Annotated in this window: 214 protein-coding genes and 3 tRNA genes (2 of these 217 running past the window's edge); 135 read left to right on the top strand and 82 right to left on the bottom strand. The window is 73.5% G+C overall.

The genetic code is table 11. The features are described from left to right. From ASG49_RS17245 to ASG49_RS17235, 3 genes are all read left to right on the top strand, one after another. On the top strand, positions 1-1,199 hold the 3' portion of the coding sequence (locus ASG49_RS17245; protein ID WP_235562151.1) for a dynamin family protein. It extends 523 nt beyond the left edge of the window; 1,199 of the gene's 1,722 nt are visible here — the last part of the coding sequence; its start codon lies beyond the left edge, outside the window; its stop codon occupies positions 1,197-1,199. Next, positions 1,196-2,857, top strand: a complete 1,662-nt coding sequence (locus ASG49_RS17240; protein ID WP_056544407.1) for a GTPase — start codon at positions 1,196-1,198, stop codon at positions 2,855-2,857. Before ASG49_RS17245 ends, ASG49_RS17240 begins: the two co-directional genes overlap by 4 nt. A gap of 138 nt (positions 2,858-2,995) precedes the next feature. After that, positions 2,996-3,436, top strand: coding sequence for a single-stranded DNA-binding protein (locus ASG49_RS17235; RefSeq protein WP_056544406.1), 441 nt, complete (start codon positions 2,996-2,998; stop codon positions 3,434-3,436). 2 nt (positions 3,437-3,438) lie between these two features. Here the strand turns inward: ASG49_RS17235 and ASG49_RS17230 are convergent, their stop codons facing one another. After that, positions 3,439-4,131, bottom strand: a complete 693-nt coding sequence (locus ASG49_RS17230) for a pyridoxamine 5'-phosphate oxidase family protein (protein WP_056544403.1) — start codon at positions 4,129-4,131, stop codon at positions 3,439-3,441. Positions 4,132-4,209: 78 nt separating this feature from the next. Here ASG49_RS17230 and ASG49_RS17225 point away from each other — a divergent pair, with 78 nt between their 5' ends. Continuing rightward, complete coding sequence (locus tag ASG49_RS17225; protein WP_235562150.1) at positions 4,210-5,583, top strand: PLP-dependent aminotransferase family protein; 1,374 nt, start codon at positions 4,210-4,212, stop codon at positions 5,581-5,583. 12 nt (positions 5,584-5,595) lie between these two features. Then, complete coding sequence (ettA, locus tag ASG49_RS17220) at positions 5,596-7,278, top strand: energy-dependent translational throttle protein EttA (protein ID WP_056544399.1); 1,683 nt, start codon at positions 5,596-5,598, stop codon at positions 7,276-7,278. Positions 7,279-7,311: 33 nt separating this feature from the next. Here the strand turns inward: ettA and ASG49_RS17215 are convergent, their stop codons facing one another. The 3 genes from ASG49_RS17215 to ASG49_RS17205 form a co-directional block, all read right to left on the bottom strand. Then, positions 7,312-7,833: a MarR family winged helix-turn-helix transcriptional regulator gene (locus tag ASG49_RS17215; protein ID WP_056544396.1), complete on the bottom strand. Its 522-nt coding sequence runs from the start codon at positions 7,831-7,833 to the stop codon at positions 7,312-7,314. Between the two features lie 78 nt (positions 7,834-7,911). Then, positions 7,912-9,126 carry an acetyl-CoA C-acetyltransferase gene (locus ASG49_RS17210; protein WP_056544393.1) on the bottom strand — a complete coding sequence of 405 codons (1,215 nt, stop codon included), beginning with the start codon at positions 9,124-9,126 and terminating at the stop codon, positions 7,912-7,914. Between the two features lie 71 nt (positions 9,127-9,197). Further along, complete coding sequence (locus ASG49_RS17205) at positions 9,198-9,803, bottom strand: TetR/AcrR family transcriptional regulator (protein ID WP_056544389.1); 606 nt, start codon at positions 9,801-9,803, stop codon at positions 9,198-9,200. Between the two features lie 110 nt (positions 9,804-9,913). Here ASG49_RS17205 and ASG49_RS17200 point away from each other — a divergent pair, with 110 nt between their 5' ends. Next, the gene (locus ASG49_RS17200) at positions 9,914-10,105 is read left to right on the top strand and encodes a hypothetical protein (RefSeq protein ID WP_056544386.1); all 192 of its coding nucleotides are present in this window, start codon (positions 9,914-9,916) and stop codon (positions 10,103-10,105) included. A gap of 23 nt (positions 10,106-10,128) precedes the next feature. After that, positions 10,129-10,950 (top strand): thioesterase family protein, encoded by an 822-nt coding sequence (locus ASG49_RS17195; RefSeq protein WP_156384403.1) that lies wholly within the window; start codon positions 10,129-10,131, stop codon positions 10,948-10,950. Positions 10,951-10,970: 20 nt separating this feature from the next. Here ASG49_RS17195 and ASG49_RS17190 read toward each other — a convergent pair whose 3' ends face one another. From ASG49_RS17190 to ASG49_RS17180, 3 genes are all read right to left on the bottom strand, one after another. Beyond that, positions 10,971-11,375: a globin gene (locus tag ASG49_RS17190; protein ID WP_056544381.1), complete on the bottom strand. Its 405-nt coding sequence runs from the start codon at positions 11,373-11,375 to the stop codon at positions 10,971-10,973. A gap of 29 nt (positions 11,376-11,404) precedes the next feature. Further along, the gene (locus tag ASG49_RS17185) at positions 11,405-13,930 is read right to left on the bottom strand and encodes an SCO7613 C-terminal domain-containing membrane protein (RefSeq protein ID WP_056544377.1); all 2,526 of its coding nucleotides are present in this window, start codon (positions 13,928-13,930) and stop codon (positions 11,405-11,407) included. Between the two features lie 67 nt (positions 13,931-13,997). Then, positions 13,998-14,972, bottom strand: coding sequence for a mechanosensitive ion channel family protein (locus tag ASG49_RS17180; RefSeq protein WP_235562149.1), 975 nt, complete (start codon positions 14,970-14,972; stop codon positions 13,998-14,000). 61 nt (positions 14,973-15,033) lie between these two features. Here ASG49_RS17180 and ASG49_RS17175 point away from each other — a divergent pair, with 61 nt between their 5' ends. Continuing rightward, entirely contained in the window at positions 15,034-15,426 is a 393-nt protein-coding gene (locus ASG49_RS17175; RefSeq protein ID WP_056544375.1) for a hypothetical protein, read from the top strand. Continuing rightward, on the top strand, positions 15,413-15,793 hold the full coding sequence (locus ASG49_RS17170; RefSeq protein WP_056544372.1) for a DUF5130 family protein: 381 nt from the start codon (positions 15,413-15,415) through the stop codon (positions 15,791-15,793). Before ASG49_RS17175 ends, ASG49_RS17170 begins: the two co-directional genes overlap by 14 nt. 44 nt (positions 15,794-15,837) lie before the next feature. Here ASG49_RS17170 and pepN read toward each other — a convergent pair whose 3' ends face one another. Then, positions 15,838-18,381: an aminopeptidase N gene (gene pepN, locus ASG49_RS17165; protein WP_056545023.1), complete on the bottom strand. Its 2,544-nt coding sequence runs from the start codon at positions 18,379-18,381 to the stop codon at positions 15,838-15,840. 54 nt (positions 18,382-18,435) lie between these two features. Between pepN and ASG49_RS17160 the strand changes: the two genes are divergently transcribed. After that, a complete protein-coding gene (locus ASG49_RS17160; RefSeq protein ID WP_056544371.1) occupies positions 18,436-19,041 on the top strand; it encodes a hypothetical protein in 606 nt (201 codons plus the stop codon). Here ASG49_RS17160 and ASG49_RS17155 read toward each other — a convergent pair. Next, positions 19,038-19,736, bottom strand: a complete 699-nt coding sequence (locus ASG49_RS17155) for a GPP34 family phosphoprotein (RefSeq protein WP_056545020.1) — start codon at positions 19,734-19,736, stop codon at positions 19,038-19,040. The genes ASG49_RS17160 and ASG49_RS17155 overlap by 4 nt on opposite strands. Before the next feature lie 70 nt (positions 19,737-19,806). Between ASG49_RS17155 and metG the strand changes: the two genes are divergently transcribed. From metG to ASG49_RS17085, 14 genes are all read left to right on the top strand, one after another. Beyond that, positions 19,807-21,612 carry a methionine--tRNA ligase gene (gene metG, locus ASG49_RS17150; protein WP_056544368.1) on the top strand — a complete coding sequence of 602 codons (1,806 nt, stop codon included), beginning with the start codon at positions 19,807-19,809 and terminating at the stop codon, positions 21,610-21,612. Further along, positions 21,612-22,502 (top strand): alpha/beta hydrolase, encoded by an 891-nt coding sequence (locus tag ASG49_RS17145; RefSeq protein WP_056544365.1) that lies wholly within the window; start codon positions 21,612-21,614, stop codon positions 22,500-22,502. Before metG ends, ASG49_RS17145 begins: the two co-directional genes overlap by 1 nt. A gap of 30 nt (positions 22,503-22,532) precedes the next feature. Further along, on the top strand, positions 22,533-23,102 hold the full coding sequence (locus tag ASG49_RS17140) for a hypothetical protein (RefSeq protein WP_056544362.1): 570 nt from the start codon (positions 22,533-22,535) through the stop codon (positions 23,100-23,102). Positions 23,103-23,136: 34 nt separating this feature from the next. Further along, positions 23,137-23,634, top strand: a complete 498-nt coding sequence (locus tag ASG49_RS17135) for a ribose-5-phosphate isomerase (RefSeq protein WP_056544358.1) — start codon at positions 23,137-23,139, stop codon at positions 23,632-23,634. After that, entirely contained in the window at positions 23,627-24,466 is an 840-nt protein-coding gene (locus tag ASG49_RS17130) for an Fpg/Nei family DNA glycosylase (protein ID WP_056544355.1), read from the top strand. The genes ASG49_RS17135 and ASG49_RS17130 overlap by 8 nt, the downstream gene beginning before the upstream one ends. 7 nt (positions 24,467-24,473) lie before the next feature. Then, the gene (locus ASG49_RS17125) at positions 24,474-25,559 is read left to right on the top strand and encodes a PP2C family protein-serine/threonine phosphatase (RefSeq protein WP_056544352.1); all 1,086 of its coding nucleotides are present in this window, start codon (positions 24,474-24,476) and stop codon (positions 25,557-25,559) included. Positions 25,560-25,673: 114 nt separating this feature from the next. After that, positions 25,674-25,744 (top strand) — tRNA-Gly (locus ASG49_RS17120). A 38-nt stretch (positions 25,745-25,782) separates the two neighbouring features. Further along, positions 25,783-25,855, top strand: a tRNA-Pro gene (locus ASG49_RS17115). A 40-nt stretch (positions 25,856-25,895) separates the two neighbouring features. Further along, positions 25,896-27,362, top strand: coding sequence for a trigger factor (gene tig / locus ASG49_RS17110; protein ID WP_056544349.1), 1,467 nt, complete (start codon positions 25,896-25,898; stop codon positions 27,360-27,362). Positions 27,363-27,435: 73 nt separating this feature from the next. After that, positions 27,436-28,662, top strand: a complete 1,227-nt coding sequence (locus tag ASG49_RS17105) for a hypothetical protein (protein WP_056544347.1) — start codon at positions 27,436-27,438, stop codon at positions 28,660-28,662. 115 nt (positions 28,663-28,777) lie between these two features. Beyond that, positions 28,778-29,377 carry an ATP-dependent Clp protease proteolytic subunit gene (locus ASG49_RS17100; RefSeq protein ID WP_056545019.1) on the top strand — a complete coding sequence of 200 codons (600 nt, stop codon included), beginning with the start codon at positions 28,778-28,780 and terminating at the stop codon, positions 29,375-29,377. Between the two features lie 40 nt (positions 29,378-29,417). Then, a complete protein-coding gene (locus ASG49_RS17095; protein ID WP_056544344.1) occupies positions 29,418-30,032 on the top strand; it encodes an ATP-dependent Clp protease proteolytic subunit in 615 nt (204 codons plus the stop codon). Between the two features lie 135 nt (positions 30,033-30,167). Beyond that, on the top strand, positions 30,168-31,445 hold the full coding sequence (gene clpX, locus ASG49_RS17090; protein WP_056544341.1) for an ATP-dependent Clp protease ATP-binding subunit ClpX: 1,278 nt from the start codon (positions 30,168-30,170) through the stop codon (positions 31,443-31,445). A 125-nt stretch (positions 31,446-31,570) separates the two neighbouring features. Next, complete coding sequence (locus ASG49_RS17085; RefSeq protein ID WP_056544336.1) at positions 31,571-32,482, top strand: hypothetical protein; 912 nt, start codon at positions 31,571-31,573, stop codon at positions 32,480-32,482. A gap of 2 nt (positions 32,483-32,484) precedes the next feature. On the opposite strand, the gene valS is transcribed toward ASG49_RS17085, so the two are convergent. Next, the gene (gene valS, locus ASG49_RS17080) at positions 32,485-35,103 is read right to left on the bottom strand and encodes a valine--tRNA ligase (protein ID WP_056544332.1); all 2,619 of its coding nucleotides are present in this window, start codon (positions 35,101-35,103) and stop codon (positions 32,485-32,487) included. 83 nt (positions 35,104-35,186) lie between these two features. On the opposite strand from valS, the gene ASG49_RS17075 reads away from it, so the two are divergent. Together ASG49_RS17075 and ASG49_RS17070 are read left to right on the top strand one after the other, a co-directional pair. Further along, positions 35,187-36,575, top strand: coding sequence for a folylpolyglutamate synthase/dihydrofolate synthase family protein (locus ASG49_RS17075; protein ID WP_056544330.1), 1,389 nt, complete (start codon positions 35,187-35,189; stop codon positions 36,573-36,575). Continuing rightward, the gene (locus ASG49_RS17070) at positions 36,575-36,949 is read left to right on the top strand and encodes a DUF4233 domain-containing protein (RefSeq protein WP_056544325.1); all 375 of its coding nucleotides are present in this window, start codon (positions 36,575-36,577) and stop codon (positions 36,947-36,949) included. The genes ASG49_RS17075 and ASG49_RS17070 overlap by 1 nt, the downstream gene beginning before the upstream one ends. Here ASG49_RS17070 and ASG49_RS17065 read toward each other — a convergent pair. After that, positions 36,946-37,848: an NADP-dependent oxidoreductase gene (locus ASG49_RS17065; protein ID WP_200936367.1), complete on the bottom strand. Its 903-nt coding sequence runs from the start codon at positions 37,846-37,848 to the stop codon at positions 36,946-36,948. The genes ASG49_RS17070 and ASG49_RS17065 overlap by 4 nt on opposite strands. 82 nt (positions 37,849-37,930) lie before the next feature. Here ASG49_RS17065 and ndk point away from each other — a divergent pair, with 82 nt between their 5' ends. From ndk to rodA, 6 genes are all read left to right on the top strand, one after another. After that, complete coding sequence (gene ndk, locus ASG49_RS17060; RefSeq protein WP_056544319.1) at positions 37,931-38,338, top strand: nucleoside-diphosphate kinase; 408 nt, start codon at positions 37,931-37,933, stop codon at positions 38,336-38,338. A 110-nt stretch (positions 38,339-38,448) separates the two neighbouring features. Further along, positions 38,449-39,474 carry a rod shape-determining protein gene (locus ASG49_RS17055; protein WP_056544316.1) on the top strand — a complete coding sequence of 342 codons (1,026 nt, stop codon included), beginning with the start codon at positions 38,449-38,451 and terminating at the stop codon, positions 39,472-39,474. Between the two features lie 3 nt (positions 39,475-39,477). Further along, complete coding sequence (mreC, locus tag ASG49_RS17050; RefSeq protein WP_235562148.1) at positions 39,478-40,440, top strand: rod shape-determining protein MreC; 963 nt, start codon at positions 39,478-39,480, stop codon at positions 40,438-40,440. Further along, positions 40,440-40,955, top strand: coding sequence for a rod shape-determining protein MreD (mreD, locus tag ASG49_RS17045; protein ID WP_056544312.1), 516 nt, complete (start codon positions 40,440-40,442; stop codon positions 40,953-40,955). The genes mreC and mreD overlap by 1 nt, the downstream gene beginning before the upstream one ends. A gap of 9 nt (positions 40,956-40,964) precedes the next feature. Continuing rightward, positions 40,965-43,097 (top strand): penicillin-binding protein 2, encoded by a 2,133-nt coding sequence (gene mrdA / locus ASG49_RS17040; protein ID WP_056544309.1) that lies wholly within the window; start codon positions 40,965-40,967, stop codon positions 43,095-43,097. A 4-nt stretch (positions 43,098-43,101) separates the two neighbouring features. Then, positions 43,102-44,295, top strand: a complete 1,194-nt coding sequence (gene rodA, locus ASG49_RS17035) for a rod shape-determining protein RodA (protein ID WP_056544305.1) — start codon at positions 43,102-43,104, stop codon at positions 44,293-44,295. Here the strand turns inward: rodA and ASG49_RS17030 are convergent. Then, positions 44,276-46,192 (bottom strand): ATP-binding protein, encoded by a 1,917-nt coding sequence (locus tag ASG49_RS17030; protein WP_156384402.1) that lies wholly within the window; start codon positions 46,190-46,192, stop codon positions 44,276-44,278. The two genes, rodA and ASG49_RS17030, sit on opposite strands and share 20 nt — an antisense overlap. A 160-nt stretch (positions 46,193-46,352) precedes the next feature. Between ASG49_RS17030 and ASG49_RS17025 the strand changes: the two genes are divergently transcribed. The 7 genes from ASG49_RS17025 (at position 46,353) to ASG49_RS16995 (ending at position 54,624) form a co-directional block, all read left to right on the top strand. Next, the gene (locus ASG49_RS17025) at positions 46,353-49,259 is read left to right on the top strand and encodes a Na+/H+ antiporter subunit A (RefSeq protein WP_235562147.1); all 2,907 of its coding nucleotides are present in this window, start codon (positions 46,353-46,355) and stop codon (positions 49,257-49,259) included. After that, complete coding sequence (locus ASG49_RS17020) at positions 49,259-49,693, top strand: Na(+)/H(+) antiporter subunit C (protein ID WP_056544298.1); 435 nt, start codon at positions 49,259-49,261, stop codon at positions 49,691-49,693. The genes ASG49_RS17025 and ASG49_RS17020 overlap by 1 nt, the downstream gene beginning before the upstream one ends. Then, on the top strand, positions 49,690-51,390 hold the full coding sequence (locus ASG49_RS17015; protein WP_056544296.1) for a Na+/H+ antiporter subunit D: 1,701 nt from the start codon (positions 49,690-49,692) through the stop codon (positions 51,388-51,390). The genes ASG49_RS17020 and ASG49_RS17015 overlap by 4 nt, the downstream gene beginning before the upstream one ends. 7 nt (positions 51,391-51,397) lie before the next feature. Further along, positions 51,398-51,961 carry a Na+/H+ antiporter subunit E gene (locus tag ASG49_RS17010; RefSeq protein WP_056544294.1) on the top strand — a complete coding sequence of 188 codons (564 nt, stop codon included), beginning with the start codon at positions 51,398-51,400 and terminating at the stop codon, positions 51,959-51,961. Further along, complete coding sequence (locus ASG49_RS17005) at positions 51,958-52,257, top strand: monovalent cation/H+ antiporter complex subunit F (protein WP_056544291.1); 300 nt, start codon at positions 51,958-51,960, stop codon at positions 52,255-52,257. Before ASG49_RS17010 ends, ASG49_RS17005 begins: the two co-directional genes overlap by 4 nt. Beyond that, the gene (gene mnhG, locus ASG49_RS17000) at positions 52,254-52,613 is read left to right on the top strand and encodes a monovalent cation/H(+) antiporter subunit G (protein WP_056544288.1); all 360 of its coding nucleotides are present in this window, start codon (positions 52,254-52,256) and stop codon (positions 52,611-52,613) included. Before ASG49_RS17005 ends, mnhG begins: the two co-directional genes overlap by 4 nt. Before the next feature lie 76 nt (positions 52,614-52,689). Then, complete coding sequence (locus ASG49_RS16995; RefSeq protein ID WP_056544285.1) at positions 52,690-54,624, top strand: TIGR03960 family B12-binding radical SAM protein; 1,935 nt, start codon at positions 52,690-52,692, stop codon at positions 54,622-54,624. A 3-nt stretch (positions 54,625-54,627) separates the two neighbouring features. On the opposite strand, the gene ASG49_RS16990 is transcribed toward ASG49_RS16995, so the two are convergent. Both ASG49_RS16990 and ASG49_RS16985 read right to left on the bottom strand, forming a co-directional pair. Further along, positions 54,628-55,839 (bottom strand): alpha/beta fold hydrolase, encoded by a 1,212-nt coding sequence (locus ASG49_RS16990; RefSeq protein ID WP_056544282.1) that lies wholly within the window; start codon positions 55,837-55,839, stop codon positions 54,628-54,630. After that, on the bottom strand, positions 55,836-57,074 hold the full coding sequence (locus tag ASG49_RS16985) for an MFS transporter (protein WP_056544280.1): 1,239 nt from the start codon (positions 57,072-57,074) through the stop codon (positions 55,836-55,838). Before ASG49_RS16985 ends, ASG49_RS16990 begins: the two co-directional genes overlap by 4 nt. Positions 57,075-57,191: 117 nt before the next feature. Here ASG49_RS16985 and ASG49_RS16980 point away from each other — a divergent pair, with 117 nt between their 5' ends. From ASG49_RS16980 to ASG49_RS16910, 16 genes are all read left to right on the top strand, one after another. Beyond that, positions 57,192-57,491, top strand: a complete 300-nt coding sequence (locus ASG49_RS16980; RefSeq protein ID WP_056544276.1) for a hypothetical protein — start codon at positions 57,192-57,194, stop codon at positions 57,489-57,491. Positions 57,492-57,524: 33 nt separating this feature from the next. Then, positions 57,525-58,691: a winged helix DNA-binding domain-containing protein gene (locus tag ASG49_RS16975; RefSeq protein ID WP_056545011.1), complete on the top strand. Its 1,167-nt coding sequence runs from the start codon at positions 57,525-57,527 to the stop codon at positions 58,689-58,691. Positions 58,692-58,716: 25 nt separating this feature from the next. Further along, complete coding sequence (locus ASG49_RS16970; RefSeq protein WP_056544273.1) at positions 58,717-59,460, top strand: TIGR03936 family radical SAM-associated protein; 744 nt, start codon at positions 58,717-58,719, stop codon at positions 59,458-59,460. 194 nt (positions 59,461-59,654) lie between these two features. Beyond that, positions 59,655-63,350 carry an Rne/Rng family ribonuclease gene (locus tag ASG49_RS19165; protein WP_235562146.1) on the top strand — a complete coding sequence of 1,232 codons (3,696 nt, stop codon included), beginning with the start codon at positions 59,655-59,657 and terminating at the stop codon, positions 63,348-63,350. A gap of 187 nt (positions 63,351-63,537) precedes the next feature. Further along, the gene (gene rplU / locus ASG49_RS16960) at positions 63,538-63,840 is read left to right on the top strand and encodes a 50S ribosomal protein L21 (protein WP_056544270.1); all 303 of its coding nucleotides are present in this window, start codon (positions 63,538-63,540) and stop codon (positions 63,838-63,840) included. A gap of 52 nt (positions 63,841-63,892) precedes the next feature. After that, complete coding sequence (gene rpmA / locus ASG49_RS16955) at positions 63,893-64,150, top strand: 50S ribosomal protein L27 (RefSeq protein ID WP_056544267.1); 258 nt, start codon at positions 63,893-63,895, stop codon at positions 64,148-64,150. A 124-nt stretch (positions 64,151-64,274) separates the two neighbouring features. After that, the gene (obgE, locus tag ASG49_RS16950) at positions 64,275-65,810 is read left to right on the top strand and encodes a GTPase ObgE (RefSeq protein WP_082534230.1); all 1,536 of its coding nucleotides are present in this window, start codon (positions 64,275-64,277) and stop codon (positions 65,808-65,810) included. After that, positions 65,807-66,919: a glutamate 5-kinase gene (gene proB / locus ASG49_RS16945; RefSeq protein WP_056544264.1), complete on the top strand. Its 1,113-nt coding sequence runs from the start codon at positions 65,807-65,809 to the stop codon at positions 66,917-66,919. The genes obgE and proB overlap by 4 nt, the downstream gene beginning before the upstream one ends. Positions 66,920-67,053: 134 nt before the next feature. Continuing rightward, positions 67,054-67,371 (top strand): hypothetical protein, encoded by a 318-nt coding sequence (locus ASG49_RS16940; RefSeq protein ID WP_200936366.1) that lies wholly within the window; start codon positions 67,054-67,056, stop codon positions 67,369-67,371. Positions 67,372-67,391: 20 nt separating this feature from the next. Next, on the top strand, positions 67,392-68,639 hold the full coding sequence (locus tag ASG49_RS16935; protein WP_056544261.1) for a glutamate-5-semialdehyde dehydrogenase: 1,248 nt from the start codon (positions 67,392-67,394) through the stop codon (positions 68,637-68,639). Beyond that, the gene (locus ASG49_RS16930; protein ID WP_056544259.1) at positions 68,636-69,094 is read left to right on the top strand and encodes a hypothetical protein; all 459 of its coding nucleotides are present in this window, start codon (positions 68,636-68,638) and stop codon (positions 69,092-69,094) included. Before ASG49_RS16935 ends, ASG49_RS16930 begins: the two co-directional genes overlap by 4 nt. Positions 69,095-69,120: 26 nt before the next feature. Next, positions 69,121-69,273 carry a hypothetical protein gene (locus ASG49_RS18780; protein WP_156384401.1) on the top strand — a complete coding sequence of 51 codons (153 nt, stop codon included), beginning with the start codon at positions 69,121-69,123 and terminating at the stop codon, positions 69,271-69,273. Positions 69,274-69,293: 20 nt separating this feature from the next. After that, entirely contained in the window at positions 69,294-69,950 is a 657-nt protein-coding gene (gene nadD, locus ASG49_RS16925) for a nicotinate-nucleotide adenylyltransferase (protein WP_255355147.1), read from the top strand. Beyond that, positions 69,947-70,327, top strand: a complete 381-nt coding sequence (gene rsfS, locus ASG49_RS16920; protein WP_056544255.1) for a ribosome silencing factor — start codon at positions 69,947-69,949, stop codon at positions 70,325-70,327. Before nadD ends, rsfS begins: the two co-directional genes overlap by 4 nt. A 2-nt stretch (positions 70,328-70,329) precedes the next feature. Then, on the top strand, positions 70,330-70,995 hold the full coding sequence (locus ASG49_RS16915) for a histidine phosphatase family protein (RefSeq protein ID WP_056544252.1): 666 nt from the start codon (positions 70,330-70,332) through the stop codon (positions 70,993-70,995). A gap of 73 nt (positions 70,996-71,068) precedes the next feature. Then, a tRNA-Ala gene (locus ASG49_RS16910) sits at positions 71,069-71,141 on the top strand. Between the two features lie 47 nt (positions 71,142-71,188). Here ASG49_RS16910 and ASG49_RS16905 read toward each other — a convergent pair. From ASG49_RS16905 to ASG49_RS16895, 3 genes are all read right to left on the bottom strand, one after another. Beyond that, the gene (locus ASG49_RS16905; RefSeq protein ID WP_235562145.1) at positions 71,189-71,707 is read right to left on the bottom strand and encodes a DNA polymerase ligase N-terminal domain-containing protein; all 519 of its coding nucleotides are present in this window, start codon (positions 71,705-71,707) and stop codon (positions 71,189-71,191) included. A 68-nt stretch (positions 71,708-71,775) separates the two neighbouring features. Next, positions 71,776-72,471: a response regulator gene (locus tag ASG49_RS16900; protein WP_056544246.1), complete on the bottom strand. Its 696-nt coding sequence runs from the start codon at positions 72,469-72,471 to the stop codon at positions 71,776-71,778. After that, complete coding sequence (locus tag ASG49_RS16895) at positions 72,468-73,652, bottom strand: ATP-binding protein (RefSeq protein ID WP_200936365.1); 1,185 nt, start codon at positions 73,650-73,652, stop codon at positions 72,468-72,470. Before ASG49_RS16895 ends, ASG49_RS16900 begins: the two co-directional genes overlap by 4 nt. Positions 73,653-73,764: 112 nt before the next feature. Here ASG49_RS16895 and ASG49_RS16890 point away from each other — a divergent pair, with 112 nt between their 5' ends. Then, a complete protein-coding gene (locus ASG49_RS16890; RefSeq protein WP_082534227.1) occupies positions 73,765-75,699 on the top strand; it encodes an amino acid transporter in 1,935 nt (644 codons plus the stop codon). 12 nt (positions 75,700-75,711) lie between these two features. Here ASG49_RS16890 and ASG49_RS16885 read toward each other — a convergent pair whose 3' ends face one another. From ASG49_RS16885 to ASG49_RS16865, 5 genes are all read right to left on the bottom strand, one after another. Beyond that, positions 75,712-76,371 carry a class I SAM-dependent methyltransferase gene (locus tag ASG49_RS16885; protein ID WP_056544241.1) on the bottom strand — a complete coding sequence of 220 codons (660 nt, stop codon included), beginning with the start codon at positions 76,369-76,371 and terminating at the stop codon, positions 75,712-75,714. Then, positions 76,368-76,568, bottom strand: a complete 201-nt coding sequence (locus ASG49_RS16880) for a CDGSH iron-sulfur domain-containing protein (RefSeq protein ID WP_056544236.1) — start codon at positions 76,566-76,568, stop codon at positions 76,368-76,370. The genes ASG49_RS16885 and ASG49_RS16880 overlap by 4 nt, the downstream gene beginning before the upstream one ends. After that, on the bottom strand, positions 76,565-77,575 hold the full coding sequence (locus tag ASG49_RS16875) for an iron-containing redox enzyme family protein (RefSeq protein ID WP_056544234.1): 1,011 nt from the start codon (positions 77,573-77,575) through the stop codon (positions 76,565-76,567). The genes ASG49_RS16880 and ASG49_RS16875 overlap by 4 nt, the downstream gene beginning before the upstream one ends. Positions 77,576-77,691: 116 nt before the next feature. Beyond that, positions 77,692-79,152 carry an NAD(P)/FAD-dependent oxidoreductase gene (locus ASG49_RS16870; protein WP_056544231.1) on the bottom strand — a complete coding sequence of 487 codons (1,461 nt, stop codon included), beginning with the start codon at positions 79,150-79,152 and terminating at the stop codon, positions 77,692-77,694. Between the two features lie 17 nt (positions 79,153-79,169). Next, positions 79,170-79,685 carry a general stress protein gene (locus ASG49_RS16865; protein WP_056544228.1) on the bottom strand — a complete coding sequence of 172 codons (516 nt, stop codon included), beginning with the start codon at positions 79,683-79,685 and terminating at the stop codon, positions 79,170-79,172. A 68-nt stretch (positions 79,686-79,753) separates the two neighbouring features. On the opposite strand from ASG49_RS16865, the gene ASG49_RS16860 reads away from it, so the two are divergent. After that, complete coding sequence (locus ASG49_RS16860) at positions 79,754-80,146, top strand: DUF1304 domain-containing protein (protein WP_056544226.1); 393 nt, start codon at positions 79,754-79,756, stop codon at positions 80,144-80,146. Here ASG49_RS16860 and ASG49_RS16855 read toward each other — a convergent pair whose 3' ends face one another. Beyond that, positions 80,147-80,914: an SDR family NAD(P)-dependent oxidoreductase gene (locus ASG49_RS16855; protein WP_056544223.1), complete on the bottom strand. Its 768-nt coding sequence runs from the start codon at positions 80,912-80,914 to the stop codon at positions 80,147-80,149. A 40-nt stretch (positions 80,915-80,954) separates the two neighbouring features. Beyond that, complete coding sequence (gene galE / locus ASG49_RS16850; RefSeq protein WP_056544221.1) at positions 80,955-81,914, bottom strand: UDP-glucose 4-epimerase GalE; 960 nt, start codon at positions 81,912-81,914, stop codon at positions 80,955-80,957. Positions 81,915-82,043: 129 nt separating this feature from the next. Here galE and ASG49_RS16845 point away from each other — a divergent pair, with 129 nt between their 5' ends. From ASG49_RS16845 to ASG49_RS16835, 3 genes are read left to right on the top strand one after another with little or no spacing between them, the layout of a single operon-like run. Further along, complete coding sequence (locus ASG49_RS16845; protein ID WP_056544218.1) at positions 82,044-83,744, top strand: sodium:solute symporter family protein; 1,701 nt, start codon at positions 82,044-82,046, stop codon at positions 83,742-83,744. 10 nt (positions 83,745-83,754) lie between these two features. Continuing rightward, positions 83,755-84,024 (top strand): hypothetical protein, encoded by a 270-nt coding sequence (locus tag ASG49_RS16840; protein WP_235562144.1) that lies wholly within the window; start codon positions 83,755-83,757, stop codon positions 84,022-84,024. Between the two features lie 7 nt (positions 84,025-84,031). Continuing rightward, complete coding sequence (locus tag ASG49_RS16835; RefSeq protein WP_056544210.1) at positions 84,032-84,814, top strand: alpha/beta fold hydrolase; 783 nt, start codon at positions 84,032-84,034, stop codon at positions 84,812-84,814. Between the two features lie 7 nt (positions 84,815-84,821). Here ASG49_RS16835 and ASG49_RS18775 read toward each other — a convergent pair whose 3' ends face one another. Genes ASG49_RS18775 through ASG49_RS16815 form a run of 4 tightly spaced genes read right to left on the bottom strand, consistent with a single transcriptional unit; the run spans position 84,822 to position 88,202 of the window. Continuing rightward, entirely contained in the window at positions 84,822-85,388 is a 567-nt protein-coding gene (locus ASG49_RS18775) for a hypothetical protein (RefSeq protein ID WP_156384400.1), read from the bottom strand. Then, positions 85,385-86,197: an ABC transporter permease gene (locus tag ASG49_RS16825; protein ID WP_056544203.1), complete on the bottom strand. Its 813-nt coding sequence runs from the start codon at positions 86,195-86,197 to the stop codon at positions 85,385-85,387. The genes ASG49_RS18775 and ASG49_RS16825 overlap by 4 nt, the downstream gene beginning before the upstream one ends. Then, positions 86,194-87,096: an ABC transporter ATP-binding protein gene (locus ASG49_RS16820; protein ID WP_156384399.1), complete on the bottom strand. Its 903-nt coding sequence runs from the start codon at positions 87,094-87,096 to the stop codon at positions 86,194-86,196. Before ASG49_RS16820 ends, ASG49_RS16825 begins: the two co-directional genes overlap by 4 nt. Then, positions 87,093-88,202, bottom strand: coding sequence for a sigma-E factor regulatory protein RseB domain-containing protein (locus ASG49_RS16815; protein ID WP_056544200.1), 1,110 nt, complete (start codon positions 88,200-88,202; stop codon positions 87,093-87,095). Before ASG49_RS16815 ends, ASG49_RS16820 begins: the two co-directional genes overlap by 4 nt. Before the next feature lie 201 nt (positions 88,203-88,403). Between ASG49_RS16815 and leuS the strand changes: the two genes are divergently transcribed. Beyond that, positions 88,404-90,881 (top strand): leucine--tRNA ligase, encoded by a 2,478-nt coding sequence (gene leuS / locus ASG49_RS16810; protein WP_056544197.1) that lies wholly within the window; start codon positions 88,404-88,406, stop codon positions 90,879-90,881. 78 nt (positions 90,882-90,959) lie between these two features. On the opposite strand, the gene ASG49_RS16805 is transcribed toward leuS, so the two are convergent. After that, positions 90,960-91,607, bottom strand: coding sequence for an SDR family oxidoreductase (locus ASG49_RS16805; RefSeq protein WP_056544194.1), 648 nt, complete (start codon positions 91,605-91,607; stop codon positions 90,960-90,962). A 51-nt stretch (positions 91,608-91,658) separates the two neighbouring features. On the opposite strand from ASG49_RS16805, the gene ASG49_RS16800 reads away from it, so the two are divergent. The 6 genes from ASG49_RS16800 (at position 91,659) to holA (ending at position 99,328) form a co-directional block, all read left to right on the top strand. Then, positions 91,659-93,188, top strand: a complete 1,530-nt coding sequence (locus tag ASG49_RS16800) for an MFS transporter (RefSeq protein WP_200936364.1) — start codon at positions 91,659-91,661, stop codon at positions 93,186-93,188. A gap of 10 nt (positions 93,189-93,198) precedes the next feature. Beyond that, positions 93,199-94,068, top strand: a complete 870-nt coding sequence (locus tag ASG49_RS16795; RefSeq protein ID WP_056544190.1) for a DegV family protein — start codon at positions 93,199-93,201, stop codon at positions 94,066-94,068. A gap of 67 nt (positions 94,069-94,135) precedes the next feature. Further along, complete coding sequence (locus ASG49_RS16790) at positions 94,136-95,128, top strand: helix-hairpin-helix domain-containing protein (RefSeq protein WP_200936363.1); 993 nt, start codon at positions 94,136-94,138, stop codon at positions 95,126-95,128. Continuing rightward, positions 95,125-97,413, top strand: a complete 2,289-nt coding sequence (locus ASG49_RS16785; RefSeq protein WP_056544188.1) for a ComEC/Rec2 family competence protein — start codon at positions 95,125-95,127, stop codon at positions 97,411-97,413. The genes ASG49_RS16790 and ASG49_RS16785 overlap by 4 nt, the downstream gene beginning before the upstream one ends. Positions 97,414-97,442: 29 nt before the next feature. Then, a complete protein-coding gene (locus tag ASG49_RS16780) occupies positions 97,443-98,300 on the top strand; it encodes a PhzF family phenazine biosynthesis protein (RefSeq protein WP_056544185.1) in 858 nt (285 codons plus the stop codon). Between the two features lie 44 nt (positions 98,301-98,344). After that, positions 98,345-99,328: a DNA polymerase III subunit delta gene (gene holA, locus ASG49_RS16775; RefSeq protein WP_056544183.1), complete on the top strand. Its 984-nt coding sequence runs from the start codon at positions 98,345-98,347 to the stop codon at positions 99,326-99,328. Between the two features lie 75 nt (positions 99,329-99,403). On the opposite strand, the gene rpsT is transcribed toward holA, so the two are convergent. Then, a complete protein-coding gene (gene rpsT, locus ASG49_RS16770; RefSeq protein WP_056544179.1) occupies positions 99,404-99,664 on the bottom strand; it encodes a 30S ribosomal protein S20 in 261 nt (86 codons plus the stop codon). Between the two features lie 217 nt (positions 99,665-99,881). On the opposite strand from rpsT, the gene ASG49_RS16765 reads away from it, so the two are divergent. Next, entirely contained in the window at positions 99,882-101,606 is a 1,725-nt protein-coding gene (locus ASG49_RS16765; RefSeq protein ID WP_056544177.1) for a thiamine pyrophosphate-dependent enzyme, read from the top strand. A gap of 81 nt (positions 101,607-101,687) precedes the next feature. Next, positions 101,688-103,604: a translation elongation factor 4 gene (gene lepA, locus ASG49_RS16760; protein WP_056544175.1), complete on the top strand. Its 1,917-nt coding sequence runs from the start codon at positions 101,688-101,690 to the stop codon at positions 103,602-103,604. Positions 103,605-103,781: 177 nt separating this feature from the next. Here the strand turns inward: lepA and ASG49_RS16755 are convergent, their stop codons facing one another. The 7 genes from ASG49_RS16755 to ASG49_RS16725 all read right to left on the bottom strand — a co-directional run bounded on the left by ASG49_RS16755 (position 103,782) and on the right by ASG49_RS16725 (position 110,116). Beyond that, entirely contained in the window at positions 103,782-104,261 is a 480-nt protein-coding gene (locus tag ASG49_RS16755; RefSeq protein WP_056544171.1) for an SRPBCC family protein, read from the bottom strand. 209 nt (positions 104,262-104,470) lie between these two features. Continuing rightward, on the bottom strand, positions 104,471-105,826 hold the full coding sequence (locus ASG49_RS16750) for an amidase (protein WP_056544166.1): 1,356 nt from the start codon (positions 105,824-105,826) through the stop codon (positions 104,471-104,473). 6 nt (positions 105,827-105,832) lie between these two features. Next, positions 105,833-107,401, bottom strand: a complete 1,569-nt coding sequence (gene asnB / locus ASG49_RS16745) for an asparagine synthase (glutamine-hydrolyzing) (RefSeq protein ID WP_082534225.1) — start codon at positions 107,399-107,401, stop codon at positions 105,833-105,835. Between the two features lie 28 nt (positions 107,402-107,429). Beyond that, on the bottom strand, positions 107,430-107,756 hold the full coding sequence (locus ASG49_RS16740) for a hypothetical protein (protein ID WP_056544163.1): 327 nt from the start codon (positions 107,754-107,756) through the stop codon (positions 107,430-107,432). Beyond that, a complete protein-coding gene (locus ASG49_RS16735) occupies positions 107,756-109,165 on the bottom strand; it encodes an NAD(P)-binding protein (protein ID WP_056544160.1) in 1,410 nt (469 codons plus the stop codon). Before ASG49_RS16735 ends, ASG49_RS16740 begins: the two co-directional genes overlap by 1 nt. After that, entirely contained in the window at positions 109,162-109,467 is a 306-nt protein-coding gene (locus tag ASG49_RS16730; protein WP_200936362.1) for a hypothetical protein, read from the bottom strand. Before ASG49_RS16730 ends, ASG49_RS16735 begins: the two co-directional genes overlap by 4 nt. A gap of 22 nt (positions 109,468-109,489) precedes the next feature. Beyond that, positions 109,490-110,116 (bottom strand): hypothetical protein, encoded by a 627-nt coding sequence (locus ASG49_RS16725; protein WP_056544157.1) that lies wholly within the window; start codon positions 110,114-110,116, stop codon positions 109,490-109,492. A gap of 90 nt (positions 110,117-110,206) precedes the next feature. Here ASG49_RS16725 and ASG49_RS16720 point away from each other — a divergent pair, with 90 nt between their 5' ends. Continuing rightward, positions 110,207-111,019 carry an aminoglycoside phosphotransferase family protein gene (locus tag ASG49_RS16720; protein ID WP_082534224.1) on the top strand — a complete coding sequence of 271 codons (813 nt, stop codon included), beginning with the start codon at positions 110,207-110,209 and terminating at the stop codon, positions 111,017-111,019. Here ASG49_RS16720 and ASG49_RS16715 read toward each other — a convergent pair. Further along, entirely contained in the window at positions 111,016-112,257 is a 1,242-nt protein-coding gene (locus ASG49_RS16715) for an RNA polymerase sigma factor (RefSeq protein WP_056544154.1), read from the bottom strand. The genes ASG49_RS16720 and ASG49_RS16715 overlap by 4 nt on opposite strands. Further along, the gene (locus tag ASG49_RS16710) at positions 112,254-112,604 is read right to left on the bottom strand and encodes a YciI family protein (RefSeq protein ID WP_056544151.1); all 351 of its coding nucleotides are present in this window, start codon (positions 112,602-112,604) and stop codon (positions 112,254-112,256) included. The genes ASG49_RS16715 and ASG49_RS16710 overlap by 4 nt, the downstream gene beginning before the upstream one ends. Before the next feature lie 126 nt (positions 112,605-112,730). On the opposite strand from ASG49_RS16710, the gene ASG49_RS16705 reads away from it, so the two are divergent. After that, positions 112,731-113,369, top strand: a complete 639-nt coding sequence (locus tag ASG49_RS16705) for an MOSC domain-containing protein (protein ID WP_056544149.1) — start codon at positions 112,731-112,733, stop codon at positions 113,367-113,369. A gap of 56 nt (positions 113,370-113,425) precedes the next feature. Continuing rightward, positions 113,426-114,412, top strand: coding sequence for a sulfotransferase (locus tag ASG49_RS16700; protein WP_056544146.1), 987 nt, complete (start codon positions 113,426-113,428; stop codon positions 114,410-114,412). Here the strand turns inward: ASG49_RS16700 and ASG49_RS16695 are convergent. Next, the gene (locus ASG49_RS16695) at positions 114,398-115,291 is read right to left on the bottom strand and encodes a hypothetical protein (RefSeq protein ID WP_056544143.1); all 894 of its coding nucleotides are present in this window, start codon (positions 115,289-115,291) and stop codon (positions 114,398-114,400) included. The two genes, ASG49_RS16700 and ASG49_RS16695, sit on opposite strands and share 15 nt — an antisense overlap. A 183-nt stretch (positions 115,292-115,474) precedes the next feature. On the opposite strand from ASG49_RS16695, the gene ASG49_RS16690 reads away from it, so the two are divergent. Further along, positions 115,475-117,304, top strand: coding sequence for a long-chain fatty acid--CoA ligase (locus ASG49_RS16690; RefSeq protein WP_056544140.1), 1,830 nt, complete (start codon positions 115,475-115,477; stop codon positions 117,302-117,304). A 49-nt stretch (positions 117,305-117,353) separates the two neighbouring features. Then, positions 117,354-118,265, top strand: a complete 912-nt coding sequence (locus ASG49_RS16685; protein ID WP_082534223.1) for a hypothetical protein — start codon at positions 117,354-117,356, stop codon at positions 118,263-118,265. Between the two features lie 195 nt (positions 118,266-118,460). Here the strand turns inward: ASG49_RS16685 and ASG49_RS18770 are convergent, their stop codons facing one another. Then, positions 118,461-119,411, bottom strand: coding sequence for an SMP-30/gluconolactonase/LRE family protein (locus ASG49_RS18770; RefSeq protein ID WP_056544139.1), 951 nt, complete (start codon positions 119,409-119,411; stop codon positions 118,461-118,463). A gap of 66 nt (positions 119,412-119,477) precedes the next feature. On the opposite strand from ASG49_RS18770, the gene hemW reads away from it, so the two are divergent. Then, entirely contained in the window at positions 119,478-120,614 is a 1,137-nt protein-coding gene (gene hemW, locus ASG49_RS18765) for a radical SAM family heme chaperone HemW (protein WP_056544136.1), read from the top strand. A 21-nt stretch (positions 120,615-120,635) separates the two neighbouring features. On the opposite strand, the gene ASG49_RS16670 is transcribed toward hemW, so the two are convergent. After that, positions 120,636-121,499 carry a DUF3097 domain-containing protein gene (locus ASG49_RS16670; RefSeq protein WP_056544133.1) on the bottom strand — a complete coding sequence of 288 codons (864 nt, stop codon included), beginning with the start codon at positions 121,497-121,499 and terminating at the stop codon, positions 120,636-120,638. A 52-nt stretch (positions 121,500-121,551) separates the two neighbouring features. After that, positions 121,552-122,049, bottom strand: a complete 498-nt coding sequence (locus ASG49_RS16665; protein ID WP_235562143.1) for a pyridoxamine 5'-phosphate oxidase family protein — start codon at positions 122,047-122,049, stop codon at positions 121,552-121,554. A gap of 71 nt (positions 122,050-122,120) precedes the next feature. Between ASG49_RS16665 and ASG49_RS16660 the strand changes: the two genes are divergently transcribed. After that, entirely contained in the window at positions 122,121-122,894 is a 774-nt protein-coding gene (locus ASG49_RS16660) for an EcsC family protein (protein ID WP_056544131.1), read from the top strand. A gap of 6 nt (positions 122,895-122,900) precedes the next feature. On the opposite strand, the gene ASG49_RS16655 is transcribed toward ASG49_RS16660, so the two are convergent. From ASG49_RS16655 to ASG49_RS16645, 3 genes are all read right to left on the bottom strand, one after another. Continuing rightward, the gene (locus ASG49_RS16655; RefSeq protein WP_056544128.1) at positions 122,901-124,145 is read right to left on the bottom strand and encodes an FAD-dependent oxidoreductase; all 1,245 of its coding nucleotides are present in this window, start codon (positions 124,143-124,145) and stop codon (positions 122,901-122,903) included. Positions 124,146-124,263: 118 nt separating this feature from the next. Further along, entirely contained in the window at positions 124,264-125,106 is an 843-nt protein-coding gene (locus tag ASG49_RS16650; protein ID WP_056544125.1) for an FHA domain-containing protein, read from the bottom strand. Continuing rightward, positions 125,103-125,342, bottom strand: coding sequence for a hypothetical protein (locus ASG49_RS16645; RefSeq protein ID WP_056544122.1), 240 nt, complete (start codon positions 125,340-125,342; stop codon positions 125,103-125,105). The genes ASG49_RS16650 and ASG49_RS16645 overlap by 4 nt, the downstream gene beginning before the upstream one ends. 95 nt (positions 125,343-125,437) lie before the next feature. Here ASG49_RS16645 and ASG49_RS16640 point away from each other — a divergent pair, with 95 nt between their 5' ends. Both ASG49_RS16640 and ASG49_RS16635 read left to right on the top strand, forming a co-directional pair. Next, on the top strand, positions 125,438-126,277 hold the full coding sequence (locus tag ASG49_RS16640; protein WP_162244539.1) for a DICT sensory domain-containing protein: 840 nt from the start codon (positions 125,438-125,440) through the stop codon (positions 126,275-126,277). A gap of 41 nt (positions 126,278-126,318) precedes the next feature. After that, positions 126,319-127,110 carry a hypothetical protein gene (locus ASG49_RS16635; protein ID WP_056544115.1) on the top strand — a complete coding sequence of 264 codons (792 nt, stop codon included), beginning with the start codon at positions 126,319-126,321 and terminating at the stop codon, positions 127,108-127,110. Between the two features lie 31 nt (positions 127,111-127,141). Here ASG49_RS16635 and ASG49_RS16630 read toward each other — a convergent pair whose 3' ends face one another. After that, entirely contained in the window at positions 127,142-128,557 is a 1,416-nt protein-coding gene (locus ASG49_RS16630; RefSeq protein ID WP_056544985.1) for an aldehyde dehydrogenase family protein, read from the bottom strand. 140 nt (positions 128,558-128,697) lie between these two features. Here ASG49_RS16630 and ASG49_RS16625 point away from each other — a divergent pair, with 140 nt between their 5' ends. The 4 genes from ASG49_RS16625 to ASG49_RS16610 are packed head-to-tail and all read left to right on the top strand — an operon-like array spanning position 128,698 to position 132,157. Beyond that, positions 128,698-129,846: an LLM class flavin-dependent oxidoreductase gene (locus ASG49_RS16625; RefSeq protein WP_235562142.1), complete on the top strand. Its 1,149-nt coding sequence runs from the start codon at positions 128,698-128,700 to the stop codon at positions 129,844-129,846. After that, positions 129,843-130,370, top strand: coding sequence for an NADPH-dependent FMN reductase (locus tag ASG49_RS16620; protein WP_056544111.1), 528 nt, complete (start codon positions 129,843-129,845; stop codon positions 130,368-130,370). The genes ASG49_RS16625 and ASG49_RS16620 overlap by 4 nt, the downstream gene beginning before the upstream one ends. Next, positions 130,367-130,918, top strand: coding sequence for a flavin reductase family protein (locus ASG49_RS16615; RefSeq protein WP_056544108.1), 552 nt, complete (start codon positions 130,367-130,369; stop codon positions 130,916-130,918). Before ASG49_RS16620 ends, ASG49_RS16615 begins: the two co-directional genes overlap by 4 nt. A gap of 51 nt (positions 130,919-130,969) precedes the next feature. After that, positions 130,970-132,157 (top strand): MalY/PatB family protein, encoded by a 1,188-nt coding sequence (locus ASG49_RS16610; RefSeq protein WP_056544105.1) that lies wholly within the window; start codon positions 130,970-130,972, stop codon positions 132,155-132,157. Here the strand turns inward: ASG49_RS16610 and ASG49_RS16605 are convergent. The 3 genes from ASG49_RS16605 to ASG49_RS16595 form a co-directional block, all read right to left on the bottom strand. After that, the gene (locus ASG49_RS16605) at positions 132,147-133,046 is read right to left on the bottom strand and encodes an alpha/beta fold hydrolase (protein WP_056544103.1); all 900 of its coding nucleotides are present in this window, start codon (positions 133,044-133,046) and stop codon (positions 132,147-132,149) included. The two genes, ASG49_RS16610 and ASG49_RS16605, sit on opposite strands and share 11 nt — an antisense overlap. A gap of 120 nt (positions 133,047-133,166) precedes the next feature. Beyond that, positions 133,167-134,726, bottom strand: a complete 1,560-nt coding sequence (locus ASG49_RS16600; protein WP_056544100.1) for an acyl-CoA synthetase — start codon at positions 134,724-134,726, stop codon at positions 133,167-133,169. A 64-nt stretch (positions 134,727-134,790) separates the two neighbouring features. Further along, complete coding sequence (locus tag ASG49_RS16595) at positions 134,791-135,093, bottom strand: MerR family transcriptional regulator (protein ID WP_235562141.1); 303 nt, start codon at positions 135,091-135,093, stop codon at positions 134,791-134,793. 116 nt (positions 135,094-135,209) lie between these two features. On the opposite strand from ASG49_RS16595, the gene ASG49_RS16590 reads away from it, so the two are divergent. Both ASG49_RS16590 and ASG49_RS16585 read left to right on the top strand, forming a co-directional pair. After that, positions 135,210-135,638, top strand: a complete 429-nt coding sequence (locus tag ASG49_RS16590; protein ID WP_056544096.1) for an Hsp20/alpha crystallin family protein — start codon at positions 135,210-135,212, stop codon at positions 135,636-135,638. A gap of 79 nt (positions 135,639-135,717) precedes the next feature. After that, a complete protein-coding gene (locus ASG49_RS16585) occupies positions 135,718-137,277 on the top strand; it encodes a hypothetical protein (protein WP_156384398.1) in 1,560 nt (519 codons plus the stop codon). Between the two features lie 18 nt (positions 137,278-137,295). Here ASG49_RS16585 and ASG49_RS16580 read toward each other — a convergent pair whose 3' ends face one another. Continuing rightward, on the bottom strand, positions 137,296-138,165 hold the full coding sequence (locus ASG49_RS16580) for an SDR family oxidoreductase (protein ID WP_056544090.1): 870 nt from the start codon (positions 138,163-138,165) through the stop codon (positions 137,296-137,298). 44 nt (positions 138,166-138,209) lie between these two features. Between ASG49_RS16580 and ASG49_RS19160 the strand changes: the two genes are divergently transcribed. Together ASG49_RS19160 and ASG49_RS19155 are read left to right on the top strand one after the other, a co-directional pair. Further along, positions 138,210-139,487, top strand: a complete 1,278-nt coding sequence (locus ASG49_RS19160) for an acyl-CoA dehydrogenase family protein (RefSeq protein ID WP_056544088.1) — start codon at positions 138,210-138,212, stop codon at positions 139,485-139,487. After that, positions 139,484-140,266, top strand: coding sequence for a crotonase/enoyl-CoA hydratase family protein (locus ASG49_RS19155; RefSeq protein WP_200936361.1), 783 nt, complete (start codon positions 139,484-139,486; stop codon positions 140,264-140,266). Before ASG49_RS19160 ends, ASG49_RS19155 begins: the two co-directional genes overlap by 4 nt. Positions 140,267-140,279: 13 nt before the next feature. Here the strand turns inward: ASG49_RS19155 and ASG49_RS16565 are convergent, their stop codons facing one another. The 9 genes from ASG49_RS16565 to ASG49_RS16525 all read right to left on the bottom strand — a co-directional run bounded on the left by ASG49_RS16565 (position 140,280) and on the right by ASG49_RS16525 (position 148,946). Beyond that, complete coding sequence (locus ASG49_RS16565) at positions 140,280-141,818, bottom strand: serine/threonine-protein kinase (RefSeq protein ID WP_056544085.1); 1,539 nt, start codon at positions 141,816-141,818, stop codon at positions 140,280-140,282. A gap of 88 nt (positions 141,819-141,906) precedes the next feature. Further along, positions 141,907-142,194: a hypothetical protein gene (locus tag ASG49_RS16560; RefSeq protein ID WP_156384397.1), complete on the bottom strand. Its 288-nt coding sequence runs from the start codon at positions 142,192-142,194 to the stop codon at positions 141,907-141,909. A gap of 48 nt (positions 142,195-142,242) precedes the next feature. Further along, a complete protein-coding gene (locus ASG49_RS16555; RefSeq protein WP_056544076.1) occupies positions 142,243-142,494 on the bottom strand; it encodes a hypothetical protein in 252 nt (83 codons plus the stop codon). 27 nt (positions 142,495-142,521) lie between these two features. Continuing rightward, positions 142,522-143,391 (bottom strand): glycosyltransferase family 2 protein, encoded by an 870-nt coding sequence (locus tag ASG49_RS16550; RefSeq protein WP_056544073.1) that lies wholly within the window; start codon positions 143,389-143,391, stop codon positions 142,522-142,524. Continuing rightward, a complete protein-coding gene (locus tag ASG49_RS16545; protein WP_056544070.1) occupies positions 143,388-144,416 on the bottom strand; it encodes a glycosyltransferase in 1,029 nt (342 codons plus the stop codon). The genes ASG49_RS16550 and ASG49_RS16545 overlap by 4 nt, the downstream gene beginning before the upstream one ends. Then, positions 144,413-145,486: a glycosyltransferase family 4 protein gene (locus ASG49_RS16540; protein ID WP_056544068.1), complete on the bottom strand. Its 1,074-nt coding sequence runs from the start codon at positions 145,484-145,486 to the stop codon at positions 144,413-144,415. Before ASG49_RS16540 ends, ASG49_RS16545 begins: the two co-directional genes overlap by 4 nt. Then, the gene (locus ASG49_RS16535) at positions 145,483-146,634 is read right to left on the bottom strand and encodes a glycosyltransferase family 1 protein (protein ID WP_156384396.1); all 1,152 of its coding nucleotides are present in this window, start codon (positions 146,632-146,634) and stop codon (positions 145,483-145,485) included. Before ASG49_RS16535 ends, ASG49_RS16540 begins: the two co-directional genes overlap by 4 nt. Positions 146,635-146,783: 149 nt before the next feature. Further along, positions 146,784-147,653, bottom strand: coding sequence for a crotonase/enoyl-CoA hydratase family protein (locus ASG49_RS16530; RefSeq protein ID WP_056544065.1), 870 nt, complete (start codon positions 147,651-147,653; stop codon positions 146,784-146,786). A gap of 15 nt (positions 147,654-147,668) precedes the next feature. Continuing rightward, positions 147,669-148,946 carry an LCP family protein gene (locus ASG49_RS16525; RefSeq protein WP_056544061.1) on the bottom strand — a complete coding sequence of 426 codons (1,278 nt, stop codon included), beginning with the start codon at positions 148,944-148,946 and terminating at the stop codon, positions 147,669-147,671. A gap of 161 nt (positions 148,947-149,107) precedes the next feature. Here ASG49_RS16525 and ASG49_RS16520 point away from each other — a divergent pair, with 161 nt between their 5' ends. The 7 genes from ASG49_RS16520 (at position 149,108) to ASG49_RS16490 (ending at position 160,739) form a co-directional block, all read left to right on the top strand. Continuing rightward, positions 149,108-150,583: an LCP family protein gene (locus ASG49_RS16520; RefSeq protein WP_082534218.1), complete on the top strand. Its 1,476-nt coding sequence runs from the start codon at positions 149,108-149,110 to the stop codon at positions 150,581-150,583. Then, a complete protein-coding gene (locus ASG49_RS19430) occupies positions 150,577-152,412 on the top strand; it encodes a glycosyltransferase (RefSeq protein ID WP_235562140.1) in 1,836 nt (611 codons plus the stop codon). Before ASG49_RS16520 ends, ASG49_RS19430 begins: the two co-directional genes overlap by 7 nt. Positions 152,413-152,479: 67 nt before the next feature. Beyond that, positions 152,480-153,664 carry a UDP-galactopyranose mutase gene (gene glf / locus ASG49_RS16510; protein ID WP_056544057.1) on the top strand — a complete coding sequence of 395 codons (1,185 nt, stop codon included), beginning with the start codon at positions 152,480-152,482 and terminating at the stop codon, positions 153,662-153,664. After that, positions 153,657-155,681, top strand: a complete 2,025-nt coding sequence (locus tag ASG49_RS16505) for a glycosyltransferase (RefSeq protein WP_056544054.1) — start codon at positions 153,657-153,659, stop codon at positions 155,679-155,681. Before glf ends, ASG49_RS16505 begins: the two co-directional genes overlap by 8 nt. Further along, positions 155,678-156,691, top strand: a complete 1,014-nt coding sequence (locus ASG49_RS16500; RefSeq protein WP_056544051.1) for an ABC transporter permease — start codon at positions 155,678-155,680, stop codon at positions 156,689-156,691. The genes ASG49_RS16505 and ASG49_RS16500 overlap by 4 nt, the downstream gene beginning before the upstream one ends. Further along, positions 156,691-157,476, top strand: a complete 786-nt coding sequence (locus ASG49_RS16495; protein WP_056544047.1) for an ABC transporter ATP-binding protein — start codon at positions 156,691-156,693, stop codon at positions 157,474-157,476. The genes ASG49_RS16500 and ASG49_RS16495 overlap by 1 nt, the downstream gene beginning before the upstream one ends. Before the next feature lie 155 nt (positions 157,477-157,631). Then, a complete protein-coding gene (locus ASG49_RS16490; protein ID WP_056544045.1) occupies positions 157,632-160,739 on the top strand; it encodes an FG-GAP-like repeat-containing protein in 3,108 nt (1,035 codons plus the stop codon). Positions 160,740-160,765: 26 nt separating this feature from the next. Here the strand turns inward: ASG49_RS16490 and ASG49_RS16485 are convergent, their stop codons facing one another. Then, positions 160,766-161,521, bottom strand: a complete 756-nt coding sequence (locus tag ASG49_RS16485) for a TIGR03089 family protein (protein ID WP_056544967.1) — start codon at positions 161,519-161,521, stop codon at positions 160,766-160,768. Positions 161,522-161,560: 39 nt separating this feature from the next. Between ASG49_RS16485 and ASG49_RS16480 the strand changes: the two genes are divergently transcribed. Beyond that, complete coding sequence (locus ASG49_RS16480; RefSeq protein ID WP_056544042.1) at positions 161,561-162,658, top strand: mannose-1-phosphate guanylyltransferase; 1,098 nt, start codon at positions 161,561-161,563, stop codon at positions 162,656-162,658. A 15-nt stretch (positions 162,659-162,673) separates the two neighbouring features. Here ASG49_RS16480 and ASG49_RS16475 read toward each other — a convergent pair whose 3' ends face one another. The 3 genes from ASG49_RS16475 to cofD are packed head-to-tail and all read right to left on the bottom strand — an operon-like array spanning position 162,674 to position 165,542. Beyond that, complete coding sequence (locus tag ASG49_RS16475; RefSeq protein ID WP_056544040.1) at positions 162,674-163,399, bottom strand: DUF3105 domain-containing protein; 726 nt, start codon at positions 163,397-163,399, stop codon at positions 162,674-162,676. A 47-nt stretch (positions 163,400-163,446) separates the two neighbouring features. Next, complete coding sequence (gene cofE / locus ASG49_RS16470) at positions 163,447-164,460, bottom strand: coenzyme F420-0:L-glutamate ligase (protein WP_082534215.1); 1,014 nt, start codon at positions 164,458-164,460, stop codon at positions 163,447-163,449. Then, the gene (gene cofD / locus ASG49_RS16465; protein WP_082534214.1) at positions 164,457-165,542 is read right to left on the bottom strand and encodes a 2-phospho-L-lactate transferase; all 1,086 of its coding nucleotides are present in this window, start codon (positions 165,540-165,542) and stop codon (positions 164,457-164,459) included. Before cofD ends, cofE begins: the two co-directional genes overlap by 4 nt. Before the next feature lie 131 nt (positions 165,543-165,673). On the opposite strand from cofD, the gene ASG49_RS16460 reads away from it, so the two are divergent. Next, on the top strand, positions 165,674-165,937 hold the full coding sequence (locus ASG49_RS16460) for a WhiB family transcriptional regulator (RefSeq protein ID WP_056544037.1): 264 nt from the start codon (positions 165,674-165,676) through the stop codon (positions 165,935-165,937). A 31-nt stretch (positions 165,938-165,968) separates the two neighbouring features. On the opposite strand, the gene ASG49_RS16455 is transcribed toward ASG49_RS16460, so the two are convergent. After that, a complete protein-coding gene (locus ASG49_RS16455) occupies positions 165,969-166,385 on the bottom strand; it encodes a metallopeptidase family protein (protein ID WP_235562138.1) in 417 nt (138 codons plus the stop codon). 50 nt (positions 166,386-166,435) lie between these two features. Between ASG49_RS16455 and ASG49_RS16450 the strand changes: the two genes are divergently transcribed. The 14 genes from ASG49_RS16450 to ASG49_RS16390 all read left to right on the top strand — a co-directional run bounded on the left by ASG49_RS16450 (position 166,436) and on the right by ASG49_RS16390 (position 182,738). After that, positions 166,436-166,795, top strand: a complete 360-nt coding sequence (locus ASG49_RS16450; RefSeq protein WP_056544031.1) for a DUF3499 domain-containing protein — start codon at positions 166,436-166,438, stop codon at positions 166,793-166,795. A 17-nt stretch (positions 166,796-166,812) separates the two neighbouring features. After that, on the top strand, positions 166,813-168,186 hold the full coding sequence (locus ASG49_RS16445) for a phosphomannomutase/phosphoglucomutase (RefSeq protein ID WP_056544028.1): 1,374 nt from the start codon (positions 166,813-166,815) through the stop codon (positions 168,184-168,186). Then, positions 168,183-168,353, top strand: coding sequence for a Trm112 family protein (locus tag ASG49_RS18415; protein ID WP_200936360.1), 171 nt, complete (start codon positions 168,183-168,185; stop codon positions 168,351-168,353). Before ASG49_RS16445 ends, ASG49_RS18415 begins: the two co-directional genes overlap by 4 nt. Positions 168,354-168,361: 8 nt before the next feature. Beyond that, positions 168,362-169,384, top strand: a complete 1,023-nt coding sequence (locus ASG49_RS16440; protein WP_056544025.1) for an SIS domain-containing protein — start codon at positions 168,362-168,364, stop codon at positions 169,382-169,384. 206 nt (positions 169,385-169,590) lie between these two features. Further along, positions 169,591-171,021 (top strand): adenosylhomocysteinase, encoded by a 1,431-nt coding sequence (gene ahcY / locus ASG49_RS16435; protein ID WP_056544022.1) that lies wholly within the window; start codon positions 169,591-169,593, stop codon positions 171,019-171,021. A gap of 26 nt (positions 171,022-171,047) precedes the next feature. After that, positions 171,048-171,752, top strand: a complete 705-nt coding sequence (gene mtrA, locus ASG49_RS16430) for an MtrAB system response regulator MtrA (RefSeq protein ID WP_255355150.1) — start codon at positions 171,048-171,050, stop codon at positions 171,750-171,752. Next, entirely contained in the window at positions 171,730-173,412 is a 1,683-nt protein-coding gene (gene mtrB / locus ASG49_RS16425) for an MtrAB system histidine kinase MtrB (protein ID WP_056544019.1), read from the top strand. Before mtrA ends, mtrB begins: the two co-directional genes overlap by 23 nt. Further along, complete coding sequence (locus ASG49_RS16420) at positions 173,409-175,154, top strand: LpqB family beta-propeller domain-containing protein (protein ID WP_056544016.1); 1,746 nt, start codon at positions 173,409-173,411, stop codon at positions 175,152-175,154. Before mtrB ends, ASG49_RS16420 begins: the two co-directional genes overlap by 4 nt. 76 nt (positions 175,155-175,230) lie before the next feature. Next, entirely contained in the window at positions 175,231-175,941 is a 711-nt protein-coding gene (locus ASG49_RS16415) for a ComF family protein (protein ID WP_235562137.1), read from the top strand. Positions 175,942-176,140: 199 nt separating this feature from the next. After that, entirely contained in the window at positions 176,141-176,758 is a 618-nt protein-coding gene (hpf, locus tag ASG49_RS16410; RefSeq protein ID WP_056544011.1) for a ribosome hibernation-promoting factor, HPF/YfiA family, read from the top strand. Between the two features lie 72 nt (positions 176,759-176,830). After that, on the top strand, positions 176,831-177,532 hold the full coding sequence (locus ASG49_RS16405; protein ID WP_056544008.1) for a response regulator transcription factor: 702 nt from the start codon (positions 176,831-176,833) through the stop codon (positions 177,530-177,532). After that, on the top strand, positions 177,529-178,749 hold the full coding sequence (locus ASG49_RS16400) for a winged helix-turn-helix domain-containing protein (RefSeq protein WP_056544006.1): 1,221 nt from the start codon (positions 177,529-177,531) through the stop codon (positions 178,747-178,749). Before ASG49_RS16405 ends, ASG49_RS16400 begins: the two co-directional genes overlap by 4 nt. A gap of 126 nt (positions 178,750-178,875) precedes the next feature. Beyond that, positions 178,876-181,650, top strand: a complete 2,775-nt coding sequence (gene secA, locus ASG49_RS16395; RefSeq protein WP_200936359.1) for a preprotein translocase subunit SecA — start codon at positions 178,876-178,878, stop codon at positions 181,648-181,650. 23 nt (positions 181,651-181,673) lie between these two features. Further along, a complete protein-coding gene (locus ASG49_RS16390; RefSeq protein WP_056544000.1) occupies positions 181,674-182,738 on the top strand; it encodes a DUF418 domain-containing protein in 1,065 nt (354 codons plus the stop codon). Positions 182,739-182,750: 12 nt separating this feature from the next. On the opposite strand, the gene ASG49_RS16385 is transcribed toward ASG49_RS16390, so the two are convergent. Continuing rightward, complete coding sequence (locus ASG49_RS16385; protein ID WP_056543997.1) at positions 182,751-183,260, bottom strand: Rv3235 family protein; 510 nt, start codon at positions 183,258-183,260, stop codon at positions 182,751-182,753. Continuing rightward, a complete protein-coding gene (locus ASG49_RS16380; RefSeq protein WP_056543995.1) occupies positions 183,257-183,844 on the bottom strand; it encodes a hypothetical protein in 588 nt (195 codons plus the stop codon). The genes ASG49_RS16385 and ASG49_RS16380 overlap by 4 nt, the downstream gene beginning before the upstream one ends. Positions 183,845-184,015: 171 nt before the next feature. Here ASG49_RS16380 and ASG49_RS16375 point away from each other — a divergent pair, with 171 nt between their 5' ends. Then, a complete protein-coding gene (locus tag ASG49_RS16375; protein ID WP_056543993.1) occupies positions 184,016-184,573 on the top strand; it encodes a hypothetical protein in 558 nt (185 codons plus the stop codon). Between the two features lie 20 nt (positions 184,574-184,593). On the opposite strand, the gene ASG49_RS16370 is transcribed toward ASG49_RS16375, so the two are convergent. Then, positions 184,594-184,836, bottom strand: coding sequence for an AlpA family transcriptional regulator (locus ASG49_RS16370; RefSeq protein ID WP_056543989.1), 243 nt, complete (start codon positions 184,834-184,836; stop codon positions 184,594-184,596). Between the two features lie 128 nt (positions 184,837-184,964). Between ASG49_RS16370 and ASG49_RS16365 the strand changes: the two genes are divergently transcribed. Beyond that, a complete protein-coding gene (locus ASG49_RS16365) occupies positions 184,965-185,681 on the top strand; it encodes a hypothetical protein (protein WP_156384394.1) in 717 nt (238 codons plus the stop codon). Between the two features lie 3 nt (positions 185,682-185,684). After that, complete coding sequence (locus ASG49_RS16360; RefSeq protein ID WP_156384393.1) at positions 185,685-186,941, top strand: chromosome partitioning protein; 1,257 nt, start codon at positions 185,685-185,687, stop codon at positions 186,939-186,941. Here ASG49_RS16360 and ASG49_RS16355 read toward each other — a convergent pair. Next, positions 186,892-188,235, bottom strand: coding sequence for a hypothetical protein (locus ASG49_RS16355; RefSeq protein ID WP_235562136.1), 1,344 nt, complete (start codon positions 188,233-188,235; stop codon positions 186,892-186,894). The two genes, ASG49_RS16360 and ASG49_RS16355, sit on opposite strands and share 50 nt — an antisense overlap. A 3-nt stretch (positions 188,236-188,238) precedes the next feature. Then, positions 188,239-188,703: a hypothetical protein gene (locus tag ASG49_RS16350; protein WP_056543980.1), complete on the bottom strand. Its 465-nt coding sequence runs from the start codon at positions 188,701-188,703 to the stop codon at positions 188,239-188,241. Between the two features lie 141 nt (positions 188,704-188,844). Here ASG49_RS16350 and ASG49_RS16345 point away from each other — a divergent pair, with 141 nt between their 5' ends. The 4 genes from ASG49_RS16345 to ASG49_RS16330 are packed head-to-tail and all read left to right on the top strand — an operon-like array spanning position 188,845 to position 192,523. Continuing rightward, entirely contained in the window at positions 188,845-190,302 is a 1,458-nt protein-coding gene (locus ASG49_RS16345; RefSeq protein ID WP_056543978.1) for a wax ester/triacylglycerol synthase family O-acyltransferase, read from the top strand. Next, positions 190,299-190,622 carry a hypothetical protein gene (locus tag ASG49_RS16340; protein ID WP_056543975.1) on the top strand — a complete coding sequence of 108 codons (324 nt, stop codon included), beginning with the start codon at positions 190,299-190,301 and terminating at the stop codon, positions 190,620-190,622. The genes ASG49_RS16345 and ASG49_RS16340 overlap by 4 nt, the downstream gene beginning before the upstream one ends. Positions 190,623-190,673: 51 nt before the next feature. Beyond that, the gene (pruA, locus tag ASG49_RS16335) at positions 190,674-192,302 is read left to right on the top strand and encodes an L-glutamate gamma-semialdehyde dehydrogenase (protein WP_056543971.1); all 1,629 of its coding nucleotides are present in this window, start codon (positions 190,674-190,676) and stop codon (positions 192,300-192,302) included. A gap of 5 nt (positions 192,303-192,307) precedes the next feature. Continuing rightward, the gene (locus ASG49_RS16330; protein ID WP_056543967.1) at positions 192,308-192,523 is read left to right on the top strand and encodes a hypothetical protein; all 216 of its coding nucleotides are present in this window, start codon (positions 192,308-192,310) and stop codon (positions 192,521-192,523) included. Here ASG49_RS16330 and ASG49_RS16325 read toward each other — a convergent pair. Together ASG49_RS16325 and ASG49_RS16320 are read right to left on the bottom strand one after the other, a co-directional pair. Beyond that, positions 192,505-192,990 (bottom strand): DUF2505 domain-containing protein, encoded by a 486-nt coding sequence (locus tag ASG49_RS16325; protein ID WP_056543964.1) that lies wholly within the window; start codon positions 192,988-192,990, stop codon positions 192,505-192,507. The genes ASG49_RS16330 and ASG49_RS16325 overlap by 19 nt on opposite strands. Further along, on the bottom strand, positions 192,987-193,481 hold the full coding sequence (locus ASG49_RS16320; RefSeq protein WP_162244538.1) for a DUF2505 domain-containing protein: 495 nt from the start codon (positions 193,479-193,481) through the stop codon (positions 192,987-192,989). The genes ASG49_RS16325 and ASG49_RS16320 overlap by 4 nt, the downstream gene beginning before the upstream one ends. A 19-nt stretch (positions 193,482-193,500) precedes the next feature. On the opposite strand from ASG49_RS16320, the gene ASG49_RS16315 reads away from it, so the two are divergent. The 5 genes from ASG49_RS16315 to ASG49_RS16295 all read left to right on the top strand — a co-directional run bounded on the left by ASG49_RS16315 (position 193,501) and on the right by ASG49_RS16295 (position 202,436). After that, the gene (locus tag ASG49_RS16315) at positions 193,501-194,337 is read left to right on the top strand and encodes a tryptophan 2,3-dioxygenase (RefSeq protein WP_235562135.1); all 837 of its coding nucleotides are present in this window, start codon (positions 193,501-193,503) and stop codon (positions 194,335-194,337) included. A 77-nt stretch (positions 194,338-194,414) separates the two neighbouring features. Beyond that, positions 194,415-199,238, top strand: a complete 4,824-nt coding sequence (locus ASG49_RS16310; RefSeq protein ID WP_056543953.1) for an NAD-glutamate dehydrogenase — start codon at positions 194,415-194,417, stop codon at positions 199,236-199,238. Between the two features lie 32 nt (positions 199,239-199,270). Next, the gene (locus ASG49_RS18760) at positions 199,271-200,701 is read left to right on the top strand and encodes an amidase (RefSeq protein ID WP_235562134.1); all 1,431 of its coding nucleotides are present in this window, start codon (positions 199,271-199,273) and stop codon (positions 200,699-200,701) included. Beyond that, positions 200,698-201,597, top strand: coding sequence for an SDR family NAD(P)-dependent oxidoreductase (locus ASG49_RS16300; protein ID WP_235562133.1), 900 nt, complete (start codon positions 200,698-200,700; stop codon positions 201,595-201,597). The genes ASG49_RS18760 and ASG49_RS16300 overlap by 4 nt, the downstream gene beginning before the upstream one ends. A gap of 8 nt (positions 201,598-201,605) precedes the next feature. After that, a complete protein-coding gene (locus ASG49_RS16295; RefSeq protein ID WP_056543947.1) occupies positions 201,606-202,436 on the top strand; it encodes a DNA-formamidopyrimidine glycosylase family protein in 831 nt (276 codons plus the stop codon). A 77-nt stretch (positions 202,437-202,513) separates the two neighbouring features. On the opposite strand, the gene ASG49_RS16290 is transcribed toward ASG49_RS16295, so the two are convergent. From ASG49_RS16290 to ASG49_RS16275, 4 genes are all read right to left on the bottom strand, one after another. Beyond that, a complete protein-coding gene (locus ASG49_RS16290) occupies positions 202,514-204,049 on the bottom strand; it encodes a S8 family serine peptidase (RefSeq protein ID WP_235562132.1) in 1,536 nt (511 codons plus the stop codon). A 145-nt stretch (positions 204,050-204,194) separates the two neighbouring features. Then, positions 204,195-204,782, bottom strand: a complete 588-nt coding sequence (locus ASG49_RS16285) for a class F sortase (protein WP_056543941.1) — start codon at positions 204,780-204,782, stop codon at positions 204,195-204,197. Positions 204,783-204,792: 10 nt separating this feature from the next. Further along, complete coding sequence (locus tag ASG49_RS16280; RefSeq protein WP_056543938.1) at positions 204,793-206,040, bottom strand: hypothetical protein; 1,248 nt, start codon at positions 206,038-206,040, stop codon at positions 204,793-204,795. Positions 206,041-206,118: 78 nt separating this feature from the next. Next, on the bottom strand, positions 206,119-207,060 hold the full coding sequence (locus ASG49_RS16275; RefSeq protein ID WP_056543935.1) for a Ku protein: 942 nt from the start codon (positions 207,058-207,060) through the stop codon (positions 206,119-206,121). A gap of 28 nt (positions 207,061-207,088) precedes the next feature. Here ASG49_RS16275 and ligD (ASG49_RS16270) point away from each other — a divergent pair, with 28 nt between their 5' ends. The 3 genes from ligD (ASG49_RS16270) to ligD (ASG49_RS16260) are packed head-to-tail and all read left to right on the top strand — an operon-like array spanning position 207,089 to position 209,670. Continuing rightward, positions 207,089-208,039: a non-homologous end-joining DNA ligase gene (ligD, locus tag ASG49_RS16270; RefSeq protein ID WP_235562131.1), complete on the top strand. Its 951-nt coding sequence runs from the start codon at positions 207,089-207,091 to the stop codon at positions 208,037-208,039. 9 nt (positions 208,040-208,048) lie between these two features. After that, positions 208,049-208,756 carry a L,D-transpeptidase family protein gene (locus ASG49_RS16265; protein ID WP_056543932.1) on the top strand — a complete coding sequence of 236 codons (708 nt, stop codon included), beginning with the start codon at positions 208,049-208,051 and terminating at the stop codon, positions 208,754-208,756. Between the two features lie 2 nt (positions 208,757-208,758). Further along, positions 208,759-209,670, top strand: a complete 912-nt coding sequence (gene ligD, locus ASG49_RS16260; protein ID WP_056543929.1) for a non-homologous end-joining DNA ligase — start codon at positions 208,759-208,761, stop codon at positions 209,668-209,670. On the opposite strand, the gene ASG49_RS16255 is transcribed toward ligD (ASG49_RS16260), so the two are convergent. The 3 genes from ASG49_RS16255 to ASG49_RS16245 form a co-directional block, all read right to left on the bottom strand. Further along, complete coding sequence (locus tag ASG49_RS16255) at positions 209,660-210,427, bottom strand: hypothetical protein (protein ID WP_056543926.1); 768 nt, start codon at positions 210,425-210,427, stop codon at positions 209,660-209,662. The two genes, ligD (ASG49_RS16260) and ASG49_RS16255, sit on opposite strands and share 11 nt — an antisense overlap. Before the next feature lie 129 nt (positions 210,428-210,556). Then, on the bottom strand, positions 210,557-212,515 hold the full coding sequence (locus ASG49_RS16250; protein WP_056543924.1) for a patatin-like phospholipase family protein: 1,959 nt from the start codon (positions 212,513-212,515) through the stop codon (positions 210,557-210,559). 67 nt (positions 212,516-212,582) lie between these two features. Further along, positions 212,583-212,945 carry a VOC family protein gene (locus tag ASG49_RS16245; RefSeq protein ID WP_056543921.1) on the bottom strand — a complete coding sequence of 121 codons (363 nt, stop codon included), beginning with the start codon at positions 212,943-212,945 and terminating at the stop codon, positions 212,583-212,585. 273 nt (positions 212,946-213,218) lie between these two features. Here ASG49_RS16245 and ASG49_RS16240 point away from each other — a divergent pair, with 273 nt between their 5' ends. Beyond that, positions 213,219-213,812, top strand: a complete 594-nt coding sequence (locus tag ASG49_RS16240) for an ATPase, T2SS/T4P/T4SS family (protein ID WP_082534258.1) — start codon at positions 213,219-213,221, stop codon at positions 213,810-213,812. A gap of 15 nt (positions 213,813-213,827) precedes the next feature. Here ASG49_RS16240 and ASG49_RS16235 read toward each other — a convergent pair whose 3' ends face one another. The 3 genes from ASG49_RS16235 to ASG49_RS16225 are packed head-to-tail and all read right to left on the bottom strand — an operon-like array spanning position 213,828 to position 215,848. Beyond that, positions 213,828-214,340, bottom strand: a complete 513-nt coding sequence (locus ASG49_RS16235) for a hypothetical protein (protein ID WP_056543918.1) — start codon at positions 214,338-214,340, stop codon at positions 213,828-213,830. Beyond that, the gene (locus tag ASG49_RS16230) at positions 214,333-215,424 is read right to left on the bottom strand and encodes a site-specific integrase (RefSeq protein ID WP_056543915.1); all 1,092 of its coding nucleotides are present in this window, start codon (positions 215,422-215,424) and stop codon (positions 214,333-214,335) included. Before ASG49_RS16230 ends, ASG49_RS16235 begins: the two co-directional genes overlap by 8 nt. Beyond that, positions 215,402-215,848: a hypothetical protein gene (locus ASG49_RS16225; protein ID WP_056543911.1), complete on the bottom strand. Its 447-nt coding sequence runs from the start codon at positions 215,846-215,848 to the stop codon at positions 215,402-215,404. The genes ASG49_RS16230 and ASG49_RS16225 overlap by 23 nt, the downstream gene beginning before the upstream one ends. Before the next feature lie 194 nt (positions 215,849-216,042). Here ASG49_RS16225 and ASG49_RS16220 point away from each other — a divergent pair, with 194 nt between their 5' ends. The 10 genes from ASG49_RS16220 to ASG49_RS16180 all read left to right on the top strand — a co-directional run. Next, positions 216,043-216,231: an AlpA family transcriptional regulator gene (locus ASG49_RS16220; protein ID WP_056543908.1), complete on the top strand. Its 189-nt coding sequence runs from the start codon at positions 216,043-216,045 to the stop codon at positions 216,229-216,231. Positions 216,232-216,256: 25 nt separating this feature from the next. Beyond that, complete coding sequence (locus ASG49_RS16215; protein WP_056543904.1) at positions 216,257-217,183, top strand: bifunctional DNA primase/polymerase; 927 nt, start codon at positions 216,257-216,259, stop codon at positions 217,181-217,183. Continuing rightward, positions 217,180-218,568, top strand: coding sequence for a phage/plasmid primase, P4 family (locus tag ASG49_RS16210; RefSeq protein WP_056543900.1), 1,389 nt, complete (start codon positions 217,180-217,182; stop codon positions 218,566-218,568). Before ASG49_RS16215 ends, ASG49_RS16210 begins: the two co-directional genes overlap by 4 nt. 283 nt (positions 218,569-218,851) lie before the next feature. After that, positions 218,852-219,187 (top strand): hypothetical protein, encoded by a 336-nt coding sequence (locus ASG49_RS16205; protein ID WP_200936357.1) that lies wholly within the window; start codon positions 218,852-218,854, stop codon positions 219,185-219,187. A gap of 672 nt (positions 219,188-219,859) precedes the next feature. Beyond that, on the top strand, positions 219,860-220,066 hold the full coding sequence (locus ASG49_RS16195; protein WP_200936356.1) for an excalibur calcium-binding domain-containing protein: 207 nt from the start codon (positions 219,860-219,862) through the stop codon (positions 220,064-220,066). 1,072 nt (positions 220,067-221,138) lie between these two features. Continuing rightward, the gene (locus tag ASG49_RS18410) at positions 221,139-222,338 is read left to right on the top strand and encodes a 2'-deoxycytidine 5'-triphosphate deaminase (protein WP_082534209.1); all 1,200 of its coding nucleotides are present in this window, start codon (positions 221,139-221,141) and stop codon (positions 222,336-222,338) included. A gap of 556 nt (positions 222,339-222,894) precedes the next feature. Next, the gene (locus tag ASG49_RS16190) at positions 222,895-224,919 is read left to right on the top strand and encodes a GNAT family N-acetyltransferase (RefSeq protein ID WP_082534208.1); all 2,025 of its coding nucleotides are present in this window, start codon (positions 222,895-222,897) and stop codon (positions 224,917-224,919) included. Continuing rightward, positions 224,916-225,599 carry an ASCH domain-containing protein gene (locus ASG49_RS18755; RefSeq protein ID WP_156384392.1) on the top strand — a complete coding sequence of 228 codons (684 nt, stop codon included), beginning with the start codon at positions 224,916-224,918 and terminating at the stop codon, positions 225,597-225,599. Before ASG49_RS16190 ends, ASG49_RS18755 begins: the two co-directional genes overlap by 4 nt. 236 nt (positions 225,600-225,835) lie before the next feature. Continuing rightward, a complete protein-coding gene (locus ASG49_RS16185) occupies positions 225,836-228,034 on the top strand; it encodes an FAD-dependent oxidoreductase (protein WP_056543888.1) in 2,199 nt (732 codons plus the stop codon). Continuing rightward, on the top strand, positions 228,031-228,335 hold the 5' portion of the coding sequence (locus tag ASG49_RS16180) for a DUF3850 domain-containing protein (RefSeq protein ID WP_056543885.1). It continues 19 nt past the right edge of the window; the window shows 305 of its 324 coding nt (coding positions 1-305); the start codon lies at positions 228,031-228,033; its stop codon lies beyond the right edge, outside the window. The genes ASG49_RS16185 and ASG49_RS16180 overlap by 4 nt, the downstream gene beginning before the upstream one ends.

The following is a 228,335-nucleotide window of genomic DNA, read 5'->3' as shown; positions in this document are numbered from 1 at the left end:
CCTCCGCGGCGCGCTACGCCGACCAGGTGCCGTGGGACTTCCTGCGCACCGCCGCCGAGCGCAGCGCCGCCGTGGCCATCGTGCTCGACCGCACGCCGCCCGAGGCCGTCGTCGAGGTCTCCCACGACCTCGCCCGGATGCTGAGCTCCCGCGGTCTGCGCGACTCCCCGCTGTTCACCGTCGAGGAGGCGCCGCTGGACGCCTCCGGGCTGCTGCCCGGGTCGGCCGGGGTCGACGAGATCCGCGGCTGGCTCTCCGAGCTCGGCGCCGACGCCGAGGCCCGCAACCGGGTCGTCCGGCAGACGCTCGACGGCGCGATCCGCACCGTGGCCAAGGACAGCTTCGCCGTCGCCCAGGCGTGCGAGGCGCAGTCGGCGGCCCGGGCCTCGTTGACGACCGACGTCGACGCGGCGTACGACCACGCGGTGCGGGAGGTCGACGAGGCCACGGCCGACGGCACCCTGCTGCGCGGCGAGGTGCTCGCGCGCTGGCAGGACTTCGTCGGCACCGGCGAGATGATGCGGGCGCTGGAGTCGCGCATCAGCTGGCTCCGCGACCGCGTCACCAACGTGCTGCGCGGCAAGCCGCAGCAGGCCGAGCGGGTCACCGTCGCCCTCGAGACCGGGCTGCAGTCGCTGCTCCTCGAGCACGCCGAGGCCGCCGCCGAGCGGGCCGACGAGGCGTGGCGGGGGAGCCCGGCCGGGCGCCAGGTGCTCGAGGCCGGGGGCCGCGACCTCTCCCGCGCGTCGCGGGAGTGCCGCGACCGGGCCGAGCGGCTGGTGCGCGACTGGCAGCAGGGCGTGCTCGAGCTGGTCCGCAGCGAGGGCGCCGAGAAGCGCAGCACCGCCCGGTTCCTGGCCTTCGGCGTCAACGGCCTGACGGTCGCGCTGATGGTCGTGGTGTTCGCCTCCACCGGCGGCCTGCTCGGGGCCGAGGTCGGCATCGCCGGCGGCTCGGCGGTGGTGGGCCAGAAGCTGCTGGAGGCGGTCTTCGGCGACCAGGCCGTGCGCCGCCTCGCCGAGGCCGCCCGCGCCGACCTCGAGCGACGGGTGCGCGAGCTTATGGACCACGAGCGGGCCCGCTTCGTCGAGCTCCTCGAGGGCCTCGACACCGGCGACGACGCGGCCGCGGAGCTGCGCGGGCTCGCCCGTCGGGTCGACGACCTCCGCTTCGCCGAGCGCGGGGGCGAGGCGTCGTGAGCGGGGTGGTCGAGGGCGCGCGCCGGCTGCTGCGCCGCGGCGACCGGCTCGAGGAGCGCGTCGCCGGGCTCCAGGAGGCGGCCGAGGCCTCCCGCGGGCGGGTCGACGACGCCGTGGTCGACCGGGCCGACGCGGTCGTGCGCCGCGCGGGCACGCGGCTGCGGCTGGCCGGGGGACACACGGTGGTGGCGCTGGCCGGCGCGACCGGTTCGGGCAAGTCCTCGACCTACAACGCACTGGTGGGGCTCGACATCGCCGCCACCGGCGTACGCCGCCCCACGACGTCGCACGCCGCCTCGTGCACCTGGGGCGAGGACCCCGCCACCGAGCTGCTCGACTGGCTCGAGGTGCCGCCGCGCCACCGGGTGGTGCGCGACTCGCTGCTCGACGGCGAGGTGCGAGGCGACCACGCCGCGCTCGAGGGGCTGGTGCTGCTCGACCTGCCCGACCACGACTCCACCGAGCTCGCCCACCACCTCGAGGTCGAGCGGCTGATCGCGATGACCGACCTCATGGTCTTCGTGCTCGACCCCCAGAAGTACGCCGACGCGGCGCTGCACCAGCGCTTCCTGGCGCCCATGGCGACCCACCGCGACGTGATGCTGGTCGTGCTCAACCACGTCGACCGGGTCCCGGCCGAGCGTCGCGACGCGGTCATGGGCGACGTACGCCGCCTGCTCGCGCTCGACGGCCTCGAGGACGTGCCCGTGCTGGCCACCTCGGCCCGCACCGGCGAGGGCGTCGCCGAGCTGCGCTCGGAGATCGCCACCCGGGTGCACGACAAGGCCGCCTCCCGCGCCCGGCTCGCCGGCGACGTCACCGACGCCGCCCAGGGCCTGGCCGCCGCCACCGGGGACGCCGACCCGCGCGAGCTGCGCGACAAGGACCGCCGCGGCCTGCACGACGCGCTCGCCGACGCCGCCGGCGTGCCCGTCGTCGTCGACGCGGTGGCGCGGGCCACCACGGTCCGGGGGCGCCAGGCCACGGGATGGCCGGTCACGGCCTGGCTGTCGCGCTTCCGGCCGGACCCGCTGCGACGGCTGCACCTCGACCGCCGCACGAGCGGCAAGGACCTCGTGGTCGCCGCCCGCTCGTCGTTGCCCGGTCCCGGCCAGGTGCAGCACGCCCGGGTCGAGTCCGCGGTGCGCGGCCTCAGCGACCGCGTGGCCGAGGGCCTGTCGCCGGAGTGGTCGCGCGCGGTGCGACGCGCCTCGACCTCGCGGTTCGACGAGCTCGACGACCGGCTCGACCGGGTCGCGAGCACCACCGACCTCGGGATGGACGGGCTGCCCGCGTGGACCCGCGGCGTGCGCCTGCTGCAGTGGGTGCTGCTGGTCGCGGCGGTCGTCGGGGCGCTCTGGCTCGGGGCGCTGGCGTTCGTGGCCTACCTGCAGCTGGCCGACCTCGCGGCGCCCGACTACCAGGGGCTCCCGGTCCCGACGGTGCTCCTCCTCGGCGGGGTGGTGCTCGGCCTCGGCCTGGCGCTGCTGTCGCGGCTGCTGATCCGGCTGACCGCCCGCTCCCGTGCCCGCCGGGCCGAGAAGCGGCTGCGCGTGGGCGTGGTGGAGGTGGCCGACGACCTCGTGGTGGGTCCGGTGCAGGCCGAGCTGGCCGCGCACCGGCGCGCGGTCGAGGGTCTGCGCACCGCTCGCCGCTAGTCGCCGCAGGACGCCACCTCGCCTCCACAGGGCGGTCCGGCACCGCCGTCGTCCACAGCCCCGGCAGCCCGGGGTGCGCGGGCGCCCGCCGTCGGCTGGACTCGGCCCGTCGAGACCGAGCACCGTGGAGGAGAAGTCGTGAACGAGAGCACCGTGATCGTGCCGGGCTGGGTCGGCGGCGACGTCGACCTGCGCGAGGTGGGGGAGAGCCAGGTGGCGTCGTTCCGCCTGGCCTCGACCCCGCGCTACCAGCGCCAGGGCGAGTGGGTCGACGGGCCCACGTCGTGGTTCACCGTCAACTGCTGGCGCGGGCTCGCGCGCCACGTCGCGGGGTCCGTACGCCGCGGCGACGCCGTCGTGGTGCACGGCCGGCTCCGGGTGGACACCTGGACCCGCGACGACGGCTCCACCTCGACCACGGTGGTGGTGGACGCCACCTCGGTGGGCCACGACCTCAACCGGGGCACGGCCACCTTCACCCGGCCCGCGCGCCGTGACCCGGCCGCGGCGGAGCCCGGTCCGGCGGTGGGGCCGCCGGTCGAGCCGGCAGCGGGGGAGCAGGGCCGGCCGGCCGCCTGAGGTCAGGCGCCGGTGGTCGGTGCTCCCCACGCCTCGGCGCGGCGCCGCACGTCGTCGGGCACCCGGTCGTGGGAGTCGGGGTTGCTGACGACGCCCGAGGTGGTCCGGCGCAGCGGGAGGGTGCCGGCCCAGGCGCCGGCGGCCACGTCCTCGGCGTCGTCGCCCACGTCGCCCTCGCGGACCTTGACGGAGGCCTCCGCGAGCGGCACGGCCAGCACGACGGTGGCGGCGAGCTCCTTGCGGGTCATCGGGCGCAGCGTCGCGGCGCGGCCGGGGACGACCTGGTCGACGATGCCGTCCAGGGCGCGGTGGCGCTCGTCCGCGTCGGTGACCAGCCGGGCGCGGCCCAGGACCACGGCCGAGCGGTAGTTCATGGAGTGGTGGAACGCCGACCGGGCCAGCACCAGGCCGTCCAGCTCGGTCACCGTCACCGCCACCTCGGTGCCGTCCATCCGGCCCAGCCACCCGGCGCCGACCGAGCCGTGCAGGTAGAGGGTGCCGCCCTCGTCGGGACCGGCCGGGTCCACGGCGTACGCGCTGGGGAGCACGACCGGGCGGCCGTCGCGGACCACGCCGACGTGGGCGACCAGCCCGTCCGCGAGCAGGGCGTGCAGCGACTCCCGGTCGGTGCGGCCGCGCTCGCGCAGCCGGGTGATCCGGGTGCCGGGGGTCGAGGACAGGGCGGGGGAGGTCATGGATCCAGCCTGGCGGTGAAGTGGACCGGTGTCATGGTCCACTTGGGGCCCAGACCAGCAGTCCAGTCAGGAGCCTCCGTGGCACACCCCAGCCTGCCGCTCCGCCCGCTGGACCGCGCCGACCCGGCCCCGCTGCCGGCGCAGGTGGCGGCCCAGGTGCGGGCGCTGGTGCTCGAGGGGACCCTGGCGCTGCACGACCGACTGCCGGGCTCGCGCACCCTCGCGGCCGAGCTCGGGGTGTCCCGGGCCGTGGTGCAGCAGGCCTACGACCAGCTGGTCGCGGAGGGGTGGGCGGCGGCTCGCCACGGGTCCGGCACGGTGGTCGCCTCCACCGGGCTGGCGCCGACCCCGCAGCGCGGCCCGCGCACCCCGCGGCCGGCGGGTGGCCTGGTCCGCCTGGACACGGGCACGCCGTGGGTCGACCCGCGGCAGCGGTCGGGCTGGCGCCGGGCGTGGCGCGAGGTCTCGGCTGCCCACCCGCCGCGCGGCTACGAGGACCCGCGCGGCCTGCTGGCGCTGCGCGAGGCGATCGCCGAGCGGCTGGCCCGGACCCGCGGCCTGGTGGTCCACCCCGACGAGGTGATGACCACGAACGGCACCACCGACGCGCTGCGCCACCTGCTGCTGAGCCTCCCGGCCGGTGCCGTCGCGGTGGAGGACCCGGGCTACCGGGCGGTGGTGGCGCTGGCCGGGGCCGTGGGGCGCGAGGTGGTCGACCTGGAGCCGGGCCGGGCCCCGGGGTCGTTGGCGGGCTGCGCCGCGGCGTACCTCACCCCGGCGCACCAGCACCCGCTCGGCACCGTGCTCCCGGCGCCCGCCCGGCTGGCCGTGCTCGAGGTGGCCCGGGCCGCGGGGACCCTGGTCGTCGAGGACGACTACGACTCGGAGTTCCGCTGGGACGTCGCGCCCGTCCCGGCGATGGCGGCCCTGGACCGCGACCGCGTCGCCTACGTCGGCAGCGCGTCCAAGTCGGTGTCGCCGAGCCTGCGGCTGGGCTGGCTGGTGGCGCCGCCGGGGGTCCACGAGCGGGTCGTCGCGCTGCGCGCGGCCACCCACGACGCGGTGCCGTGGCCGGTGCAGCGGGCGTTCCTGTCCCTGCTGCGCGACGGGTACGTCGACCGCGTGGTCCGCGCCGGGCGCCGCGTCTACGCCGACCGGCTGCCCCGGGTCGTCGAGGCGCTGTCGCCGTACGCCGAGCTGACCGCGCCGCCGGCCGGGATGTACGTCGCCTGGCGGATGCCCGAGCACCGGGCGCGGGCCGCCCGGGACGCCGCCCGCGAGGCCGGCTTCGAGGTCCCGATGCTCGCCGACTACTGCCGGCGGGCGGGCGACACCGGCCTCGTGCTCGGGGTGGGTGGCTGCACCGACGAGGAGCTCGACCGGGCGCTGGCCGCGCTGGTGGCGGGCCTCCGGCGAGGAGGGGACGGGGACGGTCCTCCCAGGAGCCCTTAGGCTGGGGCCACCATGGCTGACTACGTCTACACGCTCTACAACGTCCGCAAGGCCCACGGCGACAAGGTGGTGCTCGACAACGTCACGCTGTCGTTCCTGCCCGACGCCAAGATCGGCGTCGTCGGACCCAACGGCACCGGCAAGTCGACCCTGCTCAAGATCATGGCGGGGCTCGACCAGGCCAACAACGGCGACGCGATGCTGGCCCCCGACGCCACCGTCGGCATGCTCCAGCAGGAGCCGCCGCTCTCGGAGGGCCGCACCGTCCTGGAGAACGTCGAGGAGGCGGTCGGCGAGATCAAGGGCAAGCTCGACCGCTACAACGCCATCTCCGAGGAGCTGGCCGACCCCGACGCGGACTACGACCGGCTGCTCGCCGAGATGGGCGACCTGCAGACCGACCTCGACCACGCCAGCGCGTGGGACCTCGACAGCCGGCTCGACCAGGCGATGGACGCGCTGCGCTGCCCGCCGCCGGACGCGATCGTCGACCACCTCTCCGGTGGCGAGCGCCGCCGCGTCGCGCTGTGCAAGCTGCTGCTCCAGCAGCCCTCCCTGCTGCTCCTCGACGAGCCCACCAACCACCTCGACGCCGAGTCGGTGGCCTGGCTCGAGGGCCACCTCGCGAGCTACCCCGGCGCCGTCCTGGCCGTGACCCACGACCGCTACTTCCTCGACAACGTCGCGACCTGGATCCTCGAGCTCGACCGCGGTCGGGCGCACCCCTACGAGGGCAACTACACGACCTACCTCGAGACCAAGAAGGACCGCCTCAAGATCGAGGGGCAGAAGGACGCCAAGCGCGCCAAGATGCTCGAGCGCGAGCTCGAGTGGGTCCGGTCCAACGCCAAGGCACGGCAGACCAAGAGCCGTTCGCGGCTCGCGCGCTACGAGGAGATGGCGGCCGAGGCCGACCGGATGCGCAAGATCGACACCTCCGAGATCAACATCCCCGCCGGCCCCCGGCTGGGCGACGTCGTCCTCGAGGCCGAGCACCTCGGCAAGGGCTTCGACGGCCGCACCCTGCTCGACGACCTGTCGTTCTCGCTGCCGCGTGCCGGCATCGTCGGCGTCATCGGTCCCAACGGCGTCGGCAAGACCACGCTGTTCCGGATGATCGTGGGCCAGGAGGAGCCCGACAAGGGCACCCTCGACGTCGGCAAGACCGTCAAGATCTCCTACGTCGACCAGAGCCGCGGCGGCATCGACCCGAACAAGAACGTCTGGGAGGTCGTCTCCGACGGCCTGGACTTCATCAAGGTCGCCAACTTCGAGATGAACTCCCGGGCCTACGTCGCCTCCTTCGGCTTCAAGGGCCCCGACCAGCAGAAGAAGGCCGGCGTCCTGTCCGGTGGCGAGCGCAACCGGCTCAACCTCGCGCTCACGCTCAAGATGGGCGGCAACATGCTGCTGCTCGACGAGCCCACCAACGACCTCGACGTCGAGACGCTGTCCTCGCTCGAGGACGCGCTGCTGGAGTTCCCGGGCTGCGCGGTCATCACCTCGCACGACCGGTGGTTCCTCGACCGCACCGCCACGCACATCCTGGCGTGGGAGGGCACCGAGCAGGACCCGGGCCGCTGGTTCTGGTTCGAGGGCAACTTCGCGGCCTACGAGGCCAACAAGATCGAGCGCCTCGGCATCGAGGCCGCGCGGCCGCACCGCGTGACCCACCGCCGCCTCACCCGCGAGTGAGCCGGCGGCCGCCCGTGGGCGCAGCGTCCGGGCTCAGCCCGGACGCTGTGCCTCGTCGCGGATGTCGGCCCCGGCCGGCAGGTCGCGCAGCAGGCGGTCGCTGACCTCGTCGAAGATCCGCCCGAGCGCGGCGAAGTCCTCGGGCGAGGCCAGGTCGACGAGGTGCTGCCGGACGCCCCGGACGTGCGTGGGTGCGGCCTGCACCAGCAGGTCACGCCCCTGGGGCGTCATCACCGCGACCACGCCGCGACCGTCGGACTGCGAGGCGTGGCGCTCGACCAGCCCGGCGCGTTCCATGCGCGCGATCGTGTGCGTGACGCGGCTGCGCGAGTGCGACATCGAGTCGGCCAGGAGCGCCATCCGCATCCGGCCGTCCTCGGCCTCGGAGAGCCGCACCAGGATCTCGTACTCGCTGAACGAGAGCTGGTGCTCGGCGCGCAGCTCGCGGTCGAGCTGGTGCAGCAACAGCTCCGATCCCATGATGAAGGCACGCCAGGCCTGCTGCTGCCCGGTCTCGAGCCACTCGACCTCGTCGTCCCCAGTCCCACTCCCCATGCGCGGAGTCTAGGTGCGACGACGCCGCCGCGGCCCACCCGGAGGGGCGTGCCGCGACGGCGTCGGTCCGGCTGCGGGTCAGACGCGCTCGAGGATCATGGCCATGCCCTGGCCGCCGCCGACGCACATCGTGATCAGGCCGGTCGACTTGTCGTGCCAGTCGAGCGAGTTGATCATCGTGTTCTGCAGCCGGGCCCCGGTCATGCCGAAGGGGTGCCCGACGGCGATGGCGCCGCCGTTGACGTTGAGCCGGTCGAGGTCGATGCCGAGCTCCTGGTACGACGGGACGACCTGGGCCGCGAACGCCTCGTTGATCTCCACCAGGTCGATGTCGCCGATCGACATCCCGGCGATCGCCAGGGCGCGGCGGGTCGCCTCGACGGGGCCCAGGCCCATGATCTCGGGCGAGAGCCCGCTGACGCCGGTCGAGATGATGCGCGCGAGCGGGGTGAGGCCCAGCTCGGCGGCCTTGGTGTCGGACATGACGACCACGGCCGCCGCGCCGTCGTTGAGCCCGCAGCAGTTGCCGGCGGTCACGACGCCGTCGGGGCGGAAGACGGGCTTCAGGCCGGCCACCGACTCGTAGGTGACACCGGCGCGCGGGCCGTCGTCGGCGCTGACGACCGTGCCGTCGGGGGTGGTGACCGGGGTGATCTCGCGGGCCCAGAAGCCGTCGGCGATGGCCTTCTCGGCGAGGTTCTGGCTGCGCACGCCGAACTCGTCGAGCTCGCGGCGGTCGAGGCCGCGCAGGTTGGCGACGTTCTCGGCCGTCTGGCCCATCGCGACGTAGATGTCGGGCAGGTCGCCGTCCTCGCGCGGGTCGCGCCAGTCCTGGCCGCCCTCCGCGAGCTTCGCGCTGCGCGACTGGGCGTCGTCGAAGCGCGGGTTGACGGTGCCGGGGAGGTGGTCGGAGGTGCCCTTGCCGAACCGCGAGACGGTCTCGACGCCGGCCGAGACGAAGACGTCGCCCTCGCCGGCCTTGATGGCGTGCAGCGCCATCCGGGAGGTCTGCACCGAGGAGGAGCAGTAGCGCGTCACGGTGGTGCCGGGCACGGAGTCCAGGCCCAGCAGCGTCGAGACGACGCGGCCCATGTTGAAGCCGGACTCGCCGCCGGGGAGGCCGCAGCCCAGGATCAGGTCGTCGATCGTGGTCGGGTCCAGGGCCGGGATCTTGTCCAGCGCGGCGCGCACGGCCAGGGCCGTGAGGTCGTCGGGCCGGAAGTCCTTGAGCGAGCCCTTGTTGGCACGCCCGATGGGGGTGCGGGCTGCGGACACGATCACTGCCTCGGGCATGGGTGCTCCCTGGTCTCGGAGGTGACTACCGACCGGTAGCCGCCTGCCAGCCTAGACGCCCCTCCGCCGGGTCAGGGACGGGCGGCCACGAGCTGCTCCATGAGCAGGCCGACGGCGGCCTCCAGCCCGGCGGCCCGCCCCTCCGGCGGCTCGCGCAGGCTGCGCAGCAGCACCCCGTCGAGCGCCGCGACCAGCGTGCTCGCCCGCAGCGAGGTCTCCTGCGCCGTCCAGCCCGGGTGGGCGCGGGCGACGGCGTGGTCCACGACGTGGACCAGCCGCTCGCCGTGCGCCAGCACCAGCACCGCCAGCTCGGGCTGTCGGGTGCTCTCCAGCGACAGCTCCATCCGTGCGACCAGCAGGTCGGGGTCGTCCAGCCAGCCCCGCAGCAGCGCCGAGGTGGCCCGCAGGGCGTGGTCGGGGTCGACGCCATGGGTCTCCAGGTCCTCGGTGAGGACGTCGATGTCGGAGGCGAGCCGGTGCACGACGTACTCCGTGAGGCGGGTGAGCAGGGCCAGCCGCGTGCGCATGTACGCCGAGCAGGTGCCCTGCGGGAGCCCCGCCTCCTGGTCGACGGCCCGGTGGGTCAGGCCGCGCAGCCCCGCCCGGGCGACGACGCGGACGCCCGCGTCGAGCAGCCGCTGCTGGCGCTCGGAGAAGTCGGCCGACGGCGGTGCCACGGGTCCTCCTCGCGCGGTGGGTCGGTGACGCAGGACACTACCGGCCGCCTGGAGCCCCGGCTTCTACAGACGTAGACTCGATTTCTACAGACGTAGAAAGGACCTCCACCATGAGCTTCACCCTGCTGCCCGACCTGGCGCCCTTCGTCCTCGGCTTCGCCGCCCTGGCCGGTCTCGGGCTCGTCCTCGCCCTGGTCGGCCTGGTCGCCACCACTTCCGTGGTCGCCGAGACCCGTCGCGCCCGGCTGCGCCGCCACGAGGGCGTGCTGCACTACTACGGCCACCTCGCCCTGGGCCGCTGAACCGCCTCTGGGAGCATCGGCGCGTGCCCCACACCTGTGCCGTTCCGCTGCGCTGGGCCGACATGGACCTGCTCGGCCACGTCAACAACGTGACCTACCTCGACTACCTGGCGCAGGCCCGGACCGCGTTCCTGGCCGACCTGCGCGCCGGCGACGGTCGGGTCACCGGCCACCGCATCGACTTCGTGGCCCCGCTGGTCTTCGGCCGACGCCCGGCCCTGGTCGACACCTCGGTGAGCGACGTCGACGGGGCCGTCCTGACGCTCACCCACGTCGTTCGGGACGACGCGCCGTCGGGCAGTGTCACCCACCTCCGTGCCGAGTCCACGCTGGAGCTGCACAGCGCCCCCGACCACGACCTCCGCGCGCGCCTGGAGGACCTCCGTGACGAGCCGCTCGCGTGGCGCGAGGTGCGGGGCGAGCGCCGGCCGGGTCGCCACCGCCTGGCGCTGCCGGTGCGCGGCTCCGACGTCGGCGCCGACGGGCTGGTGCGCGACGACGCGGTCGTGGAGCTCTTCCAGGAGAGCCGGATCCTCTACTTCATGGACCTGCACGAGCGCGGCCAGGACTGGGGCCGCGTCGTGGTGGCCCGCACCGACGTCGGTCTGCTCGCGCCGGTGCGGCCGCGCGCGGCGGCGTACGACGTGCACGCGTGGGTCGCCCACGTGGGGGAGAAGTCCTTCACCGTGCGCTCGGAGCTGCGCGACCCCCTCGTCGCGGACGGGGCGGCCGGCGCCGTGCTCGCGACCGCCCTGGTGGTGCTGGTCGGCTTCGACCTCGACACCCAGCGTCCGGTGGCGCTGACCGCGCAGCAGCGCGAGCGGCTGGAGGCCGAGCTCGCCTGAGCCCGGCACCAGCGCCGCCGTCAGCGGGCCGGGCGGGGGACCTCGTCGGGCTCCTCGAGGGTGTTGACCATGAACTGCGCCGCGTGGGTGACGTAGTCCCAGAACTGCTGGTCCTGCTCGGGCGGTAGCGCCACCTCGTCGAGCGCGTCGCGGAAGTGGCGCAGCCAGTGCTGCGCCGCGGTGGGCGTCACCGCGAACGGCGCGTGCCGCATCCGCAGCCGCGGGTGGCCGCGGCGCTCGGAGTAGGTGGTGGGCCCGCCCCAGTACTGCTCGAGGAACGAGGCGAAGCGGTCCTCGGCGGGACCGAGGTCGGCCTCGGGGTACATCGGCCGCAGCACCTCGTCCTGCGCCACGCCCGCGTAGAAGCGGTGCACGATGGTGCGGATCGTCGGGCTGCCGCCGATCTCGTCGTAGAAGGTGCTCACCCCCTCATCATGACGGCCCGGCCCCGCGCTCAGCGCAGCGAGGTGACGTAGCGGCGGGCACGGTCGATGCTGCGCAGCGAGGACTCCCACGTGACGCCGACGACCAGCAGCGCGACGCCGACGGCGCCGATGGTCACCCAGCGGGGGACCGCGTCGGCGACCGGCCCGAGGTGGCGCAGCACCAGCACGGCGGTCACCGCCGCGCCCACGGTGAACGGGGCCGCCAGCCGCTGGGTGACGCCCCAGGCCAGCGTGAGGACCGCGGCCGCGCCGAGCAGCGCGCCGCGCAGCGAGACCGGGTCGGCCAGCGCCAGCAGCAGGCTCGGCACGAGCGCGAGCACCAGCCCGGAGCCCAGCACCCGGGTGCTGCCGACGGTCGCGTCGCGGCGCAGCCGCAGCGTGCCCACGGCGAGCAGCAGCGCTGCGGCCGGGAGCGTCACCAGCTCGGGGGCGGTGACCTCGGCGACCACCCGCAGCAGCGTGGCGGCGGCGAGCAGGACGGTGGCGAGCCACGCGAGCGACTCGCGGTCGCGGTGCAGCACGGCCAGGAGCGCGACGGCCGAGCCGGTGACGGTGAGCGCGACCGCGGCCTCCGCGGCGCCCGGGGCGAGGGCGACGGCCCCCGCCGCGGCCACCAGCGCGGCCGTCTCCAGCGCGACCCGGGTCGCGACCAGCCGGGTCACGGGAGCGGCGAGCAGGCCCGCCGCGGCGGCGTACGACGCGAGGGCGACGGCCTGCACGGTCTCGCCGACGTCGAGCTGGGCGCCCCAGGTGACCAGCGCGACCCCGCCCAGCAGCACCCCGGCGCCGGCGAGCAGCGACGCCGAGGTCGCCGCACCCTCGCGGTCGCGCAGCAGCGACGCAGCGAGCGCGGGCAGGGCCAGCGCGGTGGTGACCGCGGCCGGCAGCCACGCTTCGTCGGCCCCGGCCCCGGCCGCGAGGGCCAGGGTCAGCAGCCCGACGTACGCCGCGACGGTGGCGGCGGCGACCGCGGCCGGCACCTCGCGGCGCCACCACCACGCCGCCCCGGCCGCCACGCCCGTGGCGACGAGGCCGCCGAGCGCAGCGGTCCACCGGACCGGCTCGAGACCGAGCAGCAGCACGAGCAGCCCGAGCGCGAGCACCCCGGGCGCCGCGGCGAGCACGACGCCGCGGGCGCCGGCGGCGGAGACCGGCACGGCCGGCCCGGCCGCGTGGCGCAGCAGCGAGGCGGCGCCGAGCACGACGCCCAGCGCCAGCACGACCGCCGTCCACGACGGCACGGCGCCCTCGGACGGGGCCGCGAGCAGGCCGGTGGCGGGAGCGGTCGGCCCGGTCAGGACGTCGCCGACGACCACCAGCGAGCGGCCGACCAGGACGAGGCCGAGCAGGAGCGTGCCGACGGCCGTCAGCACGGCACCCGCACGGGCCCAGGTCGGGCCGGCCAGGGCGCTGACCGCGGCCAGCAGCAGCACCGAGACGACCATCGCCACCTCGTCCGCCGCGGCGGATCCCAGCGTGCCGGGCGCGTTGACGGCGGCCACCACGGGCACCAGGGCCAGCCCGGCGGCCCACGGTCGGGCCCACGCGGGGACCCGGGGTGCGTGCACCACCACCGCGGCGAGCACCGCCGCCGCGAGCAGCGGCCACCAGCGGCCCTGCGCCCACCAGGTGGCGGCGTCGAGCGGCTCGAGGCTGCGCAGGACGCCGGCCCCGAGCAGCACCAGCCAGCTCACCGGGGCCAGCGCGAGCAGCCCGAGACCGGCCCCGCGGAGCCGGGGCCGGACGGCGAGCCCGAGGGCCGCGGCCAGCACGACGGCGAGGGTCGAGGCGGCCGCGGGGTCGGGGCGGGTCCAGGCCTGGGCGGCGGCGACCAGGGCGGCGCCGGCGACGGCGACCCCCTGCATCGACCAGATCGCGCCCAGCGGCGTACGACGGGCCAGCAGCGACACGCCGAGACCCAGGCCCAGCAGGGCGGCGCCGACCAGGGCGTGGCCGGCGCGGTCGGGCAGCGCGTCGAGCCCGAGCAGGCCGGAGGCGCGGGCGGCGTACAGGTCGATGGCGAGCATGCCGGCCGTGACCACCCACATCACCTCGGCCGAGGCCCGCAGCCCGCGACGGGTCATCAGCCCGGCCACGCCGCCCAGCGACGCGGTGACCGCGAGCAGCACGAGGGTGCGGCCCAGCAGCCCGAGCAGGCTCCAGGCGACGCCGATGAAGATCAGCGCGAACACCATCAGGCACAGGCCGCCGAGGGTGAGCAGCACGACCGGGACCGACGAGGCCGGGACACCGGTGCGACGACCGGGCGGCGCCGACGGTGGCGGGCCGGGTGCGACCGGCACGGGGACGGGACCGGTGACGGGACGGGTGACGGCCACGGGGGCGGCCACGGGGGCGGGCGCGGGTACGGCCGCCCGGAGCCGCTCGACCAGCGCGTCGGCGGTCTGCATCACCCCCCACAGCTCGACCGCGAGCGGGCCGCGCAGGTGCAGCCCGCAGCCGCGGCAGCGGCCGTCGGGGTCCAGGTCGGCCCGGCAGTCCGGGCACACGCGGGGGTCGGCGAGTCTGCTCATGGCCCGATCATCGGCCCGCGAGGGTCCTCGTGGCGTCGGGAGCGCTACTCGACCGCGGTGAGTACGCCTACTCAGCGGCCGCCGGGGCGGCGGGCCGCGGGGGAGCGTCGTGGTGCCACACCACCCGCTGGGGGAGCGGGATGACGATGCCCTCGTGGTCGAAGCGGGCCTTGATGCGCTGCCGCATCTCGCGGGCCACGGCCCACTGCTCGAGCGGCGCGGTCTTGAGCGTCACGCGCACCGCCACGGCGTCGGGGCCGAGGTTCTCCACGCCCCACACCTCGGGCTCCTCGATGACCAGGTCGCGGAAGTCCTCGTCGTCCCACAGGCCGTGGGCGACCTCCTCGAGGATCCGGCGCACGCGCACGAGGTCCTCGCCGTAGCCGACGTTGACGTCGAGCACGGTGCGGGCCCAGTTCTGGCTCTGGTTGCCGACGCGGAGGATCTCGCCGTTGCGGACGTACCAGACGGTGCCGTTGACGTCGCGCACCCGCGTCACGCGCAGGCCCACGGCCTCCACCGTGCCGACGGCCTCGCCGAGGTCGACGGCGTCGCCGACGCCGTACTGGTCCTCGATCATCATCATCACGCCGGAGAGGAAGTCCTTGACGAGGTTCTGGGCGCCGAAGCCGATGGCCAGGCCCAGCACCCCGGCGCTGGCCAGGATCGGGGCGACGTCGACGCCGATCTCGGAGAGCGCCATCACGAAGGCGATGCCGAAGACCACGGTGGTGCCGATGCTCTTGAGCAGCGTGCCGAGGCTGCGGGCGCGCTGGGCCCGGCGGGTGTGACCGGCCCGAGCACCGGGGGCGGGCGCGACCGTGGCGCGACGTACGACGCGGTCGACCGCCTTGCTGGCCAGCCACCGGACCACGAGGGCGCCGAGCAGGATGGCCACGATGGCGGTCGGCTTGCCGATCAGCCAGGTGGCCGCGCGCGCCAGCGCCTCGTTGCCGGTCCACTCGAAGACGGCGGCGCAGGTCCAGCTGTCGCTCTCCTGGCACTGGGTCGGCATGTCGAGCAGGGGGGTGGGGACGAGCATGTGAGGGAGGCTACGAGCCCGCGTGGAGCCCGACCAAGCCGAGCCCGGCTATCCTGGGAGTGTGTTGACTCACGACTCCGGCCGTCGCGCCCGCCGTGTCCGCCGCACCCTGCTCGCGCCCGTCGGCTCCCTGGGCCTCGTGCTCGCGGCGGCGGCGGTGACGCCGGCCTCGGCCGACACCCCCGCCGCGTGGGAGCAGGCGCCCGACGTCTCGGTCCTGGGCTTCCTGCTCGTGCTGGTCATCATCCCGGTCGGCATCGCCGCCGTGGTGGCGCTGCTGACGGTGCTGCCCTCGATGGCCCGCGACAAGGGCTACGAGCCGGGCGCCGCCTGGCGCGGTGAGCCGGAGTGGTTCGGAGGCCCCACCAAGGGCCTCGGCGCCGCCGACCAGGTGACGCCGGAGCAGATCGAGTCGGCCGGCAAGGGCTCGGGTGGCACCAGTGCCCACTGGTGAGTTCAACGGCGCCCAGCAGGCCGAGATCGACCGGGCGATCCGCAACGCCGAGACGGTCTGCCGCTACGAGTTCTCGGTCTACGTCGGCGCGGCGCAGGGCGAGCCCGCTGCCTACGCCCACCGCCTGCACGCCGCGCTGGCCAACCCGCCCCGCAGCGTGATGGTGCTCGTCGACCCGGCCGCCCGCCGGCTCGAGGTCGTCACCGGCGAGGTGGTGCGCCGCACGCTCAGCGACGAGGCCGTGCGCCTCGCCGTCGCCGGCATGCAGAGCTCCTTCGCCGCTGGCGACGTCGTCGGTGGCGTCAAGCACGGCGTGTCCCAGCTCGCCGACGCGGCCCGCGCGCCGCGCTCGCTGCACGGCAGCTGAGCCGCCGCGCAGCGAGCGGGCACGTCGTCGGTTCCCCGGGGCGCTCAGCCCCGATCGTGCGCCTGACCGGCGAGGTAGCGCTCGACGTCGGCCGCGCCCTCGCGCACGTAGCGCTTGGCCGCCGGGTTGGCCGGTGAGTCGCGCAGCCACGCGGTGACCTGCTCGAGCAGCTCGGGCGAGGCCATCGGCCGCGGGAACAGCCACTCCAGGGCGGTCGAGGCGCGCTGGGTGCCCTTGTCCTCCCACAGCGTGTCGGCGACCTCGAGGTAGCGCGCGACGTAGGGCCGCAGCACCTCCTCCTGTCCGGGCTGCATGAAGGCGAGCACCACGCTGCGCTGGGTCTCGTTGGGCACGTCGTCGCGGACCACGGCGAGCTCCCAGGCGGCGGCCTTGGCCTCCGCCGTGGGCCGGGCGGCGCGCGCGGACGCGGCGCGCTCCTGGCCCGAGATGGTGTGGTCGCGCTGCAGCTCGGCGTCGATGCGTGCGTCGTCGGCCGCCCCCTCGCGCGCCAGCGCGGACAGCAGCGTCCAGCGCAGGTCGGTGTCGACCACCAGGCCCTCGATGCCCGCGCTGCCGTCGAGCAGGCCCTCGAGCAGCGCCACCGACTCCTCGCTGCGGGCCGCCGAGGCGAGCGCGCGGGTGAAGGTCAGCTGGTGGTCGCTGCCCGGCTCCGCCGCGTCGAGCAGGTCGCGCAGGCCGCCCTCCCACCGGGCCCGCAGCGCGGGCCGGTGGGCCGGGTCGGAGAAGTGGTGCACGGCCTGGCTGGCGTAGCCGGGGATGCGCGAGGAGCCGAACGCGTCGGTCTCGCCCGCGATGTTGCCCAGCACCAGCTCGACGAAGTCGGTGGCGCGCATCTCGGCGTCGCGGGTCATGTCCCACGCCGCGCCCCAGCACAGCGCGCGGGCGAGGCTGTCGTCGAGCCGGCCGAGCCCGCCGACGACGGTGGCGAGCGAGCGCTCGTCGAGCCGGATCTTGGCGTAGGTGAGGTCGCCGTCGTTGAGCAGCAGCAGGTCGGGCTGGCGCACGCCGACCAGCTCGGGGACCTCGGTGGTCTCGCCGTCGACGTCCACCTCCACCGCCGTACGACGCACCAGCCGGCCGTCGACCTCGTCGTAGAGGCCGATGCCCAGCCGGTGACGGCGCAGGGTGGGGTGCTCGACCGTGGCGGTCTGCTCGATCGCGAAGGCGGTGTAGGCGCCGTCGGCGCCGGTCTCCGCGCGCGGGGTGAGGGTGTTGACGCCGCTGGTCTGCAACCACTCCTTGGCCCAGGAGTCCAGCTCGCGGCCCGAGGCGGTCTCCAGCGCGCTCAGCAGGTCGCTGAACTCGGAGTTGCCGAACGCGTGGGCCTTGAAGTAGGCCCGCAGCCCGACCAGGAAGTTGTCCAGGCCGACCCACGCCACGAGCTGCTTGAGCACCGAGGCGCCCTTGGCGTAGGTGATGCCGTCGAAGTTGACCTCGACGGCCTGCAGGTCGTGGTTGTCGGCGGCGATCGGGTGGGTGCTGGGCAGCTGGTCCTGGCGCAGCGCCCAGTTCTTGCGGGCGTTGGTGAAGCCGGTCCACGACTCGTCGAACTCGGTGGCCTCGACCGCCGCGTGGTAGCAGGCCCACTCGGCGAAGGACTCGTTGAGCCACAGGTCGTCCCACCAGCGCATCGTGACGAGGTCGCCGAACCACATGTGCGCCATCTCGTGGAGGATCACCGAGGCCCGGAACTCGTAGAACGAGGCGTCCTGGCGGCTGCGGGGGAGGTACTCGTCGCGCAGCGTCACCGCACCGGCGTTCTCCATCGCGCCCATGTTGTACTCCGGCACGTAGAGCTGGTCGTACTTGCCGAACGGGTAGGGGTAGTCGAAGGCCTCCTCGAAGAAGGCGAAGCCCTGGCTGGTGAGCTTGACCAGCTCGGCGGTGTCCATGTGCTCGACCAGCGACTGGCGGCAGTAGTGGCCGAGCGGGATGTCGCCGTGCTTGCCGCGGTGGACGTCGTGCTCCGCGTGGTACTCCCCGGCGATGATCGCGGTGATGTAGGTCGACATCGGCTCGGTCGCCGGGAAGTGCCACACCGCGCGGCTGCCGTCGAGCGCCTCGGGCTCGGGCGTCGCGGCGTTGCTGACCACCACCCAGTCGGCCGGGGCGGTGACGTGGAAGGTGAAGCGGCTCTTGAGGTCGGGCTGCTCGAACGTGGTGTAGACGCGGCGGGCGTCGGGGACCTCGAACTGGGAGTAGGTGTAGACCCGGTCGTCGGCGGGGTCCACGAAGCGGTGCAGGCCCTCCCCGGTGCGCGAGTAGGGCAGGGTCGCGCGCACGACCAGCTCGTTGTCGGCCTGCAGCCCGGACAGGGTGATGCGGTGGTCGGCGTACACCTGGGAGGCGTCGAGGGCGGTGCCGTTGAGGACCACCTCGTGCACGGTCGCTCCGACCAGGTCGGCGAACGTCTCGGCCCCGGGCTCGGTGCTGCGAAAGCGCAGCGTGGTGGTGGACTCGAAGGTGGTCTCGCTCGAGGTGAGGTCCAGCGCGACGTCGTACGACGCGACCTCCAGGAGGCGGGCGCGCTGCTGCGCCTCGTCGCGGGTCAGGTTGGTTCCAGGCATGGGACCGATCATGTCACTCGGGAATCACCGGTCCTCCCGCTAGGTTCGCCCACCATGAGCAAAGACCGCGCCGACTTCTGGTTCGACCCCCGCTGCCCCTTCGCCTGGATCACCTCACGCTGGATGCTCGAGGTCGAGCAGGTCCGCGACATCGAGGTCCACTGGCACGTGATGAGCCTGGCCTACCTCAACCAGGACAAGGACATCCCGCAGGACTACCGGGACATGCTCGACCAGGCCTGGGGCCCGGTGCGGGTCTGCATCAAGGCCGAGCAGGAGCACGGCAGCGAGGTGCTGCTGCCGCTCTACACCGCCATGGGCACCCGCATCCACGTGGAGGGCCAGGAGTTCGGCAAGCAGATCGCGATCGACGCGCTCGCCGACGCCGGCCTCCCGCCGGAGCTGATCGACGCCTACGACGACACCTCCCTCGACGAGGCGGTGGCCCGGAGCCACCACGAGGGCATGGACGCGGTCGGCGACGACGTCGGCACGCCGACCATCCACATCAACGGCACCGCGTTCTTCGGTCCCGTCATCACCAAGGCGCCGCGCGGCGAGGAGGCCGGGAAGCTCTGGGACGGCTGCGTCGCCGTCGCGTCCTACCCGCTGTTCTTCGAGCTCAAGCGGAGCCGGTCCGCGGACCTGGACTTCAGCTAGCTCGACCCGGCGGTGGCGGCCGCGGACGACGCGACCATGGCCGCCACCACCGCGGCCTGGGCCGCAGCGACGGCGTCCTTGACGCCCTTCGCGGCCCAGTCGCCCTCGGCGACGGCCTTGGCGCGCTTCTTGACCTCGCCGGCGGGGACGTCGCCGCGGTCCACCACGCGGTGGGCGACCCCGAGGCCGTGCAGCAGCGCCACCAGGCCCGCCGTCCGCGGGTCGGGCGTCCCGCCGCGCAGCAGCGCGGAGTCCAGCGCCTGGCGCACCTGCGTCTCGTGGCGGGCGTCGGCGGCGGGCCACCGGGTGGTGGGGAAGAGCCCCATCACCCTGCCCTCGCGCCGCTCGACCAGCCCGCGCCCGGCGAGCCGCTCGAGCAGCGGGTCGCGCTGCTTCCTGCCGAGGCGTCCGACGAGGTCCTGGGCGGTGCGCTCCTTCTCCGCCACCGTGTCGTACGCCGCCCGCAGCACCGGGTCGCCGGGCAGCGAGCCCGTGACGTGGACCCGGGCGGCCTGGGTGAAGCCCCACTTCCGGCCGGGCTCGTCGACGTCGACGTGCCCGCCCAGGGCCAGGTCGACCAGGTGGGCGCCGCCGAGACCGGTGTCGAGGTAGCTCGCGTGGGTGAGCCTGCCGGAGTCGTCGTCCAGCAGGATCAGCAGCAGGTCCTCGGCGATCAGCAGCGGTGCGTCCGTCATGGTCACGACGCTAGGCAGCGCGCCTCCCCGCCGCCAGTGCCAGATGTCACCGGAACCTAGGATCAGCGTCATGAGCAGAGTGCTGTCCGCCGTCGCCTGGCCCTACGCCAACGGCCCCCGCCACATCGGCCACGTGGCCGGGTTCGGCGTCCCCTCCGACGTCTTCAGCCGCTACATGCGGATGGCGGGCCACGACGTGCTGATGGTCTCGGGCACCGACGAGCACGGCACCCCGATCCTGATCGCGGCCGACGAGGCCGGCGTGACGCCGCAGCAGCTGGCCGACAGCAACCACCGGGTGATCGCCGAGGACCTCGCGGCGCTCGGGATCTCCTACGACCTCTACACCCGCACCACCACCCGCAACCACACCGCGGTGGTGCAGGAGCTCTTCACCGGCGTCCACGCCAACGGCTACTTCCTCGAGCAGACGACGTACGGCGCGATCAGCCCGTCCACGGGGCGCACCCTGCCCGACCGCTACATCGAGGGCACCTGCCCGATCTGCGGCTACGACAAGGCCCGCGGCGACCAGTGCGACAACTGCGGCAACCAGCTCGACCCCGCCGACCTGAAGAACCCGCGCTCGCGCATCAACGGCGAGACGCCGGAGTTCGTGGAGACCCAGCACTTCTTCCTCGACCTCCCCGCCCTGGCCGGCGCGCTGGGGGAGTGGCTCGACGAGCGGGAGGCCAGCGGCACCTGGCGGCCCAACGTCATCAAGTTCAGCCAGAACATCCTCGAGGACATCCGGCCGCGCGCGATGACCCGCGACATCGACTGGGGCATCCCGGTCCCGCTGGACGGTTGGCGCGAGAACCCCAGCAAGCGGCTCTACGTCTGGTTCGACGCCGTCGTGGGCTACCTCTCGGCGAGCATCGAGTGGGCCCGCAGGACCGGCGACCCCGAGGCGTGGCGGCAGTGGTGGAACGACCCCGAGGCGCTGTCCTACTACTTCATGGGCAAGGACAACATCACCTTCCACAGCCAGATCTGGCCGGCCGAGCTGCTGGCGTACTCCGGGAAGGGCGACAGGGGCGGCGAGCCCGGCCGCCTGGGCGAGCTGGACCTGCCGACCGAGGTGGTCTCGAGCGAGTTCCTCACCATGGAGGGCCGCAAGTTCTCCTCCTCGCAGCGCGTCGTGATCTACGTCCGCGACCTCCTCAGCCGCTACCAGCCCGACGCGTTCCGCTACTTCGTCGCGGCTGCCGGCCCCGAGAACCAGGACAGCGACTTCACCTGGGCGGAGTTCGTGCGCCGCACCAACGACGAGCTGGTCGCCGGGTGGGGCAACCTGGTCAACCGCACCGCCTCGATGGTGGCCAAGAGCTTCGGGGAGGTCCCGGCGGCGGGCCCGCTCACCGAGGCCGACGAGGCGCTGCTGGCCCGGGTCGAGCAGAGCTTCACCGTGGTCGGCGACCTCATCGCGCGGCACCGGCAGAAGGCCGCGATCGGCGAGGCGATGAAGGTCGTGGGCGAGGTCAACCGCTACGTCACCGACACCGCGCCCTGGGCACTGAAGGGCGAGGACCAGCGCGAGCGGCTCGGCACCGTGCTGCACGTGCTGACGCAGTGCGTGGCCGACCTCAACACGGTGCTCTCGCCGTTCCTGCCGTTCTCGGCCAACGCGGTCGACCTCGTGCTGGGCGGTGAGGGTCGGGTGCAGCCGATGCCGCAGCTGGTGGAGTCCGAGGACCTCGACGGCGGCCCGGGCTACCCGGTCCTGACCGGCGACTACACCACCGCGGCCCGCTGGGAGCGCCGTCCGGTCGTGCCGGGCACCCCGGTCGCCAAGCCCACGCCGGTCTTCACCAAGCTCGACCCCGAGGTGGTCGACGTGGAGCTGGCGCGGCTCTCCGACGGGGGAGCGGGCTGATGCTGTTCCCCCAGGCCCGCCGCGCGGTCGAGGCCGCCGCGGGCGACACCCCGGTCCAGGACCCGGGCTTCGACGTCGTCTCGGCCCGCGCCGAGGCGCAGCGCGTGGCGCTGGCCGAGCCCCGGGAGCCGGTCGCCGAGGTGCGTGACGTCGATACCGACGGCGTCCCCTGCCGCCTCTACGTGCCCGCGGGTGCCGCGCCGGGCGTGGTGGTGCACCTGCACGGGGGCGGGTTCGTCCTCAACGACGTCGAGGTCCACGACAACGCCGCCCGGCGCCTGGCCGACCGGTGTGGCCTGGCCGTGCTCGGCGTCGACTACCGGCGGCCGCCGGAGCACCGGTTCCCGGCCGCGCCCGACGACGTCTCCACCGTGGTCGGCTGGCTGGACGCGCACGCCGACGCGGAGGGTCTGGCCGGCCCGGCGTACGCCCACGGCGACAGCGCGGGAGCCAACCTCGCCCTGGTCGCAGCACTTCGCCACCCGGGCCGGTTCACGGCGCTCGCGCTGACCTACCCGTTCCTCGACCCGCGGGGCGAGGGCGCGTCGTACGGGCTGGAGGGCGTGGGCTTCGAGCGCGGGGGAGCGCAGTGGTACTGGCAGCAGTACGCCGGGACGCCCGCCGACCTCGACGACCCCGACCTCGCTCCGCTGCGCTCGAGCGACGCGCGGCTGGCCACGCTGCCGCCGACGCTGGTCACCACCGCCGAGGGCGACCCGCTCCGCGACGAGGGCGAGCTGCTCGCCCGCCGGCTGGCCGAGCTGGGGGTCGAGGTGACGGCCACGCGCTACCTCGGGCAGGTGCACGGCTTCTGGCGCCACCCGTCGGTCTTCGACGCCGCCGAGCCGCTGACGCGCCAGGTGGCCGGCTTCCTGCGGATGCACCCCTGAGGCGGGCCCCGGCCTCCTAGGGTGTGCGCCATGAGCGCCCAGATGCACCTGCCCCGGTTCTACGTCCGCCAGAAGGTGACCATGATGGTCAACCGCTACGCGATCACCGAGGCGAACCCCGACGGGTCCGACGGCCGGCTGATGGCGATCGCGCAGCAGAAGCGGATGGCGTTCAAGGAGCAGGTGACGTTCTTCCGCGACGAGGGCCGCACCCAGCCGGTGTTCTCCTTCGCCGCGCGGCAGCGGATGGACCTCAACGCGGGCTACGACGTGCGCGACGCCGAGGGAGGCCACCTCGGCTCCTTCCGCAAGGACTTCGGCCAGAGCCTGCTGCGCTCGACCTTCCACCTCAGCGCGCCCGGGCTCGAGGCGACCGGCCGCGAGCGCAACCAGGTCGTGGCGATCCTGCGGCGCTTCGTCGACCTGCCGTTCTCCTTCCACTTCGACTTCGTCGACACCCAGACCGGGCAGGTGGTGATGAGCTCGGAGCGGCAGATGTCGCTGCGCGACCGCTACACCGTGACGGTGCCCGACCCGCGCATCGACTTCCGGCTGGCGGCCTCGATGGCCGTCGGGCTGGACGCCCTGCTCGCCCGCTGAGCCACCTGACGTGGGCGCGGACTAGCCTGGCGCCATGCGCGTGCACCTCGGTTCCGACCACGCCGGCCTGGAGCTCAAGGACCACCTCGTCGGGTGGTTGCGGGAGCAGGGGCACGAGCCGGTCGACCACGGCCCCTTCGTCCACGACGCCCAGGACGACTACCCCGTGTTCTGCCTGCGGGCGGCGCAGGGCGTGGTCGCCGACCCCGGCAGCCTCGGCGTCGTCATCGGCGGCTCCGGCAACGGCGAGCAGATCGCGGCCAACAAGGTCGACGGCGTCCGCTGCGCCCTGGCGTGGAGCGAGGAGACCGCCGCGCTCGGACGCCAGCACAACGACGCCAACGTGGTCTCGGTGGGCGGGCGGATGCACAGCCTCGAGGACATGACCCGCTTCGTCGAGGTCTTCCTCGGCACCGACTTCTCCGGCGAGGAGCGCCACTCCCGGCGGATCGGGATGCTCTCGGCGTACGAGACGACGGGCGAGCTGCCGCCGCTGCCGGAGTCCGCGGTCGGGCTCGGCCCGGATGCCTGAGGGCCACACCCTCTTCCGGCTGGCCACCTCGCTGCGCGACGCGTTCGCGGGCGACGTCGTGGCCTCGGGGAGCCCGCAGGGCCGGTTCCAGGAGTCCGCCGAGCAGCTCGACGGGCTGACGCTGCTGGGGGCGAGCTCGCGCGGCAAGCACCTGTTCGTCGACTTCGAGCAGGACCGCGCCGTGCACGTGCACCTCGGCCTCTACGGCAAGTTCGTGGTGCGCCCCGTGCCCGAGCCCGGTCCGGCGCCCTACCCGGTCGGGCAGGTGCGGTGGCGGCTGGTCTCCGGCTCGGCGTACGCCGACCTGCGCGGTGCCACCGCCTGCGAGCTGGTCACCCCGGAGGCGCGCCAGGGCATCCTCGACCGGCTCGGCCCCGACCCGCTCGACCCGGGCGCGGACCCCGAGCGCGCCTGGGCCCGCATCAGTCGCAGCCGCGCCCCCATCGGCGGGCTGCTGATGGACCAGGCGGTGGTGGCCGGGGTCGGCAACGTCTACCGCGCCGAGGTGCTGTTCCGGCACCGGCTGCACCCGCTGCGGCCCGGCAGGACGCTGCGCCGCGGCCAGTTCGCGGCCCTGTGGGAGGACCTCGTGGTGCTGCTGCACGACGGGGTGCGCGCCGGGCAGATCCGCACGCTGCGGCCCGAGCACGCCGCCGTCGCCCGGGAGGCCTCGAAGCTCGAGCACCGACGCGTGAAGAACTACGTCTACCGCCGACAGGGCCAGCCCTGCCTGGTGTGCGGGGCGACCGTGCGCACCGAGGAGCTGCAGCACCGCAACTCGTTCTGGTGTCCGCGTTGCCAGCCCGTGTTCCGCTCCCGCGCCGTAGGGTAGGCCGATCGTGAGCCTGCTGGAGTCCCTGTCCCTGCCCGACGCGCGCCGCCGGCTGCGGGCCTCCTTCTCCGCGTCCGACACCCCGGCGCTCGTGGTGCTGGTGGCGATGACCGTCGGCCTCGTGGTCAGCGGCTTCGCGTGGCCCACGGTCGTCCCCGCCAACACGCTCGTGCTGCCGATGATCGTCGGCAGCCTGTGGCTGGGGCCGCGCTCGCTGCCGTGGTTCACGGTGTTCGTGTGCCTGGGTGTCTGCGTGATGCTGCTCGAGCCGAGCGTGAACCTGAACTACCGGTCCGTGGTGCGCACCGCGGTCATCTTCGCGGTCGCGGTGATCATCCTGTTCACGTCCTTCCGGCGCAGCCGGCTGGGGGTCTCGGGCCCGCGCGGCGAGTCGATGTTCGTCGACCTGCGCGACCGGATCTCGCGCCAGGGGGTGCTGCCGGAGCTCCCCGACCGGTGGTCGGTGGAGGCCGTCGTGCGCTCGGCCGGGGGCACCCAGTTCGCCGGCGACTTCGTGGTCGCGCGACGCTCGTTCGACGACTGCCTCGACGTGGTGCTGGTCGACGTCTCCGGCAAGGGCGTGGAGGCGGGGTCGCGCTCGCTGTTCCTGTCCGGGGCGTTCAACGGCATCGTCTCGGCGCTGCCCGGCGAGGAGTTCCTCCCCGCGGCCAACACCTACCTGCTGGGCCAGGACTGGGACGAGGGGTTCGCCACGGCGATCCACCTGCACCTCGACCTCACGACCGGCGACTTCGAGCTGCGCAAGGCCGGCCACCCGCCGGCGGTGTGGCTGCACGCGGGCTCCGGACGGTGGACCGTGGTCGCCTCCGACGGCCCGGTGCTGGGGCTGATCCCGGACGCCGACTTCGAGTGCGTGCGCGGCCGGCTGGCGGCCGGCGACGGCCTGATGCTGTTCACCGACGGGCTCGTGGAGACGGCGACGCGCGACATCGCGCTGGGCATCGACAAGCTCGCCGGGCTGGGGGAGGGCATGCTCCAGCGCGGGTTCGACGGCGCCGCGGAGCGGACCGTCTCGGCGATCACCCACACCAACGACGACCGGGCGCTGATCGTGGTGCACCGACGCTGGTAGCCCGGTGCCGACGGGTCGCCGGTGGTGCGGGGCTGGTTCGGAGCGGGGCACGCGGCTGTGGCACGATGGTCCGTGCCCGAGAAGCACAGGCGCGCTGACGCGCGCCCCGGGCGCGCGGATGTAGCTCAATGGTAGAGCCTCAGTCTTCCAAACTGATGACGCGGGTTCGATTCCCGTCATCCGCTCTGCAAGGGCCTTCCCACGCCCGTGGGAGAGCCCTTCGCGGGGCGTAGCGTAGTGGCTAGCGCGCCTGCTTTGGGAGCAGGAGACCGCAGGTTCGAGTCCTGTCGCCCCGACCCCACGACGCACCACCGACCACAACGAGGAGACAGACCTGTGAAGAGCGCCGTCGAGACGCTGAGCCCGACCCGGGCCAAGATCACCGTCGAGGTGCCCTTCGAGGAGCTCAAGCCGAGCCTCGACGCGGCCTACCAGTCCATCGCCAAGCAGGTGAACATCCCCGGCTTCCGCAAGGGCAAGGTGCCGCCGCCGGTGATCGACCGCCAGGTCGGGCGCGGCGCCGTCCTCGACCAGGCGATCAACGACGCCCTGCCCCAGCTCTACGTGCAGGCGCTGCAGGAGAACGACCTCCAGCCCCTGGCCCAGCCCGAGATCGACGTGACCCGGCTCGAGGACAACACGCTCTTCGAGTTCACCGCCGAGGTCGACGTGCGGCCGAGCATCGAGCTCCCGTCGTACGACGGCCTCAGCGTGCAGGTCGACGACCTGGCCGTGAGCGACGAGGACGTCCAGGAGCAGGTCGAGGCGCTGCGCGAGCGCTTCGCCACCCTCAAGGACGTCGAGCGCGCGGCCGCCGACGGCGACCTGGTCACCATCGACCTCGAGGCCACCGCCCCCGACGGCGAGGCCATCGAGGGCGGTCAGGTCTCCGACTACTCCTACAAGGTGGGCTCGGGCGACATGCTCGAGGGCATCGACGACGCGCTGCGCGGCCTGTCCGCCGGCGAGGAGGCGACCTTCACCTCCCAGCTCGTGGGCGGCGACCTCGCCGGCCAGGACGTCTCGGTGACCGTCAAGGTCTCCGCCGTCAAGGAGCAGGAGCTCCCCGAGCTCGACGACGACTTCGCCCAGACCGCCTCGGAGTTCGACACCGTCGAGGAGCTGCGCGCCGACGTCAGCACCCGCCTCGAGCGCGGCAAGCGCCTCGAGCAGGCCGCCGCCGCGCGCGACGCGGTGCTCGAGCAGCTGCTCGACGGCGCCGAGGTGCCGCTCCCGGAGGCCCTGGTCACCGAGGAGCTCGCCGCCCGTCGCCAGGAGATCGAGCAGCAGCTGGCCTACGCGGGCATGACGATGGAGGCCTACCTCGACTCCGAGGAGCAGACCATCGACGAGTTCGAGGCCGAGCTGGAGAAGCGGGTGCGCGACGCCGTCGCGTCGCAGTTCCTGCTCGACGAGATCGCCAAGAGCCAGGAGATCGGCGTCGAGCAGGAGGAGCTGCAGGCCCACCTGATGCGCCGCGCGCAGCAGTCGGGCCAGAACCCCGAGGAGTTCATCAAGCACATGCTCGAGCACAACCACGTGCCCGAGATGGTCTCCGAGGTCGTCCGCGGCAAGGCGCTGGCCAGCATCGTGGAGTCCGCGACCGTCACCGACGAGTCCGGCAACCCCGTCGACCTGAAGAACCTCCGTCCCGACGGCAGCCTGGGCGAGCCCGCTGCCGAGGAGACCGAGTCCGCCGAGGCGCCCGCCGACGAGGCCGCGACGGACACCGCCGAGGAAGGTGCCGACGGCGCCTCGGACGAGCCCGCGACGGACGCCGAGGGCGACGCCGCCAAGGCCTGAGCACGAGCACCACGCCGACGAGCGGGGCCGGGTCGTTGACCTGGCCCCGCTTTTCGGTGAACACTTGTTCACTGTGAAGCAGGCAGAGGCGAACAACCTGGACGCGGCCGCGTTGGCGGCCCACTACGCGGAGGACCTCCTCCTCGGCACCGTCCGGGACGTGCACGGCGCGATCGCCGGGCGCATCCACGGGCTCAACGACAAGCTCAACGGCGGGGGGCCGACGGTCTCCCACCGGGTCCACGACGGCATCGCCCGGTGCGTCTACGGCGGCCTCAGCCTCGGGCTCAAGGCCGGCGCCCGCGGCCTGACGCAGGTCGGTCGCACCGGCGTCGGGGGCCGGCTGGAGGACACGCCCCACGGCCGCTTCCTGACCTCGGCGGTCAACGGGCTGATCGGCGACCGGCTGACCGAGCAGGCCCATCCCTTCGCCTTCGACATGGGCGTCCGCGTGGGCCACCACGACGTCGTCCTGGACGAGGCCGGCGTGGCCGCCGCCTTCCCAGACGCGGGTGAGAGGGTCGTGGTCTTCGTGCACGGCCTGTGCGAGAACGAGGCGTTCTGGAACCGCGAGGCACGGCCCCGGCAGGACGACCGGCCCGCGGCCGCGACCAGCTACGGCGAGCGGCTGCGGACCGAGGACGGCTGGACCCCGGTCTTCGTCCGGGTCAACACCGGGCTCCCGGTGGCCGAGAACGGCGTCGCCATGGCGGCGCTGCTCGACCGGCTCGTGGAGTGCTGGCCGACCGACGTGCGCCGGCTGGCGCTGGTGGGCCACTCGATGGGCGGCCTGATCCTGCGTGCCGCCTGCGCCGTGACGACCGACCGGGACACCCCGTGGACCGACCTCGTCACCGACGTGGTCTGCCTGGGCACCCCCCACCTCGGCGCGCCGCTCGAACGGGTCGTGGACCGCGGCGTCGCGGCGCTCGGGCGGCTGCCGGAGTCCGCGCCCTTCGGACGGATCTTGGAGTACCGCTCGGTGGGCATCCTGGACCTGCGTCACGGCCTGGCCCGCGACGTGCAGAACCTCCCGAGGGCGCGCTACCGCCTCGTGGCAGCGACCCTGTCGAGCTCGCCGCGGTCGGTCTCGGCCGGCTCGCTGGGCGACATGCTCGTGCCCTACGCCTCGGCGCTGGGCCGGCCGCGTCGAGGTCCGGAGATGTTCCCGGGGGCCGAGACGCTGCACATCCGCGGCGGGCACTTCGACCTGCTCAACCACGACGACGTGTACGCCGCGATCAAGGGCTGGCTGCGCGACCGCACCGACCCCCCGACGCGCGACGAGGCGCCCGTCTGATCCGCTGTGGGCGAACACGGGGGGTGGGCCCGTGGAATTGTCGGAGCGGCCGTCTAGGGTCGGTCCCGTGACTGAGAACTCCACGTCCGACCGGCCCGACCGGGTCGCACCGCAGATGAACGGCGGGGGCTCCTACGGCCTCGACGACCACATCTACCAGCGCCTGCTCCGCGAGCGCATCGTCTTCCTCGGCTCCGAGGTGCGCGACCAGAACGCCAACGCGATCTGTGCGCAGCTGCTGCTGCTGAGCGCGGAGGACCCCGAGGCCGACATCTTCCTCCACATCAACAGCCCGGGCGGCTCGGTGGACTCCGGCATGGCGATCTACGACACCATGAACTACATCCCCAACGACGTCGCGACCGTGGCCATGGGCCTCGCGGCCTCGATGGGCCAGTTCCTGCTCTGCGCCGGCACGGCCGGCAAGCGCTACTCCCTGCCCCACGCGCGCATCATGATGCACCAGCCCTCGGGCGGCATGGGCGGCTCCGCCTCCGACATCCGGATCCAGGCCGAGCAGTCGCTGCACATCAAGAAGGTGATGCAGGAGCTGATCGCCGAGCACACCGGCCAGACCCTGGAGCAGATCGAGCGCGACTCCGACCGCGACCGCTGGTTCACCGCCAGCCAGGCCAAGGACTACGGCTTCATCGACCACGTCATCAGCAGCGCGCGCGAGGCGGCCGACGAGGGCCGCCCGGCCCGCGGCAAGTGACCCTCCCGACCGTCCCGACGCGACCAGAATCGAGCTCGACATGAACTACTACATCCCGCAGTGGGAGGAGCGGACGTCCTACGGCGTCCGTCGCATCGACCCCTACGCCAAGCTGTTCGAGGACCGCATCATCTTCCTCGGCACCCCGATCAGCGACGACATCGCCAACGCGGTGATGGCGCAGCTGCTGTGCCTGGAGTCGATGGACCCCTCGCGCGACATCCAGATCTACATCAACTCACCCGGTGGCTCGTTCACGGCGATGACCGCCATCTACGACACCATGCAGTTCATCCAGCCCGACGTGCAGACGGTGTGCCTGGGCCAGGCCGCCTCCGCCGCGGCCGTGCTGCTGGCCGCCGGTGCGCCGGGCAAGCGCCTGGCGCTGCCCAACAGCCGGATCCTGATCCACCAGCCCTACACCGAGGGCACCTACGGCCAGAGCTCGGACATCGAGATCCAGGCCAACGAGATCCTGCGGATGCGCGAGCTGCTCGAGCGCCTCATCGCCGAGCACTCGGGCAAGACGCCCGCCGAGGTCAACCTCGACATCGAGCGCGACAAGATCCTCACCGCGCAGGCGGCGCTGGAGTACGGCCTGATCGACTCGCTGCTGGAGTCGCGCAAGGCCGTGGCGATCGGGGCCGGGCGCTAGCCAGGTCCCGCGCGGTCCGGGTCGCCGTGTCCCCACGTGGGAGCGGCGACATCGGAGTACGGTTTCGAGACACCGCCCCCGGGCGGTGCCGGATGCACTGGGTCGCCGGGGCCCAGTCCGACGAAGAGGGTGTGCATGGCACGGATCGGTGACGGGGGAGACCTCCTGAAGTGCTCCTTCTGCGGCAAGAGCCAGAAGCAGGTCAAGAAGCTCATCGCAGGCCCCGGGGTCTACATCTGCGACGAGTGCATCGACCTGTGCAACGAGATCATCGAGGAGGAGCTCAACGAGACCTCCGAGGTGGGTCTCGACGAGCTGCCCAAGCCGCGGGAGATCTTCGAGTTCCTCAACTCCTACGTCATCGGGCAGGAGCAGGCCAAGAAGTCGCTCGCGGTCGCGGTCTACAACCACTACAAGCGGGTGCAGGCCGGGGTGGCGTCGGGCTCGTCGAAGAGCCGTGAGGACGCGGTCGAGGTGGCCAAGTCCAACATCCTGGTCATCGGCCCCACCGGGTGCGGCAAGACCTACCTGGCCCAGACGCTGGCCCGGATGCTCAACGTGCCCTTCGCGATCGCCGACGCGACCGCGCTCACCGAGGCCGGCTACGTCGGCGAGGACGTCGAGAACATCCTGCTCAAGCTGATCCAGGCGGCCGACTACGACGTCAAGAAGGCCGAGACCGGCATCATCTACATCGACGAGATCGACAAGGTGGCCCGCAAGGCCGAGAACCCTTCGATCACGCGCGACGTCTCCGGCGAGGGCGTGCAGCAGGCGCTGCTCAAGATCCTCGAGGGCACCACCGCCTCGGTGCCGCCCCAGGGCGGGCGCAAGCACCCGCACCAGGAGTTCATCCAGATCGACACCACCAACATCCTGTTCGTGGTGGGCGGGGCGTTCGCCGGTCTCGAGCACATCGTCGAGCAGCGGGTGGGCAAGAAGTCGCTGGGCTTCACCGCCGAGATGCGGGCCACCAACGACACCGACCCCGACGAGATGTTCGACCAGGTGCGTCCCGAGGACCTGGTGAAGTTCGGTCTGATCCCCGAGTTCATCGGCCGGCTGCCGCTGATCGCCAGCGTCAACAAGCTCGACCAGGCCGCGCTGGTGCAGATCCTGACCGAGCCGCGCAACGCGCTGATCAAGCAGTACCAGAAGCTCTTCGACCTCGACGGCGTCGAGCTCGAGTTCACCGCCGACGCCGTGGAGGCCATCGCCGACAAGGCGATGGAGCGCGGCACCGGCGCCCGCGGGCTGCGGGCGATCATCGAGGAGGTCCTCCTCAACGTGATGTACGACGTCCCCTCGCGCACCGACATCGGCAAGGTCGTGGTGACCGGCGACGTCGTCTCCGACCACGTGAACCCCACCCTGGTGCCGCGCGAGGCGCCCAAGAAGAAGAAGTCGGCCTAGTTCCCGGCCGTCGCGGGTAGACCACCTGCCCGCTTTGCTAGACCACCCACCGCTGGTCCGTTTTTGCCCGTATTCTTGGCATTACGGGGGCGGCCCACGTGGCCGTGATGTGGGGGGAGGCAGCGATGCAGGGAGAACACCGGCGACCGCTGCTGGCGTTCCTCGGGGTGAGCTGCCTGGCGGCACTCATCCTGGGTCAGTCACTGACCCAGTCCGACGTCGTCCGTGACCGGGCGGCGGCAGCGCCCGTGACGGCGGTGCCCTCGACCACGCTGCTCCTCGGCGGCCGGCTAACCGCCCGGCCGAACCCCCCGGGTCCGACGCCCACGCCCCTGCCCGAGGCGCTCACCGCGCCGTTCGTGGGCGGGGGCGGCGCGCCCACCACCACCCTCACGACCACGTCGAGCACCGGGTTCGCCCCGGTCGCGACGCCGGTCGCCGCGGTCACCAGCGTGTCCGCCGACCGGAGCGCCGGGTCGACCTCCTCGGTCGTCACCGCCGCCGGTCGACCCGCCTCCGCCGCCTCCAGGCCCGCGCGTGAGGACAAGCCCCGTCCGGCGAAGGCGCCCACCACGCGCGCGGTGAGCGCGCGCCCGCCCGCCCCGGCACGACCGACCACGCCGGCTGCCCCGTCCAAGCCGACGACGGCCCAGCCGGGCCCGCCGTCCCAGCCGTCCCGGCCGACGGTGCAGGCAGGAGCGGTGGCACGGCCCACGCCGGTCGGCGTCGCGGCCGGCAGCGGGAACGGCGGTGGCAACGGCGCCGACAAGGGCAAGGGCGTCGGTCGGAGCCGTACGGTGACCGTACGGGCGGTCGCGACCGTCGCGCCGGCGCCGGTCGCCCGGCCCGAGCGGCCGCAGCGACCCGATCGTGCGGCGCGAGCGGTGCGGGAGCGGGCCGACCGGCCCGCACGCGACGAGAAGGCGGCCCGTCCGAGCAAGGCCGCCCGTCCGGACAGGGCCGCTCGCCCCGACAAGGCCGCCCGACCCGACCGCCACGGTGCACCCGGCCGGGGCGGGCACGGCCGGGGCCGCTGACCTCAGCGCTTGGGCGGGGGATCGCCCAGGGTGGCCTCGACCGTGACGTCGCCGGTCGCCTCGACCAGCTCGACCTCGCCGGTGATGGAGCCGACGGCGCGCAGGTCGCGCTCGGCGGCCCTGACGGCGTCCAGAGCCGGGGCCGGTCCCGCGACCCGGGCGTGCAGCACCGGGGTGCGCATCCCGACCTTGGCCGTCGACTTGGCGCCGCGGACCCCCGCCAGCACCGCTGCCACGGCCGTCAGCGCAGCGGCGTCGCCGCCGGTCGTGTCACCGAGCTCCTCGGTCGTGGGCCACGGGGAGCGGTGCACCGAGCCCTGCTGCCACCACGACCACACCTCCTCGGTCGCGTAGGGCAGGAACGGGGCGAACAGCCGCAGCTGCACGTGCAGCGCGGTGGCCAGCGCGGCGCGGGCGGACGCGGTGTCGGGGTCGTCCCCGTCTCCCTCCCCGCCGTAGGCGCGCTCCTTGACCAGCTCGACGTAGTCGTCGCAGAAGTCCCAGAAGAACCGCTCGGAGACCTCCAGCGCGGTCGTGTAGTCGTAGGCCTCGAACGCGCGCGTCGCCTCGACCACGGTGGCGTCGAGCCGGGCCAGCAGCGCCCGGTCGACCGGGACGGTGACCGCGGCCGGGTCGACCGTGGTCGCGCCCACGCTGCCGAGCACGAACTTGGCGACGTTGAGCACCTTCATCGCCAGCCGACGGCCGACCTTCATCTGGGTCTCGTCGAAGGGGGAGTCCAGCCCCGGGCGGGCCATGGCGGCACGCCAGCGCACCGCGTCGGCGCCGTACTTGTCCAGGACGTCAGAGGGGACGACGACGTTGCCCTTGGACTTCGACATCTTCTTGCGGTCGGGGTCGACGATGAAGCCCGAGATGAGGGCGTGGGTCCACGGGGCGGCGTGGTTCTCGAAGTGCGCGCGGACGACCCGCGAGAACAGCCAGGTGCGGATGATGTCGTGCGCCTGCGTGGCGAGGTCCATCGGGAAGACGCGCTCGAAGAGGTCGGGGTCGCTCTCCCAGCCGCCGGCGATCTGGGGGGTGAGCGAGGAGGTGGCCCAGGTGTCCATCACGTCAGGGTCGCCGATGAAGCCGCCCGGGCGGCCGCGCTGGTCCTCGGTGAAGCCGGCGGGCGCGTCGGTCGAGGGGTCGACGGGGAGCTGCTCCTCGCGCGGCATCAGCGGGTGCTCGTAGTCGGGCTCGCCCTCGCCGTCGAGGGGGTACCAGACCGGGAACGGGATGCCGAAGAAGCGCTGCCGCGAGATCAGCCAGTCACCGTTGAGACCACCGACCCAGTTGTCGTAGCGGTGCTTCATGTGGGTGGGCACCCAGGTGATCTCGGCGCTGCGCTCGAGCATCTCGGTGCGCAGGTCGGCGTCGCGGCCGCCGTTGGTGAGGTACCACTGCCGCGTGGCCACGATCTCGAGCGGCTTGTCGCCCTTCTCGTAGAAGTTGGCCATCCGCTGGGTCGGCCTGGGCTCCCCGTCGAGGTCTCCGGACCCGCGCAGCGCGTCGACCATCGCCTCGCGGGCGCTGAAGGTCGTCTTCCCCGCCAGCTCGGCGTACGCCGCTGCTGCCGCCGGCGCGGACAGCCAGGACGGGGTCTCCCGGGTCAGCCGCCCGTCGCGCCCGACGACGGTGCGCACGGGCAGCTGCAGCTCACGCCACCAGGTGACGTCGGTCAGGTCGCCGAAGGTGCAGCACATCGCGATTCCGGCGCCCTTGTCGGGCTCGGCCGCCGGGTGCGCCAGCACGGGGACCTCGACGCCGAAGACGGGCGAGGTCACGGTGGTGCCGAACAGCGCGGCGTAGCGCTCGTCGTCGGGGTGGGCGATCAGCGCCACCACGCTCGGGATCAGCTCGGGCCGCGTGGTCTCGATGTGGACCGGGCCGTCGGCGCCGTGGAAGGCGACGCGGTGGTAGGCGCCGGCGTACTCGCGGGCCTCGAGCTCGGCCTGGGCGACCGCGGTCTGGAAGGTCACGTCCCACAGCGTGGGGGCCTCCTGCAGGTAGGCCTCGCCGCGGGCGAAGTTGCGCAGGAACGCGCGCTGGCTCACGGTCTGCGCCTTCGGCCCGATGGTCGTGTAGTGCTGCGACCAGTCCACCGAGAGGCCCAGCGTGCGCCACAGCTGCTCGAAGACCTGCTCGTCCTCCTCGACCAGCTGCTCGCACAGCGCGACGAAGTTGGGCCGGCTGATCGGGACCTGCCGCTTGGGGTCGGGCTTCTGCGGCGGCGTGAAGTCGGCGTCGTAGGGCAGCGAGGGGTCGCAGCGCACCCCGAAGTAGTTCTGCACGCGCCGCTCGGTCGGCAGGCCGTTGTCGTCCCAGCCCATGGGGTAGAACACCGACTTGCCGCGCATCCGCTGGAACCGTGCGACCAGGTCGGTGTGGGTGTAGCTGAAGACGTGGCCGACGTGCAACGACCCCGAGACCGTCGGGGGAGGGGTGTCGATGGAGTAGACGTTGCTGCGGGGCTGGGTGCGGTCGAAGGCGTAGGTGTCCTGCTCCTTCCAGCGCTGCGACCAGGTCGCCTCGAGGCCCTCCAGCGCGGCCCGGTCCGGTACGACGACCGCGGGTGCGGCGGTCGGCGTGGACGCGTCGGACGGGGAGGGGGAGGTCATGCCCGGATCCTACGAAACGCCTCACCGGCTCGGCGGCGGCACCTCGGGCCGGAGGGAGGGGTGCCGCCTAGACTCGGGGGGTCATGACTGAGCTCCCGCCGCAGGCCCGTCCCGCCGAGACCTACGCCGAGGTGGAGGACGCCCTGCTGAGCCGCTGGCCCGAGACCCGGCTCGAGCCGTCCCTCGACCGGATCACCGCGTTCCTCGAGCTGCTGGGCGACCCGCAGCGGGGCTACCCCGCGATCCACCTCACGGGCACCAACGGCAAGACCTCGACCGCGCGCATGGTCGAGACGCTGGTGGTCGCCCTCGGGCTGCGGGTGGGTCGGTTCACCAGCCCCCACCTGGAGTCGATGACCGAGCGGATCAGCCTCGACGGGGAGCCGATCAGCGAGGAGGCCTTCGTGGCCGCCTTCAACGACGTCGCGCCCTACACCCACCTCGTCGACGAGGACGGCCCGCACCCGCTGTCGTTCTTCGAGACCGTCGTCGGCATGGCGTACGCCGCGTTCGCCGACGCCCCGGTCGACGCGGCCGTGGTCGAGGTCGGCATGGGCGGCACCTGGGACGCCACCAACGTCATCGACGCGGGAGTCGCGGTGCTGACCCCGATCGCCGTGGACCACGCGCGCTACCTCGGCGACACCCCGGCGGCGGTGGCCCTGGAGAAGGTCGGCATCGTCAAGCCGGGCGCGACCGTCGTCAGCGCGGTGCAGGACGACGACGTGGCCGTGGTCGTGGCCGAGCGGTGCGCCGAGGTGGGCGCCACCCTGGTCCGCGAGGGCATCGACTTCGGCGTCGCCGCGCGCACCCCCGCCGTCGGCGGGCAGGTGCTCTCGCTGCAGGGGCTCCGCGGCCGCTACGACGACCTCTTCGTGCCGCTCTACGGCGCCCACCAGGCCCAGAACGCCGCCCTGGCGCTGGCCGCCGTGGAGGCCTTCGTCGGCGGCGACGACCCGCTCGACGCCGAGGTGGTGCAGGCCGCCTTCGCCGAGGTGACCTCGCCCGGCCGCCTCGAGGTCGTGCGCCGCTCGCCCACCGTCGTCCTCGACGCCGCCCACAACCCGCACGGGGCCGCAGCGCTGGTCGCCGCCCTGGAGGACTCGTTCGTGTTCTCCCCGCTGATCGGCGTGATCGCGGTGATGGGGGACAAGGACGTCGAGGGGCTGCTCTCCGAGCTCGAGCCGGTCCTGGCCCACGTCGTGTGCACCCGCAACAGCAGCGACCGGTCGACGTCCCCGGCGGAGCTCGCCGAGGTCGCACGGGGCATCTTCGGCCAGGACCGGGTCAGCGAGGCCGACCGGCTCTCCGACGCCGTCGACCAGGCCGCCGCACTTGCGGAGGCCGGCGGGGCGCTCGGCGAGGCGATCGGCTCGGGGGCGGTGCTCGTCACCGGCTCGGTCGTCACCGTCGGCGAGGCCCGCAGCCTGCTGGTCCGGACCCGCGAGCACACCCGCGAGCGGGAGGCCTGATGCAGCGCCGCCTGTGCGCCGCGATCCTCAGCCTCGAGGCGATCGCGTTCGGCCTGAGCACCCCGGTCCTGATCGCCGTGGCGGGGGTGCCGGCCGGCACCGCCGTGGTGATCGGCGTGGGGCTGCTCGTGGCCTGCGTGCTGGTCGCCGGGCTGCTGCGGTTCCGGTGGGCGTACGCCGTCGGGTGGGCCGTGCAGGTGGCCGCGATCGCCGTGGGCATCGAGGTCCGGGCGATGGTCTTCCTGGGCCTGGTCTTCCTGGCGCTGTGGGCCACGGCGTACTTCCTGGGGGCCAAGATCGAGCGCGAGCGGGCCGAGTGGACCGCCACCGGGCGCTTCCCGGGCGCTCCGCAGACCGGCGCCGACGGGTCCTAGTCGACCCGCAGCACCAGCTTGCCGCGGGCGTGGCCCTCCTGGCTGCGCGCGTGCGCCTGCGCCACCGAGGTCCACGGCAGCACCTCGTCGAGCACCACCCGGAACCGGCCCTGCGCGACCAGCTCGGCCACCTCCTCCAGGGCGGGTCCGGCGGGCTCGCTCCCGTCGCTGACCTGGACGCCCAGCTCGGCGGCCCCGAAGTCGACGAGGGTGAGCACGCGGTGCGGGTCGCTCGTCAGCCCGACCAGCTCGGGCACCGACCCGCGTCCGGCCAGGTCGAGCGCCCCGGCGACCGGCGCGCTCGTCAGCGCCCGGACGCGGTCGGGCAGCCCGGGGCCGTAGGTCGTGGCGGCCGCTCCGAGGTCGCGCAGGTGGTCGTGGTTGTGGGCCGACGCGGTGCCGACGACCTCGATCCCGCGGGCGACCGCGAGCTGCACGACGGCGGTGCCGACGCCGCCGGCCGCGCCGTCCACCACGAGCAGGTCACCGCGCGCCAGGCCCAGCAGGCGCAGCGCGCGGGCGGCGGTCTCCGCCGCCGCGGGTAGGGCGGCGGCCTCGGTGTCGGTGAGTCCGTCGGGCACCCGCACGAACCGCCGCAGCACGACGTGCTCGGCGGTGGCGGCGCTGCCCGAGCCGAGGACCCGGTCGCCGATCGCGACGCCCTCGACGCCGTCGCCGAGCTCGTCGACGACACCGGCGGCCTCGCTGCCGGGGACGTGGGGGAGGGTGACCGGCGCGAAGGCGGCCATCGCGCCGGAGCGGACCTTCCAGTCGTAGGGGTTGACCCCGACCGCGGTGGTGCGCACCCGCACCTGCCCCGGCCCGGGGTGGGGGTCGGGGCGGGTGCCCTCGTGGAGCACCTCGGGACCGCCGTACTCGTCGAACTCCATGACACGCATGGGCCCATCCTGCCGCCCGTCCTGCCGCCCGTCATGCGGCCCGGTCTGCCGCCCGGCCCGCTCCTTGCCCTAGGTTGCTCCCATGTCGCAGCGCACCCTGGTCCTGCTCAAGCCCGACGCCGTCCGCCGGGGCCTGGTGGGGGAGATCCTGTCCCGCTTCGAGGCCAAGGGCCTGACCCTGGTGGCGCTCGAGCTCCGCCACATCGACGCGGCCCAGGCCGACGCCCACTACGCAGAGCACGTCGAGCGCGACTTCTACCCGCCGCTGCGCGACTTCGTCACGAGCGGCCCGCTGCTCGCCGCGGTGCTCGAGGGCGACGAGGCGGTCGAGGTCGTGCGCGGCCTCAACGGTGCCACCGACGGCCGCAAGGCGGCCCCCGGCACCATCCGCGGCGACCTCTCGCTGTCCAACCGCGAGAACCTCGTGCACGGGTCCGACAGCCCGGAGTCGGCCGAGCGCGAGATCGCGCTCTGGTTCCCCGCGCGCTGAGCTCCCGGACCGGCGGCGTGTCGTCGCCCTAGGCCCTTCCCGGGCTCATACCCTCGCGTCACGGGAGGACGTGCGGCCTCCCGCTTCCCCGGGAACAGCGAGGCGTAGCGATGCCCAACAGTCTGATCGGCCGTGACATGGCGGTGGATCTCGGCACGGCCAACACGCTGGTCTACGTGCGTGGCCGCGGCATCCTCGTCGACGAGCCGTCGGTGGTGGCACTGCACGAGCAGACCCAGGAGATCCTGGCGGTCGGCCACGAGGCCAAGCGCATGATCGGCCGTACGCCGGACGGCATCACCGCCATCCGGCCGCTCAAGGACGGCGTCATCGCCGACCTCGACGCGACCGAGGAGATGCTGCGCTTCTTCATCCAGCAGGTGCACAAGCGCCGCTACTTCGCCAAGCCCCGGATGATCATCTGCGTGCCCAGCGGTGTGACCGCCGTGGAGCAGCGTGCGGTCAAGGAGGCCGGCTACCAGGCCGGCGGCCGCCGGGTCTACATCATCGAGGAGCCGATGGCCGCCGCGATCGGCGCCGGGCTGCCGGTGCACGAGGCGACCGGCAACATGGTCGTCGACATCGGCGGCGGCACCACCGAGGTGGCCGTGATCTCGCTGGGCGGCATCGTGACCACGCTGAGCGTGCGCACCGCCGGTGACGAGATCGACCAGGCGATCGTGGCCTGGATGAAGAAGGAGCACTCCCTGATGCTGGGGGAGCGCACCGCCGAGGAGATCAAGATGACCCTCGGGTCGGCCTTCCCGCTCCCGCAGGAGCGCCAGGCCGAGGTCCGCGGCCGCGACATGGTCTCCGGCCTGCCCCGCACCGTCAACGTGTCCAGCCCCGAGATCCGTCGCGCGATCGAGGAGCAGCTGCACAGCATCGTCGACGCCGTGCGCACCACGCTCGACCAGACCCCGCCCGAGCTGGCCGGCGACATCATGGACCGCGGCATCGTGCTGACCGGTGGCGGTGCGCTGCTGCTGGGCCTCGACGAGCGGATCCGCCACGAGACCGGGATGCCGGTCCACATCGCCAGCGACCCGCTGACCTCGGTCGCCCTGGGCGCGGGCAAGTGCGTCGAGGAGTTCGAGGCGCTCCAGCAGGTGCTCGTCACGGACCGCAGGCGGTAACGGGTGGCTCGGCAACGACTGCGCGGTGGGCGCCGCACCGCCGCCCGCCCCTCCCTGCCCGACGGCGAGCGCGGCACCGGCTTCGGCCGCCGCCAGCGCTCGGGCTCCTCGCGCGTGGTGGCGGGCCTCATGGTCGCGGCCTCGGTCGCGGTGATCACCGTCGACGCCGCCGGTGGCGAGGCGTCGCCCGTCGACCCCGTCCGGCACGCCGTCGGCACCGTCGTGGGCCCGGTCGAGACCGGCAGCGCCACCGCCGCGCGCCCGCTGCGCGAGGCGCTGGCCTACTTCAGCTCCAACCGGTCGCTGCGCGAGGAGGTCGCGACGCTGTCGGCGCAGAACTCCAGGCTCCGCACCCAGGCCGAGCAGGTCCCGCTGGACCGCAACCGGCTCGCCGAGCTCGACGGACTGACCCGCACCGCCAACCGCACCGGCCGGGCGCTGGTCGCGGCCCGCGTCGTCGGCATGGGGCCGATGCAGTCGTTCTCGCGCACCGTGACCATCGACGCCGGCACCTCCTCGGGGGTGGGTCGCGACATGACGGTGCTCAACAACGACGGCCTGGTGGGCCGGGTGATCAGCGCGACCGCCAGCACCGCGACCGTGCTGCTCGTCGTCGACACCGAGTCGGTCGTCGGCGGCCGCCTGGGCTCCAACCTCGAGATCGGCTTCCTGCGCGGCCGCGGCGTCACCGCCGACCGGGGGCGCCTCGACCTCGACCTCGTCGACAACGCCGCGAGCCCCGCCCAGGGCGACACCGTGGTGACCTGGGGCAGCCAGAACGGCCGGCCCTACGTCGCCGGCATCCCGATCGGCACCGTCGAGTCGGTCTACTCGACGCCCCGCGAGCTGGCCAAGCGGGCCGTGATCGACCCCTACGTCGACTTCACCTCCCTCGACGTCGTCGGCGTCGTGGTGGACGAGGACACCGACGGTGACCGCATCGTCGTCAACGGACGGGGTCAGTGATGTCGGGTCTCTACCGCACGCTCGTGCTCGCGCTGGTGGTCGTCCTGGCCGTCGTGGCGCAGGTCGCCGTGCTCCCGGTGGTCGCCGTCAACGGGGTGGTGCCCAACCTGGCGCTGCTCGTCGTCGTCGCCGCCGCGCTCGTCCGCGGGCCGGAGGTCGGCGTGGCCGTCGGTTTCGCCGCCGGGCTGCTGCTCGACCTCGCCCCGCCCGCCGAGCACGTCGCCGGCCGCTGGGCGCTGGCGTTCGTGCTGGCCGCGATCCTCGCCGGCCGGGTGCGCGACGACGCGCGCGACAGCCCGCTCGCCGCCCTCGCCACCGTGGGGGCCTGCTCCTTCGTCGCCACCTCGGTCTTCGCGCTGTCCGGCCAGGTGCTCGGCGACCACGCCGTCCCGGTCGGCCAGATGATCGGCGTGGTGTTCCTCGCCCTGCTGTGGGACGTGGTCGTCGCCCCTCTCGTCCTCCCCGTGCTGATGCGGCTGCTGACGCGCAGCCCCGCGCGCGAGCTCGCCGTCTAGAAGGGCCTCATGGCTGCCGTCCTGATCCGCCCCAACGCCTCGGAGAAGAGCAGGCTGCGCCTGTTCGTCGTCCAGGCGCTGGTGGTCTCGCTGTTCCTCACCCTGTTCGTCCGGCTCTGGTACATGCAGGTCGCCACCGGCGAGGGCTACCAGGCCGCCGCGGCCGAGCAGTCGGTGCGCGACGTCGTCGTGCAGCCGGCCCGCGGCCTCATCGTCGACGACGTCGGGCGGCCCCTGGTCGCCAACCGCAGCAGCTGGGTCGTCAGCGTCGACCGCACCCTGCTCGGCAAGCTGCCCGAGGACATCCGTGAGCGCACCCTCGACAAGCTCGCCCGGGTGGTGAAGGTGGACCGCCCGACCATCGACGCCCGGATGGTGGTGTGCGGCCAGAGCGGCGCCGAGGCCGGCAGCTGCTGGAACGGCTCGCCCTACCAGCCGGTGCCGGTCGCGCGCGACGTGCCGCAGCAGGTCGCGGTCAAGCTGCTCGAGCGCACCGAGGAGTTCCCCGCGGTGCTGGCCCAGCAGGAGAGCGTGCGGGCCTACCCCAACCCGTTCGGCGTCAACGGCGCCCACGTCCTGGGCTACCTCAGCCCGATCACCGGCGGCGAGCTCGAGGAGGCCGACAAGGAGGGGGACACCTCGGTCAACGGCGCCTCCGTGGTCGGTCGGGCCGGCGTGGAGAAGGCCTACGACCGCTACCTGCGCGGCACCCCGGGCTACAAGAAGGTGGCCGTGGACTCCATGGGTCGCGTGCTCGGCGACTCCGGCGAGATCGAGGCGACGCCGGGCGCCACGCTGGTCACCTCCATCGACGCCGAGGTCCAGGGGTACGTCGAGAAGCAGCTCGCCGAGACCATCCAGACCGCCCGGGGGACCACCGACACGGTCACCGGCCGTCGCTACGCCGCGGACAGCGGGGCCGCCGTGGTGCTCGACGCCAAGACCGGTCGGGTCGTGGCGATGGCCAGCCAGCCGACGTACGACCCCGAGGTGTGGTCCGGCGGCATCACCACCAAGCAGCTCGACCGGCTCTACTCCGAGGAGGCCGGCACCCCGCTGCTCTCGCGTGCCACCCAGGGCCAGTTCGCGCCGGGCTCCACGTGGAAGCCGATGATGACGGCCGCTGCGCTGTCCCACGGCTACAGCCCCGAGACCGTGCTCGCCTGCGGGTCCGGCTTCCAGGTCGGCAACCGCACCTTCAAGAACTACGAGTCCGGCGCCTACGGCTACATCACCTTCGCCAAGGCGCTCGAGGTCTCCTGCAACACGTTCTTCTACAAGATCGGCTTCGACTACTGGCAGCAGCTGGGCAGCGACGAGACCGACGTCGACGCCGAGGACCCGCTGGTCTCGATGGCCAAGACCTTCGGCTTCGGCAAGCCCACCGGCATCGACATCCCCGGCGAGGCCTCGGGCCGGATCGCCGACCGCAGGTGGAAGCTCGCCTACTGGAAGTCCATGAAGGACTACTACTGCAAGATCGGCAAGCAGGACGGCAGCGACTTCCAGCACCGGTTCGCCCGCGAGTTCTGCGTCGAGGGCAGCCACTACCGTGCCGGCGACGCCGTCAACTTCGCGATCGGCCAGGGCGACACCGTGGTCACCCCGCTGCAGCTCGCCCGGGCGTACGCCGCGCTGTCCAACGGCGGCACCCTCTACGAGCCCCGCGTCGCCAAGGCGATCGTCAGCCCCGACGGCGAGCTCATCAAGGAGCTGCCGCCCGTCGTGGACAAGGAGCTGCCGGTCAAGAAGGCGGTGCTGGACTACATCGACTCGGCGCTCGAGAACGTCGCGTCGGTCGGCACCATGGCCTGGCGCCTCGAGGGCTTCCCGCTCGACAAGGTGACGATCCGCGCCAAGACCGGCTCGGCCGAGGTCTACGGCAAGCAGAGCACCTCCTGGGTCGCCTCCTACACCAAGGACTACGTCGTGGTGATGATGGTCAGCCAGGGCGGCACCGGCTCGGGCACCTCCGGCCCGGCGATCCGCAAGATCTGGGAGAAGCTGTACGGCGTCGCCGGGACCGACGTGCGTCCGGGCCAGGCCGCCATCGCCGGCACCACCCCGCCCGCCGGGCTGCCGACCTTCGCCGACGACGGCTCGATCCTGCCGCCGGCCACCTCGCGCCCGAAGGGGGACTGAGGCCATGACCGTCCTGCCGCTCCACCGGTTCTCCGTGGCCCGCAGCCGCGTCGTCGTGCCCCCGCTGGACTGGGTGCTCGTCGGCTGCGCGGCGCTGATCATGACCATGGGCACGCTGCTGGTGTGGTCGGCGACCGCCACCAACGACGTGCTCACCGGCGGCGACTCCACGGCGTACCTCCACAAGCACCTGGTCAACGTCGTCATCGGCCTGGTGCTCGCCGCGGTGGTGATGGCCACCGACCACCGGTGGGTCCGCATCGTCACCCCGCTGGTGTACGCCGGGTCGGTGGTCGGGCTGCTGCTCGTGCTCGTCATGGGCAGCACCATCAACGGCTCGCGCTCGTGGCTGATGATCGGCGGCCTGTCGATCCAGCCGGCCGAGTTCGCCAAGCTGGCCGTGGTGATCGGCATGGCGATGATCGTCGCCGAGCGCACCGAGAACTCCCGCCGCCGCAAGGTGGGTGTCGTCGACGTCGCGCTGATGGGCGCCGTGGCCGGCCTGCCGGCGATCCTCATCATGGCCCAGCCCGACCTCGGCACCATGCTGGTGCTGACCGCCACCGTCTTCGGGGTGCTCGCCGTCGCCGGGGTGCCGCGGCGCTGGTTGGTGGGCCTGTTCGCCGGCGGGGTGACGCTGGCGGTGCTGGTGGTCGCCGCCGGGGTGCTGAAGACCTACCAGATCAACCGGTTCCTGGCCTTCACCAACCCCGACCTCGACCCACGGGGCGCGGGCTACAACACCACGCAGGCCCGGATCGCGATCGGCAACGGCGGGCTGTTCGGCCAGGGTCTCTTCGACGGCTCGCAGACGCGCTCGCGCTTCGTGCCCGAGCAGCACACCGACTTCATCTTCACCGTCGCCGGCGAGGAGCTCGGGCTGGTCGGCGCGGGCCTGCTGATCGTGCTGTTCGCGGTGCTGCTGTGGCGGGCGCTGCTCATCGCCCGGCACGCCGAGGACATGTTCGGTCGGGTGGCGGCCGCGGGCATCGCGTGCTGGTTCGCCTTCCAGACCTTCCAGAACGTCGGGATGTGCCTGGGCATCATGCCGGTCACCGGCGTGCCGCTGCCGCTGGTCTCCTACGGCGGGTCGTCGATGTTCGCCTCGATGATGGCGATCGGGCTGCTGGTCAACATCGGGATGCGCGGGACCGGCACCGGCCGTCCGGGCTTCGGCGTCAGGCCGCTGGGACGGTGAAGGCGAAGGTGCTGCCGCCCCCGGGGTTGCGCCGCGCCGTCATCTGACCCCCGTGCATCGCCACGATGCGCCGGGTCAGCGCCAGGCCGAGGCCGGTGCCCTGCGAGCGCCCCTCGGCGGGACCGCGGTGGAACTCCTCGAAGATCCGCTCCTCCTCGCCCTCGGGAACGCCGATGCCCCGGTCGACGACCTCGACCCGCACCCACCCCGGCTCGTCGTCCTCGTGCGACCTGAGGGTGACCACCGGCACCTCGCCCGGCGCGGTGTACTTCACGGCGTTGTCGACGAGGTTGTCGAGCAGCTGGCGCAGCAGGCCCGGGTCGGCCCGCACCCGGTGCGCCAGGTCGAGCTCGAAGCGGGGCTCGTCGTGGTCGAGGCCCGCCGAGCGGCGTGACTCCACCAGGCCGCCGACGACCTCGTCCAGCGCGACCACCTCGGGGTGCAGCCGGCCCTCCTGCACCACGGCGTAGTTGAGCCAGTCCTCGATCACCTGGCGCATCCGCTGGCTGGCGTCGCGGGCCCGGGCCAGCGCCGCCTCGCCCTGACCCGGGTCGTCCTCGACGACCTCGAGCCAGCCGTCGAGCACGGTCAGCGGGCCGCGCAGGTCGTGGGCCACCATGCTGGCGAAGCTGCTGAGCTCGCGCACGCGCGCACGCTGCGCGGTCACGTCGTGGAGCAGGAGCAGCCGGGAGGCCCGGGTGCCGTGCTGCACCGACTGGGCCGAGACCTCCAGCAGCCGCGCGTCGGCCCCCCGGCCGACCCGCACCTCGAGCCGGTCGCCGTCCTCGCCCTCGTAGAGCACGCGCCGCAGCACGTCGTCGGTCAGCGGCTGGCCGTCGAGGGTCTGCAGCCCGTAGGTCTCGCTCCAGGCGATGTCGTGGTCGAGCGGCACCGGTCGGCCCAGGAGCTGGCGGCTGGCGCTGTTGTGGCGGCGTACCCCCTCCGGACCGACCACCAGCACGCCCTCCTCCATCGCGTCGAGCACCGCCTCGAGCAGCCCGCGCTGCGCCTCGGACTCCCGGCCCCGGGCGTCGAGCTGCTCGATCAGCCGGGCCCGCTGGTCGCGCATCAGGGCCAGCAGCAGCGCGAAGGCGGAGCTGGCCACGACGAGCAGGTCGACGATCGAGGCCGCCGGGAGCAGGCCGGCGTAGCCGAACTGGTTCTGGGGCAGGTAGGTCATCCCGGCGGCCACCAGGGCGACGTAGAGGGTCAGCCAGGCGGTGCCGCGCACGGTCAGGGTCATGCCGCCCCACACGCTCGGCACGATGAGCAGCCACGACAGCGGGAGCGAGGGGTCGTGGTAGGTCCCGACCACGCACAGGGCGGCGACGGCGGCGAGGCCGACGCGGTGGAACCACGCGCTGGGCGCCAGCGCCTCCGGCTCCTCGCGGTGCAGCAGCACGCAGAGGATCAGGCCGCCGACGAAGCTGAACACGGCGTTGCGCAGCACCCACCACAGCAGCACCTTGCTGGGCAGGTCGGTGAGCGCCAGGCCGGGGTAGCCGCCGAGCAGGCCGACCAGGAGCGAGGAGACCACGGCCGCCGCCAGCAGGGTGCCGACGTCGGCGGCGTGGCGCGGTGACCATCCCGGCGCGCCCCGCCCCCGGCGGTACGCCGCAGCCATGGCGAGCGGCTGCAGCACCGCGACGACGCCGAACCACACGGCGTACGACGGGGGCTGGCCGAGCGCCAGCGCGGTGACCGTGACCACGACCACCATCGCCCCGAGCACGCCGAGGAGGCTGGGCCGGTCGAGGTCCCAGACCAGGGTGAGCAGCACGAAGCCGACGCCACCCAGCGGCCAGACCTCGGCGATGCGGGGGTCGACGGTGAAGCTGTCCAGACCCATCCAGGGCGCCAGCAGGTAGCAGCAGCCGACGAAGCCGAGGCGTCCCACCTGACCGTGCACGATGCGCCACCCCCGAGCCCGCAGTGTAGGCGGCTGCGGGGCCGACGTCCCCCCAACGGGGCCCGCCGGACGGTTCGCGCCCGCTCCCTAGTATTGGCCCTCCACGCCCCGACCTCGTCCCCACGACCGACCCGACCGGAAGGCCGCAGTGCTGCTCGCGATCGTCGCTGCCCACTTCGTGGCCGCCGCGACCGCCCCCGTGCTGGTGCGCCGGCTCGGGCCCCGCGCCTTCCTGGCGCTGGCGGTGGTGCCGCTGGTGGCCACGGTGTGGGCGCTGACCCGCACCGGGCAGGTCCTCGACGGCCGCCCGGTGACCCAGGTGGTGCGCTGGGCGCCGGGCCTGGACCTGGAGCTGGCGTTCTCGCTGGGGTCGCTGCAGTGGCTGATGGTGCTGGTCGTCGCGGGCATCGGGGTGCTGGTGATGGCCTACTCGGCCTTCTACTTCTCCGACGGCACGCCCGGACTGGTGGGGTTCACCACCAGCTTCACCGCCTTCGTCGGCGCGATGCTCGGCCTGGTGCTCTCCGACGACCTCATCGTCCTGGTCGTGTTCTGGGAGCTGACCACGATCTTCTCCTTCCTGCTGATCGGCTTCGAGCCGACCAAGCGGGCCTCGCGGCTGGCCGCGATGGAGGCGCTGCTGGTCACCACCCTCGGTGGCCTCGTGATGCTGGTCGGCGTCCTGGTGCTGGGCCACGAGGCCGGCACGATGCGCATCTCCACGATCCTGGCCGACCCCCCGGAGGGCACCGCCACCACCGTGGCGGTGCTGCTGCTGCTCGTCGGGGCGCTCAGCAAGTCCGCCCAGGTGCCCTTCCACTTCTGGCTGCCGGGCGCGATGGCGGCGCCCACCCCGGTCAGCGCCTACCTGCACGCCGCCTCCATGGTCAAGGCCGGCCTCTACCTCGTCGCGCTGCTCGCCCCGGCCTTCGCCGGCGTCCCCGGCTGGCACCTCACGCTGCTGACGCTGGGCACGCTCACCATGCTGCTCGGCGGCTGGCGGGCGCTGCGTCAGCTCGACCTCAAGCTGCTGCTCGCCTACGGCACCGTGAGCCAGCTCGGCTTCCTGCTGGTGGTGCTCTCGATCGGCAGCCGCACGGCCGCGCTCGCCGGGACGGGCGTGCTGCTGGCCCACGCGTTGTTCAAGGCCACCCTGTTCCTCACCGTCGGCGTGGTCGACACGCTCACCGGCACCCGCGACCTGCAGCGGCTCTCGGGTCTGGGGCGCCGCCTGCCCGTGCTGGCGGTCGCCGCCGGCCTGGCCGCGGCCTCGATGGCGGGCCTGCCGCCGCTGCTCGGCTTCGTGGGCAAGGAGACGCTGTGGGCCGCGCTGCTCGAGCTCGCCGACGGCGAGACCCCGGGCGTCCCCGCCTGGGCCGGCACCCTGGTGCTGGTCGGCCTGGTGCTCGGCTCCGCCCTGACCGCGGGGTACGCCGCCCGGTTCTGGTGGGGAGCCTTCGCCCGCAAGCGCGACGTGGAGGACAGCGCCCCGCTGCCGCTCTCGCCCGGCTTCGGCGCGGCGCCGGTGGTCCTCGCCGGGCTCAGCCTGGGGCTCGGTCTCGCCGGGGCGGCGCTGACCGCCGTGCTCGCGCCGTACGCCGACCAGCTGCCCGCCCGCGGCCACGACGAGTACCTCGCGCTGTGGCACGGCCTCGAGCTGCCGCTCCTGCTCAGCGCCGTCTCGATCGGGGCCGGCTACCTCGTCTTCCGCTGGCGCGACGCGCTGTGCCGGCTGCAGGCGCGGTTCGTCGCCCCGCTCCAGGCCGAGCAGGTCTACCGGTGGGGGATGCGGCTGCTCGACCGCGTCGCGGTCGAGGTCACCGGGTCGTTCCAGCGCGGCTCGGTCTCGATCTACCTCGGCGTCATCCTCACCGTGGTGCTGGCCGCGCCCGGTGGCGCCCTGGTCCACGGCCTGGTGACCGGGGGGCTGCCGGCGCCGGAGTGGGTGCTGTGGGACCGCGGCGGACAGCCGCTGGTGGCCCTGGTGATGGTGGCCGCGGCGATCATGACGGTGCGGTCGCGCCGCCGGCTGCGCGCCGTGGTGCTGGCCGGGGTCACCGGCTACGGCTGCGCGGTGCTCTTCCTGCTGCACGGCGCCCCCGACATCGCGCTCACCCAGGTGCTGGTCGAGACCGTCAGCCTGACCGTGTTCGTGCTGGTGCTGCGACGGCTGCCCGACTACTTCACCGACCGGCCGCTGCGGGTGACGCGCTTCTACCGGATGGCGCTCTCCGCCGGTGTCGGGGTCGCGGTGGCCGGCTTCGTCCTGGTCGCCGCGGCCGCGCGCAGCACCACGCCGATCTCGGAGACGTTCCCGTTGATGGCCTACGTCGAGGGCTACGGGCGCAACGTCGTCAACGTGACCCTGGTCGACATCCGCGCCTGGGACACCTTCGGCGAGATCTCGGTGCTGGTGGCGGCGGCGACCGGCGTGGCGAGCCTGATCTTCCTCGACTCCCGCTCCACCGGCATCCGCCGCGTCCACGAGATCCCCTACCCCCAGGGCGTGCAGAAGCAGTCGACCCGTCCCGGACGCCGGGTGTGGCTGCCGGGACCCCGGACGCTGAGCCCCGAGCGCCGGTCGATCGTGTTCGAGGTCGTCACGCGGCTGGTCTTCCACACCATCGTGGTGTTCTCGATCTACCTGCTGGTCGCCGGCCACAACCTGCCCGGGGGCGGGTTCGCCGCGGGCATGGTCACGGGCCTGGCGCTGATGGTGCGCTACCTCGCGGGCGGGCGCTACGAGCTCAACGAGGCCGCCCCGGTCGACGCGGGCGTGCTGATCGGGTCGGGCCTGTTCGTGGCGGCGCTGTCGGGCATCGGACCGGTTTTCGTCGGCGGCGCGGTGCTGCAGACGGCCGACGTCTACGTCACCCTGCCGCTGCTCGGCGAGGTCCACCTGGTGTCCTCGGTCGGCTTCGACATCGGCGTCTACCTCGTCGTCGTGGGGCTGGTGCTCGACCTGCTGCGCACCTTCGGCTCCCAGCTCGACCGCGAGATCCTGCGCAGCGAGCGCCAGGACGCGGCCACCCCGGAAGCGTCGGGGGTGCACTGATGGAGGTCAACCTCACCCTGCTGGCCGCCTGCGCGGTGATGAGCGGCTGCGGCGTCTACCTGCTGCTCGAGCGCAGCCTGACCCGGGTGCTCGTCGGGCTCGTGGTGCTCAGCAACGGCGTCAACCTCGCGTTCCTGGCGGCCAGCGGCCCGGCGGGGGACTCGCCGTTCTGGGGGAGCGCGGACCCCGAGGACATGTCCGACCCGCTGCCCCAGGCGCTGGTGCTCACCGCCATCGTGATCACCCTGGGCACCATCGCCTTCCTGCTGGCCCTGGCCCACCGCAGCTGGCAGCTGCACGGCCACGACGACGTCCAGGACGACGTGGAGGACGCCGCGATCCGCAGGCTCGCCCTCGACGACGCCACCTCGGACTCCTTCGGGCTGAGCACCGACGGCCAGGAGCAGGACGACCCCGTGGAGGACCGCCAGTGACGAGTCTCGTGCCGCTGCCGGTGATCCTGCCCCTGCTGGGGACCGGTGCCACCTTGATGCTGTTCCGCTTCCCGCGGGCGCAGCGGATCGTCAGCGCCCTGGTGCTCACCGCCGTGGTCGCGGTCGCGGCGGTGCTGCTGGTCTCCGTCGACCGCGACGGCACCCAGGTGGTGTGGCTGGGCGGCTGGGAGGGCCTCGGCATCGCCCTGGTCGCCGACCGGCTGGCGGTGCTGATGCTGCTGGTCTCCGCGATCGTCACCCTCGCGGTGCTGCTCTACTCCATCGGTCAGGGCATCACCGGCGACGAGCGGGAGACCCCGGTCTCGATCTACCACCCCACGTTCCTCACCCTGGTGGCCGGCGTCTCCAACGCCTTCCTGGCCGGCGACCTGTTCAACCTGTTCGTCAGCTTCGAGATGCTGCTGTTCTCCAGCTACGTCCTGCTCACCCTCGGCGGCACCGCCGCCCGGGTGCGCGCGGGCACGATCTACGTCGTCGTCAACGTGCTGTCCTCGATGCTGTTCCTGGTCGCCCTGGCCACGACGTACGCCGCGGTCGGCACCCTCAACCTCGCCCAGATCGCCACGCGCCTCGACGGGCTGCCGCCGTCGGTGGCGCTGATGATCCAGCTGCTGCTGCTGGTCACGTTCGCCATCAAGGCGGCCGTCTTCCCGCTGTCGCTGTGGCTGCCCGACAGCTATCCCACGGCCCCCGCCCCGGTGACCGCGGTGTTCGCGGGCCTGCTCACCAAGGTCGGCGTCTACGCGATCATCCGCACCCAGACGCTGCTCTTCCCCGACAGCCCGCTCTCGACGCTGCTCATGGTGGCCGCGCTGCTGACGATGGTGATCGGGATCCTCGGGGCGATCGCGCAGTCCGACATCAAGCGGATGCTGTCCTTCACCCTGGTCAGCCACATCGGCTACATGATCTTCGGGGTGGGCCTCGCGACCGAGGCGGGCACCGGCGGGGCGGTGTTCTACGTCGCCCACCACATCACCATCCAGACCGCGCTGTTCCTGGTCGTGGGGCTGATCGAGCGCCGGGCGGGCAGCACCGCCCTGCTCCGGCTCGGCGGCCTGGCCCGGCTCAGCCCACTGCTCGGGGTGCTGTTCTTCGTGCCGGCCATGAACCTCGCCGGGATCCCCCCGATGTCGGGCTTCCTGGGCAAGGTCGACCTGTTCCAGGCGGGCGTGGCCCAGGGCTCGCCGCTGGCGCTGCTGCTCGTGGCCGGCGGCACCACCACCAGCCTGCTCACGCTGTACGCCGTGGCCAAGACGTGGGCGCTGGCGTTCTGGCGCTCGCCGGAGCAGGCCCACGAGATGGCCCGGCTGCTGGTCGGGCACGGCGAGGAGGACCGGCGCGAGCAGGACCAGCAGGCGGTCCCGGCGATGGTCGAGCACCGCGGCCACGTCCACGTCGGCAGCGTCGCCTTCGGCGCCGCCGACCTCGACGAGGCCCGGCAGGTCGCCGACGCCGACGCTCCCGACCGCGACCTGCACCAGCTGCTCGAGGCCGACGCGCTGCCCGACCGGCTACCGCTGCTCATGGTGCTGCCGACCGCCGGGCTCGTCCTGGCCAGCCTGGCCATCACCGTCATCGCCGGCCCGCTGGTGGGCTACACCGACCGCGCCGCCGCCGACCTGACCGACCGCGCCTCCTACGTCGGCGCCGTGACGGACGGGGTGCCCCGGTGAGGCCGCGATGAGCCCCGAGGTCCGCACCACCCGTCGGGGGCGCACCCGTCCGGCGCGCTACCGCGCCGTGCAGTGGCCGATGGTGCTGTGGCTGACGCTGGTGTGGTGGGTGCTGTGGGGCAGCTACTCCGCGCTGTCGCTGGTCGGCGGCGTGCTCGTGGCCGTCGCCGCCTGCTGGGTCTTCCCGCTGCCGCCGCTGCGGATGCGCGTGCGGCTGCACCCGGTCGGCCTGGTGGTGCTGGTCGTGCGGTTCGCCGTCGACGTCGTCGTCGCCAGCCTGCAGGTGGCGCGCACCACGCTGTTCCCGCCCGACCCGCTGCGCAACTCCCTGGTCGAGGTGCGGCTGCGCACCGAGTCCGACCTGGTGCTCACCGCCGTGGCCGAGCTGGTCTCGCTCGTGCCCGGCACGGTCGTGGTCGAGGCCCACCGCGGCAGCCACACGCTCTTCCTGCACGCCATCGACACCGACGCCGCGGGGGTCGAGGCGGTCCGGAGCATGGTGTGGGCCCAGGAGGCGCGGGTGCTGGCCGCGGTCGGCCGCGAGGGCGTCCCGCCCGAGCCGACCCGATGAGCGCCGTGCTGACCGTCGCCGCGGTCGTGCTGGGCGTCTCGGCGATGCTGACCCTGGCCCGGATGACGATGGGCCCGACCATGCTCGACCGCGCGATCTCCTTCGACGTGCTGCTCTCGATCACGATCTGCGTGATCGCCGTGGACGCCGCGCTGCGGCGTACGGCCGAGAACCTGCCCGCCATGCTGGTCGCCACCCTGCTGGGCTTCGTCGGCTCGGTCAGCGTCGCCCGGTTCAGTCCCGGCAGCGACGACGTCGAGGCCGAGGCGGCCGACGACGAGGAGGGGGACGGATGAGCCAGGTGCTCGACGTGACGGGGGCGGTGCTGGTGCTGCTGGGCTCGGTGCTGAGCCTGGTGGCCGGCATCGGCCTGGTGCGCCTGCCCGACCTGCTGACCCGGATGCACGCCGCGACCAAGCCGCAGGTGCTCGGGCTCGTGCTGGTCACCGGCGGCCTGGCGCTGGTGCTGCGCGACGGCTCCACCACGCTGCTCCTCGGGCTCGTGGTGGTGGCGCAGCTGCTGACCATCCCCGTGGCCAGCCACATGGTCGCCCGCGCCTCCTGGCGCGGCGGCCAGGTGCGCCACGACCTGCTCGACGTCGACGAGCTGACCGGCTCGTCGACCCTGCAGGAGGACCGCGGGGCGCCCTGAGCGCGCCCTGACCGACGGGGAAGCCCCCGCGGCCGCGTACCCTGGACCGTCGTCCCCCGACCTCGGAAGGTCCTGCATGTCCGTCACCGGAGAGTCCGTCTTCGCCCGCCTCGAGCCGCACCTGCCGCGGGTCAGCAAGCCGATCCAGTACGTCGGCGGCGAGCTCGGCTCGGTCCACAAGGACTGGGCGGACACCGACGTGCGCTGGGCCCTGATGTATCCCGACGCCTACGAGGTCGGACTGCCCAACCAGGGCGTCCAGATCCTCTACGAGGTGCTCAACGAGCAGGAGGGGACCCTCGCGGAGCGCACCTACGCGGTGTGGCCCGACATGGAGGAGGTGATGCGGCGCGAGGCGATCCCGCAGTTCACCGTCGACGGGCACCGCCCGGTCCGTGACTTCGACGTCCTCGGTCTCTCGTTCTCCACCGAGCTCGGCTACACCAACATGCTGACCGCGCTCGACCTCGCCGGGATCCCGCTGCACAGCGCGGACCGCACCGACGCCGACCCGGTCGTGCTGGCCGGTGGCCACGCGGCCTTCAACCCCGAGCCGGTCGCCGACTTCCTCGACGCCGTGGCCCTGGGCGACGGCGAGGAGGTCGTGCTCAAGATCAGCGAGGTCGTGCGCGAGTGGAAGGGCGAGGGCAGCCCCGGCGGCCGCGACGAACTGCTGCTGCGCCTGGCGGTGAGCGGCGGCGTCTACGTGCCCCGTTTCTACGACGTGACCTACGCCGCGGACGGTGCGCTGCTCGGCATGCGGCCCAACCGGCCCGGCGTGCCCGACCGGGTCCGCAAGCACACCCTGATGGACCTCGACGCCTGGCCCTACCCGCGCAACCCGTTGGTGCCGCTCGCCGAGACCGTCCACGAGCGGTTCAGCGTCGAGATCTTCCGGGGCTGCACCCGCGGCTGCCGCTTCTGCCAGGCCGGCATGATCACCCGTCCCGTGCGCGAGCGCTCGATCACCACCATCGGCGACATGGTCGAGAACGGCATCCGCAAGTCGGGCTTCGAGGAGGTCGGCCTGCTCTCGCTCTCCAGCGCCGACCACACCGAGATCGGCGAGGTGGCCAAGGGACTGGCCGACCGCTACGAGGGCTCCAACGTCTCGCTGTCCCTGCCCTCCACCCGGGTGGACGCCTTCAACATCACCCTGGCCAACGAGTTCTCCCGCAACGGCCGCCGCTCGGGGCTGACCTTCGCCCCCGAGGGCGGGTCGGAGCGGATGCGCAAGGTGATCAACAAGATGGTCACCGAGGAGGACCTCATCCGCACGGTCGCGGCGGCGTACTCCCACGGCTGGCGGCAGGTGAAGCTCTACTTCATGGTCGGGCTGCCCACCGAGACCGACGAGGACGTCCTGCAGGTCGCCGACCTCGCCCGCAAGGTGATCGCCAAGGGCCGCGAGGTGGCCGGGCACAACGACATCCGCTGCACCGTGTCGATCGGTGGGTTCGTGCCCAAGCCGCACACGCCGTTCCAGTGGGCCTCCCAGCTCGACGTCGAGACCACCGACGAGCGGCTGAAGAAGCTGCGCGACCTGGTGCGGGCGGACAAGAAGTACGGCCGCGCCATCGGGTTCCGCTACCACGACGGCAAGCCCGGCATCATCGAGGGACTGCTCTCGCGCGGGGACCGTCGTGTCGGCGCGGTCATCGAGGAGGTCTGGCGCCAGGGGGCCCGCTTCGACGGCTGGAGCGAGCACTTCTCCTACGACCGCTGGATCGCCGCGGCCGAGACCGGCCTGGCCGGCACCGGCGTCGACCTCGACTGGTTCACCACCCGCGAGCGCGGCTACGACGAGGTGCTGCCCTGGGACCACCTCGACTCCGGTCTCGACAAGGACTGGCTGTGGGCCGACTGGGAGGACGCCCTCGACCCCGACTCGGTCGACGTCGAGGACTGCCGGTGGACCCCGTGCTACGACTGCGGGGTGTGCCCGGAGCTCGGCACCGACATCCAGGTCGGGCCGACCGGGCAGTCGCTGCTGCCGCTCTCGGTCGTCTGAGCCCTAGGCACGCTCGCGGGCCAGCCGGACCAGCCGGTCCAGGATGCTCGGGCCGTCGACGCGCAGCCCGTTGTGCAGGTGGGTGTCGTCGATCCAGCCGGCCACCCCGGGCAGCAGCGCCAGCGTCTCCTCGCTGAAGCGGCGCTCGACGAACGGGTCGTCGACGTAGACGACCGCCGCGCCCGGCAGGTCGACCACGGCCAGCGCGTCGGCGTCGTAGAGGCGCGGCCAGTCGTGCTCGGCGAGCAGGCGGGCCGTCGCGGCGTACGGCACGAGGGCGGGGTCGTCGTCGAAGTGCCAGCCGAAGACGTGCTCGCCCGTGAGGTGGTCCTCGTCGGGCAGGGTGCGCTCGGCCGCCCAGCCGGTGACCCCGCCGTCGGCGTAGCAGGACTCGTGGACCACCGCGTAGAGCGGGTTGCGACCGCCGAAGGGGAGCAGCGCCTCGAGGTCGGGGACGAACGCGGGGGAGCGGGGGTCGCGCTCGAGCAGGTGGTGCAGCGCGTCGGAGCCGCCGTGCAGGCCGAGCTGGTTGCCGACGGTGCGGACCAGCCGCGAGGTCAGCGGCGAGCCGTCGGTGCGGCGCAGGTCGCCGGCCCCGGCGAGCTCGAGCACCGCCCGCAGCCGGTCGGCGTCCTCGGGGTGGCGACGGTGGTGGGCGGCCTCGAGCCGACGCAGCGCGGCGTGCGTGGCGGCGTACACCTCGGTGGGCGGACGGCCCACCGGCGGCAGCCCACCGGTCACGTAGGTCTCGCGCAGGCTGTCGGGGAAGCGCGAGCGGTAGTGCAGCACGCAGAACCCGCCGAAGGACTGGCCGAGCACCGACCAGCGCCTGACCCCGAGGTGCTCGCGGAGGGCCTCGGCGTCGCGGACGATGGCGTCGGCCCGGAAGTGGGTGAGGTACGCCGCCTCGGCCGCCGGGTCGAGCGGGCGGGGCCGGGTGCCGGTGCCGTAGGGGGTGGACAGACCGGTGCCGCGCTGGTCGAGCAGCAGCACCCGGAAGTCGACCAGGGCCCGCTCCAGCCACGACGGGGCGAGCGGCTCGAGCGTGGGGCGCGGCGACTCGTGGCCGGGACCGCCCTGGAGGTAGACCAGCCACGGCCGGTCGGCGCCGTCCGCGGCCGTGATCTCGCGGGCGAACACCTCGAGCGTCGTGCCGTCCGGGTCGTCGTGGTCGAGCGGGACCGTGATCCGGTGGTCGACGACGCGGGGGCTCATCGCCGCGCCGCCTCGGGCTCGCGCAGCTGGTCCTCGACGTGCTCGGGCCGGGCGACCGACAGCCCGACGAGCAGCTGCGGCACGGCCAGGGCGAGCAGCACCAGCAGCGGCACCGTCCAGCCGCCGGTGGCGTCGTGGAGCACGCCCATGCCGAACGGGCCGACCGCGGCCAGCAGGTAGCCGACGGCCTGCGTGAACCCCGACAGCGCCGCGGTGCCGTCGGGGGTGCGGGCCCGCAGCCCGATCAGGGTGAGGATCAGCGGGAAGACGCACAGGCCGGTCCCGACCAGCACCGCCCAGAGCCAGGCGCCGGCGACCGGCGCGATCGCCAGGCCGAGGTAGCCGAGCGGGTAGCAGACCATCAGCCCCCACATCAGCGGCCGCTGGTCGTCGGTGCGGGCCGCCAGCCGGGGGATGACCAGCGAGAGCGGGATGCTCAGCCCGCCGATGACGCCCAGGAGCAGGCCCGCGGTCGTCGCGGAGAACCCGGCGTCGCGGTAGACGACGCCGAACCAGCCGTACACGGCGTACGCCTGGAGGGACTGGAGCCCGAAGAACAGCGCCATCCGTCGGCCCAGCGAGGTGCGTCCGACCTCGAGGACGCCGATCGCGCGGGTGGGGGCGGCGTCGGGGTCGCGGCGGTCGCGGCGCAGCAGGCCGATCCACGGGACGGCGGCGACGGCCGCGACCAGGGCCCACAGCAGCAGCCCGTCGCGCCACCCGCCGCCGGTGGCCTCGCCCGCCGGCACGGTCAGCGTCAGCGCGCAGGTCAGGCCGACCGCCAGGGAGGTGGTGTAGATCGAGGTCAGCAGCCCGATCCGGTCGGGGAAGTGCAGCTTGACCAGCGAGGGCAGCACCACGTTGCCGGTCGCCATGCCGGCCAGCGCCAGCAGCGAGAGCAGCAGGAACGTCGACTCGTGGTCGACGCGGCTGCGTCCTGCCAGCCCGGCGACCACGCACAGCAGCGCGACGAAGGTGAGGCGGTGGGGTCCCAGGGAGCGGGCCAGCCGGGGTGCGAGCGCACCGAAGACGGCGAAGGCGAGCACGGGCAGCGTGGTCAGCAGCCCGGCCTCGGCGCCGGAGAGCCCGAGGTCGGCGCGGAGGTCCTCCAGGACGGGTCCGATGCTCACGGCGGCGGGGCGCAGGTTGAAGGCGAGCGCCACGATCGCCACGACGACCAACGTCCGGGCGGCGAGCGGGCGGCGTACGTCGGTCACCGCGGAAGTCTCGCCCATGGCCGGGCACGGTCCGGCAGGCGGGACGAAGCACCGGCCCCGCCCCCGGGCGGCCGACGGGGACGCACACTGGCACCACGTGGTCCACCGGGGCCACGAGCCCGAGGATCGGTCCCCATGGACGACAGCACCCACCGCCCCCTCCCACCCCTGGTCGTGGTCCCGACCTCGGGCGGCGACGAGCGCGACCGTCGGGTCGAGCTGTGGCAGGGGCCCGACGGCCGCCTGGTGCTCTACTGCTACTCCGACGTGGAGGCGCTGCACCGCCTCTACCGTCCGGGCTGTCCCTGGGCGCGGCTCGACCTCGGCGAGGTGGCGGCGGTGCGCGCCCACGTCCGGACGCTGCTGCTCGACGCCTCGCCCGGTGCCACCCCGACCGGTCCGGTGCCGGTCGTCCCCGGGCAGCGCCGCGCCTGACCCGCGTCGGAGGCCGGTGCCATGATCGGCCCCGTGCACGCTATCTCCGACGAGCAGCGCCGCGCCCGGGCCTGGCGACGGCAGGCGCTGGCGGCGCCGGTCGCCGACGTCGAGACGGCCGTGGCCTCGGTCGTGTGCCTGCACGCCACCGAGCCGCCGACGGTGCACCTCGCGGTCCGGGCACGCAGTGGCGCGTCGCGCGCGCAGGTGGACGCGGCGCTGTACGCCGACCGCTCGGTGGTCAAGCAGCTCGCGATGCGCCGCACGCTGTTCGGCTTCCCGCGCGAGCTGCTCCCCGCCGTGTGGGGGAGCGCATCGCGTCGCGTGGCCGCGCAGCAGCGCGCCCGGCTGGCCAAGGACGTCGAGCTGGCCGGACTGGCCGACGACGGCGCGGCCTGGGTCGAGGTCGTGGGCGACGCGGTCCTCGCCGCGGTGGGGGACGCCGGCCCGGCCACCACCACGCAGCTGCGCGGCCTGGTCCCCGAGCTCGACCGCCGGCTCGGGGCCTGGCGTGGCGCCACGACGCCCGTCGCCGGGCGGGTGCTGACCGTGCTCGCGGCCGAGGCCCGCCTGCTGCGGGGCGACAACGAGCTGGGCTGGCGCGCGGCCCGGCACCGCTGGACCCTGCCGGCCACCTGGCTGGGGGAGGACCCGCCCGCCCCCCTGGGCGAGGCCGAGGGCTACCGCGTCCTGGTCGGTCGCTGGCTGGCGCAGTTCGGTCCCGGCACCGAGACCGACCTGGTGTGGTGGCTGGGCGGCACCAAGGCAGCCGTGCGTCGTGCCCTCGCCGACCTCGAGGCCCTGGAGGTCGGCCTCGACTCGGGGGCCACCGGCTGGGTGCTGCCCGACGACCTCGACGAGGAGCCCGGTCCGGCCGCCGGGGCGGCGCTCCTCCCAGTCCTCGACCCCACCCTGATGGGCTGGAAGGAACGCGACTTCTACCTCGACCCCGACGACGTCCCCCACCTGTTCGACACCAACGGCAACGGCGGCACCACCGCGTGGTGGGACGGCCGCGTGGTGGGCTGCTGGGTGCAGGACCCCGATGCGGTCGTGCGGGTGGTGCTGCGCCGCGACGTCGGCGAGCAGGGGCGCCGGGCCCTGGACGAGGAGGCCGCGCGCCTGACCGCCTGGCTCGACGGCGACGTCGTCTCGACCGTCTACGCCTCGCCCCAGATGAAGGGGGAGCGGCGGCCCTGAGGTCCGCCGGGGCTAGGGTCTGCGGGTGCGTGAGCAGCCCGAGCAACAGCCGCCGCCGCTGCAGCGGCTGCGGATCCGCTACGCCAAGCGCGGCCGGCTCCGGTTCACCAGCCACCGCGACTTCAGCCGCGCCTTCGAGCGCGCGGTGTTCCGCGCCCGGGTGCCGATGGCCTACTCCTCGGGCTTCAACCCCCACCCGCGCATCTCCTACGCGGGCGCCGCGCCCACCGGGTCGGCGAGCGAGGCGGAGTACGTCGAGGTCGCCCTCGCCGAGGTCGTCGACCCGGCCCGCGTGCACGCCTCGCTGTCCGAGGCGCTGCCCGACGGCCTCGACCTGCTCGAGGTGGTGGTCAGCTCCGGCGGCTCCCTCGCCGAGCGGCTGGAGGCCTCGCACTGGCGGATCACCCTCGACGGCATCGGTGTGGACGCGGCGCGCGAGGCGGTCGCCGCGCTGCTCGACACGCCCGAGGTCGAGGTCGAGCGGATGACCAAGAAGGGGCTGCGCCGCTTCGACGCCCGCGCCGCCGTGCAGGCGGCGTCGGTGCGCGGAGAGGACCCGGATCGACCCGGGTGTGCGATACTCGACGTGGTCCTGCGGCACGGCACGCCGTCCGTGAGACCCGACGACGTTCTCGCCGCTCTCACCAAGTCTTCCGGCCTCGACGTCACCGCGGCCCTCCAGCAGCGGTTGGCGCAGGGGCCTCTGGACGAGGCGGACGGCACGGTGGGCGACCCGTTGGCACCGGACCGCGACGCGGCCCCTCGGTGAAGGTGACAGCTTCCCGATAGGCCCGGCGACCGCGGTCGGTGTGGACAGCGCCCGTCGACGCGCACAGGCGGAGGAGTCGTCGCCACCGACAGGCTTTGCGTGCAGCGCGCCGCATCCACGACGCGTCGCACGCCGCGACCACGCACCAGCAGGCCCGGCACTCCCGGCCCCGCGGTGCACGAGGAGCTCATCCCGTGCCCGACGACGACCAGACCACCACCCCCACGCCCGACCCGTCGGCCCCCGGGCCCGACACCACCGGGGGCTCCCCGGGTGGCACCCCCGGCGACGGCGGCACCACGCCGCCGGCCGAGACCGGTCCCACGCCCGACCCGAACGCCCCGGCGGCTCCTGACGCGTCCGTGGCCCCGGCCCGCAAGACCGCGCGCAAGACCACCCGCAAGGCCCCGGCCAAGCGGGCCGCCGCCCCGGAGCCGGTCGACCCGCTGACGGCGCCGGCCGACGCGGACGCCGACACCGGTGCCGCGACCGAGGACGCTCCCGCGCCGCGCAAGAAGGCGGCCGCCCGCAAGCGGACCGCCGCCCGCCGTCCTGCCGGCGCCCCCGCACCTGCCGAGGCCCCCGCGTCCGCCGAGGTCCGGGCCGCCGCGACCGTCGCCGACGAGCAGGCCGACCTGCCGACCGACCAGCCGACCGACCAGCAGACGGAGCAGCCGACCGAGCAGCCGACCGAGCAGTCGACCGTCCCCGCCGCCCCGGCCGTGCTGTTCCAGGCCCCGGCCAAGAAGGCCACTCCGCGCAAGCGGGCCGCCCGCAAGACGGCCCCGGCGCCCGCCGCGGAGCCCGCCGAGGCGGCACCGACCCCGGTCGAGGCGACCGTGGCCGTCGACGCCCCGACGGACGCCCCGGCCGACGCCCCGGCCGACACCCCGGCGGACACCCGGGCCGGCAACGACGGGGACGCCCCGGAGAAGCCCAAGAAGAAGAAGTCGGGCGGCGGCAAGAAGAAGAGCGGGTCGAAGAAGAAGGCCGACGCCGAGGCTGCCCCCGCCGACGAGGACGACGCGACCGCCGCGACGGTCGCCGCGGACGCGACGGACGACGAGACGGTCGACGTCGTCGCCGACCCGGACGCCGAGGACGCCTCGGACGCCGGGACGGACGCGACCGACGCCTCGGAGACCACCGACACGACGGCCGATGCCGCCACCGACGACCCCGACGAGGGCGACGACACCGACGAGGGCGACGACACCGCGCCCCGCCGTCGCCGTCGCCGCGGTGGGCGCCGGCGCCGCCGGCCGTCGGACTCCGCCGAGGGGGCCGGCGACGGTCAGGACGGACAGGACGACTCGGACGCCTCCGACAGCGCCGGCGGCACCGACACCACGTCCGGCACGGACGGCTCCGGGAGGAGCGGCTCGGGCGGTCGGGGCCGCGGGCGTTCCCGCGGCGGTTCCGCCTCCGACTCCGACGGCTCGTCGGACCAGGACGCCGACGCGGGCGAGCCGGGCGACGCCCAGGACTCGGACGACACGGGCGACTCGGGCGACTCGAACGAGGGTGGTAGCGGCGGCTCGCGTCGTCGGCGCCGTCGTCGTCGCTCCGGTGACTCCGACGGCGGCGACTCCCAGGACAACGGCGGCTCGGGCTCGGGATCGGGCTCGGGCGGCGGCCAGGGCGGGGGCGGCCGCTCGCGCCGGCCGCGCAACGCCGAGGACGAGATCACCAGCGTCCAGGGCTCGACGCGTCTCGAGGCCAAGAAGCAGCGGCGTCGCGAGGGCCGTGAGGCCGGACGCCGACGCGCCCCGATCGTCAGCGAAGCGGAGTTCCTGGCGCGCCGCGAGGCCGTCGACCGCGTCATGGTGATCCGGCAGCGGCAGGACCTCACCCAGATCGCGGTGCTCGAGGACAAGGTCCTCGTGGAGCACTACGTGGCCCGCGAGTCGCAGACCTCGATGATCGGCAACGTCTACGTCGGGCGGGTGCAGAACGTGCTGCCCTCGATGGAGGCGGCGTTCGTCGACATCGGCAAGGGTCGCAACGCGGTCATCTACGCCGGCGAGGTCAACTGGCAGGCCCTGGGCCACCAGGAGGGGCAGCCGCGCAAGATCGAGTCGGTGCTCTCCTCGGGCCAGTCGATCCTGGTGCAGGTCACCAAGGACCCCGTCGGCCACAAGGGTGCGCGCCTGACCGGGCAGATCAGCCTGCCGGGCCGGTTCCTGGTCTACGTCCCCGAGGGCACGACGTCGGGCATCTCGCGCAAGCTCCCCGACACCGAGCGCCACCGCCTCAAGACGCTGCTCAAGCAGATCGTCCCCGACGGGGCGGGCGTCATCGTCCGCACCGCCGCCGAGGGCGCCTCGGAGGAGGAGCTGACCCTCGACGTCGAGCGGCTGACCGCGCGCTGGTCGGACATCGAGGAGAAGATCAAGGGCGGCAAGGCCCCGCAGCTGCTGTACGGCGAGCCCGACCTCACCCTCAAGGTCGTCCGCGACCTGTTCACCGAGGACTTCGCCCGGCTCGTCGTCCAGGGCGACGACGCGTGGGACCTGGTCGACGGCTACGTGTCGCACGTCGCGCCCGAGCTGCGCGACCGGCTCGAGCACTACGGCCCGGCCGAGCAGGGGCAGAACGGCGGCGCCGACGTCTTCGCGGCCCACCGGATCGACGAGCAGATCGCCAAGGGCCTGGACCGCAAGGTCTGGCTGCCCTCGGGCGGGTCGCTCATCATCGACCGCACCGAGGCGATGACGGTCGTCGACGTCAACACCGGGAAGTTCACCGGCTCCGGGGGCAACCTCGAGGAGACGGTCACCAAGAACAACCTGGAGGCGGCCGAGGAGATGGTGCGCCAGCTCCGGCTGCGCGACATCGGCGGCATCATCGTCGTCGACTTCATCGACATGGTCCTGGAGTCCAACCGCGACCTCGTGCTCCGGCGTCTCGTCGAGTGCCTCGGTCGCGACCGCACCCGCCACCAGGTCGCCGAGGTGACCTCGCTGGGGCTCGTGCAGATGACCCGCAAGCGCATCGGCACCGGCCTGGTCGAGGCCTTCAGCCACGACTGTGAAGCCTGCAAGGGCCGCGGCATCGTGGTGGAGGACCACCCCGTCGAGCACCGGCCGGCCAGCGACGACGACGGCCGCTCCGGCGGGCGGCGCAGTCGCGGCGGCCGCAACCGCGGCGGCCGTGGCGAGGACTCCGACGGCAACGGCAACGGCAACGGCAACGGCAACGGCAACCAGGGGGCCGCCCCCAGCGGTCCGCCGTCTCCCCGTGACCTGGCCCACAGCCGTCCGCCCGAGCCCGCGGACGCCCCCACCGACGCCGGTTCCGCCGACTCCCCGAGCGACGTGTCGACCGACGCCCCGACCGACGCCACTGCCGAGCAGGCCGTGATCGGTCGGCCGGCTGGCACCGCACCCGAGCCGCAGCAGGTGCCCAGCACCGACGGCCCGGTCGCCCCGGTCGAGCACGTCGGAGCCACGGCCGAGACCGCCGCCGAGACGCCTGCCGAGGCTCCGGACGGGACGGCGACCGAGGCACAGGCCCCGATCGAGACCCAGGCCGAGACCCAGCCCGAGACCCCGGCCGAGACCCAGGCCGAGACCCAGGCCGACGCCCCGACCGAGACGCCCGTCGACCCCGCCCCCCGGATCGTCACCAGCACGCGGCGGCGCAGCGCCCGTCGCGCCGCCGGTCCGCCGGTGGTCGTGGCCGAGCCCACGCAGGGCCCGGCCGCCGAGCAGCCCGAGCCGAGCAGCCCCGAGGTGACCACCGGTGACGCGGGCAGCGGCGAGGCCCTCGCCCCCACGGTCGAGGAGGCCGAGGCGCCCCAGGACGCCTACGACACCGACGACCAGGGCGACGGGGAGGGCTCGCTGCTCCACGTGCCGGTGAAGCGCAAAGGAGCCCGCAAGCGCTGACCCCCGCGCCGGCGGGCGGGGCCGTTTTGACCCTGCCGCCGGGGGGCCGGTAACGTACTCCCTTGGTGCGCTACGCGGCACCGTCGCCCGAGCCGCTTCGCGCCTGGTCCACGGACCCGGGGCCGAGGACGTCGAGCGGGCCACCCAGACTGACCACCAGCAGCAGACCCGAGGAGAGTGAGTCGTCGTGTACGCAGTCGTGCGCGCAGGCAGCAAGCAGCAGAAGGTTGCCGTCGGCGACGTCATCGAGATCGACCGCACCGCCACCGGTGTCGGCGAGTCGCTGACCCTCCCCGTGGTGATGGTCGTGGACGGCGAGAACGTCACCTCGACCGGCCTCGACAAGGCCGGGGTGACCGTCGAGGTCCTCGGTGCCACCAAGGGGCCCAAGATCGTCATCCAGAAGTACAAGAACAAGACCGGCTACAAGAAGCGTCAGGGTCACCGCCAGAAGTACATCCAGGTGAAGGTCACCGACATCACCGTCTGACCACTCCTGGTCATCCCCCTCCCGCTCCTCCGCACGCAAAGGACTCAACCTCATGGCACACAAGAAGGGCGCGGCGTCCACCAAGAACGGCCGCGACTCCAACGCGCAGCGTCTCGGCGTGAAGCGCTTCGGCGGACAGCTCGTCAACGCCGGTGAGATCATCGTGCGCCAGCGTGGCACCCACTTCCACCCCGGTGCCGGCGTCGGCCGCGGCGGGGACGACACGCTGTTCGCCCTCGTGGGCGGCAACGTCGAGTTCGGCACCAAGCGCGGTCGCCGCGTGGTCAACGTCGTCGTCTCGGCGGAGTGACGCAGACCCGATCTCCGATCCACCTGCAAGGGCGTTCCTGAGACCATCAGGAGCGCCCTTCGCGCTTCCCCGACCCCGGCCGCCGGTCGTGGCGGGACCCCCAGCAGCACCGAGTAGGAGCCCCATGGCCGTCCCGACCTTCGTCGACCGAGTCCGGCTGCACGTCGTGGCCGGACGCGGCGGCAACGGCGTCGCCTCGGTGCACCGCGAGAAGTTCAAGCCGCTCGGCGGCCCCGACGGCGGCAACGGCGGGCCCGGCGGCTCGATCATCCTGCGTGTCGACCCCGACGTGACCACGCTGATCGACTACCACCACCAGGCGCGACGGGTCGCGCCCCACGGCGGCCACGGCGCCGGCGCGCACCGCAACGGCGGGCACGGCGAGGACCTCGTGCTGCCCGTCCCCGACGGCACCGTCGTCACCGACGAGGACGGCGAGGTGCTGGCCGACCTCGTGGGTCCCGGCACCGAGATGACCATCGCCGAGGGCGGTCGCGGGGGTCTCGGCAATGCCGCGCTCGCCTCGGCCAAGCGCAAGGCGCCCGGCTTCGCGCTCCTGGGGGAGCCCGGCGAGGAGCTGGTCATCCACCTCGAGCTCAAGGTGGTCGCCGACATCGGGCTGGTGGGGTTCCCCAGCGCCGGCAAGTCCAGCCTGATCGCCGCGCTCTCGCGTGCCCGCCCCAAGATCGCGGACTACCCGTTCACCACGCTGGTGCCCAACCTCGGGGTCGTCAAGGCCGGCGACACCACCTTCACCGTCGCCGACGTGCCCGGCCTGATCGAGGGCGCCAGCGAGGGTCGGGGCCTGGGCCACGACTTCCTGCGCCACGTCGAGCGCTGCGCCGCCCTCGTCCACGTGGTCGACCTCGCCACCCTGGAGCCCGGTCGCAACCCGGCCGAGGACCTCGACGTCATCGAGCGCGAGCTGGAGCGCTACGGCGGTCTCGCCGACCGACCGCGGCTGGTGGCGCTGAACAAGATCGACGTGCCCGACGGCCGCGACATGGCCGACATCGTGCGGGCCGAGGTCGCCGAGCGAGGCTGGCCGGTCTTCGACGTGAGCGCCGCGAGCCACGAGGGACTGCGCCAGCTGTCCTTCGCGATGGCCGAGGTCGTGGCCGCCCGCCGGGCGGCCGAGCCGCGCGAGGAGTCCACCCGCATCGTGATCCGGCCGCGCAGCACCAGCGCCGCGGTGGAGTTCACCGTCAAGGAGACCGGCGAGGGCTGGCGCGTGCGCGGCGAGAAGCCCGAGCGCTGGATCCGGCAGACCGACTTCAGCAACGACGAGGCCGTCGGCTTCCTCGCCGACCGGCTCGAGCGGCTGGGCGTGGAGAAGCGCCTGGTCGAGCTGGGTGCCCACGAGGGCGACCCGGTGCTGATCGGCCACCCCGACAACGCGGTCGTCTTCGACTTCCGGCCCGGCATCGACGCCGGGGCGCAGATGCTCGGCCGCCGCGGCGAGGACCAGCGCTTCAGCGAGTCGCGCGTGGCCCGGCAGCGACGCCGGGCCATCGACGCGCTCATGGAGGGCCGCGCCGAGGGCGAGGAGCGGGCCGACGTCGCCCGCCGCTACGACCAGGAGCACGGCCTGACCCACCTCGACTTCGACGACGACGAGCAGGACGGTCAGGACGGGGACGACCGGGACGACTGGCGATGAGCCGTCCCGCGGTCTCCGGCGCCCGGCGCGTCGTGGTCAAGGTGGGCTCGTCGTCGCTGACCACGGCCAGCGGCGGCCTGGACCCCGAGCGGGTCAGGGAGCTCGTCGACCACCTGGCCGGCGTACGCGCCCGCGGGGCCGAGCTGGTGCTCGTGTCCTCCGGCGCGATCGCCGCCGGGCTGGCGCCGCTGGCGTTCCGGCGGCGGCCCCGCGACCTGGCCCGCCAGCAGGCGGCCGCGTCGGTGGGCCAGGGCATCCTGGTGCACCGCTACACCGAGGAGTTCGCTCGGCACGGCCAGGTGACCGGCCAGGTGCTGCTCACGGTCGACGACGTCACGCGACGCAGCCACTACCGCAACGCCCAGCGCACCTTCGACAAGCTGCTCGAGCTGGGCGCGGTGCCGATCGTCAACGAGAACGACACGGTCGCGACCTCCGAGATCCGCTTCGGCGACAACGACCGGCTCGCCGCGCTCGTGGCCCACCTCGTGCACGCCGACCTGCTGGTGCTGCTCTCCGACGTCGACGGCCTGTACGACGCGCCGCCCGGCCGTCCCGGCAGCACGCTGCTCGCCGACGTGCACTCGTGGGACGACGTCACCGGCGTCGAGGTCCGTGGCGCGGGCAGTGCCGGCGTCGGCACCGGCGGCATGGAGACCAAGCTGGACGCCGCCCGGATCGCCACCGGGGCCGGCATCCCGGTCGTCCTCACCGACACCGCCCACGCGGGGGAGGCGCTGGCCGGTGCGCCGACCGGCACCCTGTTCCACGCCACCGGACGGCGCCGCCCGACCCGGTTGCTGTGGCTGGCGCACGCGACCGAGCCGCGCGGCCACCTGGTGCTCGACGCCGGGGCGGTCCGCGCCGTGACCGAGCGGCGGGCCTCGCTGCTGCCGGCGGGGGTGACCGACGTCGGCGGCAGCTTCGTGGCCGGCGACCCGGTCGAGCTCGTGGGCACCGACGGGCGCCCGGTCGCCCGCGGGCTGGTCAACTACGACGCCGCGGAGCTGCCCGGCCTGCTGGGGCGGTCCACGCACGACCTGGCGCGCGAGCTGGGGGCGGCGTACGAGCGCGAGGTGGTCCACCGCGACGACCTCGTGGTGCTCTGAACCACGGGTCCGATCTGTCGGTTCTGCCCCGCTGGTCCCAGGATCCGGACAGAATGGAGCCCGCCGGTCGGGCCATGGGGTGGCTCCGCCGGCAGCAGATGACCGGAGCAGGGGACGTCGCGAGGGGGACTGGCGTGGAGGCTGCTGTGCGTCACTGGCACGTGACGCTGACGCTGGGGGGTGCCGCCGTCGAGCCGTTGCTGGCGCGGGCGGCGGTGCAGCGACTGACCGCGGAGCGACCGTTCCTCGACTCGGTCTCGGCCACGGGCGACACCGCCGAGGTGCGCTTCTGGGACGAGGGCGAGTCGATGCTCGACGTGGCCTCGCTGGCGATGCGGCTGTGGAACGAGCACCGCGACAGCGCCCGGCTGCCCGACTGGGAGGTCGTGGGGCTGGAGATCGTGGAGAAGCACATCCACGACCGGCGCACCCGTCCCGGCCGGCGGGCCTGAGGTCCCTCTACGCTGGGCGCATGCCCACCACCGTGTTCGCCGAGGTGGCCGGACGGGCCCGGACCGCCGCGTCCACCCTGGCCCTGGCCACCCGGGCGGCCAAGGACGCCGCCCTCGAGGCGATGGCGGCCACCCTCCTCGACGACGAGGCGGTGATCCTCGCCGCCAACGCCGAGGACGTCGAGCGTGCTCGGTCGGCGGGTACGGCGGAGAACGTCGTCGACCGGTTGCGGCTGGACGGCCCGCGCCTGGCGGCGATGGCCCAGGGGCTGCGCGACGTCGCCGGCCTGCCGGACCCCGTGGGCGAGGTGGTGCGGGGCTCGACCCTGGCCAACGGGCTGCAGCTGCGACAGGTGCGGGTGCCGTTCGGCGTGGTCGGCATCATCTACGAGGCGCGACCCAACGTCACCGCCGACGCCGCCGGCATCTGCCTCAAGAGCGGCAACGCCGTGCTGCTGCGGGGCTCCTCGAGCGCGCTGAGCTCCAACACCGCGATCGTGGCCTCGCTGCAGCGGGCCGCCGCCGCGTCCGGCCTTCCCGCCGACGTGGTGCAGCTGGTGCCGGGGGAGGGCCACGACGCCGTCAAGGAGCTGATGCGGGCGCGCGGCCTGGTCGACGTGCTGATCCCGCGCGGGGGTGCCGGCCTGATCGCCTCGGTGGTGGAGGAGTCGACGGTGCCGGTGATCGAGACCGGGGTCGGCAACTGCCACGTCTACGTCGACGCGGCCGCCGACCTCGACATGGCCGAGCGGATCGTGCTCAACGCCAAGACCCACCGCACCTCGGTGTGCAACGCCGCCGAGTCGCTGCTGGTGGCCGAGGCGGTCGCCGCGGAGTTCGTGCCGCGCATCACCGCCCGGCTGCAGCAGGCCGGCGTGCTGGTGCACGGCGACGCGACCTTCGCCGCCGTCGACGGCGTGGTGCCGGCGACGGAGGCCGACTGGGGCACGGAGTACCTCGCCCTGGAGATCTCCGCGGCCGTCGTGCCCGACCTCGACGCGGCGCTGGAGCACATCCGTCGCCACTCCTCGGGCCACTCCGACGCGATCGTCACCGACTCCGCGGCCGCGGCGCAGCGGTTCACCGCCGCGGTCGACTCCGCCGCGGTGCTGGTCAACGCCTCCACGCGCTTCACCGACGGTGGCGAGTTCGGGTTCGGCGCCGAGATCGGCATCTCCACCCAGAAGCTGCACGCCCGTGGTCCGATGGGCCTGCCGGAGATGACCTCCACCAAGTACGTCGTGACGGGTGACGGCCACACCCGGTGAAGCTGCTGCTGCTGACCTTCGGGTTCGGGATCGTCTCCTCGAGCATCCCGATCTTCAACATGGAGGCCTACATCTCCGTCGCGTACGCCACGAACAACGACCGCAACGCGCTGCTGCTGGCGGCGGTGGCCTCGCTGGGTCAGAACATCGGCAAGCTCGCGTGGTACTACGGCTCGCGCAGCGCCGTCGGGGTGCCGTTCATGCGCAAGCGGATGCAGAGCCCCAAGCGGCAGGCCCAGCTGGCCCGCTGGCAGCGCACCGTGGAGGGTCGCCCCGTGGTCAGCGGCGCCCTCAACTTCGTCTCGGCCGCCGCCGGGTTCCCACCGTTCTTCGTGATGGCGGTGCTCGCGGGCACGCTGCGCATGAACGTCGTGGTCTTCTTCGTCACCGGCCTGGTCGGCCGCACGCTGTTCTTCTGGGCCTGGCTGCTGGGCGTGGGCCTGCTCTTCCACTGACCTGGCCTGCGGCTAGGCTGACGCCCATGATCGACGTGCTGATGATGCTGCCGCTCAACGCGGCCGAGGGCGAGGGCCCCGGGTTCGGCCCCTACCTCATCGGTGGGGGCACGCTGGTCCTGCTCCTGGCCCTGGTGCTCGCGCTGGCGGCCTTCGGCAAGGGACGCGATCACTCCTGAGCGCAGCGCAGGTCCCGGAGGTGCTCGCCGACCCCGCGGAGTCCCCCGTCGGACCCGGCACGACGACGCCGCGTCGGCGACGCGTCGGGGTCATGGGCGGCACCTTCGACCCGATCCACCACGGCCACCTCGTGGCCGCCAGCGAGGTCCAGTCGTGGTTCGACCTCGACGAGGTCGTCTTCGTGCCGACCGGACAGCCCTGGCAGAAGTCCGACCGTGACGTCAGCCCGGCCGAGCACCGCTACCTGATGACGGTGGTGGCCACGGCGTCCAACCCGCGGTTCACCGTGTCCCGCGTCGACATCGACCGGGACGGACCGACGTACACCATCGACACGCTGCGCGACCTGACCGCGCGGTTGCCCGACGCCGACCTCTACTTCATCACCGGCGCCGACGCGCTGGCGGAGATCTTCACCTGGCGCGAGGCCGACGAGCTGTTCGACCTCGCCCAGTTCGTCGGCTGCACCCGCCCCGGCTACGAGATGACCGCCGGCACGCTGGACGGCATCCCCGCCGACCGGGTCACCATCCTGGAGATCCCCGCCCTGGCGATCTCCTCCACCGAGTGCCGCGACCGCCGCGCCAAGGGCGAGCCGGTCTGGTACCTCGTGCCGGACGGCGTGGTGCAGTACATCGCCAAGCACGACCTCTACGCCATGGGAGCACCCACATGACCGCCACCGAGCAGGCCGTCGCGCTGGCCCACACGGCCGCCCGCGCCGCCTCGGACAAGCTGGCCGAGCAGATCGTCGCCTTCGACGTCTCCGACCAGCTGGCCATCACCGACGTCTTCGTCATCTGCTCGGCGCCCAACGACCGCCAGGTGCGCTCGATCGTGGAGGAGGTCGAGGACCGGCTGCGCGAGGCCGGCGCCAAGCCCGTACGTCGCGAGGGCCACCGCCAGGGTCGCTGGGTGCTGCTCGACTACACCGAGGTCGTCGTGCACGTGATGCACACCGAGGAGCGCGAGTTCTACGCCCTCGAGCGGCTGTGGCGCGACTGCCCGGCGCTGACCCTGCCGGCGGACGTCACCTCCGGCCGTGGCCGCTGACCGTGGTCGCTGAGCGGCAGCCCGAGGCCGGCGCGCCCGGACGCGGCCGACGCCTGGTGCTGGTGCGCCACGGGCAGACCGCCTGGAACGCCGAGGGGCGCGCCCAGGGCCACGCCGACGTCGGTCTCGACGCGACCGGGCGCGACCAGGCCGAGGCGATGGCGCCGGTGGTCGCCGAGGTGCGGCCCGACCTGCTGGTCACCAGCGACCTCGCGCGCGCCCGGGAGACCGCGGCGTTCCTCGAGAAGGCCATCGGGATGGTCGCCGAGGAGGACCCGCGGCTGCGGGAGTACGACACGGGCGCCCGCACCGGCCTGACCCGCCAGGAGTTCGCCGACCGCCTCGGACCCGGGGCCGCGCAGTCCTTCGACGTCCACGCCCACGTCGACGCCGAGGGCGCCGAGACGGTCGAGCAGGTGGGGGAGCGGCTCGTGCCTGCCCTGCGCGAGGTGCTCGACCGGCTGCCCGAGGACGGGACGGCCGTCGTGGTGCTCCACGGCGCCGCGATGCGCGTCGGGGTCGCCGGGATGCTCGGCTGGCCGCTGGCAGCCGCCGACGGGCTGGAGGCGATGCGCAACTGCGCGTGGGCGGTGCTGCGCGAGCGTGGCGCCAGCCGGCTGCGGCTCGCCGGCTGGAACCTCGGCGCGACCGACGTCGAGATCTCCTGATCGGCACCCCCGGATTCGCGTCCGACGGGGGTGCCCGCTAGGATTTCCGGCGTTGCCTGAACGGGTGACACTCGGGGCTGTGGCGCAGTTGGTAGCGCACCTGCATGGCATGCAGGGGGTCAGGGGTTCGAATCCCCTCAGCTCCACCGAGAGGCCCGGTGCACTGCGCACCGGGCCTGTTGCGTCCCCGGGGTCAGTCCGGCTCGACGTCCTCCAGGTCGGTGTTGGTGCGGCCCGTGAGCACCGAGGTGAGCGCCTCGGTCACCTCGTGCGCGGGGTCGGCGCCGTGGTCGTCGACCTTGACCAGGATCCAGCTGGCGGGGTCGCCGCGGAGCAACGTGCGGGTCAGGGCGAAGGCGCCGTTCAACCGGTGCCCGTGCAGCTCGACCTTGAGGTGGCCGGCCTCCACGGCCTCGGTCAGGGGCAGCTCCGTGCCGTCGCGGCGGGTCAGGTTGGTCAGCGTGCCGGTGTCCCAGACGATCTTGGTGCCGGGGCCCCGCCCGCCGGCGTGCCGTCCCTCGTAGGTCGCGTGGTCGAGGTCGTGGTCGCCGACCTTGACCGCCAGCCGCTTCACCGACGGGTCGAGCGAGGGTCCCTTGGGCACCGCCCAGCTGACCAGCACGCCGTCGACCTCGAGGCGCAGGTCGAAGTGCAGCGTCGAGGCGTGGTGGCGCTGCACGGTGAAGACGGGGTCGCCGTCATCGGTGGTCACGGGGCCGGCCGGGGCGGCAGCGGGAGCCGGGCGGCCGGCAACCATCGGGGCAAGGTCACCCGCCCAGGCTAGGGGGCCGAGCGGCCCTGGGGCTCGAAGCGGTAGCCCATGCCCGGCTCGGTCAGCAGGTGCCGGGGTCGGGCGGGGTCGGGCTCGAGCTTCTTGCGCAGCTGGCCGACGTAGAGCCGCAGGTTGCCGTGCGCGGTCTCGTAGCCCGGCCCCCAGACCTCGTCGAGCAGCCGCGCCTGCGTCAGCAGCCGTCCCGGGTGGCGCACCAGCACCTCGAGCAGGTGCCACTCCGTGGGCGTCAGCCGTACGTCGGCCCCGGACCGTCGCACCCGGCGGGCAGCGAGATCGACGGTGACGTCGCCGAAGCCGACGACCGGCGGGTCCTCGCCCGGGCGGTCGGCGCGGCGCAGCAGCGCGCGCATCCGGGCGAGCAGCTCGTCCATGCCGAACGGCTTGGTGACGTAGTCGTCGGCGCCCGCGTCGAGGGCCTCGACCTTGTCGGCCGAGTCCGAACGACCCGAGAGCACCAGCACCGGCACGCTGGTCCAGCCGCGCAGCCCGGCGATCACCGTGGTGCCGTCGAGGTCCGGGAGGCCCAGGTCGAGCACCACGATCTCGGGCCGGTGCACGGCGGCCTCGGCCAGCGCCGTGGCCCCGTCGGCGGCCGTCCTGACGTCGTAGCCGCGGGCGGTGAGGTTGATCCCCAGCGCCCGGAGGATGGTGGGCTCGTCGTCGACGACCAGCGCGCGGGTCACGGGGACGCCTCCGGGGTCTCGCCGCGCTCGCGCCGACCGGGCACCAGCCCGGCGTGGCCCCCGGGCGCCGGGCGCAGGGCCACGACCATGGTGAGGCCGCCGCCGGGGGTGTCCTCGGGGAGCAGCGTCCCGCCCATCGCCTCCACCAGGCCCCGGGACAGCGCCAGCCCGAGCCCGATCCCGCTCGCCGGGTCGGTGTCGCCCAGCCGTTGGAAGGGGGCGAAGACCTCCTCGCGCCGCTCCGCGGGGATGCCCGGCCCGTGGTCGACGACGCGGAGCTCGACCATCCCGTCCGTCCGGCGGGCGACCAGCCGGGGCGGCCGTCCGCCGGGGGTGTGGCGCAGCGCGTTGGCCACCAGGTTGACCACGACGCGCTCGAGCAGGCCCGGGTCGGCGCGCACGTCGGGCACGTCGGCGGCCCGGCCGAGCGTCACGGTCGCAGCGGCGGCCAGGTCGTCCAGCGCCCGGGCGCAGACCTCCTCCAGGTCCACCGGCTGCAGCACCACCGCCATCGCGCCGGCCCGGAGGCGGCTGACGTCCAGCAGGTCGGCCACGAGAGCGCCGAGGCGGTCGAGGGACTGCTGGGCGCCCTCCAGCAGCTCCGCGGTGTTGGCGTCGCTCAGCCGCAGGTCGTCGCTGCGCAGCGTGGCGATGCTGGCGCCCGCCGCCGCGAGCGGGGTGCGCAGGTCGTGGCCGACGGCGGCGAGCAGCGCCGTACGCGTGCGGTCGACGGCGGCGAGGGCCCGGCGCCGGGTCTCGGCCTCCTCGGCCTGGCGGGCCCGTCGGGCCGCGAGGTCGACGGCCGCGGCGGTCGAGAGCCCCACCGCCAGCTGCACGACCAGCCCGACGACGTTGGTCGCCCCGGCGACCTCCCAGGTGCGCTCGGGCGGGGTGAACAGGTAGGCGAGCAGCACCGAGCCGAGCACCGCGGCGACCACCGCGGGGGCCAGCCCGCCGACCAGGGCCGCCACCACGGTCGGGAGCACCAGCAGCAGGGCCTGCGTGGCCAGGTCGAGCCGGTCGTCCAGGACTACGAGCCCGGCTGACAGCAACGTCGGCAGCACGACCGCGACCGCCAGGCCGGAGGCCCACCGTCGCCGGGACAGGGACCCCGGCGGCGGGTCCGGGGTCGGGTGGGGCGTCGGGTCGGGCGTCACCGCGAGGTCGGGCACGGCACTCACCCGACCAGTGTGGCCCCTGCCCGACGTCGGGGAGGCCGGGTGGGCGCCGGTGCGGTGTCAGGATCCTGTCAGGACGGCGCCCGGGGCCCTCGGGGCGCGTTGTGATGGCCCGGTGAGCACCGAGGTCGTCGCGCGCACCGCAGCCCCCCGGGGTCCCGTCCGCGCCTGGTTCTTCCACGAGTCCCGCGCCGAGGCCGGCGCCTCGCCCCACCACGGCCGGCCGTGGTGGAAGGTGATGTGCCTGACCGGCGTCGACTACTTCTCCACCCTCGGCTACCAGCCGGGCATCGCCGCGCTGGCCGCCGGGCTGCTCTCGCCGATCGCCACCCTGGTGCTCGTCGCGGTGACCCTGCTGGGCGCGCTCCCGGTCTACCGGCGCGTCGCCGAGGAGAGCCCGCACGGGCAGGGGTCGATCGCGATGCTGGAGCGGCTGCTGCCGTTCTGGCGCGGCAAGCTGTTCGTGCTCGTGCTGCTGGGCTTCGCAGCGACCGACTTCGTGATCACGATGACGCTCTCGGCCGCCGACGCCGCGGCGCACGTGACGGAGAACCCCTACGTGCCGGGCTTCCTGGAGGGCCAGGAGCTGTGGATCACCCTGGGCCTGCTCTCCCTGCTGGGCGGGGTGTTCCTGCGCGGCTTCGGCGAGGCCATCGGGGTCGCCGTCGTCCTGGTCGGGGTCTACCTCGCGCTCAACGTCGTCGTGCTGGGCACCGCGGCGTACCACGTGCTGGCGCGGCCGCAGGTCGTCGGCGACTGGGGCAGCGCGCTGACGACCTCGCACGGCGACCCGCTGATGATGGTGGCGGTGGCGCTGCTCGTCTTCCCGCAGCTGGCGCTCGGCCTGTCGGGCTTCGAGACCGGCGTCGCCGTGATGCCCCACGTGTCGGGGGACCCCGGGGACACCGTCGGGCGTCCCGCGGGCCGGGTGCGCGGCACCAAGCGGCTGCTGACCACGGCCGCGGTCACGATGAGCGTCTTCCTGGTCGCGAGCTCGTTCGCCACGACGCTGCTGGTCCCGGCCGCCGAGCTGCGCAGCGGTGGGGAGGCCAACGGGCGGGCGCTGGCGTTCCTGGCGCACCGCTACCTCGGCGACGTCGTCGGCACGGCGTACGACGTGTCCACGATCGCCATCCTCTGGTTCGCCGGCGCGTCGGCGATGGCGGGCCTGCTCAACCTGATCCCGCGCTACCTGCCCCGCTACGGCATGGCCCCGGAGTGGGCGGGTGCCGTGCGCCCCCTCGTCGTGGTGCTGACGCTGGTGGCGTTCCTGATCACCTGGATCTTCGAGGCCGACGTCGACGCCCAGGGCGGCGCCTACGCGACCGGGGTGCTGGTGCTGATCACGAGCGCGGCCGTCGCGGTCACGCTCTCGGCCCGCCGGGCGGGGCAGCGCTGGCGCACGCTGGGCTTCGGGGCGGTGACGGCGGTGTTCGCCTACACCACGGCCGACAACGTGGTCGAGCGCCCGGACGGCGTCAAGATCGGCGCGTGCTTCGTGGTCGCGATCGTCCTGGTGTCGCTGGTCTCCCGGCTCGGTCGGTCGCTGGAGCTGCGGACCACCGGTGTCGAGCTGGACGAGACCGCCCGGCGCTGGGTGCGCGACTGCAGCCGTCGCACCGTGCGGCTGGTGGCGCACGAGCCCGGGCTCGGCGACGCGGAGGAGTACGCCGCCAAGGAGCGCGAGGTGCGTCGTGACCACGACCTGCCCGCCGACGCCGACCTGGTCTTCGTCGAGGTCCGGGTCACCGACCCCTCGGAGTTCGAGGGACCGTCACTGGTGCAGGGGCACACCCGCCACGGTCGCTACCGCGTGCTCACCGTCGACGCGTCGTCGGTCGCCAACGCGCTGGCCGCGCTGGCGCTGCGGGTGCGCGACGTGGGCGGATCGGTGCCGCACCTCTACCTCGACTGGACCGAGGGCAGCCCCCTGGGCCACCTCGCCGGCTTCCTGCTGCTGGGGCGGGGCGAGGTCGCCCCGACGACGCGCGAGGTGCTCCGCCGGGCCGAGCGCGACCCGGCGCGTCGGCCGCACGTGCACGTGGGCTGAGCGGGGCGGCCCTCAGGCGGGGCGGTCGAGGCGCAGCAGGACGCCGCGGTCGCCGTACTCCCGCAGCTCACCGGGGACCAGCCCCGAGTCGCGCAGCGCCTCGCCGACGGCCTCCGCCTGGGCCGCGGTGCCGAGCTGCAGCAGCGCCACCCCACCGGGGGCCAGGTGCTGCCGCAGCGCCTGGAGGACCTCGCGGACGACGACCAGGCCGTCCTCGCCGCCGTCGATGGCGAGCAGCGGGTCCTCGGGGAAGCGTCCGGTCTCGGCGGCCGGCACCCACGGCGGGTCGGCCACGACGAGCGGGAAGGTCTCGCCGGCACGCAGCACGTCGCGGATCCAGCCCTCGCGGGTCTCGACGCGGTCGGCCATCCCCGCGGCGCGCGCGTTGGCGGCGGTCAGCTCGGTCGCGGCGGGGTTGGCGTCGACGCACACCAGGTGCCGCCGCGAGCCGTGCACGGCCAGCAGGCCGATGTGGCCGGCGCCCGAGCAGAGCTCGAGGACGGGACCCGGGGGAGCGGTGCGGAGCAGGTCGGCGGCCCACCGCGACTGCGCAGCGGTCCACGGCCGCGGTCGCAGGACCCGGTCGTCGAAGGAGATCTCGAGCTCGCCGTAGGCCAGTCGGTCGGCGCCGGGGTGCGAGGTGCCGGGGGTGGTGGTGGAGGTGGTGCTCACCGGGGCCGCACCGCCTTGTGGGTGCTGTCGCACCACGGCATCCGCGAGGAGCGGTCGCAGCGGCAGATCGCGACGACCGGGCGGGTGACCTCGTGCTGCACGCCGTCGTCGTCGACGACCAGGGTCGCGCCGCGGACGAGGTCGGGCCCGCCGGGACAGGAGCGCACGCTGACGTCGTCGGGTCCGCTGAGCCTCACGACGCCACCTCCTGGGCCGTCGGGGCCGTGGGGTTCCAGCGCTCGGTCAGCTCCAGCGCCGACAGCTCGTCGAGGTGCAGGCACACGGCGGCGCCGACGAGGACGTCCTCGCGCAGCCCGGGCTCCTCGGCCACCATCGCGCCGCAGATGTCGTGGGCGGCGAGGTGCTCGTGCACGGAGTCGGCCTCGACGTGCTCGTGGAAGTACGCCGCGGCGGCCGGCGGCAGCCCGAGCCGGTCCATGCCACCGGCGATCTTGCGCGACGGCACCGAGCTGGTGGCCTCGAAGACGGCGAGGTGGCCCATCGCCGCGCCCCGCAGCCGCCGGTGCAGCCCGAACATCGACATCGCGTTGGCGCTGGCGAGCGACAGCGCGCCGACCTCGTCGACGTAGGTGCCGTAGGTCGGGTCGAGCCCGACGGAGACCATGGCCTCGGCGAACAGCCGCTGGTGCAGCCGCTCGGGCCGTCCGCCGCCGAACTCGTCGTAGAGCAGCTCGGCCAGGGCCACCTTGGAGCGACCGGTCAGGCGCGGGAGCACGAAGGCCTGCGGGTCGGACTCCTTGAGCTGCTGCAGGCTGCGCTCGCGCAGGAAGTCCACGACGACCTCACGGCTCGCGTGCCGGTGGAGGTACGCCGCGGGCGAGGGGCCGGTGGAGGTGGCCGGGAGGGCCAGCAGCGTCTCGCCGACCGGTGCCTCGCCGGGCAGCGAGCGCAGCCGGAGGGCCACGGCCTCGCGGAGCTCGCGCTCGAAGCGGCGCTCGAGGGTGCGACGCAGCCGCAGCACCGTGGGGTCCCACTCGAGGTCCTCGGCCGCGTCGTCGAAGCCGCGGTAGTGCAGCTCGTAGAGCGTCCAGAGCGCCAGCTGGGCGTCCTCGTCGGTGACCACGGAGTCGGGGCCGAGCGCCAGCTCGGTGAAGGCGGTGGTGGAACGGGAGGACCCGGGGCCGGTCCGCAGCGTCTGCAGGACGCGGCGGCTCAGCGGGCCTCGCTCGCGGGGGAGGAGCAACGTGTCGCCTCTCGTCGGGTGGGGCACCGAGCCCCGGTCAGGACCCTGGTTCCGTACCCACCCCGCGCGTTCCCTCGCGACCCGGAGGGGTGAAGTCGACGTGGCGGACGGGCCCCTCAGGCGAGGACGAAGGCGTCGGGGTCGAGGTCGGCGCAGCGGCGCTGGTACTCCGCGACCAGGCCCGGCCAGTTGGTGCTGATGCGTCCGTCGGAGCCGCGGTACCAGCTCTGGCACCCGGCCCACACGCTCTCGCGCAGCCGTCGCTGGACCTCGTCGTCGAAGGTGCGCTCGACGTCGTCACGCACTGCGACGCTGCGCGCCCCGGCCGCGCGTGCCCGGTCGAGCAGGGTGACCACCGCCCCCGCGGCCGCCTCGAGCATCCCCACGATGGAGCTGCCGCCCAGGTTGGTGTTGGGGCCGTAGACCACGAAGAAGTTGGGGAAGTCGGGCACGCACAGGCCGAGGTAGGCGTGGGCGCCGGACTTCCAGCGGTCCTGGAGGTCGGCCCCACCCGCCCCGGTCACCTGCATCGGCGCCAGGAACTCCGTGGCGGCGAACCCGGTGCCGTAGATGACGACGTCGGCCGGGTGCTCGGTCCCGTCCTGCGCCAGCACCCCGTGGGGCAGCACCCGGGAGACCGGCGAGGTGACCAGCTCGACGTCGTCGCGGGTCAGGGCGGGGTACCACGCGTTGCTGAACAGCACCCGCTTGCAGCCGAGCTCGTGGTCGGGGGTGAGCCGGCGACGCAGCTCGGGGTCGCGCACCTGGGTGCGCAGCAGCCCGCGCCAGCCGAGGCCCACGGCCTTCTTCATCCAGGTGTCCTCGAGCAGCGCCTTGTTGAACTTCTCGGTCACCACCCAGGTCAGCAGCCGGCCGACGCGCTGGCTGCGGGGCGCGCGCTCGAAGGCGCGCCGGTGCAGCCCGGTGTACTCCCGGTCGGGCTTGGGCACGACGTAGGGCGCCGAGCGCTGGAAGACGGTGACGTGACCGGCCACCGGCGCGATCTCGGGCACGAACTGGATCGCGCTGGCGCCGGTGCCGAGCACGGCGACCCGCTTGCCGGTCAGGTCGACGTCGTGGTCCCAGTCGGCGGAGTGGAACGCCGGGCCCTCGAACTCCTCGCGGCCCGGCAGCTCGGGGATCGCCGGTCGGGAGAGCTGGCCGACGGCGCTGACGACGACGTCGGTGTGCAGCGACTCCCCGGTCGTGGTGGTGAGGGTCCAGCGGCACTCGTCCTCGTCGTACGCCGCGGTGGCGACCTCGACGCCGAACCGGACCAGGTCGAGCACCCCGTGCTCGCGCGCGACGGTCTCGATGTAGTCCCTGATCTCGGGCTGGCGGGAGTAGCGGTGCGGCCAGCGCGGGTTGGGCGCGAAGGAGAAGGAGTAGAGCGAGGACGGCACGTCGCACGCGGCCCCGGGATAGGTGTTGTCGCGCCACACGCCGCCGACGGAGTCGCCCTTCTCCAGCACCGTCACGTCGCTGTAGCCCGCGCGACGCAGCGCGACGGCGGTGCCGATCCCCCCGAACCCGGCTCCGATGACGGTGACGCTGGGCCGGCTTCCGAGAGGTCGCATCCGCCGAACCTAGCGGCTCACGGGGCCGGCTGGTGGGGTTGCTGCGCGTCGTCCTGCCCGGTGAGCAGCGCGCGGCCCTGCTCGGCGTGCTTGTGCTCCACGAGCAGCTCGTAGCGGGTGGCCACGACCTGGGACACCGAGGTGAAGTCGCGGCGGCCGCGGGTCGCGGCGTACCCCGCGGCGGCCCACGCGACGCCGAACAGCGCACCGAAGAGCATCGTGGAGAGGACCACCGGGACCGCGCTGCCGGTGCCGAAGAGCGAGACGACCAGGCCGACGAAGACACCGAGCCACAGGCCCGACGCCGCGCCGCCCAGCAGCACCTTGCCCCAGGTGAGCCGGCCGGTCACCCGCTCGACCTGGCGCAGGTCGGTCCCGACGATGAGGCAGTTCTGCACCGGGAACTCGTGGTCGGAGAGGTGGTCGACGGCCCGCTGGGCGTCGGCGTACTTCTTGTAGACGCCGAGCGACATGGGGAACGCGAGGGTGAGCGGGGACTGCGGGAAGCGGGGGGAGGGCTGCTGCTGGCTCATGCCTCCAGGGTCCCACCGCGCTCTGAGCGGTTCCTGAGCACCTGAGAGGGGGCGTAGCGTCCCCGGCCATGGACGCCCTCCTCGTCGCCGCCGCGGTCCCCGCCGTCCTGGCCGCGCTGCTGCACGTCTACATCTTCGTCCTGGAGTCGCTGCGGTGGGAGGAGCGTGCGACGCGTCGTACGTTCGGGACGACCGCCGAGCAGGCGGCCGCGACGCGGGAGATGGCCTACAACCAGGGCTTCTACAACCTGTTCCTCGCCGTGGTCACGCTGGTCGGCGTGGCGCTGCTCGGGCCGGTGCGCGAGGCCGGGGTCGCCCTGGTCGTCGCGGGCACCGGCTCGATGCTCGCCGCGGCACTGGTGCTGATCACCTCCGACCGCACCAAGGCGCGCCCGGCCGCGGTGCAGGGCACGCTGCCGGCCGTCGCGCTGGTGCTGCTCGCGCTCGCTGCGGTGGGCTGATCAGGTGATCGTCATGCCGCCGTCGACGGCGAGGGTCTGCCCGGTGATGTAGCCCGCGGCGTCCGAGGCCAGGAACACCGCCGTGGCCGCGAGCTCGCGGGGGTCTCCCTGGCGGCCGGCCGGGATCCGCTGCTGCTGCGCCTCGAGGTAGCCCTCGGGATAGCTGTCGGTCATCTCGGAGGCGAAGAACCCCGGCGCCAGCGCGTTCACGCGGATGCCCTTGCGCCCGGTCCACTGCTGGGCGAGGTCGCGGGTGAGTCCGATCAGGGCGGCCTTGGACGCGGCGTACGCCGCCTGGGGGAGCCCGGCGGTCGTCAGGCCCAGCACCGAGGAGATGTTGATGATCGAGGAGCCGGGCTCCATCACCCGGCCGCAGGCCTGGGCCATCCAGTAGCAGCCGTTGAGGTTGACGTCGATGACCGAGCGGAACTCCTCGGGCGTCTCCCGGGTCGCGGGCACGGCCGTGCCGATGCCCGCGTTGTTGACGAGCACGTCGACGCGGCCGAACGCCTCGACCGCCGCGTCGACCAGCGCCTGGCAGTCCTCGGGGGAGCTGACGTCGGTCCCGACCTTGAGCGCCCGCCGCCCGGCGGCCTCGACCAGCGCCGCGGTGTCGTCGAGCCGCGCCACCCGGCGCGCCCCCAGCGCGACGTCGGCGCCCGCCTGGGCGAAGGCCTCGGCGAAGGCGACGCCGAGGCCCGAGGAGGCCCCCGTCACCACGACCACCTTGCCGGTCAGGTCGAACAGGTCCGTGATGGGTGCGCTCATGTGGTGATCATGGCAGCACCGGCCCCCCGGAGCGCCAGGGTCAGTGGCTGCTGCGGGCCTGCCAGGCCGAGCGGACCATGTCCTCGAGGGTGTGGCGCATCTGCCAGTCGAGGTCGCGGGCGGCGGCCTCACCGGTGGCGACGATGCGGGCGGGGTCGCCGGGGCGGCGGGGGCCGTGCTCGGGGGTGAAGTCGATGCCGGTGACGGTGCGGATGGCGGTCATGATCTCCGCGACCGAGGAGCCGGTGCCGCTGCCGAGGTTGTAGACCGGCTGCAGGTCCTCGCCGGCCGCGAGCCGCTGGGCGGCGACCACGTGGGAGCGGGCGAGGTCGGCGACGTGGACGTAGTCGCGCACGCAGGTGCCGTCGGGCGTCTCGAAGTCGGTGCCGTTGATGCGGGGCGTCTCGCCGGCCAGCAGCTTCTCGAACACGATCGGGAACAGGTTGTGCGGGCTGGTGTCGTAGAGGTCGTCGGTGCCGGAGCCGACCACGTTGAAGTAGCGCAGCGAGGTGTGGCGCAGGCCGGTGGCGACCGCCTGGTCGCGGATCACCCACTCGCCGACCAGCTTGCTCTCGCCGTACGGCGACTCCGGGCGCGTGGCCGTCTCCTCGGTCACCAGGTCGACGTCGGGGGTGCCGAAGGTCGCGGCGCTGCTGGAGAACACCAGGGCGCCGACGTCGGTGGCGGCCATGGCCTCGAGCAGGTGGACGGTGCCGGTGACGTTCTGGGTGTAGGTGTGCAGCGGTCGCTGCACCGAGACCCCGGCGTACTTGTAGCCGGCGAGGTGCACGACGCCCTCGACGCGGTGCTCGCGCATCGTGCGGGTCAGCAGGTCGGTGTCGACGACGCTGCCCTCGACGAGGGGCACGTCGGACCCGACGAACTCGCGGTGCCCGCTGGACAGGTCGTCGACGACGACCACCTCGAGACCGACCTCGCCGAACGCCCTCACCACGTGGGAGCCGATGTAGCCCGCACCCCCGGTCACCAGCCAGCTCATCGCCCGTCCTCACCTCGTCGACACGGAGCGGCGACTTTACCCAGCGGGGTGCGCGACGGGACCAGGCGCGAGGAGTAGCGTGCCCGAGGCGACATCGGGTCGCCGCTGGGGCACGACGGAGGTACGACGATGACGGTCCTCGCTGCGGAAGGTGCGCTGCGGCTCGACACCAACTGGGTGGACTACCTGCTGATCGGCGTCTACTTCGCCTTCGTGATCGGCATCGGCGTGCTGGCCCGCCGCTCGGTCTCCTCCAGCATCGACTTCTTCCTCTCGGGCCGCTCGCTGCCCGCGTGGGTGACCGGACTGGCGTTCATCTCCGCCAACCTCGGCGCGGTCGAGATCATCGGCATGTCGGCCAACGGCGCCAACTACGGCATCCCGACGGTGCACTACTTCTGGGTCGGCGCGGTCCCGGCCATGCTGTTCCTCGGCGTGGTGATGATGCCGTTCTACTACGGCTCCAAGGTCCGCTCGGTGCCCGAGTTCATGCGCCGCCGGTTCGGCACCGGGGCCCACCTGGTCAACGCGCTGAGCTTCGCGATCGCGCAGCTGCTGATCGCGGGCATCAACCTCTACCTGCTGGCCAACATCGTCGAGATCATCCTCGGCTGGCCGCTGTGGGTCTCGCTCATCGTCGCCGCGGCCATCGTGCTCACCTACACCTCGCTCGGTGGCCTCTCGGCCGCGATCTACAACGAGGTGCTGCAGTTCTTCGTCATCGTGGCCGCGCTGCTGCCGCTGACCCTGATCGGCCTGCACAAGGTCGGCTGGTGGGGCGGCCTGAAGGAGAAGGTGGCCGCCAGCGCCGGCGGCGCCGAGCAGCTCTCGTCGTGGCCCGGCCAGGCGCTGACCGGCTTCGACAGCCCGTTCTGGTCGGTGGTCGGCATCGTGCTCGGCCTCGGCTTCGTGCTGTCCTTCGGCTACTGGACCACCAACTTCGTCGAGGTGCAGCGGGCGATGGCCTCGAGCTCGATCTCGGCCGCCCAGCGCGCGCCGATCATCGGCGCCTTCCCCAAGATGTTCGTGCCGTTCATCGTGATCTTCCCCGGCATGATCGCCGCGGTCCTGGTCAACGAGATCTCCGAGCCCAAGAACAACGGCGGGTCTCCGGACTACAACAACGCGCTGCTCTACCTGATCCGCGACCTGCTGCCCAACGGCATGCTGGGCGTCGCGATCGCGGGCCTGCTGGCGTCCTTCATGGCCGGCATGGCGGCCAACATCTCGGCCTTCAACACCGTCTTCTCCTACGACCTGTGGGAGACCTACGTGGTCAAGGACCGGCCCGACGGCTACTACCTGGCCGTCGGTCGGGCGGCCACGGTCGGGGCGACGGTGATCGCGATCTTCACGGCGACGTTCGCGGCGTCGTACTCGAACATCATGAACTACCTGCAGACGCTGTTCGGGTTCTTCAACGCACCGCTGTTCGCGACCTTCATCCTCGGCATGTTCTGGAAGCGGATGACCGCGACGGCCGGCTGGACCGGCCTGGTGGCCGGCACCACGGCGGCGATCCTGGTCGGCATCGCCTCCCAGGACGCGCTCGGCGGCCTCTCGCAGGGCTGGGTCGGCCTCTCCGGGCAGGGCGCGAGCTTCGTGGCCGCGGGCGCGGCCTTCGTGGTCGACATCATCGTCAGCGTCCTGGTCACCCTGGTCACCAAGCCGCGCGAGGAGTCCGAGCTGCGGGGCCTGGTCTACTCGCTGACCCCCAAGATGGACTTCCACGACGACAACGAGGGGGCACTGGCGTGGTACCAGAAGCCCAACATCCTCGCCGGCGTCGGCGTCGTCATCGTCGTCGGCCTCAACATCATCTTCTGGTAGGGCGGTAGTCATGGCTGAGAAAATGTCCGGCGCGGACGCGCAGGCGGAGCGCACCCGCAAGGCGGGTGCCTTCGACATCCGCAACTTCATCGGGATGCTGATCGGCATCTTCGGCGTGGTGCTGCTGATCGCCTCGATCTTCGACAGCGCGGCCGACATCGCCAAGGCCGACGGGGTGCGGGTCAACCTGTGGGCCGGCGCCGGCATGGTCGTGACCGCGATCGTGTTCTTCGCCTGGGCGCGGCTGCGTCCGGTCGTGGTGCCCGAGGACACGCCCTGACATCTCCGTGAGGTCCCGGCTCGCGCCGGCCCGGCGCCGGCAGGCGGTGGTGCTCGGCGTCCTCCTCGTCGCCGCCCTCGTCGCGCTCGTCGCGTGGGCCGGGATCCGAGCCGTCCTCGGTGGCCCGTCGGTCGACCAGGGCACCCCGGGCCCGGTCGTGGCCGTGACGGGGTACGGCGGCCGCGTGGCCGCCCTCGACCCGCTGGTGCGGCGGCTGCGCGACCAGGGCCGCGAGGTGGTGGTGCTGCAGCCCGCGGGCGGCGGCACCGGCGACCTGCGCGACGAGGCGGCCCGGCTCGCCACGCTCGTCGAGGACACGCGGGAGCGCACCGGGGCCGCGTCGGTCGACCTCGTGGGCTACTCGGCCGGGGGAGTGGTGGTCCGGCTCTACGTCCGCGACGACGGCGGCGCCGACGTCGTGCGCCGCGTGGTGACGCTCGGCTCGCCGCACCACGGCACCGACGTGGCCGAGCTGGCCGTCGAGGCGGCCGGCACCTGCCCCACTGCCTGCGAGCAGCTGGTGCCCGACAGCGACCTGCTGCGCGGGCTCAACGCGGGCGACGAGACGCCCGAGGGGCCGCGGTGGGCGACGGTGCGCAGCGACGCCGACCGGGTGGTGACGCCGACGGACTCCGCGGTCCTGGCGGGGGCGCGCAACGTGCTGGTCCAGGACCTGTGCCCGGGGGCCGACGTGCAGCACGACGACCTGCCGGGCGACCCCCGGGTGGCCCGGGTGCTGGACGCCGCCCTCGGTGCTGGGCCGGTCGTGGCGCCCGAGCCGGGGTGCTGAGTCCGGCCTACCGCAGCTGGTCGTCGAGGTCGCCGCGGTCCTCGTCGGGCACCTCGACGTCACGCAGGTCCACACACGGGCTGTGGGCGAACAGCTGGCGGACGCGGTCCTGCGTCCCGGGCTCGTCGCGCGAGGCGCGGGCGCCCACGTCGGCCCGCAGGTCGCCGGGCAACCCGGCCGGGAGGTCCGCGCTGGCGAAGGCGCCCGCACGTCCCTCGGCGTCGGGCTCCAGGCCCTGGTCGCGCCAGGCGGCCCCGATCGTCCGGTCGGTCACGGTGTCGTCGGGCTCGGCGTAGGTCAGCTCGCCGACCACCGTGAGGCTGCCGACGGTGCGCGGCTCGCCGGCGCACCGCACGGTCACCAGCTGGTAGGCCCGGACCCGCCCGTCGACGGCGGTGCCCGCCGCGGCGAAGGCGTCGTCGGCGACCCGGTCGACGGCCGCACGCAGCTGGTCGTACTGCTGCTGGTCGAGCCGCTCCACGGGCGGGTCGAACCCCAGGTCGGGACCCTCGGGGCCGCCGCCGCACGCGGCGAGGGGGAGCGCCGCCAGCAGACCCACGAGCCGCGCCCTCACCGGTTGACGTCCTTGGTGGCGAAGTTGGCCCAGGCGGCACCCGCGAACACCACGAGGTAGCCCAGCTGGGTGAGCACCCCGTCGACCACGTCGCCCCACCGGATCGGATCTCGGAACAGGTCGACGAAGGCCAGCCAGTGCCGGGTCATCAGGTAGGGCTTGATCGCGTCGGCGGCGTCCAGGCCCAGCAGCACCGTGGAGGCGACCAGCACGCCGATGGTGCCCAGCGCGGCGCCGACGGCGGAGTCGGTGAGGGTGCTGAAGAACAGTGCGATCGCGGCCACCCCGAGCATCGCCAGCACGACGTAGACGAAGGCCAGCCCGGTGCGCTGGGTCATCTCGGCCTGGGTCAGGGTCGAGCCCGACACGCTGACCACCCCGGTGGCGGGGGCGTCGCCGAGCAGCAGTCGCCCCTCGACGTACGCCACGACGGCGACGGCCAGCACGGCCAGCACGACGAAGACCACGACGCTGACCAGCTTGGCCACGAGCAGCCGCAGCCGCGACACGGGCCGCACCAGCAGGTAGCGCAGCGTGTCGCTCTGCACCTCCCCGGCGATCGCGTCGCCCCCGACCACGGCCACCGCCACCGGCAGGAACAGCGGCAGCACGATGCCCAGCGCCGCCAGCGGGAACAGCGTGCCGTCGGTCAGCACGGCGGACAGGAACGGCGGGCCGGTGCCCGGGCGGGGCCCGAGGTCGGTGACCGCGAGCAGCACCGCCACCAGCGTGGGCAGGGCGTTGAGCGCCAGGATGGTGATCCAGGTGCGCGGACGGGTCAACAGCTTGACCAGCTCGACGCGGATCACGCCGACTCACTCGCGGCGAGCACGATCTCCTCCAGGCTGCGTCGCTCGGGACCGAGCTCGGTGACGCGCACGTCGCGGGCCACCAGGTGGGCGTTGAGGGCGGCGGCGTCGGGGCTGCGCACGACGAGGTGGCCCTCGCCGCGGTCGACCACCTGGCCGTCGAGCAGCCGCAGCGCGGTGCTCAGGTCGGGCGTGCGGACCCGCACCAGGCCGGTGGGCGCCTGCAGCGTGGCGAGGTCCTCCTGGAGCACCAGCCGGCCACGGTCGAGGACGCCCACCCGGCTCGACATCTGCTCGATCTCGGCGAGCAGGTGGCTGGAGAGGAAGATCGTGGTGCCGGCGCGGTTGAGCGAGAGCAGCAGCTCGCGCATCTCGCGGATGCCCTGGGGGTCCAGGCCGTTGGTCGGCTCGTCCAGCACGAGCAGCGGCGGTCGCCGCAGCAGTGCCGAGGCGAGCCCCAGGCGCTGGCGCATGCCGAGGCTGTAGGTGCGGACCGGGCGCCGGTCGGCCGGGTCGAGCCCGACCTGCTCCAGCACCTCGCCGACCCGGCGCCGGCGGTCGCCGCGGCGGCGCCGGCCGTCGGTGGAGTCGAGCAGCGTCAGGTTGGCCCGACCCGACAGGTGGGGGTAGGCCCCGGGCCCCTCGACCAGGGCACCGACCCGGGGCAGCACCGACGCGCCCGCCTTCGGCATCGCCTCGCCGAACAGCTCGATCCCGCCCTCGGTCGCGAGCACCAGCCCGAGCAGCATCCGCACGGTCGTGGTCTTGCCCGAGCCGTTGGCGCCGAGGAAGCCGTAGACGTCCCCGGCACGGACCTCGAGGTCGACGTGGTCGACGGCGGTGACGCCGCCGCGGTAGACTTTGGTCAGCCCGTGGGTGGCGATCAGCAGCTCGCTCATCGGCCCACCGGGTCCACGAGGCGTACGCCGGCCCGCACGTCGTCGGCGGCCTGCTCGAGGGTCTCCGGGGTGACCGTGCCGAGCAGCACGTAGTTGCCGCGGCCGCTGCTGTCGAGCAGCACCGAGAGCGGCCCGAACTCCAGCGCCTGCCGCTCGCCGGTGTCCCGGACGGTGCCGGCCTTGCGCAGCTGCTCGCGCAGCCCCCGGGCGACCACGTCGCGCAGCGGCACCGCGACCAGGGCAGTCGGCCCGCGGCCGTAGACGCCGACCGCGCCGAAGTCCTCGGGGTCGCCGCGGCGGGGGAGCCCGGCCACCTCGTCGGGCGGGGCGAACGGCGCGTAGGCGTCGGCGCCCGCCGCGTCGTCGAGCGTCACGCCGCGGGAGAAGTCCACGCCGGAGGAGATGTCGAGCCGGGTCGCGGACCGGGCCGGGCGGTCGAGGTCGACCGAGGTGGTCTCGGTGGTCAGCACGGGGCGCGAGCCGGCTGCTCCGTCGTACACCTCGACGCGGAGCGGGAGCCCGGTCTCCTGGTCGGCCCACAGGTCGACGCGGCCGATGGTGGAGCGGGGGTCGGCGGGCACCAGCCGCAGACCGGCGGCGGCGCGACCGGCGACGCGCTCGGACGGCAGCCGGGACAGCTCCGCGGGTCGGGCGCCCGTGAACAGCCGCTGCGCCAGCGCGACGGGGACGACGTCGGGGTCGTCGGGCAGCCGGATCCGGGAGTACGGCACGAAGCTGACCCGGTTGCCCTCGTAGCGCCACCGGATCGTCATGCCACCGTTGCGCACCACGTCGGTCTCGCCGCTCTCGCGGACCCGGTCGACACGGTGCTCGGTGGGCCCGCGCCACCACACCCGCAGCCGGCTGGACTCGCCGAGGATCCGCACCACGCCGCCGAAGGTGTCGCCGCTGAGCGGGACCTCGACGTCACCCTGGGTGGCGACCTCGCCGGACCAGCCGAGACGGTCGGCGTCGAGCACGCGCGCGGCCAGGTCGGCGGCGCTCTCCTCGGTGTCGGCCACGGGGAGGGCGCGCAGGCCCTGGGGCACCGCCACGAGGGCCACGGCCACGGCGAGCACCACCAGCCAGCGCGCCGCAGGACCCATGCGCCTCACGGTACGACCCCGCCCGAAGGCGGCTCCGGGAGCGAGCGGCCGCCTGCGCCGGGCAGGGTCTAGGATGGAGCGGTGAGCACCTCCCTGCGTCTCGCCTAGCCGCGTCGACCACGACGCGGCCGCCCCTCTGCGCGAGGGGCTTTTCCATGTCCCGACCGTCCCCGCCCGTTCCCGCCCAGGAGGAGCCCCCAGATGAGCGAGCACGACACCGACGGCACCGCGCGATACGACGTGCAGGCGGCCGAGGAGAAGTGGCAGCGGGTCTGGGCCGAGCTCGACCCGTTCCGCGCCGACGACGACAGCCCGCGCGAGAAGCGCTACGCGCTGACGATGTTCCCCTACCCCAGCGGCGACCTGCACATGGGCCACGCCGAGGTCACCGCGCTGCACGACGTTGTGGCGCGCCACTGGTGGCAGCGAGGCTACGAGGTGCTCAACCCGATGGGCTGGGACTCCTTCGGGCTGCCGGCCGAGAACGCCGCGATCCGCAACGACGCCCACCCGGCCGACTACACCTACGGCAACATCGCCACCCAGCTGGCGTCGTTCCAGCGCTACGGCGTGGCGGTGGACTGGTCGCGCCGGTTCAACACCAGCGACCCGTCGTACTACCGCTGGACGCAGTGGCTGTTCCTGCAGCTGCACGCCCAGGGCCTGGCCTACCGCAAGAACAGCGCCGTCAACTGGTGCCCCCATGACCAGACCGTGCTGGCCAACGAGCAGGTCGTCGACGGCGCCTGCGAGCGCTGCGGGGCCGAGGTCACCAAGCGCGAGCTGACGCAGTGGTACTTCCGCACCACGGCGTACGCCCAGGAGCTGCTGGACTCCCTGGACGACCTGCAGCCGACCTGGTCGGACAAGGTCGTCAACGCCCAGCGCAACTGGATCGGCCGCTCCGAGGGTGCCCACGTCGACTTCCCCGTGGCGGGCCGCGAGGAGCCGATCACCGTCTACACGACGCGCCCCGACACCCTGTTCGGCGCGACCTTCATGGTCGTGGCCGCTGATGCGGCCCTGGCCGCCGAGCTGGTGACCGAGGAGCAGCGCGGGGCCCTGGAGGACTACCTGGTCGAGGTGCGCAAGGAGTCCGACATCAGCCGGCTCTCCACCGAGCGGCCCAAGACCGGCGTCTTCCTGGGCGTCCACGCGACCAACCCGCTGACCGGCACGGCCCTGCCGGTGTACGCCGCGGACTACGTGCTGGCCGACTACGGCACCGGCGCCATCATGGCCGTGCCGGGCCAGGACCAGCGCGACTGGGACTTCGCCGCGGCCTTCGACCTGCCGGTCGTGCGCACCGTGCAGCCCCCCGAGGACTTCGACGGCGAGGCCTTCACCGGCGACGGCCCGGCCATCAACTCGGCGAACGACGAGATCGACCTGTCGGGGATGGGCGTCACCGAGGCGAAGTCGACGACGATCGCCTACCTGGAGCGCCAGGGCCTGGGCCGCGGCACCGTCAACTTCCGGCTGCGCGACTGGCTGCTGTCGCGGCAGCGCTACTGGGGCGCTCCGATCCCGATCATCCACTGCCCGGTCGACGGCGAGGTGCCGGTGCCCGAGGACCAGCTGCCCGTCGAGCTGCCCGAGCTGCGCGGCGCCGACCTCAAGCCCAAGGGCACCTCGCCGCTGGGCGCGGCCACCGAGTGGGTCAACGTCACGTGCCCGACCTGCGGCGGCCCGGCCACCCGCGACACCGACACGATGGACACCTTCGTCGACTCGTCGTGGTACTTCCTGCGCTACCTCTCCCCGCAGGACGACACCCAGGCCTTCGACAAGGGCCTGGCCGACGCGTGGGGGCCGATCGACCTCTACGTCGGCGGTGACGAGCACGCGGTGCTGCACCTGCTGTACGCCCGATTCTTCACCAAGGCGCTGCGCGACATCGGCCTGGTCTCGTGGGACGAGCCGTTCTCGTCGTACCTCTCCCAGGGCAAGGTGGTCAACAACGGCCGCAAGATGAGCAAGTCGCTGGGCAACGGCGTCAGCCTGGGGGAGCAGCTCTCGGAGTTCGGCGTCGACGCGGTGCGGCTGACCCTGGTCTTCGCCAGCCCGCCCGAGGACGACATCGACTGGGCCGACGTCTCGCCCGGCGGGTCGGCGCGGTTCCTGCAGCGCGCCTGGCGGCTCTCCGGTGACGTCACCAGCCCGGCGGGCACCGACCCCGGGGGCGGCGACACCGCGTTGCGCCGGCAGACCCACAAGACCGTGCGCGAGGCCGAGCAGCTGATCGCCTCGCACCGCTTCAACGTGGTCGTGGCCCGCACCATGGAGCTGGTCAACGCCACCCGCAAGGCGATCGACTCCGGTGTCGGCCCCGCCGACCCGGCCGTGCGCGAGGCGACGGAGACGGTGGCCGTGCTGCTGTCGCTGGTCGCGCCCTACACGGCCGAGGAGATGTGGGAGCGGCTGGGCCACGAGCCCACCGTCGCCCGGGTCCCGTGGCCGGACGTCGACGAGGCACTGCTGGTCGAGGACTCTGTGACCGCGGTGGTGCAGGTGCAGGGCAAGGTCCGGGCCCGCCTCGAGGTCGCCCCCGACGTCTCCGAGGCCGACCTGGAGGCCGCCGCCCTCGCCGACCCCGGGGTGCAGCGCGCGCTGGAGGGCAAGCAGGTGCGCAAGGTGATCGTCCGCGCGCCGAAGCTGGTCAACGTCGTCGCCGGCTGACACGGGGGCGGTAGTCCGAGACGAAAAGCACCGTCGCGGACCGGTGGACGGTGCTCCTCGTCTCGGACTACCCCTGGCTCAGAGCTTGCGGACCGCCTCGGCGACGGGCTGGTCGCCGCCGATCACCGCGAAGGTGCGGCCGATGGTGTGGTCGGACTCCAGCACCTCGGCCAGCACGTGGGCGACGTCGCCGCGAGTGACCGAGCCGTATTCGACGTCGCCGACGGCGACGGTGCCGGTGGGCACGTCGTCGGTGAGCTTGCCGGGCTGCACGATGGTCCAGTCGAGCGCGTCCTGGGAGCGGACGTGGTCGTCGGCGTCGCGCTTGGCGCGGAGGTAGACCTGGAAGACCTCGTCGGAGTCCTCGTCGATGCGGTCCTGGCCCATCGAGGAGATCATCACGTAGCGGCGCACGCCCGCGGCGATGGCGGCGTCGGCCAGCATCACGGCCGCGCCCTTGTCGACGGTCTCCTTGCGGGCGGCGTTGCCGTCGGGCCCGCCGCCGGCGGCGAACACCACGGCGTCGGCGCCGCGGACGGCCTCGGTCAGCTGCTCGACCGAGGTGTCCTCGAGGTCGAGCTGCTTCCAGCCGACCCCGTCGGCCTCGAGGTCGGGCACGTGCTCGGCCTTGCGGATCAGGCCGACCACCTCGTGGCCGTCCTGGGTGACGAGGCGCCCGAGCTGGCGGGCGATCTGACCGTGTCCTCCTGCGATGACGATGCGCATGCCCCGACCGTAGCGGCCGGGCCGTAGCGACCCCACGGCTAGCGTGGCGAGGTGCGTGAGGACGACCGGGCCGGGGCGGCCGCGACGGGTGGCAGGGCGGGTCACGGGGCGGCCGGGGAGCCGGGTCACGACGACCGCTGGCGGGCGCTGGCGGTGTGCCTGGTGGCGGGCGGCATGTGCCTGCTCGACGTCAGCATCGTCAACGTCGCGCTGCCGTCGATCCGCGAGGGCCTCGACGCCAGCGACAGCCAGGTGCAGTGGGTGGTGGCCGGCTACTCGCTGGCCTTCGGCATGGCGCTGGTGCCGGCCGGTCGGCTCGGTGACGCGCGCTCGCGTCGTACGGTCTTCATGTGGGGCGTGGCGCTGTTCACCGTCGCCAGCGCGGCCTGCGGGGCCGCCCCCACCGCGTGGGCCATCGCCGTCGCCCGGGTCGTGCAGGGCGTCGGTGGCGGCATGATCACGCCGCAGGTGTCGGGCTTCATCCAGAACCTCTTCCGCGGACCCGAGCGCGGGCGGGCCTTCGGGCTCTTTGGCGCGAGCATCGGCATCTCGACCGCCATCGGTCCGCTGCTCGGCGGGCTGCTGGTGCAGCTCGGCGGTCCGGAGTGGGGCTGGCGGCTGGTGTTCTACGTCAACCTGCCGGTCGGGCTGCTGCTCCTCGTGCTGGCCCGGAGGTGGCTGCCCCGCGTGCCGCCCGGGCGCCGGCAGTCCCTCGACCCGGTCGGGGTGCTGCTGTTCGCCTCGGCGATGCTGCTCGTGCTGCTGCCCGTGGTGGAGGGCGACCAGGGGGCGCCGCTGTCGCAGCGGCCGTGGTGGCTGGCCGGGGTCGCCGTCGTGGTGCTGGCGGTGTTCTACGGCTGGGAGCGGCACTGGTCGGGGCGCGGCCGGGAGACGCTCGTCGACCTCAGCCTGGCGCGGGTGCCGTCGTACGTCTTCGGGCTGGGGCTGGGCACGTTCTACTTCGCCGGCTTCACCTCGATCTTCATCGTGCTGACCCTCTACCTGCAGTCGGGGCTGCGCTACAGCGCGCTCGAGGCGGGCCTGACCCAGCTGCCGTTCGCGGCGGGCTCGGCGGTGACGGCGTTCTACGGCGGCCGCGTCGTGCAGCGGTGGGGTCGCGCGCTGGTGCTCGGCGGGCTCGTGGCCATCACCGTCGCCCTGGTCGCGATCGACCTGGTGCTGCCACGCCTGGAGGGCCACGTCGGGCTGAGCCTCGCGCCGCTGCTGCTGCTCGCCGGCGCCGGGGGCGGCCTGGTGATCTCGCCCAACATCACCCTCGCGCTCGACGAGGTCGACCCCGCCCGGGCCGGCGCGGGCGGGGGGCTGCTCCAGACCGCCCAGCGGGTGGGATCGGCGCTCGGCGTCGCCGTCGTGCTCGCGCAGTTCTTCGGGGCGCTCGCCGCGACCCGGGGCGACTACGCCGAGGCGCTTTCGACGTCGCTGCGCACCACCATCGGGCTGGTCGTGGTGGCGCTGCTGCTGGGGCTCGCCGACCTCGTGCGTCGCGTGCGTACGCCGGGGGCGAGCGTCACCCCGGCCGCGACCGGACGGGCGCCGGAGCCCGACCACGGCCGCGGCTAGCCTGAGCGCCATGCCCGTCGCCCTGGTCACCGACTCGACGGCCTCGTTGTCGCAGCGGACCGCGGAGCAGCGCGGCGTCCGGGTCGTGCCGCTGCAGGTGGTCATCGGCGGCACCGCCCACGAGGAGGGGAGCGAGGCCGCCTCGCCCCGTCGGCTGGCGGCGGCGCTGCGCGACCGGCGTCGCGCCGTGTCCACCTCGCGCCCCGGTCCCGAGGTCGTGCTCGCCGTCTACGAGCAGCTGGTGCGCGAGGGGCACGACGAGATCGTCTCGGTGCACATCTCGGGCGAGCTCAGCGGCACCGTCGAGTCGGCCCGCCTGGCCGCGCGGCGGGCCAGCGTGCCCGTGCACGTGGTGGACACCCGCCAGGTGGGGATGGGCACCGGCTTCGCGGTGCTCTCGGCCGCCGACGCGCTGGCGGCGGGGGCGAGCGCCGAGCAGGCGGCCGAGGTCGCCCGGGCCCGCGGCGAGGCCACCACCTCGTTGTTCTACGTCGACACCCTCGAGCACCTGCGTCGTGGCGGCCGGGTCGGTGCGGCGGCGGCGCTGGTCGGCTCGGCGCTGGCGGTCAAGCCGATCCTCAGGCTCACCGACGGCCGGGTCGGCGCCTTCGAGAAGGTGCGCACCGCCGGCAAGGCGCTGCAGCGGCTCGAGGTGCTCGCCGTGGAGGCGGCCACCGGCCCGGTCGACGTGGCGGTGGCGCACCTGGAGTCCGAGGAGCGGGCCACGGCGCTCGTCGAGGCGCTGGGCGGGCGGCTGGCCGACCAGCTCGAGGGTCGCGAGGTCGCCCTGGTCGAGATCGGTGCCGTGCTCGGCGCCCACGTCGGCCCGGGGATGGTCGCGGTCGTGGTGGCCCCCCGGCCTCCACAGGCCGGGGCCTGACCCGAGTTGTCCACAGGGTGCCGGGCGACCCTGGTGGGGCCGGCGCCCGCTTCCTAGCGTCGGGCCCATGGTCGGCAGGAGCAGGCAGTCGCAGGAGGAGGTCGCCGCGGCGGCCCGTCGTCGGCTCGAGCTGCTCGGGCGGGAGCTGGAGGCGGCCGGGCTGCGGCGCGTGGACGACGAGCCGGCGCCCTGGGAGGAGCCGGACGCCGTCGACGAGCCGCCCGAGGTCGGGGTCGGGATCGGGGCGCCGGCCGTGGTGCGGCCGGTGGGTCGGCACGCGCGCGAGCGGCCGCCGGGCCTCGGGGCCCGGCTCGGCGGTGGGGTCCGCGGTTGGGTGGTCGACGTGCTGCCGAGCACGGTGCGGGGTCGGGTGGGGCTGCAGCGGGGCCAGGCGGTGCTGGTGGTCCTGCTGGTGGTGGCGGGGGTCGCCCTGGCGGCGTACGTCTGGCAGCGGGGGAGCCCGCGGCCGGTCGCGCTCGACCGCGCCCCCGCGTCGGCCGAGCCGCTGGCGGAGCTGACGCCCTCGGCGTCGCCGTCGGTCGCGGCGGGGACCGGGGCGTCGGCGACCTCCCCGCCGGCGACGTCCCCGTCGGGGACGGGGTCGCCCGGCGCCACGGTCGTGGTCGACGTGGCCGGCAAGGTCCGTCGCCCCGGCGTGGCCACGCTGCCCGCCGGGTCGCGGGTGGTCGACGCGCTCGAGCACGCCGGCGGTGCTCGCGAGGGGGTCGACCTCGCGGGCCTCAACCTGGCGCGGGTGCTGGTCGACGGGGAGCAGGTGCTGGTCGGCGCCCCGGCCGCCGCAGCTGGTGCTGCCGGACCCGGGGGAGCGGCGGCGGGGGCGGCGCAGGCCGCGCCGGACCCCGCGGGGGCACTGGTCAGCCTCAACACCGCGACGCCCGAGCAGCTCGAGACGTTGCCGGGGGTGGGGCCGGTGACGGCGGGCAAGATCCTCGACTGGCGCAGCACGCACGGCTCGTTCACCGCCGTCGACGAGCTGCTCGAGGTGGACGGCATCGGCGACAAGACGCTCGCCGAGATCGCCCCCCACGTCACCCTGTGAGGCCGCCGTCGGTCGACGACCTGCGGCTGCCGGCGCTGGCGCTGGTGGCGTGGGGGAGCGCGCTGCTCGCCCTGCTGGCACCCTCGTGGGCGGCCGTGCCCGTGGTGGCGGTCGTGGGCGTGCTGTGGGTGCGGCGGCAGCGGCAGGGTCGCGACACCACCACGCTGGTGGTCTGGCTGTGCTGCGGGGTCGGGGTCGTGGCCTCGGTGCTGCTCCGGGTCGACGGGGTGGGGTCGGGTCCGGTCGCCGACCTGGCCCGGCAGCGTGCCGTGGTCCGGGTCGAGCTGGTGACGACCTCCGACCCCGTGCTGCGGCCGGGGCGGTTCGGCGACGTGGTGCTGGTGCGCGCCCGGGTGGAGCAGGTCAGTGGTCGGGGGCGGTCGCACGCGGTGCGCGCCCCCGTGCTGCTCCTGGCCGACACCGCGTGGTCGCGGGTGGAGCTGGGCAGCCGGGTCGAGACCTCGGGCCGGCTGGCGCCGCCGCGCAGCCGCGACCTCGCCGCGGTGCTGGGGCCCCGGGGTCCGCCCGTCGTGGTCGGCGAGCCGGGTCCGCTGCTCGGCGGCGCCGCGGCGCTGCGGGCCTCGATCCGCGAGGCGGTGGCCGACCGGCCGCCGGCTCCTCGGGCCCTGGTGCCCGCCCTGGTCGACGGGGACGACACGGCGATGCCGGAGGGGGTCGCCGAGGACTTCCGCACCGCCGGGCTGACCCACCTGCTCGCGGTCTCCGGCACCAACCTGACGCTGGTGGTCGGCAGCCTGCTGCTGCTGGCCCGCTGGGCCGGCGTACGGGCTCGGGGGCTGCTGGTGGTCGGGCTGCTCGGGGTGGCCGGGTTCGTGCTGCTGGCCCGCACCGAGCCGAGCGTGGTCCGGGCGGCGGCGATGGGGGTGGTGGGCCTGCTCGCGCTGGGGTCGCACGGGCGGCGGCAGGCCACGCGGGCCCTCGGCGCCGCCGTCCTGGGCCTGCTGCTGCTCGACCCGTGGCTCGCGCTGTCGGCCGGGTTCGCGCTGTCGGCCCTGGCGACGGCCGGCATCGTGTGGCTGGCGCCCGCCTGGCGCGACCGGATGGTGCGCTGGGTGCCGCGCTGGGTCGCCGAGGCGGTGTCGGTGCCGCTCGCCGCCCAGCTGGCCTGCACGCCGCTGGTGGCGGCGCTGTCGGGCCAGGTCAGCCTCGTGGCCGTGCTGGCCAACCTGCTGGTGGCGCCGGCCGTGGGGCCCGCCACGCTGCTCGGGCTCGCGGGCGGGGTGGTGGGGCTGCTCTGGCCCTGGCTGGGAGCGGTGGTCGCGGCCCCGGCGGCGTGGTGCGCGAGCTGGATCGTCGCGGTGGCGCAGCGGGCGGCCGACCTGCCCTCGGCGTCGGCCTCGTGGCCCACCTCCGCCCTCGGCCTGACCTTGCTCACCCTGCTCTGCCTGGTGCTCACGGTGGTGCTGGGCCACGTCCTGGCGCGCCGGCGGACGAGCGTGGTGCTGGCCTCGCTCGCGCTGGTGGCGCTGCTCGTGCCGCTGCCGAGCCCCGGGTGGCCGCCCCCGGGCTGGGTGATGGTGGCGTGCGACGTGGGCCAGGGCGACGCCCTGGTGCTGCGGGTGGGGCCCGGCCGGGCCCTGGTGGTCGACGCCGGACCCGACCCCGCCCCGGTCGACCGCTGCCTGCGCCGGCTGGACGTCGAGGAGGTCCCGCTGGTGGTGCTCACCCACTTCCACGCCGACCACGTCGACGGGCTGGCGGGGGTGCTGCGCGGGCGCCGTGCCGGGGCGGTCGAGGTGACCGGGCTGGACGAGCCGGCGGCGGGCGCCCGCGAGGTGGCGCGGGTGGCGGCTGCGGCCGGGGTGCCGGTGCAGCGTGCGTCGTACGCCGGGACCCGGCGGCTCGGCGACCTGGAGTGGCAGGTCGTCGCCCCGGCCGGTCCGCCCCCCGCCGCCTCGGAGTCCCCGCCCAACGACTCCAGCGTGGTGCTGCTGGTGCGCACCCGCGGCGTCCGGCTGCTGCTCATGGGCGACGAGGAGGAGGCCTCGCAGGCCCGGCTGCTGCGCGAGACCGGCGGCATCGCGGCCGACGTGCTCAAGGTCGCCCACCACGGCAGCGCCAGCCAGGACCCCGACCTGGTCCGGGCGACCGGGGCCCGGGTGGCCGTGGTCTCGGTGGGGGAGGGCAACGACTACGGCCACCCCGCGCCGTCGCTGAGCGCGCTGCTGCGCGACGCCGGCATGCGGGTCGCCCGCACCGACCGTGACGGCGACGTCGCGGTGGTCGTCGACCACGGCCTGCGCGTGGTGGGGAGCCGTGACTGACGTCGCGGCCGCCTGCCAGGCTGGCCCGCATGGTCAGCCTCCCCGTGTCCTGGGTCGACGTCTTCGCGAACGGCCCGCTCAGCGGCAACCCGGTCGCCGTGGTGCACGGGGCCGACGGGCTCGACGACGGGACCCTGGCGGCCTTCGCCCGGTGGACCAACCTGAGCGAGACGACGTTCCTGCTGCCGCCGCGGGAGTCTGGCGCGGACTACCGGGTGCGGATCTTCACCCCCGCCGAGGAGTTGCCGTTCGCCGGTCACCCGACGCTGGGCACCGCCCACGCCTGGCTCGAGGCGGGCGGCGTGCCGGCCCGCGAGGGCGTGGCGGTGCAGGAGTGCGGCCTCGGGCTGGTCGAGGTGCGCGCCCGTCCCGGCGCGGAACGCCGGTCGTTCCGCGCGCCGGGGTTCCTCCGGTCCGGCCCGGTCGACGACGCGACCCTCGCGCGGGCGGTGGCGGCGCTGCGGGTCGATCCCGCCCTGGTGCTGCGGGCGGCGTGGATCGACAACGGGCCGGGGTGGCTGGGGCTGCAGCTGCGCGACGCCCGGACGGTGCTCGACCTCGCGCCCGACTTCGCGGCCATGCAGGGGCTGGAGCTGGGGGTGATCGGCGCCCACGACACGGCCGAGGCGGAGCACCTCCGGGCGGCGTACGAGGTGCGGGCGTTCTGCCCCGGCCTCGCGGTCCCGGAGGACCCGGTGACCGGCAGCCTCAACGCCGGGTTCGCCGTGTGGCTGGTCGGCGAGGGCGTCCTGCCCGCCTCCTACGTCGCCCGGCAGGGCACTGCGGTGGGTCGCGACGGCCGCGTGCACGTCGAGCGCGACGACGGCGGCGCGCTCTGGGTCGGCGGCACGACCCGCACGGTCGTGGCCGGCCACCTCACCCCCTGACCCTGCGTCCGCCGGCTGTCGGCGCCGCGTGAGAAGGTCGGGCCATGGCACGTGCGGAGAGCCGGCCGGCGCTGGGTCACGTGACCCTGGTGACCGGTCCGGAGGAGTTCCTGGGGGAGCGCGCCGTGCGCGCGGTCCGCGAGCAGGTCCGCCGCCACGACGCCGACGCCGAGCTGTCCGAGACCGACGCCGCGACGCTCACCATGGCCGTGCTCGGCGACCTCGCCGCCCCGTCGCTGTTCTCCAGCATCCGCTGCGTGGTCGTGCGCCGGCTCGAGGAGCTGCCCGAGGAGTCGGTCCCCGGCCTCCTGCAGTACGCCGCCTCACCGGCCGACGACGTGGCGCTGGTCCTGGCCCACGGCGGTGGCCAGAAGGGCAGCGGGGTGCTGACCCGGCTGCGCAAGCTGGAGCGCGTCGTGGAGGTCAAGTCGGCCTCGCCACGACCGAGCGAGCTGCCCGGCTTCGTCGGCCAGGAGCTGCGCGGCCACGGCTCGCGGATCGAGCCCGACGCCGCCGAGTTCCTGGTGCAGGCCGTCGGTCAGGACCTGCGCTCGCTGGCCGCGGCCGCCCACCAGCTGGCGAGCGACTTCGAGGGCTCGACCCTGACCACCGAGATGGTCAAGCGCTACTTCGGCGGCCGGGCCGAGGCCAAGTCGTTCGCGGTCGCCGACCTCGCCCTGCACGGCCAGGCGGCCAAGGCGCTCGAGGAGCTCCGGTGGGCGCTGGAGCGCGGCACCGCGCCGGTGCTGGTGACCAGCGCGTTGGCGGGCAGCCTGCGCGGGCTGGCCAAGTTCATGGGCGCTCCCCGGGGGATGCGCAACAACGACCTCGCCCGGGAGGTCGGGGTGCCGCCGTGGAAGATCGACGTGCTGCGTCGCCAGTCGCACGGCTGGGACGCCGACGGGGTGGGGCGCGCGATCCGCTCGGTCGCCCGGGCCGACGCCGACGTCAAGGGCCAGGCCAGCGACGCGGCGTACGCGCTGGAGAAGATGGTGCTCGACGTGGTCCGGGCCCGGCCGCGCCGCTGACGGTCGCGGGGAGCCCGGGACGCACGAAGGCGCCGCACCCGAGGGGGTGCGACGCCTGGTGCTGCGGGGGCTACCTCAGAGCGAAGCGGCCTTCTTGGCCATCGCCGACTTGCGGTTGGCGGCCTGGTTCTTGTGGATGACGCCCTTGCTGGCGGCCTTGTCGAGCTGGCGACCGGCGGCGGCGGCGAGGGTCTTGGCCTGGTCGGCGTCGCCGGACTCGGCGGCCTGGCGGAACTTGCGCACGGCGCTCTTCAGCGCGGTCTTGACCGACTTGTTGCGCTCGTGCGCGGCGTCGGCCTGACGGTTGCGCTTGATCTGGGACTTGATGTTGGCCACTGCAGGCTCGCCTCGTCTGGGTCGGGTGTGGATGTGGTGCTGAGTCATGGGGTCGGCCTGCTCGCCGGAGCGGCCAGACACGATCGCCGAGATTACCAGCGTGGCTCCGGGGCGGCCAAATCGCGTCGGGGCGTGCGTCGGCCGGTGGTCCGGGTACATCCGCCACGGCGGCTCCGGATCCGGGGCGACGCCCGTCACCGTCCCCCGAGGAGTCCGCGTGCCCACCGTCGCCGAGCTGTTGATCGAGTCCCTGGCCGAGCACGGCGTGAGGTCGGTGTGGGGCGTGGTGGGCGACGCGCTCAACCCGGTCACCGACGCCATCCGACGGGAGGACCGCATCGAGTGGATCGGGGTGCGCCACGAGGAGGTGGGGGCCTTCGCAGCCGCCGCCCAGGCCCAGCTCACCGGCGACCTCGCGGTGTGCATGGGCACCGTCGGGCCCGGCGCCATCCACCTCCTCAACGGCCTGTACGACGCGAAGAAGTCGCACGCCCCCGTCCTGGCGGTGTGCGGCCAGGTGCCGCGGGAGGAGATGGGCAGCGAGTTCTTCCAGGAGGTCGACAACGACGCGCTCTTCGCCGACGTCGCGGTGTTCAACCAGACGGTGACCCACGTCGACCAGCTGCCCGCCCTGATCGAGGCCGCCGGCAACGCCGCGCTGCAGCACCGCGGCGTGGCCGTGCTCACGCTGCCGGGCGACGTGGGCGGACTGGACCTCCCGAAGGACACCCCGGTGCCCCGGTTCGTGCGCCAGTCGCCCCGGGCCGTGCCCGACCCGGCCGCGGTGCAGTCCGCCGCCTCGGCCCTGGACGCGGCCGACAAGGTCACGCTCCTCGTCGGTCTCGGGGCGATCGACGCGCGCGAGGAGGTGCTCCGGCTGGCGGACCGGCTGGCCGCGCCGATGGTGCTGAGCCTCAAGGCCAAGGAGGGCCTGGAGGACGACAACCCGTTCGAGGTGGGCCAGTCGGGCCTGCTCGGCAATCCCGCGACGGCGACGGCGTTCGCGGACTGCGACGCGCTGGTGCTGATCGGCACCGACTTCCCCTACCGCGACTTCCTGCCCGAGGGGAAGACCGTGGTGCAGCTGGACGTGCGTGGCTCGCACATCGGTCGCCGTCTCGCGGTCGACCTGCCGCTGGTCGGCGACGCCGGGCTCGGCGTGCAGGCGCTGCTGCCGCTGCTGCGGGAGGGCCGGGACCGGTCGCACCTGGACGCGGTGCGCGAGGAGTACCTGTCGTGGCAGGAGTCGCAGCAGGCGCTGGCCGACCCGGCGTACGACCACACCCCGAAGGGGCTGCTGCGCCGCAAGGTCGACAACCCCGACGCCCTGATCAGGCCCGAGCTGCTGGCCGCCGCGGTCGACCGGCACGCCGCCTCCGACGCCGTCTTCACCACCGACACCGGGATGGCCACAGTGTGGTTCTCGCGGTTCGTGCGGATGACCGGCACCCGGCGGCTGCTGGGCTCCTACAACCTGGGCTCGATGGCCAACGCGATGCCGCAGGCCCTCGGTGCCAGCGCGCTCGACCGGCGTCGCCAGGCCGTCGCGATGTGCGGCGACGGGGGGCTGACGATGCTGCTGGGCGACCTGGCCACGGCCGTGGCCTACGACCTCCCGGTCAAGCTCGTGGTCTTCGACAACGGGCGGCTGGGAATGGTCAAGCTGGAGATGGAGCAGGTCGGTCTGCCCGAGTTCGGCACCGTGCTGCGCAACCCCGACCTCGCCGCCGTCGCGCGCGCCATGGGACTCCACGCCGTGCGGGTCGAGCGGCCCGGCGACGTGGACGAGGCGGTACGCGAGGCCTTCGCCCACGAGGGCCCGGTGCTCCTCGACGTCGTGACCAACCCCGACGAGGTGGCGCTGCCGCCCTCGCCGACCGTCTCCCAGGCCTGGGGCTTCGCCATCGCCAAGACCACGGAGGCGCTGACCAGCGCCGAGTGACCAGCGTCGGCGAGGTCGCCCCCGCGGCTCCGGCTGGGGACCGCCGGGTGAGGGCCGGGGGACGGGGCCCGGCGTGGGAGGATGGCCCGGCCGCACCCACCGTCCCGAGAGCACTCCGTGACCCTGAACGCCCACGCGCCCGCCCCGGGCAAGACCGACCCCGCGATCATCCGCAACTTCTGCATCATCGCCCACATCGACCACGGCAAGTCGACGCTGGCCGACCGGATGCTGCAGCTGACCGGTGTGGTGGACGAGCGCGCGGCCCGGGCGCAGTACCTCGACCGGATGGACATCGAGCGCGAGCGCGGCATCACCATCAAGAGCCAGGCCGTCCGGATGCCCTGGACGGTGACCGACGAGGCCGCCACGGTGCACGACGCCGAGCCCGGCACCTACGTCCTGAACATGATCGACACCCCGGGCCACGTCGACTTCACCTACGAGGTGTCGCGCTCGCTCGAGGCCTGCGAGGCCGCGATCCTGCTGGTCGACGCCGCCCAGGGCATCGAGGCGCAGACGTTGGCCAACCTCTACCTCGCCATCGGCGCCGACCTGCACATCATCCCGGTGCTCAACAAGATCGACCTGCCCAACGCCCAGCCCGAGAAGTACGCCGCGGAGCTGGCCGGCATCATCGGCTGCGACCCCGGCGACGTGCTCCAGGTCAGCGCCAAGACCGGCATGGGCGTCGAGCTGCTGCTCAACGAGATCGTGTCCCAGACCCCGCGTCCGGTGGGCGACCCCGACGCCCCGCCGCGCGCGCTGATCTTCGACTCGGTCTACGACACCTACCGCGGCGTGGTGACCTACGTCCGCGTCGTCGACGGCAAGCTCACCCACCGCGACCGCATCAAGATGATGTCCAACGGCGTCGTCCACGAGATGCTCGAGGTGGGCGTGATCAGCCCCGAGCCGGTCAAGGCCGGCGACCTCGGCGTCGGCGAGGTGGGCTACCTCATCACCGGGGTGAAGGACGTGCGTCAGTCCCGGGTCGGCGACACCGTCACCAGCCAGCACCACGGCGCGACCGAGGCGCTGGGTGGCTACAAGCACCCCAACCCGATGGTCTACTCGGGGCTCTACCCGATCGACGGCGACGACTACCCGACGCTGCGCGACGCGTTGGAGCGGCTGCAGCTCAACGACGCCGCGCTGGCCTACGAGCCCGAGACCTCCGGCGCCCTGGGCTTCGGCTTCCGCTGCGGCTTCCTCGGCCTGCTCCACATGGAGATCGTGCGCGAGCGGCTCGAGCGCGAGTTCGACCTCGACCTGATCTCGACGGCCCCCAACGTGGTCTACGGCGTGCTCATGGAGGACGGCACCGAGCAGGTCGTCACCAACCCGAGCGAGTACCCCAACGGCGGCAAGATCGCCGAGGTCCGCGAGCCCGTCGTGAAGGCCACGATCCTCAGCCCGAGCGACTACATCGGCGTCATCATGGAGCTCTGCCAGTCCAAGCGCGGCCAGCTCGAGGGCATGGACTACCTCTCCGAGGACCGCGTGGAGATGCGCTACACGCTGCCCATGGGTGAGATCGTCTTCGACTTCTTCGACCAGCTGAAGTCCAAGACCAAGGGCTACGCCTCCCTCGACTACGAGCCCACCGGCGAGCAGGCGGCCGACCTGGTCAAGGTCGACATCCTGCTGCAGGGCGAGACCGTCGACGCGTTCAGCGCGATCGTGCACCGCGACGCGGCGTACGGCTACGGCGTGATGCTCGCCGGCAAGCTGCGCGAGCTGATCCCGCGGCAGCAGTACGAGGTGCCGATCCAGGCCGCCATCGGCGCCCGCGTGATCGCTCGCGAGACCATCCGCGCGATCCGCAAGGACGTGCTCGCCAAGTGCTACGGCGGCGACATCACCCGCAAGCGCAAGCTGCTGGAGAAGCAGAAGGAGGGCAAGAAGCGGATGAAGATGGTCGGCCGCGTCGAGGTCCCCCAGGAGGCGTTCATCGCCGCCCTCTCCACCTCCGGCCCGCCGGACAAGAAGAAGTAGGCGGACGCCGGGCGGCCGGCGTCGCGGCGCCGAGCGGGAGCGTCATACGGATCGGTGCCCTCAGCCGCCAGCTCGTATGACACGTCGCGGGACGTCATGCGCAACGTGGCCTCCAGGCACCAGTTCGTATGACGTCCGGGGCTCCCCGCGTCGCGGCGCACCCGAGCAGGCCACCCGTCAGGCGCCGGCCACCAGCTCGGCGAGGTGGGCGAGCGAGCGCTCGAGGTGGCCGTCGGCGAACCCCGGGAAGGTGAGGTACTCGCGGGGCCCCGGGCCGACCTCGGACCAGTCGTAGGTCAACGTGACCTCGGTGTCACCCAAGCCGACCGGCGTCAGGTCGTAGCGCCACCACCAGCCGCCGAAGCGCAGCTCCCCCGACTCCGCCTCGACGTAGCCGGTGCGCCAGGCGACCACCCGCGCCTCCTCGTGGGCGATGACCTCGTTGACGGTCTCGTAGGCGCCGTCGACGTGGTCCGGGTGGTACATCGCCATCCGGAAGTGGTTGCCCACCCCGGTGATCCGCCGCCGGTCCACCGCCGCGGTCACCCATCCGGTGCCGTCGATACCGGCGTGCTGGGCGGGGTCGGTGAGGACGGCGAACACGGCAGCGCGGGACGCGGCCAGGATGCGGGTGGCGCTCACGCTCTCGTCGCTCATGCCGGGGTGGACCGTGGTGGGGGACGGGTCTCATCGGTGCGCCCCGCGGGCCCGCCCCTCGGACGCAGCGTGCGGCCGGGCGGCTCGCACCCGCTCGACCTGGGCTCCACGTCCTGGCGCGCGGTGGCGTGGTTCTGCCTGGTGGTGTCCGGCTTCATCGGTGTCGGGCGTACGCCGGGCTGCGGCTGCGGGCCCGGGCCCGAGCTGCCTCAGCCCCCCGGCTCGCCCAGGAACCGGGCGCCGAGCGCGAGCAGGTCGGCGTCGGAGCCGGGCGGTCCGGCGAGCATCAGCCCGACCGGCATGCCGTCGGCCGGCGAGGTGCCCATCGGGACCGACAGCGAGGGGAAGCCGCCGAGGCTGGTGACCACCGTCCAGCAGTCCGTGTAGGGCCGGGCCATCGGGTCGGTGAGGTCCTCGGGCGTGAGGTCGCCGAACAGCAGCGGGGCGGTGGTCGGCATGGTGGGGGAGACCAGCAGGTCGTGCTCGGCCAGCGCCGCGCGGGTCTCGGCGCGGAGCCAGTGGCGGTCGCGCTCGGCCGCCTCGAGCAGGTCGCGGCCGTGGCGGCGGAGGTGGTCGGCGTACTCGTGGCGGCGCACCACCTCGGCGCCCGCGTGGGGGGTCTGCACCCCCTGGCGCAGCACGGGCAGCGCCGCCACCGAGGTCAGCTTCATGTAGGCGTCGAGGCCGCGGGGCGCGGTCGGCAGCGAGACGGGGTCGACCACGCACCCGAGCCCCCGCAGCCGCTCCAGGGCTTCGTCGAACCGCTCCAGGACGCCGGGCTGGTTGGCCGGCCCGCACAGCTCCTGCGGTACGCCGAGCCGCACCCGCCCGCCGAGACGCGAGCGCAGCCGGCGGCCGACCAGCACCTCCGTGGCCAGCCGTACGTCGCCCACGGACCGGCCCAGCGGACCGACCGTGTCGAAGCCGGGCGCGAACGGCAGCACCCCGCGCATCGGGAACCGGCCCTGCGAGGGGGCGATGCCGACCAGCCCGCACTGCGAGGCGGGCTCGCGGACCGAGCCGCCGGTGTCGGTGCCGAGCGCGAGCGGCGCCATCCCCGAGGCGACCGCGGCCGCCGAGCCACCGCTGCTCCCGCCGGGGCTGCGGCGGTGGTCCAGCGGGTTGCGCGTGGGTCCGAAGGCGGAGGTCTGCGTCGAGGCGCCCATGGCCAGCTCGTCCATGTTGGCCCGGCCGAGCAGGATCGCGTCGGCGGCCCGCAGCCGGGTCACCACGGTGGCGTCGCGGACCGCGCTCACCGGCAACCGGCCCGCCGATCCGGCCGCGGTCGTCTGGCCGCCGACGTCGATGTTGTCCTTGACCACCACCGGCACCCCGGCCAGGGCGCCCGGCCGGATCCCCGCCGCGACCCGCTCGTCGAGCGCGCGGGCCGCCGCGAGCGCACCCTCGGCGTCGACATGGACCAGGGCGTTGACCTCGGCGTTGAGCCGCGCGACCACCTCGAGGTGGGCCTCGAGGACCTCCTCGGCGCAGCGCTCGCCGCGGCGCACGGCCCGGGCGGTCGCGCGCGCGTCGCTGGTGCCCGGCGGGGCGTCGTACGGCGTCATCGGGGCTCAGGCGGTCGCGAACCGGCCCAGGACCTGCTCGGCGCGGATGCCGCCCAGGTGCTCGGCGAAGATGCGCTGGTAGCCGAGCTCCTCGCGGGTCCGGGCGGGGGGCAGGCCGGGGATCCGCACCCGCTCCCAGTCGGCGTCGGGCACCAGCCGGGCGGCCTGGCGGGCCATCACCTCGGCGGTGCCGGAGCCGTCGCCGAACTGCTCCTTGCGGCGCCACAGGATGCTCTCGGGCAGCCAGCCGGCGAAGGCCTCGCGGAGCAGCGCCTTCTCCTGCGCCTGCTCCTGGCCGTCCTCGCCGAGCAGCTTCCACTCCAGCGGGACCCGCTGCGCCACGGCCAGCAGCTCGCGGGACAGGAACGGCACCCGCGCCTCGAGCCCGTGGGCCATGGTGACGCGGTCGCAGCGCTGCAGGTTGAGGTGGTGCAGCCCGTCGACGCCGTCGGCCAGCGCCTCGCCGAGCGCGACCGCGTCCAGGTCGCGGAAGTGGTGGTAGCCCGCGAACAGCTCGTCGGCCCCCTCGCCGGTCAGCACGACCTTGAGGTGCCGGGCGGCGAGCTCGGCGAGCAGGTAGTTGGGCACCGCGCTGCGCACCAGCGACGGCTCGTAGCTCTCGATCGAGCGGACCACCTCGGGCAGCACCGCCACGACGTCGTCGTCGGTGTAGACCCGCTCGTGGTGGTCCAGGCCGAGGTGCTCGGCCACGACGCGGGCGGCGGCCAGGTCGGAGCTGCCCTCGGTGCCGGCGGCGAAGGAGCGTACGACGGCCCCGGGCCCGTCCGTCGTCCGGGCCAGCCTCGCCAGGACCGCCGCGACGATGCTGGAGTCGAGCCCACCGGAGAGGAAGACGCCGACCGGCACGTCGGCCATCATCCGCGCGCCGATGCTGCTCACCAGCGTCTCGCGGACGGCGACCCGCGCCTGCTCCCGGTCCTCGTACGCCGGCGCCGCCGGTGCGTCGAGCCCGAGCGGGTCGGTCCGCAGGTCGACGAACGGCATCAGGCCCTGCTCGGGGGTCCAGTGGTGCCCGGGCGGGAACTCCTCGACCAGCCCGCGCAGCGCCTCGGGGAACGCCACCAGCTCGGAGGCGGCCAGCACCCGGTCCTCGTGGCGCGCCCAGTAGAGCGGCTTCACGCCCAGCGGGTCGCGGGCCAGCACCACCTCGCCGTCGCCGGTGGCGGTGCAGAAGGCGTACATGCCCTTGAGGTCGTGCACGCCCGCCGTGCCGCGCCGCTCCAGCACCCGGAGCACCACCTCGGAGTCGGACCCGGTGGCGAAGGGGCCGCCCAGCTCGGCGCGCAGCGCCTCGTGGTTGTAGATCTCGCCGTTGGCCACCACCCAGCGCCGTCCGTCCTGGCTGCGCAGCGGCTGCTCGCCGCCGTCGAGGTCGACGATCGCCAGCCGGGTGTGGCCCAGCCAGGTGGGGCCGACCTGGCGGGTGCCCGAGCCGTCGGGCCCGCGGTGGTGCAGCCGCGAGAGCAGCTGCTCACCGAGCTCGCGCGAGCGGCGCCGGCGGCCGGGGTCAGGGGCGTCGGGCGAGAGGTCGTGCACCGCTGCGATGCCGCACACGCGGACTCCTGGGGTCGGGGGCTCCAGCCTAGGCGTCGGGGGAGGGCGTCGGGGCCGATCCCTCGCGCCGTTCGTGCAGCCGCTGCTGCGCGTCGGCGAGGTAGGTCAGGCACGGCGCCTCGGTGCCCGGGTGCCGCTCCACGAGGTGAAACGTCCAGCGGTCCATGGCGGCGAGGTAGCCGTTGTCGCCGCCCGGACGGTACGCCCCCCAGGGCTTGTCGCCCTTGGTCGTGCAGGTCGTGCAGCTGATCTTGTAGACGAAGGCCCGGGTGCGGTCGACGTCGACGACGACGCGGGCCAGGGGCCCGGCCTCGACGCCGGCCTTGCGCTCGCGCGCGGAGCGGCTGGCGACCATCAGGCACCCCCTCCCAGGCCGCCGAGGGCGGCCAGGCGGGTGACGCCGGGGGTGGTCCAGCGCGCCAGGCCCTCGCGGGCGGCGTCGAGCGCGGGCGAGCCCGGGTGCTCGGGCGGCACCCGCGCGGGGTTGAGGGCGACCCGGTCCGACCACGCCTTGACGTCGGGCTCGGCGCCGAAGGAGGCGGCGCTACGGGTGCCGAGGACGTTCATCCGGGCCCAGTCGGCCAGCGTGTTGCCGAACGACGACGGCGGGCACAGCCGGTTCTTCTCGGCGTCGCCCTCCGGCCCGGCGGGGCGGGTGGCCTCGACGTAGCCGGTCAGCGCGGCGCCGAAGCAGGGGAACCCGGCGCGGACCGGCTGCAGCGTGATCGCCTGCTGGCCCCAGACCGGCAGCCGCGGCCGCGAGCGCAGCCCGTCGGCGGCGCAGTTGACCACTACGGCGTCCTCGGCGATCTCCACCGAGCCCTCGGTCAGCCGGAGCCGGCCGCGCTCGACCGAGACGACGTGCCCCCGGCGTACGACGTGACCGATCGTGCGGAGCAGGTCGAGCTCCCAGGTGCCGAGCGTGGGCGCCTTGGCCATGCTCGGGGTGACGGTGCGGTCGACCCGGAGCATGATGCCGGCCTCCTCGAGGTCGAGGAACAGGCCCTCGAGGGTCTCGGCCGAGGCGGCCAGCCGCATCATCTCCGCGACCATCCCGAGGTAGACCTCGGGGTCGGGCTGGATCAGCGCGCGGTTGAGCATCCAGGGGTCGCGCGGGCGGACCCAGCAGATCCGGTCGGGGTCGACGCCCCGTCCGAGCAGCCAGACGCAGGCGTCGGTGGCGGTCTTGCCGGAGCCGACGACGACGTACTGGCTCGGGTCGTGCTCCAGGGCCGGGAGGTCGTTGACGGGCACGACCTGCACCCCGGCGCCCACCACGAAGCGGGGCGGGGTCTCGGCGGGGATCCGCGGGGCGAGGTAGCGCGCGTCGACGACGCGGCAGTCCTCGGGCACGAGGTGGACGGTGCCGGTCTCCACCGAGACGAAGCTGCGGTCGCCGAGGTAGTCGCAGCCGGCGAACAGCTCGACCCGGCCGCTGTCGAGCATCCGGCGCTGCACGACGTCGTCGTAGTAGGCCTGGATGGTGGGCTGGTCGGCGCGGACGTGCAGGCCCGCCTCGGGGCCCTCGGTCTGGGTGCGTCCCTCGGCCAGCACCGTGGAGGCGACGCCGTAGAACGACGAGGCCTGGTGCAGCCTCACGAACGGGTAGGCCTCGCGCCAGTGGCCGCCCACGCCCGGCCGGCGGTCGACCAGCGCCACCCGGGCGTCGGAGTGGTCGATCAGCGCGTCGGTGAAGGCCAGGCCGGTCGCCCCGGCCCCGACCACGAGGTGGGTGACGTCGAGGGTGCGGGTGCGGACCGTCATCGCCGGCAGGACCCGTCGGCGCAGCCCGCGCCGGCTGCGGCGCGACAGCGGGACACGGTCGCGGCCAGGCCGAGCGCCCAGCAGGTCGGGCAGCCCCGCCAGGCCACGGCGGCGGGCACGAGCAGCAGCAGGGCCGCGGGGTGCGCGGCCGCCTGCCACAGCGCCACCACCACGAGCGCCAGGCCGAGCAGGCCGCGCAGCACGTGCTCGGTGACGCTCCGGCTGGCGAAGAGCGAGGTGACCGGGTCCTGGGCCGTCGGGTCGGACGCCTGGCGCTCGGGGGCGGGGGCGGTCGTGGTCACGGCGCCCACCGTAGCCACCGGGTCAGGCCCGCGGCACCCGCGCGGCCGCCGCGAGCAGCCGGGCCTCGGCCTCGGGCAGCGCCACGGCGTGGTCGGCGCGGGGCAGCGAGAGCACCGAGTCCGTCCCGTACGCCGCGTCCAGCACGCCGAGGACGAGCCCGGCGTCGCGCACGTCCCGGGCCAGCACCCGCACCCGCTCCTCGCCCACGGTCAGGTCGAGCCGCACCAGGTCGGGGGCGAACGACCCGGCCGGGCCGGCCGCGACCAGCGCCAGGGGCAGCACGCCGTCGGTGACCGCGGCGACGGCGGCGGCCGCGGCGGCGTCGCTCAGGTCGCGGCAGCCGAGCACGACCGCGCCGGCCGCCGTCAGCCGGGCCGCGGCGAGGAGGTCGGGACGGACCAGCACCGGGACCCCGGCCAGGGCGCCGCCGGGCAGGCCGTGGCGCAGCCGGGTGTCCAGCCGCACCACCTGGGCGGCGGCGCGCCGAGTGTCGGCGAGCCCCGGGGCGACGAGGGCCAGCCGGTCGAGGTGGGCGGCGAGCACGTCCGGGGCCGAGAGCCGACCGAGGCGGACCAGGGCGGCGAGCTCGCGGGCGGGGAGCTGGGTCAGCCCGGTCGCGGGGGCGGCCGGCGTGACGGTGGGGGGCATGAGGGGAGCCCATCATCTCCGTGCCCCGACCGGGTGGCGTTGTCACACCGACCCGCACCTGGACCAGACCGGCGTGGCACGATCGCCGGGATGTCCAGCGCCGATCCGCTCGAGGGTGTACGCCGCGCGTGGGAGCTGCGTGCCGACGGCCCGGTGACGCGCCGGGGCGCGGCGACGGTGCAGCCGGTGCGCACCGAGGCCGGCACCCCGGCCTCCCTCAAGCTGGGCGCGGCGCCCGAGGAGCACCTCGCGCTGCGCCGCTGGGACGGCGCCGGCGCCGCCCGGCTGCTGCGGGCCGACCCGCACCAGGGGGCGCTGCTGCTCGAGCGGCTGCACGCCGAGGACCTCGCCGACGCCTGGGACGTCGAGGCCTGCGAGGTGGTGGCGGGGCTCTACGGCCGGCTGCACGTGCGGGCCACGCCGCAGCTGCGCCTGCTCTCGGCGTACGCCGCCCGGGTGGCCGACCACCTCGCCGCCCTGCCCCGCTCGGCCCCGCTGCCGCGCCGGCTGGTCGAGCAGGCGGCCGGGCTGGCCCGCGACCTCGCGGGCGACCCGGCGACCGACGGCACCCTGGTGCACGGCGACCTGCACTACGGCACCGTGCTGGCGGGCGACCGCGAGCCGTGGCTGGTCGTCGACCCGCGTCCGCTGAGCGGCGACCGGCACTACGAGCCGGCACCGATGCTGACCCACCGCTACGACGAGCTCTCGCTGCCCGGGGGCGTCGGCGTCCGCGACGGGCTGCGGCAGCGCTTCCACGCACTGGTCGACACCGCCGGGCTCGACGAGGACCGCGCCCGGGCCTGGGTGGTGGTGCGCGTGCTCGCCGACGCGGCCGGGGCGCTCGCGGACGCCGCGGTCGTGACCCGGGCGGTCACCGTGGCCAAGGCGGTCCAGGACTAGGTCGGGCCGCGGCCCAGGCCGTCCCGGCGGCCGGCGAGGAAGGCCCGCTCGGCGTCGTTGCCGGCCAGCCCGATCGCCGCGTCGTACGCCGTCCGCGCCTCCTCGTGCCGTCCGAGCCGTCGCAGCAGGTCGGCCCGGGTGGCGTGCCAGGCGTGGTAGCGCTCCAGCGGCAGCCGGTCGACCACGCCCAGCGCGACCTCCGGCCCGTCGACCTCGGCCACCGCGGCCGCCCGGTTGAGCGCCACCACGGGGGTCGGGCGCAGCGCGAGCAGCTGGTCGTAGAGCTGCACGACCTGCGACCAGTCGGTCATCGAGGCGTCGAGGGCGTCGGTGTGCACCGCGTTGACCGCCGCCTGGAGCTGGTAGGGCCCGGGCCGCCCCAGCGCCAGGCAGCCCCGGACCAGACGGTGCCCCTCGTCGACGAGGGCGGCGTCCCAGCGGGTGCGGTCCTGCTCGGCGAGCGGCACCAGCCGTCCCTCGGCCACCCGGGCCGGGCGGCGGGCCTCCGTGAGCAGCATCAGCGCGAGCAGGCCGTCGACCTCGGGCTGAGCACCGAGCGACGGCGTGTGCCGCACCATCTCGTGCAGCTGCCGCGCCAGCCGGATCGCCTCGCCGGTCAGGTCCTCGCGCACCGCCTGGCCCGAGTGGGAGAGGTAGCCCTCGTTGAAGACGAGGTAGAGCACGGCCAGCACGCCGTCGAGCCGCTCGGGGAGGTCCGATGCCGCCGGGACCCGGTAGGGGATGCCGGCCCGGGCGATCTTCTGCTTCGCCCGGGTCAGGCGCTGGGCCATCGTGGTCTCGGGGACCAGGTAGGCCGCGGCGATCTCGGGCACGGTGAGCCCGCCGAGCAGCCGCAGCGTGAGCGCCACCCGGGCCTCGGGGGCCAGCGCCGGGTGGCAGCAGGTGAACACCAGCCGGAGCCGGTCGTCCGCCACGGGTCCGGTGGGCTCGTGCGGGGTGGGGTCGGAGACCATCTGCGCCTCGGCGTGCTTAAGGTCGCGGCGCTGCTCGCGTCGCAGCCGGTCCAGGGCCTTGTTGCGGGCCACGGTGGTCAACCAGGCACCCGGGTTGGGCGGCACCCCGTCGACCGGCCACCGCTCGGCGGCCACGACGAGGGCCTCGCCCACCGCGTCCTCGGCCAGGTCGAGGTCGCCCAGGCGCCGGGCCAGGCCGGCGACCACGCGTCCGTGCTCGGCACGGAACACAGCCGACAGCCCGACCGGGGCGGGGGTGCTCACTCGCCCTGGAAGGGGCGCACCTCGACCTTGCCCATGCAGGCGGCCGAGGCCCTCTTCGCGACCTCCAGCGCCGCGTCGAGGTCGGCGACGTCGATGACCCAGAACCCGCCGAGGACCTCCTTGGTCTCGGCGTACGGGCCGTCGGTCAGCACCGCGTCGGAGCCCGTGGCGTCGACCACCGTGGCGTCCGAGGGCGGCGTGAGGCCACCGGCGAAGACCCAGCTGCCGCTGGCCTGCAGCTCGGTGTTGAAGGCGTCGACCTGGGCGAAGGCCTGCTGCATCTCGGCCTCGGTGGTGCCGGCCACGTCGTCGAAGTCGGTGTGGACGGAGAGGAGGTACTGCGTCATGTCGGTGCTCCTTGCTCGGGCCGGGCGCCCGGTGCGCCCGGTCTCACCCTCTCCACGAACGGGGAGGGCCACACACGACACCCCGCGCGAAAAAAACTTCCGGCGGGTTCCTGAGACCATGTCCGCGTGCAGGTGGTCTCCGTCAACGTCGGTCGTCCCCGCCCCGCCGCGTGGGCCGGGATCGGCCGCACCTCGATCGACAAGCACCAGGTCACGGGGCCGGTGGCCGTGGGCCGGCTCGGCCTGGAGGGCGACGAGGTCTCCGACACCCGCCACCACGGCGGGATCGACAGGGCGGTCTACGCCTTCGCCCGCGAGGACCTCGACCGCTGGGCCGATCGGCTGGGCCAGGAGGTCCCCGACGGGCACTTCGGCGAGAACCTCACCACCCGCGGGCTCGACGTCAACGAGTCCGAGGTGGGGGAGCGGTGGCGCGTCGGCACCGCCGTGCTCGAGGTGGCCTCGGTCCGCACGCCCTGCAACGACTTCAAGACCTGGCAGCGTCGCCACGGCTTCGACGACCGGGGCTGGGTCCGGCGCTTCACCGAGGACGGCCGACCGGGCCCCTACCTGCGCGTCGTCCACGAGGGCGAGGTCCAGGTGGGCGACCCGATCGAGGTGGTGCACCAGCCCGGCCACGGGGTGACGGTCGCGACGATGTTCCGGGCACTCACCACCGAGCGGTCGCTGCTGCCGGACCTGCTGCGCGTCGAGGGGCTCACGACCGAGGCGCGGCGTCGCGCGGAGGCCTACGTCGGCGGCTGAGCGTCCATCTCGTGGCCTCGCGCATTGTTAGTCCATAGAGTGGGTAGGCTTTCGTCATGAGTCGACGACCTCCCGACTTCTTCCTGGTCGGGGCACCCAAGGCGGGCACGAGCGCCCTCCACGCCGCGCTGACGCTCCACCCGCAGCTGTTCCTGAGCCGGGTCAAGGAGCCGAAGTACTACATGTGCGGCGACTCCCCGCCCCCGGCGTACAAGGGTCCGGGCGACGCCCACAGCAACCAGGAGTGGATCTGGCAGCGCGAGCGCTACCTCGACCTCTTCGACGGGGCGGGCGAGGACCAGCTGCGCGGCGAGAGCACGCCGTTCTACCTCTACAACCGTGACGCCCGCCGCCGGATCGCGGCCGACCGTCCCGACGCCAAGCTGATCGCGGTGCTGCGGGACCCGGTCGACCGGGCGTACTCCAACTGGATGCACCTGTGGATGGACGGCCTCGAGCCGCGCGCCGACATCGTCGAGGCGGTGCGCAAGGAGCCCGAGCGCATCGACAACGGCTGGGCGCCGTTCTGGCACTACCAGTCGATGGGGATGTACGGCCGGCAGCTGCAGGACCTCTACGACCACGTCCCGCGCGAGCAGGTGCTGGTGCTGCGCTACCGCGAGCTGGTCGACGAGCCCGACCGGGTGCTCAACCGGGTCTTCGACTTCCTCGGGGTGCAGACGCAGGAGATCGCCCAGATCCCCTCGGACAATAGCCGCCCCTTCGTCAAGGACGGGGTGCGGGCCCGCACCGTCGGCCCGGTGATCCGGGCCGGAGCCGCGGTCGGCCAGTTCCTGCCGCCGAAGGTCTGGCGCACCGTCAGCAAGCCGCTGATCAACCAGCTCCACAAGGGCGGGGAGACCGGGCGGCCCAGGCTCACCCCCGAGCAGCGCACCCTCCTGCTGCAGCCCCACCTCGAGGACATCGCGCTGCTCGAGGAGCTGACCGGCGAGTCGTTCGCGCAGTGGCGGGAGTACCGCGACGGCGGGTCGTTCTCCAGCCGCCAGGCGGCCGGCCGGTCGAAGGCCTCAGCGGGCCAGTGACGTGACGAGGTCGTGCGCCCCGTCGGGGCGCGCGACCTCGACGTAGAAGCGGGTGCTGCCGTCGGGCTGCGGCACGGCGCTGGCGTAGCGCATCGCCCCGTCGCTGGCGGGGGAGCGCAGCACCGGTGCGTCCGGGGCCGGGCGCAGCACGCCGGTGGCGTCGGCGCGCGCGACCGAGGTGGTCTCGTGCCAGTTGTCCTCGGCGGTCGGGCGGCCGTCGTACAGGACCACGAGGGGGTCGTGGGAGAGCACGGTCGTGACGCGGGCGCCGCGGGCGTCCCAGGTGCCGGGGGTGGGCTCGAGCACGGTGCCGTGCCGCTCCCAGACCAGGCCGTCGTCGCTGGTGAGGTAGGCCGTCGACATCCGGTCCTCGTGGCCGGGGTCGGTCAGCGGGTGCTCGCACAGCCACATCTCCCAGCGGCCGTCGCGCAGCGTGATCACGGGGTCCTTCACCGCGACGGTGTCCGACCCGGGCAGCACGACGGTACGGCGACCGCGGGGCAGCTCCTCGGGGGTGTCGGCGTCCAGCGCCTCGATCCACCAGTGCTTGGAGCCCGGGGTGGCGCAGGAGAGGTAGAGCCGCCAGCCGCCGTCGGGGCGGCGGCAGACGACGGGGCGCTCGAAGGACTCCGCGCCGAAGTCGTCGCGCATCACCTCGCACACGGGGGTGAAGGTGACGCCGTCGGTCGACCGGGAGACCACGGTGGCGACCCCGCGGCCGTCGGGGAGCGGGCGGCGTACGCGGTAGGTCAGGTAGGTGACGCCGTCGACGAGCACGGCCGACGCGGCGCCGGCCCAGTTGCCCGGGCCGGACCCGGGTGCCGGCACGACGACCTGGGCGTCCTCGACGGCGGGCAGGGGGGTGTCGACGAGCTCCATGACCCGAACCCTACTGACGGGGTCGGCTTTGCGTCGGTTGCCCACGTCCACCATGTCGTGGCGACCGGGATATCGGGTCGCCCCCGAGGGGTGCCCGACTTGCTCCTGTGATCTAAGTTACTGCCACGTCACCCAGGTGTCGGGCCTCCGAGACGGCCCGGCCAGCCCCAGGCAGGAGCCCCCATGTCAGCGGTCACGCCCGACACGTCCTTCATCGAGAACCGGCCGCCCAGCGTGGCCGTCCAGTTCCGGGAGCGGGTCCAGAAGTCCCCCGAGCGGGAGGCCTACCGCTACCCCGCGGCCGACGGCGAGCCGTGGACGTCGATCACCTGGAAGGAGACCGGCGACCGCGTCGAGCACCTCGCCGCGGGCCTGCTGGCGCTGGGCCTGCAGCCCGAGCAGCGCGTGGGCATCGCCTCGGGCACCCGGGTGGAGTGGATCTTCGCCGACCTCGCCATCATGTGCGCCGGCGGCGCCACCACGACCGTCTACCCCTCGACCATGGCCGAGGACGTCGCCTACATCGTGGCCGACTCGGAGTGCCGCATCGTCTTCGCCGAGGACGCGAGCCAGCTGGAGAAGCTGCGCCAGCACCGCACCGAGCTGCCCCACCTCGACAAGGTGGTGCTCTTCGAGGGCGCCGGCGACGGCGACTGGGTGCTCAGCCTCGACGACCTCTCCACCCTCGGCGCGAAGCACCTCGCCGAGTCGGGCGACGCGGTCGACCGGGCCGTGGACGCCATCGGCCCCGACCAGCTCGCCACCCTGATCTACACCTCCGGCACCACCGGCAAGCCCAAGGGCGTGCGGCTCAAGCACTCCTCGTGGACCTACGAGGGCGCCGCGATGGAGGCGCAGGGCATCCTCAGCGAGGAGGACCTGCAGTTCCTGTGGCTGCCGATGGCCCACTCCTTCGGCAAGGTGCTGCTCTCCACCCAGCTCGCCTGCGGCTTCGCGACCGCCGTCGACGGCCGGGTCGAGAAGATCATCGAGAACCTCGCCATCGTCAAGCCGACCTTCATGGGCGCGGCCCCGCGCATCTTCGAGAAGGCCCACGGCCGGATCCTCACGATGCAGGCCGCCGAGGGCGGCGCCAAGGAGAAGATCTTCAACCAGGCGTTCGCCGTCGGGCGCAAGGTCGACGCCCTCAAGCGCGAGGGCAAGTCGGTCCCGCTGCCGCTCAAGCTGCAGCACGCCGTGTTCGACAAGCTGGTCTTCTCCAAGATCCGCGACCGCTTCGGCGGACGGGTGCGGTTCTTCATCTCCGGCGCCGCGGCGCTCAACCGCGACATCGCCGAGTGGTTCCACGCCGCGGGCATCCTGATCCTCGAGGGCTACGGCCTCACCGAGACCTCCGCCGGCTCGTTCGTCAACCACCCGGACAACTACAAGTTCGGCACCGTCGGCCCGGTCGTCCCCGGCAGCGAGGTCCGTCTCGGCGACAACGACGAGATCCAGATCAAGGGTCCCGGCATCATGGACGGCTACCACAACCTGCCCGACCAGACCGCCGAGACGCTGACCGAGGACGGCTGGCTGCGCACCGGCGACAAGGGCGCCCTGGACGACGAGGGCTACCTGACGATCACCGGCCGCATCAAGGAGCTCTTCAAGACCTCCGGCGGCAAGTACATCGCGCCCCCGGCCATCGAGGCCAAGTTCAAGGCCGTGTGCCCCTACGCCAGCCAGTTCATGGTCTTCGGCGACGAGCGCAACTACTGCGTCGCGCTCGTCACCCTCGACCCCGACGCCATCGTGGGCTGGGCCGAGGAGAACGGCCTGGGCGGCAAGTCCTACGCCGAGATCGTGGCCGACCCGAAGACCGAGCAGATGGTCGACGGCTACGTCGAGGAGCTCAACGGCCAGCTCAACCGCTGGGAGACCATCAAGAAGTTCACGCTCCTCGACCACGACCTCTCGGTCGAGTCGGGCGAGCTGACCCCCTCGATGAAGGTCAAGCGCAACGTCGTGCAGACCAACCACCAGGACGTCATCGACGGCATGTACGCCTGACCCAGGTCTCGCACAGCCACCGCACAGGGGTGCGGGTGAGGATCGGCCCATGAGCCGCCGCACCCGCACCCCTGTCGCCGTCCCCGCCCACCACCACGCCGCCCACGAGCACGGCGAGGTCGAGGCCCACGACCTCGGCCTGTCCCACGACCTGCCGCGCATCGTCGAGCGCAACCTCGGCCGTCGCGGCCTGCTGGCCCTGTTCGGCGGGGTCGGGGCGGTCGCCGTCGTCGGCTGCGGGTCGGAGGCGTCCACGTCCTCGTCGTCCTCCGGCGCGTCGTCGGGTGGTCCCGGCACCCCGCCCGACGGCGGCGGGTCGACCACCACGGTCGCCGAGGGCGAGATCCCCGAGGAGACCGCCGGCCCCTACCCGGGCGACGGCAGCAACGGGCCCGACGTGCTCTCCGAGAGCGGCGTGGTCCGCAGCGACATCACCACGAGCTTCGGCTCGGCCAGCGGCACCGCCGGGGGCGTGCCGCTCACCATCCGGATGAAGGTCTACGACCTCGACGGTGACGACGCCACCGTCCTGTCCGGCGCCGCGGTCTACGCCTGGCACGCCGACCGCGAGGGCCGCTACTCGATGTACGACGACGAGGTGGCCGACCAGAACTACCTCCGCGGCGTCCAGGTCACCGACGCGACGGGCTGGGTGGAGTTCGCCAGCATCTTCCCCTCCTGCTACGCCGGCCGGTGGCCGCACGTCCACTTCGAGGTGTACGCCGACGTCGAGGCCGCCACGAGCGGGGGCGAGAAGCTGCGCACCTCCCAGCTCGCGCTGCCCCAGGACGTCTGCGAGACCGTCTACGCCACGGAGGGCTACGAGGCGTCGGTGCAGAACCTCGGCCAGGTCTCGCTCTCCAGCGACATGGTCTTCAGTGACGGCTACTCGCTCCAGATGGCCAAGGTCACCGGCAGCGTCGAGGAGGGCTACACCGCCACGCTCAACGTCCCCGTCTGAGCGGCGTACGCCGCGCGCCCGCCCGCCGTACGCCCGCCGGGCCCGCATGTAACGCGGAGTTATGGCATCTGAACAAGCCGTGTGCCGCGCACTCGGGCACCACAGCACCGCACCAGATGCCGCCCCAGTGCGCGTACGCCGAACGCCCGGTCGGCGCCCCACGGCGTACGCCGAATGCCCGGTCGGCGTAGGTGCTCAGTCCTGGACGCGGGTGACCCAGTACTCCGTGGTCGGGGTCGCCGGGGTGGTGAACCTCGCGTTGGGCAGGTAGAGGCCGTCGCGCCAGCGGGCGACCGTGGTCGGCACGTCGAAGTCGGGGGAGGTGAGGGTCTGCACCAGCCGGCCCGAGCGGCCGTCGCGGGACAGGCGGAGCTCGGCGACCTGGTTGAGCCGGTTCTGGACCGCGAACAGCGTGCGGCCCTCGCGCAGCAGGCCGTCGCCGTTGGTCAGCAGGGTGCCGCCGAGGTCGACCTGGCGGGCGACGCCGGTGCGCGGGTCGACGCGGTAGAGCAGGCCGTTGCTGGAGTTCACGACCAGCAGCGCGCGCCCGTCGGGCGTGGTCTCGATGCCGTTGGCGTTGTTGACGCCGGGGGTCTGCACCCAGTCGCCGGTCAGCGGCAGCCGGGTCACCTCGGCGGTGCCGCGGGGGCCGGGGGAGACGCGGAACAGCGCCGCCTGCAGCGAGTCCGTGACGTACGCCGCCCGGCCGGTCACCACGACGTCGTTGACGAAGCTCGTGCCCGGGGCGGGGTCGGGGGTGAGCTCGTAGGTCGCCGTGGTCGCGCCGGTGCGGACGTCGACCACCTTGACGTCGCCGTCGGCCCCTCCGGCCACCCACAGGTCCGTGCCGCGGCCGAGCTCGAGGCCGATGGCCGGCGTCCCGTCGCCCTGGCTGATCACCCGGCCGGTGCCGGTGCGCAGGTCGGCCGCGTAGACGTCGCCGTCGACGCGCGAGCCGAGGTAGGCGATCGGTCCGCGCGCCTCGATGCCCTCGGGCTGGAACCCGTCGGGCAGCTCGATCCGGCTCGGCGGCTCGGCCCGGGGTGGACGCCGCTCGGCGGAGGCGGCGGTGGCCGGACCGGCGAGCGAGGCGCCCAGCACGGCGGCCAGGGCGAGGGCGAGGAGCGGACGGGGTCGAGGAGTCATGGCGGGTCCCTTTCGTCCCCGCCCACCGTACGACGCGGCCCCAGCACCGGGTGGGAGACTGGAGCCGTGCACGTGCCCCCTGGGACCCCGTTCGGGGTCTACGTCCACGTGCCGTTCTGTGCGAGCCGGTGCGGCTACTGCGACTTCAACACCTACACCGCGACCGAGCTCGGCGGCGGCGGCTCCCAGGCGGCGTACGCCGACCACGCGGTCGCCGAGGTGGCGCTGGCCGCCGCGACGCTCGGCCCGGACGCCCCGGAGATCGACACGGTCTTCCTCGGCGGCGGCACCCCGACGCTGCTGCCCGCCGACGACCTGACGCGCGTCCTGGACAGCCTGCGCGAGCACTTCGGGCTGGCCGACGGCGCCGAGGTCACCACCGAGGCCAACCCCGACAGCGTCACCCCGGAGTCGCTGGCACGGCTGCGCGAGGCGGGGTTCACGCGCGTCTCCTTCGGGATGCAGTCCGCGGTCGGCCACGTGCTGCGCGTGCTCGAGCGCACCCACGACCCCGCAGGTGTCGACCGGGCCGTGCGGTGGGCGCGCGAGGCCGGCTTCGAGCAGGTCAGCCTCGACCTGATCTACGGCACGCCCGGCGAGTCGGTCGCCGACTGGCGCACCTCGGTGGAGGCGGCGCTCGCGAGCGGGCCCGACCACGTCTCGGCGTACTCCCTCATCGTGGAGGACGGCACCCGCCTGGCCCGCCAGGTCCGCACCGGCGTGGTCCCGATGCCCGACGAGGACGACCTCGCGGAGAAGTACGTCCTGGTCGACGACCTGCTCACCGCCGCCGGCCTGGGGTGGTACGAGGTGTCCAACTGGGCCCGGAGCGAGCAGTCGCGGTGCCGCCACAACGGGCTCTACTGGACCTCGGCGAGCTGGTGGGGGATCGGCCCCGGCGCCCACTCCCACGTGGACGGCGAGCGCTGGTGGAACGTCAAGCACCCCAGCGCTTACGCCGCCCGGCTGGCCGCCGGCGAGTCGCCGGCCCAGGACCGCGAGACGCTGAGCCCCGAGGACCGCCACCTCGAGCGGGTGCTGCTCGAGGTCCGGCTGCGCGACGGGCTGCCGCTGTCGCTGGTCCCCGCCACGGGGGTCGACGACGTGGTCGCGCGAGGTCTCGGCGTACGACGCGACGACCGGCTGGTGCTCACCCGCGAGGGCCGGCTGCTCGCCGACGCCGTGGTCCGCGACCTGACCTGACCGGGCCCGAGCCGGGCGACCTCAGTGGCCGGGCTCGGTCACGAAGTCGATCAGCTCCTCCACCCGGCCGAGCAGCGCGGGGTCGAGGTCCTGGAAGCCGCGCACTCCACCGAGGATGTGCTTCCAGGCGCGGGCGATGTCGGCCTGCTCGCGGTGCGGCCAGCCGAACTGCTGGCACACGCCCTTCTTCCACTCGATGTGGCGCGGCACCTGCGGCCAGGCCTTCTTGCCGAGCCGCTCGGGCTTGACCGCCGCCCAGATGTCGATGAAGGGGTGGCCGACGATGAGCACGTGCTGGCCGACCGGGGAGCGGCGCACGGAGTCGGCGATGCGGCTCTCCTTGGAGCCCCGGACGAGGTGGTCGACGAGCACGCCGACGCGGCGCTCGGGGCCGGGCCCGAAGTCGCGGAGCTTCTCACCCAGGTCGTCGACGCCGTCGAGGTACTCCACGACGACGCCCTCGATGCGCAGGTCGTCGCCCCAGACCTTCTCGACCAGCTCGGCGTCGTGGCGGCCCTCGACGAAGATCCGGCTGGCCCGGGCGACGCGGGCCTTGGTGCCGTGCACGGCCACCGAGCCCGACGCCGTGCGGGTGGCCGCCTGCGGGCCCTGGCGCGTGGGGGCGACGAGCACGACCGGGCGGCCCTCGAGCAGGAAGCCCGGGCCGAGCGGGAAGGTGCGCCGCTTGCGGTGGCGGTCCTCCAGGGTCACGGTGCCGAGGTCGCGCTCGACCTTGACGATCTCGCCGACCCAGTCGCGGCCGACCTCCTCCACGACCAGCCCGAGGTCGGCGTCGATCTCGACGGCCCGGCCGCCTCTGGGAGCGCGCCAGTCGGTGGCGAGGACGTCGGAGCCGTAGCGGTCGGCAGGCGTGGGGGGAGGCACCGGAGGAACGCTAGGCCCCCACGGGCGCCGGGTGGTGGCGCAGCGCCGCGGGCTACCCGACGTGTGCCGCGGTGGTGCCGCCGAGCTCGACGGCGCCCATCCCGAGCTTGCGGTGGTCCCACGACCGGGTGCGCTCGACGGCGAGGCGCACCACCACGCGCTTGGCCAGCATCGCCTCCACGAGCGGCTTCATCTCCTCGGTGTAGGGGCCCTGGTAGCGCTCGAACACGTCGACCCCGACGCGCCAGACCGTCTCGGGGTCCTCGACCACCTCGCCGCGTCCCTCAAGGGCCACCCCGCGCAGCTGGTCGTAGGTGTGGCCGGCCTCGACGAGCACCGACATCCGGTCGTCGCGACGCAGGTTGACGACCTTCTGCGACTTGGCCTTGGTCTCGATCCAGACCTCGCCGTCGAGGACGGCGTACCACATGGCGACGAGGTGGATCGCGCCGTCCGGGCCGTAGGTCGCGACGGTCGCGCTGCGCTGCTGGTGCAGCAGCTCGTCGACCTCCGCGGCGGTCATCTGGATCAGGTCGCGCTGCTTGGCCACGGTGTCTCCTCGGGTCGGCTGGCTGGGTAGGGCGCGTACAACGTAAACGAGCCCCCGCTAGATTCTCGGCCATGGGAATCACTCGCCGACTCGGCGCCAAGCTCGTCCCCCGCGCCGGGGACCTCGCCCCCGGCCCCGTGGCCGAGATCGTCCACCAGGCCCTCGACCGTGCCATCCGCGGCATCGGTCCGCTCGACGGCGCCCGCGCCGCCGGTGACAAGGAGCTGGAGGACCAGGGAGGCGACGTCGAGAAGGCGATCGACAAGCTGGTCAACACCCACCTCGCGCTCGCCGGCGCCGAGGGCTTCGCCACCAACCTCGGCGGGCTGGTGACCGCCGCGGCGACGATCCCGGCCAACATCAGCGGCCTCGCGCTGCTGCAGTGCCGGATGGTGGCCGCCATCGCGCACCTGCGGGGGTACGACGTCGACGACTCGCGCGTCCGCAACGCCGTGCTCGCCACGATGATGGGCGAGGACGCCGTGAGGTCGCTGGTCAAGAAGGGCAAGCTGCCCGGCACGCCCCACCAGATCGCGACCCTGCCCTCGGCCGAGGTCGAGGACCGTGCCGCGTCCGCCGAGCGCCGGCTCGAGGAGGAGCGTCCCCCGGACGCCGTCCGCGAGAGCGACGCCAAGGGGTCGCGTCGCAAGGCCCGCACCCAGCTCGACCGCGTCGTCGGCGCCCAGGTCGCCACCACGCTGATCGCCAACGTGGGCGGCAAGCGGCTGGCGACCTTCGCCGGCAAGCGAGTGCCCGTGGTGGGCGGCGTCATCGGCGCGGGCAGCGACGCCTGGGCCACCCGCCAGGTCGGCGGCTACGCCCGCAAGCAGTTCACGAAGGTCTAGGACGACTCAGGCGGCCGGGGTCGCGCCGAGCCGGGCGAGCACCGCGTCGGCGGCGCGGCGCCCGGAGACCAGCGCGCCCTGGATCGAGGGGGTGTCGCGGTGGTCGCCCGCCACGAACATCCCCTCGCCGAGGTCCACGCGGCGCTGCAGCGGCACCCCCGCCGCGTGGGCCGGCAGCGCGGTGGCGATCACGTCGGTGCGCAGCAGCTCCCACGACCGCGGGTCCGCACCGTAGAGCAAGCCGGCGTGCCGGCGTACGTCCTCGGCCAGGTCGCGGTGGGCGCCGACGACGGTGGCCTGCACCAGCGCGCCGTCCCGGGAGTACGACGGGGCGGCGTTGGTCATCACCGCGGTGTTGACCACCGGTCCGCGGCGGTCGCCGTCGACGTGCAGCAACCGTGAGCCGGTCGGCGGCTGCGCCGCGCGGAACCAGAAGGTCGTCAGTGCCCGCACCCGCGGCCGGGGGAGCGCGACGAGGTCGGCGGCGGCCACCGGGTCGGCGGCCACCACCACCGCGCGGGCACCGATCGTGCCCTGGTCGGTGGAGACGCGGTGCCCGGTCGCGAGCCGGGCGCGTACGCCGCAGCGCAGGGTGCCGGGGACGAGACCGGCCGCCAGCTGGTCCGGGAGCGCCTGCATGCCGCGGGCCGGGACGGCGGGCGTGCCCCGGACGAAGGACCGCAGGATCATCTCGGCGACGCGCCGCGAGGTCACCAGCTCCTCGTCGGCCAGCACGCCCGCGAGGAACGGACGCAGCACCCGCTCGGTGAGCGGGCCGTCGAGGCCGCGCCGCCGCAGTTCGGCCATCAACGGGCGGTCCGACCCGGCGCGCACGGCGCTCGCCGGACCGAAGCCGACCGGCGCGGCCCACCGCAGCAGCCGCAGCTTGGTCGCGAGCCCGCCGACGGGTGCCCGCAGGTCCGAGACCAGGCTGCTCGGCAGCCGCCGGGGGTCGCCGAGGGTGAACCGGCCCTCGCCGTGCGCGACGACCACGCCGGCACCGAACGGCTGCAGGTCGAGCGCGCCCACGTCGACCACGCGGCCCACCTCGGGATAGGCGGGGTTGAGCAGCTGAAAACCCCGGTCGAGCAGGGTGCCGTCGACCTCGTCGGTGCGCACCCGGCCCCCGGGGGCCGCGGCGGACTCGAGCACCTCGACGCCGAGGCCGGCCCGCTGCAGGCGCAGAGCGGCGGCGAGACCGGCGAGGCCGGCCCCGACGACGACGACGTCGGTCTGGGTGGGCAGTGGCACGTGACTCCTCAGGGGGGCGGCACGAGGACCTGCGCAGGCACAGTTGCGCAGGTCCCCGTGCCTCATCGGACCGGGTGCCGGGTACCGGCGGGGAGCGCCGGGTCACCCGGTCCGGGTATCAGCGGCCCGGTTGGGGCCGCTGTCGTCCCATCTCGCCGCCCTGCCGGCCGCCGTAGGGGCGGCCGTGGTCGGCGTGCTCGTCGCGGTAGTAGGCCAGCGTGTGGCGTCCGACCTCGATCCGCGAGCCCGAGCGGAGCAGCTTCTCCCGCACGACCTCGCCGTGGACCCGGACCTCCGGACCCGCGGTGCTGATCACGAACTCGTCGCGCTCGGGGTCGCGGTTGATCACGGCGTGGAAGGGCTCGATGTCGGGCAGCACCACCGCGTTGGAGGGGTCGGAGCCGATGCCGACCACGTCGCCCTGCAGCCAGAACACCGACTGCGTCTCGCCGGCCATCACCGAGGCCCGCTCGACGGCCAGGCGGGGAGACCCGGCTCCGGGGGAGTCGGTGCCGGTGAGGCGACGGCGGCGGAACCCGAAGGTCGGCGCGACGGGCAGCATGCTGGGCGGCGGGAACGCCTTCCCCGACGGGAGCACCGGGGGCTGGCCGGCCGCGCGGGAACGCAGCGCCGTCCAGCCGCCGCGCCAGGTGCCGACGCGGATGTGGCGCGAGCCGGTCGCGCGTCGCTGCCACCAGGGGGCCCGGACCGCGCCGATCGTGACGAGGTGGACGCCGTCGCTGACGACCTTGATGGTGATGCCGCGCTCGGCGAACATCTCGGCGGCCGCCGCCACCGTGGGGGCGTCGTCGCTGCCGGCGAAGACACCCGGGTGGTCGAGCTCGAAGGTGAAGTGGTTGGCCTCGCCGTAGAGGTGGCCCCGGGCGGACTGCCCGTCGAGTCCGGTGAGCTCGACGCGCAGGTCGGCGTCGACCTCGACGAGGGTGGCGGCGGGGCTCACGAGCGTCGCGGGTCGTGGTTGTCGCTCGTGGTGACGGTCAGGGTGCCGTCGACCTTCCAGGTGGCGCGGGGCGCCTGCGGCCCGGTGTCACGCGGGATCTCGACGGTCATGTCGGAGAAGGTGTAGTTGATGGCCGCCTCACGCCCGGTGAGGAAGTCCCACATCTTGCGGCCGAGGTCGGTCCAGTCGACGACCTCGGGGGAGCTGTCGTCCATCGCGCGGTTGCTCTGCGGCATGTCGTACCTCCTGCGTTGACCTCAACAAGCTGTTGAGGTTTATGATGGTCAGCATGCCCACCACTGACCGCGATGCGCAAGTCCACGCGTCCGACATGTCTGAGATGTCATCAACAAATTCTTCGACGGAAGAGGCACACCTCAGCATCGGGGACCTGGCCGACCGCACCGGCCTGAGTCCCGCGACGCTGCGGATGTGGGAGACGCGCCACGGGTTCCCCAAGCCGCAGCGCCTCGACAGCGGCCACCGCCGCTACTCCGAGGAGGACGTGTCCACCATCGAGCGGGTGGTGCAGCACAAGGACGCCGGCACCCGGCTCGAGCAGGCGATCCGCCGCGCCATGGCCGACGCCCAGCCCGCGGCCCCGTCGGTGTACGCCTACCTGCGCCGCCGCCACCCTGCGATCGGCGTGCACCGGCTGCGCAAGACGACGCTGCTGGCGCTGTCGTGGGCGATCGAGGACGAGTTCTGCGCGAAGGCCGACCGGGCGTCGATCTACGGCGCCTTCCAGCAGGAGCGCTACTACCGCAAGGCGCAGCCCCGGTGGACCGAGCTGGCCCGGGTGGCGCGCTCGGCCACCGTGCTGGCCGACTTCGGGGCCGACGACCGCGACGCCTCGCCGGTCGAGGTCCACCTCGAGCCCGACGCGCCGATGCGCCGGGAGTGGGCGGTCGTGTGCGACGCCCCCGACCTGCCGATGGTGCTCACCGCGTGGGAGCTGCCCGGCCAGTCCGACGTGCGCGACCGCGACCGGTTGTTCGAGTCGATGTGGACCGTCGACTCCGCCGCCGTCCACGACGCCGCCCGGGTGTGCGCGTCGGTGGCGGGCGTCGAGGCGCCCCCGGTGACCAACCCGCCCGGGTCCTCCGCCGATCCGCTCGCGGTGACCGGCCTGTTCAACCGGATGGTCTCCTACGTCGACCGGTTGAGCTGACTCCCGCCACGACGAGCGGGGTCAGTCCCTAGGCTGCGGCCATGGCCTCCGTCGAGCTGTCCGCTGACCGCGACGCACCTCTCGTCACCCGCGCGGTGGCGCTGCCGTTCCGCCTGGTCGGTGCCGCCGTGCACGTGACGCTGGCCGTCGGCGCCCTGGTGGCGCCCGACGGCCCGGTGCGCCGAGCCGGGGGGTACGCCGACCAGCTGGCCGCCGTGCTCGGGGAGGACGGCATGGTCGGCAAGCTCGACGCGATGTCGCGCGACCCCGAGAGCCCGCTGGGCCGGGTCGCGGCGCTGTCGCAGGCCGCCGGCGAGGAGCGCCCGTTGGGCCGGGCCCTGGCCCCCGGCGGCATCCTCGACCGCGCGCTGGCCGACGACGGCCCGCTCACCCGGTTGCTCAGCGACGACGGCGCCCTCGACCGGATCCTGGCCCCGGGCGGCGCCCTCGACCGGCTGCTGGCCTCGGGCGGCGTGCTCGACCGCCTCCTCGTCGAGGACGGCCCGCTGGAGCGGCTCGTCGACGAGGACGGCCCGCTCGACCGTGTCACCCGGCCCGGGGGAGCGCTGGACACCGTGCTGGCCGAGGGAGGTCTGGTCGACCGGCTGCTCGCCGAGCGCGGCTTCGTGGAGAAGCTCGTCGCCGAGGACGGCACGCTCGACCAGCTGGTGGCGCTGGGCCCGACCCTGGAGCGCGTCTACCCGCAGCTCGATGAGCTCGTCGACGTGCTGCCCGAGCTGCACCGCGCCATCGAGGTGCTCGGCCGCTCGGTCGGGCCGCTCTCCGACCTCGCCAACCGGATCCCCGGCCGCCGCAAGCCGATCGCCGGCTAGCGGCCACGCGTGACCGGAGCGGGACCCGGGATCAGAACAGCCGGCGGGCGGCCCGCTGCTTGAACCGGCCGTAGGGCGGGTTGAGCAGGGGCAGGTCGCGGTGCCACGACGGCCGGCGGTAGACCGCCTTGTGGTGGCTGAAGGTGTCCACGCCCCACCGGCCGTGGTAGCTGCCGTAGCCGCTCTCGCCGACGCCGCCGAAGGGCAGCGAGGACACCAGCAGGTGGGTGAGGGCGTCGTTGACGCAGACCCCGCCCGACGACGTGCTCGCGAGCACCTGGTCGACGACCGCGTCGGAGCCGGTGAACAGGTAGAGCGCGAGCGGCTTGTCGCCCGCGGTGATCGTCGCGCACACCTCGTCGAGGTCGGTGAAGGTGAGCACGGGCAGCACCGGGCCGAAGATCTCCTCGCGCATCAGCGGGGAGTCGAGGTCGGTGGTCCGCACGACCGTCGGGGCGACGTACCGCTCCTCGAGGTCGACCTCGCCGCCGACGACCACCTCGTGGCCGCCGCCGTCGAGCAGCGCCTGGACCCGCTCGGTGTGGCGCCGGTTGACCATGCGGCCGAAGTCGGCCGACGTGCGCGGGTCGGCGCCGTAGCGCGTGCGGATCTCGGCCGCCAGCGCGTCGAGGAAGGCCTGCTCGACGTCGCGGTGCACGTAGACGTGGTCCGAGGCGACGCAGGTCTGACCGGAGTTGAGGAAGCGCGAGAACGCCACCCGGCTCGCGGCGAGCCGCACGTTGGCGTCCTGCGCCACGATCACCGGCGACTTGCCGCCGAGCTCGAGGGTGACCGGGGTCAGGTGCTTCGCGGCCGCCTGCGCCACGATGCGGCCCACGGTGCCGTTGCCGGTGTAGAAGACGTGGTCGAAGCGCTGCTCGAGCAGGGCCGTGGTCTCCGGCACGCCGCCCTCGACGACCGCCACCGCGGCCGGGTCGAGGTAGGCGGGCACCCAGCGGGCGAAGGCGCGCGAGGTGGCCGGCGCGACCTCCGAGGGCTTGAGCACGACGGCGTTGCCGGCGGCGAGCGCCGCCGCGAGCGGGCAGGCCAGCAGCTGCACGGGGTAGTTCCACGGACCGATCACCAGGGCCACGCCCAGCGGCTCGACCACGACCGAGGCCTTGGCCGGCTTGAACAGCGCCGGCACCTTCTGCCGGCGGGGCGCGGTCCAGGCCTCGAGGTTCTCCTGCAGGTCCTCGACCTCGCGCACGCTCGCGCGCAGGTCGGCGGCCCACGCCTCGAACGGCGGCCGGCCGAGGTCCTCGACGAGCGCCGCGGTGAACTCCGCCTCGCGCTCGACCAGCATCCGCTTCAGCGCGGCGAGCTGCTCGTGGCGCCAGGCCAGGGAGCGCGTCCGGCCCGAGGTGTACGCCGCCCGCAGCCGCGGCACGAGCAGCTCGGGTGCCTCGCGGGTGTCGTCGGCCGGCGGGCTGTCCAGGGTGGTCATGCCCCCAGCGTCGCCGACGACCCCGGCCCGCACAACGGCGGGTCGGCGGCCCACGGGTCGGGCACGGCGCACGACAGGTGGTGCACCGGCGTACATTGTCGAGTGACCTGATCGAGATACACCTCAACAAGGAGGCGATCGTGAGCGACCAGCTGCGGTTCCACTGGTTCCTGCCGACCAACGGCGGTGACGGCCGCCAGATCGTCGGGGGCGGCCACGGCGTGAGCGCCGGGGCCTCCGGTCGACCGGCGTCGATCTCCTACCTGGGCCAGATCGCCCGCGCAGCGGAGGACGTCGGCTTCGAGGCCGCGCTGACGCCGACCGGCGCCTGGTGCGACGACGCCTGGCTGTCCACCGCGATGCTGAGCCAGGTCTCGGAGCGGCTGAAGTTCCTGGTCGCCTTCCGTCCCGGCCTGACCTCGCCGTTCCTCGCCGCCCAGATGGCCGGCACCTTCCAGAACCGCACGGGCGGCCGGCTGCTGCTCAACGTGGTGACGGGCGGGGAGAGCCACGAGCAGCGGATGTTCGGCGACTTCCTCGACAAGGACGCCCGCTACGCCCGCGCCGGGGAGTTCCTCGAGGTGGTGCGTCGGCTCTGGACGGGGGAGGCGGTCACCTTCGAGGGCGAGCACGTCCACGTCGAGGACGCCGTGCTCGCGCACGTCCCCGACCCGTTGCCGGAGATCTACTTCGGGGGGTCCTCGCCCGCCGCCGGCGCGGTGGCCGCGCGGCACGCCGACGTCTACCTGACCTGGGGCGAGCCGCCGGACGCCGTGCGCCAGAAGGTCGAGTGGATCCGCAAGCTCGCCGCCGACGAGGGCCGCGAGGTGCGCTTCGGCATCCGGATGCACACCATCAACCGCGACACCTCGGCCGAGGCGTGGGCCGAGGCCGACCGGCTGCTCGACGCCATCGACCCCGCGTCGGTGAAGAAGGTCCAGGACGGGCTGCGCCGGAGCGAGTCCGAGGGGCAGCGCCGGATGCTCGCCCTCAACGGCGGCTCCAAGGACGGGCTGGAGATCCACCCCAACGTCTGGGCCGGTGTCGGCCTGGTGCGCGGCGGCGCCGGGACCGCCCTGGTGGGGTCGCACGAGGAGGTGGCCGACCGGATCGAGGAGTACGCCGAGATCGGCATCGAGGAGTTCGTGCTCTCGGCCTACCCCCACCTCGAGGGCGCCTACTGGTTCGGCGAGGGCGTGCTGCCCGAGCTGGCCCGGCGGGGCCGGTGGACCCACCCGCACCCGCAGCGCGAGCAGGGCGCCGCCGTGCCGTTCGGCTCCGCCCGGTGAGCGACCGGGCCGGCGGTCCCCGGGTCGCGGTGGTCGTGGGCAACCCCCGGTCGGGGTCCCGCACCCGGGCCGCCGGGGTGCACGTCGCCCGGGAGCTGGCCGGCGAGCCCGACCTGGTGGTCGACCTCGCCGACCTCGGCACCACCCTGCTCGACTGGTCCGCGCCCGAGGTGACGGCGCTCGTCGAGCAGGTGGGCGCCGCCGACCTGGTGGTGGTCGCGAGCCCGACGTACAAGGCGACCTACACCGGCCTGCTCAAGCTGTTCCTCGACCGCTTCGCCGGCGACACCGGCCTGCGCGGGGTCGCGGTGCCGCTGATGCTCGGCGGGTCGCCCGCCCACGCGCTGGCCGGCGAGCTCCACCTGCGGCCGCTGCTGGCCGAGCTGGGCGCGCTGCTGCCGACGCGGGCGCTCTACGTGCTGGACCGCGACCACGACGACCCCGCGGCGTACGACGCGTGGCTGGCGACGGCGCGCCCCGCCGTGCGCGCGCTGCTCGACCGCGAGACCACAGGAGCACCGTGACCGTCACCGCCCAGTCGGGCAGCTTCCCGACCAACCAGGACCTCGACCCCGTGCGGCTGCGCGAGGCCTTCGGGACGTTCCCCAGCGGGGTCGTCGCCGTGGCCGCGACCGTCGCGGGCGTGCCGACCGGCCTGGCCGCGTCGTCCTTCACCTCGGTCAGCCTCGAGCCCCCGCTGGTGTCGTTCTCGGTCGCCAACTCCTCGGGCACCTGGCCGGCGCTGCGCCGTGCCGACCACCTCGGCGTGACGGTGCTCGCGGACCACCACGGCGAGGCCTGCCGCCAGCTCGCCGGGCCGGCGGGCCAGCGCTTCGAGGGCCTGGCGTGGACCTCCCACGACGACGGGGCGCTGACGCTCGACGACGGCCTGGCCCGGTTCGACTGCACGATCTACCGCGAGGTCGAGGCCGGCGACCACACCCTGGTGCTGCTGGCCCTCCACGGCTACGACCACGCGCCGGTCGACGCCGACCACCCGGCGCACGAGCAGGCCGGCCCCCTGGTCTTCCACCGCAGCGGCTTCGGGTCGGTCAGCGCCCACGAGGGGTGAGGACCGCGCCGCCTCGCTAGCGTCGGGGTCCCCGCCCTCAGGAGGACACCCGTGGACCCGTTCGACGCGCTCACCCTGGAGCAGCTGCGCACCCGGCAGAGCATGAAGTGGCACCGGTTCGACCCCGACGTGCTGCCGCTGTGGGTCGCCGAGATGGACGTGCTGCTCGCCGACCCCGTCCGCGAGGTCCTGGTGCGGGCCGTGCGCGACGGCGACACCGGCTACCCCGGCACCACGCCGTACGCCGAGGCGCTGGCCGCGTTCGCCGAGCAGCGCTGGGGCTGGTCGGGCCACGACCCCGCCCGCACCGCGCTGGTCGCCGACGTGATGACCGGCGTGGCCGAGGCGGTGCGGCTGGTGACCGGACCGGGCTCGACCGTGGTGGTCAGCCCGCCGGTCTACCCGCCGTTCTTCGGCTACCTCGAGGACACCGGGCGCGAGGTGCTCGAGGCGCCGCTGGGCGACGACGGACGGCTCGACCTCGAGGGTCTCGGCGAGGCGTTCGAGCGGGCCACCTCCGGCGGCCGGGCCGCGGCGTACCTGCTCTGCTCGCCGCACAACCCGACCGGCGTGGTGCACACGGCCGAGGAGCTGACCGCGCTGGCCGACCTGGCACGGGCCGCGGGAGTGCGGGTCGTGGCCGACGAGATCCACGCCCCGCTGGTGCTCGACGGGCCCGGCTTCGTGCCGTGGCTCTCGGTCGATCCCGCCGGGCTCGCGGTGACCTCGGCCTCGAAGGCGTGGAACCTCGCCGGCCTCAAGGCCGCGGTGCTCGTCGCCGGGCCCGACGCGGCCGCCGACCTGGCCCGGCTGCCCGAGGTCGCCACCCACGGGCCGAGCCACCTCGGCGTGCTCGCCCACACCGCCGCGCTGCAGCATGGCGGCCCCTGGCTCGACGACGTGCTGGCCGCGCTGCGTGCCCGGCGCGACCTGCTGGGCACGCTGCTGGCCGAGCACCTGCCGCAGGTCTCGTGGACGCCGCCGCGGGCGACCTTCCTGGCCTGGCTCGACTGCTCCGGGCTGGGCCTGACCGGGCCGTACGCCGACGCCCCGGCGCCCCGGGGCGTGATGAACGCCGACGCGGGCCCGGCGCGCGCGTTCCTGGAGCGCTCGCGGGTCGGGCTGGCCGCCGGCACCGCGTTCGGCGCCGGCGGCCTCGACCACGTCCGGGTGACGATGGCGACCAGCACGGAGGTGCTGACCGAGGCGGTCACCCGGATGGCGCGGGTCAGCGGCTGAGGCCCTCCAACCGCTGTGCGACCCAGCCCACGACGTCGGCCTCGACCTCGTCGCGGTTGGTCTCGTTGAACACCTCGTGCCGCGCCTCGGGGTAGGTGAGCAGGGTGACGTCGTCGAGCCCGGCGGCGGTGTAGCGCGACACCAGGGCGTTGACCAGCGCCAGGTCGCCGCCCACCGGGTCGTGGGTGCCGACCGCGACCAGCACGGGCAGCGAGCTCGGGATCGCGGCCACGGCGTCGGGGTCGGCCATCCGCCGGGCGGCCACGAACATCTGCCGGCCCCCCTCGCCGTCCAGCCCGAAGCCGCACAGCGGGTCGGCGACGTAGGCGTCCACCTGTGCCTCGTCGCGGCTGAGCCAGTCGTAGTCGGTGCGCGCCGGCGCGAACGGCGCGTTGAACATCGACAGGTCGAGCGGGGCGTCGAGGTCGAGCGCGGGCTCCAGCAGGTCGATGACGGCGGTGCCGGTGAGCACCACCGCGTCGGGGTCGTCGCCGCGGTCGAGCAGGTGCTGCTGGGTGGCGAAGGACCCCATCGAGTGCCCGAGCAGCACGTGCGGCAGCCCCGGGTGCGCCTCGCGGGCCAGGTCGCCGAGCCGCCCGACGTCGCGCACCAGCTCGGTCCACCCCTCGGCCCCGATCACCCCCGGCTCGGTCCCGGCCCGCTGCACGGTCGTCCCGTGGCCCCGGTGGTCCTGGCCGTAGACGACCCAGCCGCGGGCGGTGAGCTGCGCGGCCAGGTGGTCGTAGCGGCGTACGTGCTCACCCATGCCGTGCGTCAGCCGCACCACCGCCGTCGGCTCGCCCTCGGGGTCCCACCGGTAGGCCTGCACGGTCACCCCGCCCGCGCTGGGCAGGTCGATCGGCGTCGGCTCGGGGGCGGTCTGGCTCATGCGGGCTCCTCGGGGTGGATCGGACGAAACGGATGGCGGACGGGGGAACACTGCCCGTGGGTGCCCGGTATGCGGCGTTCGGCGGGCAGTTTCACCGGCTGGCCGGTGAAACTGCCCCCCTCACACGTACCGCTCCCGCACCCTCCGCTTCACCAGCTTGCCGGTGGGGGTGCGGGGGAGGGAGTCGACGAAGTCGACGGAGCGGGGGGCCTTGAGGTGGGCGATGCGCTCGCGGACGTAGCCGATCAGCTCGGCCTCGAGGTCGGGCCCGGGGGTGGCGTCCTCGGCGGGTCGGACGACCGCCTTGACGACCTCGCCCATGTCGTCGTCGGGCACGCCGATCACCGCGACGTCGTGGACGGCGGGGTGCAGGGTGAGGACGTCCTCGACCTCCTGGGGATAGATGTTCGCCCCGCCCGAGATGATCATGAACGCCTTGCGGTCGGTGAGGTAGACGAAGCCGTCCTCGTCGATGCGACCGATGTCGCCGGTGGTGGCCCAGGTGTCGTGCCGCGGGTGCTGCGCGGCGCGGGTGGCGTCGGGGTCGTGGTGGTAGACGAACGGCATCTGCTCGCGCTCGAAGTAGATCAGCCCGACTTCGCCGGTCGGCACCTCGTCCTGGTCGGGCGTCGACTCGTCGCAGACGTGCACCACGCCGAGGCCGGCCCTCCCGACCGTGCCGGGCCGCTGCAGCCAGTCCTGCGGCCCGACCAGGGTGACGCCGGCGGCCTCGGTGGCGGCGTAGTACTCGTGCAGCACCGGGCCCCACCAGTCCATCATCCGCTGCTTGACCTCCACCGGGCACGGCGCGGCGGCGTGGATCGCGACGCGCAGCGAGGACACGTCGTACGCCGCCCGCACCTCCTCGGGCAGCTTGAGCATCCGCACGAACATCGTCGGCACCCACTGGCTGTGGGTCACCCGGTGCTCCTGCACCAGCGCCAGCGCGCGCTCGGCGTCGAAGCGCGACATCACCACGACGGTGCCGCCGGTGGCGGTGATCATGCCGACGAAGCGCAGCGGTGCGGCGTGGTAGAGCGGGGCGGGGGAGAGGTAGACGGTCTCGCCGTCGAAGCCGTAGAGCTTCGCGAACACCGCCAGCAGCAGGTCGCCGGGCTCGTCGACCTGCCGGTCGGGCAGGCTCGGCCGGATCGCCTTGGGGTGGCCGGTGGTGCCGGAGGAGTAGAGCATGTCGTTGCCGGCCGGCTGGTCGTCGTACGGCACGGGGGAGGCGGCGGCCAGCGCCGACTCGTAGTCCTCGAAGCCCTCGACCTCGCCGTCGAAGGCCAGCCGCAGCTCCAGGCCCGGCACCGCGGCGGCCAGGGCCAGCGCCTGCTCCCGCCGGTCGGCGCTCGCGACCAGCACCCTCGCGCCGCAGTCGCGCAGGATGTAGACCAGCTCCTCGGTCGCGAGGTGGTGGTTGAGCGCGGTGACGTAGAGGCCGCTGCGCAGGACGGCCCAGTAGACCTCGTGGTAGCGCAGCGAGTTCTCCGACAGCAGCGCCACGTCGTCGCCGACGGTCAGACCGGCGAACCCGGCCGTGCCCTCGCCGTCGCGCAGCACGTGCGCGAGCCGGACCGAGCGCTCCTCGAGCTCGCCGTAGGTCAGGGTCTCACCGGTGTCGGCCATCACCAGGGCGACCTTGTCGGGGGTGGTGGCGGCGTGGGTGCCCGGGAACACGTGTCCTCCTGCGGGGTACGACGGGCCGCCACTGTGACCGACGCCACGCCCTGCGGCAACCCCCTCAGTCGTGCCCCCGAGCTCGGGGTCGGGAGCCCAGCCGTGCCCGCAGTCGTGCGTTCTCGGCCTCGAGGTCGAGCACGCGGGCGACGCCCACCAGGTTGAGGCCCTCGGCGAGCAGGTCGCGGATGCGGTGCAGCGTGTCGATGTCCGCGGCGCTGTACAGGCGGGTCCCGCCCTCGGTGCGGTCGGGCCGCAGCAGGCCGCGCCGCTCGTAGACCCGCAGGTTCTGCACCTGCATCGCGACCATCTCGGCGGCCACCGAGATCGCGTAGACGCCGCGGTGGTGGGTCGGGGGACGGGGCACGACTCCTCCGGGAAAAGTGGATGACGGACTTGAAAGAAGCACCTCGGTCGATCTATAAAACCTGTATCAGACATTACAGGTCGTCCCGACGACCTGACGACTCCGAGGAGGAAGAGATGTTGCTGCGCACCACCGACCCGTTCCGTGACCTCGACCGCCTCGCCCAGCAGATGATGGGCACGGCGACCCGACCCGCGGCGATGCCGATGGACGCCTGGCGCGAGGGCGACCGGTTCGTGATCGAGTTCGACCTGCCGGGCGTCGCCCGCGAGACCATCGACCTCGACGTCGAGCGCAACGTGCTCACCGTCCGGGCCGAGCGGCTGCCACGCAACGGCGACTGGGAGATGCTGACCTCCGAGCGCAGCCGCGGCATGTTCAGCCGTCAGCTGGTCCTGGGGGACAACCTCGACCTCGACCGGATCCAGGCCGACTACGCCGACGGCGTGCTGCGGCTGGTGGTCCCGGTCGCGGAGCGGGCCAAGCCGCGCAAGATCGAGGTCGGCAGCGGGTCGTCCCAGGAGCACCACCAGCTCCACGGGTAATCCGAAAACCGCCCAATTCGGGCGCCGACTCTCGTACGGTGGTCCGGAAAGGCGCCGTCGTCCGACGGTGGAGACCGACATGGGTGCACACCGGCGACGCGCGACCACCTGGCGCGTCCTCGTGGGAGCGACGACGGCCGCCCTGGTGCTGGGCGGGTGCGGGGCCACCGACGCGGAGCCGCAGGCGGCCGAGCTGCCCGCGGCTGCGCCGTCCACCACCCCGGCCGCCGAGGAGGAGCAGGCCGTCGAGATCGTCGGCGCCCCCGACCCCGAGGCGTTCTCGGTCGGGGACCCGCAGTCGGCGCCCGAGCCCGGCGGGGGGCTCTACCCCGTCTCCGACGTCCACCGGATCAGCCACGACGGGCCGTTGGCCGCGCCGACGCTGGTCCGGGTGGCGCTGGACAACGCCGTCCCGCGTGGCACGCCGGTCGTCGTGGTCAGCCGCGCGGCGCCCGACCAGCCGTGGACCTACCTCGAGGGCGACCTCGACGCCGGGCGACGCCACGTCGAGCTGATCGTCTCCCAGGTGGGCGACATCGGCGTCCTGGCGATGGATCGGCGCGCCGTGCTCGACGCGGTGCGCGAGGACCTGGCCGACGTGCCCGCCCTCCCGGCCCCCGAGACGGCCACCGCGTCCTGCGTCGGGTCGAAGGCGGCCCGCGAGGACGGCTACGGCGCCCGGTCCTGGAAGCGCAGCACGCTCGCCTGGTGCTTCGGCGACGTCGGCGAGGGCCGCACGCTGCGCCTGACCAACACCCGCAGCGTGCCGGTCCGGGTCAGCGTGCCCGGGGTCGAGGCGCCCGCGACCACCGGCTCCACCACCGAGGGCACCCCCTGGGACGCCTGGTCCGCCGCGGTCGGCGGCGGCGGTGGCGCGGGGGGCACCTGGCTGGCGCCGGGCCGCACCGCGTCGTACGACGTCGAGCTCGACCCGGGCAGCACGCTGCTCGCCACCGCCACCGACGACGCCCGGGGCCGCTCGGTGCAGGCGCTGCGCTCGCTGGCCACCACGCTCTCCGCCCGGCTGCGCGCCTTCGGCGTGGAGGGGGCGCCTACCGCGCGCAAGCTGTTCGCCGACCTGCTGGGCGAGCGCAGCTGCACCCGTGCGCTCGGCAAGGACGCCGTGGCCCTGCTCGAGGGCTGCGCCGGGGAGGGCGCGCTGGGCACCCTGGTGCCCGCCTCCGGCGTGCTGCTGGCCCCCGTCCTGGACGCGCCCGTGCTCCGCGGCGCCCTGACCGAGGAGCTCGGCCGCCTGGCGGAGCGGGCGGCCGGCGTCGAGCAGCGCATCGAGGTCAGCCGCGACGAGCCCACCTTCGAGGGCCTCGTCGGCGCCTACCGCGGCCCGCGCCGCAGCCTCGTGGTCGGCGAGACCGGTCTGGTGACCGAGCGGCTGGCCGGACCGAAGGGTCCGGTGATCGACCTGACCTACCAGCTCGCCGACGCCACCGGCACCGGCGCGAAGCGCGGCGCGACGGCGACGCTGACGGCCGTGGAGGTGACGGACCGCACCATGATCAGCGGCACGCTGCCCGTGGTGGGGATGACCGGCCGGTTCGCGCTCGATGCCGGCGTCGTCACCCCGCCGTTCCTCGGCACGACCTACTGCACCGCCGAGGCCGCGAAGCGCTGCGCCGGCTGAGGCCCGGCCGGCGGGAGCTCACCCGGCGGCGAGGACCGCGGCGAGGTCGAGCGGCGGCCGGCCGGTGAGCCGCTCGACGTGGTCGGTGACCTGCTCGAGCTCGCCGGCCGCGATCGCGGTGTAGGTGCTGACCCAGGCGTCGTACTGCCACTGCGGCGCGTCCCACGCCCGGCGCGAGGCGTAGGCCTCCTCCACCGTCTCGTCCTCGAACCGCACCTCGCGGCCCTGGGCCGCACCGATCACGGCGGCGGCCTCGGCCAGCGTGATCGCCTCCGGCCCGGTCAGGTCGTACGTCGCCCCGGCGTGCGCGTCGGGGTCGGCCAGCACCGCCGCCGCCACCCGGGCGACGTCCTCGCGGGCCACCGCGGCCACCCGGCCCTCGCCGGCGGGCCCGCGCAGCACGCCCTCCTCGCCCGCGAACAGCGGCAGCACGTCGAGGTAGAAGTTGTCGCGCAGGAACGTCGTGGTCATCCCCGACGCCCGCAGGTGCTCCTCGGTGGCGTGGTGGTCGCGGCCCAGGGTGAAGGTGCAGGTGGGGGACGCGCCGACGAAGGAGGTGTAGACGACGTGGCGCACCCCGGCCTCGGCGGCCGCGTCGACGAAGGCGCTGTGCTGGTCGAGCCGGTCGGCGCTCTCCGAGCCCGAGACCATCAGCAGCGTCTCGATGCCGTGCAGCGCGGCCAGGCAGGAGTCGCGGTCGGCGTACCCCGTGAACCGGACCGGGATCCCGCCCTCGACCGGGGCGACGCGGGCGGGGTCGCGGGCCAGCAGCCGGGCGGCGACGCCGCGCTCGCCGAGCAGCGCGGAGACGCGTCCGCCGAGCGCGCCGGTGACGCCGGTCAGGGCGAGGGTGGGTCCGGTGACGGGTGCAGGAGTCCCAGTAGTCATGGGCCCATGGTGCACCCCAGGGGGCAGGGGGTTGGATGGGCGCCATGGCAGCTGCGACGAGCCCCCGCTCCCTCGGGTCCACCCTGTACGACGCCTACCCCGCTCCCTCGGAGAAGGCGGTGGCGCTGCACGCCGAGCTCGTCGACTTCATGGAGACCGAGGTGTTCCCGGCCGAGGCGACCTACGACGCCTACCGCGAGCAGGTCGGTCCCGAGGACCACACCGTGCCACCGGTGATCGAGGAGCTGAAGAAGAAGGCGCAGTCCCGCGGGCTGTGGAACCTCTTCCTGCCCTCGGAGTCGGGCCTGACCCAGCTGGAGTACGCCGCGATGGCCGAGCTGTCCGGGTGGAGCAACGAGCTCGCGCCCGAGGCGATGAACTGCCAGGCGCCCGACACCGGCAACATGGAGCTGCTGCACCTGATCGGCACCGAGGAGCAGCAGCGGCAGTGGCTCGACCCGCTGCTGCGTGGCGAGATCCGCTCGGCCTTCGCGATGACCGAGCCGGCCGTGGCCAGCTCCGACGCCACCAACATCGCGACCCGGATCGTGCGCGACGGCGACGACTACGTCGTCAACGGCACCAAGTGGTGGAGCAGCGGCGCCGCCGACCCGCGCTGCTCGCTGCTCATCACGATGGGCAAGACCGACCCCGAGGCCGCCACCCACCGCCAGCAGTCGATGATCATCGTCGCCGCCGACACCCCGGGCGTGGAGATCAAGCGGTCCTACCCGGTCTTCGGCCGCCAGGACCAGCACGGCCACTGCGTCGTGGAGTTCCACGACGTCCGGGTGCCGGCCACCAACCTGCTCGGCGAGGAGGGCGGCGGGTTCGCCGCGGCCCAGGCCCGGCTCGGCCCGGGCCGCATCCACCACGTGATGCGGGCGCTGGGCGCCGGCGAGCGTGCGCTGCAGATGATGGTCGAGCGCACCCAGGAGCGGGTGGCGTTCGGTCGGCCGCTGGCCGAGCAGTCCTCGGTGCGCGAGCGGATCGCGGAGTCGCGGATCCAGCTCGAGCAGGCCCGGGCGCTGTGCCACCGGGCGGCGTACGTCATCGACAGCCAGGGCAACAAGGCCGCCCGCCACCTCATCGCCGCCGCCAAGGTGGCGGTGCCGCGCGCGGTCAACGACGTCATCGACCGCGCCATCCAGGTGCACGGCGGCGCCGGCATCTCCGACGCGACCCCGCTGGCGATGATGTACGGCTGGCACCGCGCGATGCGCATCTTCGACGGGCCCGACGAGGTGCACCTGACCTCGCTGGCGCGCGCCGAGCTCGGCGCGGAGCCGCTGTTCACGCTGCCCAAGCCGCACTTCACGTGAGCCCGGCCGGCAGCCCGGGCGGGCCGGTCCGCACCGAGGTCCGCGACCAGACGCTCGTGATCACCCTCGACCGGCCCGAGGCGCGCAACGCCGTCGACGCGGCGGTCGCGGCCGGGGTGGCCGCCGCGCTGGACCACCTCGACGCCACCGAGGAGCTGCGCGTCGGCGTGCTCACCGGCGCCGGCGGCACCTTCTGCTCCGGCATGGACCTCAAGGCGTTCCTCGCCGGCGAGTCGCCGATGGTGGAGGGCCGTGGCCTGGCCGGGCTGACGCAGCGGGCCCCCGAGAAGCCGCTGATCGCGGCGGTGGAGGGCTGGGCGCTGGCCGGCGGGTTCGAGATCGCGCTGGCCTGCGACCTGGTGGTCGCGGCCGAGGACGCCCGGTTCGGCGTGCCCGAGGTCAAGCGGGGCCTGGTCGCCGCGGCCGGCGCCGCGCTGCGGCTGCCCGAGCTGCTGCCGCTGCCGATCGCCCTGGAGCTGCTGCTCACCGGCGACCCGATCGACGCCCGCCGCGCGGCCGGGCTCGGCCTGGTCAACCGGGTGGTGCCGACCGGTCTGGCGCTGGAGGCGGCGCTGGAGCTGGCGGCCCGGATCGCCGCGAACGGCCCGCTGGCGGTGGCCGCGTCACGGCGCGTCGCCCGCGCCTCCCGCGGCTGGTCGGACGCGGAGCGGTGGGACAAGCAGGACGAGCTCACGCTGCCGGTGTTCCTCAGCGAGGACGCCCAGGAGGGTCCACGCGCCTTCGCGGAGAAGCGGCCGCCGCGCTGGCAGGGGCGCTAGCCGTCGGTGCCGCTCAGCCGACGGGCGTGAACCCCTCGGAGCGCTCGCCGTCGATGCGGTAGGTGCCGTCGTCGAAGGCCAGGTCGAGCACGGTCGGCCCGGGGCCGTTGTCGAAGTTCTCGAACCGCACCTGGTAACTGACGCTGAGGTCGTCGGGGTTGGCCTGGATGCTGAGCACCCGACCCGAGGTGGCGCGGTCCCAGAAGGCGCGGTAGCGCTCGATGCCACCGCTCTCCCGCTGGAACTTCGGCGTCAGCATCGTCCACGCGGCGTCGGGGTCCGCGGCGACCGTCGAGACGTAGCTGCGGATGAAGTCCCGCATGCCCGCGGCGGTCGGCCCGGCGGGCGTCGAGGCCGATGCTGACGGCGAGGGCGACTCCGAGGGGGACTCCGACGGGCTGGCCGAGGCGGTGGGCGAGGCGCTGGGCCGCGAGGCCGCGGGCTCGTCGCCGTCTCCGCCGAGCAGCGGCAGCACCAGGACGGCGAGCAGCACGAGCGCGAGCAGGGCCGCCGCACCCAGCAGCAGGGCTCGGCGGCGCCGGGGGTCGCGGTGGTCAGGGTCGTCCCGGTCGTCCCCAGCGCCCCTCCCGGGGTCGGCGTGGCCGACGGTGGGCGGGGCGGGTGGGCCGGGCGCCGCCGCCGGTGCCGCCGGGGCCGCTGCCGGGGCCGGTGCCGGGCTGATCCGCTGGGTCGGCTCGTCGGCGGGGGAGGGTGCAGCCGCGGCCCCGACGGCGGGGGCAGCCGCGGTCGGCCCCGCGGCGTCGCGGCCCGCGGCGAGGTAGTCGCGGACCTGCGCCATCGACCAGCGCTGCTCCGGGTCGCGGACCATGGTGCCGGCCAGGACGGGCGCCAGCCAGCCGGCCTCGTCGAGCCGCGGCGGCTCCTCGTGGACGATCCGGTAGAGCGTGCCCAGCACGTTGTCGCCCGAGTCGTAGGGCTTGCGGCCGGCCAGCACGTGCCAGGCGGTCGCCCCGAGCGACCAGACGTCGGCCGCGGCGCCGCCGCCGGTGCCGGTGGCGATCTCGGGAGCGAGGTAGGCCGGGGAGCCGGTCACCATGCCGGTCTGGGTCAGCGACGGGTCGCTCGCGACGCGGGCGATGCCGAAGTCGGCCAGCTTGGCGACGCGGCCGTGCTCGAGCAGCACGTTGGACGGCTTGACGTCGCGGTGGGCGATGCCGGCCGCGTGGGCGGCGACCAGCGCGTCCGCGACCTGCCACAGCAGCGGGGCGGCCTCGTCGGGCGAGAGCCGCCCGCGCTCACGGACCAGGGCGTCGAGGGTCGGCCCCTCGACGTACTCCATGACCAGCCAGCGGGCCCCGCTGTCGCCGTCGACCACGACGTCGAAGACGAGCACGACGTGGGGGTGGTGCAGCTGGGCGCTGAGGCGCGCCTCGCGCTCGGCCCGCGCCAGGTCGGTGGAGTCGGCGCCCGGCAGCAGGCCGATGCGCTTGAGCGCGACCCGTCGACCGAGGGTCTCGTCACGGCCGAGCCACACCGCGCCGGAGCCGCCGCGGCCGACCTCGCGCTCGAGCGAGTACCTGCCTGCGATCACGGTGGGCCTTCGGTGCTGGGACGTCACGGGAGGGCCATCGTAGGGGGCGCCGGGCCGCGGGCCCCGGGCTGGGACGTGGGCCGGGGGATCAGGAGTAGCGGTGGCTCTTCGCCGCGTGCCCGGCCTCGCGGGTGCAGGTGCGACCGCTCATGTTGCGGTGGCCGCACAGGGCCTCGGCGGCCCCCGTGGCGGCGGACCCGGCGGCGGGATCGGCGGGCTTGGGGGGCTTGGCGGCGCGGGCGCCGCGGGGCGATGCCTCCTCGGGGGGCGCGACGGGCGGGGTGGCCCGTCGGGCCGCCGGGCGGGTGCCCGCACGGGCGGCGTTCTGCTCGAAGCGTGCCTCGCGCATGGCGCGCAGGTTGTCCATCTTGCTCATCGTCGGCTCACCGGGTGAGCCTACGGGCCGGCGCCGACAGACCGGTGATCAGCCGAACCAGGTGCGTCGCACGACACCGTCGTCGTCGTGCTCGAGGTTGAGCCGGTCGTCGACGTGGTCCATCGTCAGCAGGTCGTCGGGGCGGTGCGAGCGCACCCGCCACCCGCGCTCCTCGGCGAGGTGGCCGGCCTCCTCGACCGGCCGGCCGACCAGGTCGGCGGCCGGGTCGTCGGGCTGCTCGGACCGGTCGTCGTGCTGGTGGTCGGGGGTTCCGCCCGGATCAGGGGCCGCGTCGTCCATCGGGCCACCCTGCCCCACCGGACGGGGCTACGTCGTGGGGTGGTCCACCCGGGCGCCCTCGACGAGCCGCCAGTCGTCGCCGACGCGCTCGACCAGCCCGCGCTCCTCGAAGGCCTCCAGCCACCCCGTCATGGGCCACCAGCCCCACCGGTCGCGGAAGACGGCGCCGTTGCGCACCACCGCCTCGAGGTGCTGCACCGGCGGCGACGACGTCGGGTGGTGCTGGTGGTAGGCGCGGGCGTCGCCGAGCCAGCCGTGCTCGAGCCCGCGCTCCACGACGAGCATGCCGAAGTCGGTGTCCTCCCCGCCGTACCCGACGTAGTCCTCGCAGAAGCCGCCGGTGGCCTCCCAGGCCCGCGCGGACAGGGCGAAGGACAGCGACCAGAACAGCTCGGGCGGGGCCCCCAGCACCCGCTGCCCGGGGGGCGGCATCGCGCGGGCGGGGTGGGGGGAGTCGAGCGTCCACGGGGTCGCGAGCTGCTCCTCGTCGAGGCCCGCGGGCAGGTAGGTCACCGGGCCCGACCACACCACGTCGGGGTCGTCGGTCACGGCGGCGTCGTAGGACGAGACGAGGTGGGGCCCGGCGAGGCAGTCGACGTCGAGGAAGACCAGCACCCGTGCACCGCCCGCCAGGGCGCGCTCGGCGCCGGCGTTGCGGGCCGCCGCGAGGGGCAGCTGCCGCGGGTCGGCGTCGAGGTGCACCACGGTCGGGCGCACGCCGTCTCGGGGGGAGAAGTCGACCAGGCCGGGGTCGTCCATGGCCACCACGACCCACTGCCCGGGCCGGACGGTCCCGCGGGACAGCGACCGCTGCTGGCGGGCCAGGTGCTCGCGACGGCCGCGCACGAGGGTGATGACGGCGACGTGGTCGGAGGTCGCGCGGGCCGACGGGCTCACGGGAGCGCCACCTCGGCGACCGCCTTGGCGACCCGGGCGGGCGCGTCGGGGTCGACCCAGCCCCGCCAGGCCTCGCCGTCGAGGGCGGCGGCCGCGTCGAGGGTCTCCTCGCGCAGCGCCTCGGCGCCGGAGGCGGCCACGACGACCGGCCAGTCACCGGCGGCCAGCACCCGGGCGGTGGCGTGCTGCTCGTCGTACGGGCGGGGGAAGGGGACCACGACCGCGGGTCGCCGCAGCGCGGCGACGTCGGCGAGGGAGCCCAGCCCGGCCTGGGCGACGACCAGCCCGGCGGAGGCGAGCACCGCGGCCGGGTCCTCGACCCAGGTGCCGCCGCCCCCGAGCACCGTCCACCGCCAGCGCGGCAGCCGACGACCCAGGTCCGTGGCGGACTCCTCGGTCAGCCGTCCGCCCCCGCGGCCCTGCAGCACCACGGCGTGGCCGGGGTCGGGCGCCGGGCGCGCGGGCCCCGCGTCGAGACCGGTGGTGCCGAGCCGCGAGATGGCGCCGACCGGCTGCACCCGGGTGCGGACGTCGAGGGGCAGCCGGGGCGTGAAGCCCCCGGCGACGCGCTGCTCGGCGGCGGCGGGCCAGGGCGCGACGAGCGCGGAGGCGGAGCGGTAGGCCGCGAGGTGCGCGTCGTCGGCCCGGTGGCCGGGCTGCACCACGGTGACCGTGGGCACCCCGTGCAGCCGCACCAGCCAGGCGACCTCGGCCGACACGTCGACCACGAACGCCCGGGGTCGGGCCGACGCCAACCACCCGGAGATCGCGCCCTGCCGGGCCAGCAGCCCGCCGTCGCCGCGGGGCGCCCAGTGGAGCGCGCCGCCGGCCGTCGGGTCGACGGCGACCGCCGGGTCGGTGACGTCCTCCAGGGGCAGCCGCACCCAGGGGCCGGGCCACTCGCGCGGCCGCTCGGCGGACGAGAGCCCGGTGACCTCCCCGCCCTGCGCCACCCAGGCGCGGGCGACGGCCAGGGCGCGGTGGAGGTGGCCGCTGCCCTGGTGGTGGACGTAGTAGCCGATCACGCCGCGTCCCTCACCCCGGAGAGCCAGCGGTAGGTCTCCTCGTAGCGGTCGACCATCACCTCGACGTCGAAGTGCTCCACGGCCCGTCGGCGTGCGGCACCGCGGTCGAGCGTCATCGCCTCGCGGATCGCGACCGCCAGCGAGGCGGTGTCGCCGCCGACAGCCAGCCGGCCGCAGCCGGGCGTCACGATCTCGGGCAGCGCACCCCGGGCGTACGCCGCGACGGGCGTCCCGCTCGCCAGCGCCTCGGCGGCGACCAGCCCGAACGGCTCGTCCCAGGCGGGCGTGACCACGGCGACGCCGGCCTCGCCGACCAGCCGCCGCAGCGGGTCCCCGGCGAGGTGGCCGAGGTAGCGGACCCCCGCGCCGAGCCGGGGCTCCACCTCGCGCGCGAAGTACGCCGGGTCGTGGGCCGGGCCGACGAGGTCGAGCGGCACACCGGCCAGCCGGGCCGCGTCGATCGCCTCGTGGGGTGCCTTCTCGGCGACCAGCCGTCCCGACCAGACCGCGCGCGGGCCGCCGGGGCCCGGGCGCCAGGCGGCGGTGTCGATGCCGTTGGGGATGGTCTCGGCGGTCACCACGTGCTCCCAGGAGCGGGCCAGGTGGTCGCTGACCGCGACGTAGTGGGCGTTGCTGGCGGCGAACTCGGCCGCCGACTCCAGCCACGCGATGGGCGGGGTGTGCAGCGTGGTCAGCAGCGGGGCCGACAGCGTGCGGCTCATCGCGATCGGGAGGTGGTGCAGGCTGTTGTTGTGCACCACGTCGACGTGGCCGTGGTCGCCGCGCGCGAGCGCCAGCATCAGGTCGAGGTAGGCGTGGTGCTCGGCCATCCACTGCTCGGGACGGCCGCCCACGTCGGAGCGGGCCGCCTCGCTGCTCGAGAACGGTGCGACCGGCAGCGTGGTCGCCTCGAGGGCGGGGTCGCTGCCGGGCCCGGCGAAGACCAGCACCTCGTGGCCGCGTCGCTTCAGCGCGGCGGCCAGGGAGTGGGTGTGGGCCTCCAGCCCGCCCATGAAGGGCTCGGCGACCGGGAACCGCGAGGAGGCGATCAGGCAGATGCGCAACCTCATGAGGCCTGCCCGGCCCGCCCGTAGACCTCCCGGTGCGCCGCGGCCACGGCCGCGCGCTGCGCCCGTCGCTCCGCGACCGTGACGGGGGCGACCGGCCCCGCGTCGCGGGCCGCCCGCACGGCTGCCACGAGCGAGTCGGCGTCGAAGCGCTCCTCGTCGAGGTCGTAGGAGTGCACCGGGCCCTGGTCGGCGAAGAACCCGCAGGTCGGCGCGACCACGGCGGTGCCGAGGTCGCGGCAGGCCTCGAGCCAGCCGGAGTGGGTGCCGAAGCGGTAGGGCAGGACCGACGCGTCGAGCCGGTGCAGGTAGTCCCACAGCTCGGCGTCGGTGAGGTAGTCGTGGACGTGCAGCTCCAGCGCACCGGCCGCGTCCAGCCGACGCAGCTCGGCGGCCAGCGCGTGGTCGGCCCGGGGGCTGTCGCCGTCGAGCACGTCGCGGTGCCCGTTGACCTGGAGCACCGTGTCGGGCAGGTCGGCGACGGCCTCGACGAGGGCGGGGAGCACCACCTCGGGCGCCAGGCTGGCACGCAGGCTCTTGACGTGCAGCCCGATGCGGAAGGGACCCGCCGGGCGCGGGCGGGCGGCGTACGACGCCATGGTGCCGAGCTCGACCACGTGGGGGTGGGGCACCACCGTGGGGCGGCGACCGTGGCGACGCTCGACCTCCGCCGCAGCACCGGCCGTCAGCGTGAGCACCTCGTCGGCGTGGGCCAGCAGCACGCGCAGCTGGGCGTCGTGGAGCGTGGGGTCGGTGTGGTGCGGGTTGCGCAGGTCGTGCACCGTGTGGACCAGCCGGGCGCCCCGGGCGTGCACCGCCTGCGCGACGGCCTCGAGCCGGTCCGGCTCCCAGGAGTCGAAGCCGAACTGCACGTGGAAGACGTCGAAGTCGGCCCGCGCGACCCACTCCGGGGACAGCATCACCGGCGGCCACCACCGCGTCGTCGTGGTGCGGGTGGGGTCGTCGGGGTCCGGGTCGGCCAGCCGTACGACGCCGTCGGGCTGCTCGGCCGCGACGTGACGGACGTAGACGTGCGAGCCGGGCACCGAGGCGACGACGGTGGTCGCACCGGGGGCTCGGGGGCTGGGGGACGTCGAGCGGTCCGGTCGGAGGGTGGTGACCGGGGACGACGTCGTGGGGACGACGGACATGCTGGCCCCATACCCGTCCGCATCCCGGACAGTCGAGCCCGAAGGGGTGAAATCCGATGGGGCTGCCCCCGGGGGCCTGTCAAGGGGGCTCGTCCGGGCCGCCGGGACCCGTCACCAGGCCCGACGCCCCGGCGTACGCCGGCCCGGCGTCAGAAGATCTCGGGCAGCTCGCTGGCGCGGCCGGTGAACTCCGGGGTGCGCTTGCCGAGGAAGGCCGCCACGCCTTCCTTGCCGTCGCCGGTGGAGGCGTGCCACATCGCGAGGCTGTCGGCGCGGTGGGACTCGACGGGGTGCTCGAAGCCGGCGCCGGCGGTCAGCAGCCGCTTGGCGAGACCGAGCGCCACGGGGGAGCGGCCGACGACGAACGAGCGGGCCAGCTCCTGGGCGGCGCCGACCAGGTCGTCGGGCTCGTGCACCGAGCGCAGCAGCCGGCCCTCGAGCGCCTGCTCGGCGGTGAGCACGTCCGCGGCGTACACCCACTCCAGCGCCTGCTGCAGGCCCACGATGCGCGGCAGGAACCACGACGAGGCGGCCTCGGGCACGATGCCGAGGCGGCCGAACACGAACCCGATCCGGGCCTTGGTCGAGGCCATCCGGATGTCCATGGCCAGGGTCATGGTGGCGCCGATGCCGACGGCCGGGCCGTTGATCGCGGCGACGACGGGCTTGGGCAGCTCGTGGATCGCCAGGGTGACCTTGCCGCCGGTGTCGCGGACGCCCGACTGGAACGGCTCCTCGGTGAGGTGGTCGCGCAGGTCGGCGGGCGTCGGGGTGACCGACTCGTCGAGGCCGAAGACGTTGCCCTCGGCCGAGAGGTCCATGCCCGCGCAGAAGGCACGGCCGGCGCCGGTGACCACGACGGCGCGCACGGCGTCATCGGCCGCGGTGACGCGGAAGAACTCCTCGAGCTCGCGCGCCATCGTGACGGTGAAGGAGTTCAGCGCGTCGGGACGGTCGAGGGTGAGGGTGCCCACCCCGTCGTCGTCGAGCGACCAGGACAGCGTCTCGAAGGAGGTCATGCCCGACAGGGTTCCCTAGCCGACCCCGGCCAACCCGGTCGGGGTGCACAGCTCCTTGGGGATGTCACCGGTGCGGTCCTCCTTGACGTACGCCAGCAGCGCCAGCGCCCGCTCCCGGTCCCAGTTGACCTCCTGGTCGGCGATCGGCATGCCACAGGTCAGCCCGTCGATGCCGTTGACGCGGGTCATGGCGAGCCCGAACCGGGCCAGCGCGACCGGGTCGGTCCCCTCGCTGATGCGCAGCGAGGAGGTGGCGGCCTGGTTGACGCGGAAGTAGCGGACCGGGTTGAGGAAGGTCCACGGCGACTTGACCTCGGCGCCGATCGCGCTGACCACCTCGCGCTGGCGGCGGGCACGGTCGAGGTCGCCGTACCGGCTGACGTAGCGCGAGCGCGAGTAGCCCAGCGCCGTGACGCCGTCGACCTCCTGGCAGCCCTTGCGGATCCGCAGGTTGGCCTTGGGGTCGACCATCCGCTCCCGGGGGCACACCGTGATCCCGCCGACCGCGTCGACCGCGTTGACGAACCCGCCGAAGCCGATCTCGACGTAGTCGTCGACCCGGACACCGGTGTTCTCCTCGATGGTCTGCACGAGCAGTCCCGGCCCACCGCGGGCGAAGGCGGAGTTGATCTTGGTCCGGCCCGTCCCGGGCACGTTCACCAGCGAGTCACGGGGGATGGAGAGCAGCATCGAGGGGCCCGACCCGGTGTGCAGGAGCATGATCGTGTCGGTGCGCTGGCTGGTGTCGTCGACCCCGCCGGTGCCGAGCCGCCGGTTCTCGGCCTCGCTCAGACCCTTGCGGCTGTCGGAGCCCACCAGCAGGTAGGTGCGCCCCGGCTGCTGGTCGGGCCGGTCGGCGTCGGGGGAGGCGTCGACCTTCTCGATCCGTCCCACGGCCCAGATCGGCACGGCGACCAGGAACACCAGCCAGGCCACGAGCACCAGCAGCACGATCCGGCCCCACGGCCGGCGTCGTCGGGTACGCCGGGGCCGGCCGCCGCCCGCCGCCTCGCGGGGCGGCTGCACGATGCGCCGGGGAGGCTCACCGCCGCCACGCGGGTCGCGGGCGTCCTGCCGCGGGCGCGGCTCGCGGGGGATCGCGGTGGTGCGCTCCTCCTGCACCGGCCGGCCCGTGCGCCGGTCCAGCCGGGGGATCATCCGGGTGGGCTCGGGGTCGCCCGAGCCGGGTCGACCGGACCCACCGGGCCGGTCGTCGGAGCTGCCGTAGAGCCAGCCGTACTGCGAGTCGTCGTCGTCCGGGCGCCGTCCTGACCCGCCTCCACCTGCTGGCATGCGCCGACGCTACCGCGCAGGGCGGCCGCTCCCGGCGCGCCGGACCGGTCGGCGGCGGGTCGGCTGGTGATACTGGTCCGCACCCTCCACGAGCAGCGAGCGGTGCCCCCCAGCGTTCCTCGACCACCCTCGCCCGCGACCACACCGGAGAGGCCTTCCCCATGGCGTCAGTCCTGACCGAACCACCTCGCGCCACCTCGCGCGGCGGCGGTGGCGGCGGTCCCGGCCGCAGCCCCCACCACTTCCGCCGCGCCCTGGTGCTGATGCTGATGACCCTGGTGGCGCCGGGGTCGGCGCAGCTGGTCGCCGGCAACAAGCGGGTGGGTCGCGTCGCGCTGCGGGTGTGGATCGGCCTGTGGGCCACCGCCCTGGTGCTCTTCGGCCTGGGCCTGGTCTTCGACGCCTTCGTGTTCTGGCTGCTGAGCAGCCCGCCGGTGCTCGGCACGCTCCGGGTCGTGCTGATGGCGCTCGCCGTGGGCTGGGCCCTGCTGCTCGTCGACGCGTGGCGCCTGGGCGAGCCGCTCACCCTGCACCGCAAGCAGCGCCTGGCGATGGTCGGCATCAACGGCGTGCTGTGCTTCGGCGTCGCGGGCTCGCTGCTGTTCGCCTCCCACGTCGTCGGGGTGCAGCGCGACCTGGTGAGCACGATGTTCGCCGACGGCACCACGGTCGGTGCCCACGACGGCCGCTACAACGTGCTGCTGCTCGGCGGCGACTCCGGCGCCGACCGCTGGGGGATGCGACCCGACTCGATCTCCGTGGCCAGCATCGATGCCGAGACCGGCGAGACCGTGCTGTTCGGGCTGCCGCGCAACATGCTCGACTTCCCGTTCCCCGAGGGCTCGGTGATGCACGAGCAGTTCCCGGACGGCTACGACTGCGGTCCCGAGTGCGAGCTCAACTCGCTGGCCACCTGGGCCGCGGACCACGAGTCCCTCTTCGAGGGGTACGCCGACCCGGGGGTCGAGGCGACCAAGGAGGGCGTCGAGGGGATCACCGGGCTCGAGATCAACTACTACGCCATGGTCAACCTGCAGGGCTTCGAGAAGCTCGTGGACGCCGTCGGCGGGGTCGAGTTGACCGTGCGCGACCGCATCCCGATCGGCGGCATCGGCGCCCCGGTGACCGGCTACGTCGAGCCCGGCACCCGCACGCTGGACGGCTTCGAGACGCTGTGGTTCGCCCGGTCACGCGTCGCGGCCGACGACTACTCCCGGATGGCGCGGCAGAAGTGCGTGATGAACGCGATGCTGCACCAGCTCAGCCCCCGCACCGTGGTGATGAACTTCGAGAAGATCGCCGAGGCGGGCGAGGCGCTGATCACCACCGACATCCCGCAGGGCGACGTCGACCGCTTCATGCGGCTCGCGCTCCAGGCACGCAGCCAGCCGGTGCGCACCGTCTCCTTCGTGCCGCCGATGATCTCCACCGGCGACCCGGACATCGACAAGATCCACGCCGCGGTGCAGAAGGCGGTCGACCCGCCGGAGAAGTCCCAGGACGACGGTGCCCGGCAGGCCGACCCGGCCCCGGCTCCCACCAGCCCGAAGGACACCGGCACCACCGGCGGCTCCCTGGGCAACCTGCGTGACGGCTACGGTGCCAACCAGGCCGAGGACCTCTCCTCGGCGTGCTGAGCGCCGCGGAGGGCCCCGACGTGACGTCCGTGGTGGCCGTGGTGGTGACGTGGAACCGTCGGGCGCTGCTCGCGGAGTCCCTCGCCGCCGTGCTGGGTCAGACGCACGCGCCCGCCGCGGTGGTCGTCGTGGACAACGCCTCCACCGACGGCACCGCCGAGGACCTGGTCGGTCGCGACGACCTCGACGTGGTCGCGCTGAGCCTCAACACCGGGGGCGCCGGGGGGTTCGCCGCCGGCATCGCCCAGGCGCTGACCCACGACCCCGACCTGGTCTGGCTGCTCGACGACGACACGGTGCCGACCGAGACCGCGCTGGCCGAGCTGGTGCGCGTGCACCGCGACCACGCGCCCGGCTCGCCGCGCCCGGCCGTGCTGGCGAGCCGGGTGGTGTGGACCGACGGCCGCGACCACCCCATGAACACCCCGCGCCCACGGCCCGGTGCCCCGCGGGCGGTGCGGGAGGCCGCGGCGGCGGTCGGCGCGGTCCCGGTGCGCTCGGCCAGCTTCGTCTCGCTGGCCTGCGACGCCGCGGCGGTCCGCGAGCGGGGGCTGCCGGTGGCCGACTACTTCTTGTGGAACGACGACTTTGAGTACTCCACCCGCCTGGTCCGCGGTGGCACCGGCCTCTACGTCCCGACCAGCGTGGTGGTCCACAAGACCCGTGTCTTCGGCGCCACCGACGCCGACCCGGGGGAGCGGTTCTTCTACGAGGTCCGCAACAAGGTGTGGCTGTTCTCCCGCTCGACCGGCCTCGCCCCCCACGAGAAGGTGCTGTACGCCGGCTCGACCGTGCGCCGCTGGAGCCGCACCCTCGCCCGCTCCCAGGACCGCCCGACCCTGCTGCGCGGTCTCGCCCGGGGCCTGCGGGCCGGCGTCCTCGAGGCGCCCCGGCCGACCGCCTCGGTGCTGCAGGAGGCCGGGTGGGAGGCCTCCGCCGATACCACCGACCCCGCCGCCGGCCACGTCGGACCGACCGAGCCGCTCGAGCCCGGCCAGCCCTTTGCCCTGCTGCTGAGCACCTACGGCGGCGACCGGGCCGACTACCTCCGGCTGGCGTTCACCTCCTCGGTGCACGACCAGACCCGACGCCCGGCCCAGGTGGTGCTGGTCCAGGACGGCCCGGTGCCCGAGGAGCTGGCCGCGGAGATCGCCCACCTGCGCGCGACCAGCCCGGTCCCGGTCACCCACGTCGACCTCTCCGACAACATCGGGCTGGGTCCGGCGCTCGACGCCGGGCTGCAGGCGAGCGAGCACGAGATCGTGGCGCGCATGGACGCCGACGACGTCAGCGCTCCCGACCGGTTCGCACGTCAGCTGCCGCTCGTCGAGGCGGGGGCCGACATCGTCGGCTCGGGCCTGTGGGAGTTCGGCAGCGACCCGAGCGACGTCGTGGGCCGTCGTACGCCGCCGACGGACCCCGACGAGATCCGCCGCGTCATCCGGTTCCGCGACCCGTTCAACCACCCCACGGTGGTCTACCGGCGCAGTGCGGTGCTGGCGGCCGGCGGCTACACCGACATGGCCCTGATGGAGGACTACCTCCTCTTCACACGGATGCTCGCCGCCGGGGCGGTGCCGGCCAACCTCGCCGACCCGCTGGTCCGCTACCGCGTGGGGGCCGGTGCCTACGCCCGGCGCGGCGGGTGGGCGCTGCTGCGCTCCGAGGTGGCGCTGCAGCGCCGGTTCCGCGCCCTCGGTCTCACCACGCGCCGCCAGCTGCTGCGCAACGTGGTCGTGCGGGGCGGCTACCGGCTGGTCCCGGAGGGCGTGAGAAAGGTCGCCTACCGCCGCCTGTTGGCCAACCGGACCGGCAGCCCCCGCGGCTAGACTCATCCGGTCCTCGCGGCGGAGCCGCGCCCCCCACCCTGCCCCCCCGGCCGAGGAGTACCCACCAGTGACTGCCGAGACCACCCCTGACCTCGTCGTCGTCGGATCCGGCTTCTTCGGCCTCACCATCGCCGAGCGCTGCGCCTCCGAGCTCGGGCTCAAGGTGCTCGTCCTGGAGCGACGTCACCACCTCGGGGGCAACGCCTACTCCGAGTTCGACGAGGAGACCGGCATCGAGGTGCACGTCTACGGCACCCACCTGTTCCACACCTCCAACAAGCGGGTGTGGGACTACGTCAACCGCTTCACCGACTTCACCGGCTACCAGCACCGCGTCTACGCCAAGTACGAGGGCCAGGTCTACTCCTTCCCGATGAACCTCGGGCTGATCAACCAGTTCTTCGGGAAGAGCCACACCCCCGACGAGGCGCGCGCGCTGATCGCGGAGCAGGCCAGCGAGATCGACACCGCCGACGCGCAGAACCTCGAGGAGAAGGCGATCAGCCTGATCGGGCGCCCGCTCTACGAGGCGTTCGTCCGCGGCTACACCGCCAAGCAGTGGCAGACCGACCCCAAGGAGCTCAGCGCCGACATCATCACGCGCCTCCCGGTCCGCTACACCTTCGACAACCGCTACTTCAACGACGACTTCGAGGGCCTCCCGGTCGACGGCTACACCGCCTGGCTGGAGCGGATGGCCTCCCACGAGAACATCGAGGTGCGGCTCGACACCGACTTCTTCGACGTCGCCGAGGACTACAAGGGCAAGGTCCCCATCGTCTACACCGGCCCCGTCGACGAGTACTTCGGCAATTCGGAGGGCCGGCTGTCGTGGCGCACCATCGACCTCGAGGCCGAGACGATGGACGTCGACGACTTCCAGGGCACGGGCGTGGTCAACGCCAACGACGAGGGGCTGCCCTTCACCCGCACCCTGGAGTTCAAGCACCTGCACCCCGAGCGCACCTACCTGCCGGGCAAGACGATCGTGGTCCACGAGTACAGCCGCTTCGCCGAGGAGGGCGACGAGCCCTACTACCCGGTGAACACCGCCGAGGACCGCGCCAAGCTCCTGCGCTACCGCGAGCTGGCCAAGGCCGAGCCGATGGTGCTCTTCGGTGGTCGTCTCGGCACCTACAAGTACCTCGACATGCACATGGCGATCGGGTCGGCCCTGTCCATGTTCGACAACAAGCTGGCGCCCCACTTCACCGACGGCGCCGCCCTGACCTCCGGAGGCGTCGATGAGTGACACCGTTCTGTCCGACCGCCCCGCGGACGCCTCGACCGCGGTCGGCACCCAGCGACGGGTGCTGCAGCGGGTCGTCCTCCCGACCTCGCGCGACACCGACGTCCTCCCGCTGTACGTCGACCCCGACCGTCCCCAGCTCGACGTCAACACCAACGGCATGACGGCCAAGCAGCGCGGTCGGATCCCCCCGGCCATGCCCAACGCCGAGACCCAGCCGGACCCCCACGCGGTGACGGGCCGCCGCGGCTACCGGGTCGAGCCCAACGACCGGGTCTCCTTCGGCACCTACTTCAACGCCTTCCCCGCCAGCTACTGGCGGCGCTGGACCGTGGTCGACGACGTGCGGCTCGAGGTCACGGTGACGGGGGCCGGCTCGCGCGTCACCGTCTACCGCTCGATGCCCGACGGCCGGGCCCAGCGCGTGCAGGACCAGCAGACGACGGGGGAGGGTGCGCAGAGCTTCGTCTTCGACCTCTCGCTCGCCACCTTCGCCGACGGCGGCTGGTACTGGTTCGACCTGATCGCCGGCGACCAGGGGCTCCACCTCGACGAGGCCTCCTGGACCGCCGAGGTCCCGGCCGACCGGGTCGAGCCCGGCACCGTGACCATCGGCATCACCACCATGAACCGTCCGGCGTTCTGCGCCGACCTGCTGCGGCAGATCGGGGAGGACGACGACGTCCGCGGCGTCCTCGACGAGGTCGTGCTCGCCGAGCAGGGCACCGACAAGGTCGCCGACCACGCCGGCTACGCGGCGGCCGCCGCGGCGCTGGGGGACCGGCTGCGCATCATCGAGCAGGGCAACCTCGGCGGTTCCGGCGGCTACGCGCGAGCCCAGCTGGAGACCCTCGAGGCCGGCCGCTCGACCTACATGATGTGCATGGACGACGACGTGGTCTGCGAGCCCGAGAGCATCGTCCGGGCCGTCACCTTCGGCGACCTGTGCCGCCGTCCGACCATCGTCGGCGGCCACATGTTCAGCCTCTACGCCAAGTCGCGCCTGCACAGCTTCGGCGAGGTCGTCCAGCGCTACCGGTTCTGGTGGCAGTCCCCGCAGTCGGTCCACACCGACTGGGACTTCGGCGAGCGCAACCTGCGCTCGAGCCGGTGGCTGCACCGACGCGTCGACGTCGACTTCAACGGCTGGTTCATGTGCCTGATCCCGACCCGGGTGCTCCGCGAGATCGGCCTGAGCCTGCCGCTGTTCATCAAGTGGGACGACTCCGAGTACGGCCTGCGGGCACAGCAGGCGGGCTTCCCGACGGTGACCCTGCCCGGGGCCGCGGTCTGGCACGTGCCCTGGTCGGACAAGAACGACGCCGTGGACTGGCAGGCCTACTTCCACCAGCGCAACCGGTTCATCGCCGCACTGCTGCACTCGCCCTACGAGCGCGGCGGCCGGATGGTCGTCGAGAGCTTCAACCACCAGGTCAAGCACCTCTTCGGGCTCGAGTACTCCACCGCCGAGCTGCGTCACCGTGCCCTCGAGGACGTCCTGGCCGGCCCCGACCAGCTGCACGACAGCCTCGGCACCACGCTGCCCGAGCTGCGCGACATGCGTCAGCAGTACGCCGACGCCCGCACCTCGCCCGACCCCGAGGCCTTCCCGGAGGAGCGACGGGCCAAGCCGCCCAAGCGGGGCCAGGACCCGACGCAGGCCAAGGGCCGGGTGGGCTTCTACGTCTCCGCCCTGACCAGCGCGGTGCGCCAGGTCCGGGCCAAGCGGCCGCTCTCGGACACCTATCCCGAGGCCCGGCTCGCGGCCATGGACGCCCGGTGGTGGATCGTCTCGCAGTTCGACTCCGTGGTGGTCTCGATGCCCGACGGCGGCAGCGCCGCCTGGCGCCACCGCGACCCCGAGGAGTTCCGCGACCTGCTGCGGCGCACGGTCGACATCCACCAGCGGCTGCACCGCGAGTGGCCCCGTCTCGCGCAGCAGTACCGCGACCAGCTGGCCGAGATCACCTCGCCCGAGCGCTGGGCCACGACCTTCCACGGTGGTGCAGGAGACCGATGAACCCCGCAGACAAGCGGACCGCGACCCGGGAGACCGGCGAGCGACCCCGGAACGCCAGCCGGAGGGCCCGGCGGCTCGCCCGGCGCCAGGCCGACGCGATGCCGGTCGTGGAGGCCGTCGACGGCCCCCGGGAGACGCGCACCGTCGAGGCCGAGCTCCAGGCCCCCGCCCCGCGCGGTGGACTGGTCGAGGTCTTCCACCAGCCCTACCTGCTGCGCCTGATCGTGCGGCGCCAGCTCGCGGCGATGTACAGCGCCTCGCTGCTCGGGCTGCTGTGGTCCTACGTGCAGCCGGCGATGCGCTTCGGCGTCTACTACGTCGTGATGGGCTACATCCTGGTGCTCCACCAGGGCTTCCCCTACTTCGCGATCCACCTGTTCACCGGCATGGTGGTGGTGCACTACTTCAGCGAGACCTGGAACGGCGGCACCCGGTCGATCTGGCAGAACCAGGCGCTGGTGAAGAAGATGCGGATGCCGCGGGAGATCTTCCCGGTCTCGGCCATGGTGGTCGCGGCCTACCACACCTTCCCGCAGGTGCTCGTGCTCGTGGTCTGCTGCCTGTTCATCGGGTGGAGCATCACCTGGACCTCGGTGGCCGCGCTGGTGCTGGGCCTGTCGATCCTGGCGGTGTTCTCGGCGGCGCTGGCGATCTTCTTCTCGGCCATCAACGTCTTTTACCGCGACTTCCAGAACATCGTCGGCACGATCCTGCAGTTCATGCACTTCCTGGTGCCGATGATCTACCCCTTCGAGCGCATCTACGCCGCCCACGCCGACCACCCGGTGCTCTACCAGATCTACGTCGCCAACCCGGTGGCGCAGGCGGTCATGCTGCTGCAGCGCTTCTTCTGGTACCCCCTGGTCGATGACCCGTCCTCGCTCGGCCAGGCCTTCCCGCCGGACATGTTCGTCCGCGGTCTGATCACCCTGGCCATCAGCCTCGTCCTGCTCGCCGGCGCGCAACGGTTCTTCTCGCGCGTCGAGGGCCAGTTCCCGGAGCGTCTGTGATGAGTGTGTCCATCGAGGTCGACCACGTCAGCAAGCACTTCACGATGCAGTACCACCGCACCCTGAAGCAGATGGCCGTCGCGTCGGTGCGGCGGCTGCCCCTGACCGAGCAGTTCCAGGCCGTCCAGGACGTCTCGTTCACCGTCGAGCAGGGCGAGTCCATCGGTCTGATGGGGCTCAACGGGTCCGGCAAGAGCACCCTGCTCAAGGTCCTCAACGGTGTCATGCGACCCGACCGCGGCACCGTCCTGACCCGGGGCCGGATCGCGGGCCTGATCGCGACCGGGGCCGGGTTCCACCCCCAGCTCACCGGTCGGGAGAACCTCTACCTCAACGGCGCGATCCTCGGGATGAACGAGCGGGAGATCGACCGTCGCTTCGACGAGATCGTGGAGTTCGCCGACATCGGCAAGTTCCTCGAGACCCCGGTCTCGCACTACTCCTCGGGCATGTACGCCCGGCTGGGCTTCTCCATCGCGGTGCACGTCGACGCCGACATCTTCCTGGCCGACGAGGTGCTGGCGGTGGGGGACCGCCCCTTCAAGAAGAAGTGCATGGAGAAGATGCAGGAGATCCGTCGCCAGGGCACCACGATCTTCTACGTCAGCCACGCGACCGCGTCGGTGCGCGCGATGTGCGACCGGGTGCTGGTGCTCGAGCAGGGCCGGCTGACCTTCGACGGCGAGGTCGACGCCGGCATCCGCCACCTGCACGACGACGAGCCGCCCCTGTCTGGCGCCACCACCGAGGAGGACGTCGACGCCGAGCTGGGCTCCGACGTCTGATCCGATATCCGATCGTTAATGACACCCGTGTTATTAATAGGATCCCATTTAAATACAGGTTTGTAATTCGGGCATATTGGTTGCGGCTGCATATGTAACTGGTGTGAAACTTGGTACTCGTGTGAATTCCCCTTCCTTCACGTGGAGTACTCCTGATGCGTTCGCGCCGTGCCCGCTACGTCACCGTGTGCCAGCAGAGCCTGGTCACGGCCGCGGTCCTCGTCGTCGCCTGCTCGGCGGCCGGTGTGCGCACCCTGGACATCGTCCCGGCCCCGGGAGCGGCCCCGTCGGGGGCGCAGGCGGGGGCGCTGCCGCCCGAGCGGACGACCGCCCTGCGCGAGGGCGAGCAGCAGGTGACGACGGCTCCGACGCCCGGGACCCCGCCGGCGCCCGCACCCCGTCCGGCGACCGTCGACACCGCCCCGGTCACGCCCGAGGTGCGGGAGGTCGCCGTCACCGGCGTCCGGGGACCCGGCGGCGGCCGCACGGCCCCCGAGCAGGCCCAGCCCGAGGAGAGCCGGCCCGAGGAGAGCCGGCCCGAGGAGAGCCAGTCCGACGAGAGCGACGCCGCGGAGCCCGCGCCCACGCGGCTCGTCGCGCGGTCCGCGGCGCAGCCCGTCGAGGGCTACGCGACCGTCGGCGTGACCTGGAAGTCGGGCCGCGAGTACGCCGAGGACCAGATCGCCGTCGAGGTCCGCACCCAGGACGACGGGCGGTGGTCGGACTGGAGCCCGGCGGAGTACCACGACGAGCACGCCCCGGAGCCGGCCGAGGCCGCCGCGGCCGCCTCGCGTGCCGAGCGACCCGGCACCGACGCCGTCGTCGTGGGTGACGTCGACGCGGTCCAGATGCGGACGCTGACCAGCGACGGCACCACCCCGCCCGACCTCGAGCTGGCCGTCGTCGACCCCGGTGCGGGCACGACCGAGGTGGAGGAGCCGGCCCTCGACACCGCGACCATGCCGACGACCGCAGCCCCGACCACGGCTCCCACCACGGCGCCGCAGCCGGAGTCCTCCGCCTCGGGCGAGCAGGCGACGACCTCGAGCGCCACGGCGGCGCTCAGCGCCATGCGGGTCGCACCCAAGCCGCAGATCTTCTCGCGCGCCCAGTGGGGCGCCAACGAGCGGCTCCGCGGCTCGGCGCCCAGCTACGGCACCGTGAAGACCGGGTTCATCCACCACACGGTCAACGCCAACAACTACTCCGAGGCCGACGTCCCGAGCCTGCTGCGCGGCATCTACGCCTACCACACGCAGTCGCGGGGCTGGAGCGACCTCGGCTACAACTTCCTCGTCGACCGCTTCGGCCGCATCTGGGAGGGCCGCTACGGCGGCGTCGACAAGGCCGTCGTCGGGGCGCACACCCTGGGCTACAACGAGGTCTCCTTCGCGATGTCGGCGATCGGCAACTTCGACGTCGCCCAGCCTCCCCAGGCCGTGGTCAACGCCTACGCGGCGCTGTTCGCGTGGAAGCTGTCGCTGAGCGACGCGCGTGCCGACGCCACCCGGCTCTACGTGAAGAACAAGTACTTCAACGGCATCAACGGCCACCGCGACGCCGGCACCACCGCGTGCCCGGGGCGCTACCTCTACGCCAAGCTCCCCGAGATCCGCGCCGCCGCCGCACGGATCCAGTCCAGCGGCCAGGTGTCGGTCCCGGCCCCGACCCCGACGCCCACGCCGAGCCCCGCGCCGTCACCGTCGCCGCCCGCCACCTTCACCTCGCCGACGCAGACGCCCCGGGCGGCCAAGCCGCAACCCGCGGGGATCAGCCTCACCCGCCCCAACCTGGTCGGGTCGGCGTACCCGGACGTCGTGCTGCGGGAGAAGGCCACCGGCGAGGTCGGCGTGCTGCCGACCGAGGGCCAGGTGGGCCTCGGTGCCGCGGTGACCACCCCGGTGCGCTGGTCCGGACGGGTGAACCTGCTCGCCGCGGCCGGCGACCTCACCGGCGACGGCAAGGGCGACCTGGTCGGCCGCGCCGTCCGCGGCGGGACGCTGCGCGTCTACCGCGGCGACGGCGCCGGCCGCATCGACCCCGCGGGGGTGGGGGCGACCAAGCGCTTCAAGACCGCCACGATGCTGGTCGGGGCCGGTGACTGGGACGGCGACCGCCGCAACGACCTGCTGGTGCGCGACCGCGTCAGCGGAGCCCTCTGGCTGGCCCGTGGGAACGGCAACGGCACCTTCGGCACCACCAAGGTCCTCAGCACCGACTGGCGCGGGGTGACCTCGACGGCGCCCGTCGGCGACGTCACCGGTGACGGGCGACCGGACCTCGCCGTCGTGCGGGCGGGGGTCGCCTACGTCGCCCCGTCGACCGCGTCCGGCACCCTGGGCCCCTGGACCCGGCTGACCGGCTCGCTGGCCGGCAGCACCCGGGTGGTCGGCGCCGGCACCGACCTGGACGGGGACGGCCGCCCCGACCTCTACGGCATCGCACCCACGGGTGCGGTCTCGGTCCTGACCGGCACCGGGCGCCCGGCGCTGGGCGCGGCCCTGGGCCCGTTCACCGCGCCCACCGGCCTGCGGCTCGTCTCGGCCGGTCCGATGACCGGCTCGGCACAGCCCGACGTGGTGGCGCTCTCGGCCGACGGCACCCGGGTGGTCGTGGTGCCTCACAACGGGCGTCGCAACACCGGTGCGGTGCTCCGCTCCGGTCTCGAGCTGCCGGCCGCGACCCAGGTCCTGTCCGCGGGCGACTGGAACCGCGACGGCAAGGGCGACCTGGTGACCCGTCAGAACGACGACGGCACCCTCAAGCTGCGGCTCGGCACGGGCACCGGCACCTTCAGCGGACCCGTGCTGCTCAGCCACGGCTGGGAGGACTTCGTCCAGCTCGCCGCGGTGGGTGACGTGACCGGCGACCGCAACCCCGACCTGCTCGGGCGCACGGCGAAGGGCAAGCCGGTCATCTTCCCCGGCGACGGCGGGACCGGGCTGCTCGCACCGATCCTGGCGCCGTCGACCATGCGGACCTTCAACCAGGTGGGGACCGGGTCCTTCCGGACGACCTCGATGCCGGGCAGCACGTTCGTCAGCCCCGACGGCTCGTTCGTGCCCTTCGTGGGCGCGGCCGGCACCGCGGTCACGGGCTACACCTGGACGGTCGGGCCGGGTGACGTCGACGGCGACGGCCGGGCCGACCTCGTGGCGCGGGACACCGCCGGCGTGGTGTGGCTGCTGCCCGGGACCACCACCGGGCTGGGTCCGCGGCGCCTCCTGGCCACCGGCTACGGCGGCTACGACCTCGGCGGCTGAGCCGACCGGTCGCCCGGCCGCCCGGCTCAGCCGGCGCGGCGTACGACGTCGGCCCGCTCCTGCTCGGCCCGGCGGGTCCAGCTCGCCGGGTCGGCGTGGCGCACCTGGACCACCGAGCCGCCCTGGAGCAGCGGCGCGAGCAGGTCGGCGACGAGGTGCCCGGGCTCGAGCGGGTGGTGGTCGGTGAGCAGCCGGCCGCCGCCCGGCAGCGGCTGCGCCCGGGCCGCGGCCAGCAGCTCGGCCTGGGAGCGTGACCCGTCGGCCCCGGCCCAGCCGGGGGCGTCGGGCTCCACCGGCTCGGGGGCGACCAGCACGTCACCCTGGCCGGGCCAGGCGCTGCCGTGGTCGACGACGCCCGGCGGCAGCGGGGTGGCGAACCGGGTGGCGAAGGCGTGCAGGGAGCAGGCGAGCACCAGCGGCCCGGCCGGGTCGGCCGCATGGGCCTCGAGCGTGTCCGGACCGCAGACCACGACGCGGTGGGCCGCCGCCGGGTCGGTGGTCACCGCCGCGCCGATCGACCAGGCGGCCCCCAGGAACACCGGCACCAGCCAGTGGCCGGGCAGGTCGACCAGGACCGCGTCGCCCGGCTCGACGTCGAGCTCCTCGAGGAGCAGGTTGGCGTTCTTGGAGACCCAGTTGGCGTAGGTGACGACCGACAGCTCGGTGCGCTCCCCGGTGGCGTCGTCGTAGAAGGTCACCAGCGGTCGGCCGGGGTCCTCGCGCAGCAGCCGCGCGAGCAGGGCGGGGAACGTGGGGGAGGAGGACGTCGCGGTGGCGTTCACGCTGCTCACGCTAGTGCGCGTCGTGCCAGACTCACCGCCGTGACCGCTCCCGCCACCGGTGCCCGACCCGTCCTCGACCGCCTCTGGGCGGTGGTCCCCGCGGGGGGAGCCGGCACCCGGCTGTGGCCGCTGTCGCGGGCCGCCCACCCCAAGTTCCTGCTCGACCTCACCGGCTCGGGCCGCACCCTGCTGCAGGGCACGGTGGACCGGCTGCAGCCGCTGGTGGGCCCGCGCGTGGTGGTGGTCACCGGCGCGGTCCACGAGCGCGCCGTACGCCGCCAGCTGCCGGCCGTGGAGCGGGTCCTGGCCGAGCCCTCGCCGCGCGACTCGATGGCCGCGATCGGCTGGGCCGCCGCGCTGCTGGAGCGCGAGGACCCCGACGCGCTGCTCGGCTCCTTCGCCGCCGACCACGTGATCTGGGAGGAGGACGCCTTCCGCCGCTGCGTCGAGGAGGCCGCCGAGGTCGCCGACACCGGGCTGCTGGTCACCATCGGCATCGAGCCCACCGAGCCCGCCACCGGGTTCGGCTACGTCCGGGGAGGCGCGGCGCTGGAGGGGTTCGCCACCGCGCGCGAGGTCGAGGAGTTCGTGGAGAAGCCCGACCGCGAGCGCGCGACCGAGTACGTCGCCTCGGGGCGCTACCGCTGGAACGCCGGCATGTTCCTGTGCCGTGCGGGCGTGCTGCTCGACCTGCTGGCCGAGCAGCACCCCGACCTGGCCGCCTCGCTGCGCGCGATCGCGGCCGAGCCCGACAGCCTCGAGCGCCGCTGGCCCGGCCTCACCCGCATCGCCATCGACCACGCCGTGGCGGAGCCCGCCGCCGCGACCGGCCGGGTCGCCATGGTGCCCGGGCCGTTCGCCTGGGAGGACCTCGGCGACTTCGCCGCGCTGGGGGCCATGCGCCCCCGGGACACCCCCGGCGTGCACGTGCTGGGCGACGCCGCGCTGGTGCAGGCGCCCGGCAGCACCGGGCTCGTGGTGCCTTCCGGGGGCCGCACGGTCGCGGTCGTCGGGCTCGAGGACGTCGTCGTGGTCGACACCGGCGACGCGGTGCTGGTCACGACGTACGCCCACGCGCAGCAGGTCAAGGACGTCGTGGACACCCTCAAGCGCGAGGGCCGCACCGACCTGACGTGACCTGACGCTCCCGGGTCAGGGGGCGTTGGGCTCCGGCGCCGAGGTGGCGGGGTAGGTCTCCATGAACTCGCCGAGCACCGCACCGCTCGGGGCGCCGCAGTACTGCGTCACGCCCTTCTGGTCCTCCGGGCCGGTCCAGTGGGTCAGCGCGACGTGCTTGCCCTCCGGGAAGCCGCCGCCGTCCTCCGACGTCCAGGGCGCCACGATCACCTTGTCGGACTCGGCGTCGAACTTCTGCGAGATCGACCGCAGCTGGCGGTAGGCGTCGGTGTCGCGGGTGACCGTGTCGTCGTACCAGACCACCGTGTGGCCGTGCTCGAGGCTGTGGACCAGCCGCTCCTTCTCGGGGCGGTCGTCGACGGTGTAGAAGGACCGGATCTCCGAGCCCTGCAGGAAGTTGCCCCAGTGCGGGCCGGAGGCGGGCGGGGCGTCGGGGTAGTCGATGGGCTGCCCGATGGTCAGGTGCTCGTTGTTGCCGGTGGCCGCCTTCTCCGCGGGGGCGTCGCACGAGGCCTGCGACGCAGGGACGCCCAGGTCGGCCAGCGGGGCGCCGGCGGCCGCGGCCTTGTCGCGCTCGGAGCGGACGTAGGTGAACACCGCGACGCCCAGCAGCCCCACCACGACCAGGACGCAGACCCCCAGGATCGCGAAGCTGCGCATCCGCTCCTTGCGCTGCTGGTCCTTGCGCAGCTGCTCGGCGACGGCGCGACGCTCGTGGTCACGGGTGTTCTTCTTGGCCATGGTCCGCCTTCGGCTCGGGTGCTGGTCGGGTGCGGGCGGTGGTGAGTCTACGGATCGCCCGGTGAGAAGAAGACGGCGTCCCCGACGGCGGAGGTGGTCGGGCCGGTGTCGCTGAACGGCCCCCAGCCGTGGGCCAGGCACACCAGCCGGGCCCGCTCCAGCGCCACCACCTGGTCGCGGGTGCCGGCTCCCAGGCCCACCCGGACGGCGGGCCCGTCGAGGGTCGCGTCCAGGCCGCACGAGGCCAGGGCCGCCACGACCTCCTCGGCCGTCGCGGGCGCGCCGAAGCAGTCGGCGTCGCGACCGCGGACGGCGGCCACGACCGCCTCCCGCGCGCCGAGGGCGAACATGTCCTGGGAGCGAGGACGCTGCAGCACCCGCGCCCCGGGGCCGTGGTCTCCCGCGGCGAGCACGCGGTGCGACAGCCCGCGGACCACGCTGACCGGCCGGCCGCCCAGCTTGCCGGTGACCAGCTCGGCGAGACCCGCCAGCTCGTCGGCCACGGCCGGGGCGGTGACGACCAGCTGGTTGCCGTAGCCGTCGACCGCGCCGTCGAGCACCTCGAGCGGCTCGAGCCCCGCGACGCCGATGGCGAGGTCGGTCTGGCCGGTGCGCCAGGCCCGGCCGGCCGTGTCGGTGACCACCACGGCGACGTTGCGCCCGTGCCGGGCGGCCACGTCCTCGCGCAGCCGCCGGGCCGAGGCGTCGGGGTCCTCGGGCAGCAGCACCACCGTGCCGGGCTCGGTGTTGGAGGCGTCGACGCCCGCCGCGGCCATCACCAGCCCGAGCCGGTTCTCCACGATCCGGGTGGCCCCGCGGCGCGAGACGACGCGCACCGTCTCCTCGGTCACCGCCTCCTCACGGTCCTGGCGGCGTCGCCGGCCCTCGGCCTTGGACACCACCTTGCTGGTCACGCACACCACGTCGCCGTCGTGCAGGTCGACGCCGTCGAGCAGGGCGACGAGCGCGGTGCCGCGTCGCACCTCGCCGAGGCCGTCGACCGGCCACGCCCGCAGGCCCGGCCCCCCGTCGGTATGACCGGGCGGGGACCCGCCCGTCACCGGCGCCCGACCTCGGCGGCCAGGTCGAGGGCCGCGGCGGCGAGGGCGGCGGTGGTGTCGAGGTCGTCCATCCACAGGGGTACGGCGCGACAGGCGAACCCGCTCGCCCGGAGCCGCTCCACCGCCTTCTCGTCGACCGTGTCGACCAGCCAGCCATCGAGCACGCCGGCCGCCCCGTCGCTCGCGGTGGCGCCGCGACGGCCGTAGTGCTCGGCGACGCCGGCGGCGGAGACCTCCACCCCGACGACCCCGAGCAGCTGGCGGGCCATGCCGCGCACGTGGTCCTCGCCGATGATCCCCGAGACGCCCACGACCGGGGCCGGGGTGCTGGCCAGCGCCTCGCGGAGCCCGGGCACGCCCAGGATCGTCCCGACCGAGACGACCGGGTTCGACGGCGGCACCAGCACCACGTCGGCGCCGGCGATCGCCGCGAGGACACCGGGGCCGGGGGAGGAGTCCTCCAGGCCGATGGGCACGACCGCGTGGGCGGGCACCTCGGCGTGGTGGCGCACCCAGTACTCCTGGAAGTGGACCGCCCGGCGCTCCCCGGTGTCGGGGTCGTCGATGACGACGTGGGTCTCGACGCGGTCGTCGGTCATGGGCAGCAGCTCCACGCCGGGCTGCCACCGCCGGCAGAGCGCGGCCGTGACCGCGGAGAGCGGGTAGCCGGCGTCGAGCATCTGGGTGCGCACCAGGTGGGTGGCGAGGTCGCGGTCACCGAGGCCGAACCACGCCGGCCCCACGCCGTACGCCGCCAGCTCGTCGCGGGCGTTCCAGGTCTCCTCGCGCCGGCCCCAGCCGCGCTCGACGTCGATGCCGTCGCCGAGGGTGTACATCACGGTGTCGAGGTCGGGACAGACCTTGAGGCCGTGCAGCCACCAGTCGTCGGCGGTGTTGGCCACCACCGTCACCTCGGTCACGGTGCCGGTCGCGTCCTGCTCGCGACGGGCCAGGTGCAGCAGGCCCTGGAGGAACCGGGCGCCGCCGACGCCACCGGACAGGACGGTGAGGCGGCGCGGCGCGGCTCCCGGGTCGGTGCCGGGGGAGGCGTCCGGGCGGGGCGTCACGGGCGTGGAGGACATGGACCACAGTGTGTACCAGTGGGATCCATTACCACTGTTCCGCTTGACGACCCGTGCACGACAGGCATGTAATCACACCAGTGTGGTTATCAACTCGGTCCGTCAGGGCCGCAGGGTCGAAGGGGCACAAGATGCGCGAACTGTACGTGTTGGACGGCGATGGCGGCGGCGGCGAGGACCCGGGGTGGGCGGAGCGCGGACTGTGCGCCCAGACCGACCCCGAGGCCTTCTTCCCGGAGAAGGGCGGCTCGACCCGGGAGGCCAAGAAGGTCTGCCTGACCTGCGACGTGCGTCAGGAGTGCCTCGAGTACGCCCTGGCCCACGACGAGCGGTTCGGGATCTGGGGCGGCCTGTCCGAGCGTGAGCGGCGCAAGCTCAAGAAGCGCGCCGTCTGACGGCTCGACCGACCGCTCGACTGCGGGGGGCTCAGGCCTCGTAGTCGGGGTGCACGTCCTCGGGGGGCACCCCGAGCACCTCGGCGAGCTGCTCGACGACCACGGTGAGGACCAGCGCCTCGAGGTCGGCGGGCGTCTCGGCGCGGTGCTCCAGCGGCCGGCGGAAGAGCACGAGGCGCGGCGGCACGCGGCCGGCGGCGTCGACGAACGACGCCAGCGGCACCCGCGGGTTCACCCACGAGACCGGCAGCACCGGTGCGTCCTCGACCGCCAGCTCGACGCGCGACAGCTCGTCGTGCCAGCGCTCCTCGACGTCGGCCATCACCGTCACCGCGATCCGGTCGAAGCGCTCGCGGCGGGTCAGGGCCGCCGGCACCGGCCCGCGCGGCGCCCCCGGGGCGTACGCCGGCCCGCGCATCCCGCGTCCTCGCCGGTCCCGTGTCGTCACGACCGCGAGCCTAAGGGCCGCAGTCCTCCCGAGCCGGTAGCGTCGCGGCCGTGGCCCTCCTCCGTCGTTGTTCGCGCACCGCGTGCGGCCGCCCCGCCACCACCACCCTCACCTACGTGTACGCCGACCAGACGGCCGTCGTCGGCCCGCTGGCCACCCACGCCGAGCCGCACGCCTACGACCTGTGCGACCTGCACAGCGAGCGCCTGTCCGCCCCGCGCGGCTGGGAGGTGATGCGGCTGGCGGTCGACGACCGGTCCGGTCCCACCTCCGACGACCTGCTCGCGCTGGCCGACGCCGTGCGCGAGGCGGCCCAGCCCCGACCGGCCGCGGCTCCGGTCGCCCCGCCGGTCGGGACCCGTGACGGTGTCCGCCGCGGTCACCTGCGCTCGCTGCGCTCCGACGCCTGAGCCCTAGGCTGCGGGGCATGTCCCCGAACAGCACCCGCGACCCCGCCAACCTCGCCGCGGTCTTCAAGGCCTACGACGTGCGGGGGCTGGTCCCCGAGCAGGTCGACGAGGAGCTCGCCGAGGCCGTGGGCAACGCGTTCGTCGCGGTGCTCGGCGCCGAGGCCGTGGTCGTCGGGCACGACATGCGCGACTCCTCGCCCGGCATGGCCCGCGCGTTCGCCCGCGGCGCGGCCACGGCCGGGGCGCACGTCACCCTGATCGGGCTGGCCAGCACCGACCAGCTCTACTTCGCCTCGGGCCACCTGGGTCGTCCGGGCGCGATGTTCACCGCCAGCCACAACCCCGCGGCGTACAACGGGATCAAGCTGTGCCGCGCCGAGGCCGCGCCCGTGGGTCGCGAGACCGGGCTGGTGGAGATCGAGCAGCGGGTCGCGGCGGGGGAGACCCAGCGGGCGGAGACCGAGGGCGTCGTCGACGAGCAGGACCTCCTCACGGCGTACGCCGACCACCTGCTCTCGCTCGCCCCGGTGACCGGGCGCCGGCTGCGCGTGGCCGTCGACGCCGGCAGCGGCATGGCCGGCCACACCGCGCCGGCCGTGCTGGGTCGCCTCGACGTCGAGGTGCTGCCGCTCTACTTCGAGCTCGACGGGACCTTCCCGCACCACGAGGCCAACCCCATCGAGCCGGAGAACCTCCGCGACCTCCAGGCGGCCGTCCGCGAGCACGGCGCCGACGTCGGGCTCGCCTTCGACGGCGACGCCGACCGCTGCTTCCTGGTCGACGAGCGCGGTGAGCTCGTCAGCCCGAGCACCCTGACGGCGCTGATCGCGGCCCGCGAGCTGGCCAAGGAGCCGGGCGCGAGCATCATCCACAACCTGATCACCTCGCGGGCGGTCCCCGAGATCGTGGAGGAGCTGGGGGGCACCCCGGTGCGGACCCGCGTGGGCCACTCCTACATCAAGGCCGAGATGGCCCGCACCGGCGCGATCTTCGGCGGCGAGCACTCCGGCCACTTCTACTTCCGCGACTTCTGGCGGGCCGACTCCGGGATGCTCGCGGCGCTGCACGCGCTGGCCGCCCTGGCCGAGACCGACGCGCCCCTGTCGGAGGTGCTGGCGCCCTGGGCGCGCCACGTGGCCAGCGGCGAGATCAACTCCACGGTGGGCGACCAGCAGGCGGTCGTCGCCGAGGTGGAGCAGACCTGGGGCGGTGGCGAGGACGTCGAGCTCGACCGCCTCGACGGCCTGACGGTCACGCACCCGGACTGGTGGTTCAATGTGCGCGCGTCCAACACCGAGCCGCTGCTGCGGCTCAACGCCGAGGGACGCGACCAGGCCACGATGGAGCGGGTGCGCGACGACGTGCTCGCGTTGATCAGGAGATCCCGATGAACCTCGACCCCCGACTCCTCGACGTGGTCGTCTGCCCGGCCTGCCGGTCCTCGCTCGCCGCCGACGAGGCGGCCGAGGAGCTGGTGTGCGCGGGCTGCGGTCGCGCCTACCCGGTCCGCGACGACATCCCGGTGCTCCTGGTCGACGAGGCCCGCGTCCCCTCCTGAGGCCTGCGATGACCTTCGACGACGGACTGCTCGACGACGAGACCGCGCTCGCCCGCGCCGACACCCGGCTGCGGCACCTGGCCGAGAGCGGCTCCCGGGTGCGCCGCGAGGCGGTGGCGGCGGCCGAGGTGCTGGCGGCGGCGGTGGAGCGGCTCAGCGAGAGCCGACCGCGCGCCGTGGTGGCGGCCGGCCCCGACTCGAGGCTGCTGCGCGCTGTGCTCGAGCCGGTCTGCCCCGTCCCGTTCGTGGCCTGGCCCGGGCCCGGCCTGCCCGGCTGGGCCGGGGGGCTGGACCTCGTCGTGGTGCTCGCGCCCGTGGGCGACGACGCGGCGACCGCCGGTGCCGTGGCCGAGGCGGTGCGCCGCGGGTGCCAGCTGGTCGTGGCCGCCCCCGAGGGGTCGCTCGTGGCCGACCACGCGGCCGGCCGCTACACCTCGCTGCTGCCCACCCAGACCGGTGACCAGCTGGCCGTGGCGGTGACCGTCCTGGACCTCCTCGACCGGGTCGACCTCGGTCCCCGCACCGACCCCGACGTCGTGGCCGACGCGCTCGACGAGGTCGCCGTGGTGTGCAGCCCCCACCGCGACCTCGCCACCAACCCCGCCAAGATCCTCGCCATCGGCGTCGCCGACGCCGACCCGGTCTTCTGGGGCGGCACCGTGCTCGCGGCGCGGGCCGGCCGCCGCGTGGCCGAGTCCGTACGCCGCGCCACGGGCCGCACCGCGCTGGCGGCCGACGCCGAGCAGCTGCTCGCGGTCCTCGAGGCCACCGCCCCCGCCGACGTGTTCGCCGACCCGTTCGCCGACCCGGGGGCCGAGCCGCGCCCCGCGCTGGTCCTGCTCGACGACGGCTCGGAGGAGGTGGCGGTGACCGCGACCCGCGACCGGCTCGCCACCGTCGCCCGCGAGCACGGGGTGCGCGTCGAGACCATCACCTCCGAGGCCGACGGCGAGGTCGCCCGCTACGCGGCGATGCTCTCGGTCGGCACCTACGCCGCGTCCTACCTCAGCCTCGGAATGGGCCGGGGCTGAGACCTCGCCCGGCGGGGCCGGCGGCTGCTCCGGGCCCGCGCGCCGTTGGGGAGGCCGGGGGCGTTCGACTACGATGGGCACGCGCCTTTCGCACGAGATCGTGGTCTGACGCATCGGTGGGCCCGCCGTCCGTTCCTGCGGACGCGCTCCGGGGCGCCGCCCCTGCCGCACCGACCCGACCCTCTGCTGACTGACAAGGATCCCGCATGGACTTCAAGGTCGCCGACCTCTCCCTGGCCGACTACGGCCGCACCGAGATCACCCTCGCCGAGCACGAGATGCCCGGCCTGATGGCGATGCGCGAGCGCTACGGCGCCGACAAGCCCCTCGCCGGGGCGCGCATCGCCGGCTCGCTGCACATGACCATCCAGACCGCCGTGCTCATCGAGACGCTGGTCGACCTGGGTGCCGAGGTCCGCTGGGCCTCCTGCAACATCTTCTCCACCCAGGACCACGCGGCCGCCGCGGTCGTCGTGGGCCGCGACGGCACCCCCGAGGCCCCCCAGGGCGTCCCGGTCTTCGCCTGGAAGGGCGAGACCCTCGAGGAGTACTGGGAGTGCACCCAGCAGATCCTCGACTGGGGCCAGTCCGAGCCGCCCAACATGATCCTCGACGACGGCGGCGACGCCACCCTGCTCCTGCACCTCGGCGTCCAGGCCGAGAAGACCGGCCAGGCCCCCGACCCGGCCACCGCGGGCAGCAACGAGCAGCGGATCATCTTCGAGGTCCTCGGCGCCCAGCTCGCGAAGGACAAGGAGCACTGGACCCCGATCGCCAACTCGGTCAAGGGCGTCACCGAGGAGACCACCACCGGCGTGCACCGTCTCTACGAGATGATGCGCGACGGCAAGCTGCTGTTCCCGGCGATCAACGTCAACGACTCGGTCACCAAGTCCAAGTTCGACAACAAGTACGGCTGCCGCCACTCGCTGATCGACGGCATCAACCGCGCCACCGACGTCCTCATCGGCGGCAAGGTCGCGGTCGTCGCGGGCTACGGCGACGTGGGCAAGGGCTCCGCGGAGTCGCTGCGGGGCCAGGGCGCCCGGGTCATCGTCACCGAGATCGACCCGATCTGCGCGCTGCAGGCCGCCATGGACGGCTACCAGGTCGACACCCTCGACAACGCCCTCCCGGTCGCCGACATCATCGTCACCGCGACCGGCAACCGCGACGTCGTCACGCTCGACCAGATGCGCCGGATGAAGCACAACGCGATCGTGGCCAACATCGGCCACTTCGACAACGAGATCGACATGGCGGGCCTCGAGGCGCCCGGCGTGGCGGAGCGCAAGAACGTCAAGCCGCAGGTCGACCTGTGGACGTTCCCCGAGGGCAACGCGATCATCGTGCTCTCCGAGGGCCGCCTGATGAACCTCGGCAACGCCACCGGCCACCCGTCGTTCGTGATGTCGAACTCCTTCACCAACCAGGTGCTGGCGCAGATCGAGATCTTCACCAAGACCGAGGACTACCCCGTGGGCGTCTACGTGCTGCCCAAGCACCTCGACGAGGAGGTCGCGCGGCTCCACCTCGGTGCGCTGGGCGTCAACCTCACCACGCTGACCGACGACCAGGCCGCCTACCTGGGCATCCCGGCCGAGGGTCCCTACAAGTCCGACCAGTACCGCTACTGAGCGGCCCGGGAGTGGCGCAGCACGAGGTGGTCGAGCGACCGCGGGTCCTCGTCGTCGACGACGACGCGGCGCTCGCGGAGATGCTCACCCTCGTGCTGCGCACCGAGGGGTTCGCCAGCCAGGTCGTCGCCCGTGGCGACGAAGCGCTGGCGGCCTTCCGGAGCTTCCGGCCCGACGTGGTGCTGCTCGACCTGATGCTCCCGGGCATGGACGGCGTCGACGTCTGCCGGGAGATCCGGGCGGAGTCGGGCGTCCCCATCGTGATGCTCACCGCCCGCAGCGACACCGTCGACGTCGTCGTCGGCCTCGAGTCCGGGGCCGACGACTACGTCGCCAAGCCGTTCAAGCCCAAGGAGCTGGTCGCCCGCATCCGCGCGCGCGTGCGTCGCTTCGAGGTGCCGGCGCCCGAGGAGCTGCAGATCGGCGACCTGCGGGTCGACGTCGTGGGCCACGAGGTCAGCCGCGACGGCCGGCCGATCGCGCTGACGCCGCTGGAGTTCGACCTGCTGGTGTGCCTGGCCCAGAACCCGCGCAAGGTCTTCACCCGCGAGGTGCTGCTCGAGCAGGTGTGGGGCTACCGCCACGCCGCCGACACCCGCCTGGTCAACGTGCACGTGCAGCGGCTGCGCGCCAAGATCGAGAACGACCCCGAGAACCCCACCATCGTCGTCACCGTCCGGGGAGTCGGCTACAAGGCGGGCGTGACCGATGACCCGGTCGACGAGGCGTGAGCTGCCGCTCGCCGCGGTGAAGCGCCTGCCGCGCGCCGCCCTGGGCTTCTGGCGGCGCTCGCTGCGCACCCGCGTGGTGACCGCGATCGTCGTCCTCAGCGCGCTGGTGGTCGGCTCGGTGGGCTGGATGGTCACCCGCCAGATCGCCGACGGCCTGGTCAGCAGCCGGGTCGACGGCTCGCTGGCCGAGGCCCGCACCGAGACCGCCATCGTGCGCGAGCGGCTCGGGCCGGCCGGCAGCAACGACTTCGACCCCGAGACGCAGCTGCGCCTGCTGGTCGAGACCCTCGTCGCCCGCGGCGACGCCAAGGGCTTCGAGGTGGTCGTGCAGGGCCCGTTCGGCGACGGGACCGCGCCGTCGGGGGTGCGCACCACGCCCCAGGTCGACGCCGCGAGCGTCCCGGCGTCGCTGCGCCGCACGGTGGAGGAGGGCGAGAAGGGCCTCGCCTGGACCTACACCCGGATCCGGTACGCCGCCGCCGACACCGGCGCGGCCACCCCGGCCCCGCAGCCGGGCGTCGCCGTCGGGGCCACCGTGGTGCTGCCCGCCGACGGCGGCAGCTACGCGCTCTACTACCTGTTCCCGATGGGGGAGGAGCAGCAGACCCTGGCGCTGCTGCGGCAGGTGCTCGTCGTGGCCGGCCTGGTCCTGCTGCTGCTGATCGCGGGCGTCGCGCTGCTGGTCACCCGCCAGGTGATCACCCCGGTCCGGCTGGCGCGCCGGGTGGCGGAGCGGATCGCCTCGGGCCGGCTCGAGGAGCGGATGCAGGTCACCGGCGAGGACGACATCGCCCGGCTGGCCACCTCCTTCAACCAGATGGCCGAGGCGCTGCAGTCGCAGATCCGCAAGCTGGTCGAGCTCTCCCGGGTGCAGCGCACCTTCGTCTCCGACGTCAGCCACGAGCTGCGCACCCCGCTGACCACCGTGCGGATGGCCGGCGACGTCCTGCACGACGCCCGCGACGGCTTCGACCCGGTCGCGGCCCGGGCCGCCGAGCTGCTGCAGGCCGAGCTGGACCGGTTCGAGAACCTGCTGGCCGACCTGCTCGAGATCAGCCGCTTCGACGCCGGGGCGGCCGTGCTGGAGCTGGAGGACGCCAACCTCGGCGACGTCGCCCGCCGGGTGGTCGCCGCCACCGCGCCGATGGCGACCAAGCGAGGCGTCCGGGTGCAGGTGCTCGACGACGGCGTGTTCATGGCCGAGTCCGACGTACGCCGGGTCGAGCGGATCGTGCGCAACCTGGTGACCAACGCCATCGACCACGCGGACGCCTCCGGGGTGGTGGTCCGGCTGGCCAGCGACGAGGACACCACCGCGCTCACCGTGCGCGACCACGGGGTCGGCCTGCAGCCCGGTCAGTCGGGCATGGTCTTCAACCGGTTCTGGCGGGCCGACCCCGCCCGTGCCCGCACCACCGGCGGCACCGGCCTGGGGCTCTCGATCGCCCTCGAGGACGCCCGGCTGCACGGCGGGTGGCTGCAGGCGTGGGGGATCCCCGGCGGCGGGGCGCAGTTCCGGCTGACGCTGCCGCGCCGGGCGGGCGAGCCGGTGACCCACAGCCCGCTGCCGCTGGTGCCCGAGGACCTGCGGACCGCGCCGCGCCGGACGCCCCAGGTGCCCCAGCCCGCAACCTCCCCGCCCGGCGGAGGAGCGGCGTGAGGCCGCCGCGCGGCGTACGCCCCCTCGCGGCGCTGCTCGTCGTGCTGGCCCTGGCCGCCGGGTGCGCCAGCCTGCCCGAGAGCGGGCCGGTGCGCCGGGAGGCCGCCACCGGCGACGACGAGGTCCCCAGCGCGCCCTACTTCAACCCGCCCGGACCCGCCGAGGACGGCTCGCCTGCCGCGATCGCCTCGGGCTTCCTCGTCGCGATGCAGGCCAACCCGCTGAGCACCAAGGTCGCCCGCGAGTTCCTGACCGACCGCGCGGCCCGCACCTGGCGCCCCAACCGGGGCACGCTGGTCTACGAGGCGTTCACCGTGACCCCCAGCGGGTCGCAGGCCACCGTCCGGCTCGCCGACGTGCGCCGGCTCGACGCGCGCGGCGGCTGGCGCGGTGACGCGCCGGGCCGGGCGCAGGAGCTGAGGCTGGACCTGGAGTACGAGGAGGGCCAGTGGCGGGTGGAGAACCCCCCGGACGCCCTGGTGGTGCCGGCCTCGTTCTTCGACCGCACCTTCGAGCGGCGCACGCTGTTCTTCTACGACCCCACCGGTCGCGTCCTGCTGCCCGACCCGGTCTTCATCCCCCGCGGCGGGCAGCTGGCCACCAACCTGGTCCGCGGGCTGCTCACCGGCCCGGGCCCCGCGCTGGCCCAGGTGGCGACGTCGGCCTTCCCGCGCGGCACGGGCCTCGACCTGTCCGTGGTGGTCACCGAGAGCGGGGTGGCGGAGGTGCCGCTCAGCCGCGAGCTGCTGCGGGCCTCGCCCGGCGACCTCGAGCGGGCCGCCGACCAGCTCGCGTGGACGCTGCGCCAGGTGCCGGGCGTCGCCCGGGTGCGGATGGTGGTCGGGGGCACGGCGGTGCCGCTGCCGCGCGGTGTCGTCGACGTCCCGGTCTCCAGCGGCCAGGCCCTCGACGCCGCGGGTGACACCCCCTCGGTGCTCTTCGGCCTCCGCGACGGTCGGGTGGTGGCCTTCGACGGCGGGGCGGCCGAGCCCGTGGGCGGCCCGCTGGGGCGCACCGGCTTCGAGACCCGCAGCCTCGCGGTCAGCACGACCACCGGCCGCGTCGCCGCGGTCTCCGCCGACGGCGGCACCGTCTTCGAGGCCCCGCTCGAGCAGGGCGGCGCCGACGAGGGGGTGCGTCAGGCCGTGACCGGCACCGACCTGCTGCGCCCGTCCTACGACCTGTTCGGCGGGCTGTGGGTCGTCGACCGGACTCCTGCGGGCGCGCGCGTCCGGCTGGTCCAGGACGGCGCGGTGCGAGAGCTGCAGGTGCGGGGCGTCACCGGCCGGACGGTGGCCGCGGCCGCGGTGTCTCACGACGGCACCCGGCTGGCCGTGGCGCTCGGTGGCCGCGACGTCGCCCGGGTGCGGGTGGTCGACGTGCTGCGCACCGACGAGGGGCAGGTCACCGGCACCGGCACGTCGCGGTCGCTGACGGTCGCCGGCGACGCCGCACAGGCGGTCGACGTCGGGTGGCGCGATCCCGCGACGCTCGCCGTGCTGAGCCGCACCGGGGCCGAGACCAGCCGGGTCGACTACGTCTCGGCCGACGGGTCACCGGTCGGCTCCGGCCTGGTCGAGCCGAGCGTGTTCCGCGACGACGCGACCGAGCTGGTGGTCTCGCCGCAGGCCGACGTCCCGCTGCGCCTGGTGACCGCCGACCAGCGGCTCTTCACCCTCGTGGCGGGCGGCACCTGGCCCCGCACCGCCTCGGAGCTGGGCGCGGCGACGTACTCGCCCTGAGGGTGGCTCTGTCCACCCGTCCACAGGCGCCCCGCCGCTGCTGGTCCCGGACGCCGCGGGCGACGACCCTGGGGTGGTGCGGGACACCTGGCTGGACCTGGTGCACGGCGGCTGCTGCGTGGGCTGCGGCCGCGCCGGCCGGTCGCTGTGCCGCGCCTGCGCGGCCCGGTTGCCGACCCGGGGCCGGCCGACCCGGCCCACGCCCTGCCCACCGGGACTGGTCGCCTGCTCCACGGCCGGGGAGTACGACGGGCTGCTGCGCGCCCTGGTGCTCGCCCACAAGGAGCAGGCGGTGCTGGCGCTGGCCGGTCCGCTCGCGGGCTGCCTGGCCGTCGCGCTCGAGCCGTTCCTCGACCCCGCGGGCCGGGCGCCGGTGCGCACCCTGCTCGTGCCGGTGCCCAGCCCGCGGCACGTGGTCCGCGGCCGCGGTCACGACCCCGTGCTGAGGGTGGCCCGACGCGCCGCCGCACGGCTACGGCGTACGTCCGGAGGGGTGGTCGAGGTGGCGCCGCTGCTGACGACGCGGCTGCCGGTCGCCGACCAGGCGGGCCTGGACTCGGGGGCGCGACGCCGCAACCGCGAGGGGACCCTCGCGGTGCGGCCCGGCCCGCGGGCGGCGCTGGCACGCACGGGCGTCCCGGTCCGCGTGCTGGTCGTCGACGACGTGCTGACCACCGGGGCGACCGTGCGCGAGGCGCAGCGGGCGCTGGAGGTGTCCGGCGTGCCGGTCGCCGGCGTCGCGACCGTGGCCGCCACCCGTCGACGGCTGCCCGTGCGGGCGGAGTAGCACCAACGTGCCCTACCGGTCTGCCCGCCGGGGGACTAGCGTCGGTGCATGGAGCCCCGGAGCACCCTCCGCGTCGTCGGAGCGGTCCGCCCGGGGTTCCTGCCCGTCCGGTGTCGAGGGACGGGAGTCAACGGGTAACCGACTCATTTCAGGCGCGCGTCGTCGAGAGCCGGGGCGCGTCCGGGGACAGGAGGTACAGGTGGATGTCGTCGTCAGCGCCCGTCACTGCGAGGTGACGGACCGGTTCCGCGAGCACGTCGAGGACAAGCTCGGACGTCTGGAGAAGCACGACCACCGCATCATCCGTGTGGACGTGACCGTCGAGAAGGAGGCCCGCCCCCGGGACCCCGAGCGGGCGGTGCGCGTCGAGCTCACGGCCCGGTCCAAGGGCCCGATCGTGCGTGCGGAGGCGGCCGCCGAGGACAAGATGGCCGCCCTCGACCTCGCGCTGGACAAGATGGCCTCCCAGATGCGCCGCGCCGCGGACCGCCGCAAGGTGCACCGCGGCCACGCGACGCCGGAGTCGCTGCGCGCGGCCATGGCCCGCAGCCTGCCCGAGGAGCAGGTCGGCGAGACCGACGACGACGCCGTCGTGGAGCGCAAGGTCGGACCCATGACGGTGACCGGCGACGGGCCGCTCGTGGTGCGGGAGAAGACGCACCCGGCCTCGCCGATGACCCTGGACCAGGCGCTCTACGAGATGGAGCTCGTGGGCCACGACTTCTACCTGTTCGTCGACAAGGAGTCCGAGCAGCCGTCGGTGGTCTACCGCCGCCGCGGCTACGACTACGGCGTGATCGCGCTGCAGCTGAGCTGACGCCACCGCCGTCGCGGGGCGCGGTCACCGACTCGCGCCCCGCGACGGCGGTGCTCTGCCATAGTGACGCCCATGGACGACGACGACTCGGGCTCGGGTCCCGGGGACGGTGACGGCCTCGAGCCGATCCGCGTGGTGGTGGTCGACGACCAGGAGCTCTTCCGCCGCGGCCTGACCATGCTGCTCGGGGTCGAGCCCGGGCTCGAGGTGGTCGGCGAGGCCGGCGACGGCATCGCGGCCACCGACATCGTCGTGGCGACGGTGCCCGACGTGGTGCTGCTCGACGTGCGGATGCCCAAGCGCTCCGGGCTGCAGGCCTGCATGAAGATCAAGGAGCTCGTGCCGAGCGTCAAGATCATCATGCTCACCGTCAGCGACGAGGAGGGCGACCTCTACGAGTCGGTCAAGAACGGCGCCTCGGGCTACCTGCTCAAGGACTCCTCCATCGACGAGGTCGCCCAGGCGGTCCGCGTGGTGGCCGAGGGCCAGTCCCTGATCAGCCCGTCGATGGCGGTCAAGCTGATCGACGAGTTCAAGGAGATGTCGCGCGCGGAGCGCGAGCAGGTGCCCACGCCCCGGCTCACCGACCGCGAGCTCGAGGTGCTGCGCCTCGTGGCGCGCGGGCTGAACAACCGCGACGCGGCGCGCGAGCTGTTCATCAGCGAGAACACCGTGAAGAACCACGTGCGCAACATCTTGGAGAAGCTGCAGCTGCACTCGCGCATGGAGGCGGTCATGTACGCCGTGCGCACCAAGCTGCTCGACATCCCGTGACCGCCGAGACCCACCTGTCCGCGGCCCAGGCGCGCCGGGTGGCCCTGGTGGCCCAGGGGTTCCGCGACCCGGTGCACCAGCCGCCGACGCTGCGCACGCTGAGCCGCACCCTGGAGCGCACCGGCGTGCTCCAGGTCGACTCGGTCAACGTGCTGCAGCGCGCGCACTACCTGCCGCTCTACTCCCGGATGGGCCCTTACGACCCCGACCTGCTGGGCCGGGCCTCGGAGGTGCGTCCCCGGCGGATGGTGGAGTACTGGGCCCACGTGCAGGCCTTCATGCCCGTCGAGCTGTGGCCGGTGATGCAGCACCGCATGGCGGGGTTCCGCACCAGCCCGCGCTGGGGCGGGTGGCTCGCGACCAACCCCGGCCTGGTCGACCGGGTCCGCGAGGACGTCGCTGCCCGCGGGCCGACCACGGCCCGCGACCTCGACGACGGTGCGCCCCGCAGCCGGGAGCACTGGGGCTGGAACTGGTCCGAGGCCCGCAAGGCGCTCGACTGGCTCTACCTCGTCGGCGAGCTGGCGATCGCGGGCAGGACCGCCTCCTTCGAGTGCGTCTACGACCTGCCCGAGCGGGTGCTGCCCGCGGCGGTGCTGGCGACCCCGACCCCGAGCCCGGAGGAGGCCACCCGCGAGCTGGTGCGACGCGCGGCGCGCAGCCACGGCGTCGCCACCGTGCGCTGCCTCTCCGACTACTACCGGCTCCAGAGGAGCATGGGCGGCCCCGGCCAGGCCGCGACCGCGCGTGCGGTGGCCGAGCTCGTCGAGTCCGGCGAGCTGCTCCCGGCCCGGGTGGAGGGCTGGGCCCGTCCGGCGTACCTCCACCGCGACGCCGTGCTGCCGCGCCGCGTCCACGTGCGCTCCCTGGTCAGCCCGTTCGACCCGTTGGTCTGGGAGCGTGAGCGCACCGAGCGGCTCTTCGACTTCCACTACCGCATCGAGATCTACGTGCCCCAGCACCTGCGGCGCCACGGCTACTACGTGCTGCCGTTCGTGCTGGGCGACCGGATCGTCGCCCGGGTCGACCTCAAGGCCGACCGACCCGGCGGGCGGCTGCTCGTGCAGGCGGCGTACGCCGAGCCCGGCGCCCCGTCCGACACCGCACCCGAGCTGGCCGCCGAGCTGCGCCGGACGGCGGACTGGCTGGGTCTGGACGACGTCGTGGTGCGCGACCGCGGCGACCTCGCGCCCGCGCTGGGCGCCGTCGCCGGCTGAACGGGCGCGCCGCGAGTCCGCGGTCTCGAAACTCCGGACGGGTCCCGGCCGTTACGATGGTCGACGGGTTGCGGGGCACAGCCGTGCCCGTTCCCTCCCCGTTCCCCTCCCTAGGAGATGTCCAGCGTGTCGCTCTTCGACAAGGTCCTGCGCATCGGCGAAGGCAAGATCGTGCGCCAGCTCGAGGCCATCGCCAAGGCCGTCAACGCCATCGAGGACGACTTCGTCGCGATGTCCGACGACGAGCTGCGCGGCATGACGACCGAGTTCAAGGAGCGCCTGGAGAAGGGCGAGACCCTGGACGACCTGATGCCCGAGGCCTTCGCGACCGTCCGCGAGGCGGCCAAGCGGGTGCTGGGCCAGCGTCACTTCGACGTGCAGATCATGGGCGGTGCGGCGCTCCACCTCGGCAACATCGCCGAGATGAAGACCGGTGAGGGCAAGACCCTGGTCTCGACCCTGCCGGCCTACCTCAACGCGCTCGCCGGCAAGGGCGTCCACGTCGTCACCGTCAACGACTACCTCGCGCGCTACCACGCCGAGTGGATGGGCCGCGTCCACCACTTCCTGGGCCTCACCACCGGGGTGATCACCCCCGACATGCGCCCCGACGAGCGTCGCGAGGCCTACCTGTGCGACATCACCTACGCCACCAACAACGAGCTCGGCTTCGACTACCTGCGCGACAACATGGCCACGTCGCTGGACAACTGCGTCCAGCGGGCACCGTTCTTCGCCGTCGTCGACGAGGTCGACTCCATCCTCATCGACGAGGCGCGGACGCCGCTGATCATCTCCGGCCCCACGCAGGACGAGGTCCACTGGTACGCCGAGTTCGCCAAGATCGCGCGGCGGCTCGACGTCGAGACCGACTACGAGGTCGACGAGAAGAAGCGGACCATCTCGATCCTCGGCCCGGGCATCACCAAGGTCGAGGACTACCTCGGCATCGAGAACCTCTACGAGTCGGCCAACACCCCGCTGATCTCCTTCCTCAACAACTCCATCAAGGCCAAGGAGCTGTTCCGCAACGACAAGGAGTACGTCGTCCTGGGCGACGAGGTCCTCATCGTCGACGAGCACACCGGTCGCATCCTGTCGGGGCGTCGCTACAACGACGGCCTGCACCAGGCGATCGAGGCCAAGGAGGGCGTGACCGTCCGCGAGGAGTACCAGACGCTCGCCACCATCACGCTCCAGAACTACTTCCGCCTCTACGAGAAGCTCGCCGGCATGACCGGCACGGCCATGACCGAGGCCTCGGAGTTCGACAAGATCTACAAGCTCGGCGTGGTCCCCATCCGGACCAACAAGCCGATGGCCCGCATCGACCAGAAGGACCTCGTCTACCGCACCGAGGACGCCAAGTTCGCGGCCGTGGTCGAGGACATCGCCGAGCGTCACGCCAAGGGGCAGCCGATCCTGGTCGGCACCACCTCGGTGGAGAAGTCCGAGCGCCTCGCCAAGGACCTGAAGTCCCGCGGGGTCCCGCACACGGTGCTCAACGCCAAGCAGCACGCCGACGAGGCCAAGGTCGTCGCGATGGCCGGCCACAAGGGCGCGGTCACCGTCGCCACCAACATGGCCGGCCGCGGCACCGACATCATGCTGGGCGGCTCGGTGGAGTTCCTCGCCGACCAGGAGCTGCGCCAGCGCGGCCTGGACCCCGTCGAGGACGCCGAGGACTACGAGGCCGCCTGGCCCGAGACCGTCGAGCGGATCACCGAGCAGGTCAAGAACGAGCACGACGAGGTCAAGGAGCTCGGCGGCCTCTACGTGCTCGGCACCGAGCGCCACGAGTCGCGCCGCATCGACAACCAGCTGCGCGGTCGTTCCGGCCGCCAGGGCGACCCCGGCGAGTCGCGGTTCTACCTCTCCCTGGGCGACGACCTGATGCGTCTCTTCAAGTCCGACTGGGTCGAGCGCGTGCTGCTGGCGCTCAAGGTGCCCGACGACGTGCCGATCGAGAACAAGTCGGTCACCAAGTCCATCGCCTCGGCGCAGGGCCAGGTCGAGTCGCAGAACTTCGAGTCGCGCAAGAACGTCCTCAAGTACGACGACGTGATGAGCCGCCAGCGCGAGGTCATCTACGGCGAGCGCCGGGCGGTGCTCGAGGGTGCCGACCTGTCCGAGCACGTGCGCGGCATGGTCGACGAGGTCGTCGAGACCTACGTCCGGGCCGCGACCGAGGGCTTCCCGGAGGAGTGGGACCTCGACGCGCTGTGGACCGCGCTGCAGACCATCTACCCGGTGGGCCTGAAGGTCTCCGAGCTCGAGCGCGAGGCCGGTGGCCGCGACGGGCTCGACCGCGAGACGCTGGTCGACGACCTGCGGGCCGACGCCCACAAGGCCTACGAGGCGCGCGAGGCGGCCATCGGTGCCGAGGCGATGCGCGAGCTCGAGCGCCAGGTGCTGCTCTCGGTGCTGGACCGCAAGTGGCGCGAGCACCTCTACGAGATGGACTACCTGCGCGAGGGCATCGGGCTGCGGGCCTACTCCCAGCGCGACCCGCTGGTGGAGTACCAGCGCGAGGGCTTCGACATGTTCAACGCGATGAAGGAGGGGATCCGCGAGGAGACCGTCGGCTTCGTGTTCAACCTCGAGGTCCAGGTCGACGAGCCCGAGGTCGACGAGGAGTCCGAGGCGGAGGCCGCGGTCGAGGCCACCCCCCACGTGCGGGCCAAGGGTCTCAGCGAGCCGCAGCAGCCCGCCAACCTGACCTACTCCGCCCCCACCGAGGACGGCGAGGTCGAGGTGCACTCGGAGGCGAGCGGCGACGACGACGCCTACGCCGGGATCAGCCGCAACGCCGAGTGCCCCTGCGGGTCGGGCAAGAAGTACAAGAAGTGCCACGGCGCCCCGGGCGGGCCCACCGGCCTGACGGCACGTCACAACGGCTGAGGGGCAGCGACAGGCTTCCTGCGATGGCGGGGGAGCGGCTGGTCGGGCCCGACGTCGTCCGGGCGGTCGCGCTGATCGGCGTGGTGGTGATGAACTACTACGCCTACCTGATGGTGGCCGGAGCGCCGCGTGAGCCGGGCGCCCTGGGTGCCGTCGTCGACCCACGTGTGGGTCCGCTGGCCACCCGCTTCGCGGCGACCTTCGTCCTGGTGGCGGGGGTGGGGGCCACCCTGCTGACCAGGAGTGCCCAGGGCACCGAGCTGCGTCGTCGCCGGGTGGTGCTGCTGCGGCGCGGGCTGGCGCTGTTCGTCGTCGGCTGGCTGGTGGACCTCACCTGGGAGGGCACGATCCTGCCCTACTACGGTGCGATGTTCGCCGTGGCCGCGCTCCTGGTGGTGCTCTCCTCGCGTGCCCTGCTCGTGGTCGGGGCGCTGTCCGCGGTGGCCGCGGCCGCGCTGGCCTCCTGGTCCCTCGAGCGGCGCCTCGACGGGGGCTCGGTCGACTGGCTCACCGACCCGCCCCACTGGACGCCCCAGGGGTTGTTCCTCGACACGGTCGTCAACGGCAGCCACCCGTTGCTGCCGTGGCTGGCCTTCTTCTGCGCCGGCCTGCTGCTGGGCCGCTCCCTCGTGCGACCCGGGTGGCGACCCGGAGTCGTCGGCGTCGGGCTGGTGCTGCTGGGCGGTGCGACCCTCGCGTCGCGGCTGGCCGCGACCGGGTCGCTGCGGCTGCAGCTGGCCACCAGCACGGTGCCGACGACCCGCAGCCTGCTCTACACCGCCAGCGCCCTGGGGTCCGCCCTGCTGGCGTTCGCCCTGGTGTCGTGGCTGGCCGAGCGGGCGCCCGGCCACCCGGTCGTCGACGTGCTGCGCCGGGCGGGGGCGATGTCGCTGACCCTCTACCTCGCCCACATCGTGGTCTTCCGGGTGCTCGTCGACGGGCTCGGCGCGGTGCCGTTGACCGGGTTCGGGCCGGCGCTGCTGCTCTCCGCCGGCTTCTGGGTGGTGGCCGTGCTCGTCGGGTCGTGGTGGCACCGCCGGTTCGGGATCGGGCCGGCCGAGGCGGCGTACCGCTGGGTCGGGGGCTGAGCCCACCCGGGCTCAGCCGAACTCCAGGGCGGTGCAGCACCAGCGACCCTCGCGCTGCACCAGGCGGGCCGCGACGGCACGCGAGCGCTCGCCGCGTCGCACGTGGATGCTGAGCTCGACGGCCCCGGGTGCAGGGCAGCTGAGGTGGACGCTGCGCACTTGGCTGCGGAGCCGGCGCACGCGGCGGTCGCCCGGGACGGTGCGGTTCATCAGGGCGGAGCGGCGCTGCAGGTCGGCGTAGACCTCGGGGCTGGTCCACCGCAGCAGCTGGCTGGGGCCGCGGTCACCGCCCACGACCTCCACGACGGCGGCGGCGAAGCGCTGTGCGAAGGCGTCGAGCTCGGCCCGGCCACCGGGGAGCAGCGCCAGCGGGCTCGGGAGGCCCGCCGACGTGGTCGCGGCACCCCCGCCGAGGTCGAGCGCGAGGGTGCCCTGGACGCTCGCCACCGGGACCCGGCGGCGGGGCCGGCCGGGACCCGCGCTGGCACGGTGCGGTGCGGCGGGGACGGTCGTGCTGCTCATGGTGCCTCCGTGAGGGGTGGGGGTGGGGCCGGGAAGCGGAGCTGCTGCCCGGGGCGCAGGAGGTCGGGGTCGGGCCCGACGACGGCGAGGTTGCGGCGGTGGGTCCGCTCGACCAGCGCGGCCACGTCGGCCTCGTCCGCCGCGGGGCCGAGGCGCTCGCGACTCAGCGTCCAGAGCGAGTCGCCGGGGCGCACGGTGACGCCCGCGTCCCGCCTGTGCCCGCCGGCCGGTGCCGGACGGGCCGCCGCACGGGGGAGCGAGGGGACCGCCCCGGCGTCGGTGGGCCGTGAGGGGACGGGGAGGGCGCCGCCGCCGGGCCGCGGTCCGTCCGCCGTGCCGGCGGCGGCGTGGGCCATGCCCGGCGCGAGGACGGCGAGACCGGCCACGGCCAGCAGGAGTGGGCGGGCGCGACGGGGGCAGCCCACCCAGTGCAGCGCCGGGACCCGTCCCCGGCTGCCCCGCTCGACCAGGGCGGCCAGGACCACGGCTGCGCCCCAGAGCAGCGTCGCGATCAGCACCCAGGTCGCCGCCGTCTCGAGGAGGGCGTCGAAGGCGGGGCCGCGGTGGCCGGAGGTGGTGATCACGTCTCGATGCTTTCGTTTGCTTGCGTTTGCATCAGACAACGTCCAGGATCGTCGGGTGTCAACAGAGCGTCCACAGCCTGAACCACCCCGTTTGATCCCGTCGGTCGCCGGGCATCTGCCCTGGGTGGATCGGGCCACGCGACCGGCGGGGCCCCGGACGGGGGACGATCGATGAGCTGGGAAGCAGCGCTGCTGGACGTCTTCGAGGACCTCGAACAGCAGGCCGCGGGGCTGCGCCTGGCCGACCGGGACGCAGAGGTCGCCGACCTGGCTGCGGCCGCCTACGCTGAGGTCGCGCTGGCCGCGCGGGCCCACGCCTCGCGCGGCGCCCTGCTCGTGGTGCGCTCCGTCGGCGGGTTGGTGCTCACCGGCACGCTGGTGCGCAGCGGGACCGACTGGCTCCTGGTCGAGGCCGCAGGGGCGTCGTGGCTGGTGCCGCTCGCGGGCGTGGTCTCGGTCTCCGGCCTCTCGCCGCGCGCGGACGACACCGAGAGCTGGTCGGCCGTCGACCGGCTGACGCTCCGCGCGCTGGTGCGTCGTACGGCGGAGTCCGACCCCCGCTGCCGGCTCCACCTGGCCGACGGGTCGTCGACGACCGGGGCCGTGCTCCGGGTGGGCAGCGACTTCCTCGAGCTCGTGGCCGGTGACCCGGCGCCCGGCGAGCGGGTCCCGACCTCGACCACGCTCGTCCCCCTCGCCGCGGTCGCCGCCCTGCGAGGCGGGTCGTGAGCGCCGTGGCGGGCCGAGGCTCAGTCCTTCGGCGCCGGACCGCCCTCGACGAACGGGTGCTCGCGCACGAACTGGTCGGCCTCGGCGTACGCCCGCTGGATGTAGGCCTCGAGCTCGCTGGCCTCCACCCGCCACTGTCCCCGGCCGCCGATCTTGATCGCCTTGAGGTCCTGGCGCCGCACCAGGGCGTAGACCTGCGCCCCCGAGATGTTGAGGATCTCGGCGACGTCGGCCAGCTGCAGGAACCGTGGGGTCGCGTTCACGTGCGTCACTCTGCCACCGGTCGCGTCCGGCGGCGAGCAGGTGCCCCCGGCGACCTGTGGACGTCACGCCGACCCCCGCCGTCCCGGCCGACCCGGCCCACCCACCGCACCACCACCGGAGACGCACGATGACCACCACCCGCCACCGCCGCCATGTCCCGGCTCCCGAGGAGGCCACTGCCGAGCCTGCACCGCCGGTGACCCGCAGCCGCCGTCCCGGGTGGCGCAACCCCCGGCTGCTGCTCGGGCTGCTGCTCGTGGCCGCCTCGGTGCTGGGCGGCGCCCGGCTCCTGGCGAACGCGGACGACACCGTCGCCGTCTGGACCTCGACCCGTGACCTGCCCGACGGGGCGACGCTCGCCGAGGCCGACCTCGGACGGGAGCGGGTGCGGTTCCCCGACCAGGAGGCCGCCGACGGCTACATCTCCGCCGACCAGGCGCCGCCCGTCGGCGCCGTCCTCGACCGCCGGGTGGGCGCGGGCGAGCTGCTGCCCCGCGCCGCCGTCGCCCCGCGCGAGCGCTCCGAGCTGGTCGAGCTGCCACTCGGCGTGGCCTCCGACGACCTCCCCGCGACCGTCCGGCAGGGCTCGGTGGTCGACGTCTGGGTCGCACCCACTCCCACCGGTGGCGGGACCACCTCGGCGACGGGCGAGCAGCGCGCCCCCGAGGCCCGTCGGGTGCTCGAGGACGTGACCGTGGTGGCCGTCCCCGGCACCGGGGACAGCCTGGCGCCCGACACGACGCGTCAGGTCGTCCTGGGCGTGCCGACCGACCGCTCCGACGAGGTCGCGGCCGCCCTCGGCGGACTCGCCGACGGTCGCGTCGTCCTCACCCGGAAGGGCTGACCGGTGGCGACAGCACCAGGCGCCCCGGCGCTGCGCGACCGGGTGCCGGTCCTCGTCGCGGCGGCGGGCGAGACGTGGGAGGCCCCGGCCCTGCGCGCGCTGGCCGAGGCCTCGGTGGTCGTGCTCAAGCGCTGCGTGGACCTGACCGACCTGCTGGCCAGCGCCTCGGCCGGCACCGTCGGCGTGGTCCTGGTCAGCGGCGAGCTGGCCGGGCTCGACGCCGACGCGGTGATGCAGCTGCTCCGGGTCGACGTCCGGTGCGTCGCGGTCGGCGGGGACGCCGAGGTGCTGGGCCGCCTCGGGGTGGTGGAGGTGCACCCGGCCGACGACCCCGCCGGGCTGCCCGAGGTGGTGCGGCGCGCGGTGCGGCAGGACCTGGTGCTCGACCCCGACCCGGAGCCCGAGAGCCGGCTCGAGGTCCGCGCCGACCGGGGCCGCACCGTCGTGGTGCACGGCCCCGCCGGCGCCCCGGGACGCACCCTGCTGGCGACGGGGCTCGCGGCCGAGCACGCCCGCCGCGGTGCGCCGACGGTGCTGGTCGACGCCGATCCGCACGGCGGTGCCGTGGCCCAGCACCTCGGGGTGCTCGACGAGGTGAGCGGGCTGCTGGCCGCCGCCCGCCTGGTCAACGCGGGCGGGCTCGACGCGCGCTCGTTCGCGCGGTGCCGCCGCGAGGTGGTGCCGGGCCTGGAGGTGCTGACCGGGCTGCCGCGGCCCGACCGGTGGGTCGAGGCCCGTCCGGGCGTCCTCGACGCCGTGCTCGAGCGGGCGGGCGAGGTGGGCGACGTGGTCGTCGACACCGGCTTCAGCCTCGAGGACGACGCCGACCTGGGGCGTGGGCTGGTCCGCAACCAGCTGACCCTCGACGCGGTGGCCGCCGCCGACCACGTCGTCGCCGTCGGGACGGCCGAGCCGGTCGGGCTGGCGCGGCTGGCCCGCACCCTGGTCGACCTGCGCGACCTGGCGCCCGTCCCGGTCACCGTGGTGGTCAACCGGATGCGCGACAGCCTGGGCTGGAGCAGGCGCGACATCCTCGGCATGGTCGAGGGCTACGTGCGCCCGGCGGGCGTGGTGTTCGTGCCCGACGACCGGGCCGCCGCCGACCGCGCCCTCGTCGCCGGCCGCTCGGTGGTCGAGGCGGGTGCCTCGCCCCTGGCCGCGGCGGTCGCCGAGCTCCACGACGTGGTGCTCGGCGACGTCGGTGACCCGGTCAGGCGCTCATCAGCAGGTAGAGGCCGGTGGCGGTGTAGACGACCATGATCACCAGCATGGCCAGCTGACCGGTCACGTGCCGGCGGGCCGGGAGCAGCGCGATGGCCCGGTCGTGCGCCGCGACGACGCCCACGACGTGGCCGAGCACGATGGCCAGCACCTTGAGCACGGCCAGCAGCGTGGGGTGGAAGGACAGGAAGTAGTTCACCGACCAGTCGCCGGTGCCCAGCAGGTCGTCGCCGCGCACCAGCGGGTCGCTGAGCTGGATCAGCGTCGTCTGTCCCTGCTCGACGAGGTAGGTCAGGTAGTGCGCGGTGAGGTAGCCGACCACGATCGGCACCACCGAGTGGGCGAGCAGCAGCGGCAGCTCCCGACGTCGTACGCCGCCCGGCCGCTCGTCGACCCGGGTGAGCCGGGCGGCGACGGTGAAGCTCACGCCGACCACCAGGCAGAACACCAGCAGCGCGACGGAGTTGAGCGGCACCTCGGGCAGCCCGGAGTCGCGCACCACCCGCTGCCAGAACAGGGTGTCGGCGTAGCTGTCGAAGGCCGTCGAGCCGAACAGCACCGCGACGACCGCGAGCAGCCCGGGCCGCGGCACGACCGTGGCGAGGTTGGCCAACGGGCTGCGCACCACGAGCCGCCCGGCGTCGTCGCGGCCCCACGGCGAGAGCCGGGCCAACAGGTCGGACCACACCTCGAAGGGGTCGGCCCGCGACAGCCAGGTGTCGCCGAAGACGGCTGCCCCGACCAGCATCACCGCGAGGTAGACCGCCAGCCAGACCCGCACCGAGCCGAGGTAGGCGCTGGTGGGGTTGACCAGCTCCTGCCACACGAACCCGAACAGGCCGATCGCCGCCGGCCAGTAGCCCCACCGAGCGGGGTACTCCGCCATCCCGGTGGCCGGGTCGCCGCCGGTGACGCGGGCGAGCAGGGCGTTGAGGGTGCGCACCGGGCTGACGGCGCGGGCGACGCGTCCGAGCAGCAGCGACAGCGGCACCACGCCGACCCAGACCAGGACGTAGAACGTGCCCAGCACCGGGTTGGTGACCAGGTCGGGTCCCCAGACCAGCGGCCAGACGAGGTAGCCGAAGAACAGCAGCCCCACCAGGCGCCATCCCCACGTCCACGCCGGGTGGTCGACGACGCGGGCCAGCAACGCGGGTGCGGGACGGGAGGGGTGGCCGTCGACGTAGCGCGGCCGGCGCCAGGCCAGCGCGAGCACGCAGAAGGAGACGACCAGCGCGGCCACGGCGCCACTGACGGCCAGTGGCAACGGGAGCGGGAGGTTCTGGGCGCCACCGAGACCGTGCTGGGGGACCAGCACCTGGGGGAGGAGCACCGCTCAGCGCACCTCGAGCCGGACGAGCAGCTGGCCGAGGTCGTGCGACTCGACGTCGACCACGCCGGGCCGGTCGAAGGTGAGCTCGTCCTCGGTGGTGCCGGCCTCGAAGGACAGCTCCTGCTCGGGGGTGGAGTGGATGTGCAGCTCGCCCGGGGCGTCGGACTCCACGCGCAGCGTGACCGGCTCGCCGATCGCGACCTGCATGGCCTTGCCCTGGGGCGAGGCGGTGCCGTCGGCGATCGTGATGGCCACGACGGTGCCCGCCTCCTCCGGATCGGAGGACGCCGAGGACCCGGACGACGGCGACGGGCTCGAGGACCCCGAGGACTCCGAGGCGGAGGCGCTCTCGGAGGCCGGGGGCGACGACGACGCCGGGTCCTGCGACGAGCCGCAGCCGGCGAGGAGCACCAGGGTCGACACGGTCAGGGCGGTCGGCCGGAGCAGCCGGCCGAGGGCGGGTGACATGGGACAACCTCTCGTGGTGGACGTCGTGCTGTCTCGCTGCGGAGTCTCTGCCAGACTCCCATGTGCCCCCGGCCGACCCAAGTCCTGCGGCCCTGCCCCACCGGTGGTGAGACCGATGCCACACCCGAGCGAGAGGCGACGATGAGCGAGCGGCTGCGCGCCAGCGACCTGGCGCTCCTGGCGGAGGAGACCGAGCGGACGCCGCTGCACAACGGCACCATCGAGATCTTCGACCCGCTGGACTCCGGCTTCGACTTCGACGCCCTGCTCGCGCACATCGACGACCGGATCGCGTTCGTGCCGCGCTACCGCCAGCGGGTGCGCTGGGTGCCGGGGCGCGTGGCCAACCCGGTGTGGGTCGACGACGAGGACTTCGACCTGAACTACCACGTGCGCCGCTCGGCGCTGCCCCGCCCGGGCAACCTCGAGCAGCTCGGCGAGCTGACGGCCCGCATCATGTCGCGTCGCCTCGACGTGGCCCGGCCGCTGTGGGAGATGTACTTCGTGGAGGGCCTCGAGGGCGGCCGCGTGGCGCTGCTGAGCAAGTCCCACCAGATCCTGGTCGACGGCATCTCCACCGTCGACCTCGGCCAGGTGCTGCTCGACGTCGACCCCGGGCCGCGCCCGTTGGTCCAGGAGGGCTGGGTGCCCTCCCACGAGCCCAGCCAGACCTCGCTGCTGCTCGGGGCGCTCGGCGAGTCGGTGCGCGACCCCCGGGTCGCGGCGGCGACGGTGCGCAGCAACGCCGAGGCCGTGGGGCGCGCCCTCGGGGGCACGCTGTCGCTGGCCGGCCAGGTCGCCGCCGGGGTCTCGGGCGGGCTGGCGGGGCGGCGTACGGTCCCGGACACGCCGTTCAACAAGGAGCCCTCGGCGCAGCGGCGACTGGTCTGCGTGCGGACCTCGCTCAAGGACTACCGCAAGGTCCGCCGGGTCCACGGTGGCACTGTCAACGACGTCATCCTGGCCACCCTGACCGGGGCGGTCCGGGCCTGGCTGATGACGCGGGCCGAGCCCGTCGGCGCCGGTCGTCGGCTGCGGTCGCTGGTGCCGATGAGCGTCATCGACGAGGAGCTCGAGCCCACCTCGCTGGGCTCCCAGGTCGTGGGCCACCTCGTCGACCTGCCGATCGGCGAGGGGTCGCCGGTGCTGCGGCTGCACCAGGTCTCCTACGCGCTGCGCGCCCACAGCGAGACCGGCAGGGCCGTGGCGGCCGACCGGATCGCCGGGGTGGCGGGCTTCGCGCCCACCACCTTCCACGCGCTCGGGTCGCGGGTCGCCTTCACCGAGGCCCGGCAGCAGGTCCACCTCGTGGTCACCAACGTCCCAGGCCCGCAGTTCCCGATGTACCTCGCGGGCGCCGAGATGGTGCAGACCTACCCCGTGCCGCCGTTGCTGCCGGGGTTCTCGCTCTCGGTCGGCGTGACCTCCTACGACGGGGCCGTCTACTACGGCATCACGGCCGACCGCGACGCGCTGCCCGACATCGAGGTGCTGGGCCAGTGCGTCCGCGAGGCCCTCGACGAGCTGGTCGACAGCGCCAGCGACACCCGTCCCCGCGCCCCCCGGGGCCGCGGCACTCGGCGCCCCGAGCAGCCGTGAGGATCTACCTCCCCAGCACCCTCGACCAGCTGGCGTCGTACGCCGCGGCGGGGGAGGTGCGCGACTACGACGAGCCGTTCGTGGCCGCCGACGACGACGAGGAGTCGGAGTACGACGCGCTGATGGCCGCGGCCGACGCCTCGGCCGACCTGCAGCCGGAGGGCGCGCGACGGGTGGTGCTCGTCGCCGAGGTCGGCCGCGAGGGCGACCCGGTGCCGCTGCGCCGGGTGGTGGCGGTCCACGCCGACCCCGAGGGCGCCGGGCCGGACGACGACCTGGCCTGGTTCGCCACCCAGGAGATCCCGGCCCTGCTGGCCTGACGGCGCCCGCGCGGTTGGTCGGCGTACGACGCGTCTGAGACGATCGCGAGCATGGACGCCATCACCACGCCGCCCGCCCCGGTCAACGAGCCCACGCTGCACTACGCGCCCGGCTCCACCGAGCGGGTGGAGGTCGAGGCGGCGCTGGCCCACCTGGCGGCCGCGCCGCGCGACCTCCCGGCGCACGTCGGCGGGGAGGCCGTCATGGGCGGCGGCGCCGAGATCGAGGTCGTGCAGCCGCACGCCCACGCCAAGGTGCTCGGCGTGCTGAAGAACAGCACCACCGCCGACGCCCGGGCCGCCGTGCAGGCCGCTGCCGACGCGGCGCCCATGTGGCGGGCGATGTCCTTCGACGACCGCGCCTCGATCATCCTCAAGGCCGCCGACCTCCTCGCCGGCCCGTGGCGTGCCACGCTCAACGCCGCGACCATGCTGGGCCAGTCCAAGTCGGTCTGGCAGGCCGAGATCGACGCCGCCTGCGAGCTGATCGACTTCTGGCGCTTCAACGTGCACTACGCCCGGCAGATCCTGGAGGAGCAGCCGCCGGCCAACGCACCCGGCGTCTGGAACCGCACCGACCACCGGCCGCTCGAGGGCTTCGTCTACGCGATCACGCCCTTCAACTTCACCGCGATCGCCGGCAACCTGCCCACCGCGCCGGCCCTGATGGGCAACACCGTGGTCTGGAAGCCCTCGCCGACCCAGCAGCTGGCCGCCAGCCTGACGATGGAGCTGCTCGAGGAGGCGGGCCTGCCCCCGGGCGTGATCAACATGGTCCCGGGCGACGGGCTCGCGGTCTCCGAGGTCGCCCTGGCCCACCCCGACCTGGCCGGCATCCACTTCACCGGCTCCACGCCGACCTTCCAGTCGCTGTGGGGCACAGTCGGGGCCAACCTGACCGGCTACCGCACCTACCCCCGCATCGTGGGGGAGACCGGCGGCAAGGACTTCATCGTCGCCCACCCCTCGGCCGACGTCGACGTGCTCCGCGTGGCGATGATCCGCGGCGCCTTCGAGTTCCAGGGCCAGAAGTGCTCGGCCGCGTCCCGCGCCTACGTGCCGCGCAGCGTCTGGTCGCGGCTCAAGGACCAGCTCGTCGCCGACACCGAGAACCTCACCATGGGCGACACCACCGACCTGTCCAACTTCATGGGCGCCGTCATCGACGACCGGGCGTTCGCCAAGCACGAGAAGGCGATCAGCCGGGCCCAGCGGTCCTCCAAGCTGGAGGTGGTGGCCGGCGGCCAGACCGACGACTCGGTCGGGTGGTTCGTGCGGCCCACGATCGTCGAGGCCGGCGACCCCGACGACGCGATGTTCTCCGAGGAGTACTTCGGCCCGATCCTGGCCGTCCACGTCTACGACGACGACCGGTTCGAGACCGTGGTGGACCAGATGGAGTCGGTCGCGCCGTACGCCCTCACGGGGGCGGTGATCAGCCAGGACCGCCGGGCCGTGGCCTGGGCGTCCGAGCGGCTGCGCTTCGCCGCGGGCAACTTCTACGTCAACGACAAGCCGACCGGTGCGGTCGTGGGCCAGCAGCCCTTCGGCGGCGGTCGCGCGTCGGGCACCAACGACAAGGCGGGGGCGCCGGTCAACCTGCTGCGCTGGACCTCGCCGCGCTCGATCAAGGAGACGTTCGTGCCGCCCAAGGACCACCGCTACCCCCACCTCGGCTGAGCGCGGTGGTCCCGCTCGCCGTCCCCCTGCACCTGGGTCCGCTGCACCCGGCCGAGCAGCTGCTGACGCTGCTGCTGGCGTTCGGGCCGTTCGTGCTGCTCGGTGTGACGATCTGGCTCAGCCGGCGTCGCGACGCGCGCGAGGACGAGCCCGCCCCGGTCCCGGCCCCGGACGCCGCGGGGCCGGGGACCGGGGCGGTGGATCAGGCGCCGGAGAGGTAGTCGCGCCCGACCTTGTTCTCCGCGCGCAGCGCCTTGGAGAGCATGTCGGCGATCAGGCCCTCGATCTTGCCGCCGGCCAGCGGGATGTTGACCTTGACGGCGAGGTTGACGGTCTCGGTGACGCCGTCGGGGTCCTCGGTGAGCAGGGCGGTGCCGCTCATCTCGCCGGGCTTGCCCGGGATGGCGACGTGGATGTCGCCCTTGGCCGGGCTCAGCCAGTCCTCGGTCTGCACGATGTTGATCTCGTCGCCGACGAACTTCTTGGCGAAGCCGGGGATGCCCTGCGCCGCCTGCACCTGGTCGATGGTGACGCCCATCCGGTCGCCCTGCCGGTCGACGGTGACGGTGTGCCGCTTGACGCCCTGGTAGTCGCACACCCGCTCGCGGAACGCAGGGTCCGCCAGCATCTCGTGCACCTGCTCCAGGGTGGCGCCGTCGTAGCGGAGCTCCTCGGTGACCTTCTTCATCCACGCTCTCCTCTCAGCCAGGCCTCGCCGACCTGCTGCTCGGTGTCCATGCCGGCCGCGACCAGCCCGCCGATGAAGCCTGCCAGGCGCCCTCCCAGCAGCGGGACCCGGACCTCGACGTCGGCCTCCACGCGCTGGCGCGTCAGGTCGCCGTCGGCCGACAGGACGACCCTGCCGGTCACGGTGACGGGCAGCCCGGGGAGCTCGACCACGACGGTGCCGCCGCGGGCGTCCGACCACTCCTCCAGCTGCACCAGCCGCACCGTCTCGCTCACGAACCGTCGGGCGACCTCGGGCACGCCGCGGGTCGGCTGCAGCTGGTCGATGCGCACGCTGATGCCCTGCTCGTCCGGACCGTTGCGCACGATCGAGACGTCGGCGGTCAGCACCCCCTGGGCGACCGCCGACCGGCGGCGGAAGTCCTCGTCGGCCAGCATGGCGAAGACCTCGTCGGGCGAGGCGCGGTAGGTGATCTCGTGACGGAGCTGCACGAGGCGCATCATGTCAGCCATGACACCGGCAGAGCCCCCGGACGAGACGTTCGTCAGCTTCGGCGAGGAGGCCGTGGCGGAGGGGCAGCGCGAGCGCCAGCTGACCTACGGCAGCTACCTCCGGCTCGAGGACCTGCTCGACGCCCAGCACCTCGAGTCCGACCCGCCGGCCCACGACGAGCTGCTCTTCATCACCGTCCACCAGGTCTACGAGCTGTGGTTCCAGCAGCTGCTGCACGAGGTCGAGGCGGTGCGCGACGCGCTCGCGGCGGGTGAGGGCCGGGTGTGGTGGGCCCGGCACCTGATGAACCGCGTGCACGTCGTCGAGCGGGTGCTGGTGCAGCAGGTCGACGTGCTGGAGACGATGACGCCGCAGGACTTCCTGGAGTTCCGCCAGCGCCTCGCCCCGGCCAGCGGCTTCCAGTCGGTGCAGTTCCGTGAGCTGGAGTTCCTCTCCGGCGCCAAGGACCCGGGCTACCTGAAGCGTTTCCGAGGCATCACCGCCGCCGAGCGGTCGCGGCTGGACCGGCGGCTGGCCGAGCCCTCGCTGTGGGACGTCTTCGTCGGCCTCGTCGCCGCCCGCGGCCTCCCCGTCGACGACGACGCGACCCTCACGGCGTCGCTGCGCACGGTCGCCCACGACCGCGGCACCCACGGCGAGGTGTGGGCGCTGGCCGAGGCACTGGTGCTGCACGACGAGCTCGCCGCGGCCTGGCGGGCGCGGCACGTGGTGATGGTCGAGCGGATGATCGGCTCGCGGTCCGGCACGGGCGGGTCGACCGGTGCGACGTACCTGCGCAGCCGGCTGGACCTGAAGTACTACCCGCTGCTGTGGGAGCTGCGCTCGGCCCTGTGACGGCCGGGATCGCGACGGCACGGCGTCCGGGCGCGGCCCGGTTGGTGACCTGGCTCACCTCGTCCTAACCTCGGAGGGTGACGGCGCTGGAGCAGGACAAGTCCGAGCTGATCGACCGCGTGTGCGACGTCGCGCGGGGCGCGGCGGGGGCCGCACCCGCGGGGGTGGACGTCGCGGAGGTGATGACCGCCTTCTACCGCCACGTCGCGGCCGAGGACCTGCTGGAGCGGGAGCCGCAGGACCTCTACGGCGCGGTGATGGCCCAGCTGCGGCTGGCCCGGGAGCGTCCGCAGGGCACCGCCGCGGTCAAGGTGTTCACCCCGTCGGTGTCGGTCAACGGCTGGGCGGCGGGCGGGCACACCGTGGTCGAGGTCGTCACCGACGACATGCCGTTCCTCGTCGACTCGGTCTCGATGGCGCTGGACCGCTCCGAGCACGACGTGCACCTGGTGGTGCACCCGCAGGTCGTCGTACGACGCGACATGGCCGGCGCGCTGCAGGGCGTCCTCGACGAGCAGAGCAGCACCGAGGACCACGACGTTGCCCGCGAGTCGTGGATGCACGTGGAGATCGACCGCGTGGCCGACGAGGACCTGCCCGCGATCACCGAGCAGCTGACCAAGGTGCTCCAGGACGTGCGCGACGCCGTCGAGGACTGGTCGCGGATGCACGCCCAGGCCGGCCGCATCGTGGAGCGGCTGCGCTCGGACCCGCCGCCGCTGCCGGAGGCCGAGCTCGCCCAGGGCGCCTCGCTGCTGGAGTGGCTGGCCGAGGACCACTTCACCTTCCTCGGCTACCGCGAGTACGCCCTGCGCGCCACCGACGAGGGCGACATCCTGGTCAGCGTGCCCGGCACCGGCTTCGGCATCCTGCGCGCCGATCCCGCCACACCGCGTCCGCTGCCCGGCCCCGTGGCCCGGCACGCCCGGGACCCCCACCTCCTCGTCCTGGCCAAGGCCAACTCGCGCGCCACCGTCCACCGCCCGGTCTTCCTCGACTACGTCGGCGTCAAGGTGTTCGGGGACGACGGCGCGGTGGTGGGGGAGCAGCGGTTCCTGGGGCTGTTCTCCTCGGCCGCCTACACCGAGTCCGTACGCCGGATCCCGGTGCTGCGCGAGAAGGCGGCCGCCGTCATCGACGAGGTCGGCCTGGACCCCACCAGCCACGCCGGCAAGGCGCTGATGGACGTGCTGGAGACCTACCCCCGCGACGAGCTGTTCCAGACGCCGCTGGAGGACCTCGTCCCGATCGCCTCGCAGGTGATGCTGACCCGCGAGCGTCGCCAGCTGCGGTTGTTCGTGCGCCGAGACCGCTACGCCCGCTTCCACTCCTGCCTGGTCTACCTGCCCCGCGACCGCTACAACACCGCCGTGCGCGAGCGGATCGCGGCGATCCTCACCGAGCGGCTGCACGGCGACAGCATCGAGTACACCGCCCACGTCGGGGAGTCGTTCGCCGCCCGGCTGCACTTCGTGGTGCGTCCCGCCGAGGGGGAGGCGCTCGCCGACGTCGACGTCGCCGACCTGGAGCGCCGCTGCGCCGAGGCGGCCCGGTCCTGGCGCGACGACTTCGTGCACGCCGTCGTGGCGGCGTACGGCGAGGAGCAGGGCAGCCGCCTCGCCCGGACCTACGCCGGGTCCTTCCCGGAGGCCTACAAGGAGGACTACCTCCCGGTCACCGGGGCCAACGACCTCGGTCGTCTCGAGCAGGTCACCGGCGACGACGGTCTCGGCCTCTCGCTCTACCAGGACGTCGCCGCCCCCGCGGGCGAGGCGCGGCTGAAGGTGTTCCGGGTGGGGTCGCCGCTCTCGCTGTCGCAGGTGCTGCCGATCCTGTCCACGATGGGCGTCGAGGTCGTCGACGAGCGGCCCTACGAGCTCGAGGGGCTGCCGCGGGAGTCGTTCATCTACGACTTCGGGCTGCGCTACCACCGGCCCTGGCCCGACCACGTGCGCGAGCGCTTCCAGGACACGGTCGCCGCGGTGTGGGACGGCCGCAACGAGAGCGACGGGTTCAACGCCCTGGTGCTCACGGCCGGGCTGACCTGGCGCCAGGCCACCGTGCTGCGGGCCTACGCCAAGCACCTGCGCCAGGGCGGCACGCCGTTCGCCCAGGACTACATCGAGGGCGCGCTGCAGGGCAACGTCGACATCACCCGCGCCCTGGTCGCGCTCTTCGAGGCGCGCTTCGACCCCGGCACCCGCCACGAGATCCCCGCCGACGGCGAGGCACGGGTCGCGCGGTGCACCGAGATCGAGGAGCGGATCAGCCGCGCGCTGGAGGAGGTCACCAGCCTCGACCACGACCGGATCCTGCGCTCCTACCTGGCCATGGTGAAGGCGACGCTGCGCACCAGCTACTACGTCACCGACGCCGAGGGCCGACCGCTCGACCGGCTCTCGTTCAAGCTCGACCCCGCGGCGATCCCCGACCTGCCGGCCCCGCGGCCGAAGTTCGAGATCTTCGTCTACTCGCCCCGCGTCGAGGGGGTGCACCTGCGCTTCGGTGCCGTCGCGCGTGGCGGGCTGCGCTGGTCCGACCGCCGCGACGACTTCCGCACCGAGGTGCTCGGGCTGGTCAAGGCGCAGATGGTCAAGAACACCGTGATCGTGCCGGTCGGCGCCAAGGGCGGGTTCTTCGCCAAGCGGCTGCCCGACCCGGGCGACCGGGAGGCATGGCTGGCCGAGGGCGTCGCGGCGTACACCTCCTTCATCTCGGGGCTGCTCGACCTCACCGACAACCTCGTCGACGGGCCGGACGGCCGCGAGGTCGTGCCGCCCGCCCGGGTGGTGCGCCACGACGACGACGACCCCTACCTGGTGGTCGCCGCCGACAAGGGCACCGCGACCTTCAGCGACATCGCCAACGGCGTCTCGCAGCAGTACGGCTTCTGGCTCGGCGACGCGTTCGCCTCCGGCGGCTCGGTGGGCTACGACCACAAGGCGATGGGCATCACCGCGCGCGGCGCGTGGGTCTCGGTGCGCCGTCACTTCCGCGAGATGGGGGTCGACTGCCAGCGCGAGGACGTCACCGCGGTCGGCGTCGGCGACATGTCGGGCGACGTGTTCGGCAACGGGATGCTCTGCTCCGAGCACATCCGGCTGGTCGCGGCGTTCGACCACCGCGACGTGTTCGTCGACCCCGACCCCGACGCGGCCACGTCGTACGCCGAGCGCAAGCGGCTCTTCGACCTGCCCCGCTCCTCCTGGCAGGACTACGACACCTCGCTGATCAGCCGGGGCGGCGGGGTGTGGTCGCGCAGTGCCAAGTCGATCCCGGTCAGCGCCGAGATGCGGGCGGCCCTCGGCCTGCCCGACGGCACGGTGCGGATGACGCCGGCCGAGCTGCAGCGCGCGATCCTGCTGGCGCCGGTCGACCTGCTGTGGAACGGCGGCATCGGCACCTACGTGAAGTCGGCGGCCGAGACCCACGCCCAGGCCGGCGACAAGGCCAACGACGCGATCCGGGTCGACGGCGCCGAGCTGCGGGTGCGCTGCGTCGGCGAGGGCGGCAACCTCGGCCTCACCCAGCTCGGCCGCATCGAGTACGCCCGCGAGGGCGGCCCCGACGGGGCCGGCGGCCGCATCGACACCGACTTCATCGACAACTCGGCCGGCGTCGACACCTCCGACCACGAGGTCAACATCAAGATCCTGCTGGACCGGGTCGTCAGCGAGGGCGACCTGACCGGCAAGCAGCGGGGCACGCTGCTGGCCTCGATGACCGACCAGGTCGCGCAGCTGGTGCTGGCCGACAACTACGAGCAGAACCTCGCCCTCGCCAACGCCGAGTCGCTCGCGCCCGCCCTGCTGCACGTGCACGAGGACTGGATGCGGACGCTCGAGAAGGCCGGTGTCCTCGACCGCGAGCTGGAGGGCCTGCCCAGCCGTCGGGCCGTGGCCCGGCTGCGCGAGCGCGGGCAGGGGCTGACGGCGCCGGAGCTGGCGGTGCTGATGTCGTGGACCAAGATCGTGCTCGCCGAGCAGCTCCTGGCCAGCGACCTGCCCGACGACCCCTACTGGCGCGGCGAGCTCTTCGGCTACTTCCCTTCCGGCATGCGCCAGGGCTACCGCTCGCACATGGAGGCCCACCAGCTGCGTCGCGAGATCGTGGTGACCCAGGTCGTCAACCAGCTGGTCAACGCCGCGGGCATCACCTACGCCCACCGGCTCTCGGGCGAGGCCGGGGCGAGCACCGCCGACCTCACCAAGGCCCACTTCGTGGCCCGCGAGATCTTCGGCGCCGACCGGCTGCGCGCCGACATCGCCGAGCTGGACCACGTGGTCGACGCGGCGGTGCAGACCCGGATGCGGCTGGAGGTGCGCACGCTGGTCGAGCGGGGCGCGCGCTGGCTGCTCGACGGACGTCGGATCGAGGAGGACACCGACACCCTCGTCGACACCTACGAGGTGGTGGTCGAGAAGGTCATGGCCGAGCTCGCGTCGCTGCTGCAGGGCGAGGAGCTCGAGGCCTTCGAGGCCCGGCGCGACGAGCTGGTCGGGCTCGGCGTGCCCGAGCCCCTGGCCGCCCGCGTCGCCGTCTGCCCCCCGGCCGCGATGCTGCTCGGCGTGGTCGAGACCGCGGTGCGCGACGAGCGCGACCCGCTGGAGGTGGCCCGCACCCACATGGAGGTCGGCGCGCACCTCGGTCTGCCGCGCCTGCTGTCGCTCATCCTGCGGCTGCCGCGGGAGGACCGCTGGCAGTCGATGGCCCGCGCGGCGCTGCGCGACGACCTCCACGCGGTGCACGCCCGGCTGACGGCCAAGGCGCTGGCCGGCGACCCGCCCCCGGAGCGCGACGTGGAGCAGGCGGTGGCCGGGCTGGCCGAGATCTGCTCCGACGACGAGGCCGACCTCGCCCGCGTCTCGGTCGCGCTGCGGGTGGTGCGCAGCCTGCTCTGAGCTGCCGGGTGGGTCCGGACTAGCCTCGGTGCGTGACCCCTCCCGACACCGGCCTGATGGACCTGGAGGCGGCCGAGCTGGCGCGCCGCACGACCGCGGGGGAGGTGTCGGCGTCGGCGCTGGTCGAGGCCTCGCTGGTGCGCATCGCCGAGCGCGACCCGCTGCTCAACGCCTTCTCGGTCGTGCTGGCCGACGCCGCCCGGTCCGAGGCCGCCGAGCGCGACGCGGCCCGCGACCGCGGCGAGGCGCTCGGCCCGCTCCACGGCGTGCCCGTCGCGGTCAAGGAGGAGCTCGACGTCGCGGGCTGCGTGACGACCTTCGGCGGCCGCGCCAACACCACCCCGTGCGCGGCCGACGCCGAGGTCGTCGCCCGGCTCCGTCGGGCCGGGGCCGTGGTGGTGGGCAAGACGCGGATGCCGGAGTTCGGGCAGTGGCCCTTCACCGAGTCCGTCGACGGCGGTCGCACCCTCAACCCCTGGGACCCGCGGCACACCCCGGGCGGCTCCAGCGGCGGCACCGCCGTCGCCGTCGCCGCCGGGATGGTGCCCGTCGCGATCGGCGGCGACGGAGGTGGCTCGATCCGGATCCCGTCGGCCTGCTGCGGGCTGTTCGGCCTCAAGCCGCAGCGCGGCCGGGTGAGCACCGCGCCGCACCCGCACCTGTGGTGGGGCCTGGGCACCGTGGGGCCGCTGGCCCGCTCGGTGCGCGACTCCGCGCTGGTCTACGACGTCGTCCGCGGCACCACGCACGCCGACCGCTTCACCGCCACCGAGCCCGCGACCTCGTTCGTCGAGGCCGCCGCCACCGAGCCGGGGCGGCTGCGGATCGGCTGGTCGACCCGGTCGCAGCTGCCGCTGCGGCATCCCGACGAGGTCGACGCCGCCGCCGTGCGCGACACCGCCACGCTGCTCGCCGACCTCGGCCACGACGTGCGCGAGGTGCGACCGCGCTACCCCGACGCCACGGCGGCGTTCCTGCCGCAGTTCTTCGGCGGCGTCCGTGACGAGGCCGACCGGGTCGAGCACCCCGACCGGCTGGAGCGGCGTACGCGCCAGACGCTGCGGCTCGGACGCTGGGCCTCGCGCAGCGTCGTCGAGCGCGGGCTGCGGGCGGGGGAGCGGCTGCGGGAGAAGGCCGACCGGATCTTCGACGACGCCGGGATCGACGTGCTGCTGACCCCGACGCTGGGGCAGCGGCCGCCCCGGGCGGGGGTCCTCGACGGCATCGGCGCCGTGCGGGCGATGTGGGTCGCGCAGCCGATGATCGCCCACTGCGCGCTGTGGAACCTCACCGGCCAGCCCGCGGCCGCGGTGCCGGCCGGGCTGGCTCCCGACGGGCTGCCGCTGTCGGTGCAGCTGGTCGGACGCCCCGGCGCGGAGACCACGCTGCTCGCGCTGTCGGCGCAGCTCGAGGCGGCGCGGCCGTGGACCATGCCCGAGCCGGCCCGGTGGGAGCACGCGTGACCGACCTGCTGCTCACGCCCCGCGCGCTGCTGCGCCGCCACGTCGTGGCCCCCCTCGCCGCGGCCGTGGGTCGACCGCTGCCCAGCCCGCTGCGCGGCCAGGTCGTCCTGGTCACCGGCTCCTCCTCGGGGGTGGGCGAGGCGACCGCGCTCGAGGTCGCCCGGCGCGGCGCTACCGTGCTGTGCGTGGCGCGCCGCCGCGCCGAGCTCGACCGGGTGGTCGCGGAGGTCCGGGCCGAGGGCGGCGAGGCCCACGGCTACGTCTGCGACCTGACCGACGCCGCGGCCGTCGACGCCCTCGTGCAGCAGGTCGAGGCCGAGCACGGCCGGGTCGACCTGCTGGTCAACAACGCCGGACGCTCGATCAGGCGGTCGCTGGAGCTGTCCTACGACCGCGTCCACGACTTCGAGCGGACCATGGCGGTGAACTACTTCGGCCCGGTCCGGCTGACCCTGGGGCTGCTCCCGGGGATGCGGCGGCGCGGTCACGGCCACGTCGTCAACGTGGTCACGTGGGGCGTGCAGCTCAAGGCGCCCAAGTTCGCGGCGTACATCGCCTCCAAGACCGCGCTCGACAGCTTCGCCCGCATCGCCGGCCGGGAGACCTGGGCCGACGGCGTGACCTTCACCAACGTGCGGCTCGACCTGGTGCGCACCGACATGATCGCGGCCACCGACGCCTACCGCCGCGCACCCGCGAAGTCGCCGGAGCAGGCCGCCGCGATGGTGGTGCGGGCGCTGGAGGACCGTCCCGTGACGGTCTCGACGCTGGCGGGACAGCTGGGCGAGGTGCTCAACCTCGTCGCTCCCCGGCTGCTCGACGCCGGCTGGGCCGCGGCGGCCGCCAGGATGCCGGACTCCGCGGCGGCCCGGGGCGGCACGGACCGGTCGGCTTAGATGGGGGCGTGCCCGAGGGAGACAGCGTCTGGAAGCTCGCGCGGCGCCTCGACCGGCAGCTGCTGGGGCGCGAGGTGGTCCGCTCGGACTTCCGGACACCGCGCCTGGCCACCAAGGACGTCTCCGGGCGGACGATCACCGAGCACGCGACCCACGGCAAGCACCTGCTGACCCGTCTCGACGACGGCCTGACGCTCCACAGCCACCTGCTCATGGACGGGGCGTGGTCGGTCACCGGTCCCGGCAAGCGGCTGCCGGCGCGGATGATGCGCGACGTGCGCCTGGTCCTGGAGACCTCCGAGCGCACCACGGCCTGGGGGCTGCGGCTGCACCAGCTCGAGATCGTGCGCACCCGCGACGAGCACCGCATCACCGGTCACCTGGGGCCCGACCCGCTCCACGAGGACTGGGACCCGGCCGAGGCCGTACGCCGCCTCGGTGCCGAGCCCGTACGCCCGCTGGTGGCCGCGCTGCTCGACCAGCGCCTGGTCGCCGGGCTCGGCAACCTCTGGGTCAACGAGCTGGCCTTCCTCACCGGGGTCAGCCCGTGGACACCGGTGGGCGAGGTCGACCTCGCCCGCCTCGTCGACCGGGCGGCGGTCGCGCTGCACCGGTCGGCCACCGTCGAGGGCGCCTACCAGGTGACGACCGGCAACACCGCCCGCGGCGAGACCCACTGGGTCTCGGGACGGCAGCGGCGACCCTGCCTGCGCTGCGGCACCACGGTGCAGATGGTCGAGGAGGTCGCGGGCGACCCCGAGCAGCGGCGCACCTGGTGGTGCCCGACCTGCCAGCCCGGGCCCGTGCCCGCGGCGCGTGCGGGGCACCGCCCGCGCTGAACGCCCCCGCTGGACGCCCGCCGGACGCACCGCGGCCGCGCCACCCGGTGGGTGACGCGGCCGCGGAGAGGGGCGGGTCAGCGCACGGCGTCGAGGGCGTCGACCATGCCCTCGCCGAAGTAGCTGTTGTCCTCCGGCGTGCCGACGCACGCGGGTCCGGCCGTGGACGCGCTGCACGGCTTGTCGTCGGCCTGGGCCCGCAGCGCCGCCACCATCTGGGCGGGGGTGCGCTCGGGGTGGGCCGACTTCATCAGCGCGAGCACGCCCGCGACGTGCGGGGAGGCCATCGAGGTGCCGCTCTTGGTGCCGTAGCCGTTGCCGGCCACGATCGTGGAGAGGATCGTCGAGCCGGGGGCGGCGACGTCGATCTTGCCCAGGCCCCGGTTGGAGAAGCTCGACAGCCGGCTCTGGCCGCTGCCGGCCGGGAACTGCTGCACCGAGGAGACGGTCACGACGCCGGGCAGCTCGGTCGGGATGTCCTCGCAGCCGCTGTTGAGCTGTCGGTCGACGGTGGCGCCGTCGTCGGGGCTGGTGGTGTCGCGGGTGTTGGTGGCGAGGTCGGTCGAGGCGTTGCCCGCGGCGGCCGCGGAGACGACGCCGCGGTCCTCGGACCACGCGACCGCGCGGCGCACGGCCTCCTTGGCGGCGTGCTGGTCGACCTGGTCGTCGCAGTAGTACATGAACGGGTCGACGTAGTAGCTGTTGTTGGTCACGTCCATGCCCTGCTGCGCGGCCCACATGAAGCCGCACACGGCGTACTCGGGGTAGATGAAGCCGTCGTCGTTGACGACCTTGACCGAGGCCATCCGCACGTTGGGCGCCACGCCGACGATGCCGACGCCGTTGCGCGCCGCGGCGATGGTGCCGGCGACGTGGGTGCCGTGGTCGCTCGTCGTGGGGTACCAGCCGGTGGCCGAGGTGTCCGGACGGCCCGCCGCGGAGCAGTTCACCGAGCTGCGGGTGTCGATGTTGGGGGCCAGGTCGGGGTGGTCGGGGTCGATGCCGGAGTCGAGGACGCCGACGAGCACGTTGCGGTTGCCGTCGGTGATGCGGTGCGCCTGGTCGGCCTTGATCATCCGCAGGTCCCACTGCTCGGACTCACGCGGGTCGCTCGTCGTGGCCACGGTGGGCTCGCTGCCGACGTCGCCGTTGGTGGCCTTCTTGGCGCCCTTCTGGTAGCCCGAGGCGCCGGGGCCCCACGGGGCCTGGGCGGCCGTGGGAGTGCCCTCGGTGACCGCGACGCTGCGGGTGGCACCGACCGACTCCAGCGCGCGGCCAGAGGCCTTCGCGACGTCGGCCCGGAAGTCGCCGTTGCGGGAGTGTGCGACGACGACGCCGATCGCGGGCCACGACTGCACGACCACGCCACCGGAGCGCTCGACGGCCCGCTCGACGAGACGGGTCTGGCCGGGGTTGGCGGTGCGGGCGTTGAGCAGGTAGCTGGAGACCTGGCCTTCGGGGGTGAGCATCGGGACCGGCGTCGAGCGGGGCTCGTCGGCGGCCGAGGCCTGGGTGGCGGGCAGGCCGCCGAGGAGGGCGGCGCCGAGGGCGGCGCCGGCGGCGACCGCCGCGACGGAGCGTCGTCGCGTGACGAGGTGGGCCATGGGGGGCATGGGGAACCTTTCCGAGATGTCCGAGATCCGAGTACGGCGCACGGGGCGCCGTCGGCCATCCTGCGCACCCCGCGGCGGGTGCGGGAACCGTCTGGAGCCGATCGTTACCGCTCCGAGTCCCGGACCCGAGCCCCCGTCGGGCGGGTCAGCTCTGGCGTACGCCGAGGGGCCGCGCGAAGGCCACGACGTTGCTCTCGAAGTCCGTCCCGTTCCAGTCGGTGCAGGTGATCAGCACCAGCCGCGTCTGCCGCCGGTCCTGGCCGAAGAGCGCCTTGGACCGTTCGGCCAGCTCGGCCTTGCTCAACGTCACCACGCGGGTGGTGCGGTAGACCATGGCGCCGCGGGGCGTGACGACCCGGACCACCTGTCCGGGACGCAGCTCGCCGAGCCGGTCCAGCACTCCACCGCCCGTGTGGACGGTGTGGCCGGTGAGCACGGTCTGGCCGCGGGTGGCGCCCGGGCGCACGCTGCGCTTCCACCAGCCGACGACGTCGACGTCCGCGGGCGGGTCGAGCACGCCCGAGGGGCTGACCTCGATGGGGGTGATCGGCGCCCGGACACCGAGCGCCGGCACCACGAGCCGGGTGGGCTTGGCGGGCGACGACAGCGGCCGGAAGTCGCCGGCGGGCGCCGCTGCCCCTGAGGGCAGCACCGCGCCGAAGCCGACCAGGCCGACGGCGAGGACGAGCAGGACGCTCGCGAGGCGGGAGAGCGCGTGGTCGAGGAGGCTCACGTCGACCGCCTCAGCCGAGGTGACGACGGACGCCGAGCACCCCGGCGATCGCGATCAGCAGGCCGGCGAGGGCGACGCCGGTGAGGGGGGCCGCCTGGGCGAGCCGCGCCGAGAGCGTCGTGGTGGCCGGTCCCTCCACCCCGGCGGACACCGCCGTGGGGAGCTCGGGCACGGCCTGCTTCGGCGCGGGCGCCGGCGCGGCCTCGGTCGGCACGCGGTCGGCGGGGCCGCAGTTGGCGTTGCCGACCCGGACGTCGGCCAGGCTGGCGCCCACGGCGCCGGCCGCGGCGGGCAGCACCTGGGCGTGCAGCGCGCTCACGCGGATGGAGTCGCTCGTCGGGCGGCTCTGCTCGTTGAGGGTGACGCTGAGCAGGGTGTCGCGGAGGGGCTCGAGCTGGCCGTCGAGGTTGGATCGCACCTGCGCGACGATCTGGTCGCGCACGGGGTCGATGGCGTCGGCCAATGGGCCCGTGGCCTCGTCCAGACCCTCGCGGAGCTGCGTCGAAGCGGCATCGAGCACGAGAGCCACGACCTCGCTGAGGTCGGTGGTGACCTCGGTGTTGGGCGCAGGGTTCGCGGGGATGTCCACCACCTTGACGTCTCGGCCACCACCGCTGAGCACCAGAGCCGCGTTGGCGAGGCTCGCGGTCCCCGACGGAGAGCCGCCGTCGACGCGGCACCGACCCTCGATGGCGTCGAAGCGCAGGGTCAGACCCAGTGGGCCGACGGCCTCGTCCACCTGGCCCAGAGCGTCGCGAAGGATCCCGTCCAGCTGGCCGCGACCGTCACCCAGGGTGTCGAGGAGCGCACCGAGTCCGTCGGGCAGCGGGAGCTGCTCGGGCGGCTCCAAGCCCAGACCGGCCAGGTCCACGCTGCTCAGCGAGCCCGTGACCGTGTCGCCCGGGGTGAGGCACGAGCCGTCGCCGATCTGGACGATGCCGCCACCCGCGCCGGCGACCCCGGCGCACGCGGCGGAGAAGCCGTCGCCCGCGGTGGCCTGCTGGGTCAGCACGCCGAGGTCGACGAAGTCCTGCGAGAACGGCGACGGCGAGGGCTGCGTCTCGCCGGTGCGCGACTCCTGGCCGTCGTAGGTCGCACCGGCCGTGCCGGTGCCCTGGCCGTTGCCGGCGATCGACACCGTGAGGGCGTTGGCGTCCGCGCGCGAGACCACCGTGGCAGCGGTCGCGGGCGCCGCAGCGAGGGCGGTGAGGACGACGGCGCCGCCGGCGGCGAGCAGGCGGGTGCTGGTGCGGGTCATGCTGGTGGTTCCCTCCCCTGGGGCACGCCACAGCGGCGTACGTCGGTCACAACGGCCGACGCGACCCGGGGTTACGCCTCAGCTGGCCTTCTTCGCGGGCTTCTTCGCCGGGGTCTTCTTGGCGGTGCTCTTCTTGGCGGCGGCCTTCTTGGCCGGGGTCTTCGCGGCCGACTTCTTGGCGGCCGGCTTCTTCGCGGGCGCCTTCTCGGTGGTCTGGTCCTCGTCGGCGGCGGGTGCCTTCTCGCCGCGGGAGGTGCGGGCGGCGTCGACGCTGCGCTGCAGGGCGGCGAGCAGGTCGACGACCTCGCCGGAGGACTTGCGGGTCTCCGGCGTGCGCTTGACCTCGCCGCCCTCGATCTTGGCCTTGACGAGCGCCTCGAGCGCCTCGCGGTAGTCGTCCTCGTAGTCGTCGGCGTCGAAGTCGCCGGCGAGGGTCTCGACCAGCATCTGCGCCATCTTGACCTCGGCGGGCTTGGCCTCGCTGGTGTCGACCGACCCGAAGTCGGCCTTGCGGATCTCGTCGGGCCACATCATGGTCTGCATCACGATGACGTCGTCGCGCACCCGCAGCACGGCCAGCGACATCCGGTTGCGCAGCGACACCGTCACCAGCGCCATCCGGTCGGCGGCCTCGAGGGCCTCGCGCAGCAGGGCGTAGGGCTTGGCCCCCGACTTCTCGGGCTCGAGGTAGTAGGACTTCTCGAACAGCATCGGGTCGATCTGCTCGCTCGGCACGAACTTCTCGACGCTGATCTCGCGGCTGCTGCTGGCCGGCAGGTCGGCCATGTCCTCGTCGGTGAGGATGACCATCTCGCCGTCCTCGGTCTGGTAGCCCTTGGCGATGTCGGCGTACTCCACCTCCTCGCCGTCGAGGCTGCAGACGCGCTGGTACTTGATGCGGCCGCCGTCCTTGGCGTGGACCTGCCGGAAGGTGACGTCCTTGCTCTCGGTGGCGGAGTAGAGCTTCACCGGGACGCTGACCAGCCCGAAGGAGACCGCACCCTTCCAGATCGCACGCATGGGTCCAGGATGCCCGCCCAGGGGGCAGGTGCGCCAGACTGGCGCGGTGCTGCCGATGCTCGCGACCAAGGGGGACCACGTGCCCGCCGGCGAGGGCTGGGCGCACGAGGTCAAGTGGGACGGGATGCGGGTCCTGGTGGACGTACGCCGCTCCGGCGTGCGGGTGTGGTCGCGCAACGAGAACGACGTGACGGTGTCGTTCCCCGAGCTGCAGGCACTCGCCGCGCTGGGGCTGCCCGACGTGGTGCTCGACGGCGAGGTCGTGGCCCTGACCGACGGGGTGCCGTCGTTCGGGGCACTCGCCGACCGGATGCACGTGCGCGACGCCGCCCGCGCCCAGCGGCTCGCCGAGCGCAACCCGGTCACCCTGATCGCCTTCGACCTGCTGTCGGCCGACGGCGAGGAGCTCCTGGAGCGCCCGCTGTCGGAGCGCCGGGCCCGGCTCGAGGGGGTCGGCCTCGACCACCCGGTGGTCGCCGTGCCCCCGACGTACGCCGACGGCGCGGTGCTGCTCGACGCCGCGGAGCAGCAGGGCCTCGAGGGGGTGGTCAGCAAGCGGCTGTCCTCGCGCTACCACCCCGGCCGGCGCAGCAGGGACTGGCTGAAGTTCCCGATCCGTCCGACCGCGTCCTACGTCGTGGGCGGCTTCCGCTGGGAGACCGGCTCGGAGCACCGGCTCGGTGCGGTGCTGGTCGGTGAACCGACGGCGTCGGGCCTGCACTTCCGGGGGCGGGTCGGGAGCGGGATCGCGGGCAGGGCGGGCGTCGTGCTGGCCGAGCTGCTCGCCCCGCTGCGCACGTCGACCTCGCCCTTCGCCGAGGAGCTGCCGCGGCTGGACCGGCAGGGCACGGTCTGGGTCGAGCCACGCCTCGTGGTCGACGTGCAGCACCTCGCGCTGACCACCGACGGCCGCCTGCGGCAACCGGCCTACCGCGGCGTCCGCGGCGACCTCGACCCCGACGACCTGCTCGGTGCGTAGCGTGGCCCCGTGAGCCGACCGCGCCCCGCCGCACTCCTCGTCGCCCTGCTCGCCGCCGTGCTGCTCGGCACCGGCCTCACCGCGCCCGCGTCCGCGGCGACGCGGGTCATCCTCGACGGCGTCGCCGTCGCGCTGCCCGCGGGGAGCACCCAGGTCGTCACCGTCAACCGCACCCGCTCCTGGCACGCCCGCGTCGTGCTGTGGCAGCGCACGGCCTCGGGGTGGACGGTGCTCGCCCGTGCCCGCGACGGCCGCGTCGGCCACGGCGGCCTGGTCGCCGGTGCGGAGCGTCGGCAGGGGACGGGCACCACGCCGCTGGGCACCTACTCGTTGCTCGAGGGGTTCGGGACGCACGCGCGCGAGGCGGCGTGGCGGCTGTCCTACCGCCGCGTCGCCGCGGGCGACTACTGGGTGCAGGACAACGCCTCGGCCCACTACAACCGCTACCGCAGCAGGACCCAGGGCGGGTTCCGCTGGTGGCTGCGCACCGGCGACGACACCTCCGAGCGGCTCGGTGACTACCCCGTGCAGTACGAGTACGCCGTGAACACCGGCTTCAACCAGGCGCAGGTGCGGCACCGCGGCGCCGGCATCTTCCTGCACGTGAACGGCCGCGGCGCCACCGCCGGGTGCGTCTCCGTGCCGCGGTGGTTCATGCGCACGACCTTCGCGCGCCTGGACCCCGCCCGCCACCCCGTGATCGCGATCGGGCGCTGAGCGTGGCGGCCCAGGAGCGCACCGAGACCCGCGTCGAGGTCGACGGCCGGGTGCTGACGCTCGTCAACCTCGAGAAGGTGATGTACCCCCGTACCGGCACCACCAAGGCCGAGGTGCTGCACTACTACGCCCAGGTCGCGCCGGTGATGCTGCCGCACCTCGCGGACCGTGCCGTGACCCGGATCCGCTGGCCGCACGGCACCGGGGACGCGAGCTTCTTCGAGAAGAACGCGCCGTCGGGCACCCCGTCGTGGGTGCGCACGGTGGCGGTGCCGACCACCGGGTCGCGCTCGGCGTCGGGGGAGGACGGCGAGCTGCGCTTCCCGGTCGTGGACTCCCTGGCCACGCTCACCTGGCTGGTCAACCTGGCCGCGCTCGAGCTGCACGTCCACCAGTGGACGGTCACCCGCACCGGACGCCCCCGCAACCCCGACCGGCTCGTGATCGACCTCGACCCGGGCGAGCCGGCCGGCCTGATGGAGTGCGCGCAGGTCGCGCTGCTGGTGCGGGAGCGGCTGGCCGAGGACGGCCTGGAGACGGTGCCGGTGACGAGCGGGTCCAAGGGCCTCCACCTGTACGCCGGCCTCGCCGGCGACCTCTCCGCCGACGAGGTCCGCGACTACGCCAAGGAGGTCGCCGAGGACCTCGAGCGGTCGCACCACTCGCTCGTGGTCAGCCAGATGACCAAGGCCCGACGCGGCGGCAAGGTGTTCCTCGACTGGTCGCAGAACACCGGCTCGAAGACCACGATCGCGCCGTACTCCCTGCGTGGCCGGGAGACGCCCACCGTCGCCGCGCCGCGGACCTGGGAGGAGGTCGAGGCCGGCGCCGAGGACGTGCTGGGGCTGGAGCACCTGCGCTACGACGAGGTGCTGGCGCGCATCGCCGAGGAGGGCGACCTGTTCAGCGCCTGAGGCGGCGCCGGTCGGCCCGCGAGCCGGTCGCCGGCACGGTCTCGAGCAGCCAACGCGCGAGATCGTCGCTGGTGTGGCCCATCAGCGAGCAGTCCACCCCCATGTCGTCGGTGCCGACGCGGACCTCCTTGCGGCGGAACGGCCGGGGGCACGGCTGCCGGTGCACGGAGGTGTGGACGACGACGAGGACCCGGCCGCCGTCCTCGGTGCCGAACACGTCGGCGACGTCGGACCGGTCGCACCGCTCGCGGCCCCAGTCGGTGTCGTGGACGACCTCGCGCTCGGTCAGCCACAGGGCCTCGTTGTGTCGGCGACCGGTCAGGGCGAGGCCGGCCCGGGCCAGGAACCACAGGCCGACCGCGAGGGGGACGAGGCTCCAGAGCAGCAGCTCGGTGGTGCTGGTCGTGGCCAGCGCGAACACCAGGACCCCGAGGGTGCCCAGTGCGGCGTCGGTCGCGACGTCGAACCACCACTGCAGCGGCCAGGCGCGGAACAGCACGGCCGGCTCACCGTCGAGGGTGGCCTCGCGCCCCGCGGGCATCCGGCGGGTGAGGACCAGGGCGACGGCCAGGACGAGGCAGGCCAGCCCGGCGAACGCCGTGTAGGCCGCGACCAGCTGCATCGCGAGGACGTCGCGGGGCACGGCGACCACGATCACCGTCACGAAGAACGCGGCGCCGACGGCGATGGCCAGGAAGGTCAGCACGTGCTGCCACTTCGACCAACCGCGGAACCGGGAGACGGGAGGCAGGACCACGTCGGCATGCTAGGGCCACCGGAGGTCCGAGAGGGCTGGATCTCCGCCACCCCCGGGACACGGCGGTCGATCCTGCCCGACGCCAGCATGCCCCATCCCAGATGCGGTCAAACCGGACGCGAGGGTCGATCAGCGTGGTCCGGGGGCCTTCCCCGCCCGGTCGCTGGGCACCAGCCGCATCTGGGGTCGCGGCTCGGGCGCGCCCCGGGTGAAGGCGTCGGACGGCTCGGTCGTCCACTCCTCGGCCGTGTCGAGCAGGCCCTCGGTGCGGCGGTTGACCGCCTCCCGGCGTACGTCGTCGAGGGGGTACGACGGCAGCGGCGCGTCGGCCGGCGTGCCGTCGTCGTCGATCCCCACCCAGCGGGCGTACGGCGTGGTGCCGGGCAGCACCGTCTCGTAGCCGGCCCGGAACGACCCCAGCACGTCGGAGAACGCCGCGCCGGCGGTGCGGAACCGCAGCCAGCGGTGGCTGTCCCACCCTGGTGCGGGCACGACTCCGGGCTGGTCGCCGGCGTAGCGCCTGACCAGCCGCTCGGCCGCCCCCGCCCCGCGCTCGGACAGCGCCATCACGACCGACTCGGGCATGTTGAGGTTGAGCCCGCCCTCGGTCTCGTCGTGGAGCACCGTGACGATCCGGTCGCGGTAGCCCGGCATCGCCAGCTGGGCCTCGTCGACCCAGGTGCGCGCGGTCTCCACGATGCTGCCGAAGAAGGTCAGCAGCAGGCCCAGGCCGGAGCCCTCCCACACCGTCTGGCGGCGGGCGACCTGCTCGTCGTCCTCGGGCAGGTCGGAGTTCTGGTCCTCGTCCGGGCTCTTGGGCCGCTCGGGCGGGAACTCCGCGAGGTTGATGGCGAAGGTGGGGCGCCGGGGGAGCGCGGCGTCGAAGAAGTGCAGCGGCAGGTTGGCGCAGATGCCGCCGTCGGAGAACCAGTTGACCTGGGCCTCGCGGGCCGGCAGGTCGGCGACCGCGTCCTCGGGCGAGCAGGTCGGGTCGGCGTCGAAGCGGGCGGCCGCCTGCTCGCGGCAGGTCCGGTTGACCGTGCGCCGCTCGTCGTAGGCGTGCAGCGGGACGGCGGCGATCAGTCCGGGGAAGCTCAGGCTCATCCGGACCGCCACGACGACCGGGAGGTCGTTCGGAGCGGGGAACGGCAGCAGCCGCGGCTCGCGACCGCCCGCGTGCAGCCGGTGCACCGCGCGGATCCAGTCGTCGCGGTCCGGCGGGGTCTCGGGCGTCGGGTCGACGTGCTCCATCCGGTCGACCACGGCGGCGGGGAACAGGGTGCGGAAGTGGGCGGGCTCCCACCAGTACTCGTCGTCGACCAGCGGCATCGTCAGCGGCTGCCGTCGCGAGAGGTTGGTGGTCATCAGCTGCAGCCGCACGCCGACGGTCTCGAGGTCGCCGAAGGTCACGGGCGGGTCGTCGGGGGTGCGCCCGGCCAGGTGCTGGAAGGTCTCGTGCAGCCAGGGCGTGAGCGCCGGGGTCCTCGCCCCCGGCGGGGTGGCGCCCGAGGAGAGCCCGAAGCCGACCTCGGGCAGGTCGGCGAGGTCACGCAGCGCGCCGTACGCCGTGCCGACCGCCAGGCCGACGACCGCCACCACCAGCCCCGCGACCAGGCAGACCCAGGCGGCGGGCCCGCCGAGGACGAACCCGAGGACGACGAGCACCACGCCCAGAGCGGCCCCGGCGGCGGCGTACGGGAGCCAGGCGCGGAGCGCGGCGCCGACCATCGCGAGCGCTCGTCCGCGGCCCGACGTGCCGAGGCCGGCGGTTACCAGGGCGAACAGCCGCCGCATCCGCGGCTGCGGGGCGAACAGCGTGAACAGCCGGCTGCGGCCCGGCTCGACCGTCTCGGTCAGCAGCCGGGGGAGCGCGGTGAGCTTCTCGAAACCGCCGCTGGTGCGGCCGAGCTCGGCGCAGGCGGCGGCCGCGGCGGCGATGGCGCCGGCCGAGGCCCCGCCCACCGAGCGCAGCCGGTAGACGCGGGAGAGCGCGGTGACGGCGAGGGGGTAGACGACGCCGCTGGTGATGCCGCCCTTCATCACCAGGTCGCACTCGAGCGGGGGGCCCGGGGGTGGGGCAGCGGTCACGGCGGTCTCCTTCGTCCCGCTCATCCTGGCCCGGTGGCGGGTCCGTGACCAGGACGCGACCGCGGCGTCAGCTCACGCAGAGGCAGAACGGGTGGCCGGCGGGGTCGAGGAAGACCCGGAAGGTCGTGCCCGGCTGCTCCGCGTGCCGGGTCGCCCCGAGCGCGAGGACGGCCCGCTCGCCCTCGTCGAGGTCGGCGACGCTGACGTCGAGGTGGAACTGCTGCGGTCGCTCCTGGCCGGGCCAGTCGGGGGCGGCGTAGTCGTCGACCTTCTGGAAGCAGAACATCTGGCCGTTCTCGGCCCGGATCTCCGCCCAGCTCCCGTCGTCGTCGACCTCCACCGCCCAGTCGAGCAAGGCCCCGTAGAACTGCGCCAGCGCGCGGGGGTCGGGGCAGTCGAGGACGGTCACGGGGAACTGTGCGATGGCCATGCCCGGCACGCTAGACCCGCCCGCGGACAGGTCGTGTCCGCAGCGGGTCTCGGTCCCCACGTCGTCGACCCGGCGCGGGCGCCTCGGCGAGCCCGTGGTCGGCCGGCTGCCTCCCACCTCGCCGCCACCGCCGCCCCGGATACTGGTCGCAGAAACGCCTCTCGGTCTCGTATCTGCGCCGGTTGTGCGCTGGTGTGACTGGTGTGGCGTGGTTGTCCACAGATCGGTCGTCGGGGGTTTTCGCAGGTCAGCGGCGGGGCGATGCTGCTGGGCATGTCAGTGGACGTCTCGGGCGCTGGTGCTTCTCGCGCGGTCCCGCCCACACCTGTCCAGGTCGAGCCGGGTCTCGACCTGGACCTGGTGGGCGTCCTGGACGAGCGGGTGCGGGCCGCCGTACGCCGCGACGGGGTGGACCCGCAGCTCGACGCGCGACACGTGCGTCGGATCGCCGAGCAGGTGGTGCGTGAGCACGACGACCGCAGCCTGACCGGGGTCGTCGCGCCGGTGCCCGACCCGGTCGGGACGGTCGAGGAGCTGGTGGCACGGGTCTCGGGGTTCGGGCCGCTGCAGCGGTTCCTCGACGACCCGGAGGTCGAGGAGATCTGGATCAACGAGCCCTCGCGGGTGTTCGTGGCACGCAGGGGGCGCCACGAGCTGACCAACGTGATCCTGACCCGCGCGGAGGTGCAGGACCTGGTCGAGCGGATGCTGAAGTCGAGCGGTCGGCGGATCGACCTGAGCCAGCCGTTCGTGGACGCGATGCTGCCGCAGGGCCACCGGCTGCACGTGGTGCTCGAGGGCATCAGCCGGCAGTTCTCGGCCGTGAACATCCGCAAGTTCGCACACACGCGCATGTGGGTCGCTTGACCTGCGAGAACGCGATCAGGAGTCGTCTCCAGTCCGCAGCGAGTCCGCAGTGCACTCGCCGAACGGGACGCCGCACGAGTCGGCAATCTCGGTGAGCCGTCGCTGCCCGAATTCCGCCTCGGCCTTCAGGGCTTCGGCAACAGCCTCGACTAGCGCCCAGTGGCGGGCGACCAGTTCGTCGGCAAGCAGCCAGGCTTCGTCCTCCGCCACGTCGTCGAACTCTGCGGCGAAACGTTCGATTGCCTCTTCGTCAGCGCTCGCGCCGAGGTTGAGCCATGCGGTGTTGATGGCGTCCTGTGCGTGTTGTGGGTCGGAAATCGTTGTGCGGTACCAGTACTTCTCCGCCGCCCAACCGGACGCAGCCACGGTCGCCTCCTCTGGGTTGCCGATTCGTGGTCGTTCGACAGGCACGACCCGGTGTTCGGACAGGGCGACCACCGCCCGCTTGATCGGTCGTCCCATCACGTAGTAGGCGACCGCATGGCCAGCTTCGTGAACGGCGACCTGGTCCCTCTGTGCCTCATGCATGGTCTTGTCTCGGCTCGACGTCGGCGGAGCCCAGGACGTTGTCGACGGCCGCTCGGGTGCGGTCTTCGGAATCGGGCCAGAGGTGGCTGTAGGTGTCCAGGGTCTCCTTCGCCGAACTGTGGCCCAGCCGCTCCTGGACCACCTTCACGCTCTCACCGTGTCGGATGAGCAGGGAGGCGTAGTAGTGGCGCAGGTCGTGCAGCCGGGCGGTGGGCGGACCACCCGCCGCGAGCGCCGCGGCCTTGAACGCCTTTGCGAGCTGGTCCCGGTTGACCGGTTCCCCGAACGGGTTTGTGAACAGCAGTTCGTCAACACCCACCGGATAGGCGGCCATGTGCGCTGCTAGGTCGTGCGCAACCACCCGGCCGAATGGCACGACACGGTCCGACGACGCCGTCTTCGGCGGACCGAACGTTGGCGGCCGCGTCAGTAGAAGTTGCCGGTCGACGTGCAACTGACGTCGCAGCATCGTGAGCTGGGGAAGGGTGAGCCCGGCGGCCTCCCCGGGGCGCAGTCCGGTGCCGGCCATCAGTGTCACGATCGCCCGCCAGCGCGGCGGCATCCCCTCGGCGGCTCCCAGCACCACCTCGGTAGCCAGAGGCCGCACACGGTGTGGCTGCGTCTTCGGGAGCACGACACGCTCACAAGGCGTACGCGCGATGATCCGGTCGAGTTCGGCGGCCCGAAAGACCGATCGCAGGTGCTGGTAGGTAACGCGCACCGTTGCCGGCGCGAGTCGCTTGGTGAGGTCGTTGACCCAGGCCTGCACCTCAGATGGCCGAACGGATGCGATGGCCCGATCACCGAAGCGAGGCAGAGCGTGCACGCGAAGCGCGGAGTCCACCGCCGCGGCGGTGTTTCGCCGATGGACCTGTGATGCCTGCCAGGCCGCCGCGTACTCACCGAACGTCACTCTGCCGGCGCGAGGGTCGACGTAGTTGCCGGTCATCACGGAGGCTGTGACCTCATCGAGCCATCGCTGGCCGTCGGCCTTGCGCGTGAAGTGCCGGGCGTGCTCCTTGCCTGCGTCGTCGCGGTAGCGGGCACGCCATCGGCCGTCGTCACGCTTCTTGATGCTGGACACCGGCGATCCTTTCAAGTCGGTCTGCGAGGCGGTGGTCTTCGTCGTCGTCGACGTCGCGCAAAGTCTCGATGAGACCCGAAACTGACGTTCCCCCGAGCTGGTCGATCTGCTTCACCGTCTCCGGGTGCGTGATGACGAACTCGGTGACGTTGCGCAGCGACTGCTTGAAGGCCGTGTTCGCCATCAGTGTCTGATCGATCGCCGCCGCCATCTGCTCCATCAACTTGAGCAGCTCGCGATTCAGAGCCTCTTCCGGTGGCTGGATCAGCGCCTGCAACTTGATGCCGAAGACCCGGGAAAGTGCGACGAGCTCGTCGACCGTGATGCGCCTGGGTGGATCGACCTTCTCGATCTTGTACAGCGCGGAGGCGTTGATCGGGCACCCGGCTTCGGTCATCCGGGAGGCCAGACCGTCGTAACTCATCCCTCGCTTCCCGCGCTCGTAGGCAATCCGCCTGGCGAGGGACTCCTCACTGGCGATGCTGCGATGTGGGTTTGGTCGTGGCATGGATCCTCTGTTCCTAAGTGGAATCAACCGTATCCGTAAAGGATTGCAACGGCAATGCCTGTCAGCCACGCTGTTCCCAAGGGGTCCACCGACGACCGGGAAGGAACGCCATGGAGTTCATGACCACCGAGGAACTGGCTGCCACGCTGCGGACAGCAGACGACACCGTTCGCTACTGGCGACACGTCGGCAAGGGACCGAAGTCATTCAAGGTGGGCCGCCGGGTGCTCTACGCGGTCGAGGACGTCGAGGCTTTCATCGCCGAGGCTCGTGCCAACGACGGTCAGGTGTCCCCGTGAACTCACGATCCCCCCGGGCCTCCGCATGGTGACCCGCGGTTGCCCCGGCTACCTCCTCGAGAACGCCCTGGCCTACGCCGGCCGCGGCTGGCGCGTGTTCGTGCTCAGCGCGACCAAGTCGCCCCTCCGCAACTGTGGTCCGTGCCGAACTGAGCACACCACCCCGGCGCTGATGGAGGTCTGCACCTGCCTGACCTGCCACGGCTTCTACGCCGCCACCACCGTCCCCGACCGGATTACCCAGATGGTGTTCGACCACCCGGCCGGGTTGCTCGCCGTGCGCACCGGTGCGGCGTCCGGGCTGGCCGTCGTCGACGTGGACATCGCCACGTTCATCCAGGGCATGCCGGCCGGCAACGACCCCGGGTACCAGACGCTGTGCAACCTGGACCGGAGGCGGCTGCTGCCGGGCACCCTCATGGCTGCGACCGCGTCGGGGGGGCTGCACTTCTACTACGCCCACCCGGGCGGATACCTGCTGTCCGGTGCGGGGAAGTTCGGACCCCGCGTCGACTCCAAGGCTGACGCGGGCTACGTCGTGGTACCCCCGTCCGTCGGTCGTGCCGGGGCCTACCGGTGGACCGGCGACGGGGGCGGCGACCACCCGCTGACAACGATGCCTGACCAGCTCGCCGCCTTCGTGCGCCCTGCTGTCCCCTCGGGGCGCACCGGCGTCTCTAAGGTGACGCCCTGGACGCGACCGGGGGTCAGCTCCCGCCTGACTGGGCTCATGCACGCCGTCCTCGACGCCGAGGAGGGAACCCGCAACGACCTGTTCCACTGGGCGGCGAAGAAGGCCGGCGAGATGGTCGCCGCGGGCGAGGTGCCTGAGTACGTCGTGGTCGGTGCCCTCACCGACGCCGGGCTACAGGCTGGCCTCACAGCCGCCGAGATCGGCAACGCCACCCGGGGCACCCTCGGGTCCGGCCTGCGTAAGGGGCTGATGGCGTGACGAGCATCCGCAGCGCCGCCGACATCGCGGCGCAGCACCTGGCCGACCAGCCCGAGGAGTCGCACCGCGGGCAACTCCGATTCGCGGAGCGGTTCACCAGCGCCAACGCTGGGAAGCTACTGCACGTCCACGGCATCGGCTGGCACATCTGGGACGGAGCCCGGTGGGCGCCGTGCGTCAACGGCGAAGAACACCGCGCCGTGATCGCGGTCCTCAAGACCGCCCTGGACGAGGTGTCGAGCATGGGCAGCGATGCCCGCAAGATGCTGCTCCAGGACATCGGGAAGGTGGAATCCAGCGCCGGCATCAAGGGCGTGCTGGACCTGGCCTCCCACATGGTGCCCTGCACTCTCGCCGCCGCCCGACTCGACGCCTCGGCCTACCTGCTGAACACCGGGAACGGGACGGTGGACATCGAGGCCGGAACCGTATGCCGGTCCAACCCGTCGGACAATCTCTCCAAAGTTACCAACGCCCACTTCAAGCCCGGCGCCCGCGCCGAGGTGTTCGACCGATTCCTGGAGCAGACGCAGCCCGACCCCGACATGCGCGCGTTCCTGGCCCGCAGCCTCGGGTCTGCGCTGCTCGGCGTGGTCCGCGACCACGTGTTGCTCCTGTGGTTCGGTCGCGGCGCCAACGGCAAGGGAACCCTGCGCGACGCCGTCGCCCACGCCCTGGGCGACTACGCGCTGGAGGTGCCCGCCGACATCCTGATGCAGGCCAAGTACGCCGGAAACCTGGCCCCGGAGCGGATGAGGCTGAAGGGGGCCCGGCTGGCGTTCTGCTCCGAGATCGCCGAGGGCGCTCGTCTCGACGAGGCGACGATGAAGAAGCTCACCGGCGGCGACCCGGTCAACGCCAAACTGCTCTACCGCAACCCCGTCCAGTTCGACCCCTCGCACACCCTGGTCATGCTGACGAACCACCTGCCCAGGGTGCGCGGCGACGACCCCGCGACGTGGCGCCGCATCCTCGCGGTCCCCTTCGACCAGGTGGTGCCCGAATCCCAGCGCGACGGGGAGCTGCCCGAACGGCTCAAGGCCGTCCCCGACGCCGTCCTGGCGTGGCTCTGGGCCGGGTGGCAGGACTACCAGGCCAACGGTCTCAACCCCCCGCAGGCAGTCCTCGCCGCCACCCGGCGCTACCAACTCGACTCCGACACCATCGCCCGGTTCCTGGCCGACGAGGGTGTCGTCTGCGCCGGCCACGGCACTGCGATGTCCGCCGACCTCTACCAGGCCTTCGTGACCTGGACCAGGAACGAAGGGGAACCAACAGAGGCCACCAACAAGGCGTTCAGCGCTGCGCTGGAGGCCCGCGGCTACACCAAGAGGACGGCCAGCAGGGGGGCTCAATGGCAGTCCATCAGCCTCGTCCCTGACTGAATGGTGGGTGGTGGTGGGTTGTCCACGAGTTTCCATTCGCGTTTCCCTAAGGGGAATCCTGGAGAACCCACCACCACCCACCACTTTTGACCCCAGCTCGACCCCCGATGCCGCCCCGGGCACATCCGACACACCCCGAGCGGACCGAGGGAAAGGATGCGAGGGGGAGGGGGTCACGATCACGACAAGGCACGCCGCCCCCAGTCCCCAGGTAGGGGGCCATGTTTCTAGCACTCTGAAACGAATCGACCTACAAACGCATGGAGCCAGCATGAGTACACCCATGGAGGCACCGCCCGGCCTCGGAGCGCGGGGCCGGGACCTCTGGCGCGCAGTCGCCGGCGACTACGAGCTGGGGGTACACGAACGCATCATCCTGGCTGAGGCTTGCCGTACGACGGACCTGCTCGACAAGCTGGAGAGCCTCGTCGTCAGCAACGGCCTGACAGTAGAAGGACCGCAGGGTATGAAGGCAAACCCGGCCGTGGTGGAGGTGCGCCAGCAGCGCATCACCCTGGCTCGGCTGGTTGCAGCCCTGCGCATCCCGGCTGAGGCACCTGATGCCCCTCGGACGCAACGCCGGGGCACCCGCGGGGTCTACGAGGTGAAACGAGCGTGAAGCCCAGAACCCAGGACCTCGCACCCATCCTCGACGCGTTGCCAGCCGAGCTGGTCACGGCAAACTCTCCCGCGTCGTGCGACTGCACGCGTTGTCGACCCGACTTGACCGAAGCTGAGCGAGACACTCTGCACAGCCAGGTCACCGTCTGGGCTACCGAGCGTCGGGACTGGTGCGCCGCCAACGGCTACACCGTCTTAGCGCTGCTCGTGGCAGAGATAACGGCCCGGCAGTGCGGCGGCCGCCCGGTGGTGTGACGCAGCCGTACGGATAAGTCCCGCGCCCGACGAACGCCACCGAGGTCGCTGCGGCGATGGCAACATCACACGAGACCCGGCGTGGCCGCGGTTGCATCGCCGTTACGGGTGCCGCACGGCCCGAGTCGCGCAGTCCTACTGGCTGCATCGGCGAGCCCGCTACCACGCGGGAGGTCGTCCGGAGACCAGTGGATTTTCGCAGACTAGTGGACTAGCCCTCTGCATCTTGGAAATGAGACGAACGGCGAGAAGCGAACGCTCGGCACCTTCCGGTGCCACGCTCCATCCGGCGTCCCGCTCGGGGCCCGCTCACCAGCTCACTGCTTCGGGGACTCACATGTTCAAGCTCAGGACCGCCGGCATTGCTATCGCAACTGGTGTCATCGCCACTACCGTCGGCGTTTCGGCGCCTGCCGTGGCCCACACGACCGGCATCCACGACAACTGCACCCAGCTCAACAAGAAGTGGCCCCACGGAGTGGGGACGCGCAACGCGGTCGACAAGACCAGCGGTAAGCGGGTCACGAACTTTTACCACAACAACAAGGCGTACTGGGCGGCCGAGAACCACAACGGCACCCTGGACCGCGACAACGACCGCATCGCCTGCGAGAAGCGCTGATTGTCGTGCGCTCGGCTCGCGCTGTGGCAGCCTCTGTTGGCCTCGTGGCGGTACTCGCTATCCCAGCAGTTGTGGCTACCGCTGGGCCAGCGACGGCACACGATGGCGGTTCGAGCAACTGCGTCACCCAGCACGAGTGGCGCCACGCCAAGATCGGGATGAAGAAGTCTCGAGTGCACGCCATCTTCGACACCCGGGGCACGTTCGCGGACGGTCACGCTGGCGGCTATACGCGTCGCTATCGACCCTGCGCATGGAATGGGGGAACAGACGTACGGCTATTCGTCGGCTACAACGGGCAGACCGGGCGCGTGGTCGAGAAGAAGCTCGTCTGAGTCCCTAGCGCCGGCGCTGCTTGTCGGCGCTCGGGTTGGGTCGGGTATTGACCAGTACGCGCCTTTAGATTCAGGCGTTCCGAGACACCGGACCCAGGTATTTGAATTTGCGGCTCGCGCGCCATTGGGCGGCGGAACGCGCAGTGCCCGTCATCTCGCGGTTCGCCGACAACTTGAGCGCATCAGTTGCCTCGACCAACTGCACGCCCGGCTTTCGATGGACATCGCTGTCCCGGACCCACTGCGAGCCGGACCTTCGGCTGCGTCGACGGTCCGGAGCCGTTGCAGGTGAGAGACGTCTCGCGAACCTTGCATCGCTACCCCGGCGCCCGTCCGCCACGGCCGCCGGAGGACGAAACGCCCACGGTCTCGAGACCGTGGGCGGCTCGGTGAAGCGTTCGAGAGGCGGGAGGCCCCAGGTTGAGTTCAGTGCGGAGCGTCGGCGGCTGCGTCCGCTGAGATCGGGACGTCCCGTCCGATCCGCTCGTAACGTCGGGCCGAGCTGAGCCGAGCCTGAGGATGGCCACAGTGCTTCTCGATGCGGTGACACCCGCGCAGGGGTCATGGGCCGCCGGACACCACGCCAGGTTCGGGTTCGGAGCGTGGAACCAACCAGGTCGACCTCGGCGCGGCGCTTGGCGGGAAGGGGCCATGCACTCGCGCCCCTTCCAGGGACCGATGAGCACTACTGTCATGCTCAAGCCCAGTAAGGGTCGTGCTAGGGAAGGAACAAAGCGGTGGTTGTATGGCAGTCGAGTGGGCCTGGCGTACTTCCAGACCATTTGCTTGAAAAAGCCATTGCCGCCGAGGTGATCACCGGCGTCAACGACAGTATTCCGCCCGCAAACGTACAGCCCGCTAGTTTGGATCTGCGCCTGGGGGATGTCGCACACCGCATTAGGTGCAGCTTCCTGCCCGGCGACCGCACGGTTAATCAGCGGCTAGAAGAACTGACCACCAATGAGCTGCCCCTCACGGGTGATGGTGCGGTGCTAGAGGTTGGCATCCCATACATTATTCCCTTAATCGAGCGACTGAAATTGCCCGCGAACATGCGGGCCCGCGCCAACCCCAAGAGCTCCACAGGCCGAGCAGACGTGTTCACTCGCGTGCTCACGGATGCTGGGGCGCGGTTCGATGACGTCAGGCCCGGTTATTCCGGTCCTCTGTTTGTCGAGGTCGTGCCGCTGTCGTTTCCCGTGCGGGTGCGGCGTGGACTTGCGCTAAACCAGTTGCGGCTCAGTGTTGGCAACACATCGCTCTCTGATGCCGAGATTCGAAAGGAACACGCCGAGCACGGATTGCTTTCAATTAATGGGAAGCCGTTGGGAGCGGGGCAGTTGCAACTGGCCGCTGGACTTTTTGTCGGTCTCAATTTGCGTCAAACTAAGGCTCAAGGGATCGGATGGCAGGCCCGGAAGCCCGCGCCCCTGCTGGATCTGACTCGAACTCGGCATGCCGACCCCAAGCATTTTTGGGATCGAGTGGAACGCGAGGAGGGCAATCGAATCATCCTGCTACCCAATAGTTTCTACCTACTAATGTCGCAACAGGGGATTACCATTCCTCCCCACTTGGCCGCTGAGATGGCCGCATACGATCCCACCAGTGGCGAGCTTCGCACGCATTACGCAGGTTTCTTCGACCCGGGTTTCGGTTACGGCGGTCCCAACACGAGACGTGGTTCAACGGCTGCGCTAGAAGTCCGGGCCCATGACGTGCCTTTCATGGTCGAGCACGGCCAACACGTGTGTAAGTTGACTTACGAGAGAATGATGGAACCTCCCTCCACGCTGTACGGGGGCACCGGTTCCACCTCCAACTATCAAGGGCAAACGGAGACACTAGGAAAGCACTTCAGGGTTGGTCCGCCACAACTTCAGGAGCCCTTGAGCGAGGGAGACGAACCCCTGGACTTGACTCATGGGGTCTCGTGAGCGAGCAGCCAGACCCTGCTGAGTGCCGGGGTCCGGCCGACGTCGACAGGTTCGTCCGAGATTACGAGGCCGGTGTCGATTACCAGTGCGTGTTTGACAGCCGTGCGGGCGTCTACACCTGGGTGATTGTTCCGCCCGTAAATCCGTAGTGTCGGTACGGTGCCCTAGCCGAGGCGGGCACTACTTCCAGCAGGGAATCAGAATTTAGCGGGACAGAGAATTAGCAGTTAGCAAACGCCTTCAAGGCCGAACCGAGCGCCCAGGGCCTCACATGTCATCACCCGCTTCTCAATCTCCGCTAGTCGACCCGGTTGGCGGCGTTGGAGCAAGGCTCTACAGATCACTTAGTTGCGGGCGCACGTCGACTAACGCCAACTTCGCGATGACCGGTCTCTACGGCGGCCTTGGCAAGAAGACAGCGCTACTTGCGTCTCAGCAGCAGCTAGGCTTGACCACGATGAGTTTGGAGGGGAACGGAGCAATCTGCCGGTGGAGACACCGATCTACAGGCCCCCGGCTGGGACATGCGCGGTGCGTCTAGAGAGGATCGTGTCGGATGAGCAGTGCTCAACCCAGAGTTCGCCTGCTCGAACCTGCCGAGGACAAATTGCTTGACAAGGTGTTTGACCTTGCGGAGCGGCACAAGCGGTGGTTCGGAATGCTCCCGTTGCCGGCCTATTCCGATTACGCGGCGAGGCGCCTGATCCTGGTTGCCGTCCAAGGCGAGGACCTTCTCGGCTACGCCATCTTCAGACTTCCCGGGACCCGGGTCACACTCGCCCAACTGTGCGTAGAACCGGCTCATCGCCGGGGGGGAATCGCCCAGCTGTTAGTTGACGAGTTGAGCAGGCTCCACGCGGACCGCGAAGGCATCGCCTTGAGGTGCCGACGAGACTGGCCGGCCACCAAGGCTTGGCCCCGCCTTGGGTTCGAGGTCCGTTCGAATGCGCCGGGCCGGAGCAAGAAGGGCCACCTGCTCACCGCATGGTGGCGCGACCACGGGCACGACGACCTCTTCTCCTCGCTAGCCGCCGAGTCTGCGCGGATGCCCGTCGCGATAGACACCAACGTGTTTCGAGACTTGCACGAGGACGGCAGAGGGGTGCGCGCAGAGCAATCCCAGGCGCTCACGGCAGACTGGCTCGCTGATGACATCGAGCTTGTTCTTACCCCGGGCAACCTCCTAGAGTTCAACGCGATTGATGACGTTGCACTGCGCCAGCGACTGTTAGGTACGGCGCAGGCGTCGTACCAGATTGTTGGACGTCCACCCGCAGACGGCCCGGACCCGGCAGTCAAACTCACGGCACAAGTCATCGGGGCCGTGCCCCCAGACGACCTCACCCGCGACCCGTCCCTGCTCAGGGACGCACAGCTTCTTGCGCAGGCAGCCGCGGGCGGTGCAGAAGCGTTCGTGACTCGAGATGAGAATGCCGTCGGCATCTTGTCCGCTGCCGCTGCGCCGTTCACCAACATCTGGATCTCAACTCCGGCCGACCTTCTCGTCCACCTGGACGAGATTCGTGACGCGGCCAGTTATTCACCGGTGCGGTTGCGCGACACCGGCTTTACTGTTGCAGAGGGCGACGCACGGGTCGATGAGGAACTGCGGCCGCTGCTCAACCACGGAGCAAACGAACGACGCACCCAGTTCAAGGCAACTCTGCGGTCTGCGGCTCAGAAAGCCGGCCAGTCGGGTTCTCGACGTGTAGTACGGGGCCCGGACGATTCAATTGCGGCTGCTCTGTTTTTCGCCGCGGCGGGAGATGAACTGGCGGTGTCATTTTTTCGCGTGATCAGCAGCCCGCTCGCCCGGACACTTGCCAATCAGTTGATTCACCTGCTTCGTCGTGAGGCTGTCTTGGCAGGTGTCGAGCGGTTTGTGATCCGTGATCAGTTTATGAGCCCCGCAGTCTTGAACGTTCTGCCCGAGTGCGGGTTCCATCGGGACGGCGACGACTGGGCCGCCGCGGTGATCACTGGTGTACTTCCCTGGGGAGATGTTGCTGCGCGTCTTGGGATGGCGCCTGCCGGAGACCGCTCGCTGCCAGCCTGTCGGGTACTTGCCGGGTTGGAACGGTCGCACTGGCCGCTGAAAGTACGTGACGCCGGGCTGAAGTGCTTTCTGGTCCCAATCCGTCCTGCTCCTGCCGACGCCCTGCTGGGACGCGGTGGTGGGCTGTGGGACAGTGATCCGGTTCTCGGGCTTTCTCGTCAGCACGTCTACTACCGGGCGCCATCGCCTTCAGTCCTGGAAGCACCCGGACGGATCCTTTGGTACGTCAGCGGCGAGGCACGAGTCGTTGCATCCTCTCGGCTGGACCAGGTGGTAGTGGCCGACCCGGCCACGTTGCACGGTCGGTTCCGACACTTGGGCGTCCTCGGTGTCGATCAGATCCAGAAGCGGGCCAACCGCGGCAATGCGATGGCCGTCCGGTTTGCCGACACGGAATTCTTCACGCGCCCGGTCTCCTTGCGGCGCCTGCGTGCGATGACTAGTCAGTTGGAGCCGCTACCGTCGCCACGACAGATCGACGAGAAGGATTTCTTCCGTGTCTACGAGGAGGGCGCACCCGGATGAGTAGCCTTCGGTCCACCACCGGACACGGTCGAGAAGCAGGCGCGTCGACCGATGAGCGGTTCGGTCTACTCATATCGATCCAGCCCCGGTTCGCGAACGCGATCCTGCAAGGAACGAAGACGGTCGAGTTGCGGCGCAAGCCGCCGCGCGATCAACCGGACGTCGTCATCATCTATGGGTCCGGAACAGCCAGGGCGGTTCTCGGGGTGGCCCAACTCAGCGAGGTCCACACCTCGACCCCAGGCGACATCTGGGAGAGGTTTGGGGCCACTGCCGGGATAGCCCGCGCCGAGTTCGACGAGTACTTCGAAGGAAGCGAGACTGCGTCCGCGCTCGAGCTGACACATCCGCGGCGCAGTGGGGACGAGGTGCCTCTAAGCCAATTGCGACAATTCGGATTGGAGCCGCCCCAATCGTGGAGGTATGTCGAACGTCAAACCGCGATACGCCTCCTCGACGCACTCGGACTTCCTTCGGCCGAGCGGCGGGTGCACAGCCGCCGATCGCTCTCATGGGCGCTGACTCTGCCCACCGCACTCGTGGATATGGAACTCGTCGAGGCGACGACGAGATTGAATCGTCCGCTCGTACGTATCATTGAATCCGTCCGCTGCGCCGGTTTGGCCGGATTCGGAGCGCGCAGCGGCGCCATGCGTGGACGGCGGCGCTCGGCTCTCTGATTGGACTCGATCGAGCAATACGACGGCACGGACCGCAACGGGAGGCCCGCGCGTAGCGTGGCCGGTGTGCGGTGACCCTTGTAGTCGATGCTCAGCGCACGGCGAAATCAAGTCGCCCGGCACCTCACCCCCGCCTATGCCCGAACCAGGCGCGGCCAGCTCGCCCGACACCAGGTAGGGACACTCTCTCGGACCCGCTCGGGTGAGCCGGTTGCATCTGATCTAGGCTCCGTAGTGTGGACCCCGCGGACACGGTCAGTCCGACCAGACTGCTCACGAACTACCGCCTGCCGGGCTCTCCGGTTTTTATGGTTGGGACCTTCGACAAAGGCATCACGGTCTTAAGCCAGCAGGTCAGAGCGCTCAATTTAGCTTGGGCGCTCGTGGAGTCCGGCGAGGTTGCCCTGGATGCGTCCAATGGTCACGCTCCCGGCACGTCACATTCATCCCGGAAGCGCATCGCAGTCGTCGGGGCCGGATTCGCTGGCCTGACCGTGGCGGCCGGTCTGTTGAAGAAGCGCGTGAATGCTGACATCACCGTGTTTGAGCGCCGCGACACGGTCATGCCGCTGCAGCACGGTAGCGACTCGCGATGGCTTCACCCACACATCTACGACTGGCCGAGCCAAGGTAGCGAGGCTTACAGCGCTGCCCTCCCGGTCCTAAATTGGACGGCGAGCCGGGCTTCAGACGTCGTAGTCCAGGTTCTCAGCGGTTGGCGAGACGTCGCCAGAGCCAAACAGACCGCTCCCGAAGGCATCAACTCCGAGCCCCCTGAGCTCCGGCTGTACTGCAACACTCGCCACCTGCTGATCCGTCGTTCGAGTCATCCTTCTCAGATGGAGATTGAATGGATCGGCGAGGAGCGTGACCGGACCGAGCCAGCGCTCCCCGCTGCTGACCAACCAGCGCCTTCGGGGGAGTCCGACAAATTCGACGTCGTGATACTCGCCGTCGGCTTCGGCCTCGAGACTGACTCAGCGACTTATTACTGGCGCAATGACACGCTGGCGCAGCCACAGCTCGGGCAAGCGCGCAGCACCTACATCGTCTCCGGATCAGGTGACGGCGCGATGGTCGACCTGTTCCGGCTCAGGATCTCGCATTTCCGGCAAGACCGGATCTTGGCTGAACTGTTCTCCGGACGAGCCGACCTCCTGCGCACGCTCCGGGAAGTCAAGGACAGAAGCGATACTGACGAGACAACCTTCGAGTCCTTGCGTGCCATTTGGGAGAACCCCGTTCTCGCGGACTCCACGAGCGCGGTCCAGGGTCGCCTTCGTGCCCGGCTTCGACAGGACACCGACGTGCTACTACGGGTCCGCAACCCCAGTTTCACGAACCTGTTCGTTGACAAACGGGTGTCATTCCAGAACCGACTTCTTGCGTATCTGCTCTACCGGTGCGGAGCCTTTACGCCGGTCACCGCCGATTCTGACAAGCTCGGCCGCCTTGCCCGTGAGCATGGCGTCCCGGACGGTCGGATCATCATCAGACACGGCACTGAAAAGAAGGCCGGCCTTACCGACGTCCTCGACGCCAGCCTCCACGAAGAAGTCGAACGGTGCTTGAAGGAGCCAGACAAGTATTTTCAGACTGATCGCCCCGCGTGGTCAGGTGGATACTTCGACATGCCTGGGCTGCTGGAGCGGACCGCTGGGACCAAGTCGCCTCACACCACGAACGCTGTTCGCGCTCAATGGCGCCGTGAGTATCTGCCCAGCCCCACCGAAGCAATTGCCACTGCATTCTGCGCCGCCGTAGCTGGGTACATAACAAGCGTGCGAGCGCCCAGCGCACGGCTGAGGGTGACCCTGCACCGGACCCTGGCAACTGGCGACGAGGTTGTGCTGCAGCAATGCTGCGACTACCAGGGACCACAGAACGTGAAGGGCCGAGCAGGGCGAACGTTCCCTAGCAGCAACGGCACCATCGGTGCTGCGTTCACCCTCGGCCAGGTCGTCCGCACCCGCGACCACGCCACCCACCAGGAACTCATCACGGACATGGAGGCGTTGTCCCTTGACGAGGCCTCGCAGAAGATGGCAGACGCAGTGGCGTCGGTGGCCGCCATCCCGATCCTAGGGCCCGCAGACGCTGACCTGGGGCAGGAGGCGGGCCGGAATGTCGTAGGTGTGCTCTACCTTGACAGTTACGACGAGGGCGCGTTTGGCGAGGACGACATGATGAGGAGGGTGATCGAGATGGCACAGACGTTCTTCGACTCTTTGCCCCGCGCCTCCCACACCGCTGCGGCCCGGATTGCCAATACCGAGTTCTGGGTGCACGCGTCGCAACGACCCGGTACCAGTTCGCCCGTCCCGGACCCTGACACTTGGCAGGCCCTTGAGGCCGTACTTGAGCCGCCTACGGCGGACCACCTGCGACAGATCAACTTCGATTTCTCGGACTTCACCCCGGTGGAGGACTCGTGAGCAATCGCATCCACGAGGTCAAGAGCTGGTCCGAGTTCTTTCGACCGATAGCTGCAGGTGAGCGGTCACACGAGTTACGGCGCAACGACCGTGATTACCAGGTTGGGGACTTCCTCATCCTGCGGGAGTACGACCCCAAACTTGGTCACTACACAGGATCAGTGTGCGAGGCGCTCGTGACGTCTATGACTTCGCGCGAGCGTCCTTGCGCCGTCTCTGACGAAGGCCTGCACCCAGACTTCTGCATTCTTTCGATCCGCGTCACGGCGAGGTCTGAGGACCTCGGTGGCGACGGGATCGA

Source organism: Marmoricola sp. Leaf446 (assembly GCF_001424755.1).
Classification (GTDB): domain Bacteria; phylum Actinomycetota; class Actinomycetes; order Propionibacteriales; family Nocardioidaceae; genus Marmoricola.
Note: the sequence above shows the minus strand (reverse complement) of the source record. Positions and strands in the feature narration are given on the sequence as shown.

Excerpts from the sequence above, each read along its gene's own strand:
- ASG49_RS16190 (WP_082534208.1), top strand. The coding sequence starts at position 222,895 with ATGAGCAGTGCTCAACCCAGAGTTCGCCTGCTCGAACCTGCCGAGGAC.
- ASG49_RS16845 (WP_056544218.1), top strand. The coding sequence starts at position 82,044 with ATGACGGTCCTCGCTGCGGAAGGTGCGCTGCGGCTCGACACCAACTGG.
- pepN (WP_056545023.1), bottom strand. The coding sequence starts at position 18,381 with ATGCCTGGAACCAACCTGACCCGCGACGAGGCGCAGCAGCGCGCCCGC.
- ASG49_RS17185 (WP_056544377.1), bottom strand. The coding sequence starts at position 13,930 with ATGAGCAGACTCGCCGACCCCCGCGTGTGCCCGGACTGCCGGGCCGAC.
- ASG49_RS18755 (WP_156384392.1), top strand. The coding sequence starts at position 224,916 with ATGAGTAGCCTTCGGTCCACCACCGGACACGGTCGAGAAGCAGGCGCG.
- ASG49_RS16315 (WP_235562135.1), top strand. The coding sequence starts at position 193,501 with ATGACACCGGCAGAGCCCCCGGACGAGACGTTCGTCAGCTTCGGCGAG.
- ASG49_RS17070 (WP_056544325.1), top strand. The coding sequence starts at position 36,575 with ATGCAGCGCCGCCTGTGCGCCGCGATCCTCAGCCTCGAGGCGATCGCG.
- ASG49_RS16325 (WP_056543964.1), bottom strand. The coding sequence starts at position 192,990 with ATGAAGAAGGTCACCGAGGAGCTCCGCTACGACGGCGCCACCCTGGAG.
- ASG49_RS16215 (WP_056543904.1), top strand. The coding sequence starts at position 216,257 with ATGGTGACCCGCGGTTGCCCCGGCTACCTCCTCGAGAACGCCCTGGCC.
- ASG49_RS16605 (WP_056544103.1), bottom strand. The coding sequence starts at position 133,046 with ATGAGCCAGACCGCCCCCGAGCCGACGCCGATCGACCTGCCCAGCGCG.
- ASG49_RS16870 (WP_056544231.1), bottom strand. The coding sequence starts at position 79,152 with ATGCGACCTCTCGGAAGCCGGCCCAGCGTCACCGTCATCGGAGCCGGG.
- mreD (WP_056544312.1), top strand. The coding sequence starts at position 40,440 with ATGTCGGGTCTCTACCGCACGCTCGTGCTCGCGCTGGTGGTCGTCCTG.
- ASG49_RS16725 (WP_056544157.1), bottom strand. The coding sequence starts at position 110,116 with ATGCCCCCCACCGTCACGCCGGCCGCCCCCGCGACCGGGCTGACCCAG.
- ASG49_RS16460 (WP_056544037.1), top strand. The coding sequence starts at position 165,674 with ATGCGCGAACTGTACGTGTTGGACGGCGATGGCGGCGGCGGCGAGGAC.
- ASG49_RS16390 (WP_056544000.1), top strand. The coding sequence starts at position 181,674 with ATGGCGGGGGAGCGGCTGGTCGGGCCCGACGTCGTCCGGGCGGTCGCG.
- ASG49_RS16580 (WP_056544090.1), bottom strand. The coding sequence starts at position 138,165 with ATGACTACTGGGACTCCTGCACCCGTCACCGGACCCACCCTCGCCCTG.
- ASG49_RS17140 (WP_056544362.1), top strand. The coding sequence starts at position 22,533 with ATGAGCGCCCAGATGCACCTGCCCCGGTTCTACGTCCGCCAGAAGGTG.
- ASG49_RS16990 (WP_056544282.1), bottom strand. The coding sequence starts at position 55,839 with ATGAGCCCCCGCGTCGTCGACCACCGGATCACGGTCCCGCTCGACCAC.
- lepA (WP_056544175.1), top strand. The coding sequence starts at position 101,688 with ATGGCCCGGCCGCACCCACCGTCCCGAGAGCACTCCGTGACCCTGAAC.
- ASG49_RS17215 (WP_056544396.1), bottom strand. The coding sequence starts at position 7,833 with ATGGGGAGTGGGACTGGGGACGACGAGGTCGAGTGGCTCGAGACCGGG.
- ASG49_RS16645 (WP_056544122.1), bottom strand. The coding sequence starts at position 125,342 with ATGCCGCAGAGCAACCGCGCGATGGACGACAGCTCCCCCGAGGTCGTC.
- ASG49_RS17010 (WP_056544294.1), top strand. The coding sequence starts at position 51,398 with ATGAGCCCCGAGGTCCGCACCACCCGTCGGGGGCGCACCCGTCCGGCG.
- galE (WP_056544221.1), bottom strand. The coding sequence starts at position 81,914 with ATGAGCTGGCTGGTGACCGGGGGTGCGGGCTACATCGGCTCCCACGTG.
- ASG49_RS16540 (WP_056544068.1), bottom strand. The coding sequence starts at position 145,486 with ATGAGGTTGCGCATCTGCCTGATCGCCTCCTCGCGGTTCCCGGTCGCC.
- ASG49_RS16345 (WP_056543978.1), top strand. The coding sequence starts at position 188,845 with ATGAGCGAGCGGCTGCGCGCCAGCGACCTGGCGCTCCTGGCGGAGGAG.
- ahcY (WP_056544022.1), top strand. The coding sequence starts at position 169,591 with ATGGACTTCAAGGTCGCCGACCTCTCCCTGGCCGACTACGGCCGCACC.
- ASG49_RS19160 (WP_056544088.1), top strand. The coding sequence starts at position 138,210 with ATGGCAGCTGCGACGAGCCCCCGCTCCCTCGGGTCCACCCTGTACGAC.
- mrdA (WP_056544309.1), top strand. The coding sequence starts at position 40,965 with ATGGCTGCCGTCCTGATCCGCCCCAACGCCTCGGAGAAGAGCAGGCTG.
- rpmA (WP_056544267.1), top strand. The coding sequence starts at position 63,893 with ATGGCACACAAGAAGGGCGCGGCGTCCACCAAGAACGGCCGCGACTCC.
- ASG49_RS16205 (WP_200936357.1), top strand. The coding sequence starts at position 218,852 with ATGGAGGCACCGCCCGGCCTCGGAGCGCGGGGCCGGGACCTCTGGCGC.
- clpX (WP_056544341.1), top strand. The coding sequence starts at position 30,168 with ATGGCACGGATCGGTGACGGGGGAGACCTCCTGAAGTGCTCCTTCTGC.
- rodA (WP_056544305.1), top strand. The coding sequence starts at position 43,102 with ATGACCGTCCTGCCGCTCCACCGGTTCTCCGTGGCCCGCAGCCGCGTC.
- ASG49_RS16475 (WP_056544040.1), bottom strand. The coding sequence starts at position 163,399 with ATGGCCAAGAAGAACACCCGTGACCACGAGCGTCGCGCCGTCGCCGAG.
- ASG49_RS16585 (WP_156384398.1), top strand. The coding sequence starts at position 135,718 with ATGGGTGCACACCGGCGACGCGCGACCACCTGGCGCGTCCTCGTGGGA.
- ASG49_RS17085 (WP_056544336.1), top strand. The coding sequence starts at position 31,571 with ATGCAGGGAGAACACCGGCGACCGCTGCTGGCGTTCCTCGGGGTGAGC.
- proB (WP_056544264.1), top strand. The coding sequence starts at position 65,807 with ATGAGCCGTCCCGCGGTCTCCGGCGCCCGGCGCGTCGTGGTCAAGGTG.
- leuS (WP_056544197.1), top strand. The coding sequence starts at position 88,404 with ATGAGCGAGCACGACACCGACGGCACCGCGCGATACGACGTGCAGGCG.
- ASG49_RS18415 (WP_200936360.1), top strand. The coding sequence starts at position 168,183 with ATGAACCTCGACCCCCGACTCCTCGACGTGGTCGTCTGCCCGGCCTGC.
- ASG49_RS16935 (WP_056544261.1), top strand. The coding sequence starts at position 67,392 with ATGCCCACCACCGTGTTCGCCGAGGTGGCCGGACGGGCCCGGACCGCC.
- ASG49_RS16220 (WP_056543908.1), top strand. The coding sequence starts at position 216,043 with ATGGAGTTCATGACCACCGAGGAACTGGCTGCCACGCTGCGGACAGCA.
- ASG49_RS17100 (WP_056545019.1), top strand. The coding sequence starts at position 28,778 with ATGAACGGCGGGGGCTCCTACGGCCTCGACGACCACATCTACCAGCGC.
- ndk (WP_056544319.1), top strand. The coding sequence starts at position 37,931 with ATGTCGCAGCGCACCCTGGTCCTGCTCAAGCCCGACGCCGTCCGCCGG.
- ASG49_RS16735 (WP_056544160.1), bottom strand. The coding sequence starts at position 109,165 with ATGACGGTCCGCACCCGCACCCTCGACGTCACCCACCTCGTGGTCGGG.
- ASG49_RS17210 (WP_056544393.1), bottom strand. The coding sequence starts at position 9,126 with ATGCCCGAGGCAGTGATCGTGTCCGCAGCCCGCACCCCCATCGGGCGT.
- pruA (WP_056543971.1), top strand. The coding sequence starts at position 190,674 with ATGGACGCCATCACCACGCCGCCCGCCCCGGTCAACGAGCCCACGCTG.
- ASG49_RS17075 (WP_056544330.1), top strand. The coding sequence starts at position 35,187 with ATGACTGAGCTCCCGCCGCAGGCCCGTCCCGCCGAGACCTACGCCGAG.
- ettA (WP_056544399.1), top strand. The coding sequence starts at position 5,596 with ATGGCTGACTACGTCTACACGCTCTACAACGTCCGCAAGGCCCACGGC.
- ASG49_RS16740 (WP_056544163.1), bottom strand. The coding sequence starts at position 107,756 with ATGGTCGCCAGCCGCTCCGCGCGCGAGCGCAAGGCCGGCGTCGAGGCC.
- ASG49_RS16820 (WP_156384399.1), bottom strand. The coding sequence starts at position 87,096 with ATGAGCGAGCTGCTGATCGCCACCCACGGGCTGACCAAAGTCTACCGC.
- mnhG (WP_056544288.1), top strand. The coding sequence starts at position 52,254 with ATGAGCCAGGTGCTCGACGTGACGGGGGCGGTGCTGGTGCTGCTGGGC.
- ASG49_RS17160 (WP_056544371.1), top strand. The coding sequence starts at position 18,436 with ATGAGCAAAGACCGCGCCGACTTCTGGTTCGACCCCCGCTGCCCCTTC.
- ASG49_RS16795 (WP_056544190.1), top strand. The coding sequence starts at position 93,199 with ATGCCCGTCGCCCTGGTCACCGACTCGACGGCCTCGTTGTCGCAGCGG.
- obgE (WP_082534230.1), top strand. The coding sequence starts at position 64,275 with ATGGCCGTCCCGACCTTCGTCGACCGAGTCCGGCTGCACGTCGTGGCC.
- ASG49_RS16710 (WP_056544151.1), bottom strand. The coding sequence starts at position 112,604 with ATGACGCAGTACCTCCTCTCCGTCCACACCGACTTCGACGACGTGGCC.
- ASG49_RS16700 (WP_056544146.1), top strand. The coding sequence starts at position 113,426 with ATGAGTCGACGACCTCCCGACTTCTTCCTGGTCGGGGCACCCAAGGCG.
- mtrB (WP_056544019.1), top strand. The coding sequence starts at position 171,730 with ATGACCCGGTCGACGAGGCGTGAGCTGCCGCTCGCCGCGGTGAAGCGC.
- cofD (WP_082534214.1), bottom strand. The coding sequence starts at position 165,542 with ATGTCCTCCACGCCCGTGACGCCCCGCCCGGACGCCTCCCCCGGCACC.
- ASG49_RS16695 (WP_056544143.1), bottom strand. The coding sequence starts at position 115,291 with ATGGAGCTCGTCGACACCCCCCTGCCCGCCGTCGAGGACGCCCAGGTC.
- ASG49_RS16640 (WP_162244539.1), top strand. The coding sequence starts at position 125,438 with ATGTCTGAGATGTCATCAACAAATTCTTCGACGGAAGAGGCACACCTC.
- ASG49_RS16690 (WP_056544140.1), top strand. The coding sequence starts at position 115,475 with ATGTCAGCGGTCACGCCCGACACGTCCTTCATCGAGAACCGGCCGCCC.
- ASG49_RS17145 (WP_056544365.1), top strand. The coding sequence starts at position 21,612 with ATGCTGTTCCCCCAGGCCCGCCGCGCGGTCGAGGCCGCCGCGGGCGAC.
- ASG49_RS16980 (WP_056544276.1), top strand. The coding sequence starts at position 57,192 with ATGGACGACAGCACCCACCGCCCCCTCCCACCCCTGGTCGTGGTCCCG.
- ASG49_RS16750 (WP_056544166.1), bottom strand. The coding sequence starts at position 105,826 with ATGACGCCGTACGACGCCCCGCCGGGCACCAGCGACGCGCGCGCGACC.
- ASG49_RS16490 (WP_056544045.1), top strand. The coding sequence starts at position 157,632 with ATGCGTTCGCGCCGTGCCCGCTACGTCACCGTGTGCCAGCAGAGCCTG.
- ASG49_RS16590 (WP_056544096.1), top strand. The coding sequence starts at position 135,210 with ATGTTGCTGCGCACCACCGACCCGTTCCGTGACCTCGACCGCCTCGCC.
- ASG49_RS16685 (WP_082534223.1), top strand. The coding sequence starts at position 117,354 with ATGAGCCGCCGCACCCGCACCCCTGTCGCCGTCCCCGCCCACCACCAC.
- ASG49_RS16805 (WP_056544194.1), bottom strand. The coding sequence starts at position 91,607 with ATGCGCATCGTCATCGCAGGAGGACACGGTCAGATCGCCCGCCAGCTC.
- ASG49_RS18770 (WP_056544139.1), bottom strand. The coding sequence starts at position 119,411 with ATGACTCCTCGACCCCGTCCGCTCCTCGCCCTCGCCCTGGCCGCCGTG.
- ASG49_RS16630 (WP_056544985.1), bottom strand. The coding sequence starts at position 128,557 with ATGACCACCCTGGACAGCCCGCCGGCCGACGACACCCGCGAGGCACCC.
- ASG49_RS18780 (WP_156384401.1), top strand. The coding sequence starts at position 69,121 with ATGATCGACGTGCTGATGATGCTGCCGCTCAACGCGGCCGAGGGCGAG.
- ASG49_RS16385 (WP_056543997.1), bottom strand. The coding sequence starts at position 183,260 with ATGAGCAGCACGACCGTCCCCGCCGCACCGCACCGTGCCAGCGCGGGT.
- ASG49_RS16290 (WP_235562132.1), bottom strand. The coding sequence starts at position 204,049 with ATGCCCCCCATGGCCCACCTCGTCACGCGACGACGCTCCGTCGCGGCG.
- ASG49_RS16660 (WP_056544131.1), top strand. The coding sequence starts at position 122,121 with ATGGGAATCACTCGCCGACTCGGCGCCAAGCTCGTCCCCCGCGCCGGG.
- ASG49_RS16560 (WP_156384397.1), bottom strand. The coding sequence starts at position 142,194 with ATGAGCAAGATGGACAACCTGCGCGCCATGCGCGAGGCACGCTTCGAG.
- ASG49_RS16840 (WP_235562144.1), top strand. The coding sequence starts at position 83,755 with ATGGCTGAGAAAATGTCCGGCGCGGACGCGCAGGCGGAGCGCACCCGC.
- ASG49_RS17130 (WP_056544355.1), top strand. The coding sequence starts at position 23,627 with ATGCCTGAGGGCCACACCCTCTTCCGGCTGGCCACCTCGCTGCGCGAC.
- ASG49_RS16375 (WP_056543993.1), top strand. The coding sequence starts at position 184,016 with ATGAGCTGGGAAGCAGCGCTGCTGGACGTCTTCGAGGACCTCGAACAG.
- ASG49_RS17095 (WP_056544344.1), top strand. The coding sequence starts at position 29,418 with ATGAACTACTACATCCCGCAGTGGGAGGAGCGGACGTCCTACGGCGTC.
- ASG49_RS16815 (WP_056544200.1), bottom strand. The coding sequence starts at position 88,202 with ATGGGTCCTGCGGCGCGCTGGCTGGTGGTGCTCGCCGTGGCCGTGGCC.
- ASG49_RS17230 (WP_056544403.1), bottom strand. The coding sequence starts at position 4,131 with ATGACCTCCCCCGCCCTGTCCTCGACCCCCGGCACCCGGATCACCCGG.
- ASG49_RS16865 (WP_056544228.1), bottom strand. The coding sequence starts at position 79,685 with ATGAGCCAGCAGCAGCCCTCCCCCCGCTTCCCGCAGTCCCCGCTCACC.
- ASG49_RS16365 (WP_156384394.1), top strand. The coding sequence starts at position 184,965 with ATGACCACCACCCGCCACCGCCGCCATGTCCCGGCTCCCGAGGAGGCC.
- ASG49_RS16635 (WP_056544115.1), top strand. The coding sequence starts at position 126,319 with ATGGCCTCCGTCGAGCTGTCCGCTGACCGCGACGCACCTCTCGTCACC.
- ASG49_RS16720 (WP_082534224.1), top strand. The coding sequence starts at position 110,207 with ATGTCCAGCGCCGATCCGCTCGAGGGTGTACGCCGCGCGTGGGAGCTG.
- ASG49_RS17180 (WP_235562149.1), bottom strand. The coding sequence starts at position 14,972 with ATGCTCGTCCCCACCCCCCTGCTCGACATGCCGACCCAGTGCCAGGAG.
- rsfS (WP_056544255.1), top strand. The coding sequence starts at position 69,947 with ATGACCGCCACCGAGCAGGCCGTCGCGCTGGCCCACACGGCCGCCCGC.
- ASG49_RS16280 (WP_056543938.1), bottom strand. The coding sequence starts at position 206,040 with ATGACCCGCACCAGCACCCGCCTGCTCGCCGCCGGCGGCGCCGTCGTC.
- ASG49_RS16405 (WP_056544008.1), top strand. The coding sequence starts at position 176,831 with ATGGACGACGACGACTCGGGCTCGGGTCCCGGGGACGGTGACGGCCTC.
- ASG49_RS16495 (WP_056544047.1), top strand. The coding sequence starts at position 156,691 with ATGAGTGTGTCCATCGAGGTCGACCACGTCAGCAAGCACTTCACGATG.
- ASG49_RS16855 (WP_056544223.1), bottom strand. The coding sequence starts at position 80,914 with ATGAGCGCACCCATCACGGACCTGTTCGACCTGACCGGCAAGGTGGTC.
- ASG49_RS16520 (WP_082534218.1), top strand. The coding sequence starts at position 149,108 with ATGGCGTCAGTCCTGACCGAACCACCTCGCGCCACCTCGCGCGGCGGC.
- ASG49_RS16440 (WP_056544025.1), top strand. The coding sequence starts at position 168,362 with ATGACCTTCGACGACGGACTGCTCGACGACGAGACCGCGCTCGCCCGC.
- ASG49_RS17005 (WP_056544291.1), top strand. The coding sequence starts at position 51,958 with ATGAGCGCCGTGCTGACCGTCGCCGCGGTCGTGCTGGGCGTCTCGGCG.
- ASG49_RS17155 (WP_056545020.1), bottom strand. The coding sequence starts at position 19,736 with ATGACGGACGCACCGCTGCTGATCGCCGAGGACCTGCTGCTGATCCTG.
- ASG49_RS17065 (WP_200936367.1), bottom strand. The coding sequence starts at position 37,848 with ATGCGTGTCATGGAGTTCGACGAGTACGGCGGTCCCGAGGTGCTCCAC.
- ASG49_RS16525 (WP_056544061.1), bottom strand. The coding sequence starts at position 148,946 with ATGCCAGCAGGTGGAGGCGGGTCAGGACGGCGCCCGGACGACGACGAC.
- ASG49_RS16445 (WP_056544028.1), top strand. The coding sequence starts at position 166,813 with ATGTCCCCGAACAGCACCCGCGACCCCGCCAACCTCGCCGCGGTCTTC.
- ASG49_RS16555 (WP_056544076.1), bottom strand. The coding sequence starts at position 142,494 with ATGGACGACGCGGCCCCTGATCCGGGCGGAACCCCCGACCACCAGCAC.
- ASG49_RS17020 (WP_056544298.1), top strand. The coding sequence starts at position 49,259 with ATGGAGGTCAACCTCACCCTGCTGGCCGCCTGCGCGGTGATGAGCGGC.
- ASG49_RS16225 (WP_056543911.1), bottom strand. The coding sequence starts at position 215,848 with ATGAGTTACGACGGTCTGGCCTCCCGGATGACCGAAGCCGGGTGCCCG.
- ASG49_RS16755 (WP_056544171.1), bottom strand. The coding sequence starts at position 104,261 with ATGAGCGACGAGAGCGTGAGCGCCACCCGCATCCTGGCCGCGTCCCGC.
- ASG49_RS16790 (WP_200936363.1), top strand. The coding sequence starts at position 94,136 with ATGGTCGGCAGGAGCAGGCAGTCGCAGGAGGAGGTCGCCGCGGCGGCC.
- ASG49_RS16240 (WP_082534258.1), top strand. The coding sequence starts at position 213,219 with ATGTCAGTGGACGTCTCGGGCGCTGGTGCTTCTCGCGCGGTCCCGCCC.
- ASG49_RS16995 (WP_056544285.1), top strand. The coding sequence starts at position 52,690 with ATGTCCGTCACCGGAGAGTCCGTCTTCGCCCGCCTCGAGCCGCACCTG.
- ASG49_RS16780 (WP_056544185.1), top strand. The coding sequence starts at position 97,443 with ATGGTCAGCCTCCCCGTGTCCTGGGTCGACGTCTTCGCGAACGGCCCG.
- ASG49_RS16535 (WP_156384396.1), bottom strand. The coding sequence starts at position 146,634 with ATGTCCGTCGTCCCCACGACGTCGTCCCCGGTCACCACCCTCCGACCG.
- holA (WP_056544183.1), top strand. The coding sequence starts at position 98,345 with ATGGCACGTGCGGAGAGCCGGCCGGCGCTGGGTCACGTGACCCTGGTG.
- ASG49_RS17200 (WP_056544386.1), top strand. The coding sequence starts at position 9,914 with ATGAGCTTCACCCTGCTGCCCGACCTGGCGCCCTTCGTCCTCGGCTTC.
- ASG49_RS16350 (WP_056543980.1), bottom strand. The coding sequence starts at position 188,703 with ATGTCACCCGCCCTCGGCCGGCTGCTCCGGCCGACCGCCCTGACCGTG.
- metG (WP_056544368.1), top strand. The coding sequence starts at position 19,807 with ATGAGCAGAGTGCTGTCCGCCGTCGCCTGGCCCTACGCCAACGGCCCC.
- ASG49_RS16860 (WP_056544226.1), top strand. The coding sequence starts at position 79,754 with ATGGACGCCCTCCTCGTCGCCGCCGCGGTCCCCGCCGTCCTGGCCGCG.
- ASG49_RS16985 (WP_056544280.1), bottom strand. The coding sequence starts at position 57,074 with ATGGGCGAGACTTCCGCGGTGACCGACGTACGCCGCCCGCTCGCCGCC.
- ASG49_RS16530 (WP_056544065.1), bottom strand. The coding sequence starts at position 147,653 with ATGACCTCCTTCGAGACGCTGTCCTGGTCGCTCGACGACGACGGGGTG.
- ASG49_RS17135 (WP_056544358.1), top strand. The coding sequence starts at position 23,137 with ATGCGCGTGCACCTCGGTTCCGACCACGCCGGCCTGGAGCTCAAGGAC.
- ASG49_RS16235 (WP_056543918.1), bottom strand. The coding sequence starts at position 214,340 with ATGCATGAGGCACAGAGGGACCAGGTCGCCGTTCACGAAGCTGGCCAT.
- ASG49_RS16275 (WP_056543935.1), bottom strand. The coding sequence starts at position 207,060 with ATGCGTGCGATCTGGAAGGGTGCGGTCTCCTTCGGGCTGGTCAGCGTC.
- ASG49_RS16505 (WP_056544054.1), top strand. The coding sequence starts at position 153,657 with ATGAGTGACACCGTTCTGTCCGACCGCCCCGCGGACGCCTCGACCGCG.
- ASG49_RS16500 (WP_056544051.1), top strand. The coding sequence starts at position 155,678 with ATGAACCCCGCAGACAAGCGGACCGCGACCCGGGAGACCGGCGAGCGA.
- ASG49_RS16245 (WP_056543921.1), bottom strand. The coding sequence starts at position 212,945 with ATGGCCATCGCACAGTTCCCCGTGACCGTCCTCGACTGCCCCGACCCC.
- ASG49_RS17055 (WP_056544316.1), top strand. The coding sequence starts at position 38,449 with ATGCCCAACAGTCTGATCGGCCGTGACATGGCGGTGGATCTCGGCACG.
- valS (WP_056544332.1), bottom strand. The coding sequence starts at position 35,103 with ATGACCTCCCCCTCCCCGTCCGACGCGTCCACGCCGACCGCCGCACCC.